The following is a 206191-nucleotide window of genomic DNA, read 5'->3' on the forward strand; positions in this document are numbered from 1 at the left end:
TGTCAACTTCATATATTTCATACCCTTCAAACTTATATATATTTGAATCGCTTTTCGGATAGAATATAGTGTCCCAGTAATAATATGATTCTGCTGCATCATCCCATAAAAGATTTACCGAGCACTGTGTTGAATTTATCTGTGTAACGCTTTGCGAAACAGTTGGTATTGAAGGCAGTAAATTTACATTAAAGTTATTGTCGTATAAAGTCTGAGAAAGGTTACTCAATCGTTTAAGCAATGTTACAGAATTCTTATTATCGCTTCCCCTCTGTAAAAGCTGTGTAAGGACTATCTTTTGAGTATCACCTGGATTCACTGCAAGATCTATTGCACCGGAATTAATAATCATTCTTTTATCCCCGGGAGAATTAAAAGGAAGTATTACACCTGTTGTATCTCCGTTGCAGTTCTGCATTGAGCCTTTGTATTCGGTCCAGCCGGTTCCCGTTTCCGGATCGCCGGAATATGCGAATTTAGTCCTTTTGGGAGGTGAATGAGTAATATCCATCAAGGAAGTTCTGTCTTTTTTCATTCCTTGAAGATAATGGTATGCCGCAACGGGTTCTCCGTTTGCTTGGGATTCACATGGCGGCGGCATAGAAGCTGTGCTAGTTAAAAATATAAAAGAAGTCATACCGAGTGTATCGCCTGTAACTCTATTTATCGGGCTCCTTATAAAATCGATTCCGAAAGCCGGAGGTGCAGTTCCATATGTCGGAGGAGCTCCGGTTCCATCTTCATTATCACCATTGTAACAGTATCCAAGATTTAAAGTTGTGTCACATCCAATGTAATCGTCATTAGCATCTCCTATGTCAGGTTCAACATATATTCCCGTGAATGTCGAATCCCATCTTGCCGTACCTTTATTTATAATGGTATAACTTATAAACTGGACATCTTCAATACCGGGCGTAGTGTAAGCCCATGAAATAAAGTGTATCTCCGCGCCAAGAAGAGGTGACTTAATCCCTCCTCCAAATCCTTCCCCGGGAGTTCTTTGTAAAGAATCTCCGTCGCCCATGCACTCAAATATCGTCTGGCTCGCATTTGGCATTCCTGGTATATCTAATCCGTCATCGTAAATACCGTTATTGTTCAAATCTTTATAAGGCGCTCCGTAAGGTACCATCTTATACCAGTTTGCATAATCGGGATTGTTATATGCATTATCACCATTCCTTACTGTGTACATCTTGAAATCGCTGTTCGTAGTCCATGACCCGTTTTGGAAAGTTCCGGGAGTATATTCACCCCAGTATGAAGCCATAACCTGTGCATATTGACCGTTTATTCCGCAGGCAATGCTCAATCCCGCAGAATAACAGGCATACCTATTTGAACCCTTCGGCCACGAAAGACCCGGAGAATTACCTGAAGCACTGTTCTGATTGAATATACCCGTATTCTGAAAATACGCGGATATGTTGTTTGGATTTAGTATGACTCTTTGAATTATTATAGATTCAGGCAAAAGACTGTAAGGATTCTCTCCTACGATTATTCTTGGCTTTGCACGAATAATTGTTACAAAAGAAACAATTAATACTGCGAGGAAAATTAACTTCTTCATTTAATTAATATAAAATTAATAAATGCTTTATTTAATATAATTTATTGAACTTCGAAATAATAAATTAAAGTATCAAGTGTATTATCCTTTCGTACAGCATACACAAAAATACTTATTATGATTATAAAAGATTCGCTCCCGAAATATGCTGCTCCGTGTTTAATCAGAACAGCTTTTAAATTAACTTGATATAACTTTGATTATTCAGGTCTATCTGCTTTCCATATTAAATCTCTTCTGTATTACTCTTAGTAAAATATACCTCTATTTGTTACTTCAAAAGCACCATGCGCTTCGTCTGTTTAAACTTTTCTGTTTGCAAAGTATAAAAGTATATTCCGCTCGAATATCCCGATGCATTCCATTGCGTGCTGTACGTCCCCGGCTGCAATCTCTCATTCACAAGCGTTTCCACTTCCCGACCCATTAAATCATAAACCTTTAGCATCACATCACTGACCGCTGGAAGCTGAAAGCTGATGACTGTCTTCGGATTAAACGGATTCGGATAGTTCTGCGATAGTAAATATGAAGATGGAATATCCGTCGAGACATGCATTGCTGATGTTAAACCACCTGTTAATGTTTTTAGTATAACTCCATAGTAACCTACCGCCCAACCTGTTAATGTATCAGTAAAAAATATTCCGTTTATTATCTCTGTTCCTGCTAAGTTTTGTTTTACCCAGTCTTGTCCGCCATTAGTTGTTTTTGAAATATTTGAATTTCCCGAAGATGTATATCCTGCTATCCAACCGGTATTTGCATTTACAAAATACATCGCTCGATTGTTGTAATTATTAATAATATTAGTCGTCCAATTGATTCCGCCATTAGTTGTTTTTACTAACATTGTATTTTCTATATATCCAAGTGCATAACCTGTAGAAGAATTCAGAAATTGAATTTCTCTGCCACGTATTGCATTAATTGAATCGTTAAACATTAATGACCAATTATTTCCTTCGTTAGTGGTTTTGTAAATTCTCAATATAATCGGAAGCATTTCCTCTTGATATGTACAAGTTATCCAACCGGTTTGGGAATTGATAAAACTTAAACCTTCTGTTGTTCCGCATTCGAGTGAATTTGAATAATTCACTCCGCCATTAGTAGATTTCAATATCGAACCTGATGATGTAAAGGAAAGATATTCACTGTAATTTCTATAAACTATATTTTCATTTACTGCATAAACATCTTTGATATACGCATTCCCAAAAATTGCAGGAGTTTTACTGTAAATAATATTCCAATTACTTCCTCCATTCGTTGTCTTGAAAACATACGTACCTATTACATATGAATAATAATTATTATCACCTGCAAGGAATCCTGTATTTTCATTAAGAAAATGTACTGAATTAATTGTTGCCTGAACCGGAAGAGTTTGGCTTATCCAATTCTGCCCTCCATTTGTGGTTTTTAAGACAATAGAATCACCAACAACCCAACCGGTATTTGAATTGACAAAATATAAACTTTTTAAATTTCTGTTTGTCTCTGAATTTTGCGAATACCATCCCGGCTGAGAACTTACAATATTGCAAATGAGGAGAATCATAATTACTAAAAACTTTTTCATGACTTTTAATTTAATTCATCTTTCCAAAACTTTGATTAAGAAATAAAGATATTCTTATTTTAATAATATCATCCTTTTTGTCTCTCTAAAATTCCCGACCATCATTTGATAAAAATAAACCCCGCTATTCAGCATTGAACCATCAAATGTAGTTTCATAAGTACCAGGTAGTAACCTCTCATTCACAAGCGTCTTAACTTCTCGACCCATCACATCATAAACTTTCAATACCGTCAAATAATCATCCCCGAATAATCCTGTCGAGCTACTCATCACTTCAAACCTTATCTTCGAAACAGGATTAAACGGATTCGGATAGTTCTGCTCCAACTTAAAACTTTTTGGTATTTCTGAACTTATATTAGAGATAAACACCGAGCCTCCGTTTGTTGTTTTCAAAATCGTACCTTCACTACCTACAACATAACCAGTCATTGAATTCACAAAATGCAATGAATTAAATGCACCTATAATCCTTATTTGCTCTGCATTCCAGTTTATTCCGCCGTTTGTTGATTTATATATATTCCCGTTTGTTACGGTAAACCACCCGTTCATTATGTCAGTGAATTGCAGAGATTTCACTGGTATACCTGTATAATAACTATTCCAGTTTGTACCTCCGTTTGTCGTTTTCATTATTGTTTCTTGCGTTCCTATCCAGCCAGTTTGTGCATTAACAAAATAAACTGAATAAAGCGTGACAGGGTCCGTTTGTATGTATTCCCAGTTACTTCCTGAATTTGTTGTCTTGTAAATTGTTCTAATTCCTCCAACTGCATATCCTGTTTGTACATCTGTGAAATATACTGAGTAAAGCATCGGATAATTAGAGTTTAATTGAGTAAACCAGTTTACTCCTGCATTTGTTGTTTTGAGAATTATACTGTTGTAATAACTACTGCCTCCACCCACAGCCCAACCGGTTTGTTCATTAATAAAATGTATTGAATTAATCTGCTCGGTTGAACCGCTTGCGGCTGAATCCCATATTATTCCTCCGTTTGTACTTCTGTATATCATATTTGAATAACCTGTTGTAAATCCTGTCTGGGCATTAACAAAGCATATAGTTAGAAGATACTTTGATGCGGGAATACTATTAATGCTGTAACTTGCACCACCATTTGTTGTTTTTAGTGTTGTGCCGCTGCTACCGCATATCCACCCTGTTTCCGGATTTATAAAGCGAACTGAATTTAAGCTGTTCTTGGTTATATGAGAATACTGGAAATTCCATTCAGTCCCGCCGTTTATTGTCTTTAATATATACCCGCTATATCCTACTGCCCACCCAGTCTGATTGTTTATAAAACTGAGTGACCTTAATCCCGATAAACTCACTGGGATTTGTCCTATCCAGGTGATACCTCCGTTGGTTGTTTTGCTTAATGTATTCTCACCCGAAATCCATCCTGTCATTGAATTCTCAAAATGCAAATCAAAAAGATTTGTTGAACTGGGACTTGTAAGTGATATCCAATTTATGCCGCCGTTAGTTGTCTTTCGTAAATACCCTGAAGGTCCCGTTATATAACCCGTGTTCTCATCAGGAAAATGAAATCCATAAACAGAGATCCCTGCAGCATGAATCTCATACCAATTTGTTCCGCCATTTGTTGTCTTAAAAACATTACCGTTATCACCTGCTGTCCATCCTGTTTCTGAATTTAAAAACTGAATGTTGTAGCAATTTGTCGTAACAGTTGTTTCCGACCAGTTAATCCCTGAGTCAGTAAAATAAATCCCTCTGAAGTATGAAGTCGTGAAAGGATTCTTTATTATCCAGTTTATTCCTCCATTGGTGGTTTTCATGATTGTTCCGTTTATACCTGCAATCCATCCTGTTGATGAATTAATAAAACAAGAACTGTACAAAGAGTTTCCCGAAGGATATGGATTCTGCCACATCCATTGAGCCTTTAAACACATCGCTAAGAGTAAAAATAATAGTACAAAAATTCTTTTCATATAATTTCTAATTTATTAATAATTTCCTTTTTCATTGTCTAAAAACTATTTCAACAATATCATCCTCTTTGTCTCTGTAAAATTCCCGACCAACATTTGATAAAAATAAACACCGCTATTCAGCATCGAACCATCAAATGTAGTTTCATAAGTACCAGGTAGTAACCTCTCATTCACAAGCGTCTTAACTTCGCGACCCATCACATCATAAACTTTCAATACCGTCAAATAGTCATCCCCGAATACTCCTGTCGGGCTACTCATCACTTCAAACCTTATCTTCGTAACAGGATTAAACGGATTCGGATAGTTCTGCCAAAGCCTGTATTCTTGCGGTACTTCAATACTTATTTGATTTATCCCTACCCCCCCATTAGTTGTTTTGAATAAATACCCTTTACCACCCGCAGCCCAAAGCGTGCTGTCGTTTGACTTGCTTATACCATAGATAGAGCCCATAAAATTAATTGGCAGAATTTGCGGCACCCAGTTAACACCTGAGTTTGTTGTTTTATTTATAACTCCGGAACCACCCAGCCAACCCGTATTTATATCTTTGAAATAAACTGACTTTGCATCATCAGGATAATTAAGATACATCCAGTTATCTCCGCAGTTTGTTGTTTTCCTGACACCGTTATTATCACCCACTGCCCAGCCGGTTAAATCATTTATGAAAGTTATTTCATAAATGTATGTATGAAAAGCACCCTCAAACACTCTCTGCCAGCTCACCCCTCCATTCGTAGTTTTATGTATTACACTGTAATAAGTTGTTATAAATCCTGTATTTCCATTCAAGAAATTCACAGCATAAGACGTATTAATTGTATTGCTCATTTGAAGCCAATTGTTCCCGCCGTTCGTTGTTACAAATGTATGATTACCTGTTACCCAGCCCGTGTCAGGATTTAAAAAGAATGCTTTGTTGTGATCGCTCGAGTCTGTAAACTGTTGTACCCAGTTCAGTCCTCCGTTAGTTGTTTTTCTGACTGTTCCTTTATCACCTATTATCCATCCTGTATAATCATTGATGAAATATAAGTCCCAAAGTCCGGGAATTGTACCAATATTCATTAAATACCAGTTTAAACCGGAATTACTTGTTTTTAGTAACTTACCCTCTGTTGCAAAATTTTGTAGGTTCTTGTATCCCGCTATCCAACCGGTACTCGAAGAGGTGAACTGTACATCCATAAAATAAAAAGTTGTGTCAGAATAGATTAAAACCCATTGAGAATAGCAGTAATTTGTCAACAATGAATAACTTAATGCGAGTAGAAAGAATATCTTTTTCACACAACTTTACATTAAATTTTTTAAGATGAATTCTGCTCGGTGTGTTTTTACATTTTGCCATAACCTGTTAATGTAAGCATGTAAATCGGAAAATATCTATTTACAATTTAATGATTTATTTCTTTCGATTCAAATCATTTTTTGAGGATTAATATTTATTTATTCACGATAATGATTTATTATTGCCTTAATTTATCATTATTATAGAGTAAAGGAATGATGTTGAACTTCTTCATGATTCTATTTGTACTTTATACAGTAATAATTAAATCCTTTCAAAGAGAAAGGATTTAATGTTTACACACTCTATTTGTATATGTTTTCTTTGTTTAGGATTATTCATAGAGGACATTATTTGCTTCCCTCATGATTAAACTTTTAGCAATATCTTAAGTATTCTCCGTGTGCTCCGTGTTTTCTCTGTATCCTCTTGATAAAATCTTTTCGTTTTTTTAGTTCTTGCTTTGTCATGTCAACTATATAATATCTTCTCTTCTTCTGTTTTCCATGCTCTTAATAATAATTAATAAGTTCACTCCGCTGTATCTGTGCACTCTGTAGTAAATTTGTTCTATGCTAAAATCTTTTCTCTTACATCTTCTTCATTACAATAATCGAAATATCATCATTCTGTCTTGTTTGTCCTGTAAACTGAAATATATCCTCAACTATTTGCTCTCCAAGTGCTTTTGCTGATAACTCCTTATTCTGCAATATAACCGACTTCATTTTTTCATTGCCGTAAAACTCTCCTGCTCGATTCTTTGCATCAGTTATTCCGTCTGAATATATTACAACTATATTCCCCTCTTTAAACTCTTCTTTAAACACAGAATAATCCGCATTCTTAATCAGTCCCAATGCTGTCTCTCCGTGAGGTGTTTCTTTAATCTGATTATCACGCAAAATATATGCTGGCAGATGCCCCGCATTTACCATTTCTATCGTATTACTGCCTTTAATGATTTCAACATAAAATAATGAAGCAAACATCTTGCGGAGCTTTTCCTTATAAAATGTACTGTTCACTTTTGATATTAATTCGCTTGTCTTATAATCCGGAGCAAGTGCTTTTATTATTGCTTGAAGTTTGCTCGTCATCAATGCCGCATGCAATCCTTTTCCCGCAACATCTGATACAAACAGCGTCGCTCTATCGTCGTCAACATAGAAGAAATCAACGAGGTCTCCCGATACTTCATTCGCTGGTCTTGAATAAAGCCATAACGTCCAGCCGTCAAGATAAGGCGACTCCTCCGGCATTAGTGCTTCCTGTATTTTTCTTCCCGCTACAAGCTCATCCTTTGCAAGCAATTTGTCTTTTAATTCCAGCATTAAAAGTATTATTATTATTAAACATCCAAGCACGCTGAAATCAGTCGAAAATGCTACGTTAAACTCATCAAACTCTATTCTTATTGCTGTGATTATAAAGAATGCTCCCGCAAGAAGCATTACACGACGCATCGGATTCAGTTTCAATATCATGCTTTTCAAAATCCATACTACAGAAAAGAATCCCCTTTTCATTGGATTCATCTTGTTCAGCTTCGCCTTATTTTCAGGCGTCACATAAAACTCTATAATATCATTCATGTCCTGGCTGAAATCTTTTGTCATTTCATTAACATTCATGTCAGATTCTAATGTCTTAAAAAAACCCGGCTCGTTTTGTTTTGCGTCTCTGCTCATCGTTTATTTTTATATTTAATACGGAATAAATAATATATTAGTTGCAATTTATTGTATTTTCTGCATTTTTTAACTATCGGTATTTATATAAATCTTATTATTTTTATTTCCTTCTTTCAGTTTTAACAAATACTACTTCAAAGAAACTTAAATAAGCTATTGTTTTATCATACCCCCTCCTGTCATTCCCGCGTGCTCTTGGCGGGAATCTTATCACTTTTACCTCTTTATAACCGTTATTTTCTTAAAAAAATCCATGATAATTCTTCTTAAGGGTGCCTATCCGCGTTTTTTTATCTGCTTGAAACATTTTTCTCTTGACATTAGTAAAAAATATTTGTAAACTTGTACTAGTATAGATTATACACATAATAATCTAATTTATTAGTCTGGTATTAAGTAATTTCCCAATAATATTACTTAAATTATTGATAATACAGCACCTCTTATGAACCTCCAATAAAAGTACGGTAATAGCACGATAATTATACGATTATAGTACGGAGTAATTGGCCTTATCTTGCCTTTTGTTTAGGAATTAGGTATGTTGTAGATAAGTACTGCTGTAATTGCCGTATCTATTATTTATAACAATTAAATAAATTGAATTATGTCAAGAATAATACCTGGTCACCTCGGAACACCTATCGGCAAACTTGGTAAAACTGTTTACCGTAGAACCAATAAGAAAGTATTTTCTTATGAACTTACTGAAGCTTTCAAAGAAACTAAATCCGAAAAAGTTATTGCCAACAGGAAAAATTTTGGCAAACTTTCAAAATTCGCTAACTTTGTCAACAAATCTGAGACTATCAAAAAAGTTTGGACTAAATCAAAGTTAAAAGGCAATGCAAGCAATCGCAGGATTTTTAAATACAATTATAAAACGTTTCATCTTTATGGAATCAGCTCTGGAATTCATATACTCCCAACTAATATATACCTACACAATTTTAGTGCCTCACTCGACCATAATCGTCTCACTGTAAGTTTTAGTGCATACGATGTCAAAGCGGGTTTTGATAGTAAATTTGCAGACTTCAATCCGCCTTACGTTATCGTAACTGTAATTCATGCTAAAGACCCCGTCAATCCTGAAAATAAAAATGAATACCTGAATGTAATGCTCGAAGAAACAATTGAGAACATTAGATTTCAGGATGAAAAATTATTTACACATACTTTCGATACTCCTAATGGCGCTTTCAGTTTTATCGATGACTATAATACCGTTATTGTTTTCCCGGGTCTAATCTCAATTGATGAGAATAATTACCCTGGAAAATGGGCTGAATGCCACGGCTTATACACAAAGGGATCACATCCGGAGATTATTCCTCCTAAACAACCCGTTCCAATTGAACGTCCGGGCAAAAAGTTCTTAATTGAGTATTCATAAACATATATTAGTTATAATAATTTTCCATCTCCTTCCCAGGCTCAGCTTGGGAAGGGTATAAATAATCTCTGTCTCTTCTTTCCAATCAACTTTTCCATTTAATCAAATCTTTGCTTTAAGTATATTATATGATGAAAAATAAGTTACTTGTAACAGCGGCTCTGCCTTACGCAAACGGATATATTCACCTCGGTCATATTGCCGGTGCATACCTTCCTGCAGATTTATTTGTTAGGTTTAAAAGACTTTGCAATGAAGACATAATCTTTATTTGCGGCTCTGATGAACACGGTACAGCTATAGAAATATCAGCAATGAAAGAAAATGTAACTCCAAAGGAAATTATCGATCGGTACCATAATGCTAATAAAGATGCTTTCGATAAACTCGGTATTTCTTTCGATATTTATTCACGTACTTCGAACGATATTCATCATAAGACTGCTCAGGATTTTTTCTTGAATCTTTATGATAAGGGTCTTCTCATTCAGAAAACGGAGAAACAGTTATATTCTGAAAAAGATAAACGCTTTCTTGCCGATAGGTTTGTTGAAGGTACTTGCCCTATCTGCGGCTATGAAGAAGCTCGCGGCGACCAATGCGAAAGCTGCGGTAGTAACTTAACACCGCTTGAACTTAAAAATCCAAAATCAAAGATTTCAGGAGATATTCCGGTAGTAAAAGAAGCTATAAACTTTTACTTCCCTCTTGAGCAGTTCCAACCTAAACTCGAGGATTGGATTAAAACAAAGACTAACTGGAAATCAAACGTCAAAAATTATTGTGAAGGATGGTTCAAAACTGGTCTTAAAGACCGAGCCATCACTCGCGACCTCGATTGGGGCGTTAAAGTACCGGTGAAAGATGCTGAAGGCAAGGTCATTTATGTATGGTTCGAAGCACCCATAGGTTACATTTCTGCTACCAAAGAATATTTCATCGAACAGGATGAACCTGATAAATGGCGTAAATACTGGTGCAGTGACGATTCCCGCTTAATTCATTTCATCGGAAAGGATAATATTATTTTCCATGCAATAGTATTTCCGGCTATGCTGATGGCACATGGTGAGTTCATTCTTCCGTATAACGTCCCCGCTAACGAGTTTCTTAATCTCGACGGTGCAAAGCTTTCAAAGAGCAAAGGACACGGTATTCTCGTTAAAGATGTTGTATCTGAGTTCAATCCCGACGTTGTGCGCTATGCAATCGCTTCAAATATGCCGGAGAACAAGGACTCTGATTTTTCCTTTAAAGATTTGCAGACAAAGAATAATAACGAACTTGCTGCTATTCTCGGCAATTTCATAAACAGAACTGTTGTCTTTGCTAAAAACAAGTTCGAAAACAAAGTACCGGAAAGGAACACAAAATCTGTCCCTGAAATATTCGCATACATTAAAGCTCAAAAGAAATTAATAGAAGATTGCTACAATAACTATAGGTTCAGAGATGCAATAAATGAAACTATGAATATAGCGCGTGCTGCAAATAAATTCTTCAATGATTGCGAACCGTGGAAAGTAATTAAAACAGACGAAGCGAAGTGCGGAGAGATAATAAATGAATGTCTCCAGATTGCTCACTCTCTTGCAATCGCTTTCTCACCTGTTTTACCTTTCACTTCACAGAAAATACTGAATGTTCTCGGTAAAGGAGAAGCAGATTTCGCATGGGACCGTATCGGAGAGTTCGTGCTCCAAAGCGAAAGCGAACTCGGTAAAGATGAAATACTTTTTCCGCAAATCGAACTGCCTGCAGAAGAACAGATAAAAGATGAGATTGAAGATAATCTTATTGCTATAGATGACTTTAAAAAAGTTAAACTTGCGACTGCTGTTGTAATTAATTCAGAGGCAGTTCCAAAAAGTAAAAAACTGCTTAAACTCCAAGTACGTTCGGGTAAGAAAGAAAAGCAGATTGTCGCAGGTATCGCTGAACATTATACTGCGGAACAAATGATGAATAAAACGATTATTATTGTTGATAACTTGAAACCAGCAAAACTCATGGGTCTGGAATCACAGGGAATGCTCCTTGCTGCAAAAATTGACGGCAAGTTAAAAGTGATTACTGTTGACGGTGAGTTTCCGGATGGTGCAGACGTAAGTTAATATTAATAAAATCCAATTTTATGATTCCCAAGCTGCGATGTAGGGAAGCTTATATGTTCTTTTAACGATAAATATTTCTATGCCTTACAAATTCGGTAATAAAACATACGACCTTTTTTCCCGAACTTACATTATGGGAATACTAAACATTACACCTGATTCCTTTTCCGATGGAGGTAAGTATTTTGATGAGGATATTTTACTGCAAAAGATTATCGTCGATGCGGTTGCCATGGAAAGAGAAGGTGCCGATTTCATAGATGTTGGAGGTGAGTCAACCCGCCCGGGCTCACGTAAAATATCTGCTGACGAGGAAATTAAACGAGTCATTCCTGTAATATCAGAAATTAAAAAGCATATATCCATTCCAATTTCAATTGATACATATAAAAGTGAAGTTGCTGACGAAGCACTTAAAGCTGGTGCAGTTATTGTAAACGATATAAGCGGTTTTCAGTTTGATTCAAAAATCGCAGAGGTGACAAGAAGATACAATGCATCCTGCATTCTGATGCACATAAAGGGAACTCCTCAGAACATGCAGATTAATCCTGTATACGACGATCTGGTATTAGAAATTAAAGAATACTTATGCAATTCTATTTCTATAGCTAAAAATGCAAGAATAGAGCAAATTATAATCGACCCTGGTATTGGCTTCGGTAAAACGTTCTATCATAATATCGAAATAATAAAACGTATCGGCGAATTCAAATCACTCGGATACCCCATTTTACTTGGATTATCAAAGAAACGGTTTATAAACGAAATTTATAAATCAAATACCGAAGAAAGAAACGTCGGAACTCTGTCAGCAAACATTGTCGGCATAATAAACGGTGCGAACATTTTTAGAGTACATAATGTTTTAGAAAATAAGCGTGCTGCAATAACTACTGACTTATTAAAAAATTGTAAATAATAAATTTGATAGATAGACAGAACATTCCGGAAAACTTTGAAGCCGTATCACTTGATGTAACGGGTATGGATTGCGTTAATTGTGCCAGCAGTATAAAAACATATCTTGAGAAATTAAACGGTATTCACAATGTCGATGTTAACTTCTCATCAGAAGTTGCTAATGTCTCCTACAATCCTAATGTTATTGGAGTAAGCGAGATTGTATCTGATATTAGAAAACTTGGATATGATGTAATTGAAGAAGAGGATGATGATGTAATCGAAAATATAAAAAAACAGAATCTTGCTTCGGAAAGAAACAACTTTATCCAGTCTGCTATTCTTACATTTTTTATAATGGTTATCTCCATGAGCGGACATGGTTGGTATGACCTTAAGTTCTCAATGAATTTCTCATTAATTCTTCAGTTATTACTCACAAGTTATGTTGTTTTTGTAAACGGGAAAAAATTTCTTTTAGGTGCTTATAAATCCGCAAAAATACTCCGGTCGGATATGAATACTCTCGTCTCGCTTGGAGTCTTATCATCTTACATGTACAGTTTTGTAATTTCAGCTAACCACATTTTAAGTTTGAATATAAGTGCACTTAAGAATTCACACGAAGTTTATTTCGAGACTTCTGCAATGATTATTACGCTGATTTTGATTGGAAACTATCTTGAATCTGTTTTAAAATCAAAAACTCAAATTTCAATAAAGAATCTTAAGGAACTTCAAGCTAAGTTCGTAAACATTATACGAAACGATGAAGAAATGCTAGTACCTTTCAAAAAAGTCAGAAAGAAAGATGTTGTGATTATCAGAACAGGCGATAAAGTGCCGGTCGACGGAATTATTCTTGAAGGATTTTGCGTTGTAGATGAAAGTGCTATGACCGGGGAAAGCGTAATGATTGAAAAGAAATCAGCAGACAAACTAATAAGCGGGACACTTGTGAAGAATGGTTTTGTTAAAATGATAGCGGAAAAAGTTGGTAATGATACAACCCTATCCAAAATCATAGCGTTAGTAAAAGAGGCTTCGAATTCAAAACCTCAGATTCAGAGACTTGCTGATAAAATTTCCTCAATATTCGTACCGGTAGTGATATCAATCTCTTTAATTACATTTATTGCATGGTATTTCGTCGTTGATGTTCCGTTTGAGGAATCACTGTTATTTGCAGTATCTGTACTCGTAATTGCGTGCCCTTGTGCACTCGGACTCGCCTCTCCAATGGCAGTCGTCATTGGTGTAGGCAGAGCCGCTGAAAATGGGATTCTTTTTAATAATGTTGAGGCTATAGAAAAACTGAATAAGATTGATACAATCTGTTTCGATAAAACCGGCACTATCACAACAGGAGAAATGCAAATAAAATCTATAAAAACATACAATGGAACAAATAAAGATGAGTTACTTAAATACGTTTTCACAATCGAAAAATACTCAAACCACCCTATTGCAAAATCTATTTTCAATTATTGCGTTGAAAAACAAGTTGATATATTCGACAATGTAAAAGATATAATTAATGAAAACGGTATGGGTATTTCGGGTTATGTTGAAGGCAGAAAAATACTGATAGGTAGTGTGTCTCTTCTTGATAAATATGATGTTAAGCATAATGACCTTATAACTGATTCAAACAGAAAGAATCAGTACGTTAGCATTGATAATATTCTTGTCGGTGAAATAGAGTTTGAAGACAGAATTAAAGATGATGCAAAAGATATGCTGTCAAGGTTTAAATCGAAATCAATAAGCATGTTTCTAATTTCAGGTGACAATGAAGATACAACTAAAATGGTAGCGAAAGAACTTAATCTGGATAATTATTCTTTTAGAACATTACCGGAGGAAAAGGAAAAGATTGTTTCCCGGCTTCAATCAGAGGGTAAGAATGTTGCAATGGTAGGTGATGGTATTAATGACGCACCTTCGCTCGCACGTGCCAATGTTGGAATAGCTGTAGGTACAGGACAGGACATTGCAATAGACTCAGCTGATGTTATTCTGGTAAAAGGAGACCTTAATAATCTTGTGCGTTCTGTTAACATATCAGCGAAGACAGTTTCCATAATCAAGCAGAATATTTTCTGGGCATTCTTCTATAACGCACTGACAATCCCTGCGGCTGCAGGTGTTCTTGCACCGTTGGGTATTACTATTAGCCCGGTCCTTGCTGCAATGTTTATGGCATTTAGTGACATCATAACTGTTATGATAAACTCACTCAGACTAAAATACGTTAATATAAATGAGTAAAGAAAGGAAAATTTTTATGAAAGCTATTTATTATCTTTCAATGATAATCTTGTTATTCGTCTTAAGCAGTTGCGGCAAAAAAACGACCAATGAATCTTCAGGTGATAACAATACGACAGGTAAAATTGAAACAGTTGAATACAAATCAGAAAAAATGCATTGCTCCGGATGTGAAGAAACAATATCCGGAGAATTAAAGAAAATTGACGGGATTAAAGAAGTTAAAGCTGATTCTAAGTTAAAGTCTGTTAAAGTTACATTCGACGATGGCAAAACTGACAAAGATGCAATTGCAAAGGCAATAATAGCAGCCGGATACGATGCTGAATTGAAAACACCGGTTGATGATAATACATCTGACAATAAGAATGAGGAAAAGAAGAACTGATGCATAGTAAAGTTGATTTTGACAAACATGCAGAATCTTACGAAAAACAACTTACCGAGGACCTAAAGTTTTTCGGTGAGGAGAGTAAATATTTTGCCGAATATAAAGTTAGAATAGTTAAGGAATGCCTTAAAAATACACCCAAAAGGATCCTGGAATATGGATGTGGTATCGGAATGAACCTGCAGTATCTCGTTGAATATTTCCCGGATTCTAATGTACATGGATGCGATATCTCAGCAAATAGTATAGATGTAGCATCCAAGAATAATAGTTCTGTAGAATTCTTTCTTCTCGAAGACAGCGCGATTCAAAAGTATAAAGAGTCATTTGATTTAATATTCATATCTAATGTTTTTCATCATATTGAACCCCAGTTGAGAATAAAAGCAGTATTGAACATAAATCTCCTCTTAAAGCAAGGTGGGAATGTATTCTTCTTTGAGCATAATCCATTTAATCCGGTAACACGTCATATTGTTAACACTTGTGTCTGGGATACTGATGCAATACTTTTGAAACCTAAGGAATCTCTTGAGCTTTTTGAAAGTGGTAGCTTTATGATTATCAGAAAACATTATACATTGTACTTTCCTGCATTTTTAAAGTTTTTAAGACCATTGGAGAAAAGCCTGTTTTTCTTACCATTAGGCGGTCAGTATTATATCTGGGCAGAGAAGATCTAGAAATTATCTATTATTTATTTATTTTTATTCTCTTTAATTCTTCTTTGTATTCTTTTCTGAATCTATAAATTTCTCCAAAAGTTCTAAAAATAACCGACGGCCTTGCAGCTGTCGATACTCCGTCTAACCTTGGTAAATGTGTAACACCCATCTCAACTGTTTTATAACCTTTTAGATGAGCTTTAAGCATAATTTCAGCGTCTATAAATGCATCAACTGATTTAATTTCTATTTCTTTAAACAGTTTTGAAGGAAAAAGTTTAAATGCACAATCAACATCCCAGTAATCAAGTCCAAATAATATTTTTAACAAGTAATTATAACAAAGTGAAGTGAATTTTCGGTATAATGAATATTGTTTCTTCTTCCTGTACCCTACAACTATATCTGTAAACGGAAGCATTGCAACAAACTTTTTTAATTCCTCCAGATCGAACTGGTTATCCCCGTCTGTATAGAATACATAATCAAGTTTTGCACTCGTAAACCCGTCTTTAAGAGTAGCTCCGTACCCCATATTCTTTTCATGATGCTTAACTTTTACTTTTGAAAATTTTGCTGCTAATTCATCCGCGACTTTTGCTGTGTTATCTGGACTACAATCCTCAATTATTAATACTTCGTATTCTTTTAGCTGCATTTCTTCTAATACTTTTACAGCTTTTGTTGTAACCTTTCCAATATTCCCCTCATCAAAATAAGCGGGAAAGAACACGGATAATGTAATATCTGAATTTTTTATCATGATTTACCCAGAATTCCTTTCAGGTAATTATATGTTAACTTAATCCCTTGATTAATGTTTGTTTTCGGAGAATAATTCATTTCTTTGGAAATTAATGAAATGTCTAGTACATTAACGGGAACATCAAGTTTACGGCTACTAGTGTAACTTACTTTCGGTATGATTTTTGTCTCGGTTTTTATTATTTCAAGAAGTTCATTTACTGTGTATCCCAAACCAGCTCCAAGATTAAACACTTTATGTTCGCTTTTAAATTCAAGAGATTGAACAAGAGGTATAACTGCATCTTTAATGTAAACATAGTCACGTCTGACTGTACCGTCACCCCAAATTACTATCTTTTCATCAAGTAATATCTTCTTAAGAAAAACTGGAATTACTCCCTGAGCGTACAGCGGATTTTGTCTTTCGCCGTAAGGATTGGCAAGTCTGAATATACTGTAATCTAGTCCGTACAAATAATTATACATGAAAAGATAGTCTTCAATCGTCTTCTTAATAATTCCATATGAACAAATAGGTTTCCTTGAATGAGATTCAGGTATAGGTATTGTATGCGGTACTCCGTAAACTGTACCCCCAGAAGAAATAAAGATAAATTTCTTTATTTTTCTCTTAATAACATCCTGCAAAAGCCTTAGTGTTGACACAAGATTTGATTCCGCATCATAGACAGGATTATCATTTGATGATGCAGGGAGCGTTGAACTTACCAAATGATATATGAAATCGATTCCGTTTAAACTGCTGAGTAAATCATACTCATTATTAAAATCACCCTCAATAATATTAACTCTATCCTTGATCCTTCGAATGTTTTCTTTGGAAAAATTAATTTTATCAAATATAGTAACATTGTACCCATTATTTAACAGCTCTTCGCTTAAATGGGATCCTATAAATCCACCTCCCCCGTAAACTATACAATTTTTCATATTAGTTAACTTTCTCAATTATGTAAGCAACAAATCTTTTATCAATCGATACATACTGATTAATAATCTTATAATCAGGATTCATTTGAAGATCTTCAATTTTTATATCATTTCCAAACTCCGGTCTATATCCATAGTGATTTTCCCAAACAAGTATCGACCCTATAGGGACTTCATTTATATGTTTTGCGTTAATAGGCAGAAACTTCTGCGGCTCTTTCTTATAATCTTCCATGAAGAACAGCAATACCGAATGGTTTGTGTAAAAATTACCTTTTAATTCTAATTTATTTAATGATTCTGCAACAGTTTTAACAGTCTGATTCTCAGGCGAAAGCTTTTTCGGTTTGAAATCAATATAAAGATATAAAACAGAGGATAATAATAAAACAATTGATAATTTATTAAGATAAGCTTGTTTATCTTTCGATGGAATAATCAAAGTCGAAACAAAGAATATTGTTATAAAAGCTACCTTTGTATAATCGTCAGTTTCAAGAAGTTTAAAGCCGTCCGATTCCTTAGACAAAAATAATAAAGTAATAATGAAAATTAATCCAGTAATCAAATAATGTAATTTCTTATATTTTTCATCTGCAAGATTATTAAAACCCACAATAGCAAATATTATAGCTACAGGAGATACATGGAGTAAATATCTCCAGTTTCCGGGATTAGGTCCATTACTCATCATTGTATACATCTGCACTCCGAAAACAGTAATAAATAATAAGTACAGCAGAAAATACTTCTCAACATAAGCTTTGTAATTCTTAGTATCTGCTAAGAATCCAAAGAAACCCTGAAGAAATAATAACAAAGTAATCGGACCAACAATAAATATATAAACTTTGAAATAATGAAATATACCTTGAGAGTTATATTGCAAACCGGCTACTGCTTTCATTTCAGTTAATACAAACAATGGATCACCTGTTTTCATCATCCCAAGAATACTGTAAATAACAGGAAATATAGCAATAGATATAGCAGGAAATATTTTTTTGTTGTAAATGAAAATTATTAACAAAATAAAAGCAAATATAATTAGCTCCTGCCTTATAGTTAAAATATAACCCATTAAAAGACCTGACAGTACATACTTTTCCCGCTTGTAAAGTAAAAGGAATATAACAACAAGTAAAGCTGTGAATATTTCAGAATAAGTTCTAAATGAAAGGTCAAAGAATAAGGGCTGTAATGCTAAAAGTAACGCACCGAAAAAAGCATATTTCAGTTTGTATTCTTTTAGCGACAAAAAAGTAAAGAAAACAGCAAGAGCTGCAATCAAAGAATTGAATAGCAAGACAGCTTTATAGTCTAACAATGCAGGAAGAATGAGAAATATTTTCCAGCCTGGTTTAGGATTGTTTCCTAGAATAGCAGAAGGATCCACTTGAAACTTGATTGCATTCAGGTATTGAGCGATTTCATCATCCTGATAAAAGCCAATAGAAACATTAGATATCCAGTAATAGATTAGAGTTAGAACCGGAATAATCAGCCAGAAATAATTATCAATCTTTTCTTCTATAAATGCTTCTTGTTTTACAACTGTTTTTACAAGCTTTGCTTTTGCCATTTGTTGAGTAAAATGAATGAAAAAATATGTAATTATTTGAAAGTATTAAAGGATAAAAGCAGGATATTGGTAATAAAATTTAACATTCGAATTAACTTTAATAAGCTTTTGCTGAATGTTATATTAGTATTTTATTATGAAATTATTAGGTAATTCAATACAAATTAAGGAAATAAATGAGGTAATTCAGCAGGTTGCACCTACTGATATTAGTGTATTGATTACCGGAGAGAGCGGAACAGGGAAAGAACTTGTAGCAAATTCTATTCATAGTTTTAGCAAAAGGAAGGATAAACCATTTATAACTGTAAATTGCGGTGCTATTCCAGAAGGAATAATAGAAAGCGAACTATTTGGTCACCAAAAAGGAGCTTTCACGGGTGCAATTGAATCACGTTCAGGATATTTTGAGATGGCGGATAATGGTACTATATTCCTTGATGAAATTGGCGATATGCCTCTTGCCACCCAGGTGAAAATTCTTAGGGTCCTTGAATCCGGAGAATTCATGAAAGTTGGCGGGAGTAAAAAAGTATTTGTTGATGTTAGAGTGATTGCGGCCACAAATAAAAACTTGGAGGTTGAGGTAATTAATAAGAACTTCAGGGAAGACTTATATTTTAGATTAAGGTCTGTCAACATTAATATACCTCCGCTTCGTGAACGAAGGACTGATATCAAAGTTTTATTCGATAAATTCGTTGACGATATATGCAATAAAAACAACATAGGCTTTGCGGGAATTAATGACGATGCACTCGATTATATTGTAAACTATGTTTGGTATGGGAATGTAAGAGAATTAAAAAATTTCTGTGAAAGTATTATTGTATTAAATCCAAACAAAGTTATCGGGATTGATGATGTAAAAAGGAATCTTCACTCTGTTAACTTTGAGACTCGTCCACTTCCTGCCATACCAAACGCTTCAAGAGATCTGAATGAAAAAGATTTAATAATCAGAGGACTTATTGAATTGAAAACAGATATTCTTGAAGTGAAAGATTTAATCCGAAATAGAAATTTTGATATTAATGATAACATGAGGAATGATGGGTTTTATATAAACAAAAATGAGATTGAACTAATGAACGGTGAGGATATTGAAAGAGAACTTATTAAGTATTTATTAAAGTTGCATAATTGGGATGTAAATAAAGTTTCAGATAATTTGAGTCAATCAAAAAGAAATATATACAGGAAAATTAATAAGTATAACATAAACAGATATGGTAATGATTAAATTTATATCATATTTATTTATATTATTCTTAGCTATCAACTTGTTATCTTGCGGTGTTTACAGCTTCAGAGGAAATAGTCCTCCTGAAGGAATCAAAACCGTAGCCGTTCCTTTGTTTTTGGACAATTCCGGTTACGCTGAAGCAGGTATAAAAGAGCAATTCACGGAACTTCTTAAAAATAAGATTATTGGGGATAACACATTAAAGCTAGTTGATAAAACAAAAGCTGATGGATTGCTTACTTGTACAATAAGTTCCATAAAAGACGAAGCTTTAGTAATAAGCGGTTCGGAAAATGTGACTAAACGCAAAGTAACTATTTCGGTGACGGTTATATTCGATAACTTAAAGAAACAAACGAAAATATGGGAAAGAACTTTTGAAAACTGGGGTGAATACAATTCATCATCAAATTCCTTTTCCGAAAGAGAAGCTGGTATTGTGGTTGCACGCGAGAAAATTACTGAAGATATTTTAAACGATATTATATCAAACTGGTAAAATGAAGATTGAAACAGTTATATTAATCACTTACATAGGATCTCTGACATTGCTGTTCTTCTTTGCAAGTCATGGCTTTAGTATGATATATCTTTACTTTAAGACATTTAATAAGAGAACCGAAAATATTAATGAGAAAGACTTTGAAATTAATAACTACCCGTTTGTGACTATACAATTGCCACTCTACAACGAAAAGTATGTAATTTGCAGGCTGATTGATGCAACACTTCGGATAGAATATCCAAAAGATAAGTTAGAAGTACAAATACTTGATGATTCTACAGATGATACAAAGGATATTATCGAGGAACACATTAAGAAATATAAGGAATTGGGATTTACTGTAAATCATATACACAGAACTAACAGACAAGGTTACAAAGCTGGGGCCTTAAAGGAAGGACTAAAAATAGCACTGGGTGAATACGTAGCAATATTTGATGCTGATTTTATACCAAGGAAGAATTTCCTGAAAAGAACAATCCCGTATTTTCTCAAGAATGATAGGATTGGATTAGTTCAAACAAGATGGGAACATTTGAACAGAGATTATTCCGTTTTAACAAAAACACAAGCAATCGCACTTGACGGACACTTCGTCATCGAGCAAGCGGTAAGGAACAGAGCAGGATTCTTTATTAATTTTAACGGCACGGGTGGTGTCTGGAGGAAATCCTGTATAGAAGATGCAGGTAATTGGGAGGCTGATACTTTAACCGAAGACCTTGATTTATCGTACAGGGCACAAATGAAAGGCTGGGAATTAAAATATCTTGTAAACTTTACTTCACCGGCAGAGCTTCCAGCTGATATTAATGCTTTAAGGTCGCAACAGTTCAGATGGACAAAAGGGGCGATTGAAACTGCAAAGAAGATTTACCCAAAAGTTTTAAAATCGGATCTGCCTTTTAGAGAGAAAATTCAGTCATTCATACATCTTTGGAGTAACATTGCGTATCCATTTATTCTAATAGCAGCATTACTGAGTCCGCTTGTTACAATTATTAAAGAAACGGGTGAATACGATGATGTTTATAAATTTATGTCGTTCTTTATTTTTGCATTCGTCAGTTCTATGATGTTTTACTTATATTCTCAGAAAGATATTTATCCAGATTGGCAACAGAGAATAATTTATTTCCCTGTGTTTATGATGGGAAGTATGGGATTAGCGGTTAATAATACTAAAGCCGTCTGGGAAGGACTTATTAATAAAAAAAGTGAATTTGTTAGAACACCAAAATATAAAATTGTGAACGAGAACGATACGGTACATGATAAGAAATACCACACAAAGAAAATACCTTTTATAGCTTTTATTGAAGGCATATTGTCAATTTACTTATTTACTGGGGTTGGTATATCGATTTATTATGCCCAAATTGCCTCTATTCCTTTTCAACTTATGTTTGCTTTAGGATTTGGTACAATATCGTTTTTGTCCATCAAGCAAATAGTAACTCATAACAGAGCAAAACTAATGGAACTAAAGCCAAATGCTTAATCTTGATAACTACATTGCATTTTTAAAAGAGAAGCTTGAGGACAATCCTTTTTCACCTTTACTTATTAAACTTGCAAATTTATATTTCTTTAATGAACGCTATGATAATTGCATTAAAATATGCAATATGATTATAGAGCTTTACCCATTTTATCTGTCACCAAGAATATTAAAAATACGTGCTTTAATAAAGCTTGAATATTACAATGAAGCAGAAACAGAATTATATAATATTGAGGATAAAATACAAAACAAGGAATTAATTGACCTTCTGCATACTTCAATAGATGAATTCCGCTCAAAACAAACGCAGGCAAAGATATTTTACAATGAAATGTTGTCCGATCTTGATAAATTTGAGGACTATGAAGAATATTTCAAAGATTTGAGTTTCTGCAAATCATTACCAGAAAGCAGCAACCCTGAACTTACTTTTATAGATAGTGAATTCTTATTAACGATTGAGAATGATGATAATTTTATTAGTTTTAAAGATGGAATCGAAAAGATGTCTTTAGATTTGCATCAGAATAAGAATAGGTCAAAACTTGAGGAAGAGTTGAAACGGAATAATATTCCAGCACAAAACAATAAAGACAGCCTAATCGGTAATGTAAAAATAATAACCGAAACGATTGCTGATGTCATGGCAAAGCAAGGACTTAATAAAGAAGCATTTGATGCATATTCATTACTACTAAGGGCAGGACACAAGAACAAAAAAAACATTCTTGACAAAATAGCTGAGTTAGAACGTCGGATGTAAAATCAATCGTTACTACACTTCAGGAATCGCAGGATTAACTAAGACAACTTTTTCCTTTTCCATAACTACTGATCCCTGTTTGAAGCCTTTTCTCTTCTTAACATACTTCTTTTCAGTATATGCAACCGGAATATTTCTCCCTTTCCTTGCTTTACTGTAATAAGCTGCAATCTCAGCTGCTTTTATAACATATTCCTTCTCTGGTTTTTGATTTTTGTCAAGTAACTTTAATGTTGTATGAGAACCGCTGAATCCTCTAACATGAAACCAGTAGTCATACTGATTGGTATATTTCATTGTAAGCAAATCATTACTGGCACTATCTTTTCCAACCCACACTTCATACTTGTCGCTTAATTTAAAGATTCTGAAGGGTAATTTCTCAGAATTACTAATTTTAGTTTCTATATTATCCATCTTTCTTAATATTTTGAAATTTTCTTCCTTCTCGAGTTCATCACGCTTTTTTATAAGTGATTCTCTTTCTGATATCAATAACATCATTTTTCTATTAAGAGATTCAACAGAGCTTTTTAGTCCTTTGTATTTTGTGTAATAATGATTTGCATTTTCCTGAGTTGACAGTTTAGGATTCAGTTTTATTTTACGGATTTCTTTATTTTCATCAATATATTCATATAACTCTGAGCCGAATTTAATATTATGTATATTAGCTAATAAGATATCACCGATGATTTTGAAGAGATGTGAATTCTTAGTCTTATCAATTGCCTTTTTTATATTTTCTATTTTAGTCTCTGCTCTTTTTAATTCAGTATTTAATTTTCTAAGCAGTTTATTCTTAACTTCTTTTTTCTCATATAAAGATTTATACTTTCTGTAGTAGTTAATTATGAGTAAATTAATACTTTCATATTCTGACTTTTCGTATTCACTATAGGCAGAAAGGCTGATTAGCGAAGGTACTAAAACATCATTATTCGTGTATAAATAATAATTATTTGAATCAGAAATCGCTGAAATTAATTTGTTGATTATTCTATCGTGATCTTTTATGTTTATATCAACTTTAGAAAGCTCTCCTTCAAGTTCATGCTTATAATATTTACCTAAATAATTATATTTACTTTTTATTATATCTTGAATGGATTGAGGGACAGTTTGCACAGATGCCTGTGGTATGTTAATAATCGATTCAACATTTTTTCCAATGAAGTCAGATTTCTCTTTGTAGGAATCTGTAATAATTTCTTCCTTAACGATAAAAATATTTGATTTATCGGGTACTGCGTAGAATACTAAAGAATTACCATCACTAAGAAGCAGTGAAACTATTCTATTCTTCTCAACAATTGAAACAGATTTTATTAATTTAGATTTTATTGACGGAAAGATGCGTAATACATTCTTTTTGGGAATGACTTTAGATTTTTCTATAAAAAGGGTTTCGAGATTCTTTTCAAGTACTATCTTAAGATACCTGTATTCGGCAGATTTAAGAAGGATTGTTACACAGTTCTTTTCGACAATAAGAGAATCTTCAACGGAATAATTGAGCAATTCTTTGTTTAGGAATTCTGATTGTGCTTTAAGAATAAAATAATTGTTAATCAAACAAGAACAATTGTCTTTTTATCCCTTTTGCAGGGCTTCAGCACCACTTACAATTTCAAGTAGTTCTGTTGTGATAGATTCTTGGCGTGCACGATTATAATTCAGATTAAGCTCTTTAATTACGTCACCAGCATTGTTCGAGGCTGTCTCCATAGCTGTCATTCTGGCACCCTGTTCAGACGCATTAGACTCAAGTAGAGCTTTCCAGAACATAATGTTCAATTCTTTCGGAATGAGTTCGAACAAAATATTTTTAGAATCGGGTTCGAATATGAAGTCAATATTTCGGGATGTAAAATCACTTTCGGAGTTTTTCTTGAACGGAAGGAAAGTATCCGTAACAATATTTTGTTTGATTATTGATTTAAATTCGTTGTATATAATTTCTATAAAGTCGTATTCACCTTTCAAATAAAGGTTTTTAAGGTAATTAACAATTTCCGTGGATGTCTGAATGTTTAAATTCTGAAAAACGCTAGGATAGTTCTTAATTAAATTGTATTTCCGTTTAGAGAAAAAATCAAAACCTTTTTTACCAATGGTTATCATTGCAGTATCTTTTCCAATATTTTCGAGATGAGCAACTGTATGTTTTATGATATTAGAGTTAAAAGCACCGCATAGTCCCCTGTCTGAGGCAATCAAGACTACGAGACGTTTCTTAATTTCCCTTTCCTGAATCAGAGGATGATTCGAAATATCATTTAAATTAACAAGTTCACTCATAAGACTGCTAAGTTTACTCGCATAAGGTCTGGTTGAAATTATTCTATCCTGTGCTTTGCGTACTTTAGCAGCAGCAACCATTTTCATTGCCTTAGTTATCTTCTGAATATTCTTTACCGCATTCAAGCGGATTCTTATTTCTTTAAGTGTAGCCAACTCTCAGTTAATTCCTTTTTCATTTAATTTCTTCATTATTAATTCTTCGAGAACCTTAAAGTTAACTTTTGAAGAATTTGGTTTCGCTTGTACGATCGCATCATAAAGTGAGCCTATTTCCTTTTCAAAATATAAGTTAACGCAAAAACTAAGTCTGTTTCTTTCATTATCCTCTATTATAACATCTTTAAGTTCATCGATAGCAGAATAAAGTCTTTTAATTTTAACTGAATCATCGAAATAGTTTACTTCTGCGGGTGCTTTAGTTGTCATAGAATTAAGATTTTAAGGATTCTTTGAAACGGTTTGTAAAATCAGTTAAAACTGAATTCAGTTTTTTCATTAAATCATCTGATAAATCTTTCTTTTCGATTATTTCATTTAAAATATCGCTGTGAATATTTTCCATTTCGGTAAGAAAATCACTTTCGAATTTCTTTACATAGTCAACGGGTATTTCATCAAGATATCCATGAGTAGCTGCAAAAATGACAACAACTTGTTTTTCAACACCTAGAGGAGAATATTGTTTCTGCTTGAGTATTTCAACAAGTCTTTCACCGCGTCTTAGCTGCTGCTGAGTTGCTTTGTCGAGGTCTGAACCAAATTTTGCGAATGACTCAAGTTCTCTGTACTGAGCAAGGTCTAGTCTTAAAGTACCAGCAATCTTTTTCATTGCTTTAATCTGAGCACTACCACCAACACGCGAAACAGATATTCCGACGTTTATAGCGGGTCTAACACCGTTATTAAATAGATTTGGTTCAAGATAAATCTGTCCGTCTGTGATAGAGATTACGTTAGTCGGGATATAAGCAGATACGTCACCGGCTTTAGTTTCGATGATAGGTAAAGCTGTCAAACTACCGCCGCCGAGTTCATTTGAAAGCTTGGAAGCTCTTTCAAGCAAGCGTGAATGTAAATAGAATACGTCACCCGGGTAAGCTTCTCTTCCAGGAGGTCTTCTTAAAAGTAAAGAAAGTTCTCTATAAGCTGCTGCTTGTTTTGTTAAATCGTCGTAGATTACGAGTGCATGCTTACCTTTATCGCGGAAATACTCGCCGAGTGTTGCACCTGAGTAAGGAGATATGTATAGCATTGGTGCAGGATCTGACGCAGGAGCAGCTATAACAGTGGTATATTCCATAGCACCGGCATCTTCAAGATTTTTAACTACCTGAGCAATAGTTGATGCTTTCTGACCTGTTGCAACATAAATACAATAAACGTCTTTACCTTTTTGATTTATTATTGTATCAATAGCCACGGCTGTTTTACCTGTCTGTCTATCGCCTATAATCAATTCTCTTTGTCCTCTACCGATTGGAATCATAGCATCGATAGCTTTGAGACCTGTTTGCAGAGGTTCTTTAACAGGCTGTCTTTGAATAACGCCGAGCGCTTTTCTTTCGATAGGGGCAAACATTTCTGCTGCAATATCGCCTTTACCGTCGAGCGGCTGACCAAGAGGGTTAATAACACGTCCGAGCATTGCTTCACCAACCGGAATAGAGATAATCTTGCCGGTTCTTTTAACCGTGTCTCCTTCTTTTACAAGGTGAACTTCACCGAAAAGAACGCAGCCAACGTTGTCCTCTTCAAGGTTTAGGGCTACACCGAACACTCCATGCGGGAATTCGATAAGCTCACTCGCCTGACATTTTGAGAGGCCATAAACTCTCGCGACGTTATCACCAACCGACAGAACGGTTCCGATATCATAAATATCAACTTCATTTTCGTAGCCCGAAAGCTGCTTTAATATTACAGCGGATACTTCGCCTGCTTTTACATTCATATTAAAATATATCTCCTGTTAAAATTCGTTTTTATTTTAGTGATTTTCTCATCAGTTCAAGTTGTCTCTTCACACTTCCATCAATAATAGAATCGCCTATGTTTAACGTAAAACCTCCGATTAGTTCCGGTTTCACTTCAAACGATGGTATTGAATTCTTACTCGTTATCGTATCAATTTCTTTCTTCAATATAATTTTTTCATCTTCTTTAAGTTCTATAGCTGTTGTATAAACAGGTTTGATGATACCATCCTTTTCATCTTTTATATGAAGAAAACCTTCAAGGATTAACTTCAGAAATGATTCCCTGCGGTTCTTTATTACAAGCAAGATAAGGTTTAAAGTAAGGTCTTTGACCTTTCCCTTAAACAATGAATTAACGATGGCTATCTTCTTGAACTTGCTTATCACAGGGCTATCCAAGACTATGTTAAGTTCTCCGCTTTCAGCGATTAAAGAAAGCAGAGCAGAACAATCTGCTGCTACATCGTTAAGAATATTGTCTTTAGATGCTGCCTCGTACAAAGAATCTGAATAACTTGAAGTTAATTTATTTGCCATAACTACCTGCTTCAGTTCTTTGGTATTTTAGACATAAAGTCATTAATTAGGTCCATCTGTTTTTCTCTGTCAAGATTCTTGGAGAGAATTTTTTCTGCGGCTTTAAAAGCGATATCGGTTATATCCCCTCTCATTTCTTCGAGTGCTGACACCTTCATTGCTTCAATCTGCTGCTTTGCTTTCTCAATATTCTTGTTGGACTCTTCGTTTGCTTTGCTGACAATCTCATCCTTCATCTTAACTGCAATATCTTTAGCTTCGCTTATAATTCTTGAAGCCTGAGAATTTGCCTCTGCAATAACCTTCTTGTTCTGTTCGATAAGCTCAGCAGATTCTTTATTTTGCTTTTCGGCATTTTCAAGCGCTTCTTTAATAATCTGCTCGCGTTTATTAAGGGCTTTAATAATCGGTCCCCATGCAAATTTCTTTAATAAGAAAAGAAATATGACAAAGACAATAATCGTCCAGATAATCAGTCCCGGATTGACGGAAAGCAAAGAAGGTTTATCCCCGCTTAAAATAATACCAAACAACAAATTATTTAATAAAATAAGTGTCATTTTAGAGTTTAATATTTAAAATAAGATTAGCTCTTAATAGCTAACAGAATACAGATAACCAGTCCGAATAGTGCAACACCTTCAATAAGTGCTGCTGCGATAATCATTGAAGTTCTAATATCGCCGAGAGCTTCGGGGTTTCTGCCGCTTGCGTCCATAGCCGCACTTGCAATTTTACCAATACCAAGAGCTGCTCCGATAACTACTAAACCGGCTCCGATACCTGCTGCAAGAAATGCTAATGATAAATCCATGAATTTTACTCCTTTAAATTATTTTATTTAACTAATATGAATAATCAGTGCTCCTGATGCATAGCCATATTTATGAATATGACTGACAGCATCGTAAAAATATATGCCTGCAGCAATGCTACAAACAATTCAAGAAAATAAATGAACAATGTGAAAGGTATTGCAATTACAACGCCTGCCCAGTTCATTATAAAAATCAAACCAATAAGCGAAAGTATAATAATTGATCCAGCAACAATATTTGCAAACAACCTCATTAGGAGCGCAAACGGCTTTGTAAACAGACCGATAAACTCCACAATAATCATAATAGGAAGCACAAAAGCCGGGATACCATGAGGGACAAGTCCTTTTAAGTATCCAAATACTCCGTTTTTCTTCATGCCGTTTATCTGTATCATTCCGAATGTTACAAGTGCAAGCCCTGTGGTAACACTAAGATTTTTAGTTGGCTGAGCCATAAACGGAATCAAGCCAATGAGATTTGCAAATAGTATGAAGAAGAACAGTGTCAGGAAAAAAGGGAGCATTTTAAGCCCTTCTTTTCCCATGTTTGGAAGAATAACCTCATCGCGCATGAAAATAACAATAACTTCGATAAAATTTCCTGCACCTTTTGGGGCGGGATTTTTGGTATTTAAAGAAGCTGCGCGTTTCAGGACTAAGAATAAAACTGTAGTAGAAAGAAACATCATGAACAACGATTTCGTGATTGAGAAATCGAAAGTTATACCTGCAATTGTGACAGGAGGAATCTGAGGAAGCTCTAACTTGCCAAGGAAATAGAAGTCAACATAATCGTGATCGACTACTTTCTCAACAATATCAAGCTTGTCTTCATCTTCATTATCTGGCTCGCTGGCAATCAGCCTGCCCGATAATCCTGTAACCAAAAAAGCAAGCAGCAATAAGCTTATTTGAAAAAACTTAATAATTTTCAAGCTCTCTTTCTTACGTTTATTCTTTTTATCAAAAAAATTGTTTCTAATGTCAGAAATGAAAAATAATAACAAAACAGTGCAAATATAAATGATTTTTTATTAAAATTAAATAACAATAGCCCTATTAATATCATTATCAGCACTATGAATAGTCTTGCTGTCATGCTGCCGAGACTCGCAACCATGAATTGTTTGGAGTTTTTGCTTTCGATTGAGCCCAATATAATCCGGAATCCGATAATCGAATTCAGTACATTTATGACCGCGGCGGCGAGAACCGATTTGAACTCTATATTTCCGCCTGATTTTTGCCAAAAATAGACGGCAGCGAGGGTTATAATCGAAATTAGTAAAACGAATATCGTATAGTTTCTGAAGTAGTTATTCTTTATTTCCATCATTAGACTTTTGTTTCTTTTCGGCGTCGAGTTCTTTCAGGACTGCAAAAATTTTGTAAAATACGCCGACAAATCCCAGAAATACAAACACAAACGTGAATATGAATTTAGTTTCAAAGTATTTATCGAGCCAGAGCCCTGCAAAAAGAAAGACTATAATCGTAACAGAAAGCTGAACGCCCAAACCCGAGTATTTAAAGAAGTTCGAATCGGTTTTTATTATGGGTTTGAATAAAAAATTCTTTATTGATTCGTATTTACTCTTATTGGGCTGTTGATTTTCCATTGTTATAAGTAAATTACCGAAATACAGGAGGACATTCAATTCAATGAGGTAATGTGATACTTGATTGTAATAGCATAATTCAAAAAGTATTATTTATGCGTACTTTATGCGCACTTCATGCGCACTTTGTGCGCACTTTCCCCGTACTTAATAATAATATTATTCTAATTTAAAAAGTTTTTTTATTATTAAATAAGAAATGAAAAAGGATTTTATATAATTAAATTTGGTTTAAAGATATTAGTCTAAATCCATGGAAGAATTAGAGGAGTTAAAAGAACAAGGAAAATTAAGGAAGCAGGAATTTTGCAGATACTTACAGATTTTTTACTAATAAGCAAAGCATTTAGCCACCAAGATAATCAAGCAAAGAAAAACAAATATTAGTATAAGAAATTAAAATTATAAACGGGAGGCAAGCTCCCGTTTATAATTTTTATAATGGAATATTTCCGTGCTTACGGCGCGGGTTGAAATCTACTTTGTTTTCGATAAGTTCGAAATATGTAATTAATTTATTCCGTGTATCTTTTGGTTCGATTATATCGTCAATGAATCCCCTTTCGGCAGCGATGTAAGGATTGCAGAATTTTGAATTAAACTCATTGATTTTTTCATCAAGAAGTTTTTGCTTATCCTCGGCAGCAAGAAGTTCTTTTCTGAAAATAATTTCAGCAGCTCCTTTTGCCCCCATGACAGCTATTTCAGCAGAAGGCCATGCAAGGTTCACATCACCTCTTACATGCTTTGAGTTCATAACATCATAAGCACCACCGTAAGCCTTGCGGATTATAACGGTAATTTTCGGAACTGTGGCTTCACAAAATGCATAAAGAAGTTTTGCGCCATGCCTAATAACGCCACGCCATTCCTGGTCAGTACCCGGTAGAAATCCCGGTACATCTTCAAACACAAGCAATGGGATATTAAATGAATCACAAAATCGAACGAAGCGTGCACCCTTTATAGATGAATTAAGGCACAGAACGCCTGCAAGTACGAGAGGTTGATTTGCAACAATACCGACTGAACGACCATTTATTCTACCGAATCCACAGATAATATTTTCTGCATAATCTTTATGTACTTCAAAGAAAGAATCTTTATCAATAACCCTATTTATAATATCTTTCATATCATAAGGTTTATTAGGATTATCCGGGACAAATTCATTGAGGTGGCTTAAATCATATTCCGGTTCATCGAAATCCATCATCGGCGGAAGCTCCATATTATTCGAAGGCAGATAGGACATAAGCTTTCTGATTCTTTCGAAACAATCGATTTCATTTTCACATGTAAAATGGCTGACTCCGCTTTTAATGGCATGTGTATTAGCACCGCCGAGTTCATCGAAAGTAACGTCTTCATTAGTAACAGCTTTAATAACATTTGGACCTGTAATAAACATGTGAGAAATTTTATCAACCATAAAAATGAAATCAGTAATAGCCGGAGAGTAAACAGCCCCGCCTGCACATGGACCTACAATAGCAGATATCTGAGGAACCACGCCACTCGAGAGAGTATTACGCAAGAAAATATCCGCATAACCTGCGAGTGATAGAACACCTTCCTGAATACGAGCACCACCGCTATCATTGATACCAATAACCGGCATTCCAACTTTCATAGCAAGGTCCATAATTTTAACAACCTTCTTCGCATAGTACTCAGCGAGAGAGCCTCCAAGGATTGTAAAATCTTGAGAAAAGACAGCAACGTTACGTCCGTGAATTTTTCCAACACCAGTAATAACACCATCAGTATAATAACGTGTTTTTTCTAAGCCAAAATCACGACTCTGATGTCTTACAAAAATATCCATCTCCTCAAAAGTACCCTGATCGAGAAGCAGATGAATTCTTTCACGAGCAGTCAGCTTACCGCGTTTGTGCTGAGAGTCAATGCTTTTTTGTCCTCCTCCCAGCATCGCCTCCTGTCGTTTTTTCTTTAGTTCTTCTATCTTTTCTTTGTTAGTCATAGAAAAATTATTTTAAGTTAAACGCGTTTAATATCAGCACCTAAATTCCTTAGTTTATTATCAATGTTTTCATATCCCCTATCTATGAATCTAATACCGGTTATTACAGTTTCTCCTTCGGCAATTAAACCAGCGATAAGATATGACATACCTGCACGCAGATCAGGAACGACAATTTCTGCACCATGCAAAGAAACCGGTCCTTTAATAACCGCACTGTGATAATATTCCTGATTTGCGAATCTGCATGTAAGACCGCCGAGACACGTGTTATATAATTCTATTTCAGCGCCCATCTTATTAAGTTCGGTAACATATCCAAAACGTTTTTCATACACTGTTTCATGAACTATGGAAATACCTTTTGCCTGCGTTAGTAGAATTACAAGAGGCTGCTGCCAGTCTGTCATAAAACCGGGATGTACGTTAGTTTCAATTGCAATAGGTTTAAAGGGTCCTGTGTAGAAAAATCTTATACCGTTTTCTTTAACTTCGAACTCTCCACCAACACGGCGAATTGTATTCAAGAAAGTAATTAAATCATCTTGAACAGCATTCTCAACAAAAATATCTCCTTTCGTTACAAGTCCTGCAACAGCAAAAGAAGCTGCCTGATTCCTATCTGGAATAACAGTATGATTAGCACCATAAAGTTTATCAACGCCTTCAATTGTAATTTTTCTATCAGTGTTGATTTCTATTATAGCACCCATTTTTTGCAGATACTTTATTAAATCGTAAATCTCAGGTTCGATAGCAGCATTGAAAATATTAGTTCTACCTTTAGCAAGAGTAGCAGCCATAAGAATATTTTCAGTAGCACCAACGCTTGGATATTCAAGGTGAATGTTATTACCATGAAGGTTATCAGCTTTGAGATGATAGAAATAATCGAACGTTTCAACTGAACAACCGAGCTTTTTAAGACCTTCAATGTGAAAGTTCACAGGACGTGAACCAATTTTGCATCCACCGGGAATCGGAATTCTGGCTTCCCCGTTTCTATGAAGTAATACACCTGCAGTAAGTATAGAAACTCTGTTAACATTACCGTAGTCAGAAGGAATCTCAAATGTATTAATTTTAGGGGTTTGAATTTCAAGATTATCTTTGGACTGTACAATATTGCTACCGAGGATTTTACAAAGGTCAATAGTAACTCCGAGTTCACTGATTTCATTAGGAGAATTGTTGAAAAAAGATTTTTCATCTGAAAGCATAGAGGCAATCATAAGCTTAGTAGCCGAATTTTTTGCACCCGATACTTTGACAGAACCATTCAAAGGTTTAACACCTTTGATAATAAACTTAGAATTATCGGAGACTGACATAATTTGTTATTCTTTCCAGAATCCCATTTTTTCAAACTTCTTTATTCTATTATCAAGAAGTTTATCCCTCCTTATTTTTCTGACCTCACCAAGTTCTTCGATAAGAGCTGATTTTAGAATGTTCGCAGCTTCCTGATGGTTTCTATGTGCACCCCCGCTTGGTTCATCTATTATTCTATCAATTATTCCAAGTTTCAGTAAATCGCTTGCAGTAAGCTTCAAAGCTTCCGCAGCCTGTTCTTTAAAATCCCAGCTTCTCCAGAGAATCGAGGAACATGATTCAGGTGAAATTACGGAGTACCAGCAATACTTAAGCATAAGGATTCTATCACCGATGCCTATACCAAGAGCCCCGCCAGATGCTCCTTCTCCAATTATTATAACAATCATTGGGACTCTAAGTCGTGACATTTCAATCAGGTTTCTCGCAATAGCTTCAGCCTGACCGCGCTCTTCGGCTTCAATGCCCGGGAATGCACCCGGAGTATCTAATAATGTAATAACCGGCTTATCAAACTTTTCAGCAAGTTTCATTAAACGTAACGCTTTTCTATAGCCTTCGGGATTCATCATACCGAAGTTTCTGTAAAGATTTGATTTTGTATCTCTACCTTTTTGCTGACCAATTATCATAACGGTTTGGTCTCCTAAAGTAGCAAACCCGCCAACAACTGCTTTATCATCTTTATAGTTTCTATCACCGTGAAACTCGACAAAGTTTTCAGTCATAAGATAGATATAATCGAGAGTATAGGGTCTGTTCGGATGTCTGGCAAGCTGAACGATTTGCCATGGGGTAAGATTATCAAAAACATTCTTCCTGAGCTCATTGACCTTGCTTTCAAGACGATTTATTTCGTCACTGATATCAAGACTATCAGCCATTTTCCTCATCTCATCAATTTTCTGCTCAAGTTCTAAAATTGGTTTTTCAAATTCCAGTACCATAATTTATTTTTTAATAATTGTAATAAAAGTTTTTAATAAGATTTCAATATCAAATTGTAAAGATTGATTCTTTGCATAGAAAATCAAATAATTATTTTCTTCTTCCTTATTATGAATCTCCGAACCGTAAAGTTGAATCATACCGGTTAAACCTTTTTTACCAAGATAATCATAATCATAATCATCATACCAAATGGGAACACCAACAAAACTATATTTCCCAGTGAAAACATACGGTAATGATAAAAGCTTATTTATACCTACTGAATTCTTTGTACCTACAATTTTTGAATAGATAAAAGCAAACGGGTACACAAGAATTAATAGAACAAAAGAAAGACTGATATCAAACAACCGCTTTGAAAATATATTCAATTTATTGTTAATATTATATTCAATTTCAATTAATGACAGATTATCGATATCTCCTCGAATTTTTGATAATATGAGTTCATTTCCTGACGGAACAATTTTAAACTTAATATTTTTATCTTTGAAGGTCCACATTAACCTAAAAATTTCTCTGGACTCGACATTTTCTCCAGAAAAAACCACTTCATTAATATTTTTTATAATAATTGTTTCTTTTAAATCTTCAAAGTCAGGCTCTCTTCCATCGTGATCATAATAGGTAATATTATGTCTTGAATTAAACTTTTCTTCAATTGTATTGGTCAACTTATTCTTACTAACAACTAAGAGATTAACTTTATTGAGTAAAATGTTTTTTTCAACGAAAAAGTTTTTTATTTTTAAAACAGCTCTCCATGACAATAAAAATAATAGTGCCCATAATGTAGAAGTAAGGATAACCTCTCTTGAATATGCATACTCTTTAAGGAAGTAAGTAATAGAAGAATTAACGAAGAAACCGACAAAAATTGCATTAAAAGTTTTAAAAATTGATAGGCGAAATTTTCTTAGGTATATACCGAATAATCCCATTATTAATAACCAAATAAGGATATAAACGGAAATAATAAAAATATAATATTTATTCGGGAAAATATGGAACCTATAATAAACAGATAGGAGAAATGACAAGAATAGAAATGCAGCATCAATTAAAACGGGATAAATAATCTTAAGACTTCTTTTAGTGTAGGAAATTAAAGATCTTAGAAATATACCAAACTTCAACAAATAAGATAAAATTCTTGAACTGGATTTAAGATTTTTATTTACAAAGATAGACATGGCACCGTAAAAATTACTTACGTATGAAAACTTTGTTTTACTGGTACTTTCACCTTTAAGATGGATAGTAGTGACTTTGGGATAATAAAATATTTTGTAACCTGCTTTTTTAATTCTGTAACATAAATCTATGTCCTCACCATACATAAAATAATCTTCGTCGAAATATCCTACTATATCCAGTACATCCTTTTTCATAAACATAAAAGCACCACATATAGAATCGACTTCGGTGACTTCATTTTCATCCAGATAAGTTAGGTTATATCTACTAAAGAGTTTAGATTTAGGAAAAAGTCTTGAGAGTCCCAGTATTCTAGGTAAAGCAGCAGAAAGAGTGGGAAAACTTCTACGGCAAGCACTATCGAGTTTTCCATTTCGAAGAATTAATTTGGAAGATACAGCTCCTATACCGGGGTTAGCTTTGTAGAATTCTATCAGCTTATCAAAAGTCCCCTCTTCAAGAATTGTATCCGGATTTAGAACCAGAATGTACTCACCTTCAGCCTTTTTTAATGCAATGTTATTAGCTTTCGCGAAACCGATATTCTTATTGTTATAAATTCCTATAACATCTGGGTATTTAGATGTGATAAACTCAAAGCTGTTATCAACTGAGTGATTATCAACTAAAAATATTTGTATGTCATATCCTTTTGAGGCTTTATAAACAGATGAAATACAGTTGTCAACTAAATCCTTTACATTATAATTGACAATGATTACCGATATGTCAAATTTTTTGTTCAGAGTTTACCAAATATCGATTTAATTTTCAGTTTCCAGACTACAAAAAATGCTTCATAAACAACTTTATTGGACATTTTTGAATGGCCTGCTCTGCGATCAATAAAAAGTATTGGAATTTCAGCTATTCTAAATTTCTTTTTGTAATACTTGAACTTCATTTCAATTTGGAATGAATAGCCGTTTGATTTGATATTATCCAGATCGATTTGAGAAAGTTTGGATACGACATAACACGCAAATCCAGCGGTGGTATCATGAACTTTTAGACCTGTAATAATCCTTGTATAAATGTTTGCAAAGTAACTAAGAAATAATCTTCTTATGGGCCAGTTCACTACAGATACACCATTAATATATCTAGAACCTACAACAAGGTCATACCCCTCTTCCATTTTTGCTAAGAATTCAGGAAGGTATTTGGGATCATGGGAGAAATCGGCATCCATTTCATAAACATAATCAAACTTATTTTGAATAGAGAATTTAAAACCAGCAATGTAGGCAGTACCAAGACCCATTTTCTTTTCCCTTTTTAATACAAATACATTAGGATTACTCAAATTCTCAACCATTTGCGCTGTTCCGTCTGGTGAATTATCATCAACCACCAGCACATTAAATTCGTAATCAGGAGTAGTTTTATTTAATACTTCAGGAATTATCTTAAGTATATTTTCAGATTCATTGTATGTGGGTATTATTACGAGTACACGTTTCATTTATTTTCCCCTAAAACTAAATATCAAAATTAATGTGTTAAGAATTATTTTAAAATCAAGCAGTAAGCTCATATTCTCAAGATAATAGAAATCATATTGCAATTTTTTATTATAATCATCAGATGTGTAATAAGATTTTTGTTTAATCTGAGCCCATCCTGTAATACCAGGTTTTACTTTCATACGTCTTGAGAAATAAGGTATTTCCGAAGAAAGTTTTTTTACAATCTCAGGGCGTTCGGGTTCAGGTCCTACCAGACTCATTTTATTAAGAATAACATTCAATAATTGGGGCATTTCATTAATCCACAACTTTGATAACAATTTGTCAAATCCTTTATCGTTAGTTAGAAATTTTATACTATTAAAGGTTTTAGATCTTTTTCCTACTTTTTTATCAACATCAAAAATCTTTTTGTAAATTAATAGATTAACTATTGACACGATAAACAGCAGCGGGGATATAACTATTATTATAATTAAAGAGCAAACTAAATCAAATAGACGCTTGATTATTGTTGATGTGAAAGGCATCAATTCTGTTTTCACTTCAACCAACGGAATCCCATGTACTTGCTCTGATTTAACCATACCACTTACGATTTCATAAACTCCGGGTACAATTTTGACATTTACATTCAAGTCTGAACAAATATTTAAAGTTGAAATAACAAGCTCTTCGTATTTTTGATCTGATGCTATAATAACTTCAACAATATCATTCTTTTGAATTACAGAACTTAAATCTGAAAGCAGACCGATTTCTTCAAAACTTTCTATTTTATCATTAACACTAATGAATCCTGCGAATTTGTATCCTAATTTGGGGTAAGTATATATGAGATCCTTCACTTCATTTGCTTTCTCTCCTGTACCTATTATTAGTGTATTTCTAAGACCAAATCCTTTTTTAAGCATCCTTAACTGAAATCCACGAATAATCATCCTTCCAAGTGACACCCAAAATATAAGTAAAGCCCAATAAATAATTATCAAAAATCTCGATACAATCTGTGCTTCTTTATAATAATCATCAAGAAATATTGCAAAGAAAAGTATAAAACAGCCTAAACTAATTGCGCGAAAGAGCGTTGTAAATTCGTCGAAACGGGATCTAACAAACCAATGTCTGTATAAACCTGCAATATAAAATATGAATAACCAGTAAACAAAAATGAGTAACATCGGTGCCCAGAATGAAGGTGGATTTGTGAAAATAATCCATCCACTTTCAATTCTAATGTAGTAATATATAGACCAGGAAAGGTTTACAAATATTATATCTGAAATTAATAACAGTATTAATTCTTTTTTCGAGGACAAAGTATTTTCTTAAAATTACTAAAGAATCTTATAGCCCGCTGTTTTAGCGTCATTATAAAACATTTTCACAGTATCGAGAGATAAATCACCAAGATCCATACCTACCATGTTTAATTTTTTCAGTAAATCGCTTGTAACAGTAATAATATCGCATCCACAATCCTGTGCTTGAAAAATATTAAGTAGTTCGCGAGAACTTGCCCAAAGAAGTTCAAGATTGCGTTTTGGAGCAAGTATAGATTTTGCCTCTTTCATGATAGGAATGGGATTAACTCCAGTATCAGCAATCCTACCTGCAAAAACCGAAATAATTGACTTTGAATTTTCATTAAGATTGTCAAATAAATCTTGCACCTGCTTCAAAGTTAATATTGCTGTTATGTTAAGTTTAATGCCTCTTTTATCAAGGGATTTTATTAAATCAACAGAAGATTCTCTTTTAGTATTTGTAACAGGAATTTTCACGTAAATATTTTCACCCCAACTCGATATTTTAATTGCTTCTTTCTCCATGCTTTCAAAATCATCAGAAAATACTTCAAATGAAATAGGAAGATTATTTACATTTTTAATCGCTTCTTTTGCAAATTTCTCATAATCTGTAATCCCGCTTTTCTTCATGAGTGTAGGATTTGTCGTAAAACCGCTTATAATGCCAAGCTTAGAGGCTTTCTCCATTTCAATGACATCCGCACCGTCGCTGAATATCTTTATTTTTAAATTCATCATAGATTATTGGTTACTTTGTTGATTCCCATTTCATTTCGTTTACTTTTAAATCAGGATGTGTTGCAATACAATGAAGAACAACTGACTGAAAAGATTCGGAATGCGGAGTTATACTGCCTTCGCTAATTACAGGAATAATAACACAACTCGTAGAATTTCTTGAAGTATAACCCCCATCCTTACCGACAATTCCCATTATTTTGGAATTCATTTTTTTTGCCAAATCAATTGCCCTAATAAGATTAACGCTGATATTTTTTTCGGCATTGCCACCTCCAACTGATAGAATTAATATTCCATCTTTATCATTTAATTTACTTGTTTCTAACCATTTTACAAATACAGTTTCCCAACCGTCATCGTTGACACGGGCAGTCAACTCAGATACATTATCTGTAGGAGTATAAGATTCAATACCGCAAATTTTTCTAAAGTCATTAACAGAATGTGAAGCATTTGCCGCACTGCCTCCGACACCAAGTATAAATAAACGACCTCCTGAATCTTTTACATACTTCAAGTCCTTAACAATACCTTCAATATTCTCTTTCCTAATTGAAGAAGCAACTTCTTTTACTTCTTCAAAATAATTTTCAATGTATTTTTCCAATAAAATTATATTTGCTTACTTTTCAAATAATTTTTTAAATCTTCTATGCCCTCGAAAGAACCTATTTCGTAAAATCTTTTGTGAACTTCAAAACCTAACAATTGATTTTTTTTAATCAGATTTTTGAAAATGTCCTTCAAATCAAAACAGTTTTGATTTAAGTAATCATTAAAAGCATCTTTCCTCAGAATACTAAATCCATAATCTATATAATCAAATTCAGGGTCCTCCTGTTTATCATATTTTATGATTTTACCGTCTCTGAAAATAATGTTACTTTTATCCCATTTTCCTTGATTCTTTAGAACGGACATCAAGCCTAATTTATTAAAATCATTAAAATAATTCAGAATTTCAATGTAATCAATATCCAAATAAGAATCTCCGTACAATACCATAAACGGATCGGATAGCAAAGGGAAAGCATTTTTTATTGCTCCGCCAGTTCCAAGAAGTGAAACACCATCATATGAATATTTGAGATTTACAAAATTGCCATACTTATTTCCCAAGAAATCTTCAATTGGTTTTGCTAGATTCCCAAGACATAAAACTACTTCTTTTATTCCATTTTGCTCGATTAATTTTAACTGATGATTGATAAATGGTTCACCATTTATATCAATTAGAGATTTTGGTATCGTAAGTGTAACCGGATAGAGCCTTGTCGCCATACCACCTGCTAGTATGACTAAAGTATTTTTTATTGACATCAAGCGGAAAATATTTTCTTGGCTCCTTCAAATTCAAAGGAAAACCATGTAGGCTTCAAACCGTAATTCCTTAAAGCATCTATTAATTTCGGTTTATTTTTATGACAATATAAAAGTAAAAAACCACCGCCGCCTGCTCCTACCACCTTTCCACCGAGTGCCCCATTTTTCAATGCTATATCATATGCCTCATCTATAAAAGGATCAGATATTTTGTTTGAAAGTCCTTTCTTCGTCAGCCAGTGATTGTGCAGTACCTCACCAAACTCATTAATTTTTCCATCTTCAAGAATTTTCTTTGTGTAAAGTCCTATTTCTTTTATTTTGTGAAGTTTCTCGATTGTATCTTTGTCATTTTTCATGCTTTTTTCATTCTGCTCTTTAAGAATTAAACTCGCCGACCTGTTTTTATTTAGATAAAATAAAAATATATTGTTCTGAAGTTCTATCATCATTTCCTCTTTAATACGCAGCGGCTCAACCCTCACTGTACCGTCTTTTTCAAAATAATAAGCATTAAACCCGCCGAATGCCGATGCATATTGGTCTTGTTTGCCGATCGGTTCATTCAAAACATTTATTTCAATATGACAGGCAGATTCTGCAAGCTTATGAATTCCTATATAATCCCTTTTATATGCATATAATGCATTCAATAATGCTACAGTAAAAGTCGATGATGTTCCAAGCCCGCAGTTTGAAGGAACATCGGCTATGGAAACAATCTCAACCTTGCCTTCTATTCCTACGTACTTGATTGATTCTCTGAATATTGGATGCTCAATTTCTTCTATCGTGTTTATTATCTCTGTTTTTGAATACGAAAGACGGAAGTTTTCCTCAAACCTTCTGTTTAGAAGTATATACACAAATTTATTAATCGATGTCGCAAGTAGAAAACCCCCGTATTCTCTGTAATAAGATGCAAGGTCAGTTCCACCTCCGCCCATCGAAAGTCTTACAGGTGCTTTTGAAAGGATCATTGATTCTTTAATTTATTGTACATCTGTGAAACAGACTCAAAAATTGCTTGTTTTGAATTGAACTGGTTTTTCCAACCGAGATTTCTAATCTTTTCTGAGTTTAATCGGACGATAGGTACATCTCCTTTCCAACCTCTATCACCATCTCCAAAGTTTAATTTTGTATTTTTCAACCCCATCACATCAAGTACTAATTCCGCAATTTCTTTTACAGTTATATAATCAGTCGTCGCTACGTTAAAATACGAATATCCATGTAGGAATCTTGTCTCAACAAGTCTGATTGCATTTAATACATCATAAACATATATATAAGATTTGCTTTGCGTACCATTACCCAGAATATCGAGTTCAACAGGATTTTTAATTAGTTTATTAATAAAATCAAATCCAACACCGTGTGTTTGATTTGGACCGACAACATTTGCAAAACGGAATGCCGCAGCATTAAGCCCGAACATAAAACAATATGAACTTATTAATGCCTCTCCGCTAAGCTTGCTGGCTCCATAAGTGGATATCGGTACCATCGGTGAATAATCTTCATCTGTTTCAACATATCCAACGTCGCCGTAAACACCGCTTCCTGAAGCATATATTAGCTTCGGTACACCATTTCTTCGTACTGCTTCAAGTATGTTATTCGTTAAATATGTACCTTCCCAAAAATCGATGTCTGGTTGAGTTATTGCTTTTGATATATCTGGATTTGATGCGAAATGATAAACACAATCTGATTTTTTCATTGCATCAACAAGCATATCTATATCTTTTATATCTCCTTTTATGATGTTAAGCCTCGCATCATCTATTACTTCTTCAAGGTGCCACATCTGCCCTGAAGTGAAATTATCAAATACTGTTACCAAAGATTCGCTTTCTTCTTTGAGAATTTTTCGAACTAAATGACTTCCTATAAAACCCGCGCCTCCTGCTATAAAATAATTCATGCTAAAAATATTTTCGTTTTATATACTTCAGGTAATTTGTAGTACTCATTCTGAATGATAAAGGTAAAAAAGAATGAAGATACTGAAAATAATTTACTAAAACACCAGTCCTGTAATTCGGATAATCATTCTTATATACTTTTATTAACTTCAGTATTGCCTTAGCAAGTCCTTTTTGATTGCGGAGAGAATTATTTTGTTGAGCCATCTGATAGTAAGCAAAATATTCCTTAAAATTGTAAAGCTTTCCTTCCTTACCCATTCTTAGGAAAAAATCCCAGTCTTCAGCGAACTCTAATGTTCTATAACCACCAATTTTAAGTGCAGTATCACGCCTGAACATTACTGATGGATGAGACATCGGATTTGCATACAATATTTTATTCCTGATTTCAACATCGGTTTCATTCTCAAAGTATCTGTATAATTCATTTTCATTCTCATCAATCACAATCACTCCACCACCGATAAGAACATAATCTGCATTCTTTTCGAAAAAATCGAATTGAATTTTTAATTTATTCTTACAACTCCACTGGTCATCATCATCAATTCTGGCTATATATTTACCCTTCGCCGTTTTTATTCCATAATTTAAAAATTTTGCTATCCCAGGCTCGGATGTTATTGGTATCCTATGATACGTTATCCTCGAATTCCTTCGTGTAATTTCCGCCATCATTTCTTCTGTTCCGTCACTTGATGCGTCGTCAACAACAAGCATTTCCCAATCTGTAAACGATTGATTTACCACACTGTCTATCGCTTTTTTTAACCATTTTCGACGATTATACGTTGGTAAAATTATGCTAATAGCTGGTATTTTTGATACAGAATCCTTGTCCATCAAGATTATTTAAGCGGAAATATTATTTTAAAAACAATTTTTAATTTACCCATTTATAAATACTTATTCAACGCAAAACTACTTAAAAATCAGGATTTTAAAACTGCTTTACTAGAATAATTGCTTGGCTTTTTTCAATATCAAATTCAAATAAATTCTGTTTAAATTAAGAATTTTTTGAAGAATCAAAGGAACAAATTGAAAATTTCTTTTATTTTTTAATAATAGGAATGAATTAACTCACGTTTCAAGACATATAATATTTGTAAAAACAGTGTATTACATAATTTGAATGTATCTTGAATACAGCCTCAAGACAACTTGAATACATTATAAAATACGTCAAACCTCTGTCATTCTTCAGCATAAAATAGTGTCCTACTATACAATACCTGGATCTGCATTATTTTCGCATTCCGTCATCATTCACTCTTGGCTGCTGAATAATTTTCTTACATTATAATTTGATTTTATTTCGTAACGTACTTGCTTCTCATATATGATTTTTCCAACAGCTCCATATTCTTTAGCCCCTCAATAAGATTACAAGGTTTGATTATATCATTATTATCAGGAAAAAGTAAAGCCCTTGTTTCTTTATAAAAGACATCTTCTCCATCAGAATCACAAATAAGCAATTCTGAATCCTTCTGGCTCTTCGCATTCTGCCATCCCCAGCGCTTTCCTGTTATATATGTCTGTTTTCCGTAACTTCTATTCCTCCCGTCGACAATTCCATACCCTTCTTCACCGTTCACTTCAATCCTGAAGGTACTTCTCCATTTCACTATTGAAATCTGCATGTTAATAATACACCCTTCTCCATTTAAAAACAAATGACATTCCTCCTCAATCCCCGTTTTCCAGAATCCATTCCAGAGCATCCCATTAATAATGTCTAAGTTTCCTTTAGTAAATATTCTTGCAAGATCTATAAAATGTATTCCTGGATCAATAAGGCATCCACCTCCGGCTTTTTCAGGATCAAGCTTCCAACCGTCTTTAATATTCGGACTCGAACCGTGCCCGAGTACAAAATTAATCGAAATTAACTTCCCGAACTTCCCGGCCAGAGTATCTTTAAGCAGCGCATTCACTCCGTCAAAAAACCTGTAATTAAATCCCACCCATACGTCATCCTTGCTTCTGCTCATTTCATATATCTCTTTTGCTTCCTTTAAATTCCTTCCCAGCGGCTTTTCTATCAGTACATTAATGTTGTTTTCGAGTGATTTTTTCGTTAGCTCAACCGCAGTATCATGCGGCGTCGCAATAAAAATCCAGTCTGGTTTTGCCTCAATCATCTTTTCAAATGAACCGGTAACATTTACTCCGTATTCTTCAGATAGCGCTTGTATCTCCTTGCTGTACGGATCGAATATGCCCGTAATCTCTACATCAAATTCTTCTTTCCTCAATCTGTCCAGAGCGGCAAGCCTCTCCTTGCCAATTAAACCTATGCCTGCAATCTCTATTCTCATTTTTCTATCCTCCTCAGTTTAAACATGTCTTTTCCTGAAAGCTGATTTTCTGAATTCAGCAACTTTGGCCATTCGTCCCTCACATGTACAAACGAACCTGAAAAATTACACTTGTCGGCAAAGATAAACTCCTTTACAAAATTTGTCGGTTCGGAAATATTAACCGTCGTCTTTACCTCTGCACCAAACGAACGCACCTTTTTCAGCATGTCAGTTTCCACCGCCCCGGGTGCAAGCGCCGCAATCGCAAAATCACCTTTATCCTTTAAAACTTCTGCAAAATTTTCCACGGTCCTTACAACTGCCGTCTTCGATGCCGAATAAGCCGAGAATATCGGGTACGCATAAGCTGAACCTCCGCCTGAAAAAGCTACAATCCTCCCGTACTTATTCTCAAGCATTCTCGGAAGAAGCGCGCCCAGCACATTGAAGTTACCCGTCAGGTTCACATTCATTACCCCGCTCCATTCCCTGGCATTAAAATTCTCAACTTCAAACTTGTCTCCTAAAACCGAAGCCGCAAGAACAACGCCGATTCTTTTATACGTATTATTCATAAGCCACTTCTTTATTTCTTCCGTGGTTTTATCAAAGTTGACAATATCTGCCTGAATACTTTCCGCCTTGGTATATTTCCCTGCCTCCTTCACGGTATCATACACTGATTCAGATTTGGAAATGCAAAGCAGCGGGACTTCATTCTTTGCAATTTCAATACAAACAGAACGGCCGATTCCCCTTCCGGCGCCTGTAACTACTACTACATCGGGTTTCATATGAGTTTATTATGGTTTAAATATGGTTAAAATATAGAAACAAATGAAAACAAGAAATTCAATATCAGAGGTACTTGCGCGCTATGATATTGTAAGTCGTATCCTTCTTTAATATCTCTTTCTCGGTTAGTTTTGAAAGATACTTTTTATATGATGCAGCCTCCCAGAGATGATGGCAATAAGCATCCTTGTAATCATTGCAATGAACAAATATCCTTCTCAGACTGTACGGATAGTATAACGGATAATGAAAACTGTTGTACGGCTCTTTGTGAATTAAATCAGGATGCTTTTTGGCAAGTTCTTTCGGCTTGCTTACCGACATTTCCGACCAGTATTTGTCGTTACCTTTGGAACGGAAATTCCTGAATTCATCGTACCAGAGTTTAAGGAATTCGGAATCCTTATTGGCAAGTATCACGCCGTTGCAAAGCCCCATCTTTCGCCATCTCCCCTGCTTTCCCAGAACCATGTCGTGCTTTAGAAGATCCGTAAACGGCTTTTTACATATCACATCCATGTCAATATATATCCCGCCTTGTTCCAAAAGTATCTGAAGCCTTAATACATCCGATTTATGCGCTAAGTGATAAAGCTTCCTGTCAAATACGTATTTAGGCGCTTTCACTTTTACGAGTTTTACATAAGGCGATATCTTTTCCCAATACTTTCCCTCAGGAGCCCTGTCCGAATAAAAATATATCTTGTCGGGATTATTCAGCATCCTCACTGAATTCACCGTTATGCTGTGTGTTAACGGGAACTCAACGTTCTCTTTGTAAAAGTAAATAAGATGAAAAATATTGGGTATCATGAATTTATCATTTAATCAAATCATATACTTCCAGCATTCTGGGAATTGTTTTTTCAATCGTCCACTTATTCCTGAAATCCTTATAAGCTTCTGCAGCAAATCTTTTTCTCAAATCCTCGTCATCTATCAATTTCATAATTTTATCCGCCATTAGTTTAATCTCATTTCTTGGAAGAAGAATACCGTTCCTTCCGGTTTCTATTACCTCGCTCTTTCCTCCAACGTCAGTAGCTATAACAGGTACTCCCGCACTCATTGAATCAAGCAATACATAAGGAATTCCTTCGTACCTTGAAGTAAGAACAAATATGTCAAAATTGCCGAATGTCTTTATCTTGTCATGCATATAACCCATCAGAAATACTTTCTTTTCAAGTCCGTACTTTGCAATAAGGTTTTCAAGTTTCTCCTGCAGCTCGCCTGTTCCCCATATCTCGTACCTGATATTTTTCCCTGTTCCCGACTCTTCAATTATCTTTGCAATTTCCACAAAATTTTCCGGAGCTTTCTGGTAAGTTAATCTGCATACCGTGCCAATAACAGTTTCTTCAGTTTCTTCAGTTCTTTCTCTTTCCGCTAAACCGTATATATCTTTCACGCCGTTGTAAACCAGCTTCACTTTTTCACGATTATACCCGAACTTGTCCACAAGATAAAATATGTCTCTTTCATTCCCGGATATTGTATAATCAACCAGATACTTTTTAATCGATTCATACCTTACTTTGAGAAAACCCATGTTCTTTCTCTCTTCCTCAGTAAAATCCAGCCCGTGCTTGTGTTCAATCTTCATTCTCACACCTGTAAGAGAACCTAACAAACACGGTGCTATTCCGGCCTGTGCATGCACTATGTCAAACTTGTTCTTCGATAGAATCTTAAAAATATTTATTATTCCCTTAAGGTTATAAGGCTTAACGCAGTTGTCGTTGAAGATATAATATTTAATTCCCAATTCCTTCAGCACTTCAACAATTTGCCCGTAACAAGGCACTGCTACCGAAAATTCATACTTGTTTCTATCTGAATTCCTGATAAGCTCAAGCACAAAATTCTCTATTCCGCTTATCAGGCTGTTATTTAGCGTCAGCAGTATTTTCAGTTTTCTCATCTTTTTATATATTCAAATTTGCTTGAAGATAAATATTTACTGCTTGCATGTAGGCGTATTACTTTCAGTAACTGCACAAACTTTTGCTTCTTTAAATTCCTGTATTTATTCCAGAATGGCAAGACTAAGATTCTTAAAATTATACTGCTTATTGAAATTAGTTCTAATATGCTTCTTAAAAATAATCCGTAATTCGATATAAATATCATCTTCCCCCTGTTTATATGAAAGTAATAAATATCATCCTTCTTTACATCGCTGAATGTAGCCCTTGTGTGGTGTATGTATTTCACTTCGGGAATACAGACATTTTTCAGGCCGAGCTTATTCTTTACTGAATAGCATAATTCAATATCCTCATAATACATAAAATACTTTTCATTAAAGCCCTTAAGAGCCTTAAAATTATACTTGCTTATGAAAATAAATGCTCCGTGAAACCAGTCTGTTTCAAAATTGGAATTGGATTTGATTTCATCTCGGGAAAGCAGTTTCCTTATCTTCGCATCATATCCTGTACCCGCAAACTGGTATATCTCCCATTCTATATCCGGAAATGAATTAAAGCAGTATATGGGCTTGTTGTCAGTATCAACCATTAACCCTGAAACAATTCCCGTATCAGGATTTGCTTCCAGGTACTCGTGAAGCAGGTGCAGATTATTTTCGTTTATTAATACGTCAGGATTAATGAACAATAGATATTCGCCTTCAGCAAATTCCGAAGCTTTATTATTTCCCGTTGCAAACCCCTCGTTGCTTTCAAACTCAAGAATCTTTACGAACGGATACTTTTTCCCGATTTCCCGGAATGATTTTTCCGGGGAATTATTATCGGCAAGTATCACTTCATATTCATCAAGCGGGATATTCCTGGCTAATGATCCCACAAGCTCTTCCGCATAAGCAGCGGTATTGTAATTCAATATTATTATTGAAGTTTTAACCATTCCTGAATAATATGCGTTCGTGTTCTTTTAAATAGTAATTAAAACTGAAATATTTGTCGTAAGAATCTTTCTGGTTATTCGATATGTATTCGCGCAGTTCTTTATTTGCAATAATTTCATCTATAAGTTCCCTTAACTTATTAACATCATTTTCATTAAAAAGAAATCCGTTATAACCGTCTTTTAAAACCTCAAGCGCAACGCCTGTCCTTGTAGATATTACGGGAACCCTGAAGTATAACCCCTCTGCAATTACTAACGACATTCCTTCATGTTTAGACGTAACGACTAAAAGATCGGAATTGCATTCCATATCCAGCGCCTGCTTTTTACTGACTTCTCCCTCAAAAATAATCTTGATATTCCCTTTTGGCAGCGATTTGGCAAGTGTTTGTAATTTCTCGAAATAAGCTTTATCCTCAATCCTTCCGATAAAACTAACCTTTACATTTGATTCTGTCTTTAATCCTGCCGCAGCTTTTATCAGCAATTCCTGATTTTTGATAGGTGTTATTACTCCTGAATTCACAATTACAAACTCATTATCACTCCTGGAAGTATTTCTGCTTATCCCGGCCAAATCATCATCCGCAATTGAAGATCTTATGATGCTTACTTCTTTTCCCTTAAAATCATCCTTAACAATGTTTCGTATAAACTCCGAAATAACGATTACGTCATTGCTTGTCTTTCTGTAATATGAATTTATGACTCTCCTCACATAACCAGGATGTATTACCTCTTTAATTGAAAGTGTATAAGGAATATTCATTATGCCTAACGCCAGGATTTCCGATAAGCACGCTGATGAATTCACGAAACAAGCGTCAAAATTATTCTTTATTCTGTTTAAGAATGGAAACAAAATCGTGAATTTCTGTATTGTAATATAAGAGAAATACAGATACTTCCTTAAATTAAATTCATTAAACGGAAAAATATTATCAGGCAATACAAGAAATTCATTAGATAGTTTTTTGAAATAATCAGCCTTATGGCCATCAGGAAATACAGAATACACATAATATCCCTGATTATGAAAATACTCTAAAAGTCTTTGAAAATCCCACTCTCCGCCGCCTGTCTTATTTGAAGAATGTGAAATCATTAATATTGTTTTTTTCTTCATCCGGCTAAAGATATTTCTATTGTTGATGAATCAGCAATGATATTAACCATCACATCATTTATATTTATTAATATAATCATAAATCATTTTCTTAGATTTATACATCTCTTCCTTATTCACCGAAAGTAAAAACCAAATAACTATAATAAAAGGAGTCGCATAATAAGATAATTCCCTGTTGATATTAGAAAGATATGAAACTGCCGTTAATGAAAGAATCGTATACAAAAAAGTCAAAGTAATAATCCTGTTTGCCGAATAACCTATAGAATTCCTCGAATAAACAAAATACATCAGGAAGTGCATCCCGAAAGACATTGCATATGCGTACGAAACATAAATTAAGGGCATATTCAGTATTGCAACAAATATGTAAACCGATGAAATGAATATTGTATTAAAAATAACGTCTATTATAATTATCTGCTTGATTTTTCTCCTCGGAATAAGCCAAAGACCGAAAAGCGCAGCCCCTACCCTGAATAAGTCACCGATAAATTGAGGAACAAATAGACTTGTCGTTCCGGAAAAATTCTTGCTGAAAAGCAATGATACAAGAATATCCCTGTAACCAAGAAATATCAGCATCATCGGAGTTATTATCAGTAGAAGAAACCTCAGGTTGTTGCTGAGCTCAGAGTTAATAGCATCATTATCGCTGCATTCGGCAAGCTTAGGCAGTGAATAATTCGTCAGAAATATGTAAATAATACTGAAATAAGTAATTGATACCGATAAAACTGACTGATAAAGTCCGTTTTGCTCATAACCGTACTCCGAGATCAGGATTTTACGAATAAGTATAATGATCCCCTGATGTATTAAAGATGATGACAATGATATAAGCCCGACTTTAAATATCAGGCTTTTCTCTTCACTGCTTGGTAAAAACGAGGTTCTCTTAATATACTTTTTAATTATATCCTTGCAGAATATTATAAAAAGCAACATGGGTAATATACCGAATACAAGAAGGTAAATACCAACTCCGGTCATATTCCAGAAATATACCAGCGGTATTAAAATAAGAATTGAAGCTATGTTAGTTATAACACTGATATTAACAATAGTATTAATTCTCTTAAAGCTTCTGAGAAATGCTTCCATGATAGAATAAAGTATCGTGAAAGGAGCCGAAATGAAAATAATGATAAGAAAATAATAAAATGCCCCGTCATCAACGAGAAAATCTGATATATATCCCGAAAATAGTATAACTAATACCGATAGGACTACTGAAAGCAACAATATCCGCAAAGTAATATACCTAAAATAATAAGCAATTTTACTTTCGGACTCTTCAGTACCCTCCGAATGCAGCTTTGATATTTCTGATGTTGTTGATACAGGCACTCCTAAATTTGTAACGGATGTAAACAGCAAGAAAAAATTATAAAGCTGGGAAATAATTCCGAATCCAACAGGTCCGAGAAAGATTGCATAAAGCTTAATCCTCAATATAGATGCCGCTGTTCCTGTAATAACCGATAAGCTGAGCCTGGAACTTATTTTAATTAATTTAAGAATGACTTATTGCTTAATTTTTTCTAAATAATCATTACTCTTGTAAACTTTAACGAGAAATCCGTAGTAAATCAAAAACAAAGGCATAAGAAAATATTCGGGATAGATTAATATATCTTCAAAAAGATTTTGCATTAATATGCTTACAACAGAAGCAAAACAGAAAATAAATAAATCCCTGTGATGGCTTTCCTTTGGATGTTTCTTGATTGAAAATCCAGATTTAAAAAGTGTGAACAATGCATAAACGACTGTCATAGTTGTAAGTAGCATCCCGAATTGAATTCCAAGAAGGAGAATAAAATTATGCGGATCAGCTACAATTTCCAGGCTGCCCAAAAACATCTTCTCTGCTGTAAAAGTATCGTAAAAATTTATAACTCCGTAACCCCACATGAAATGAAACGGGTCGGCAACAATCATGTCGTAAGCTGTTACAAACAAAAGCAGTCTTGAAATCGAACTTAAACCGCCTTTAGATGCTGCAAAATCAGCAAAGATTGTCACAACAAGGATGAAACTGATTCCAAGCATGATAATGAACAGCCTTTTCGACTTAAAATATGAAATCAGCAAAATGGAAAGCCCTGCGGAAATATATGCGGCACGTGAGAACGTAAACAACATCGAAATAAGAAAGAAAACTAAAAGTGCAAGCATCACAAACCTGTTACCTTTTTTCATAAACATCTTATATACTACAATCGGGATTACAATGCTGAATGAGAAACCTGATGCGTTAGGATGATTGAAGAACCCTATCAGATATCCAGGATAAAAAGGGTTTTGCTGTAAACCTGCAAGCAATGTAAACCATCCAAATAGGCCGTTAGCCAGGGAGAATGCGGTTACGACATTAAGTAATGTCTCAAATTTCTGCGGCTTTTCAAAAAGAGTTTCTGGTATAAAAACCGCAAACATAAAGAAAACAGGGAAATATGATAAAATCTTGAAAATACTCTTTACATCGCTGTTGCTCTGGAAATTAAAGAAGAAAACATTAATCAGCAAAATAAAACTGATAAGTAAAAGTATCAAATTATCCAGACTAAATTTCCCGAATCTGAAAATTGCTATCGATTTAAAATCCCATCGCAGTAAAAGAAAAATCACGAAAAGAGCAATGTGTATAAAATATATTGCGGATAATATTATGGCAGAAAAAGGCAGACCTGAAAATGCCAGAAAACTAAAAAATAAAGTTAAGTAACAAACAATTTCTGCTATTGACGAATCTTTTATCAATCCCGTTTAACGTTATTTTGATACTAGATGGTTTCTGTATATTTTCCATTTCTCGGATAAGACCGAAATGCCGGCAGAAGATAATAATGCTAACAGGAAAACTACAACGGTTATAGTAAGTCTTTTTGGTTTTACTTTCTTATCGGGTTCAAAGGGATAATCAAGAATTAGCACTGAAGGGGTCTCCCGGTTTTCTTCAATCTTTGACTGCTCATACATAGGAAGAAGAAAGGTCACAATCTTGCTTTGAATTTCAATATTCCGAACAAGTCTGAGATAATTTATTGCAACATCAGGTTTGCCTTTTAATGCAAGCATGTCTTCTGTGGAGCTCTCATTTTTCATTTTGCTTAGCTGTGCTTTAAGAAGGTTTACTTTCTCGACCTGCTGTTTTACTTCGGGCTGGTCGGGAGCAAGAATTTTCTTCATTATTTCGAGCTTAACCTCTTCAGATTTAATCTCTACTTCAAGCTGTACTCCGATTTGAGCTGCTGCTTTTATCTGGGCGTCGGGAGCAACACCGAAAACATCCTGAAATGCCTTCAGGCTGTCCTCGGATTTTTTCAGGTCTTCTTTTGCCAGATTATATCTTGTTTCGATGAATTCCCTGTTATTCTTTGCGTTTAATACATTAAGCTCGATGTTTATCTTATTCAGTGAATTCACAAGATATTCAACCATTTCCTTGGCTCTTTTAGGGTCTTTGTCATAAGCCCCTATTTCCATCGTTCCGGCTATCTTGTCTTTCTTTAGTTCGATTACATTCTCTCTCACGTACTTCAAAGCATCGTACATATACTTAAACTTTTCTTCCTCAATAATATTGAACTTTACAATCAGTTCTTCAAGAGATCTTCTGCTGTTAAGAATATTGTCATACAAAGCAAGTTCCTTGTAAACAGACCCCCCTCCGGCAAGTTCTCCAAAATCCATTCCCGTTAGGCCGGCTCCTCCGATAAGGCTTGATATATCTCCGGATTTACTCGTCGTCTTCACTGTTGCATAAGAATAAAAAATTGGATCCATTACGAAAAAGACTACAAAGATTGTGATGGCCGTTAATGTTAATGTAAACGAAAGAATGAATTTTCTGTACCTGAAAAATACATTAAGGTAATCTATCAATCTGAGCCCCGATCCCTTATCCTCTGTTTTTTCTGACATTATAATTAAAGTTTTTGTGTTAAAGAAACTATTTGTTCTGCTGCATTATCAGCAAATAAGTTGTAATAACGCTTGCCACCACTCCGATCATTGTTGCAACGATAGTTAAACTCTCTCTGAATTCGGCGGGTGTTTCTTTCGGCACATAAATAAAATCTCCTGAGCCAACCTTGGTGTCTTTGGGTTTATACCATCCCCTCGTGTTGAATTTTATTATTCTTGTATTGCTTTCATCCGCAGCAAGCGAATATCCTCCTGCCTTTTCAATATAGTAAGTATAATCTGCACCCTCCTTGTAAGGGACGAAACCTTCGCTTCCCACTTGTCCGTAAACATATACAATATTCTTATTGTCATTAATGTATACAACATCTTTGTCCTCAAGAACAATGTTTTGAGACGTATCATTCTCAAGGTATAATTTTTCAAAATCAACGATAACCCTGTTTCTTCTTGAACGCACATCCCTTTCAAAATTAAGTTTATCCTTTTCATTAATAATCAGGTCATTCGCCCTCATGTTAACCATTACTTCAAGAGTATCTTTTGCATTGTATTCCGCGTCATATCGCCTGAACAATATGCATAAAGGCAGATATGCCGTTTTTTTCATTCCGCCTGCGATTTCGATAACATCTTTTAGTCTTGTCGTTTTCTCAATGATAGGATAAACTCCAGGGACGTTGACTTCTCCGAGTACGGTTACGCTGAAGTTTCGGATATAATCAGTTTTGTACTTCACAAAAAGCCTATCATATTCGCTGATCTTGAATTTTTTATCCTTTTCATAATCCAGATAAAATATTTCAAATTCTTTCGTCTCAATATTCGTCCTGTAAACAATAATACTATCTGTATTAGCTTTAAAATCGAACCCTCTGCCCAAACCTATAATAGCTTCAAGGTCATCCGATTTATTATACTCGTAAACTCCGGGAAGTTGAACAGCACCACTAATAGTAACATAATTCTTATAAAGAAAGCCAAGAGGTACTTTTACAAAATCCCCCTCTTGCAAATAAGGATTATATTGATCTTCATTCGTGTAAAAATATCTGTAAAGGTCAACATTGGCAACGCTGCCGTCTTTATGAATAATTTCGATATTACGAAGGGATATGCTCGGGAAAAAGAATTCAGACCTGTTGCTGAAATCGTATTGTGCTCTTTGAACATTCACGGTATCATAATAAACATAAGTAATAAGGTCACTGACCCTGTTCATGGAATTGACTTCGATTTTCTTCTGAACAATACTTGAAACTGTAACAAGAAAAGACTTAGGCGTGACAAGAGTGAAACTTATGTCACTTGAATAATAACGCTTCTTTACGGCTTTTATAACCCTGCTCTTCGCCTCATTCAAAGTAAGCCCGTCAACTTTTACCTCGCCTACAGTTGGAATTAAAACTGAACCTTCAACGTTTACATTTATCGGAATCTGCTGATTAAGATATCCGTAAATACCCAGAGAGAAAACATCATTAGGTCCAACAATGTATTTATTGGGATCTACTGCTTTATCAACTACAACTGTCATATGTGGAGAACTCTGAAACTGTTGTTGATTCAATGAACTTAATATATCCGAAGCATCAGAGTTAATCCTCAGGTCCTTATTGCCTGGCATACCCATTTGCTGCAATTGAAGTTGTTGCTGTTGTGTAGTCGGAGATTGATTTGTTGTAGTATTCTGCGAAAAAACATAATATGTCGCAATAAATAGCATGATACAACTTAAGAAAAACTTATTTGTCATCAAACTTAATGTAAATTAAAGTTATTAATTGTTTTGTTTAAAACATCGAGAGTCTCATCATCACCTTTTGTCTCACAATAGAATCTTAATAAGGGTTCTGTGCCTGAAGCACGAATTGTAATCCAGCCATTTCGAAAGAAAAACTTGTAACCATCTAGAGGGTCAACAGAAATAATTTCTTTTCCGCCAATCTTGTCACCCTTCTTCAACTTCTTACAGTCTTCAAGTGTTTTATTCTTCAGATCTTCTGTTGTATGAACATCTATTCTTTTATAGAAATATTTACCAAACTCTTCATCAAGTTCAGCTTTCAATTCTGAAATGCTTTTACCTGTTTGTGCAAGCATTTCAAGATATAAGAGACCATTAAATAGACCGTCTCTTTCTGGCAAGTGCCCTTTGATACCAATTCCACCGCTTTCTTCAGCTCCAATTAGAACATCAGATTCAATCATACGTTTAGAAATATGTTTGAATCCAACGGGAACAGTTTCAAGAACAAGATTATACTTTTCACAATATTCTTTAATTAATTCAGACGCTGAAAAACCTCTAACCACTATCCCATTAAGTCCTTTAACTTGGTGAAGATATTTTAGAAGAAGCGCAAAAGTCTTTTGTGCATCAAGGAAATCTCCATTTTCGTCAATGATTGCAATCCTGTCTGCATCACCATCAGTTACAATACAAAGATTATAATTGCCTTCTTTTGTTGTTTTACAGGCAAGCGATAAATTTTTCTCCACGGGCTCCGGGGCTCCTCCCTCGAAATATGGATTAACCTCTGCATGCAACTGGTCAACATTGATCAATTCATTAATAGTATTCTGACCAGCACCATACATTGCTTCGTAAAGCACTTTGAGATTTGCTGCGTTTATTATATTTATATCAATTTTTTTGTTAAGGTTATCTATGTAATACTGTCTGCCGTTAAAATATTTTATAACACCTTTTTTCTGCAGTTCATCAAACGAGCTATATCTATTAACGGTTTTAATATTTTTGAGTTCGGCTTCGACTTTAATTAGTTCATCTGGATTCATTGAACCGCCGAATGAGTCTTTTAGTTTAAATCCATTATACTTGAAAGGATTATGAGAAGCGGTTATCATTACGCCAAAAGCCAGATTAAAATCTCTTGAAAGCAATGATACTGTCGGAGTAGTAACAAATGTATCGGTTATCATAACTTTGATACCTTCACTGCCGAAAATTTCAGCAGCAGCATGTGCAAATTCTTTTCCTAGAAATCTAGTATCGTAACCAATTATAATTCCGTTCTTAATGTTTGTGTGGTTCTTAAAAGTTCTAGCAGTAGCAAGTGATACTCTTCTTACATTTTCAAATGTGTAAGTGTCTCCAATAATGGCTCTCCAGCCATCTGTCCCAAATTTTACAGGTTCCATTTATGATTATATATTTCTATTTTTGTTTACCCAATTTATTACGTATTCTACTGTTTCAGTAGTTGTAGCACCTGGAGTAAATATTTTTCCGATCCCAATTTTATTAAGCTCGTCAATATCTTTCTGAGGAATAATCCCACCTCCGAAAAGTAAAATATCATTTAGCATCTTTTCATCCATCAGTTTCTTGATTCTGGGGAAAATAGTCATATGCGCACCGCTTAAAATACTGACACCGATTGCATCAACATCTTCCTGTAGTGCAGCTTCAACCATAGACTCAGGCGTCTGTCTCAGTCCTGCATATATAACTTCAAAACCAGCATCACGAAAAGCCGCTGCGATTACTTTTGCACCCCTATCATGTCCGTCTAGACCTACTTTACCTATTAAAACTCTTATTTTTCTATCCAAAACATTAATTTTTACAATATTAAATATAGTTTTTCTAACTTTTTACTTCAAGTGATTTAATTGCAAGAGTTGATCAGAAATTTAAGAGAAACAACACTCAAAATTATATATAATAATGTTTAAAATCATATATTTTAATAAAAATGAGCTTTTAAGTAAAGAAATTATTACTTTACTTTTCAAGTTTCCTAAAATCTATATGGTCTTTCCTATTAAGAATCTGCACAGCAAATACACCTAGTATCACGGCAAACCATAACGTAGCAACCCTGATAATAATAGTGGAAGCTACCGAGATATCTTTTGGTATTTTCAGAAGCAGAAGTAGTCCAGTTAAGGAGGCTTCTGTAGCACCTAATCCACCCGGAAGCATTGCAATAGCACCTACTAGTGTTGAGAAACCATAAATAAAGGTAGCAGATAGTAAGCTAACTTCAATATTTGAGACTTCAGAAAATACGTGAAGCACAACATAAAAACCGAGACATTCCAGAAACCATGCTGCGGTACTAGCAATTACCATTAATATAAGAGGTTTTATTTTTACCAGTTCATACATACTATCGTAAGCTGAATAAATCTTATCTGTATGCTTTGCTGTAAACTTAATTCTTTTGAAAAAGTTTATAATCTTATGAGATAATTTTTTAGAACTTAAAATAAGTGTAAGAAGAACAAATCCTATTCCTGTTGCAAGAACTATTTCAATCCCATAACCAAATACAACGGCACCAATTGAACATAAAATTACTATTGACAGAAAATCGGTTATTCTTTCAGCGAGGATTATTGGTGCTGATACGCTAACAGGTGTACCGGTTTCCTCTTTAAGCAAAAAGGATTTTAGAACTTCGCCCATCTTCCCCGGAGTGACACTCATGATGAATGAACCCATGAAAATTAGGAACGATTTTGATGGTTTAAGCTTTATTTTCAGAACATGAAGATAATATTGCCATTTTGCAAATCTAACAAGATAATTCCCGAATGAAAGCGCAAGGACTACTGGAAACCAAATCCATGAAAATTTTGAGAAAGCTATCATGAGGTTTCCGAAGTCTGCATATATACTGAAGGCGAGGAAAATAACCGCACCGAGTGAAACAGATAATAATATTTTCTTCTTGTACTTTTTAAACATTTAAAAAGTTGCCTGAATTAGTTTATAGAGTTTAACAAGAGGAAGTCCTACCACGTTGTAATAATCTCCAGTTATTTTTGCTATAAACAGGCATCCGAAATCGTCTTGAATACCATAAGCACCTGCCTTGTCAAGTGGTTTGAACTTATTAACATAGTAATTTATTTCATCATCGGTAAGCTTTCTGAATTCAACAGTCGTCTTTTCGTGACCGTACTTTTCTTTACCTGTTATGTTATTTACAACATTAACACCAGTATATACTACATGTTTTTTACCGCTGAGGATTTTCAGGTAATTTGCAGCCTCTTTAAGATTACGTGGTTTGTTTAGAATTCTTCTTTTGAGATATACTATAGTGTCTGCACTTATGATTATTCTATCTTTGTGATTTTGCGCAACAGTCCGTGATTTCCTCTGTGCGTTTGTTCTAACGGAGATATGAGGTATCTTACCTGAGACTTCCTTAGCATTCGATTCAACAACCTGAAAATGAAAACCCAACTGCTTTAAAAGATGTTTTCGTCGAGGAGATTTAGATGCAAGTATATATTTAGCTGAAAGTACTTTATCAAGCATTTAAAAGGGCATTGAGTTTTGTCATTAAGTTCTCTTTCGCAATGATACTTCTTTCACCGGTTTTTCTTACTTTGAATTCTATATTTCCGTTTTTATAATTCTTTTCACCAATGATAATATGAAAAGGAATACCAATCAAGTCAGCATCTTTAAATTTAAATCCAGGCCTCAGATCGTCCCTATCATCATAAAGAACTTCGATTCCCATTTCAGTTAGTTCATTATAAAGGGTTTCGCAGTAGTCAGTAATTTCTTTGCTTTGTGTAGTAATATTAATCAGCATTACTTTAAACGGAGCAATCTCGCCGTTCCAAATAATTCCGTTTTCATCATGGTTTTGTTCAATATGAGAAGCAATAATTCTTTCAACACCAATGCCGTAACTTCCCATAATGATTGGATTTTTCTTGCCGTCCTTATCTAAAAACTTAGCACCCAGCGATTCTGAATACTTTGTACCGAGCTTAAATATATGCCCGACTTCAATAGCTTTAGTAACGCGCAGCCGGCTTGTTTTATCAAGAGTAAGCTCGCCTTCTTTGACTGTTCTGATATCAAAATATTTTATGCCTTCGACATCCCTTTTCAGATCAATGTTTTTAATATGGTAATCATTTCTGTTTGCACCGCTAACGAGTTCATCCGCATCCTGAAGCCTTAAGTCTGCGACAATTTCAATTTTACCTTTTAAACCTATGGGACCAATTGAGCCGGCATCAGCGCCTGTGATTTGCATTAATTCCTCAGGATGTCCCGGTCTTAAATTTGCTCCGTAAAGGAATTGAAGTTTTGTTTCATTTACTTCATCGTGACCGCAAACAAGCGCCAGCAGATACTTGTCTTTCTCTGTTTCTGATTTTCCGGGAATTACAAATACACGAGACTTTGCCAGGCGAGATTTATCCGTAATGTTTAAGAATCCGGCAAGCTCTTCGATTGACTTTATATTTGGAGTGTGAAACTCTTCATAGGGAAGATTTGTATTTTTTCTTTCAACGATTTCGGAAAAAGAAACCGCTACTTCAAGATTTGAAGAGTATTTGCCGTCTTCACTGATAACAACAATATCTTCACCTGCTTCAGATTCTACCATAAACTCTTCAGACTTAGTACCACCCATCGCACCGCTGGATGCTGAGACAGCAAAGAACTTAAGTCCGCATCTCGAGAAAATATTTCTGTATGCTTTATCCTGAAGATTATAAGAATCGTCAAGCCCTTCCCATGAAGAATCAAAAGAGTACGCATCTTTCATCGTAAACTGCCTGCCGCGCAGCACACCCGATTTTGGCCTGGATTCATTCCTGAACTTTGTTTGAATCTGATACCACATTTGCGGAAGTTGCTTATAAGACGTTATGTAATTCCTGCAAATCGAGGTGAAAACTTCTTCATGAGTAGGAGCAAGCACAAGCTCACGATTTTTTATCCTGAAAATAATATCGCCAAAATCGTCAAGACGTCCGGTTTCATTCCACAGCTCATTTGGAGAAAGAGCCGGTAGAAGGAATTCATTTCCTCCGATTGCATTCATCTCTTCACGGATTATCTTTTCAACTTTATTTTTAACAATAAGTCCGAGCGGTAATACGGAATACACACCTGAAGTAAGTAATCTGAAAAGCCCTGCACGTATTGATAGCTTATGCGAGGCAACAACTGCGTCTGCAGGATCCTCTTTCTGAGTCGGTAAAAACAGTTTTGATAGTTTCATTCTAATTGATGTAAATAAACTTCACGGTTATTTTCCCATAAAGCACGAAAAATGCAAATATACGGAATTTAAAAACTCTATTCTATTGAAAGAGTTTTCTCGAAAACAGAAAACGAATTAGATATTTAAGAAATTAATTAAATAATTCGGAATACCGAATTAATTAGACGGAACGAGTTTAAGCAATTTTGCCTCACCCGGATTGTAAACTCCAACAGATACAAATCCTGAGTTATTGCTTAATGAGGCATAAACCTCACCGGTGACGGCGTTGCGGAGCTCCCATTTTGCCGATGACTGCAGTTCAGCCATATTAAATTTTATCTTCATTAAGCGCTTATCACCCGTATTATTTATTTCAGGATATGTTCTTTTATTCAAAGCAAGAAAATAATAAGATTTAGCACCGGGTTTTGCGGATTCAGAATTTTCACTAAAGAAGCCTATTTCCCAAAACCTTTTGTCTAATGGATCGCAATTCGAACATTGTGGATTTTCAGAAAATTCACCTGAAGCATCACGCATTATGCTCTGGATATCGGAGATATATTTAAAAGGAAGCCCTAATCCCGATTTTGAATCAACGGTTGCAGTTCCATCATATACAAGATGTTCTTTGCTTTTTCCTTCCGGATACATTATGCTTCCAATTTCAGTCATATGCTTGTTCAGTTTTTCCATAAACTGCCATTTATGCTGTCCGTAATAATTTAGCTCTCTTACTCCTGAATAGTCCGGATTTGTGAGCCCCCTGTTAAACAATCCGTTTCTCTGATCGAAAGTATTGTAAGAAAACTGCAGAATAATCTTTGCACCGTAACACATGGCAAGAAAATTTGTAACACTGATTTCTTCATTTGTAGGTTCCCGCAGTCCCCAATCCACGCCAGGCTTTCGAATAACCGCCTCATCGCTGTTAAGCTGAGTAATTGCCCCAAAAGTAAGATTTTCTATTCGTGCACTTGAAGAAACAAAGCGCATCAACTTTATTGTACGGTTCAAATAAGTAATATATCCATCCCAATTTATTTCTTCTTTATCACCATAATATTTTTCATAACTGCTTTTAACAATGTATTTTTCAACCGGAGATGCTTGGTCATATTTTAGCGTGTGCGGATAGAGAATCCAGTATAATTGAGGGAAGAACTGACAGATAATGAGATTCGAAATTGCATTTGAGGCAAACAAAGTATCGTAAGCAGTCTTCCAGTGAATTGACCAATCGGTCCCCCTATTTCTTAGCAAACCATTGCCGACAAAAGCAACAGGGTCTGCTATGAACGTAACAGAATACTTTCCATTACTGTATTTTTCAACAAGTTTTTTAACTTCAGCAATACAAGGGATGTTATTGAATGCAGTCTCATCAATCCAAAAATAACCAAGCCCAGGAATATTCAAAAAAGATTCGACTTCTTCTTTTATTTTATGATGAAACTTCCATGGATTTAAAGAATTGTTCATTTCAGTTTCAAAAGAATCCGTAAAAAGAAAATGAGCCCAGGAATCATCAAGCCTTACGTAATCAAGCCACAGGTCCGCTTTACCAAGCCATTTTACCATATAATCAACTTTGCTATCCGAGGGGTTTCCAGCTCCATCTGATAATAAAGCGGCAGAAACAGACATTCTTTCAGGAGATATATTCCTGTATAATTCGATATACGATCCATCATATGTTTTTTTACCGTCTTCTTTGATTTCAAGAAAATTATTGCAAGTGATCATGATTGAATCAATGCAAACACCCTTGAAATTCAGGACATAAATCATCGCAACAGGTACATCAGGATTTTCGAGTGCAAACTTTGCATCAATCCTCATACGCGGTTTTATGTACCACCTGTTTTTGTAAGACGGCTGTTTAATATCGGATAATAATCTTGATAAACCGTTTGAATTTTCAGAAGAAACATCCAGACTGCTTATTTGCTCGCAGTTATCGACTAATCCTTTGACCATATATCCCGGTTTATCCTTTCCGGCTTTACAATACTTGACCCTGACATTTTCTCCCATCCAGTTTTCAGTAATATCGTGCGAGTCATCAAAATCAGAATACATAAACCCGTAAGCGGGAAGTTTATCATTCCAAGACCCCGCATCCTCCGCCTGATAAGATGAACGCTGTCCGTAAGCGGGTCTAAGGATTTTTTCTCTTTCAAGTATAAGGGAATTCAAGCCCGAAACTGAATACCACTGAAGTATGACATTGCGCATATAATCTCCGTATGAAGCAGTATCTTCGAAAAATCCTCCATCCCGTTGAATTGAATTTTTCCAATCAGAAGGCAAGGAGTCGAAATGCCCACAGTAATTTTGCATTAAATTATACGAAAGTGACTTATACCGTTTGAGATTTTCCGGTGATCGTGCTGCTTCCATTTTGAAAAAATTCATCGTACCAATGTAGAAACGGTCTGTCAAATTTTCAGTTTGAGCGATTAATTGTAAATCTATGAAGAATAAAAGCAATAAAACCAATGCGGGAAATTTCGAGCTGAATAATGTGATATTTAATTTCATGTTATTCTCTTAATTGTTTTTAACAATGTAAAATATTTTACATTATAAAGTAATACTAATTTTATAACAGATTTTGAGTTGCTGCAAAATATAACATCTTGGAATAGTAAATTATTTATTTAATTAATAGAAGGAAATTGTAATACTAATAATAAAATATTATATTTATACATGTGTTCGAGATTTGAGAATAAAGAAACGGGAGAATCAATATTTAAGAAGTTTGAAAAAGACTTTGTGATGTTGAATCTTGCACCGAAGAATTTAAAACAGATAAATATTGCTCCAAGCGATGATATACTCATAATTCAGAAAAGCAAAGAGCAGTTCGAACTGAAATGCTTTACATGGGGTATAAAGTTTCCGGGAGATAAGACACCTCTAATATTTAATTCCAGGATAGAGACTATAGCTGAGAAGCCTTATTGGAAAAAGTTGTTTACACATAACAGGTGTATTATTCCTGCGACGGCTTTTTACGAGTGGAAGACTTTCGGTGTAAAAAACAAAGTTATAAAGATTCCGCAGCGAATATGGTTTGAGACAATGCCGCTTTTCTTTATGGCTGGTATATATACAGAAATAAATAATGGTATCTTTGCATCGCTTATTACTTCACAGCCCAATACAACGATTGCGAAAATTCACAACAGAATGCCTGTTATTCTAAGTAAAGAAGAAGGCATTAAGTTTTTGAGTTCTGAAGATAATGATGCTTTGTATTTATGTAAACCGTTAGTAGAAAAAATTGCAGTTAATATCGAGACTGCTGAAGATATTTTGACAGATAGGCAAAGAGAATTTCTGAAAGGTTAATAAAAAAGGGATATCAAATGATATCCCCTTTTGATTATCGAATATTACATCCTTATTTCATTAATATCATTTTCTTCACATCAGTAAAGCTACCTGCTTCAATCTTGTAATAATATACGCCTGTGGATAGTGAGTTAGCATTAAAAATTACGAAATGATTTCCAGGATCTTGTTTTTCGTTTACGAAAGAAGCAACCTGTTTTCCAAGAGTATTGAATACTGTTATCTTTACATCTGAGGCTTTTGCAATTGAATAGTTAATCCTTGTAACAGGATTGAACGGATTCGGATAGTTCTGTTCAAGTTTGAAAGTTAACGGAACTTCATTAGTTGTAATTGAAGTCGGACCACTAACAGTAATTGAAACTGCTCTTTTGTGAACCGGAGTACCGTTCGGACCTTTAGCAGTAACATTAAGAACGTATGCCCCGGGAGTTACGTTATTTACTGTAACCCTTACTGTTAATGAATCTGGATAAGATGTAAGTTTGTCTCCATTTGGAGTCGTGATAACAAAGTTACCGATAGCAGGAGTGGGTGTAACTTCTCCTGAAACTATGACAGTATCGGTATATAGTTTTACTGAAGGAACCACCATTTTAAAATCAGCAAAACCGTTTGGATTACTAATAGTGCCTTCAGTTGGGTTCATTCTCATAGCAAAGTCGGGGAAGTAACCAACGTAATTACCAAAAGTATTATTGCGGAAATCAGTCCATGCAACCATAGATACTTTCCCGTTTGATGCTAGATAGTCATAGTCACCCAAATAAGCTGGTGTACCTCCGTTGCAAGAAGTGCAGTTAATTCTGAATTTTTTGTTTGAGATTTTCTGATTAGGTGCGAAGGTTACTCCTCCATCAGTAGATACAGTACCATAAACCATACAGCTGTCGCTTGTCGGGCAATCGCGGGTATCAAGCCATTTAATATAAAGATGACCAGTATTAATGTCACACCAAGGTGCAGGGAACCATTGATGATTATTTTGCGTATTAGCATCATCGTTTACTCTTACAGAGTCAGTCCATGTAGTTCCTTGATTGTCAGAATATCTTAAATATATATTTGGTTTTTGGCCGCTTGAATTAGGGTTATTCTTAGTGTAAACAAGATAAAGTCTTCCTCTGTTTGGACCATTACTATTATCAGCAATGATGAAAGGATAAGGTCTGGTTCTCATATTCTGAACAGAGTGTCGTGAGTTTACATAAGTACCGACGTAACCTGCAAAATTTTGAGTACTTTTCAAAACCCAAGTTGTACCACCATTGGTTGAGCAATAGAAATTATATGTACCAGCAGTTGATGAGCCTGTGTGAGTTACTACATAAGCAGCACCTCCGTTTGTCGAGCCGTTTGGTCCGACGCATACCATCATACCAGGTAAAGTATTTGAGAAAGAACCTACCTGAGTAAAAGTAGCACCAAGGTCAGTACTTCTTTTTATATTGCCAGGAGTCATAACCTGATAAATGTAGTTCGCATAAGGACCGCCTGTTTGCACTGCAGCAATCCAGTTTTTATCGTTACCCGTACCTCCTGTAACTACCGATGAATAATTCACACCACCATTTGTAGATTTAGCAACTTTGGTACCTGAAATAGAGCCATACATATTGTCGAAATACAAATTTCCCAGACCATCAAATGCCATGACAGGATCTCCACGTACCACAGCTCCCCAAGTGGGTTGAGTAGAAGGTAGCCAATCAATACCGTTTAGAGTATAATATGAATACGCGCCGATAGTCGAACCAAGATTATTCCACGCAGCAGCAAAGTTAGTTGGGACAATTGGATTCCCAGCCATACCTACTTCGGCAAAATCAGTGCCAATGTGCCAATTGTCGTAGTCATCTACTGTGATAACTGCTCCAGGCATGTACATACTTGGAGGAAGCTCAGGTCTAATATAGACAGGATAGTCCTTATTAGGATCAATTACTTTCTGAGAATAAGAAAAATCGGTAAAATATAAACCGAAAATAATAAACAAACAGGAAAGTAAGAAAAGTTTTTTAAGAATCATTTAACGTAACACTTTAGTTAATAAAAATTATTTAAATTAGCTACAATAATAAACTATTATTTCTAAATAATCAATAATATTTGAAAGTAATTTGAGAATGTTCAGATTCTATAAAAGGACAGAAAAACTCGAAAACGAATCTTTCCGATTCCATCAAGACAATTAGACATGAATGTTTTGTCGGGATGGGCAGACTCGAACTGCCGGCCTCTTGAACCCCATTCAAGCGATCTAGCCAACTGATCTACACCCCGAGAAATCAAAAATATAGAAAGAAAAATAGATAAACAATTCAAAAATAGATTATTGCTCGGAAGTATTTTAATAAGGTTTGGAAACACGGTTGGCTCAGGAAGGATAGATGTACGGCAGAACTTAGGCTTTAGTACGGAGTTAACACGGCTTTACTCCGTATTGTAAACGTACTATTATCGTGGAATTATCGCTCTATTATTGTATTTTGGTGTGTTTTACTGTTTTTACAGTAAATTAGTGGTTAATAGGTGTAATTAAAGTAGAATATACATAAAGGAACTACTTTATTTTACATGTAAATAATATAGTTATAAAACAGAGAAAAGTCAAGTGAGGAAATAGAATTTGATTACTTTTTTGAATAAACTTCAATTCCTGAAGTGGAGAATTTGAGCACGAAATTATTAAGAAAATCAGGATTGTTTTTTACAGCATCATGAATATGATCATTAGGAGAATCGATGTAGAATAAAATCCAATTAACATATTTACTTGGTTCATTCATTGCTTTTTCACCTATTTCATAAGTATGAAAAGTTATTCTATCTTTAAGGTTTATACCACTCCACGGGTGAATTGCAAACACAACATTGTCGTAGAGGATATTACCTCCTTTATAGTTTTCTTTAAGAAATAAAGAAAGGTCTTCGCTTGCTTTGCTGTAAGAATATTTAGCTTCAGCAAGTGAAGGGATGCTGTACGGGAAATTGTAGAGAAACGTAAGCTGCTGTACAAGAAGACCAAAAGCGAGAAAGTACAAAAGGAGTTTCTTCCCGATGTATTTTTGAACGTAAAGAGCAAAAATACCTGAGAAAATTGCAATAGCGGGAAACATGTACAAACCGTATCTGCTGTTGAAATAGCCGGGAGGCACAGAGTTCGGGAGTTCAATTATTACCTGACCTTTATACATTAATATTAGACTAACCGGTAAAGCAACCCAGAGAACATAGACGGGAAGAGATTTTGAATTGAACTTATTTTTAAAAGCATAGACAAACAAAGCTATTATTGCAAGTACTGCGTAAAGATTTCCCGAATATAACAACACGGAACTGATATAAACTTTTGCGGAAAGCAGAAAATTATTTTTAGTGAGAAGTCTTCCCGCTGCTTCGTAATACTGAAGTTGATACAGAGTAGAAAACCTTCCTCTTGAGAACTCAAGCGCATCGCCATAGAATTGCCAGTTATACCAGAACCAAACGATTATTAACAATACAGGAACAAATCCATAAATAAATGAATTCCTTATTGCTTTATCCTTATCAATTAATGAAATTACATACACAACTAAAATCGAAGCTACTGCAACAGGCCATGCATCGTATCTTGACCCGACAGCGAGAGATATAAACAATGAAGAGATAAGTAAATGGATTCGCTTCTTATCATAAGCCCAAATAAGCAGATAATAAAAACTGCAAATTGTAAGAGTTAGGTAAATCTGCTCAGTCATGGAAGTAGTCTGGAAGTACAAAATATTATAATTCAGTACATATACAAAAAAACCAAACCAAGTAGCAATCACGTTGTTCGTTAACTTTTTAACAGATAAAAATATAACTACAGCACTTACTGCAAACAAATGGAAATTCATGATTGATGCTGCGAGACCTGTCTGCCATAGGTAATCTACATAAGCAAAAGGCATTAGTAATAAGTTTGGGAAAGGAAGCCAAACAGTACCTATCTGATTTATTATTCCCGGATTGTAAGCATCAAAGAACCTTCGTGCAGCTTCGAGTCTGTATATTGAATCGCGGTAGGCGAAATTAAAATCAAAGTAGTAAGATAAGAACTGTGAAACCAGACCAAGGATTACTGACAGAAGAACCGCATAATTAAGATAATATTTATTATCTTTTAAAATTGTAATGTCTTTAGTATTACCAGTCTTAAGCATTTATTTCTCGTTTAAAGAATCAAGTTTATTCTTCGCATTCAAGTCCTGCGGATTTATATTGAGAATCTTTGTATAAACTTCTTTTGCTTTAGGAACATTGCTTTCCTTCAGATAAAGGTCAGCAAGTCCGTTATAAGCGTTTATATTTTTATTATCCTTTTCGATTGCAAGGTTAAAATATTCCTTTGCCTTATTATTATTCTTCATTCCTAAATAACACATAGCAATATTATTCAGGTATCCAGAAGCAGAAGCCGGATTAAGTTTCACTGCTTCATTTAAGTCTTTGATGGCATCATCGAACTTTCCTTCCTGATAGTACTGAAAAGATCGTTTCTCATAAATTGCCAGCTGATTATTTTGAACGCTGTTCGGGATATTATTTTGAATCTCCTCCTGAGTATTTTCCGGATTAGATTTAAGAATATCAAGAATATTTTTTGAATCCCTGTAATTAGGAACAATAGTCTGAAGTTTTTCAAGCATTCTTATTGCTTCGGGAATATTCCCCTTCTGCTGATATATATTACTTAACTGGAAATACCCGTCAGGTGCGAGACTATCAATCGCAATCCCCTTTTTAAATTTTATTTCGGCGGAATCAATATCGCCTTTAATAAGAAATATCAGTCCAAGATTATGATGCGCAAGAACAGAGTTATCGCGAATTTCAATGGCACGTCTGTAACGTTTCTCTGCTTCAGCGTAGTCCTTCTTATTAGCATACATATTACCGGCATTTACAAGCAGTACGTTTCCATTTTTTCCGTCGGCTGTCATATACAGAGTTTCGTTATTTTTCCATTCGGCATTTCTGCTTACAGTAAGGTATGCAAATACAACAATAATCAGTATGAAAAGTACAGCAAAAATATTTTTATTCTTATCGTTAGCGAATCTGACAATGACGAATGATATGATAATTGACAGAGCAAAAGAAGAAAGATATAAAAATCTTTCAGCCATGTAGTTCATTGTCGGAATGATATTCATGACCGGAAGTAATGAAATAAGGAAGAATAAAATTGTGAATGAGACTTCACCGTATTTCTTCTGCAGGTTAAAAGAAATAACGAGCATTGCGATAATAAACAGAATTGAAAGGATCACCTTAATATCGGCGATAGAATAAGAATCCGGAAGGACTCCGTTATAATGATAAAGTAGATTCACGGGAACAATCAGCAGTCTGAAATAAACCGGAACTGTCTTCAGCATCGTATAAATTGCAGTTGAAGTCTCCTCACCGTAAAAATACATGTAAGTAGTTCTGTCAACAACATCCTTCAGGACAAGGTATCTTATCAAGACGAAAATTATTGTTACTGAGATAAATAATGCATATTGCAAGATATTTTCTTTAAACCAATCCAACTTTCTTTTTCTGAAGAAATAATCATACACAAACAACAGAACAGGAGTTGTAACAATCATTTCTTTTGAAAGGAGACCAAGAAAATATGCAATCAAAGAAACAGCAAGCAACGATTTTGAATATCCTTCTTCTGTATATTTTATATAAAACAGAAAGGACAAAAAGAAGAACATTGTCGTTAGTGAATCTGTCCTTCCGCTTATCCAGCTTACAGCTTCAGTATGAATCGGATGAACGGCAAAAATCAGAGCACCTAACAAAGATGACATCATTCCGTACTTAAATTCGCCAAACAGTTTCATAAGTATCATTAACAATAACAATGCAGTAATTGTATGAATAATTACATTCGTAAGATGAAATCCAAACGGTTCCATACCCCACAAAGCATAATCAACCGCATACAGCGAAGACACAACAGGACGGTAATACCTGCCTATAACCTTATGGAAACCTTCTTCTGCCGTGAAGAACTTCGGGATGTTTGATAATACAGTAATAGACTGATTATTCTGGACAACGCTTTCATCGTCGAAAACAAAATCGTTAAATAGCGAATTGTAATAGACAAAGAATGCCGTAAGAGCGACGATTAAGTATAGTATTTTCTTATTTTGCATCATGACATTATAACTTTGCAGCAACTACAAAAGTTGCTTTTATTTGTTCGATTGTACCTCCGTTATCATCAACAGCTTCAAGAAAAGCAACGTATATGCCGACTCTCAGCTTTTCACCGCTTTCATCTTTACCGTCGAAAACAATCTGTGATTCACTACCGCTAATCTGATTATTGAGAAGTGTTTTTATTATTCTTCCTTTCACATCGAATATTTTCACACGAACCTGAGCAGTGTTTGTTTTCAGTTTGTATTTAATTATGGTAAAATCTTCCCATCCGTCACCATCGGGCGAGAACGGATTAGGACTTATGCTCAAGGATGTCTCTTTATTGTTCGAAGTGTAAATGCTGTTCTTTTTTCCCGGAGTACCACCGAGAGGGTCGGCAGAGCTGCTCCAGATTGAAGAGAGCGTCGAGGGCAAAGATGTATTTATTCTTTCAAGTGAATACCCCTTTGTATCGGATAAATTATTATTGTGCCATTTGTCCGAGTAAATTAATGAATCAATAATGTTATTTAGAACATCTGTCACTTTTATGACTGCACCTGTATTAACAAGTGTTAAATCTGAATTGAGTAAAACTCTTCTTGAACTATCAGTGGTGCTATTGAGGAAACCAAACCGGTTATACAAGGTTGAATCAGCGGCAATAACAAGATACGAATTCGGCTGAAGATAGAATTTACAATCGGAAAAAATATTAATACTCTTTGTGCCAACGATTGCTTTCCATCCGTTAAGACTTAAATATTTGCCGGAGTTATTATACAACTCAATCCATTCGCAACTTGTAGTAAGCGGGTCAAACATTATTTCATTTATTAATAAATCGTTTTTATTTCCTGAGATTAGGCCTGTAAAAGAATTCATTCTCGTCGGCGACGAGAATTCACAATCCAGCGATGTCATCCAGTTTGTTGAATCCTGTGAGGGTTTGTTGAAAGAAATCCTTTCGAGCGAATTTCTGCTACTGCCTCCCCAAGATGAACGGTATGTAACCTCATCTATAATACCCGAAGCATTATTCAGAATTACAACCCTGTCAACATCATTATTGAACACCGGTAAACCCGAAAGATACAAAACCTTGCTTGAATCAATTAGCGGATGCAAAGGCACAAGGGCATTGCTTTTCGCAATTACTAAATAGTCGCTCGCATTGATTACCCTGTCGGAAGTTGTGATTGTAACAGGCGAAGCAATCGAAGTCTCATCCGCAATTTTCCAGTTCTTAATATTAATAGGTGCGTTGGAATTATTATACAACTCTATCCATTCCGGCTCTGGACTTTGAGGACTGTACATTATTTCATTTATAAGAATACCAGTAAGTACTGTCTGCCCTCCTACAGTTACACTCCTTACCAGCTTATTATTTAAGGTATCATCATCGGGTGTCCATGAAACGACACCGATGTATTGTTTCTTTCCGCTGTCAATGTTCGGAATAGAATACCTGTAATTAATCGTATCACCCTGATTCAGTACTGAGGTATAACTTTGTTGATGAATAATTTCATTCGGCAAGGCTATACTGTCGAAATTCAAATCCTTATATATATTAAGTGAAAAATTATTTGCCTGATTAATACCAGAATTCTTAAACACGAAATCCAGTTTTAGAGTGTCACCAGTATTCGGGAAAACGGGAGAAATAGCAAAACTCTTAAGCATTAAATCATTCTGCTTTAGTGTAATCGAATTTTGTTTGCCGGGTGTCGCTTTCTGAGGGTCTATAGAACTTCCCCAGTTGCTTTGCTGAATAGTAGGTGCGTTAGGATTTATTCTTTCGAGTGAAAAACCTCCACTCCCTCCCCAGCTGTTTGTATAAAACAGACTGTCAACGTTTGCACCTGTGCCATTCTTTAAAACAAGACATTCGCTTCCTGTATTATTGAGCGCATTCCAACCGATTGACTGAATCAGCAAAGCAGAAACATTTGGATAGTTCAATCTAAAGTTTGCAGAATCCTCGCATATTACAGCATAAGAATTTCCGTTTAAAATAATGTTAGAATTTGTAATGGTTCTGAGAGGGTTGGTTACAGCTGCATCTTTCCATTTCCAGTTTTGCAGGTTTACGGGTGCTGAAGAACTGTTATAAATTTCAAACCATTCCTCAGCAGGAGAAACGGGCGCATACATTAATTCATTAATTACCACCTGTGAATATACATCCATAGTCAGCAATAACATAAAAACAGCGAAGAGTTTTTTCATTTTCAATATATCGAGGTATATTTATATTGGTTTTAATTTAATCATATTAAAAATATAATTGTATGAAAAAACTTCATCTTTCTATAATATTTCTCTTATTCTTTTCTAATGTTTACTCACAGAAATACTGTACGGCAAATGATTATACACCTGTACTGAATACATATAACTTCTTTCTTGTTTTCGGAGGTGATAACGGTTCATCGGTAAAACTCGACAGCAGAGGGCTGATAGGTGAAATGGAGTTCATTGCATTTCCGGGTACGGTCTTTGAAATAATTGAAGTTGCAGAATTCGATGATAGAAATTTGAAATATTATAAAGTAACGACGGATGAATACGAGTACAAAGGAGATTTCTACGTTGACAGCAGAATGGTTACGACTTACAACACAAAGCCGGAATCAAGGAAAATAGATAAACCCGTCAAAGAAGATGTTTTAAAATTCATGAAATCATTAATTGGATATCCATATATGTGGGGCGGCAACTATGCGTACGGAATATATCCCATGCTGAATTACTATCAGCCAAAAAACGAAATAGATGAAGCCACAGAAGCACTCTGGATTCTTAAAGGAGTTGACTGCTCGGGACTGCTTTATCAGGCAACGGCAGGATACACGCCCCGCAATACATCCTCACTTCTATCTTTCGGAAATCCGGTAGATATTGAAGATAAAACACTTGAAGAGATATTACCTTTACTTAAACCGCTCGACCTGATTGTAGTTAAAGGACACGTTGTAATAATTCTCGATGAAAGTACGGCTATTGAATCATCACCAAATTCAGGAGTTCATACATCCGACCTGAAATCACGTCTCGCATCAATAATGAATGACTGTAAACCTGTGAATGAAATCGGAAAACGTGAATGGAAAGATAAAGAATTTACAATCAGAAGATGGATTGATTGAAATTCAAATAGTTACATCGTTAAATCAAAGTTAATTGCCTTAAACATCTGTATTCACAGTTTATAACATTAATTTCAAAATGTGACATTAAAATTAATTCTAAAGAATCAATATTTTTAATAATACAATTTTTAATTTAACCTGCCCAGTTAATTCCCCCTCCTTTTATCCGTCCGTTTGCTTTGTCTGTCCATCCGGTTTTACCTTTTTCCGTTTTAATCTTGAACCAGATAACTGAACGTTCATTTTCGTCGTTGTCATTTGGATAGTATTCATTCAAATTACATCCGACGATAGAAACCTTTTCACCTGTTACCGTTTTTCCCACAATAGATGAGTTTGCGTCGGGTGATGAGTATAGCGTCAAAGATTCAGTTATAACACCTTCCTTTTTTCCCAAAGGATATTCTTTTTCAAGTATCTCCTTAAACTTGTTTTTCTCGATTGTGCATTTTCTTTTTATATTATCGAACCCAAAATTATAATTGTAGTATATAAATCCGTCTCCGTATATAATCGGCTCATTCCCGTAAAATACTGTTGCTAATTCGGGGGCATCGTTGAATATGAATAAATATTCGCCGTAAAAAGGAAGGTCAGGATTAACAGGGTCTGTTGATACATAGTATATCAAAAGATGTTCGTAATCATCGGTTTTATCTATATCAATTGTTTTTACTTTTAAATTTAAATCGCCGATTGATACAATCCTTTCTGCTTTTTCTTTTCCGTCTATACTTACTGTATATTTTAGTTCAGTCCATTTTTGTTTCTTAGTTTCCGGGAAAAACGTCGAATGGATTTTGACAATATTATCTTTTTCGCCAGGTGAAAGCTTTGCTTTAAAAGTTGTATCCCTAACCTCACCTTTAAGAGAATCTTGCAAAGACTTATCACTTGAGGGTTTGTCTAAAGATACCGGCTCTACTTTGTTTGAACCATTATTCTTTTCATTTGTTTGTCCGCAAGAGAACAATAGAATGATTAAGAGTGTAATTAAAATATAACGCATAAAAATTCCTCCAATTTTTAAATTTATAAATTTATTTTTCATTATTTCCTATACTAATTCTCATTTAATTAGCGTCATACGTTTCGTCTCAGTAAAATCATTTGTCTGCAATCTGTAATAATAAACTCCGCTCGGAAATTCCGATGCATTCCAGTCAACTGAATAAGTACCGGGCTGAAGTGCTTCATTCACGAGTGTCTCCACTTCGCGTCCCATAACGTCATATATTTTCAAAACCACCCGCCGCAACGGATCATTCCCGTATGCTTTTATAGGGAATCCACTCGCAACATCAAACCTAATTACTGTTCTCGGATTAATCGGATTCGGATAATTTTGTTTGAGGGAATAACCTTTAGGGATCTCACTCCCTATTTTTATTATTTTACCAGGTGAAAATGTTGTGCCAATAGCATAAAGCATAGAATAGTTTGCTGAATCTTTGTTGTAAACCGTCCACACTCTTAGAAAGAAATTCGGGATGAATACACCATTCCCATAAGATATCACTGAAGATTTTGACGAATCTCCGATTGGAACAATGTGGAACGGATTGGAGAATCCTGTTCCCGATGAAAACAATATTTTAGAGCTGTCGTTTGTTTTTTTAATAACGGTATTATAAACAGCCCATGCATCTGTAATTAGAGGATAACAAAAAGAAGAGTAATTATAATATTGCGATGTCTGAGAAACAGAGATTAATGACTGAAGAAAACGCCAGCCGCTGCTATAAGTCCAGTAAGTTTGAAAAATTCCCCATTTTCCTGAACGATTAGATTCAAAAGAAAAACTTTCTGAATTTTCAAATGAACTCATCGTTTTCACATTTTGGTTATTCCCCATATAGGCAAGCGTGTCTGGATTTGACCAGCTATATGGATACCCGCCTGAGACTCTGTAATATATCGCAAAGTTGCCGTCAGGTTTTTGTTTTTCATAACATACATAACATTTACCCTCTTGATAATCGCTCTTTGTTAGTATAGGATTTCTACAAACCGATGTATCTGTTGATGTTAAATTTTCCTCATAAATAGTCTGCCTTAATTCTGCATTAAATCTCTTGAAAATAATATCGTTTTCCTTTTGATAGGCAATACCAAATAATGGCAAAGTAGTATTATCGATATAAATTATACAAGGTTTACTTTTATTCCCGCTGCTTGTATCCACAGGAAACGGCAGAGACCACACACCCTGCAAATATGCAGAACCATATATATCCCACTTCCCATTATTGTACTTTTGCCAAACCACCATTGCTTTTGTTAACTCGTAGAAATTGTATGCTATTGACGGATTTTTATTTATGGTTCCATTTGGTGTCAAATATATTACTGAATCAAGCGGTGAATTCTCTCCCATTTTCAATACACATATATGGCTCGTATTCACAAATGACCAGCGTTCAAACGTAAGGAACTCAAAATAGTTGATGCCGTAATTACATATAAGTTTTGTTGCGAACGAAGGATTTTTATCTATAAAACCGTTTGTAATCCGTGATTCAAAAAAGACTTGACCGCTAATCTGAAATGTGAAGAATAAGATATAAAAACATAATGATAAACACTTTTTCATATGTTTTTGCCTCCTTTAATTTTTAATAATTTCCTTTTACTAACTTTTTCTGTATCATTAGTTTTGCTCACTCTTTTCCAAATAATTTTGGTATCAAAGTACAAAAGTCAAATAGCAATTTTTATGTCAATGAAAAACATATTAAAAGAAAATCTACGAAAGGAAAACTTCTTTATAAACTTAAATGCGGTGTGCTTTTGGAACATATACAAAATCTTAATTCTCTGTTTATACATTCCTCTTATTCCTCTTTTCTAACTTATTAATTTATTTAAGCAATGTCAATAAAATAATTTGTAGGGGAAAAGTTCAATAAAATAAAGATAATACAAAAAGAAAAGCAGCTTATTCTTTTAAAAGTATTTTATTGGATGTTTCTAAAATAATTTCAAGATTGGTAATCAACTATGTACAAAAATAATTTTATACTTCAAATTATGAATTAAGTACTAATATATGAAATGTACAAACCATCATTTTTTGGTATTATATAAAATTAAAACATGCAAAAAGAAATTTCCAATTTGTTCAGAAAAGTAAAAAACAAATAGCAGTCTCTTGAATTTTAGTTTTATATATGATTTATTGGAATGTACAATCGTAGGTCAGATGCAGCACATGGTAGTATCAAAAAGTTATTCTCTATAAAGAAGAACAAAGGAAGCAGATTTTATTTCTTTGGGGTTATAAATTTTCTTGACTTTCCCGACCATGTTTCGACATCCATTCTTTATATCTCTGTTCTGTTAAATGATTTTTCAGCGTATATCATACCGACTTTTTTATCTTCCGGTGAATATTTATCGAGCATCATTTCTAAAGCCCGCATCCGTTCCTCTTCGGGCAGGTTTCTGAATATTTTACCTTCAAGGATAATGCTTTCATATTCAGATGTTAACTTTTTCGAAATAACATTTGTCTCACCAATGATACAGTAAGTTACAGAATTATTTAAATCTATAATATTAAGTTTTTTCCCTTCTGTTGCACAATGAAAATACAGAGAATCTTTCCCATCCCAGACATGATTAACAGGAACAGCATAAATACCCTCCTCATCGGAATACATTGACAGGACGCCATATTCGCTTACTTTTAAAAGCTTGATTGCTGACATTTCGTCAAGCAGTCTGTCCTGTCTTCTGACTTTTTCGTTGGAATATATCATAAAAATATGTTTTTAATGAATCAATATATTAATATCAAAAATAACATCATAAATTTTTGAACTATTGGGTTTAAGATAATACATATATTTTGCTTCTGCAATATATATTAGTGTGATAACGGTTATCTATAAATATTTATATTTAGAAAATTGATAATGGAATATAAACTCAATATCTATCTTTCGGATGGTTACGTCGAGTCAGTCTTTATCAAGTGATCGCTTTACACTGCTTAAGTATATGGTTTTCAGATTGTTTCAATCACAAAAGCTGCACATGTAATCTTGTTTGTATAGACATCAATCTGAGCTTCCTGCATTGCAATAAAATCCGTAAATAACTTCTTTTTTTCAGGATGTTTTTCGAGAAGTTCCAGAGATCTCTTCTTCACTTTCTCATGCATGTTGTTGTTTATATCGGAGATTTCTTCTTTTATAGCAGTTACAGTCTCAACCAGACGCATAGCACATGAATTAATTTGTTTGATAAGATCCTTGTGTTTTAAAACAAGCGGATTACAGAAATCACTATCATCTTCTATATAAGCATCGTCTATAATGATAATACCTCCGCTCACTAAGTACGTCCTTAATGTAGTAAGAGTATTTTGGTAATCCCCAAAAACAGGACCAATCGAACCGAGAATAATAACATCATAAGCAGGAAGCCCTGAAATGCATTCTCTGATATCGCCGGCTTCAAATGAACAAAGTTCTTTAACTTTATACTCAATTGCTTTTTGCCGGGCGAAAAGAATGAAGTCTTCGATAGCATCGATACCATGACATCGGCATTTGAACCTTTCCGCAGTTTTTATAGAAACTGCACCTTTGCCGCATCCTAAATCGAGTATTTTTAAATTCTCGTGCTTGTTAAAATTCTTGTTTATCAGCATGATTATTGTTTCAGGGTCGGAGCCCAATTCCCATAAATCCTGCACAATATAAGACAAGTAAGGAAACAGTTCTTTATCAGAACCATCCATCGCCATTACAACACTTTCTTCCAGTGACTGCATTTGATTTTTAGATTCTCATTTCGCTAATTATCATGATATTGTATTATTGAAATACTATAACTTAATGTTTCATGGGTGTAGCTATCAATTTCGATTGACTAATAAGGAACTTATTTTGAGGTATTCTATATTTATATTTATTTAGCGTTAAATACTTTTTCAATTTTCCATTGTGAGATTTCCGGCGGACCTGCAAGAAAAGCTCTTGAATCTTCCATAAACTTCTGCAAATGCTCTGTTTTCATGTGCGCACCATTATAGTATGATTCATTACTCCATTCTTCATAAAGCAAAATATTCGAATCATCTTTAGGGTCAACATGAAGTGTAATATTTACAAAGTCAGGTTCGGTTTTTACGGCTTCAATTAATTTCGTCAAACCTTCAACTGCTTCTTTACTTTTTGACAGCTGAGACTTGTATTTAACGAGTACTATCAAGTTTTTACTAATATCTTTATTGATGGTTTCCTGATTTGTGTTTCGGCAAGAAACCAAAAGGAATGCCATTAATGGTAAAATAATTATTAAAAATTTATTTATTTTCATTTTAATGATTTTAGATTGTTATTAGTCTTCACTCTTCCTTTAAAGCTTACTTGCAAATGCTATAATATGACCGTCCGCGTCAGAGAAGTAGCATACTTTGTCACCCCAGTCTCTATCAGCAATTGGGCTTATTAATTTTGCTCCGCTTTTTAATGCATTGTCATACTCCAATTGAATATCGTCCACATATAAATAAAGTTCACACCTGGGGATACCATTCCCGTTGTCAGGATGAGGTGTTTTATCCGATAATATCTTTGCAATTCCTTTGTTCGGCATTAACCCAAGTTTGAAATTATCCGACAGATTAAATTCTACCATACCTGGAACATTTAGGTCTGCTTTTTTGCGAAAAATATTTTGATAAAACCTCCAACTCGCTTCTTGATCGTTTACATAAAGTATTGTCTCAATAAGTTTAATGTGTTTTATCATTAGTTATAGTATAATGATAACAATTAGTCTTTTCTTCCGCCCATTATCCTAAGCAAGAAAAGGAAGAGGTTTATAAAATCAAGATAGAGCATCAGTGCACCAAATATCGAAGCTTTCTTTCCGTCTTCGCTCCTTGAATCCAGAAACATACCCATGTTTTTGATTTTCTGTGTATCCCAAGCAGTCAGTCCGACAAAAACAAGCACTCCCGCATAAGAAGTCAGCCAATAAATTGCAGAGCTGCCAATGAAAATATTTACAACGGATGCGATTATTATACCTATCAGACCCATCATAAGAAAACCTCCGAATCGCGAAAGGTCAATCTTTGTAATGTATCCAAATACGCTCGTTCCCGCAAACATAGCCGCACACGTGAAGAACGTAAGGAATATCGAGCTTTCTGTGTAAACGAGAAAAAGTGTTGAAAACGTAACACCCGTCAGCAATGAATATACAAAGAATAGTCCGACAGCAACGAATGAATTTATCTTATTCATCAGAAAAGACATTCCAAGCACTACTGCAAACTGAACAATTATTATTCCCCAAAATAGCATCGGGTTTGCGAGAATAACATTCACAAGTGATGAACGGCCAATTCCAAATGCCGCAAGAGCAGTAAGTCCGAGTCCGAGAGTCATCCAGTTATAAACTGAAAGCATAAATCTGCGTACCATTTCATTGGTCTGTTCCTCGGTAACGGGTCTTGTCTGTACGTATTGATTATTAAAATTATCCATGTTTTGTTTTATTTTAATGTTTATATTGCAAACAAAAATTCTGAAGTATTAGTTTTAAAAACAAGATTCTGTAGGGTAAGATTTCAATATCAGAATCACTATTACACTATTATTGCTTTCAAAATATAAAGATTTTACCACCAAAACACAAAATCACAAATAAAACAAAGACGCTAAACTTTTACCCCTTTGTTCCGTAGTTTGGCGCTTCTTTTGTTATCTTGACATCATGGGGGTGACTTTCTCTCAAGCCGGAATTAGTAATTCTCATGAACTTTGTCTTTGCTCTCATCGAATTTATGTCTTTTGCACCGCAGTAGCCCATCGCAGCACGCAGTCCTCCGATAATCTGATAAATAGTATCTTTTAAAGGACCTTTATATGGGACTATTCCTTCAATACCTTCAGGAACAAGTTTTTTAATGTCGTCTTCCATGTCCTGAAAATACCTGTCCTTCGAGCCTTCTTTCATTGCTTCTATCGAACCCATTCCTCTGTAAACTTTAAAACTTCTACCTTCATAAAGAACTTTTTCTCCGGGAGTTTCATCTGTCCCGGCTAGCATACCGCCAATCATAACAGAACTTGCACCTGCTGCGATAGCTTTTGGAACGTCGCCTGTCTGTTTAATTCCGCCGTCTGCAATGACTGGTATTCTATACTTAGCTGCTGCTTTGGAGCATTCAAGTACTGCACTAAGCTGGGGAACACCGACACCTGCTATAACTCTTGTTGTGCAGATTGAACCCGCACCTATACCTACTTTAATCCCGTCAGCACCTGCATTTATTAAATCTACCGTTGCTTCTGCTGTGGCAACATTTCCTGCTATGATTTCAACATCAAACTTCTTCTTTAATTTTCTGACTGTTTCAAGAACACCTCTCGAATGACCGTGTGCTGTATCTACAACTATTACATCGACACTTGATTTTACAAGTTCAGTAACTCTGTGCATCGTATCTCCTGCTATACCGACAGCTGCTCCGACACGGAGTCTGCCGAACTCATCTTTGCATGCATTTGGGAAACTCTTCCGTTTCTGTATATCCTTGAAGGTAATAAGTCCTTTCAGGATACCATTTTTATCGACCACTGGAAGCTTTTCAATCCTATGATTTTGCAGAATTAACTCTGCTTTTGTAAGGTCAGTTCCCATCGGCGCTGTTATTAGGTTTTCTTTTGTCATAACATTCTTAATCAGCATTCCCCTGTCAGGATGAAACCTTAAATCTCTGTTAGTCAAGATCCCGATTAGCTTCCCGGCTTTATCAATTATAGGTATTCCCGAGATACTAAACTTCTCCATAACCGTTAATGCATCTCCGATTGTTTCATTTGCCGTAAGCGTAACAGGTTCTCTAATCATACCGCTTTCACTTCTTTTCACTTTATCAACTTCTTCTGCCTGTCTTGAGAATGACATATTTTTATGAATAATCCCTATTCCGCCTTCTCGGGCAATAGCAACAGCAAGCTCTGATTCGGTAACTGTATCCATAGCTGCTGATAGTAAGGGAATATTAAGAGTAATCTTCTTTGTAAGTTTAGACCTAAGTTTTACGTCACGCGGTAGAACTTCAGACTTTGCAGGGACGAGCAAAACGTCGTCAAATGTTATAGCAGTTTCGAGTATTTTTGTTTTCATATATTATTAAAATTAATTTTTCGTTAATACAAAAAACCCGCAATCTTCTTGCGGGCAGCGAATCTTAGTTCAGTTGTTTCAGTCCGTCAACGGGTCCCCAAAGCCCCCTGTTATTCTCGCGGGCTTCCCTCTGAAGCTTTCTGAATTCATCAATTTTAGAAATTTCATATTTTTCGAAAACCTGAGCATAGCCGTCTTTAATAATCTTTGCGTTAATACAAGTCCCGTCTTCAAGATAAACATACCTTAGCAATCTACCGTATTTATCCTTGTCGTCGTTTTTTGGGTCTCTCTCGAGCCTCACTCGTTTCCCCTCGGCAATACCCTTTACGTAGTCGCTTGCGAGTTTTCCGAGCTTCTTAATGGTATTAATATCCTGACCACTCGATTCGGCATCCCTCTCAAGTTTTTCAGAATCATACACTTCAGGAGTATCAATTCCAAGAAGCCGAATCCTGCTTTTATCACTGAGTTCGAAGGTATCACCGTCAACAACTTTAACGACTATGTAATATTTAATATCTTCAGTACTCTCATTATCAGTAAACGACCTGTAAATAAAGTAACCAGAAATTAGGACAATAAATCCTAAAGTAATGAATGTTGATATTATTTTACCGGTCAGTTTAAACATGCTAATATATTATATCCATGATTAAGTTCTTCTTAAAAGTATTCACTTCATTTATTTCAATTGATTTGTCAATAAGTACAATTGAATTCTCAAACCTTTCTTCATCTTCTGCATACATTACACAAATAGTATCGCCCTTTTTAACTTTGTCTCCGCATTTCTTCTCAAGAATAATACCAGATAAAAAATCAATCCTGTCATCGGCTTTCTTCCTCCCGCCTCCGAGTTCAACATTAGCAAGACCAAAACCATAAGCATCGAGTTTATTAATGTATCCAGACTTTTCAGCTGTAATCTTTCTTGAGTATTTTGCTCTCTTTAAGTTATTATAATCTTCTATATATTCAACACTCCCATTATGTTCTCTCACCATATCCAGAAACTTATAATAAACCTTCCCGCCTGCCAAAAGCTCATCAGCAATTTTTTCACCTTCATCTATACTATTCGCTTTACCGCCAAGAAAAATCATAGCACCTGCAAGTACATTATTAACCTTAATGAGGTCAGGAACCGGTTTCCCTTTCATTACTTCAATACACTCTTCAACTTCAAGCCAGTTTCCAATTTTATAACCCAGAGGTTCATGCATATCAGTCAGCACTGCAATTGCTTTCTTTCCAAACTTCTTTGATACCGAAACAAGTTTCATTGCAAGTTCTCTGGATTCATCTTCATTTTGAAGATTCGCACCGCTTCCCATCTTAACGTCAAAGACAAACGCCTCAGCACCTTCAGCAAGTTTCTTGCTTAATATGCTTGAGGTAATAAGAGGTATGCTGTCAACTGTTGCAGTTACATCCCTAATAGCATAAAACTTTTTATCAGCTGGTGCCACATTTTCAGTCTGTCCAATCATAACACAGCCAATCTTAGCGAGCGTTTCTATATACTGCTGAATATTTTTATTAATATTAAATCCTTCTATTGATTCAAGCTTATCGAGAGTTCCTCCTGTATGACCGAGTCCCCTGCCGGATATCATCGGTACATATATTCCAAGCATTGCGATCTGCGGAGATAGTATTAAAGACGTTTTATCTCCTACCCCTCCTGTCGAATGTTTGTCAACTTTTGCACCATTTATAAAAGAAAGATCTATGATTTCGCCGCTGTTGAGCATTAATTCTGTTAGGTGTAGCGTCTCTTCATCGTTCATGCCATTGAAATGTACAGCCATTAGAAATGCAGAAACCTGGTAATCCGTAATTTTTCCTTCAAGATGTTTGTTGATGAAGAATTTAATCTCCTCTTTGGTAAGTTTTCCGCCGTTGCGTTTTTTCTTGATGATTTCGACTGCATTCATTAAACAAATTATGAAAAACGAGACTTTTAAAAAAGTCTATTGTATTTTTGAAATGAAGGAAGGAAGTTTTTGTTTAGGATTGAATTAAACTTTCACGAGGGTTACCATGACTTTCACGAAGGTTTTAAAATAGGCAAAGATGACAATTAAGGGGAATAGGGGCTTAATTCATTCAATTCTTTGCCTATTATTATTAGGGAGAAAAACAATTCTTTTTATACAGTACTTTCGTTTAAAACATTTTTTGGCAGTGCTTCAGTTATCATTTCATTCAGACAGTGAATATCTATTGGTTTCTGAACATAACCGTATGAACATTTATCAATTAATTTATTCTCTTTATAATCAAATGATGATATTAATATAATCGGTATATTAAATTTAAGACCTTTTATTATAAAAGCAAACTCAACCCCATTCAGTCCAGGCATTCTTATATCCGAGATAATTAAATCAGGACTTAAATTCTTGACTATTTCGAGTCCTGTAATTCCGTTTCTTGCTTTCAACACATTGTATCCCAATTCTTCAAAATATGTAGAAAGTGATTCAAGTGTTGATTCATCATCATCTATCAGTAATATTTTTTGCTTTTCCACGTTTCTCTTATTTTTATAGAGATTTATTCAATTACAAACCCGAGTACAAGCATTCCCACAATCAACGTTATTATTAATAAAAAACTAATATCATATCTTGAAAAATTTACTGAGTTTGTAGCGTTTTGAGTTTTCACTGTAATTACTTTATTCCTGATTTTATTCGACTGAATGAATCTACTTATCACTCTCAAATTATATGCCAAAAATTATTGATGATTTTAATCATTAAATGACATTTTTACACAATAAAAATAAACGAATTATCTCATTTTGAGAAATTTCGTTTCAATATGAGAATTAAAGCCTGATTTTTAAAATATAGTGGAACAATTAATCCTGATCCATCTAATGATAGAAATGAGGTTTTAAATCACTACTGTCCCGATTAATTTTTTGTACGGGCTGTAATCAATAATAAAATATATTAGTTATGAGCAAATACCGCAAAATCGATTTGAATTTAAAAATCCTAATAATTTTTATTTTGAGGTTTTATTCACAAAATTTATATATGAACACTAGCAAAACTGTAATTTCGCAAATAGTGGATTATTTCCCAAAATCATATTATGACAAACTAGTGATTCAATACAAAGGAAATCATCGTTCAAGAACATTTTCCTCATAAGATCAATTTCTTTATCTTATATTTGCTCAATTGACATACATAGAAAGTCTCCGAGATATTGAAGCTTGCTTAAATTCTAATTCGGAAAAGTTATACCACATGGGAATCAACGGACATATATCAAGAAGTAATTTAGCCAGCGCAAATGAAAACCATGATTGGAGAATATATGAAAATTTTTCCCATCATATAATTAAAAACACTTTAAACATATTACACATTGATGAACATATTTATAAAGAACTTAATAACGCACTATATGCTTTAGACTCCACAACAATTGATTTGTGTTTAACTTTATCTCCGTGGACTCAGCACAGAAAGAATAAATCATCCACTAAGCTTCACACCTTACTTGATTAAAGAACATCTCTGCCTCAATTTATTAACATTACCTCCGGAGCAGTTCACGATGTAAACATTTTAGATCTAATTAAGTTTGAACCAATGGCAATATATATAATGGATAGAGCTTATATTGATTTTAAGATGTTGAACCGCCTAAACGACCATAATGCTTTTTTCATAAACAGAACAAAACACAATTTAGTTTTTAAGAGACTTTATTCAAACAAAGTTGACAAGAACGAGAATATACTTTTTTTATCAGGTAATAAAATTAACGGGTACAGTAACTTCCACACTATACAAAGATAATTTAAGAAGAACAAAATTCTATGATGAAGAAAACGACAGAGCATTTATTTTCCTGTCAAATAACCATGCTTTACCTGCATTAACAATTGCAAAATTATATAAGGAAAGATGGATGATAGAATTATTTTTTAAATGGATAAAACAACATCTTAGGATAAATGCATTTATGGTCAAAGCGAAAATGAAATCAAAACTCAAATTTGGTCTGCAATATCAGTGCATGTGACCATAATAGCAATAAAGAAAACTCTTAAACTGAATGGAGAAATCTACACAATTCCTCAGATTTTAAACGTGAACAATTTTAGTAAAGTTCTGTTAAAAGTGCTACCTAAAAATTCGAATATTATAAACAATAACTACTTTACTACTAAACAACTGTTTTTATTTGACTTTTAACGGGACAGAAGTAATTTTACTTATTAATTTATTTTATCCGCAACATCACGGCCTGCTTTTAAAGCTTTCAAATTTACGTTTACTACATCATCACCTTTTCGCCCGAATACAAACTTGATAGCTTCTTGAAGCTTTTCATAAGCGATATCAATGAACGGAGATGCGGCACCAAGAATTACCATGTTTGCTGATTTCAGCGACCCTGATTCACGCGCTATTTTGTCCGCATCGAGAGATATTTGGTTTCGATGAGTTTCAAGTTCTTTTATTACATTCTCTATCGGAGGATAATTCTTTATGTTCACAAATGGTTTTGCATTTGTAATTATCCAACCATCTTTTGACAGGTAAGGGAGATACCTCAAAGATTCCATTGGCTCAACGGAAATAATCATATCTGCTTTTCCGAACGGTATAAGGTCGGAAAATATCTCCTTGCTCGATAACCTAAGATGAGATTGCACGTCGCCGCCTCTCTGACTCATCCCGTGCACTTCTGCCTGCTTAACGTACAAACCAAGGTTTACAGCGGCTACACCGATTATAGATGCTATAGAGAGTATTCCCTGTCCGCCTACACCCGCTAAAATAATATCTTTCTTCATTTGATGAACCTTTCGTTCTTCACCACTAAGGCACTAAGTGCACTTAGGAGAAGATTATTCTTTTATTAATTTTGAGAACTCTTCAGTAACAAAAGGAACCATATCTTTGGTAATATTGACACTATTAAAATTTATGAGTAATCCTTTGTGTTTATTTAACAATTTCAAATAAGTTAACAATTGTACTTTGTGCTATTATCTGTAAAAAGGTTCTAATAAAAACAAACTTTTTACAAAAATTAAAACGCCTTTTATCAATACTTTTTCACTGGATCAAATAATTTTCTATGTTTTCTTTTCGACCTTTGCTCTAATCTGCGATCCTTGCGGTTAGAATCTCTATCATTTGTTATCGCTATCTTGTTTGTAGCCATAGGTTAAGCCGTAACCGTAGTGCCTTAGTGGTTCAAGCTTTTTAACCTACTTTGGCTTGTCTCCACCTGTTTTTTCTTTCTTATGCTTGCCTATCGTCTGTATGCATTCCCTTCTTGGAATAATCACCGATACTCCTTCATATTCCAGTTCTTTCTCAATTACTTTCATATTTTGTTCGTGATATCTCTTCATAGGATTAAGAATATGTATATGATCTTCCTCAACGCCAAGTCCCTTGCAAATTTCCTCTATATGTCCCGAAGCTGATGACACCTGTCCTCCCGTCATTCCCGTCGTTGCATTATCAAGAATAAATACGGTAACCGGTGTATTGTCGTTTACACAATCCAGTAAGCCCGTCATTCCGCTGTGCGTAAACGTCGAGTCGCCTATTACAGCAACTGCGGGTCTTAAACCGGCATCCGATGCACCTTTTGCCATTGTTATTGATGCTCCCATATCAACGCAAGAATTAATTGAATTATAAGGAGGTAATGCACCTAAAGTATAACATCCTATGTCTGCAAAAACCCTTCCCGGTGTATACTCCTCGAGAACTGCATTCAAATCAAGATATGAATCTATATGAGGACAACCTGCACATAATGAGGGCGGTCTTGGAGATACGAGTGCAGGTATATCATTCCCGACTGTATCCGTAAGCCCGAGTGCTCTTGCAACAATGTTCGGATTAAGTTCGCCGTCCCGAGGTATTTCGCCGCTTATTCTACCCTTTATCTTAAGTGAATTATCAAGAAATCCCCTTAGCATTTCTTCTATCATCGGAAATCCATCTTCAAGTATCAGAAGTTCTTTACATTCTTTAGCAATCTTGTTAACAAGAATGTAAGGTAATGGATATTGTGAAATTTTAAGTACCGGATAAGGACAATCACCATCATAGTTTTCCATCAGATAGTTATACCCAATTCCACTTGCGATTACTCCCAGACTCTTGTCTTTACCGTCAAAGTATCTGTTATTACCGCTAGTTTCTGATTCATTCACAAAATGTTTCTGATTCTCCAGTAATACTTTGTATTGCTTCCTCGCATTTGCCGGCAGCAGTACAAATTGAACCGGGTTCTTAGGAATATTAATTTTATTCTGTTCTCTCTTCTCTTTTAAAGCCACTCCCGCCCTCGAATGTGCAAGTCTCGTCGTTATCCTGACCATTACCGGAATCTTGTATTTTTCCGACATTTCAAAACCGTAATGAACCAAATCGTATGCCTCCTGCTGATTCGCAGGCTCCAGCACGGGTATCAAAGCGAATTTTGCTAAAGCCCTTGAGTCCTGCTCATTCTGTGAGGAATGCATCGACGGGTCATCCGCAGACACTACAATCATTCCGCCGTTAGCACCTGTAATAGCTGAATTTACAAAGGGATCGGCAGCTACATTCAAACCAACATGTTTCATGCAAACCATCGAACGTTTTCCCGCATAACTCATCCCAAGTGCTGCCTCCATCGCAGTTTTTTCATTTGCCGACCAGGCTGAACGAATTCCCTTCGCTTTAGCATCTTTTGATTGCTGAATGTATTCTGTAATTTCAGTTGAGGGCGTCCCCGGATAAGCATATATTCCGCTGATGCCCGCATCAATAGCAGCTTGCGCTATCGCTTCATCTCCTAATAGAACCTTTTTCTGCATATGTAATATAATTTATTTTTGGTGTTAAAACAATTGAGGTATTGTACTTATGTAAATTAGTAAATCAACAATAGAATTGTAAGTTAAAATTAAATCACCTGTACATTGTAGTTTTATTCTTCAAATTAGATTTTAGTTGAAATCTCTTGTTCTTCCAAGGACTTTTACGACATCCACATAATCGTAATAGGATTTATAAATTCTGTAATAGAAAAGCTCCTCTTTCGACCTTATAGCAACATTGCTGTTTGCCCTTTCATTAAAGAAATCATTTTCGGTTATCTTGTCCTCAATATATTCTTTAATCGAATCAGATGAACCCGCACCCTCGGAGAACTTCGCTTTCGTTCGCCATAATATTTCTTCTGGCAAGCATCCCTCAAATGCTTTTCTTAACAGCACTTTGCCAATATTGTTTTCATCCGGAATTTTTTGCACAGGAGGAATATTAAAAGCAAGTTTTACAAAGTTAGGGTCAAGAAATGGTACTCTTCCTTCTATTGAATGCGCCATCGTCATTCTGTCTGTTCTCTGAAGATTGCTGTTATGAAGATTTGCTGTTATTCGTAATAGTTCAGCATTTATATGATCTACGTCAAACTCTTTTAAATAATGATATCCGCTGAAAAGTTCATCAGCTCCTTCTCCCGTTAGTATTACCTTTACGTATTTCGATGCTAATTTTGAAACCATATAACCCGGGATAGAACTCCTTACTAACGGCGCATCAAATGATTCCAGGTAATATATAACATCTGTTAGAACTTCAAGCATATCATCGAGGTCGTAAATATACTCATAATGCTTTGTTCCGAGATAGTCGGCAACTTTCCTTGCTGCTATTAAGTCAGGAGAGTTTTTAAATCCTGCCGAAAAAGTATGCAAGTCAGGATTGTACTTCTTCATCAAGTAAACAATAATACTGCTGTCAAGTCCACCGCTTAGAAAAACACCAACCGGTACATCTGAAACCATCCTTTTTTCAACAGCTGCAGTCAATTCCTGTTTAATTTTCTTTGTAAGTTCATCTTCATTATGGCATTCATCGCTTTTATTTAATTGAGGCAGAGAATAATATTGTTTAAATCCTTCAATTGATGAATATGTATTCCCTGGTGGAAATATATCAATGCTATCACAACCTTTTAAGGCTTTGATTTCTGACGCAAAATGCATTTTACCGTTCACGTAACCGAAATATAATGGTTTGATTCCTATTCTGTCTCTTGCTATGAATACTTTACCGTTATCATAAATTGCAAAACAAAACATTCCTTCAAGATAGTCAACACAATTTTCACCGTATTCTTCGTAAAGGTGAATGATTACCTCTGTATCAGTTTTTGTACTGAAAGTGTGATCTTCCTTCAACACATCATATAACTTTTTGAAGTTGTATATCTCTCCGTTCATAACAATACATTTATCACCCGATTCATTGAAGATTGGCTGTTTACCCGTATTCAGGTCAATTATCGAAAGTCTTAAATGTCCAAACGAAATATCATTTTTGAAGAAAGTACCCTTCTCATCTGGTCCGCGGTGTTTCATTTTTTGCATCATTTCCTTCAATCGATCCTTGTTCTTCTCACCTATAATTACTGCAATTCCGCACATATATGCTCCCAATTAGCTATTTAATTTTTGAAAGTATTTCATTGCATCTTACTTTTTCCGATATTAATTCACCTGTATTCTCGTTGATTGCATTCCAGGATCCGGTATTTAACTTTGTATAAATCTTCCCGCATAAATATTTATTCCCTCTGAAATGAGGTGCATCAAGGATTCCTTCTTTAATGGCATCTGCTAAAATAACTGGACTCGACCACGGGTCATCACTTCTTTCGGAACCAAAAGCTTTTATTGCTTCAAGCAAATCATTTGCTTCGCTAATGAGATGGTTCTTTCTTTCAGTTATCTTTATATCCATCGAAGCATCAATCATACCGTCGAGACAATCGAATAAAACACCATGTATTATTTTACAGCTTTCTATTAATTCTTCGGGATGAGTAGCATGGTCTCCTTCACTAAAGCCCACAACATGCAGTATATGTGGTTTAAGAGTTAAAGAAATAACAGATGATGCCGCTGCCTGTCCCTTCGCTTTATGGGCATCTTCTGAGAAGTGAGCGATGCCTGCCCTGACTTCTCTGAATACATCAAAATTCTCATTCTTAAGGGAATTTATCATATCATTCTTTGCCATCATTTTTGCTATATCCATCTGCGGTGTTGTTCCCGGCGGTGTGTTAAACATATATTGTGAAACGTAATTTCTGACTCCCATTTTTCTTGCATTGTAAGCAGCAAGAAATGACATTGTTACTGCCAATGAATCATGCGCATCCCTCAGACTCCATTGATGTGATTCATTCACTTCTACGGGTATGCCTTTTTCAGCATACCATTTCATCACAAATTGATTTTCCGTTATTGCTTCCTTCAGCGACCTCTTTGACCTTCCATCCATTACGCTGTACCAAGTAAGGGGAATCGCTGCCCATGCATTATTTATTGTTTCTACGCTCATCTGTGCCCATTTAAGAAGATTATTAGTCCCGCTGTAACATCTTACCAAAGGATAATTACCGCATCTCGACGCTGCAAAAATATCGGATAAGTCTTTTGCTTTTCTTACCGGTACACCTCCCGCCCCATCAAGAGACTTTTTCATATTTTCAGGATTAAAAAAATATTCCTGGGCATTCTGGTCAGTACCTATTGAAAGTATATCAAGCACTCCCGATTCAGCTATTTTCTTCACACCTTCCAGCGTCTCCTCCATAGTAGGTCTCCCGAAATGATGCCTCAGAAGAGGATAGGGATATTTTAAGTTTATCCTTTCAACAAGTCTATTAGGAAATATTTCATTAATTCCTTTCTGTCCGTATCCTCTAAGGTATTCAACTATTTTCTCCGTTGTCTCTGTTCCGTTGAATACTTTTTCAAAGATTCCTGATTCTTCCGCTTTTTCTGCTACGGGTGGAGTACCTCCAAAAATAAATCTTACCCCGCTTAGATTATTCCGTTTTACTTCGTCTTTCAGTTTGTGAAAAAGTTCTTCCCCTACTTCTGGTGTCAGCCTGTAACTTACTGCTGCAATATCAGGTTTTTGTCTAATAATTTCCTTGATGAATAAATCAACATTTACAGCGGGTCCGAGTGAAACTGTCTCATATCCTTCTGGCTCTGCAAGTTTTAGAAAGTGATGAAGTCCGCCCACGTGTACACAGTTTCCAAGCGCTCCTCCAAGAATTAATTGCTTTCTCATTATGTTTTCTCCTTTGTGTTAATATCCATAAAAATATTGTAATAAAAACAATCCTTTGAAAAAATAAAAACATTCTAATTTTATTTGCTCTCTTTGCGACCTTCGTTCTTCTTGCGATCCTTGCGGTTAGAATCTCTATCATTTGTTTTTCTCTGTTTTGTTTGTAGCAATAGGCTACGCCGTGTTAGCTTTGTCCAATTGCCAACCTTCTTAATTCTTTCAGTGTAAGATTTTCTAAATGCAGTTTTTCAACTGTCCTTCCCTCTTTCATATAGTCCTTGTTATTAAGTATCGATGCGAGTAAAATTACTGAATCAATAGTCGGTGTTGGTACTTTAAACTTCTTGCCGATTGATGAAATAGGTACGAGGCTTGTCGGAACATCTTCATCAATATATCTCATCTTTAATGTTTTCGGTGCTGAGATTCCTCTGTATCCGGGATTTGCTCTTATTGCCTCAAGAAGGTTATCACCGGTTGCTCCGTAAGCAAGGTAGAGCCAATCTCTTGTTGATATTGCTCTGATACCCAATGCTTCGGCAACTTTTATCCTTTCATTATCTACTTTCTCAAGTACTTTTACGACCGACGGTGTTATCCCTTGTATATAAAACTGAAAATCAGAAATATCTTCTATCCATCCCGCATTCATCACACACAATGTTGGGTGAAATACGGCACCAATATTGTCAAAGCTTGTTTTAAATACATTATCCCCGGGAACAAACTGCGGATAAGCCTTCCTTAATTTATTCACCGTTGAAGGAATCTTATGCGCTCTCAATGTAGCAACTGGTATGGAGTTTTTAATTCTGAATATTTTAACCTGCCCGGGACCTAACGCTCTTGAAGCGTAAATAAAAGTCTGAGCTTCTCCGATTATAGCTTTTGCTTCACATCCTTTTTCTTCTAACACCTGTCTGAATTCTATTGCGCCAAATGTCCTTCCCGGATTAAGTATTACTATCTGTCCGTCTTGTAGATATGGTGCACATTCTTCAGCCAAAAACCTGTGAGCCGTTGCAGGTACAACTACCATTATTAATTCCACATCTTCAATCGCTTTTTTAATATCATTCGTCACAAGATTCAGATAGCCCTCCCCTTCAACCTCTCCTTCAAGTACTATCCTTCCTGTCGATTTTATACCCCATAGTCTTTCTTCACTTCTGCTGTAAATATTAACACTAAATCCGTTGAGAGCTAAATGACCGGCCATAGCAAGCCCTCCGTGTCCGGCTCCAAGTACTGCTATTTTAAGTTTATGTTCTTTCATAGTGTTAGGATGTTTAGATTTAAAAAATAACTTTTTAAGAGTGGAATAATATAATAATTAATATTTTAAACTATATCAAGTAGTTTCATTGAATATTCATGAATTAAAATATTTTTAAAAATTTATGAGGAAATGACAGATTAATATAAATATTTTTGCGGTCTGATATGCCCTTTTAGAATTGCTATTGAAACACCTTTATATTATTTTTGTTCTTTGTAAGTTCAGTTGATTATCCGGAAGGGTGGGTGAGTGGCTGAAACCAACGGTTTGCTAAACCGTCGTACGGGTCAAACTGTACCGAGAGTTCGAATCTCTCCCCTTCCGCTCCTCTTACGTTTATACCTCGTCATCAAAAGAAATTAAATCTACACTGCTTATCTCAACTTCTGCATCCTCAGAATAAAGCCCGATATTTCCCGTTTCATCGAATAATTTATCTTCTTCAAATTCTTTGTCAATTATTACTGCATCGTTAATGCTTATTCTTAAATTTCTTCCTGTTTTTATTATTGAATATTTATACTCCTCACCTAACGTTAAACTGGGCGTATCTCCCGTATCGCTGAAACCCTGTGCTACTTCATCCCAGGCGGTTCCAAGTTCATATCCGTTAGGTTTTAGCAAAAAATAATTTGTTTTCTTCTTCCCGTCATCAGTCGGTTTGTAATTAAAGAATATCCAGAATACTTCCCATGCATTCGGATAAAAATTTTCCCTTAACTGGCTCTTCGTAACAGCATTTATCTCAAGTGAAAAGTCCCTCACTCTCTCATATGTTGTTATCAGTGCTGCATGGGTTTCATACTCCTCCGTTGAGATTTTCGGCTTGAGCAATATTAAGTCGCTTTCTAACTTCACCTCGCCATATCCGTCATAGTTAACTTCCCAGTTATTTTCATCTGCTTTAAGTATCATTTTGTTTTAATTAATTTTTAATATTTCTATTCTTATTTAATTAGCAGCATTCTTTTTGTTTCTGAAAAGGTTTGTTTCGTTGTTTCTCCGTTTATAATGATTTTGTAAAAGTAAACTCCGGTTGATAGCAATGAACCATCGAATTTCGTTTCATAACTTCCCGGTTGTAATCTTTCATTTATAAGTGTTCGTATTTCCCGGCCATGTACATCATACACCTTTAAAAGTACATTACCGGCAGCCGGCAGCCTGTAACGGATTACCGTTCCGGGATTAAACGGATTGGGATAATTCTGCTCCAGTTTATAATCTTTCGAAACTCCCGTTCCTGTTTCTCCAATAAATGTAAGTCCTCCGTTCGTTGTCTTCAGTATCTTTCCTGACCAGCTTGCTGCATATCCCGTGTTTACAGAAGGAAAATGTATTTCATACAGATTCTCCGTTAATGGTGTATTCTGAAATCCCCAGTTCACTCCGCCGTTTGTTGTTTTAACAACACTGCCGCCCGATGTGCAGCCGTATCCAGTGTTTGCGTTCACAAAAGATAAACCCCATATCGCATTGTTCGATGAATTAAACACTTCCGTGTATGTTTCGCCGCCGTCTGTTGTCCTTACAATTCTTGAAGCATTGGTTCCGTAAACCCCTGTATTCGCATCCGAAAAATATATCGAGGTTGCTGTTTCAAACCCGCTTATGAACAATCCTGTTTTATTTACCCAGTTTACTCCCCCGTTGGTTGTCTTTAAAAATACATTTGCTCCGCCTATATATCCTGTGCTTTCATTCACAAACCAGATTCCATCAAGTGCTGTAATTGTCGGACTCGCTATGTTTACCCAGTTCTCGCCCCTGTTCGTCGTTTTCATTATCGTTCCGCCGCTTCCTGCTATAAATCCTGTTTGCGGTGTCGTGAACCATAGACCCCAGAACTGCAGTGTTGTATCGGCATATACCGTTACCCAGTTGTTCCCGCCGTTTACCGTCTTGATTATCTTTCCGTAATTCCCTGCCATCAGCACTGTATCCGGACTTAAAAGCCACGTTGTCATGAATCTTTGAGCCGTCCAGCCGGAACTCTGCTGTACGTAGTTCAATCCCCCGTTTGTGGTCTTGTGTATATTCATAGTGGATGAATTATACAGTACTCCCGCATGATACCCTGTGTTTGCATCCCAGAATTTCATCGTCATTACGGTCTGTGATGTTGAAGGTGTATATACAATATTCCACTGAGAGAAAACTGCAGAATTAATAAGCAAAAGGAATACAAGTAAACCGTAAACTGTTTTCATAATAGTAGTTTTATTTTCTTTAAATTAAATAAAGTATTTGTTTATTGAAAGTCCCAATATTTTTTGGGAATATTAACTTATACGATGCGACGGTTTAGCAAACCTCTGTTCTTGTAAAATCCAATTTATTGCAATAAACTATATGTGCCCCCCTCTACTATTAATCACAACATTTTTTGTAATTTGACCACGTTTTTTTAGTACAAAAATTTTTACCCTTTAATTCCTGCATACTTTCAGTCATAAAATCATCATCCAAAAATTTTTACCCCATTTTTCCGTGTCCAAATTTTCATTTTTATTGTGATTAATAATAGAGAGGCTTAGCTAGAGATGTATAATATAATTCATTTTAATTCATTATGCTCTTTTTAGTGCTTTGGAGGTGAAATATTTTTTACCAACTAACAACTATCAACTAAATCGTCTCTCCTTGCACTCTCCTTGTACTCTAATTGGTCTTAAGAAAAAAACATCTCAAAAACGCAACCGGACACCCTCTCCCCTAAAATATTATTTATTATTACTTTTATTTGATTGCTTAAATCGTTAATTTTTTAATCTAAATCATATAATAACATGGCAGACAAAGATAAATTCATTGCACACATTAATGAAGGTTATAATTTCAAAGGCGAATATATAGTGCTCGGTACGGCTATTCTCGAAAAAGAAGCCTTACCCGCCGTTCATATCAAACTTCCGCTTAAAACTCTTAACAGACACGGATTGATTGCAGGGGCTACAGGTACGGGAAAGACAAAAACTCTCCAGATTCTTGCAGAAGGTTTCTCCTCAAAAAGCATCCCCGTTTTCGTTATGGATATAAAGGGCGATTTCAGCGGAATCGCAATGCCGGGTGTCTCAAATGACAAGATAACCGAAAGAATGAATAAAATCGGCATCCCTTTTGAACCTTCAGGTTTTCCTGTCGAATTTCTGACTATCTCTAATGAGAAGGGTGCAAGAATGAGGGCCACTGTCTCGGAATTCGGTCCTGTGCTTTTCTCGAAAATGCTCGGACTGAATGACGCACAAACCGGCGTTATGGCAATGATTTTTAAATACTGCGATGATAATAAACTCCCGCTTCTTGATTTGAAAGACATGGTTAAAATGCTTCAGTATATCAGCAATGAAGGGAAAAATGAACTGCAGAAATCCTACGGTAATATTGCTACTACTTCTGTCGGTACTATCCTTAGGAAAGTTATAGAACTCGAACAGCAGGGTGCTGATAAATTCTTCGGCGAAACTTCCTTTGAAGTCGAAGACCTCGTCAGAACAGACGATCAGGGAAAAGGCATTATTTCTATAATCCGGCTAACTGATATTCAAAGTAAACCGAAATTATTCTCAACATTCCTGCTATGCTTGCTTGTCGAAATTTACAATACTTTCCCAGAAGCGGGTGACCTCGACCAGCCGAAACTCGTAATGTTTATTGATGAAGCTCATCTGATTTTCAACGAAGCCACTAAAGAACTGCTTGACCAGATTGAAGCAATTATTAAACTCATACGTTCAAAAGGAGTCGGTATATTTTTCTGTACTCAGAATCCCGTTGATATTCCCGAAGCCGTTCTTGCACAGCTTGGACTTAAGATTCAGCATGCACTAAGGGCGTTCACAGCAAAAGACAGGAAGCAAATAAAACTCATTGCCGAAAATTATCCGCTTTCGGATTTCTACAAAACCGAAGACATGCTAACCTCTCTCGGTACAGGCGAAGCCGCAATTTCTGTCCTCAACGAAAAAGGCAATCCTGCTCCTTTGTCAGCAACTTTAGTTTGCGCTCCGCGTTCAAGAATGGATATTCTCACTCCCGAAGAAATCAATTCAATAGTATCAAAATCAAAGATTGTTCCAAAGTATAATGAAGTAATTGACAGGGAAAGTGCTTTTGAAATTCTGAAAAAGAAACTCGAAGAATCTGAAAAAGTTGCTGAAGAAGAAAAAGTGGAAAAGGAAAAAGAGAAACCTAAAGAGCCATCCACTGTTGAAAAAGTCCTTAAAAGCACTGCTGCAAGGCAGGTCGGAACGACCGTTGCCAGAGAACTTACAAGAGGCCTGCTTGGAGTGCTCGGACTCGGCGGCAGTACAAGAAAAAAGAAAAGCTGGTTTTAATATTATGAAACAAATTATTATTTTTACACTGTTTATTTTATCTTTCGTTTTTTTCTCATGTGCAAAAGACGAACCCGTAAATCCCGAAGACATGCAGTATGTGTATGTCTGCTCGAGCAACTCGGCTAAGACATATCACCTCGAAAGAAGTTGTCCAAGATTGAAAAGTTGTAGTGAAGATGTACTTGAAGTAACGAGAAAGAAAGCCCGCGAAAACGAAAGAGTCGTCTGCACCGACTGCGATAAAAGAAAGAAGAAATCTGAAAACGATACCGCAAAATAAATTTCTTTTCTTCTTTATAAGCATTTATTTTAGTGAGTAGACTTCATTCTATAGACTTGAATATCAGTCACAACAGGTTTATTTTAGCAAAGTTTTAAATTTATAAGGAGCATAAATTGGCTGAAGAAATTAAAGAAAAAGCTTCGATAAAATCATTCCCGAGAAATTTTTGGGTCGTGATTATTATGGAGTTTTTCGAAAGAGGTTCCTACTACGGTGTAATGTCTGTACTTTCAGTTTACCTCGTTTTAACCGCCGATAAAGGCGGTCTTGGTTTTTCAAAAGAAAGCGTCGGTGTTATTAAAAGCGTCATCACTCCCCTGCTCTACTTCTTACCCATTCTTTCTGGTGCTATCGCTGACAGGTTTGGCTATAGGAAAATGCTTATGTTTGCTTTTACCGTTATGAGTACCGGATATTTTCTCACCGGTCTTGCGTCAAGTTATGCACTCGTTTTCATGAGTCTTCTCTTAATGGTTCTCGGTGCTGGTTCATTTAAGCCCATTATCTCCGGCACTATCGCAAGAACTACTAACGAATCAAACTCAACTCTCGGTTTCGGTGTTTTCTACTGGTCTATCAATCTCGGTGCTTTCATCTTCCCGCTGATTCTTGTTCCTTTCCTAAAGGAGTTATCTTGGTCTTATATCTTCTTCATGGCCGCTATCGTTACAGGTTCATTATTCCTCATTAATCTGTTCATTTATAAAGAACCTGAAAGACCAAAGAGTTCTAAAACCATAGCAGAAGTTTTCGTCGGCATGTTTAAGGTACTCGGCGACTGGAGATTCATTCTTATGATAGTTATCTATTCAGGTTTCTGGATTCTTTACTTCCAGATGTTCGATACCGTTCTCTGGTACCTTAAAGACCACATGGATATGACACCCGTTAATAATTTCGTTAACAGTATTGCAGGCGTTTTCATGTCCAATCCAAACTGGAAATTCGACGCAGAACACGTAACAGTTATTAACGCCGGTACGATTATTCTGCTGCAGCTCGTTGTTTCCAATATTGTTAAACATACTAAAGCTCTGCCTACGATGATTGTCGGTATTGCAATGGGTACAATCGGTATGGCAATACTTGCTATTTCTTCACAAGCATGGGTCTTTATGGCTGGCATAATTATTTTCTCACTTGGAGAAATGACCGCACATCCAAAGTTTATCAGTTACGTCGGTCTTATCGCCCCTGAGGATAAAAAAGCTCTTTATCTCGGCTACTCATTCCTTTACGGCGTTATAGGTAGCGGTATTGGCGGAGTCCTCGGTGCTTTCTCTTATGTTCACTTTGTTGATAAACTAAATAATCCGTCCGCACTATGGTTCATGTTCAGCTTGATAGGTGTTGCAACAATTATCGGTTTAATTTTATACAGTAAATTTATCGCTCCAAAACCAAAAGCAAATTAAATATTTTAAATTTAAATAATTATTAAATTATGAAAAAACTATTCTCAATATTAGTAATCATCACCGTATTTATGTCACTTATACAGAATACGAACGCTGGTGACAGAATGATGCTTATTGAATTTTTCACGAGCTCTACTTGCGGACCCTGTGCATCAAACAATCCAGTATTAACCGCATACATGAACTCTGCAGACCAGGAAAGGATTTCCGCAATTGGTTTTCACATGAACTGGCCTTCTCCGGGCAATGATCCTATGTATTTACACAACACTACAGACAATACAACCAGAAGAACTTATTACGGCGTTAATTCAATTCCCGCTGGGTTCTTCGACGGCATTAACGGCGTGCCGCTTCCGTATTCACAATCAACATTCCAGAGTTTATATGATTCAAGAAAAGATATACTCAGCCCTGTTACTATCATCGTCCGTGACAGTACATACGGTGACAGTGTTTTGGTCAGAGTAAATGTCCTTTGTGAAACTTACATGTCTAATCCAAATGTCGTTCTCCACATGGCGGTTTACGAAGATTTAATTTCTTACGCAACTCCTCCCGGATCAAACGGCGAAACTCAGTTTCATTGGGTAATGAGAAAAATGCTTCCAAATGCTGGTGGTACACCGCTTATTCTGACACCGGGTTACTACAAGGAGTTTGTATTCAAGTATAAAATGGACCCTGTTTGGAATGCAGATAAAATAAAAAACCTCGTCTATATTCAGGCAGCAGATAAAGAGATTCTGAATGCTGCAAAACCAATTTCTAATTTTTCATTACTGACTACTAAGTCTTTCTTTTCCGTTACTCAGGGACAGGCTTCAAGCAATAACTTTAAAGTTAAGATTCCATTCATTAAATCGGGTTATAACTCTCCGGTTACTTTTACATCTGAAGTTCAGCCTTTAAATGCAGGTATTTCGGTTTCTTTCCCGTCAGGTACTACTATCTCAAATTTCCCTGACTCATTATCTGTTCAGGTAAACACTTCTGCCTCTGTCGCAGACGGAACATACAAAGTTATTCTTACGGGAACAAGCGCAAGCGGTAAGGTTCATAAAATAGCAGTTGATATACTTGTTGGTCAAAATTTCGTAACAGTTAAAGCGACAAACAGCCAGCTTAACTTCAAAGTTGATAACACGACCTACGCTGGAGCGAGTTTATTCAATTGGACTCTGAATTCTACTCACACTCTGCAGGCTTTATCACCGCAGTTATTCGGAAACCTTAGATATGTGTTTACTGACTGGAGCAATTCTGGTGATACAACCCAAACGATAACTGTCAATTCAAACATATCAGAATATTCAGCAAATTATAAATTGCAGTTCAGACTTTATGCTCTTGCTCAGCCGTCAGGTATTCCTGTTACTGTCGTCGGAGGGAATTCATTCTACGACTCATCCACAACTTTAACTGTTTCTGCTACTCCGTCTTCGGTTCAGTTTAACGGTAAAACTTATTATTTCAGCAGATGGGTTGGTGTTGGAAACGGTTCATACACCGGTACCGATCCTACGTTTCAACTTACTATGAACAATCCCATAAATCAGATTGTTTTCTATGATACAATTAACACAAGTATTTCTCAGTTAGGAACGGAAATACCTTCAAAGTATGACTTATACCAGAACTACCCGAATCCGTTCAATCCTGTTACCAATATCAAGTTTGATATCTTGAAAAACAGTTTTGTAAAACTTCAGGTATATGATATAACAGGAAAGCTCGTGAATACGCTGGTTAATGACAGATTACAGGCAGGCAAGTATGTATTTAACATGGATGCATCCATGCTGCCAAGCGGTGTCTATTTCTACAAAATAGAAGCCAGTGATTTCATACAGACACGCAGAATGATTCTTCTCAAATAATATTATATTTAATGTCATAATAAAAAGCCCCGATTAATCGGGGCTTTTTGTTATCAATGTATTTAAACAATAAAATTTAATTAGCATAATAATTAATCATATCAATTAGTGCTTTTGTACACACAGGACAGAAATTGTCGTATGAGATTGATTTCATCGTGCAGTCCTGTTTCGGTCTGAAGATACCTTTCGGCACATATCCGCCTCCTTCAAAGACACCTAACACTGATTTGTATTCATTAGTTGCTGGTGTTGGAATTGGGGTCTTGCTATCCATCATGCTTTTCCATTTCCTGCCAAAGTTAACTAATGTGGTAAGGTTTGCTTCGTAAGGCTCTACATTAAGATTGTAGTACTCATCAACTCCGACTTCTGATGTGTAGTATTCATCTCCCAATGCACAGAAGTTATGGCCGAATTCATGAACTATCAGATAATCTCCATTTTTGTTCTTATTCGGAAACGAAGTGTAATAGTTGTATATTGCACCTCCGCCGTATAAATCTGAATTCGATATTATCATAATATTATCGTAAGGGGTTAAAGCAGCATAATCCCTTATAGTTTTAATATCGGTTGACATCAGATACCTTTCTACATCCTGAGTGTAATATGTCATACCGAAAAGATTATTCTTCCAGATTTCTTTTCCCGGGTTGTCCACTCCCGACTGAGCAGAAGGGGCTAAGACTGCCCAGATGTTAAACTTTTCTCTGTTTTCTTTAAAAGGTGAACAGCCAAAAAGGTAATCCGTATATTTCTTTACGTCGGCTTTAAACTGCTCCATCTCATCAGCTGCATATCCGTCTGGAAGAAAAACAAGGTCAACTTTTTCCATCGGTTCTCCGTTGTATGCTACCTGTAATACCTGTAAGTCAACCGGTTTTTCTTTCCTGATAAACTTGTCCTCAGGGTCAATTACCTGTTCATACTGCAGAACAAAATTGCCGTCCCTTTTTCTCTCATGTAGTTCAAGTTTTACTTTACCCTTCGGATACGGAAATACTACTGTTTCGTAAAATGTACGGCTCAAAACTTTTGCCTCGGGTGTTGACTGCCATTCATCAAACAAAGTGTTGTATCCTCTTGAATAAATAAGTGTGTTAGATTTTAAATCATACACCATGAACTTGTAATGACCGTATTCAAACTTATCCAGAAGACTTGCTTTGTTACCGGACCAATAGGGTTCTTCTTTTATCTGTTCAAAGAAGATCTGATTTCCTGTGTTGTTGCCGGCTCTGTTGTAATCAAAACGCATTGTCTTGTTTGTAAAGTACTTATCAAATTCAACCTGAGCGGATAAATTTGCGGAGATTAGAATTAATACTAATAATGTTAATTTTTTCATCATGATTTTTATTTATTATAAATTAATTTTAATTACCATTTTAATTTTTTCCAGAAATAAATAACTACAACAACGGAAGAAGCTGCAAACAACAATATAAACCAAAATGCATAGGGATGTTCTCTTAAAGGAAATTCTACATTCATCGAAAAAATACTAACAACGAGTGAAGGGAGCATTATGCCGATCGTAATAATATTTAGCGTCTTCATTAAAATATTTATATTATTGCTTACTATAGATGCGCGTGCATCCATCATGCTTGCAAGTATGCTTGAGTATATGTCAGCTTGTTTATAACATTGTGAATTCTCAATTTTAATGTCGTCAAGTATTTCTTGCTCCTCTGATGTAAATCCAAACTTGGCAGCAGAAGATTTCATCTTCTCTATAACAAGCATATTAGAATTTATAGCGCTTAAATAATATACAAGACTTTTCTCCAGTGTGAAAAGGTTAATCAGGTATTTGTTTTGCATTGACCTGTTTATCTTGCTTTCCAGCTCATCTGAAATCATACTGAATGTTTTCAGGTGATCTAGGAAGTGGACAACAGGTCCCTGAATAATTTTAAGTGTCAGGTCTCTTAATGACAAAACCTTTGTGAACGATTTTCCACCAAAGACCGGAACATCCTCTGCCAGTACAATTATAATTCTATCAGCGAAAATAAAAATTCCCATCGAAGCAACTTTGAAATTAAGTAAATGCTTGCTCGAATAGTTTTTCGGTCGTTTCATTATTATCGCGATGTGCTCTGGTTCGAACTCCAGACGTGAGATTTCATCAGGGTCGAGTGCTGAGTTTAGAGTATGCTCGTCTAACTTTACAGATTCAACTAAGAATTTCTTTTCTTCGGAGTCGGGATTTATATAAACAAATATATTGGAGTCAGGATTGTCCAACTCTGCAACCTTATTGTCTATGATTTGATATGATCTTTTCATCCCTTTCTCGTTAATGTTGAAATAAACAGACCAGACAAAAAGATATTACCTCAGACGGTAAAATAATATCCGCTTGAAGTCTATTCAGTTGCTTCCGGTCAGTCTTTCTTTGAAACTTCTCTTTTTACTAAAATATTGTCAATCAACCCGTATACTTTCGCTTCTTCTGCTGTCATGTAATAATCGCGCTCTGCATCTGCGTATATTTTGTCAATTGGTTGACCTGAATGCAAAGAAATTATTTCATACAATCTTTTCTTTATTCTTTCGATTTCTTTTGCCTGTATAATTATGTCCGTTGCCTGACCCTGAGCACCGCCTAAAGGCTGATGCATCATTATTTTCGAGTTCGGAAGTGCGATTCTCTTTCCTTTTGCACCGCAGGTGAGCAAAAACTGCCCCATCGAAGCAGCCATACCGATACATGTTGTTGAAACATCGCATCTTATATAATTCATCGTGTCGTAAATTGCCATCCCCGCCGATATACTGCCTCCCGGTGAATTTATGTACAACATTATGTCTTTATCGGGGTCTTCATACTCGAGGAACAATAACTGAGCAACTATCAATGATGCTATCTCGTCATAGATTGCTGTTCCTAGAAATATAAGCCTTTCCTTTAGAAGCCTTGAATATATGTCATAAGCTCTTTCTCCGCGGGATGTCTGTTCAACAACCATAGGAACCAGCTGATTTCTTAATCCTGCGGCTTTATCAAGGCCTGCCTTTATTTCGTTCTCTCTTGATTTTATTATACTGTGAAAATCCATTGTCAATTCTCCTTTTTTGTCTTTTTGCTAACTGTCTTTTTGGTCTTTTTCTCTTCTTGGCTCTTGCTCTTTTTCTCTTCTTGACTCTTGCTCTTTTTCTCTTCAGCAAGCAGTTTTATAGATTTCTTAACCTCTTCAATCTCTGTAATCTTGGCATTCTCAATAAGAAAATCTACTACTTTCTTATCGAGAATTGTATGCTTCACTTCTTTATTGTCCTTATAAAATTCGTACATTTTGTCGCCGGGTATTCCGTAATGTTTTCCTGCCTCTTCAGCAAATGCTTTAACGTCATCTTCAGTTACTTCAACCTTTTCCTGTTCTACTATTTTATCCTTAATTAGAAACCATTTACCAGTGAAGACTACTTCTGCCCTGTTCTTATTATTAAATTCTTCTTCATTAATTTCGTGCTTATGCCCTTTGTGCTCTTTCTTGTAATTATTAAAATAATCTTTAAGCATTTCATTTACGTACGACTCCGGGATTTCTATATCATTCAGTTTTACAACTTCTGAGATGACTTTATTTTTTAAAGAATTATAGGAGTGGTCATTGTACTGTTTGGTAATCTCTTCTTTTATGAATGATTTCATCTGATCTTCGGATTCTATATCTTCCCTGCCTGTCATTTTCATGAACGTTTCTTTGTTCATTTCGGGATATACAACCTTTTCAACCTTAGTGCATTTTAACTTCACTTTAACCGGTTCTTTATTCTCGTTAACCGTATCTATAGTTCTTTCTTCGCCTTCTTTAATCCCCTTTATTCCGTCATAATAATCTTTTGATACATATTCGCTGCCAATAAAAAGTCTCATGTCCTTTTGCGAACGCCCTTCAACTGTATTGCCGTCTGAGTCTATTTCTTCAGTGTCAAGTGTTACCATGTAATCATCATCTGTAGCCTGTCCGTCAATTTCGAAAGTTGCAGATTTCAGCTTCATATAATTCAATTCTTCATCTATTAAAGAATCGTCAATAACATAATTAGTCTTTGTAAGTTCTATATCCTTAATTTGCCTCAATTCAACATCCGGGATTACATCAAAAGCAACTTTAAATGTAAGCTTTTCTTTAGGTTTATAATCGATGTCCAGTAGTGAACCTGTACCGAACATAGGAATCTTGTTATCAATTATATGTTTTTTAAAAACGTCGTTAGCAATATCTTCAAGCGCACCGTATTCAACAGAGTCACCGTACATCTTTTTCAGCATAGCAACCGGTACTTTACCTTTTCTAAAGCCGGGTATCTGTGCTTTCTTTCTGTATTTTAGTAAAGCTTCTTCAAAATAAGGTGTTAATTCTTCATAGCTCAGTTCAGCCTCAAACTCTTTCCTGCAGTTTTCCTTATCTGTTATATTTATATTCACTTTATAAGATTATTTTGATTTTTAAAACATGTAAGATACTCAATTATGAATGCATAAACAACGTAATAAAAAACACGGTTTTCTCATCAGAAAACCGTGTTTTAATGTAATTTCTTTAAAAAATCTACTTGCTTCTGAATTCCTTATCAATAACTGTAATCTCTCCGGGAGATATCGGTCCTATGAATGTATCGATTGTTGGTCTGATTTTCAAGCTTAACCTTGCGGGTGAGCCTGATTTTCCTCCAATACCGAGCAGCATTCCTGCAAGGCTTTGGAGTCCTTCATTCTGGAAGAATTGCATAATATCTAAACTAATTCCAACTGGAATTGTTGATGTCTGACCTACTCCAGGTACAGTTATCGGACCTGATACAACTCCGTTAATAGTTTCTTTATTATCTATAAGGAGTCTCCAGTCAACTGATTTAATCAAGTCTGAAGAATTTTTTGAACCACCTTCACCTTCGGGATTCTTAGCGAGAAGGTTTAGTGTAAAACTCACCGGCAACTGTCCTGAACCAACCGCTGAAGTTAATTTGACAAGGTCCAGCGGATTTATTGAGCTAAAACTTGACACATTAGATACATCAACTCCGGAGACTGTCATACCTGAAACACTTCCAAGTTTCCATTGGAGTCTTTGTGCATTCGTTATTGTATCAGTAATTCCTGAACAGCCTGAAATAACTATCATTGCAGCTATAACGATTAGTAATATATTTTTTCTCATGTTGATTAATTTAGTTTATTAAGGGTATTTTAATATATAATATTTTTCAGAAAGATAATAATAAATAATTTGTATCTTTTATGCATTATTATTAATAATCGTATTACTTGTTATTTACGTCCCGGACGATTCGAACGTCCGACCCACAGCTTTTTGGTTGTTTGCCAATGATGATATTTAAATAGTTTTTACCGAAAATCGGAAGGAATTATAAGGATTTATATTAAGTGGTAATTTGAAAACAAAAAAGCCCCTGACAATTGAGTATTGTCAGGGGCGGTAGTTGTACGCCCGGGACGATTCGAACGTCCGTTCCCACAGCTTTTTGGTTGTTTGCCAATGATGATATTTAAATAGTTTTTACCGAAAATAGAAAGGATTTATATTAAGTGTTAATTTTTAAAACAAAAAAGCCCCTGACAATTGAGTATTGTCAGGGGCGGTAGTTGTACGCCCGGGACGATTCGAACGTCCGACCCACAGCTTTTTGGTTGTTTGCCAATGATGATATTTAAATTGTATTTACTGAAAATCGGAAGGAAATATTTTAAGTGGTAATTTGAAAACGAAAAAGCCCCTGACAATTGAGTATTGTCAGGGGCGGTTGTTGTACGCCCGGGACGATTCGAACGTCCGACCCACAGCTTTTTGGTTGTTTGCCAATGATGATATTTAAATTGTATTTACTGAAAATCGGAAGGAATTATATTAAGTCTTAATTATGAAAACGAAAAAGCCCCTGACAATTGAATATTGTCAGGGGCGGTAGTTGTACGCCCGGGACGATTCGAACGTCCGACCCACAGCTTAGAAGGCTGTTGCTCTATCCTGCTGAGCTACGGGCGCATTTATTGAAGAATGCAATTTAACGAAATAACTGAACTTTTTCAAGGACATAGAACCAGTACCGGCACTCAAAATATTTTCCAAATAAAATAAATAATTCTTACAAATAAGGGAATTATTTTAATATATATAAATGTTAGAATACTAAACAAGTTTACCTACCACAAAATCACTCCTAATAAATGAGGTAGATGAGGAGGGCTGACGGGGAAAACAGCTCTCCTACTTTTTAGGAATGAAAGTGGAAGGTTTATTACGAAAAGGGGAATTAAAATAAATTAAGATATGTTTTAATTGTAAATGATTTAGATTTTACCTACCACAAAATCACTCCTTATAAATGAGGTAGATGAGGAGGGCTGACGGGGAAACAGCTCTCCTATTTTTTTGCCCATTTCTAAGTGTCATCTCGACATATTATTTGTTACACTTATGTTTTTATATTATTAGTTCCTGACAAATCTTAATATTACTTTTAAAAGCAGAAAATTCAAACTTTGGAGACAAACATAATACACGAAAATCACTTCAAATATGATGAATTTCGCATAAATAGATGATAGTTTGCATTGACTTTCGGCATAAATAAAATTATTTTGTTGTTTGCTCATTTTTAGCATATTTTTAATAATATAAAGGAATTTAAGCCGGAGATATATTTTGAAGAAGAATTTATTTAGAATTATTCTTACAGTTGTTTTTGTTGCCGCAGCCTTGATGTACATATATCCTACTTATGTGGATTACCAGATAAACAAAGAACTTGCAGGTTTAACTGGACAGGATAGTCTGGATTATGTGACAAAGAATGCCGATAAAATTAAAAGCGCCAGAGATGGAAGATTGAAATTAGGACTTGACCTAAAAGGCGGTATGTACGTCGTAATGGACGTTGACGTTATTAAATTACTCGAGGATGTTTCCAAGAAAAAAGATGATCCAACCTTAAAACAGATTCTGGAAGATTTAAGAAATATTCCTGAAACTTCTGAAAAACCCATACTCGATGAATTAAAGGAAAGGCTTACTCAAAGGGGTTTGACTCTTAAATCATACTATGGAGAAGTAAGGGAAAGCGAAAGCGACGTTGAAAAGAAACTTTCTACTGAAATTGATAATTCTATCGACAGAGCAGTTGAAATCGTGAGAAACCGTATCGACCAATACGGTGTAGCAGAACCTCAGATACAGAAAATCGGCGGAAAGCGTATTATTGTTGAATTACCGGGTGTTAACAATCCGGGTGATGTAAGAAAACTTCTTCAAGGTACAGCATTACTGCAATTCCAACTTCTTAGAGACCCTGCGACTGCAGTAAAAGTAATGCAGAATATCAACAATATTCTTGTCGGTAAGCAGGTTAATGATTCTCTAAAGACAACTTCAGCAAATGACTCATTAAAGAAAATTGAGACTCTTGCATCGACTGATACCTCTAAGAAAGAAACAGCAGGAAAGAATGAGGTAAAGAAGGATACGACAAAGAAGAATGTTAAAGATACAACCAAGAAAGATGTTGCCAAGAAGGATTCGGAAAAGAAAGACACTTCCAGGAAGAAAGATACGTCTAATATTATGGACGATACGAGCGATATGAGCGATACATCCGCTGCTAATCTTACGGAAGAGGAATTCATGTTAAAGTATCCTTTCTTTTATCTCGTAAGATTAAACGAACAAAGCGGAACAGCAGATGGTTTTGTGAGAGAACAGGATAAAGAAAAAGTTGACCTTATTTTAAAGAGAGAAGATGTAAAAGCAGTAATTCCTTCGGACGTTATGTTTGCATGGTCTCAGAAATCTTTTGAAGCAGGCGGCGAAAACATTTACACTTTGTATTGCCTTAAGAAAGAAGCCGAACTAACCGGCTCAGTCATTGAAGACGCAAGGTCAAACATTGACCCTCAAACCAATACACCCATAGTATCGATGTCAATGAGCACTGAAGGCGCGGCAGACTGGGCAAGAATAACAGGTGCTAACATAAACAAAAGATGCGCTATCGTTCTCGACGGTGTTGTTTACTCTGCACCCGTAATCAGGTCTAAGATTACAGGCGGAAACTCACAGATTGAAGGCATGGGAAGTGTTCAGGAAGCTAAACTTCTTGAAATCGTTCTTAAAGCAGGTGCCCTTCCTGCACCTTTGAAAATCGCTGAAGAAAGGACAATAGGACCATCACTCGGTGAAGACTCAATTAAAAGTGGAATTTACTCCTCACTAATCGCACTCGCATTAGTAGCAATATTTATGGTTGTTTATTATAATACCGGCGGTGGAATTGCTGATATTGCATTAGTAATTAACGTACTTTTTGTCGTTGGAATTATGGCATCGTTTAAAGCGACCCTTACGTTACCGGGTATTGCCGGATTAATCTTGTCTCTCGGTATGGCTGTTGATACAAACGTTCTTATTTTTGAACGTATAAGGGAAGAATTAGCTTCCGGTAAACCGTTAAGGACTTCTATTGAAATTGGTTACAGAAAAGCTTTCTCCGCTATTCTTGATTCACACGTAACGAGTATTATAACCGGTATTGTCCTTTACCAGTTCGGTACAGGTCCTATTCAGGGATTTGCTCTAACATTGCTATTCGGTCTTGGCGCGAACCTATTCACAGGATTGGTTATAACACATTTTATTTTTGATGTTATTGTAGAAAAAGGAAGAAGCGTTAGTGTTGGTTAATATTAATTAGAATTTAAAACTTTTATTATAAATGAAACTTTTTAACGAAACCCATATAGATTTTCTCAACAAGAGAAAGAGTTACTATTTGTTATCCATTACATTAGCTGTTATTGGCATGGCAGCATTATTTTATAAAGGAATTCCTCTTGGAATCGACTTTCAGGGAGGTACGGAAATGCAGATTAGATTTGAGGTAAAAATTGATGTAGGTGATTTGAGATCTGCCATGGATAAATCAGGTTTTGCGGGCATGGAAATTAAATCTATGGGCTCTGAATCTGATTATCTCCTGAGAACTCCGCTGCAGGGAGAGGGACAAACTGTCTCCGATAAGATTCAATCGGGTATAAATGAAAATCTCCCGAATATGAAATATGAAGTATTAAGAACAGATAAGGTAGGTCCTAAAATTGGTAAAGAACTCAGAACAAACGCAATATACGCGATTGTGTTTTCGTTACTCGGTATTTTGATTTATCTTGCATTACGGTTTCAGTTAGTATATGCTGTCGCTGCCGTAGTTGCTGTTTTTCATGACGTAATTATTACGGTTTCGATCGTTGCAATCTTTAATATCCTATTTCCCGGACTCCAGCTCGAATTTAATCAGACTATGCTCGCTGCATTCCTGACCTTGATTGGTTTCTCGGTAAACGATACTGTTGTTATTTTCGACAGAATTCGTGAAAATATTAAGTTATTTAAAAACGATGATATCGTAAAAGTTATGAACAAATCTGTTAATACTACTTTAAGCAGAACGATTATAACATCAGGAACTGTTTTAATTACAGTACTCGTATTGTTATTCTTCGGCGGAGAAGTATTAAGAGGGTTTGCATTCACGTTTACCGCAGGAATTTTAACCGGTACTTATTCTACTGTTTTTATTGCAAGTGCAATTGCAGTTGATTGGCAGCATAAATTTGTGAGTAAAACAAAATCGAGATAAAAACAACATATGTTAATAAACGAACAAAATTATAAGGTCTTTCCAATAGACGATGATTCAGTCGGACTGGCAAAAAGTCAGGATTTTAAACTTATTATAGAGAAAGAGTTAAAGTCAGGAAATATTTTATTAGCTTTCGATTTTAGTAAATTAAATTCAATTAACAGCGCAGGTTTAGGCGTTTTGATAGGTATTCTCAGGAAAGTCAAAGAAGCAAAGGGAAGCTTGAAGCTCCTCAATTTGAACGACAGAGTATTGAATATCTTTAAAATTACTAAACTTGATACACTGTTTGATATCAATTAATAAACATTAGTAAATTTTTTCAATGCCATCCTGATACTTCGGGATGGCATTTCAATTTTCACAAATCTACAATGAATAATAAAATTCACGTTTTAGTCGGTCTTCAGTGGGGTGATGAGGGTAAGGGCAAAGTTGTCGATTTGCTCAGCAAAGATTTTGATGTTGTTGCAAGGTATCAGGGCGGTGCAAACGCAGGACACACGATTATAATCGACGGTAAAAAAACCGTATTGCATTTAATTCCATCGGGTATATTCACTGATAATATTGTATGCGTAATCGGAAACGGCACTGTTATTGACCCGGATGCACTTATTAAAGAGATTGATTTACTGACAATAGACGGAATTGACCTTAAGAACAGGCTGTTTATAAGCAAAGACGCTCATATAATACTTCCTTATCACAAGATTATTGACGCTATTAACGAAAGCAAAACAGACAAGATAGGCACTACCAAAAAAGGCATAGGACCAACGTACTTCGATAAATATGCAAGACGCGGTATAAAGTTTTCTGATTTTGATAATCCGTTAATATTGAAAGAAAAGATAGATAAGAACTTAAAATACCTTATCTCCATATTTCCTGAATCAAACGAATTGAAACAGTTAAGCTCCGGGACCATTTATGAAGAACTGAATTCACAGTATAAGAAGATAAAAGAATATTTTGTACAGACACAGTATTTGATGAATCAATACATAGCAGAAGGGAAAAATGTACTCCTCGAAGGTGCGCAGGGAGCCCTTCTTGACGTGGATTTCGGAACATACCCTTTCATAACATCATCCAGCCCGACAAGCGGAGGGGCATGTACGGGTACGGGAATACCTCCTACGAAAGTAAACGGTGTCATTGGAATTGTGAAAGCTTATACAACAAGAGTCGGCGAAGGTCCGTTTCCTACAGAGTTATTCGATGAAACAGGAAAGAAGATATCAGAAATTGGCGCGGAATTTGGTGCAACGACAGGAAGACCGCGAAGATGCGGATGGCTTGACCTTGTAGCCCTTAAATACGCCGTAATAATAAACGGTGTTACCGAAATTGCACTCACAAAATCAGATGTGCTCGATTCATTCAAAGAAATTAATCTATGTACGCATTATGAAATTGACGGCAGGAAGGTTGATTACTTCCCTTCAAATCCTGATGTACTTGCTAAAGTAAAACCTGTGTATAAATCATTCAAGGGATGGAATGAATCGCTGAAAGATAAGAAATCGTTCGGTGAATTACCGGAAAATTACAGGAACTATGTATCTTATATAGAAGAATATATAGGTGTCAGCATCAAATACATCTCGACAGGACCGTCAAGAAATGAGATAATTACAAAATAAATATTTTGCAGTCCGGAAAGTTTTTTGTTGATATTAATAAATAAATTCTTTAATTTAACCTGATTGCAAATTCAGCACTACCTTAATTTGAGTAAATCATTAATCAAACTATAACTAATAACTAAAAGCAGTTATCTAAAATTGCATTGTCCACCCGGACAGGAGAAGAAAGACATGAAAATATACGTGGGAAACATCTCAAGAGAATCCTCAGAGGAAGAAGTAAAAGAACTTTTTACTAAGTACGGAGCGGTTGAAAACTTTAAGCTAATCAGGGATATAAATACAGGAATGCTTAAAGGTTACGGATTCGTTGACATGACAAATGATGAAGAAGGAAAGAAAGCAATTGAAGAGTTAAACGGCTATGAGTTTAAAGAGAGACCTTTAACAGTTAGCCTTGCAAACCCAAATACAGCGGATAAGAAGAAGAAACCATTCGTTAAAAACAAGAGCGGAAAATTTCATACGAAAAGCCCGGGCGGATTTAATAAAAGCAACGGTTTTAAGAACGGATATAGTTACGGAAGAAAACCATACGATAAAGGACCGAAGAAACCTAGACCAAACGGCGATAACGTAAACGGTAACCGTGAAGGCGGCAATGAAATCAGCGGATTTTATTACGACAATTACTGATTAGTTGCTTGTTATTAGTTTATTACTGTTCACTGATTACAGTTTACAGTATAAGTTTACTGTTTACATTTCCTGTACGCTGAACGCTGACCGCTGTACGCTATTTCTATCCGCTGTACGCTATTCCTATCCGCTATTTCTAAATCATTCTTCCAGCGTCGAAATATTCCCCGGGTTCTGCCCGAGTGCTTTAGCTTTCAGAAGCCTTCGCATTATCTTCCCGCTTCTTGTCTTCGGGAGTGAATCAACGAACTCTACATTCTCGGGTTTAGCAATCGGACCGACTTCATGACCGACATGTTTAATCAGTTCTTCCCTCAATGCCTCCGATTTTTCAACACCTGCTTTAAGTATAACGTAAGTATAAATCGCATTACCTTTTATTTCATGCGGAAGTCCAATAGCAGCCGCTTCAGCTACATCATGATGACTCACGAGAGCACTCTCAATTTCAGCCGTTCCGAGTCTGTAACCCGAAACTTTAAGAACGTCGTCTGTTCTGCCGATAATCCAGTAATACCCGTCGCTGTCGCGTCTTGCTGAGTCGCCCGTTAAGTACATCCCCTCGTATTTGCTCCAGTACTTCTGTATATAAGCATCAGGATCATTATAAATTGTTCTCATCATAGAAGGCCATGGAGTTTTAGCAACAAGATATCCTTCTTCATTATCATCCGCGGGGTTACCGTCTTCGTCGAGTACGTCCATCTTAACCCCGAAGAAAGGTCTCGTTCCGGAACCCGGCTTTAAAGCCACAACAGGAGTCGGAGTTATCATAAAAGCGCCGGTTTCTGTCTGCCACCATGTATCCATAATCGGGCATCTTCCTTTTCCGATTACATTGTAATACCATTTCCATGCTTCAGGATTAATCGGCTCCCCTACCGACCCGAGCAGTCTTAAAGAACTTAGATCATGCCTGTTAGGCCATGCATTGCCGAACCGCATAAGTCCTCTGATTGCAGTCGGTGCAGTATAAAGAATCGTAATGCCGTACCTCTCAATTAACTGCCACCACCTGTTCGGGAAAGGATAATTCGGAGCGCCTTCATAAAGTAATTGTGTTGCACCATTCAGCAAAGGACCATAAACAATGTAACTGTGCCCCGTAACCCAGCCAGGGTCGGCAGCACACCAGTACCTGTCGTCGTCCCGGATGTCAAACACATACTTGAAAGTCGTGTAAGTACCCGTCATGTAACCTCCGTGCGTATGCAGGATAGCTTTCGGTTTGCCCGTCGTTCCCGAAGTATAAAGCAGAAACAAAGGATGCTCTGCGTCAACCTTTTCAACTTCATTCTTTGAATTAATAATAGGAAGAGTGACAAGCTCATGATACCAGATATCCCTTCCGTACTCCATGTTTATCGGCTCGCCCGTGCGTTTAATAACAAGAACACTTTCAACGCTTGCGGCTCTTTGCAGTGCCTCATCGGCAATCGCCTTCAGGGGAATTATCTTTCCTCTTTGAAAAGCACCGTCCGCAGTAATTAAGACTTTTGAATGACTGTCCTCAAGCCTTTCATGCAGCGACTCAACAGAAAATCCGCCGTACACAACCGAATGCACAGCACCAATCCTCGCGCATGCAAGCATACCTATAACAAGTTCGGGAATCCTTCCGAGATAAAGCGTTACCCTGTCGCCTTTAGTCACGCCGAGACTTCTCAGCACATTAGCAAATTTAGAAACCTCGCGGTGAAGAGCAAAATAAGAAAACGACCTGCTTTCGCCCTTCTCCCCTTCCCACATAAGAGCAACTTTATTCTTTCGGTGAGTATTCAGATGAACGTCAAGACAGTTGTATGCAATGTTTGTCTTTGCGCCCGTGAACCATTTATAGAAAGGTTTGGAAGAATCATCGAGAACTTTATCCCACTTAGAAAACCACTTAAGTTCTTTTGCTTCTTTTTCCCAGAATCCCTCAAGGTCTTCGCTTGCAAAGCTGTTTAATTTATCCCAGTCCTTCACCCTCGATTTTCTAAGAATCTCTTTAGAAGGATAAAATACATCACCCGATAATTCTTTCATGATATTATATTTAAAGTTTACAATTAATTAAAGATAAGGATATTACTTTTTTCAGATTATTTTATCCACAGAAAAATGCAATATTATTTGGGGAAAAAGAGATTGCGAAATCGCCATATATTTCACCACCAAAACACCAAAAGAGCAAGCGGAAATGATTTTCACCACTGAGAACACTGCGTAGCCTTTGGACATAATAAAATAGAGAAAAACAAATGATAGAGATTTTAACGCAAGGGTCGCAGAGAAGAGTTAATCTATTTGTGTTTCATCAATAATATTCTACTCATTTCTGTCATCCCGTGATGTTCTTACACGGGATCTTATCACCTTTTTTCTCTGTACCCTCTGTGTACTAATTGTTGAGAAATTTCATGTTCTTTGGATTAAATCCATCTCTTCTAAGTGGTCTCGGTGAACTAAGTATTGAATATTTTGCTCTCCTTTGCGCCCCCTTGTTCTTCTCTGCGGTGAAAAAGCTTTTGCTCTTAGCAATAAATAAATCTTTTATTTGTGGCTTTCCTGTTTTAGTGGTGTGAAAAGCTTTTGCTCTTAGCTATAAATAAATCTTTTATTTGTGGATTTCGTGCTTTAGTGGTGAAAATGCTTTTGCTCTTTTGGAGCTTTGGTGCTTTGGTTTTAAATCTCTCTTGCTCTGTTTTAACTATCAACTAAATTCATTTGGAACATTTCAATATTTCTTACGAATAATAAGGAGATATTTATAAATAATTTGTAATTTTGTATAAATCCTTAAATAATAAACTGCTAAATTAAATATCAGACAATGACAAATCACATTGACCGCAGAAATTTCCTGAAGAAATCCGCTATTGGACTCACGGGAGCGCTTATTCTCCCCGCATTCCTGAACCTTCAGGCAAAAGACGCATACAAAACCATTAAGAACGTGAACTCCATCAAAGAGTATTACGACAGGTTTGGCGTCACGGAAGAAATGCTCGCAAAGATAATGAACACAGCCCTCTCGAGGGGCGGCGATTACTGCGACCTTTTCTTCCAGCATAAAATAAGCAATTACGTTATACTTGAGGACAATAAAGTTAACCGGGCATATTCTAACGTTGATTTCGGCGTTGGGATAAGGGTGTTGAAGGGCGACCAAACGGGCTACTCTTTCGCGGAGGAAATCACGCTCGATACGATGCTCGAAGCGGCAAAGACTGCATCGAACATCGCAAATGCAGGAAAGTTTATAACTCCCGTAAAAATAACGGAGAAGAAATTAAAGAACATCTACCCAATCGAAATGCCGTGGGAGAATATATCCATCACGGATAAAATGCCGCTGATGACCGAGTTGAACGAAAAGATATTCGGGCTCGACAGCAAAATTATTAAAGCAGTAATAAGCTGTTCAGACGACTCGAACTACATACTCGCCGTAAACTCAGAAGGCACGGCAGTCTGCGACTTCCAGCCAATCGGCAGGATTGCGGTAAACTGCACTGCTGAAACGGGCGGCAGGAAAGAAACTAACTATGCCGACGTAGCAGGAAGAAAAGGATTCGAACTTTTCTCAAAGAAGAACATTGATATGATAGCCAAACAAGCAGTAGATAAGACTATGATATTATTCGACGCAGAAAAGCCTGAAGCGGGCGAAATGGAAGTTGTACTCGCAGCGGGTGAATCGGGAATACTCCTTCACGAAGCAATCGGACACGGAATGGAAGCAGACTTCAACAGGAAGAACGAATCAATATATTCCGACATGATAAACAAGCCGGTCGCAGAGAAATTCGTTAACATAATAGACGATGCGCTATATCCCGACCTGCAGGGTTCAATCAATACAGACGACGAATGCGGCGACGCACAGAAGACTTACCTCGTTGAAAACGGAATCCTCACGAGTTACATGCATGATAAAATCAGTTCCAAATATTACAACCTCAGCCCGACGGGCAACGGCAGAAGACAGTCATTCAGACACGTTCCTCTTCCGAGAATGAGAAACACATACATGACAAACGGACCGCACACAAAAGATGAAATCATACAAAGCGTTAAAAAAGGAATCTTATGCGAGACGTTCACAAACGGACAGGTTAACATCGGTCCCGGCGACTTCACTTTTTACGTAAAGAACGGATACCTGATTGAAGACGGCAAAATCACGAAACCCATTAAGGATATAAACATAATCGGCAACGGACCGAAGATGCTTAAAGATATAACTATGGCTGCTAATGACTTCAAGATGGCACAGGGCGGATGGACATGCGGAAAGAACGGACAGAGCGTACCCGTATCAATGGGACTGCCCACTGTGAAAGTATCTAAACTTACGGTAGGCGGCAAAAGCAAATAATTTAAAAATAAATTAATCATAAGAGTATGAGTAACACAAACTTAGAAAACGTAGCGGAATGGGCTGTCGAATACGCTCTTAAATCAGGCGCATCGGAAGTAACCGCCGCAGTGAACGAAAACAAAAGTCTTGAAATTGTACTTCTAAATGACGGCATTGAAAAGCTTCAGGAATCAAACGAGAAATCGCTTACGATTGAACTGTACTGCAATAACAGGTATTCATCGCACAACACAAACGACCTCCGCACTGATTCGCTCAAGAAGTTCATTGAAGAAGCCGTTAAGATGACAAACTATCTTGCAAAAGACGAAGCGAGGGCTCTTCCCGATAAAAAGTACTTTCCCGATCAAAGCACTTTAAGCATGAACCTTGACCTCAGCGACTCATCGTTCAGCTCGGTTGATTTTGGCAAGAAGATAGGCATTCTTCAAAACATGTACGAAAGCATCAGAGGAAAATCCGATAAAATCATAAACGTAACAACTTACTACTACGATTCAATCTCAAAAGGAAAGCTTGTGCACAGCAACGGATTCAGCGGCGACAATGATGAAACGGCTTACTCCGTATATGCAAGCGTATCGGCAAACGACCCGAACGGGGGAAAACCTTCAGGGGGAGACGGATGCACGGTCAGATATTTGAATGATTTAAAGAACCCTGCGGAAATAGCAGGGACGGCACTTGAAAGAGCGCTCGGTAAAATCGGACAGAAGAAAATAGATTCGGGCGTTTATAAAATGCTCGTCGAAAACCGTTCGGGCTGGAACCCCATGGGGAAAATACTTCAAGCACTCGGCGGCAGAACTTTGCAGCAGAAGAATTCATACCTTGAAGGAATGCTCGGGAAAAAGATTGCCCACGAAAAATTAACGATTACAGACGACCCATTCATAAAGAAAGGGCTCTCCTCGCGTCTCTTCGATTCGGAAGGACTCGCATCAAAGAGAAGGGATATAGTCGCAAACGGAATCCTGAACAGTTATTTCATAAATAACTACTACGGCAAAAAACTTAACATGGAGCCGTCTTCGGGAAGCTCATCAAACCTCGTTTACGGACTTGGCAGCAAATCACTGAAAGAGCTTCTTCAAATGATTGACAAGGGAATACTCGTAACGGACTTCATCGGCGGCAACTTTAACTCAACGACAGGAGATTATTCGAACGGCATATCGGGCTTTTACGTAGAAAACGGAGAAATAAAATTCCCTGTAAACGAAATGAACATATCGGGCAACGCAAAAGACCTCTGGGCAAACCTCGCAGAAGTCGGCAATGACCCGTACATATATTCATCGAATCAAACTCCAAGCTTTTTGTTTGAGAAGATTGATTTCAGCGGTAAATAGTTTTTAGACCCCACCGCAAGGATGCAGTTAAAGAAGGAAGAAACTTGTGGGAAATAACAAGAACAAATGATTTTCACCACTGAAACACGGAGGACATAAAGAAGAAAATAAGATAGAAAAGACAAATAATAGAGATTTTAACCGCAGGGAGCGCAGAGGACGCGGAGAAAAATAATTTATCTTGATAAGATTCCCGCTAAGAACACGCGGGAATGACATAAGGGAATTTGTAAAATAAGCCTGATTTGGATGAAAATCAGGCTTATTTATTTTGGTGATGTTATATTATTACAGGGATTATGCAAATGTGAAAGTGGACGAAAATCCTATAACATTTTGATTTTTGTCGTAAGCTGCGAAAATGTAGAACATCTTTCTTTCGGAATACACATCTATAATTTCTGTATTTTCTTCTCTTATTTTAAACTCCATTTTTGTCTTTTGGTCAGTTTCAAAATCCACTTTATCCGATTCAAAAGATAAAATATCATATTCAGGAAAGTTCATATCGATCGGGTCAGTCAAAAACATAAGAGCGATAAGCTGAACGGATGATATATTTTCCAGACCGAATCGGGAGTAAGCAATCCTGCACTCAGCAGTTAACAAATAATCTTTCTGCATAATGTTTGGGGATTGCACATTTAAATTCGGAATAAAAGGACACATGTGAAATGTATAGTAGATATCGCTGCCTGTAACATGAGGATAGAATTCTTTCACCATTTTGTTATAAGCTTTTAGTTTCTTATCCCCGCCGAACTGATTCCAAATACTTTTCATAGCAGGATGTCTAACGAGTGTACTTCCGAGTTTATTCGCAAGTTTGAATTTGCTTCGTCTTGCGAGCACGGCAGGGTCATTGGATTTCTTCTGTTTCCCCTGTCTTGCGCAGACTATAGTCCTACCGTTGTAATTTCTAAAAACGAAATCACCGCATTTACCGCTTATTTTGCCTGATGAAGATAAAAGTGCCATAATATTTTTTCCTTTAGTTTTTAATTTTGAAAATAATTTCCGTGCTTCCGCACGCGTTGAATAATAAAGCCCGCAGCCTTATTGCAGAGCTGCGGGCAAGGTTTTTACTTAAAACTGATTTATTTCCGAATAAGACGCAGACGCTTTTACATAATGTATCACATAAGGTTCTTTCTATTAAATCATCGAAGCGAATTGCATGGAAAACATCAGACGGCGAATTAATCCTATTATCTGTTTTTTGTTTGGGAGATTGTATCGCGGACGATAGTTCTCCGTGCTTTATATTACTGTTCATATATACTATCTGCGTCTTTTTCATGATTCAATCAGATTAGAGGCTAACGAATGTTTGCGAATAATGCACCGGACTGCCGCTATTATCAGTAGTAATCAAAATAAGGAAAGCCTTCCTTGTTTCATAAGAATTGTACATCTCCTGCACATCTCCATTTATAGCTATTGAGAAGCTTAAAGGATTTGCGAGATTCAGCACAACGTTACTTGACATACCCTGAAAGAAATCATAGACAGGCAGGTTGGTGTCATTCGGATCAGAGACAAACAGTACACAAGCAAGAGAGATAAATTTCTCTACGTTTGTATCAATGTTTTCCTGAGTACCTATCGGGTCAATAGAAACCTCGATAGCTGAATCCGAAAGCGAAATATCCGTCGTGGTGATGCCAAACCCGAAAGCCGGTCCAAGATAGACACCGTCAGTGAGTCCATACTCTGAGACGTAAGGATAATTCTTTTTAATAATCCTGCTAAACGCACTCAAAGTTGTTTTGACACCGAAGACCGCAGTGTTTTTCCATAAGTATTTCAATGCAGCAATTCTGTTTATGGAGGACGCCAGTCTGAGCGCAGTCCTAAACTTATTGCGCCTTGCAATCACTAATGGATCTGTAGCCGGCTTCTGTTTCAGAGGAGCCGAGCACAGAGACGTAACGCCGTTGGTAATTCTGTAAACTAAGTTACCGACCTTACCGCTGGCTCTTCCTGTTAGTTCATTTGTTATATTTGCCATAGTTTTATATTATATTTAATGTTCATAAAATAAATTAATAATTTACCGAAGGATAATTCTCAGTCGGGAGCACGGGGCAAATACTGCGGAATCAATTTATAATAACCCATGGGTATATTTGAAGCCTCATTAGCAATAGAATCCGGATTACACAGTCGAACCTTCATTGAGCCTACATTGAGCCTACATTTAAGAGTCATCGAGCGGCAATCGAAAAACAATCCAAGATTCATTATAAAACCATCGACAAACGATCGACAAAGGCTATTTTCATCGAGAAAATGTAAATAATAAAACAGATTTACGATTATTCTTGCGAATAATAGTATTAAGCTGTCCCTTTTTCCGTTTCTTGATTTCGATATTTTGATTTTCTCGTTTTTCATGTATCCCTTTACCTATAGTCGAAAATTTCAGGTATAGAGATAAAAAGGAAGGATGGAAATTAAGTAAGTGCATGAAAAAACCGAAACTTAAAATATGTTTCGGTTTCAGTTTTGTTTCATAATGTAAATTTTTTATTCCATAATACCTTCTTCACCTGTTAAAAATTTCATATCATCATCGCCTTTAAACAAATCTTCATTCTTCTTCTTTTTAGGTTTATTGGATATATTATGAAGTTCATCTCGATGGTTTAGATATTTTTCCATATCATCTTCATTTACATCTTTTATAAGTATTTTTGAAATGAAATTATTACAATTAATAATAATTTCTCTTGAAGCAGGTTTGAATCGTTGGTCTTCAAGTTTTGACTTTAAAAATTCTGCCAAATCAACAAGAAAATCTTTATTTTTAAATTTTCTGGAAATGTAAGTCTTATTATACAATTTTGTTATTAAATCATTTTGTCTTGGGATATCTTTTATTTGAAATGCAATATTCAGATAATGATTAAAAAACAAAATTTTCCTTTTATCTTTTGTTATTATCACTTTTTTCTTACTAAGCTCGTCCAATTCCTGACTAATTTTATCAATTTTATCTGTTATTTTTGAAGTATCAACAGAAACAGGTAGTATCTCAGGTCCTTTTTTAACCGTTAATTTTAATTTAACAATCTCCTTATAGTTTTCTATTTCCTTTTTTAATTGAGCAACGCACTTCTCTGCTCCTCCTGGAATGATATCGTTATATCCAATCATTCGGTCATATACACGAACTATATGAAGGAAATACTCTAATTTTTCTTCAGGAGTTCGAAAAACACGAAATGAATATTCTGTTATTCTGAGATAATCAAAATCATAATCGGGAAATTTCTCCAAATCACTAGAAAATTTATCAGGATACTTAAGTTTTGCATTCTTTACATCTTTTTCAACCTCTATTCTATTCAGATTTCTTCTAATTATAGGCAAAAGATTTTCTCTCAAATGATCAATAAATGTCTGATATTTATATATTGATTTTTCTGATGAATACTTATCTTCAGGAAAATATTCCGAGAGATTACATCTCTCATATAATTTTTTATACAAATAATTATCAAGAAAAAGAGATATATCGCTAATTAAAATTACATATTTAAGAGTCCAACTATAAGCTGATTTAGCATCATTAAATGTTTTCAGTTTGTGCAGAAAAAGATTTTCATCAAAAATTAGATATTCTTTTGAATGATATATATCATTTGCACTTGAATAATGCGTCAGTTTTAATTCAGTAAAGCGGATTAATTGAAGCATTTCCTTAATAAATTCTTTGAATTTCATGCTCATAAACTTGAAATTTTCTATTTTATCGTCAACATAGTTTGGACTTTCCCAAACGTTATTCAAGAACGGCTGATAATTATTATTTGGTATTCTAATATCTTGTTCCCTCAAATAACTTAAAATATCATCTTCAGATTCATGCTCATAGATTTTATAATATACTGATAAAAGATTATTCAAGTATTCAATTCTACCCTCTATCTCTTCTATTGCCTCAATATTTTTTATAATTTCATTTTTTTCAAATGTAACTTTGAAATTGTTCATTACCTTATATTGTTTGTTTCAGATACTTAAAAATATGAGAAATAAAGTTGAAATCAAACATCCAATTTAAACTTTTTGTTAGATTTTCCGCTTGACTATTAAAATATTTTTATTTCTTAATAATATACTTCAAATAAAACTTTAAAATCACGCTGTATTATTTTTTGTGAATATTTGGAAATAAATTTATGTTGAGGATATTCACGATTAAGAGTACTACAGAAAAAGATAAATGCATCTCTAACATTTTGGGGAAGTTATAAATTGTGAAAGGATAATCTGCTATAAACAGAAGAAATAAAATCAGTAGTCGTGTTTGGAAAAAATATCCATGTCTAAAAGATTTCCGTGCTTATTGAAGAGAAGAAGAAGGCGGAGGCTGGGGGATGAGTTAAAATATTATGAAATTAAGATTTACTGGACAAAACGAATACATTTCTCTAGATTGTTGCATAATGAATAAGTAAATTTAAAATACTAATTGAAAAACCAATTAATATTTTATACAATTTCACGATTTGAATATGAAAAATATTAACATTCTTTTAATCTTATTATTTTTTTCAACAATAACTGTTAGTGCTCAGGGATATTACTTTAATATTGACAAAGAACGATTTTCGGATAGTAATGATGTTTCAGAAAAAGGAGTATGTGATGTGAAAATTACATATGTGTTTGATGGGATCAAAAATAGGATTATTGAAAGAGACGATTTAAATGGGGATTTTAGAACTTCCACAGTTTACGGTTATGATATCGACACAGCAAATAATAAAGAGATTTGGTACTACAAAATTCACCAACAAATGATAGTATTTTAGTATTAATTGATTTTACCGAAATAGAATCTCAAAACATCTTTTTACTTCATGTAAGCAAAAATTCTAATAAATTATGGCAACATGTTTTACATTTTCGAGAATTAACAAAAGAACAGATTGAGGATTTTTTTGATAAATTGTATAAATAGTAGAAGTTAAAAAATATTTACTTTGATTATGTTTTACTTTGGATGGGATGAAGGGTTGATGGAGATATTTCAATTGGAAATCGGGATGCAGGGGAAATAATTAATTAAATAAGAATATATGAATAAGAGTAAGAACAAGAGCGAAATAGCAAATAAGACAGAAACGTTTCTTCTTTAGGTGAGCTGGAGCTGCTGACAATGCGGTCAATGTGTTTTGCAGAAGAGCATGAAATGGATTTTATGATGTTACTGATATCCGGACGTACACAGCGGATAAGTGCGAGAATCTTATGCAAAGGATATTGGAGTTTGAGAGGGAGACGTATTATACGTAGTGGTGTAGGATATAATTTCTTAATTGAATAAAAATAAATAAAACAATATAACTATTACGAAGGATTAAAATGTCTAAAAATTTTTAATCCTGAATAGGTTCTTTATTAGCGAAATATTTTTTAGAATATGAAACAAAATTGAAGAGTGGTAGATTCACACCATTTATCCCAGATTTATTCGTAAGATAATGTAAATGCTCCCTAGCGAAAGGATAAATTATTGCCGGGGCATTAACTTTAATAAACTCATCAAAGAAATCAGGTTTTTCTCCTTCAAGAACAAAATTTCCAACCATTACAATAAAAGCAGTCATAACTAATACATCATTTACTTTTCCATCATACTTTAACTTTAAAGAAACAGAGAATTCAGGTAAATTAATATTATGCTCAATATCTATTCCAAGAAAATTCTTTATAGTAAACTTTTCTAATTTGAAATCATTAACCTTTTCGAAATTAGAATTAACTAATATGACTTCTTTTAAATTTAGTGATGATTTTGGGAATTCTTCCATTTTATGCTGCGTAAGAATATTTATTATTAACTATTGGTATATTAAAACTTATATCATTTTGTGATATAAATTCACAATTATCTATAACCTGCGAATTATTTGAAAATATTTTAATAGGACCATCTAATAATACTTGAGAATCATCGGAAATGAAACAAATTAAACCATCAAAATCATTATCAACAAAACCACTTGTTATAGAAGCCTTCAAATCCTTGAATTTTGCAACATTAAAAACACTTTTGGGAAGAACTTTCAGAAAATGAGTTTCTGACATTTCTTTATATTCATAATAAACCTCTACATTATCAAATAAGTCACCAATTGATTTAATTTTTTCTTCTATGAATTCTCTAACTGGCATATTTATATTTTTCATTTAATATTCCTTTTATTTCTCTTAATAATGATATAGCTTTTAGACAAAACTTCCAATCAATATTCTCATTCTTATAATCAGAACAATTCCGCATTTCCTTTAGTTCAGCGATTTTATCATTAAAATCTGATGCTTTTACTGTATCATATTCCCTTAAATCTCTATAAATAGACTTTATGCTTATAGAATGGATACTCTTATCCCGATAATTGCTTTCATTTCTAATAGAATCATAATCTCTATTTAAAAAACTCTCTAACAAATATGACATTAATTGGTAGCAAGAATAATATGAACAATGAATAACAGCAGGGAAATGAATTTTTTTGTTATACAAATAATTTGCAGCCTTTTCATTATCCTCTGATTTATTATATAATATATCACACATTGTTGATAATAATCAATATACGTGAAAATTGGGCTATTTGACTTATTGAGATTGGAATAAACTTAAAATAATTAACCATTAATAGCAATGAAAACTCAATAAATTTTTATAAAACCTAATTTTCTCCAAATTAATTAGAATTCTAGATATATCTAGATATTCCTTGGATTTTACATTTAAAAGGGTAAATCATCGCGATTGGGAAACAGGGGAAAAATTAAATAAAATAATCATTTACGAAATTAATCATCTTGTCCTTAATATTTTCAAATTTATTGACTAAATCTTCATTATCTAATTTATTAATTGTAAAGGTAACGAATGTTTTTGCACCTACGCTTAATGTTATTGAAATCATCAATAAATCTTTTAAAGAATTCTTAAGAAGATTTCTATCATTATCATATAAATTGTTATAATATCCAGCATATGGTCCACCATGAATATAAGAGCTTAATTTTGAATATTCCGGAATAATTAATGAAAACAGTTCCGCTGATTCTTTTATTTTAGGAATTAATGAACGCCATATTTCTTTATGTTTAAATAATTTTACAATTTTATCTCTTTCACAACTGCTAATGCTTGTACTACCTTTTTCATTCATTTCCATCCATTTATTAATATCATATTCATGATTTTCAATATCTAAGTTCTTTCTTATAAATATTTCTGCTTTGCAATATTCGTAAATTTCTTGATACAATAAATGTTTATTATAATAATTTGCAAATTTCTCTTCATTGAGATAAATAAATAATAATTTTAGATAATGTTCAATTAATGTCCTAATTAATATTTTACAAGAATAGATGTTATCACTTATATAAAGTGAAAATATACCTTTTTTAATTTTGTCAATTCTTTTACATAATGAATTACATACTTGAAAAAGACTATTTTCATCAGTATTTGCATTTTTTATTGTTTCTGAATATAATTGAAATACTTCGGATTCAATTCCTTGAATATTCTGTATTAATGTTTTCTTTGATAAAATCTTTTTCATCGTGTATTATCTTAAATATTTTCTGGCAAGAGAAATAATAAATCCATTAATAAATATAATACCCATTGTAACTTCAGAAATAAAGAGCAATTTTGTCATATAGTTTTGGAAAAATATTTCGTCTACCCCGTAAGAAGTAAATATTAAAAAACTTTTAAACATCATTGCTGGAAAAGATTGATAATTTGAACCACCTGCTAATAAATAGAAAATACTGTAAACAAATATTAACACAAATGAGCTTATTAATAATCTAAAGGGTTTTTCACCGTACCCTATTGTTAAACGCAATAACATTAACCATAAGGATTTAATTTTAGATTTTATATTAAAAAATGTTATTTTTCCTCTTTCCATATTACCTAATGCCCCAACCAAAGTCTGATTGCTGTAAAAAGTATGGACCTTCGGTCTCATACTTATCATATAAGTAATACTAGGAAAACTCTCGCATATCCAAAATAACTTTTCTGTAAAATAATTTTCGTAAAATACAAATTTACTTCTTTCTGAGTGCAAACCAGAGGTCATTGACAGTGAAGTACCTAATTTAGATAACTTAATAAGAAATGAGTAAACAATAGCTTTGTCGGAATGTGACTTTCTTATATTATCTTCTTCAGAAATTATTCTCTTTTCAATCACTTTTGAGTCTTTATAGTAATCGTTTAAAACAGATAAGCATTGTACGGTTGCTTCGTGAATATCATTATTTAATTTTAAGATATAACACAGGTCAAATATATACTCTACCCATGAAATATATTTTATTGCTTGACTATGGTTTAACAATGAAAAAGGAATTCTCATTGTATTATAAATAACATAAGCATGGAAAATCTTATGTTCGTTAAGGAAGAAATGTGTCGTAAATCCAATGTTCATTAAAATATCTGCGATAAGTTTTTTATCTTCTTCAGTATACAAATAATCTTTTGAATCTTTAAATTTCTTCATGCAAAAATGGTCTAAAATATAAGCAAATGCTTTTACTTCATTAATGTCATAGTTGGGTAAACGTATTTCTAACAATTTCTTAATATCATTTTCACATATTTCTTCATCATTTATAGCTTTTTTATATAATTCAATAATCATTGTCTTCCCTCCACTATTTTGATTTCTTCGGGAGTGAGGTCATAAAGTTTATAGACTTCGGAGTCGATGGCGTTGTCGAGGTCGGCGCATTTATTTTCGTAGTATGTTTTGTCTTTGTCTGTTTTTGCTGATTGGAGGAGTTTTTTTGATTCGAGCATTTGTTCGACGAGTTGTATTATATAAGTATGGTGCTTGGTATCGTTCATATTCTCAAAATCTATTTTTATAATTGGTAATTTAGATAAATATTCTTTAGAAAGATTTACAGTAAGCTTGGACTCATTTGTAAAATTAATTCGATAATACCAACTAAAGAGTTTTGAATTTATTAAACCTAATATGAACTTTACATTATATTGAACAGTGTCATTAAGTATAATATTATTTATAGATTCTTTATTATAGAACTTATTATTATCATAAGTGGCATTTAAAGGTCTCATACCACCTGTTATTCTTTGAATCATAATTTTCTCAGAAACCTCAAACACTTCGGGTGTTCTTGCTCTATGTAATAATTTTTTATCATATAATAAATATCTTATTCTTTTTGGGGCCATATATCTTCCTATGTCCCTCCCTTCAATAAAAGGCTTCAAATCTTGAGCATATTCATCAAAAACAACATCTTCAATATTATTTGAAATGACAACACCAAATATCATTTCTTTACATAAGTCACCTAATAATATAGAAATTGAATTAATTTTATTAGTAAGAGTTGAATCAAACGTATTTGAAAAGATATTTATAATATTATTATTTTCAATAAACTGATTTTGATTAATAATAATTGCGTCCCCTGATATACCATTTTTAATGAGGACTTCGTTGGTTTTTGTTTTAGTTGATAATGTTATAATAATAGTTGACATTGTAACCCCTTTAAAAACTCCTGTATCTAAATCTATTATTTCCTTTATTGAATTATTTTTTAGTATGTATTCACGAATGTACTTATAAGAGGTTACTCTTAACAACGTATTAGGAATTATATATGAAACAAATCCCATCTTCTTTAATAATTTGCAAGCTTTTTCAAGAAACATAGCAAATAAATTAACCTTACCTTTAGCTGAAATTAGTACATTTAAAAAATAATCTTTTTCTAAAATAGATATATCTGTACCACCACCAAATACCCATGGTGGATTCCCCACAATGGCATCAAAGCCGTTATTCTCTGGTTTCCCGCTTTCGCGGGAATGACAAAAAACCTGCGGGAATCTTTTTTCAAAGTCCATTGGATTAAGTTTGCGTTCTTCTTCGGGTGTAATTTTGCGCTTGCGATCGAAGAGTCCGTCTGTTGATTCTTCGTAGATTATATCCGTGCCAATTAATGAGTTTCCGCAGACAATATTTTTTGAAAGGTCGGGTAGGATTTTTTCGTGGAAGAGCACCTGCATTTCGTTTGCGTTTGCGAGTGTTTCGTCTTCGAGCATTTTGAGTGCGAGCGAAAGCTGCGTCACTTCTACTGCCTGATTGTCAATGTCAACGCCGTATATGTTATTGAGGAGAATGTTTTGTTTTTGCTTTATGCTGAGTATCCATTGTCCGTCCTTGTTTATGCATCCATCTTTCTTTGCTTCTTCGGAGTGCGACTGGTAGTATTCGGAGTGGTACTTTAAGAGTGTTTCGAATACGCCGATTAGGAATGAGCCGCTTCCGCAGGCGATGTCTGCAAATCGGAGTTTGGAGATTTGAGCGGGGGTTTTGCCGACTATGATCTTTCCGACTGTGTTTTCGACTATGTAGTCAACGATGTATTTTGGAGTGTAATAGACTCCACCTGCTTTGCGGACTTCGGGCTTTTCTTCTACTTTGACGCGCTGTGCTGTTGCGTTTACTACTTTGCCGAGAAAACGCTCGTAGATTGAGCCGAGTATGTGTACGGGGATTGCGTTGAAGTCGTAGGGCGAATTGAGGTATGACATTTCATCGCAAATCTTTTTGAATGTGCTTTGTTCGGGTCCCTGAAAGTTCTGCTCGTCAATGAAATGTTTTTTGAAAACAATGCCGTTGTACTTTGCGTCGAGCTTGCGGCAGACGGAAATAAATTCAGTCCATGCGTTTCCCTTTCTACCGAATTCGCTGATGTAGTATTCGGGCTCGATTAGTTTATCTTCGAGGAAGCGGATGAATACAATTCTATCAATCGTGCGCTGAGTTGCTTCGGTGAGTTCTTCGCTTGATAGTCTGGAGTCGTTTTTTTTGAATGCCTTTGCGAGTGTCTCGCGGACATCGTCTATATATTCAAGGAAGTCGTCGTCAATTGCCTGAATGGTGCTTTTGAAAGCGGTCTTTCCTCTTGCCTTACCTTTCGGGAAGCTTTCGGAATATTTTTCAAGAGAATTTTTAGCAACATCATCGCGCGAAAAGAGATAATAGATTTCTTTAAACTTTTCGTGGTCAGAATAGTCGTTGTAGCTGTATCTTTTATGGTTCGGGTTTTCGAGAACGGTGTTTAGTTTTGGTTTATACCTGCAATCGAGAATATGAAACTCTTCAAAGTCTGTGAGGACTGCAACGGGTGTGTTTGCATTCCAGCCGTAGCGGATTGTCTGGAAATAGTCGTCAGCATTCTTCAGCGACCTGCTCGGTTTTTTGGCTTCTGCAAAAAACTTCGGCTGACGGAATTCGGGTGCGATATAGAATGCATAGTCTGCACGTTTCTGTGCTTTGCCAACGCTTACGCCTTTTTCAACTTTGACTTCCTGTTCGTAAGGATTCTTTTGGGTGCGGTGGTAAACATCCCATCCGAGCGCTTCAAAGAATTTATCGATGTAATCGCGGCGGACTTCTGCTTCCTGATATTGCGGAGAGAGGTATCGGGATTCGTTTTCTTTAAAATCTTTTACGAGTTCGCAGACTGTTTTAAAAGCGTTTTCTAAGTTTGGCATTGCGAAGTTTTATTTTTGTAAAATAGTAAAATATTTTTATATAAGTTATGAAAAATTTGATGGACTATTTTGTATGTGTTAGTTGATCCTCCTCCGCCAAAAAGATTTGCGGATATTCGTCAGAGAACTCGCATGGGGGGATGATAAAGAAAGGAAAAACAGCAAGGAGGATGTTTGCTTTACCCTATCCGTCACCTGAAGGTGACGGCAATGAAGGAAAGAACGGCAAGAAGGATGGATACGATGTCGCAAATATGGCATGCTTTACTCTACAAATATTGAATACCTAAAGGCAGGCCTAAAGGCATTCAATTATTACGGGTTGCATTATCCTACAGACATTTAATGCCTATGGCATTCTTTCGAGCTGGAAGAATGAGTTTCAAAGAATAGAGATCCATGATTAGATCCCCTGCCTAAAGGTAAACCTAAAGGTAAACCTGCGGCAGGCAGGCCGATAAAAGCATTCGGGATGACAAAGAAAAAGGGAAGGACGGCAAGAAGGATGTTCGCCTTACCCTGTACGGAAGTTATGGAGTTATGGAGTTAGGAAGTTATGGAGTTATGAAGTTATGAAGTTATGGAGTTAGGGAGTTATGAAGTTATGGAGTTAGGAAGTTAGGAAGTTATGGAGTTAGGAAGTTAGGAGCAGAAAAGAAAAATGCCCGATACATAATGTACCGGGCATTTTGATTCTAAATATTACTTAATTATTTAATCAACATTAGTTTTATTACATTCCTGTATGAGCCGGATTCCATTCTGCAGAAATATGTTCCGCTGGAAAGGTTTACGCCGCTGAAATCAACGATGTAATTTCCTGCTGCTTTATTTTCATTTACTAATTTTGATACGAGCCTGCCCGTTAGGTCGTAAATATTCAGACTTACGAATCCTGCGACCGGTAATGAATAATTTATTTTTGTTGCCGGGTTGAACGGGTTCGGATAATTCTGCGATAGACTGTAGTTTAACGGTGTTTCGGTATTGCCTATGCCTGTGAGCGTTCCCGAACATCCTGAATATGCATACAAACCAAGTCCTGTTAAACCCATACAGACTGAAAAGCATGAGTCTGCAGGGTTGTATCTGTAACCTGCTCTGATGGGTGTATAAGTAGAAGACATTCCGGCTGCAATGTTGAATGCTGTTATGAATGTACCTGCATTATAAGAGCGGGTCCATAAAGAGCCTGTTATTCCTGTTCTGACCATGTATGCAACTCTGAAAGTATTCGGAACTCTTGGAATTGAAACGACATCAGTGTATAAGGTTGAATCAGTAACAGCGCTTACGTAACCTGCTATCCAATTGGCGCCATTATTTGTTGTACGTCTGAAATATGGGTCCCAGTCAGTATCAGACCATTTTCTTGTATAAGCAATCATCATATATTGTGCACCGGAAATATCAAGCTGGGTACTTGCTAACCTTGGTTTATAATTAACGTAAGTTTCTGTAATTTGAGGTAAGTATGCCGGGGCTGAATTTCCGTAATCTGAGGAGTATGATAAGTAAAGATTATAATATCCTGCCGACTTGTAATAATTCGTGACAGTTACGATACGGTCAGTACTTGCAGAGTCGGAGTATGCAATATCGTTATATTGCAATGTTGTATCGTGGACATTATTATAGAACCATGCGTAACAGCCCCCGTCACCATGATTCCTATAAGTTATTGTCGGTACTGATGCATACGGGTTTGTAACGATTGCAAATTTATCGCGTAAATTTTTACGTGTTGAAGTAGTTGTATCCTGTGTGCATAAGATGTATACATAAGAGATACTTGTATATCTTCCGTTATCGCTCGTGATTCTTGGATATATGAATTCGTTGCCCGCTGACGGGGAAAATAAATCATTAGCGACGTAAGCACCTCCGTATCTGTTCCATCTGAAAAACACTGAGCCCTGTACGCCGCTTAAAGAATATCCTGCAACGACAAAGACGAAAGAGGTATCGCCGTCATTCATCGCTTCTGCGTCAAGTTCATCATTTCTCCATTTTACCGCCGATGAATTGGCTACTCTTGCTATCATTACCCAGGTTATTCCATCATTTGATGAGGTGAAGACTTTCATCGAATCTGATGCTGATGCACTTGAGGAATATTTTGCCGCAACGACATATATCCTGCCCGTAACTCTGTCGGTTGAAGTAGCACATGCCCAGCTCGCGTCTGAACCGCTGATAATCGTCAGGTTGTAATCCCCGGGTTCGACCGGTTCGTTGCAAACGGTGTTTATAAAACCCGTGTTGTTTATGGCAGGTTTATGTATTGATTTGCTGCCTGTGATTCTTTCAAGCTCGGACTGCAATTGATTAGATTTTTGTGCGTCGCCGTTTAATCTTGCCTCCCTGATTTGGGCGGTTATTTCATCGACTTTTGCTTTATCGAAATAAGAAGGTGTTGTGTGCTGAGGACCGTTCAGGGGAGTGTTAAAAACGATTTGAGAATTTACTTCCCGCGTGTCTTTCTGTGCGTAGGCGATGTACGGCACTAAGACAATCAATAATAACAGTACTAAGTTTTTCATTTTTGTATAGTTTTAGTTAATATAAAAGTACCCCTATTTACTCTTTTTGATAGAACTATTTAAAACTTTAAATTTTTCTTATCAATATTTATTTAACTATACCTTGTTACTGTTCTCGCTTTTTTAAATATCCATTCAATAATATTCGCTGAAAGCTAATAATTTATTTTGTTAAAAGCAATATACGGAAAAGATACTTAGAAGAGAAATAATAATTAATAATTAATAATTAATAGTTAATAGTTAAGAAATAATAATTAATAATTGATAGTTAATAATTAGGAAATAATAATTGATAATTAATAATTAATAATTAATAGTTAAGAAAAAGAATTAGGAATTTAGAATTAAGAATTGATAATTAATAATTAAGAATTAATAGTTAGGAATTAGGAATTAGGAAATTGGAAATAAGAATTAAGAAATTGGAAATAATAAATAATAGTTAATAATTTAGAATTAGGAATTAAGGAATGAAGAAACTTGGGTGAAATAATAAGAGCGAAAGATTTTCACCATGAAGGTCAGCCACGGCCTGCCCTGGCGGGCACAGAATGCGCACGGAGGACACGGATACAAAGTAAAATAATAAGTCTTTATAAGATCCCCTGCCTTGGGCAGGCCTGATTGGCAGACCGCTTGATCCCCGCTCAAGATCTTTGCGGGGTCTCGCGGATTACAAATCGTTAGATAGTTACGAGTTACGAATTAAGTTTTTCAATTATGCTTTTCGTATCTCTCGCTATCATCAGTTCTTCGTTCGTTGGTATTACATATACTTTCACTTTGGATTCAGGCAGACTTATTTCTTCCAAAACGCCTCTTGTGTTTTTATTCTTTTCCACGTCAAGATAAAGTCCCATGAATTCCATATTTTTGCAGGCTTCGTACCTCGTTTCCCAGTCATTTTCTCCTATGCCGGCTGTGAAGACCAAAGCGTCAAGTCCTCCGAGAACGAGTATGTAGGCACCGATATACTTTTTCAGCATGTAGTCGAACATTTCAAGCGCCAGCTTTGCTCTTACGTTTCCGCGATGGAATTCATCCTCGAGGTCTCTGAAATCATTGCTGATTCCTGATATTCCGAGCATTCCGCTTTTCTTATTCATCACTTCATCAATCTGTTTCGGGGTCAGATGTTCAACGCTTTCGAGTATAGGAATAAGGGCAGGGTCAAGGTCGCCGCAGCGTGTACCCATTATCAATCCGCCTGTGGGAGTGTGTCCCATGGATGTATCAATGCTTATACCGTTCAGAATTGCTGCTACGCTTGCACCGTTTCCGAGATGGCAGGAAATAATCTTAGAGTTTTTCTTACCGAGTAATTCCATAGCAACGGCTGATACGTACCTGTGCGAAGTACCGTGAAAACCGTACCTTCTGATTTTGTATTTTTCATAAAGACCATAGGGCAGTGCATACATGTAAGCATAATCGGGCATAGTCTGATGGAATGCCGTATCGAAAACCCCGACCATAGGAGTGCCGGGAAGCACTTCCTGACATGCCTTAATACCTTTTATGTTTGCAGGATTATGAAGAGGTGCGAAGAAAGCACAATCTTCAAGTGCATTTATTACATCTTCGGTTATTAAAACCGAGCCGTTATATCTTTCGCCCGCATGAACAACCCTGTGGCCGATAGCATTAATCTCTGAAACACTTTTTATGACTCCTCCTGTTTTATCGGTAAGCATATCAAAAACGAGTTTCATCGCCTCTGAATGATTTGAAACAGGATGGACGACTTTTTGCTTATCGCCGCCGTTGTTCGTAAAAGACATTAAAGAACCTTCTTCGCCAATTCTTTCAACTATACCTTTTGATATGACTTTTTCACCCTTCATATCAATCAACTGATATTTTAATGAAGAACTTCCGGTATTAACTACAAATATTTTCATGATTTTGTTATTAACGTTTAATAATTATTTAACCGATTGCCTGTACTGCCGTTATAGCAATGACGTCAACAATCTCATCCGCCGTACAACCCCTCGAAAGGTCATTGATAGGCAGAGCAAAACCCTGTGAGACAGGACCGATTGTGTTTGCCTTTGCAAGACGCTGTACGAGTTTGTACCCGATATTTCCCGATTGCAAGTCAGGGAATATAATAACGTTTGCTTTTCCTGCGACGGGGCTTTCTTTCGCTTTCATTTTCCCAACTTCAGGAACGAAAGCTGCGTCAAGCTGAAGTTCACCGTCTATTAATAAATCCGGAGCCCTCTCTTTTGCTATCCGGGTTGCTTCCACGACTTTATCGACAAGTTCATGTTTCGCACTGCCTTTTGTGGAGAAAGAAAGCATAGCAACTCTTGGTTCGATATTTAAAAGACTTTTTGCAGTACCTGCGGACGAGATTGCGATTGAAGCAAGCTCTTCAGCATCAGGGTTTGGTATGATTGCGCAGTCGGCAAACACAATAACGCCGTTTTCGCCGAAAGTGCAGTCGGGCACTTCCATTATGAAACAACTGGAGACACCTGAAATTCCGGGTGCGGTTTTAATAATCTGAAAACCGGGTCTGAGCAAGTCGCCCGTTGAGTGAATTGCACCGGATACGAGACCGTCGGCATCGCCGTTTTTTACCATCATTGTTCCAAAATAAACTGTGTCTTTCATCGTCTCCAAAGCGGTTTCTTTCGTAACGCCTTTTGATTTTCTAAGTTCAAAGAAAATGTTTGCATAGTTATCAAGTTTATCCGATTTCACGGGGTCAATTATCTTAATCCCGTTGATGTTTGCATTATGTTTCTTTGCTTCGCTTTGAATTTCTTCTTCATTGCCAAGCAAAACCACATTAGCGAGTTTTTCCCGTGTTACTTTTTCAGCAGCAAGAAGATTTCTTCTTTCGCTGCCTTCGGGAAGGACAATAGTTTTCGATGTGGAACGGGCTTTGCTCCAAATTTTATTCATTACTGACATAGTGTTATAACATTAAGATTTTAGTGAGTAGTTGTTCAAATTACTTAAAATCTTTCTCATTTGAAATGCATTAAATCGTCTGAACCGAGGGGGGGTGTTTTTGCCGCTGAGTGCTCTGAGAATTTAAAGAGCAAAGTATATAACTGCAGGGGTCGCAAAAGACACGTCGTAAATAAATCTACAAACAAAAGAAAGAATTTCACCACTAAAACACTAAGACCACTAAGAAGAACATTTTTTATTGTTTAGAGCAAGAGAAAAGATCATAACAAAGAGTAGGCAGACCACTACGAAAAGCAAATGTAATTGTATAGAGAAAGATATTTTACCGCGGGGGTCGCAGAGGACGCAAAGAAGAGAAGAGAAGAGCTTGGATTTATTGATAAGAACGATTGAATAACAAAAGAACTTCTTACGCAGGGAACGCAGAGGAAAATAATATAAGGTTAAGAGCAAGATATTCTACCGCAGGGGACGCAAAGAAGAACAAAATAAGGTTAAGAGCAAAATATTTTACCGCGGGGGACGCAGAGAAGAGCAAAGGGACGCAGAGAAGAGCTTGGATTTATTGCTAAGAACAATTGAATAATAAAAGAACTTTTTAACGCGGGGGGCGCAGAGGACGCAGAGAAGAGCAGAGAAGAGCTTGGATTTATTGCTAAGAACAATTGAATAATAAAAGAACTTTTTAACGCAAGGGACGCAGGGAAAAATAATATAAGGTTAAGAGCAAGATATTCTACCGCAGAGGACGCAGAGAAAAACAAAATAAGGTAAAGAGCAAGATTTTTTACCGCAGGGAAAGCAAAGGACGCAAAGAAGAGCAGAGAAGTGCTTGGATTTATTGCTAAGAACGATTGAATAATAAAAGAACTTTTTACCGCAGGGGACGCAAAGAAAATTAATTTAATCATAAGAGCAAAATATTTTACCGCGGGGAACGCAAAGGACGCAGAGAAGAGCAAGGGACGCAGAGAAGAACTTGGATTTATTGCTAAGAACGATTATAATAAAAGAACTTTTTAACGCAGGGAACGCAGAGGAAAATAATATAAGGTTAAGAGCAAGATATTTTACCGCAGGGAGCGCAAAGGACGCAGAGAAGAACTTGTATCTATTGCGAAGAACAATTGAATAATAAAAGAACTTTTTAACGCAAGGGACGCAGGGAAAAATAATATAAGGTTAAGAGCAAGATGTTTTACCGCGGGGGTCGCAGAGGACGCAAAGAAGAGCAGAGAAGAGCTTGGATTTATTGATAAGAACGATTGAATAACAAAAGAACTTCTTACGCAGGGGGACGCAGGGGAAAATAATATAAGGTTTAGAGAAAGATGTTTTACCGCGGGTGTCGCAGAGGACGCAGAGAAGAGCAAGGGACGCAGAGAAGAGCTTGGATTTATTGCTAAGAGAAATTGAATAGTAAAAGAACTTTTTAACGCAAGGGACGCAGGGAAAAATAATATAAGGTAAAGAGCAAAAGATATTATTGGAAGGGATACAATGGAAGTAATATTTAGAGGTTTTATTTTCACTTATATTCATAAATCATTTTATATATATTTATATCATACCTCAAATAATTAATCTATTATTATGATTAGGAAACAAGACGCGCTCGACTATCATCAGCTGGGAAGACCCGGCAAGATTGAAGTTGTATCTTCAAAACCATGTTCAACTCAAAGGGATTTATCACTCGCATACACGCCCGGAGTTGCAGACCCATGTCTGGATATTGAAAAAAATCCCGACGATGCATATAGATACACGGCTAAAGGGAATCTTGTAGCTGTTGTATCAAACGGAACAGCCGTACTTGGTCTGGGCAATATTGGCGCTCTGGCGGGGAAACCTGTAATGGAAGGTAAAGGAGTTTTATTTAAAAGGTTCGCGGACGTTGATGTGTTTGATATAGAACTCAACACTGAAGATCCTGATGAGATTATAAAAGCAGTTCAGCTTCTTGAACCGACATTCGGCGGAATTAATCTTGAAGACATTAAAGCACCCGAGTGTTTCTACATTGAAGAAGAGCTTAAGAAGACGATGAAAATACCCGTCTTCCATGATGACCAGCACGGAACGGCAATCATCAGCGGTGCTGCTTTGATTAATGCAATCGAGATTGTGAAGAAAAAAGTCGGCGAGGTGAAGGTTGTGTTCAGCGGTGCGGGTTCGGCGGGGATTGCATGCGCTAATCTTTATGAATCGCTTGGAGTGAAAAGAGAGAACATTTTTCTTGTTGATACAAAAGGTGTAGTATATAAAGGACGCAAAGAAGGGATGAATAAGTATAAGGAGTACTTTGCACAGGATACAGAGCACCGTACACTTGCGGAAGTTATAAAGGGTGCTGACTGTTTTTGCGGTGTTTCGAAGAAGGGCGTTTTAACGAAGGAGATGGTGAAGAGCATGGCTGACTTCCCTATCGTTTTTGCGATGGCAAATCCCGACCCCGAAATTACTTACCCTGAAGCAGTATCAGTTCGTGACGATATTATAATGGCGACCGGAAGAAGCGATTATCCAAATCAGGTTAATAATGTTCTTGGGTTCCCGTTTATCTTCAGAGGGGCACTTGACGTGAGAGCATCCACAATAAATAATGAAATGAAGATAGCAGCTTCGATGGCACTTGCGAAACTTGCTAAGGAAGATATACCTGATTCGGTTTTAAGAGCATACGGCGGAAAGAGATTCGAATTCGGAAAGGATTACATTATTCCAAAGCCTTTTGACCCGAGAGTACTGCTGTGGGAAGCTCCGGCTGTTGCAGAGGCGGCTATGTTTACTAATGTAGCAAAAAATCCTATAATGGATTTTGACGAGTACAAAGACAGGCTTGAAGCGAGACTCGGGAAGGCGAACGAGGTAATGAGATTCTTCATTCATAAAGCGCAGAGAGTAAACAAGAAGATTGTATTTCCGGAAGGAGAGGAATTGAAGATATTGCGTGCTGCACAGATTATTGTTGATGAGGGAATAGCAAAACCTGTCCTGATAGGAGATAAGGAAACGATTGTTCAGAATATTGTTGACCTTGGGCTTCATTTTGAAAAAAACGACCTTGAGATAATTGAGCCTTTGACTTCACAAAAACTTGATACCTATGCAGATGACTATTTTGATTTCAGGAAGAGAAAGGGAGTTACGAAGATTGATTCGAAGAGACTATTGAAGACTCCGAATATATTCGGTATGATGATGGTGAGGAACGGCGATGCGGACGGGCTTATTTCGGGACTTACACAACACTATCCTTCGACTGTTAAGCCGGCTCTGCAAATCATAGGAAAGGATGAGGGTGTGAAGTGCATAGCGGGAATGTACATGATGATATTCAAGAATCAGAGAATTTTTATATCTGATGCAACGATAAACATTGACCCTGATGCGGAACAACTCGCAGATATTGCCATTCTTACAGCGGACAAAGTGAAAAAAATTGGTGTAACTCCGAAGTTAGCAATGCTCTCTTTCAGTAATTTCGGAAGCACTATTCATCCATACACGGATAAGGTCAGGAAGGCAACAGAGATTGTTAAAAAGCTAAGACCCGACCTTACTGTTGAAGGGGAGATGATGGCAGATACAGCAATGAGTCCTGAGATTATGAATGAGTATTATCCTTTCAGCGGACTGAAGGAAAAGGCAAATGTTCTGATTTGCCCTGATTTGACTTCTGCGAATATAGCTTACAAACTTCTTGCGAGTGTTGGCGGAGCGATTGCTATAGGACCGATATTGCTGGGTATTAAAAAACCTGTGTACCTACTCGGACCGGGAAATTACGTGGATGATATTGTGAATATTACTGCGATGGCGGTATTTGAGGCGGAGAAGTAGAGTAAAAGAGCATCTGTGCTAAATGATATGTAAGAAGTATTGAGAGACAGGTAAATAACTAAAACAAATACGAAAACGAAAAGAAGTTTTCGCTTGAACTAATAAAGCAAGTAAGGAATAGCGGATTCACGGAAATTTCGTGAATCTATTTCTGATGCAGCTACTATTTCTTCAAGAGTTTTTCCTGTATTTATCATATTACGCAGTATATCCGTACCTGCAAGCTTATCGATGAAATTCTTCTGAGTCCATTTGAATTCGGAGAAAGTACTGTTCAATGATAGAAGTATTGCTACGGATGTTTTAAATGGATTGAATTTTAAAACATCGGTGACCGTAACTTTTAATCCATGGCATTTCTTTCCGGGGTATTTCATGGATGTGTAAGAAGGGAGCAATGACTGATCCGGAGAGAATTCGGTCTTTTCAAAAGAAATTCCTTCCAAGTTATAACTATTAATTTTTTCAAGCAAAATATCACTGTCGATGAACGGTGCCCCGAATACCTGAAACGGTGTTTCGGTACCGCGTCCCTCGGAGATATTCGTACCTTCAAGGAAACACAAAGCAGGATAAATTCTACCGCTTTCAATTGAATTGATACTTGGAGAAGGATTAATCCATACATCCATAATATTTTCATAAATCACATTTCTACCGTAACCTTTCATCTTAACAACTTTGAAATTATCATGATTTACGTATTCACCATTAAGGAAATTTCCAAGTTCGCCAACTGTTAAACCGGTAATGACGGGTGTCGGTATCTTACCAACAAAAGATGAGAATTTTTCGTCGAGTAGAAATCCCTCTGAGCTGCTAATATTGGCGACGGAAGGTCTGTCACAGATTATGTATTCTTTTCCGTATTTCTTTGCATCCTGCAAGGTAAGGAAAAGCGTTGATGTGTAAGTATAGAAACGGGCTCCAAGTTCCTGTATGTCAAAAATTACAATATCGATATCTTCAACGTCAGATTTAGAGTATGAATATTTATTTCCGTATAATGAAACTACGGGAATTGAAATGCCTGAAGTTTTATAAGTATCATCGGCGGAGAAACCGTGCTCGGGGGTAAATATCTTTTTAACGTCTATACCCGCTTCAACGAGCAAATCAATTATATGCTTTCCGTTTTTATCGACGCCTGTCCTGTTGGTTATTACCGCGATTTGTTTACCTTGGATCAAATCGAAATGATCTTTAATCAGCATTGTGCTTCCTGTCTCGAAAGACTGATTAATAAACTGCCCGTACAAAGAACACGAAATAATCATTAAGAAGAGAATTAACACACTTTTCATCATAAGAATCTTTTAATAATATTAACATCAACAATTTTAAGTACGAATATAAAACTCGTAATAACGACAAAAATTGCTATTTTAAGAAGGAAATAATCAAAATAATGAAGGAAGAAATAAGAGACAAGGGCTGCGGTAATCAGCACGAAAATGAATGCTATCTTTTTAAATTCGTAATCTATTCTGTAGTACTTTTGTGCGATATAGTATATTCCCGCTACCTCGACGGCATAGCTGATAAGGGTTGCAGTTGCAGCACCCATCATACCTATAACAGGAATAAGAATAAAATTAGCGGCAATATTAATTACTGCTGCACTGCCCGTTATATAAATTAAATATTTTGTTTTTTTCTCGATATATATTCCGGCCATAAGGTTAACATAAATACCATAGAAAACATAAGCGAGAAGAATTACGGGAACAATACTAAGTCCGCCCCAATAAGCCTTGCCGACAAGGTACCCGCGTCCGGGGAGAGGTATTGCTACAATGTTATCTATAAACAAGGTTAAAAATATAAATATTACAGCGGCGACTGTCAGGAAAAAGGTCATAACTTTTGCGTACAACTGCTTTGCATTCGGGTCGTTAGCATTCTGCAGAAAGAATGGACGCCAGGCAAACTCAAACATTGAAACAAAGAGCATCATGAAAATTCCAAGACGATAGTTAGCCTGAAAAATTCCTACTGTATGGTCGTTAGTCAACGCGGTGAGTATAGGCCTGTTTACTACCTGAATTATATTAGCGCTTATACCTGCGGGTATATAAGGCAGTGAAAACTTTAGCAGTTCATTAACAAGCTCTTTGTTGAAAGAAATCTTAAGATTCTTAACAATCACCGGCACTAACAAGATTAAGGTCAGACCGGAAGCGATGACGTTTGAGATGAAAACATATTCAATCCCTTTCCTGAGCACGACTATAAAGAATACATTTAATACAACAGTCGCAACTATATTGACAAGCCTTATCAAAGCGAATTTCATAGGTTTATGCTCGAGCCGGAGGTATGCAAACGGTACGGTTGATATAGCGTCGAAGAATAGAATCAGTGCGGTATATTTCAGGAGTACTTCTCTGGTTTCAGCAATCTGAAATACAGAAGTGAATCCGGAGGAAAAAACGAATAATATACCGGATAGTATGAATGAATTTAAGAATATACCGAGAAACGGGTGGGAGAAATTCTCTTTTGCCGAACCTACCTCTAAAGTTGACGCAAACTTAAAATAACCCGATTCCAATCCGATTGTAAAGAAAACATTTAATATTGCAACGTACGCATAAATATTGGCAACAATTCCGAACTCAGCAGGAAGAAAAAGATTAGTATAAATAGGAACAAATAGAAAATTCAGGAACCTTCCAAGGATGGTACTTGTACCGTATATCAGAGTATCTTTAGATAGTGACTTTAACTTATCGATCATTTATGCATAATGCAAAAGGTTATTCCTTAAAATAAGGAATAACCTTTTTATAAAAAATACAGATAATAATTAATTGATAATTTCTATTAAAGCACTGGTTACAGTTGAACCATTTCCGTCAAGCAGGAATACTCTGTATATTCCCGGGTCGCTGAACTTCATATCGCTCGTTGAGTTTTTCGCGAAGTAAATATACTTCATTGTTGGTTCGACGACGTAAGAGAACTTCTTATAATACTCAAAAGATTTCGTATTTACGTTGTATTTATCGAACTGTATGTTAACATTGCTCAAGCCGAGTGCATAATCACACTTAACCATTACCGTTAAATAACCGGTAGTGAATCTGTCGCTTATGCCTACTTCTCCGTCGTCGCCGTACCTTTCACAAAAATAAAGTACAGGTCCGTTTTGAGCATTAACGTTTGAAGTGAATCCGAAAATTGCTAACACAGCAAATACGGAAAATAATACAAATAGCTTTCTCATAATTTTCTCCTTTGGTCTTTAATATTAGACCTTTTTATTTTAATAAAAAACTCTTAGTTAGGAACAACTTCAACTTCACCTTCTGCAATAGGGGTTCCGTCTTTCTTCTGGCAAACAACCCTGTATGTACCCGGTGAATCAAATTTTAAATTCTTTTTATCAGTAAAATATGTGTAATCCCAGTCAGCCTGAACGTCGAAAGGAACTGATTTAAGGATTTTCTCGCTGATTTCTTCGCCTGAAGCATTTTTAATTTTTGAGAGCCTTAATTCAACTTTTCCGGTACCAAGTTTTGTACCAGCCGGACGTGTATCGAGCATAACTGTTAACCAACCCGGTGTGAATCTTTTGCTTACTCCGACTTCTTCACCGTTAACATATTGTTCGCAGAAATAAAGTTTCGGCAAGCCTTCCTTCTGGCTGGAAGATTCAGTCTTTGTATCAGTTGACTTTTCAGTTTTGGTAGTGGTTTCTTCTTTCTTTGTTTCTTCTTTCTTAGTTTCTTCCTGTGCGATATCTTTTAGTTTGCCGCAAGCAACGACAAGAGAAACTAAGACCAAAATTGCGACTATAAAACTTAAATTGTATTTTGTGTTTTTCATAGTATTTAAGTTAGTTTTTTAAAGTTTATAATTTAAGTTATTAAATTTTATATGTCAAGATATAAAATCCAAGGACAAGTCCATAGACTTGACGGAGTGCGTTAATGCACCGACGGATATTACATCAATACCTTTTATACCGCTTAATTCTCCAATATTTTTTGAGTTTATACCTCCGGAAACTTCTAATTTAAACCTCTTTTTATTTAAATTAGTTGCTGATTCTATTTCATTTATCGAAAAATTATCGAGCATTACAAAATCAACAATTCCCTTACCGAGATCCTGAACAATACAAAATTCGTCCAGATTTTTAACTTCGATTTCAACTTTAATGTTCCTGCTTTTCAGAACTTTTTTAAGTTTTATGAGTGTGTTTGCAATTCCGCCGTTAGCTTCGATATGATTATCTTTTATAAGTATCATATCATACAAACCGAACCTGTGATTATCGCCGCCGCCAATCTTAACTGCAAGCTTTTCGAACAACCTGAAGTTTGGAATTGTTTTTCTTGTATCAACAATCTTAACAGAATTATTGTTTAATCTTCTTTTAAGTGCATAAACGGCCGTAGCGATACCACTCATACGCTGAATAATATTAAGAGAAAGTCTTTCTGCTTTCAGTATACTTCTTGAATTTCCTTTTATGATTGCGATACGAGAGCATTTTCTAATTATCTGTCCTTCGGGACACGCGGTTTTTACGGCAGTTTTCGGGTCGACTATTTTATGTACGAGTTTGAATATTTCAATACCCGCAACAACACCCGGATCTTTCATTAGAAGGTTTGCAGCAGACTTTTTATCTTTCGGAATAAGCAATTCTGAAGTTATATCTCCGCTGCCGACATCTTCCTTAATAGCCATTTTTATAAGCTTCTCTGCCGCTTTGAAATCGAAATTTCTGTAAAATGTTTTGTTTGTCATAACTTTAATATTTACTTTATCATTAACTTTTTGATTACTTCCATAAAATCTTCAGGAGGTCTTACCGGTTTAAACTTCTTCAGGTCAAGGAATGAATGCGTAGTGTATCCGCTTGCGACAAGCCGTTCATCAACATATATTTCATAATCAATTTTTATTCTAACGGTTGGTAATTTCTTAAGCGATGCGACGATTCGAATTAGGTCGTCATATTTTGCCGGTGTTTTATAATTAACGTGTGCTTCTATCAGCGGAAGTCCCACGTTTTTTGCTTCGAGTCTGGGATACGGATATCCCATTGCTCTCATCAACTCATTTCTTCCTGCCTCAAAGAATTCAAGATAATGCACGTTATTAACTACGCCCATAATATCCGTATGCGTGTAAAGCATTCTTAAATGTGTTTCGTTTGATATCATATAAAATCTGCAAATATTTTGCCCGGATTCAATATAAAATTAGGGTCAAATGTTTTCTTTATGTTTTTTGAGAGTTCGATTTCTTCCTTTGACAGAGCAATAGGCAGAAACTCTTTCTGTGTGTATCCAATGCCATGCTCGCCTGAGATTGTTCCACCGAGCGAGACAGTATGTTCAAAAATCTCTTTTATTGCAGACTTAACATTAGTATTCCAGTAATCATCGGAAAGATTTTCTTTGAGAATGTTTATGTGTAAATTGCCGTCTCCCGCATGACCGTATGAAATAATTCTTAAATTATATTTCTTTGATATGTTCATTAATCCGTCAAGAAGTTCGGGAAGTTTTGCTCTCGGAACTACAGTATCTTCTTCCTTGTAAGTAGAAATTGATTTAACTGCTTCACCGACTGAGCGGCGCAATTCCCACAGTTCTTCCATTTTCGAACGGTCTTCGGCAAGAATAATATCCGAAGGATTGAATTTTTCAACTGTATCGGAAATAGTTTGAATATCGCTGTTCAGTACATCCTCGTTGTTTCCGTCAAGTTCAATCAAAAGCTGGGCCCGGGAATCGCCGTTTGGAAAACTTTTTCCAAGCTGATTTTCTGCGGCTTTAACAGCATCTTTTGTCAGGAATTCAAGCGCAGCGGGATTGACACCATTTCTATAAATTTCGGAAACAGAAGAAATACATTCCCGAACATTATTGTATGCAATCAACAAAATCTTTTTATATTTTGGCAGAGCAAGAATTCTAAATACAATCTTTGTAACAATTCCCAGCGTACCTTCACTACCACAAATAAGCTGAGCAAGACTATACCCCGTTACATTCTTGATTGTTCTTGAGCCGGTAAAAATAATCTCACCTGTCGGAGTGACAAACTCGAGTCCGAGAATGTAATTTCTGGTCACGCCATATTTTGCTGCTCGGGGTCCGCCTGAGCATTCGGCAATATTCCCTCCGATAAAGCAACTTCCGCGTGAAGCAGGGTCAACAGGATAGAATAGACCGACTTTTTCAAGTTCTTCCTGAAAAATCTGTGTGATTACTCCTGCTTCGACAACTGCCTGAAAATTCTGCTCATCTATTTCAAGGATTTTATTGAATCTCTCCATAGAGATTACAATTCCTCCATAAACCGGTAAAGCACCACCTGATAGACCTGTGCCTCCGCCCCTTGTATAAACAGGTATTAAGTTTTGGTTGGCGAGTTTAAGTATTTCAGAAATTTCTTTTGAAGTACCGGGTTTTACTATTACTTCGGGCGGAAAAGATAAATCTTCAGTTTCATCGCGTGAATATTTATCAATATTTTCAGCGTCAGTTAATACGTGGTTTTGACCAGAAATATCACATAAACAAGTAATTATTTTAGGACTTATTTTTCCGTACATGAATAAATATAAGAATATTACAAACAAATAGAAATTAGTTAAATGAAAAATTTAGATGAATTGGCAGAAATAAATTAACAAATTTGTCAGTACTATTTGGATATATTTTTAAGACCAATTAAAGACCAATTCGAGACAAGTTATGTTTCAAGGTTTACCGGCAGAATGTCAGAAAAATCCTGTTTAGAAAAAATGTGAATGTTACAAAAAATAGTTTACATTTTGTCTTGTAGATTTAATTTAAAATTAGTATTCATAGGGTTATAATTATGCTGAATAGGCATTAATGATATATTTTATCAGAGAATTATTACTCTGATGTGTAATTTTTACAAAAATCAATTAACAAAGAGATGGAAAAACTGATATATAAAGAGGTAAGAAATTATATAGGCGGAGAGTTTATTTCAGGAAAAGGAAAAATGCTTGATGTAATCTGCCCGCTCGACGGGAAAGTAATTTCAAAAGTCCCGTTATCAGGAAAAGCAGAGCTCGATGCTGCTGTAGAATCAGCGAAAAAAGCATTTCCTGCATGGTCTGCGATTCCGATAAAAGAGAGGGTTCAGATTTTCTACAAGTATAAAACAATTCTTGAAAAGAATTTAGAAGAACTTTCGTACCTAACACACATAGAGAACGGTAAAACGCCCGGTGAAGCAAGAGCAGAAGTCGAAAAGAGCATTGAACTGACAGAGTTTGCATGTTCATTGCCGCAGATTGTTTCAGGCGAAATTCTTGAAGTAAGCAACGGAGTGGAATGCAGGATTGATTATCATCCGATAGGAGTTGTTGCTTCAATTGCACCCTTTAATTTCCCGCACATGGTTCCTCACTGGACGATTCCTAACGCAATAGCTGCGGGGAACACGATGGTTTTCAAGCCCTCGGAGCAGGTTCCGATTACATCGAATCACATTGCGGAAATGCTAAAAGAAGCAGGGCTACCGGATGGGGTGTTTAATGTAGTTAACGGAGACAAAGAAATAACAGAGGCGATTTGCGACCATCCGGATATAAAAGCAGTGTCATTTGTCGGCTCTACTAAAGTTGCGAAGATTGTGTATGCAAGGGCAACATCTAATTTTAAGAAGTGTACCGCACTTGGCGGAGCAAAGAATCACTTGATTGTTCTTCCTGATGCAAATGTTGAAATGACGGCTTCGAATGTAGCAGCATCAATGACAGGATGCGCCGGACAAAGGTGCATGGCGGCTTCAGCCATGGTTGGCGTGGGACCTGTTGACCACATTATTGAAAAGCTTTGCGAAGAAGCAAGAAAGATAATACCGGGAAAGAATCTCGGTTCGGTAATTTCTAAAGCAGCAAAAGAGAGAATTGAGAAATATATTACTGATGCAGAAAAGCAGGGTGCGCGGATACTTGTTGACGGCAGGAATGCAATTGTCGAGGGAAAGGAAGGCGGTTACTATGTTGGACCGACAGTTATTGATAATGTAAAACCAGAAATGGCAATAGCAAAGGAGGAAGTATTCGGACCTGTTCTCGCGATAATGAGAGTACAATCACTTGATGAGGCAATAAATATTGAAAACAGCTCGGAATACGGAAATGCAGCAGCTGTGTTTACACAGAACGGAAGTTACGCCAGGACGGTTGCAGAAAAAGCATCTGCCGGAATGATAGGTGTAAACATAGGAGTACCCGTACCGAGAGAGCCATTTTCATTCGGAGGATGGAATGAATCAAAATTCGGGACAAATGAAATAACAGGAAAAAGTTCGCTGGGATTATGGATGCAGCCAAAGAAAACAAGCATTAAATGGAATGCAGAAGCAAAAACAAACTGGATGAGTTAATTTAAAATAAGGTCAAAACACTCATGTATAAAATAACAACAGATAAGGACAAAATTCTAAAGAATAATCTGGAATACACATTAACATCATGGTCTAAACAAAAAGGACTTAAGCCGCTAAACATAAAAAGCGCAAAAGGAATATTCCTTTATGATTACGACGGTAAGAGAATCTTTGATTTTTCGTCTCAGCTAGTATGCGTAAACATCGGGCATGGTCATCCGAAAGTAGCGGAAGCAGTTGCTAAACAGATGAGCGAATTAAGTTATGTATATCCCGGAATGATAACAGCCGCACGAGGAGACCTTGGGAAAAAACTTGCGGAAATTTCACCGGGGAATATGAACAAGACTTTTTTCACGCTTGGCGGTGCAGAAGCAGTTGAGAATGCGATTAAACTTGCGAGAGTTTATACGGGAAGGCATAAGATAATTACATTTTATCAATCATATCATGGTGCAACATATGCGAGTGCTGCAGCAGGAGGAGATCCGAGAAGACACACAATAGATTCGCAGCAGCCGCCTAATTTTGTACATATTGAAAACCCCTATTTTTACAGATGCCCATGGAACAGCAAAACCCCTGAGGAATGTGCGGATAATGCAATAAGTCACTTGGTAAGAGTAATACAGTACGAAGGACCTCAAAACATAGCAGCAATAATGCTTGAGGGGGAATCGGGTTCTTCGGGATGCATAAAATATCCAAAGGGATACTGGAAAAGAGTAAAAGAGATTGCGGATAAATATGGAATTCTGACGATTGCTGACGAGGTTATGAGCGGATTCGGGAGAACGGGAAAATGGTTTGGAATTAATCATCATGATGTTGTACCCGATATAATGCCGATAGCTAAAGGATTAACATCTGCATACATACCATTAGGCGGAATTATTGTGAGAGATGAGATTGCAAAAGCATTCGATGAAAAACCTCTTCCTTTAGGATTAACTTATTCTGCTCATGCCGTTGCTTGCGCTGCGGCAAATGCAGTACTTGATGTGTATGAAGAAGAAAATCTTATAGAGAATGCAGCTAAAATGGGAAAATACATTGAGGATAAAGTTGAAGAAATGAAGAAAGTACATCCTTGCATAGGAGATTTCAGAAACACGGGGCTGCTTGGTTGTCTTGAACTTGTGAAGAACAGAGAAACGAAAGAACCTATGGCAAGATGGAACGCTCCCGCGGCGGAAATGGAAATAATGAATAAAGTTATGGGTAAAATTGCCGAGCAAGGAATGTACACGATGGGAAGATGGAATTTAATTTTCATCGCTCCCCCGCTTTGTATTACTAAAGAGGAAGCGGATGAAGGAATGGAGATAATTTCGAAAGCGCTATCGGTGGCGGATGAATACTGTTATTAGTTGATAGTTGTCATTTGATAGTTGTTATAAAGAGCAAGAGATTTTTCTTTAGAGGGATTAGGGGAATAAAAAGAAAAACAATTTGAAATTTATGAAGGCTGAGAAAAACAATGTAAATGAAGCAGAGCTTATTTCATCGCTATTCAGCGAGGACTTAGCTGCTATACCTGAATCGAAAAGAACGTGGAATACATGGAATTACACTGCTCTTTGGATAAGCATGAGTTTATGTATTCCAACATATATGCTTGCGAGTTCACTGATTGAAGGAGGAATGAACTGGTGGCAGGCGATATTAACAATCTTTGCAGGAAACACAATTGTACTTTTACCGATGATATTAAACGGTCACGCAGGAGCAAAGTACGGGATACCTTTCCCTGTTCTTGCAAGGGCAAGTTTCGGAGTGAAAGGAGCAAACATTCCGGCCATATTAAGAGCAATAGTTGCATGCGGATGGTTTGGAATACAGGCATGGATAGGCGGATTTTCAATTTACGAAGCAATACGGGTATGGGTACCATCATTTGAAAATCTGCCGCAAATATTTCCAGCATTTCTGGGATTAAAGACAGCTCCTGCTATTTCTTTCTTTTTATTCTGGCTTTTAAACATGTACGTTGTGCATCTTGGTGTTGACAGCATTAAGAAACTTTTAGTATTTAAAGCATTTTTTCTGCCAGCGGCAGCAGTAGCATTATTATTCTGGGCTGTTTATGCGGGCAATGGATTAGGACCAATACTTTCGCAGCCGTCCAAATTCAATACAACGGCTGAATTTTTTAAGTTCTTCTTTCCTGCACTAACGGGTATGGTCGGTTTCTGGGCAACGCTTTCGCTTAACATACCGGATTTTACGCGATATGCAAAGAGCCAGCGAGCACAGGTGACAGGACAAATACTTGGTTTGCCTCCTTCGATGACTTTGTTTTCATTCGTAGGAGTAGTTGTCACTTCAGCAACGTTGATAATATACGGACAGACAATATGGGATCCGGTAGTCCTTGCAGCGAAATTTGAGAATAAAATACTTGTTAGTATTGCGATGGTTTGCATTGCAATCTCCACATTAGCAACAAACATTGCGGCAAACATAGTAAGTCCCGCAAATGATTTTGCAAATTTAGCACCATCGAAAATTAATTTTAGAAAAGGCGGGTATATAACGGGTATAATCGGGATATTAATACTCCCCTGGAAACTAATAGAAGACCCGAGCGGGTATATATTCAAATGGCTGATAGCATATTCAAGTCTGCTTGGTCCGATAGGCGGAATAATGATATCAGATTATTTTCTTGTAAGAAAGAAAAAACTTTTAGTAGATGACTTGTATAAACTAAAAGGGATTTACAGTTATCAAAACGGTTTTAACAGGAATGCAATAATTGCTATGATAGCGGGTATAATACCCAATGCACCGGGATTTTTTACAACGATAGATGTTATAAATATAAATAGATTTCCATTATGGATTTCTGATATTTATCATTACGCATGGTTCGTAGGATTCTTTGTCTCATTTGTAGTTTATTATTTACTTGAAAGAAAACAAATAAAATTAAATAAAATATAAATAATGTCAATTCTAATTAAAAACGGAAGAATAATAACAGCATCGGCTGATTATACGGCTGATATATATATAGCAGGAGAGAAAATTTCTCAAATCGGAGAAAATCTCAACATAAAAGCAGATGAAGTAATAGATGCAGGAGAAAAGCTTGTAATGCCGGGAGGCATTGATCCACATGTACATCTTGATATGCCGTTTATGGGAACATTCTCATCTGATAATTACGAAACAGGAACGCTTGCCGCACTTCACGGCGGGACAACAACCGTAATTGATTTCATACTGCAAAAGCAGGGGAACTCGTTAAAATCGGCATACGATGAATGGACGGGAAGAGCTAACGGCAATGCTTACGGTGATTATTCTTTTCATATGGCTGTTACTGACTTTAATGAGGAAACGCAGAAAGAAATTTCATATTTTATTAATGAACTCGGCATAACTTCATTTAAGACATTTATGGCATACAAAGGATCTTTAATGATAGATGACAGACAGATGGTAGGGCTTATGAATGAAGTAAAAAAGCACGGAGGTATAGTAACTGTTCATGCAACAAACGGTGATATGATAGATTATCTTGTAGCAAAACATAAATCAGAAGGAAAGCTCACCCCACTTTACCACTATCTTTCTCAACCTGAAATAACAGAAGCTGAAGCGACGGGCAGGTTTGCAGATATGGCATTTAATACCGGAGTTCCCGGGTACATAGTACACATGACATGCGAGGGTTCGCTTAATGCAGTAAGACGTGCACAGCGTAGAAACCAAAAAGTATATGCTGAAACATGTATTCAATATTTACTGCTCGATGCATCATTGTATGAAAAAAACTTTGAAGGTGCGAAATGGGTAATGAGTCCCCCTTTGAGGGAGAAAAAGGACCAAGAGTCTTTGTGGGGAGGAATAGAACAGGGTATTGTACAGATAGTAGCTACCGACCACTGTCCGTTCAACTGGGAACAGAAATTAATGGGCAAGGATGATTTCTCAAAAATTCCGAACGGTCACCCTGCAATAGAAAACAGGATGGAGCTTTTGTTTAGTGAAGGAGTTAACAAAGGAAAGATATCACTCAATAAATATGTAGAAGTTACATCGACCAATTCCGCAAAAATATTCGGTATGTTTCCGAGGAAGGGAACTATCGGAATTGGAGCAGATGCTGATTTAATAATTTTTGACCCAGATGAAGAGCATACATTATCAGTAAAAAATCATCACATGAACGTTGATTATTCGGGTTATGAAGGATGGAAGCTTAAGGGCAAATGCAAACAAACGATACTAAGGGGTAAAGTTGCCGTTGATGATGGAAAGGTAAGAATTCAGAAGGGATATGGGCAGTATATAAAGAGGGATAAGCACGCTGCATTTAATATTTGATTGCTGTTAGCCAAAATTCAATAGAAGGGATTAAAAAAGAACAAACTTAGGGTTTGTGTTCAAACAATAAATTTTCACCACAAAGACACTAAGAACCCGGCGATGCCGATTGCAACAAACATAATAGAGAAATCAAAGGATAGTGATTTTAACGCAGAGGCCGCAGAGAAGAGCAAAGATCGCAAAGAGAACATAGATAGAAAAATAAATTATAAAAGAAATAATTTAAAAATTTAAATTTTAGAATTATGGCAAGAAAAATAAAATCAGGGTTAATTCAGATGTCACTATCGATGACGGAAGGCGAAGGGACAATTGAGCAAATTAAAGAAACAATGATTCAAAAACATATTCCGTTCATTGAAGAAGCGGGGAAAAAAGGAGTTCAGGTATTATGTTTGCAGGAGATATTTAACACCCCTTATTTCTGCCCTGGACAGGATAAATCATGGTACGAATCTGCAGAACCAATGCCCGGACCTACGGTTATCCGAATGCAGGAATATTCTAAGAAGTATGATATGGTAATTATTGTACCAGTGTACGAGAAAGAACAACCGGGCGTTTTATACAACACTGCAGCAGTCATAGATGCAGACGGGACAATACTCGGCAAATACAGGAAAAATCACATACCTCATACATCGGGTTTTTGGGAAAAGTTTTTCTTCCGTCCGGGAAATCTTGGATATCCGGTATTTCAGACAAAGTACTGCAAAGTTGGAGTTTATATATGCTATGACAGACATTTTCCCGAAGGTGCAAGAATATTGGGATTAAACGGTGCTGAAATAGTTTACAATCCATCGGCAACGGTAACAGGATTATCACAGTACTTATGGAAACTTGAACAGCCGGCACATGCAGCGGCAAACGGTTATTTCATGGGCTGCATTAACAGAGTCGGAACGGAAAAGCCATGGAACATAGGAAAGTTTTACGGCTCGTCATACTTCGTTGACCCAAGAGGACAAATATTTGCGCAAGCATCGGAAGATAATGATGAACTATTGATTGCTGAATTTGACCTTGACATGATTGATGAAGTAAGAGCAACATGGCAATTTTTCAGAGACAGAAGACCTGAATCTTATAATAAAATAACGGAGTTATAATGGCAGAATTCAAACGTCCTAAAAATGACAGGGAATTTGAGATAAATTTTTCTCCGATAAACAAATTAATGAATAAAACTGAAGCTCTTCTTGAAAGTTCAAGATGTTTGTTTTGTTATGATGCTCCCTGTACAAAAGCGTGTCCGACACATATTGACATACCACTTTTTATTAGACAGATAAACAGCGGAAATGTAAAGGGAGCAGCCAAGACCATCTATGCATCAAATTACATGGGGAACCTTTGCGGTAAAGTTTGTCCTGTTGAAGTACTTTGCGAAGGTTCTTGTGTTTATGTAAACCAAGGCGTAAGAGCTATCGAGATAGGTCGTCTTCAGAATTTTGCAACTAACAAAGTTATTTCAGAGAAAATTGAAATATTTACAGAGGGAGAAAAGGTTAATAAAAAGGTAGCAATTATCGGCGGAGGTCCTGCGGGAATATCCTGCGCAAGTGAACTTCGTTCGGCAGGCATAAATGCGGATATTTACGAGGGCAGAAAAATGGCAACAGGTCTTGCTCTTCACGGTATTGCACCTTATAAAATAGCAAACGAAGATGTACTTGAAGAATTGAATTATATACAAAGGCAATTTAACTTTAATATATTCTACAACAGGTATATAAAAAGCAAAGATGAAATAGCAAAACTTGAGAAAGAATACGATTTTATATTTCTCGGGATTGGAAATTCAAACACATCTGCTTTAAACATTCCGGGAGAGGATAAGAAAAACGTATTCGGGGCGGTCGAAATTGTAGAAGAGCTACGATTGAAAAAAAGTAATGCTGTATATGGGAATAAAGTCATAGTATTCGGCGGAGGGAATACTGCAATGGATGCAGCGTCAGAATCAGCAAGAATGGGAGCCGAGAAAGTTACACTTGCTTACAGAAGGTCGAGAAAAGATATGGGTGCATATGAGTTTGAATACGACCTTGCTAAAAGTGTCGGTGTAAAAGCATACTTCAACATAGCACCAGTTGAAATCCTCGGTGATGACAAAGTAACAGGAGTAAGATTTATAAAGACAGAAACAAAGGGCGGAAAGCTAAAGACAATAAAAGGAAGTGAATTTACGGAAGAATGCGATATGGTAATAAAAGCAACTGGACAATCAAGACATTTTGAATTGTATCAGAATATTGACAATCTGGAAGTTGATGATTTTGGAAAGATAGTTGTTGATAAGAATTTTCGCACGACCAATCCAAAATATTATGCAGCAGGCGACGCTGTAAACGGCGGTAAAGAAGTAGTAAACTCAGTTGCTGAAGGGAAACAGGCAGCAAAAAGTATGATTACGATTTTATTAAATATCAAAAAGAGAAATTAATAAATATGAAGTCATCTAGGAATAAATTAGAAAGTAATTTAGCAGGTATAAAATCCCCGAATCCATTCTGGCTTGCGTCAGCACCACCAACAAATTCGGGATATCAGATTATGAAAGCATTTGATGCAGGATGGGGAGGGGCAGTATGGAAGACAATGGGGGTACCAGTTGTTAACACTTCGAGCCGATACGGAGGCGTTACATATAAAGGAAATAGAATGTCTGGATTCAATAACATTGAACTAATTTCTGACAGACCGCTTAAAGATAATCTAAGGGAAATTGAAGAGGTAAAGAAATATTTCCCAAACCATGCTTTAGTTGGTTCCTTGATGGTTCAATCAAGAGAGGAATGGCATCAAATCGTGAAGGATGTTGAGAATGCAGGCGTTGACGGGATTGAGCTGAATTTCGGCTGCCCTCATGGTATGTGCGAGAGAGGAATGGGCTCGGCTGTAGGGCAGGATCCTAAAGTACTTGAGCTGATTACTTCTTGGGTAATGGAAGTAGCGAAGGTTCCTGTTATAGTAAAACTATCGCCGAATGTTTCGCATATACAAGACCCTGCAATAGCTGCAAAACTCGGAGGAGCGAATGCAGTATCCCTAATCAACACAATTCAAAGCATAATAGGCGTTGACATAGATAATTTTGTTCCCTACCCTACCGTTGATGGGAAGAGCACAAACGGAGGTTATTGCGGACCAGCAGTAAAACCGATAGCGTTGAATATGGTAAAGAATGTTGCAAAGATTCCTGATTACAATCTACCGATTTCAGGAATAGGCGGAATAGAAAACTGGAGGGATGCAGTCGAATTTATTCTAATGGGAGCTACTAACGTACAAGTATGCACAGCAGTTATGCATTACGGATTCGGGATAATAAGAGAGATGGTTTCAGGACTTGAACAGTATATGTCTGACAAAGGATTCAATTCAATAGAGGAGATGGTAGGACTTGCACTTCCAAACGTAAAGAAGTGGGAAGATTTAAACCTGAAATACAAGATTGTTGCTGAAATTAACGACAAGAAATGCATCAGCTGTCAACTGTGTTACATTGCGTGTGAAGACGGAGCACATCAAGCGATAAAACTGCCCGAAAACGGAGACAGCAGAATTCCTCAGATAATTGAAGATAACTGCGTTGGCTGCAATCTATGTTCGCTTGTATGTCCGGTTGAAGGTTGTATTTCAATGGTTCGCAGAGACTCCGGCGATGAATTCCTTACATGGCAAGAAAGAACTGAGAAGGGTGACATACCGATAACTTTCAATGATTCCAAAGCAGGGAGCATGGGTCACCACGTACCGGAACCCGTTAAGGCGATTGAGTACAGGTTAAAATAGAGATTATATTTTCCCTCGCAAATATTGCTTTGGATAATCAATTTCAGTATTTAAAGCTTTTGCTGCATGCAACACCCAGTAAGGGTTTCGCAGCATTTCTCTGCCGAGCAGAACAATATCTGCATCTTTATTACTGATAATGTTATCTGCCTGATTGAAATTTGTAATCAATCCTACGGCTCCTGTCATTATGTCCGCTTCATTTCTTATTTTTGAAGCAAAAGGGACCTGATAGCCCGGGGCTAAAGGAATTTTTGCACCACTAATATTTCCTCCGCTTGAACAATCAATTAAATCAACGCCGCTATCTTTAAGTTTTTTTGCCAGCCGAATAGAATCATCAACGTTCCATCCTTTATCAACCCATTCAGTACAAGACAATCTTGCAAAAAGCGGCAATGAATCGGGAATAACATCCCTGACAACTTTAACGATATCAATGGCAAGCTTGCAACGATTCTCAAAACTTCCACCGTATTCATCATTTCTAAGATTTGTAAGCGGAGATAAAAATTCATTTACCAGATATCCGTGAGCAAAATGAAACTCTATTAATTTATAGCCCGCTAATACTGCTCTTTGTGCAGCATGCTTAAAATCAATAATAACTTTCTTAATATCTTCTTTATTCATTTCAGCAGGAACGGAATACTTATCCGAAAAAGGTAATGCTGAAGGAGCGTAAGTTTTCCAGCCGAATTCCTCTTGTGATAAGGAACGAGACTCATCCCAACCGAGGGTTGCAGAAGCCTTTCTTCCTGCGTGTGCGAGCTGAATTCCCGGGACACAGTTTTGAGAGATTATAAAATTTGTCAGTTTCTTAAAAACATAGGTTTGTTCATCATTCCAAATACCAAGGTCGCCAAGTGAGATTCTGCCTTCGGGACAAACAGATGTGGCCTCCTGCACTATCAACCCCGCACCGCCAACTGCCCGAGCACCATAGTGTGCCATATGCCATTGTGAAGGAAAACCTTCTACGCCTGAATACTGGCACATAGGCGAAACAGCAATCCTGTTTTTAATTACAACATCACGAATCTTTAAGGGAGAAAAAAGTAAGCTCATATTATTATTTGATTCATTCAAAAATCATTAATAATAGTTAAATATAAAAGTTATTATCGTAAGGATAATTTTAAGAATGCTTTGCCGGAAATGGAAAAAGAAAAATTTGCTGATGAATTTAATATAAATTAAATGTTTGCAATCAGGAACGATTCCTGACTGCAAACACAGAATATCAGTTTTTATTCTCGAACCTTGTAACTTTATTAGGAATGGGAACGATAGTGCGCAGGTAATCATAAATTGCACCAAGGTCTTCATCAGTCATGTTTGCGAAGAAAGTCCAAGGCATTATTGTGTTAAATTCTCCCTGATTAACTTTATAAGGTACAAAATTATTTTTACTATACGAGCGGAATTTTTGAATAAACATATCCTTAGTCCAGGCTCCAATGCCTGATTGTATATCGGGTGTAATATTTGAAGATCTTAATACAACACCACCCGGCAGTTTGAATTCCTGACCACCAGCAAGATATTTATTCATCTGGAATTCGCCATCCACTTGCTGCGTATGACAATCATTACAGCCTGCGATATTGGTCAGATACTTACCGTATTCCTTAGAATTAGATTTATCAGGAATTTGTGCTAACTCACTCTTTTGGGGCATTGACCTCATGATGAGATTTACAGGAAAATTTGCCTTGCTGACAGGAACGTTGTTTTCAATTGGCGGAAGAGTTTTCATATAGGCTATAATAGCATACACATCATTTTTATCCATTTTACCAAAATTCAAGTAAGGCATTAATGGGAAAAGAGGTTCACCGTCTTTATTGACACCCTCGGTTATTGCCCTGAATATTTCTCCGTCAGACCATCCTTTCAATCCTGCAGGAGTAATATTTTTTGCATAAAATTTTCCCGGAAGACCGAACTCTTCGTTAAATTCAAATCCTCCTTTACCGATGGTGCCTTCGACCAACGGACCTGAGAACATTGAGTAATCGCGAGTAGAATGACAATCGGCACAAACGGCAACATTGTTAAATAAATACTCGCCACGCTTAACAAGTTCTGGTGTGGGTTCAATCTTAAGGTCGGGTGCATCGGCAATTTTTGGTAATGCACTCATAATGTAAAAGTATCCTGCTACTGCTCCTACGATAAGAAACAGGAATACAAATAAAAGAATTTTGAAAAGTTTTTTCATATTGTTCTCCTTTCCGCTTTTCAAAACGGTTGTTGTTTTTCATTTTAAACTTAGTAAATATAACGGGAAAATCCAATATTAGTTTCACTATGAAAGATAAACAGATAAAGTTTTAGAATATAGTATCTAATAATGCAGAATAACCGAATATATTACTAATACTTCCATCATAATGGATGAATCCCATTGTCAGAACAATGGAAGGCATAATTATGTGCACTTTTAGATTAATTGTTTATCTGTAAAATAACGAAATGGGGTGGAGAATTTGAAAAAACTGAAAAATTTAGGAAGGGGATCATGTTAGTGGGTATTTGGCTATAAAAAAATACCGGAGAAAATAATATTGATTGTATCGAAATTTTATGATTAACTTAACTATAAAAAAACTTCAGGGGAAAGTGAAAAAATTGTGTATTTGTTTTAAGAAGTTAAACGATTATTTTTGTAAAGTTAGTTTATGATATTCCACGCCCATTCAAGGCAACATATTGACAATGTTTATACAATTCAAATTCGTTATCCGGAGTGAATAGACCGTGCATCGAAGGCGAATACTATTCACTAATCAAAGTACAAATTAAATAAAACTATGAAAAGGAAATTATTAATAAGAGACTTAACACTTCGCGACGGACAACAATCCTCTTTCGCGACAAGAATGACACAAAAGCAAATCGATTTGGTATTACCAATTTATCAGGATGCTGATTTTTATGCAGCTGAGGTATGGGGAGGAGCTGTTCCGGACTCAATAATGAGATATTTGAACGAAGACCCCTGGGACAGACTTGAGAAGATAAAAGCAGGGTTTGGTACAAAGACAAAACTGACTGCTCTATCAAGAGGAAGGAATCTATTTGGATATTCACCTTATCCCGAGGATGTAATAGAAGGATTCAACAGGTTAGCCATACAAAACGGTATAGATATAATGAGAGTATTTGATGCATTGAATGACCTTGATAATATGCAGACGACGATTGACTACGTAAAGGCGAACGGCGGACTTGCGGATTGTGCTGTTTGTTACACAGTTGATCCTCATTTTACATTTGCTGACAGAATAAAAGGTATGTTTTCAGGAACAAAGATTCCGCCAAAGATTTTTACTGTTGACTATTTTGTAGAGAAAGCAAAACAGCTAGAAAGAATGGGTGCTGATATAATTTCGATAAAAGACATGGCTGGCTTAATCCCACCTGACGTTGCATCGCCTTTAATAAAGAGGTTGAAAGCAGAGACAAAAGTACCCATAGACCTGCACACACACTGCACACCTGGTTACGGACTTGCATGTGCAATAGTTTCGATAGTTAATGATGTTGATATAGTGGATACAGTAATAGGAAACTTTGCGGGAGGACCAGCTGCACCGGCATTTGAGCTCGTTCAGATATTTTGTGATAAGCTTGGAATAGATACCGGTGTTAATCTGAACAAGGTCACAGAAATCAACAAGCAATTATTTAATATAAGAAAAGAACTTGATAAGTTTGACGAGATGAAACAGTTTCCGATAGAAATTGACATTTCAAATTACACACTAACGAACGAGCAGAACGATTTATTTAATAAAGCGATTGATGCGGCAAAGCACGACAGAATTGAAGAAACGACAGAATTATGCCAGAAAATAGAAAAGATGTACAATTTCTGCGAACCAGATGAGATAGTTAAGGCAGCACAGATACCGGGTGGAATGTACACAAACATGTTAGCTCAATTAAAGCAAATGAAGCTTGACCATCTGCTTGAGAAGGTATTAAAGACAGTTCCAAGAGTAAGACTTGATTCAGGATTACCACCGTTAGTAACACCGACGAGTCAGATTGTCGGCGTACAGGCAGTTTACAGCATAGTTTCGGAGAGCAAAGGAGAAGAATTTTACAGCAACAAGTCAACACAATTTGTGAATCTTGTTCAGGGGGTTTACGGCAAGACGCCATATCAAATTAATCCTGATTTCAGAGAAATGATATGCGGGAACAGAGAAGAAATTCCTTATGATGTGTCAAAGTACAAAAAACAGAATAATCCAAACTTACCTGAATTCGAAGATGTAAAATTAGCTAAGAATGAGAAAGAAGAACTGTTACTTGAGCTTTTCCCGACAGTAGCAGCAGGATTTTTGAGGAACAAGAGAGAAGTAGAGTATAAAAAGTTATTGGCAGAACTAAAGGCTTTGGAAGAAATTGAAGAACGGAAAATACATGAGGAAGCAGAGGTATATAATTCGCTAAGTGATGATGAGAAGAAGACAAAACTTCTTGAAGGGCTATACAACAACTGGTAGAAAGAACATTTTAAAATATATTATAATTTAACGGAGTTACAATGTCAATCAATGAGAAAATAAAAGAATTATTTGACCTGCGGGACCAAGCCAGGTTAGGGGGTGGTGAGAAAAGGATTAAAGCCCAGCACAGAAAGGGCAAATTAACAGCAAGAGAGAGAATAGACCTCTTACTCGATGAAGGAAGTTTTGAAGAATTTGATATGTTTGTATCGCACAGATGTATTGATTTCGGTCTTGAAGAGGAAACTTATTTATCAGACGGAGTCGTAACGGGATACGGAACAATAGACGGAAGGCTTGTTTACGTATTTTCACAGGACTTTACTGTATTCGGCGGTTCACTATCAGAGATGTATGCACAGAAGATTTGCAAGGTGATGGATATGGCGATGAAAGTAGGAGCACCTGTTGTTGGGATAAATGATTCAGGCGGAGCAAGGATACAAGAAGGTGTTAAATCGCTCGGCGGATACGCGGATATATTCCAGAGGAACGTATTAGCTTCCGGTGTAATACCTCAGATATCGGCCGTATTCGGACCATGCGCAGGCGGTGCGGTTTACTCCCCTGCATTAACAGATTTTATAATAATGTCAAAGCAAACGGGATACATGTTTATAACAGGACCGAAGGTTGTGAAGACAGTGACAGGTGAAGCAGTGACTGATGAAGAGCTTGGCGGAGCGTATATACATGCGACGAAATCAGGAGTGTCGCATTTTACCGTTAACAACGAGGAAGACGGTATAATGCTGATTCGAAAATTACTTTCCTATTTACCGCAGAATAATTTTGAAGATCCTCCCACATATCCATGCTCTGACCCGATTGACAGGATAGAAGACTCACTTAATGAGGTTATACCGGATAGTCCAAACAAACCGTATGATATTATAGATGTAATAGATTCAATAGTTGACCATGGGGAATTTCTTGAAGTACAGGCAGGTTTTGCAAGGAACATAGTGAACGGATTTGCAAGGATGAACGGTTCTACAGTTGGTATAGTCGGAAACCAGCCAAAATTTCTTGCGGGTGTACTTGATATAGCGGCATCGAGAAAAGCGGCAAGGTTTGTAAGATTTTGCGATGCTTTTAACATTCCAATAATAACACTTGTTGACGTTCCTGGATATTTACCGGGTACAGCACAGGAATACGGCGGAATAATAATACACGGTGCAAAGCTGCTATATGCTTACGCAGAAGCAACAGTACCGAAAGTAACAGTAATACTCCGTAAAGCATACGGCGGTGCATACGACGTTATGGGTTCCAAGCATTTAAGAGGAGATTTAAACTATGCATGGCCAACAGCAGAAATATCAGTTATGGGACCAAAGGGAGCGATAGAGGTACTTTATTTCCGTGAGCTAAAAGAGATAGCGGACGAGAAGGAAAAAGTAAAGTTCATAGCAGAGAAAGAAGCAGAATACAGGAACAAATTTGCGACACCATACGAAGCGGCAAAATACGGATATATTGATGATGTTATTGAGCCAAAGAATACAAGGTTCAGAATAATTAAGGCACTTCAATCACTTGTAACGAAGAAAGAAACGAATCCTCCGAAAAAACATTCTAATTTACCATTATAGGAGACAGGATGAGATTATTAAAAAAGACACAACAGGCAAAAGGAAAGACCGAAGCAAAGTCCCCTGCAGTAAAGACAGCGAAGAAATCTACTGAAGATGAGATTGCAATTGCAATAGGAACAGCAATATATCTTTACACTCAGCAGCAGTTTACTGAAAAGCAGGACCTTAAAATGACAATCAAAAGAACAGACAGGCCATATACACCATGGGGACAGAAGATTTACATGATGAGAAAATGGCCCCGTTAAAAATTAATAAAAAATAAGATGAAAAATTTTAAAATAACAGTCAACAATAATACTTACGATATCAATGTTCTAACATTTGAGAACACGAAAGTAAAAATTGAAGTAAACGGCAAGCCTTACGAAGTAGGAATTGAGAAACCTGAAACCACGGGAAAGACACCAACGCTCGTAAGGGAAAAAGCAAGTACCGGAGGGGACTCGACAAAATCTACGGCATTAACAAGCTCCCCCACAGAGAAAAAAGGTGCTGGTGTGATGAAAGCGCCGTTACCCGGGACTATAATAAAAGTGTTCGTAAAAGTCGGTGATGAGGTTAAAGTCGGAACGAATCTTCTGACATGGGAAGCGATGAAGATGGAAAATAACTTAACATCCGACAGAGAGGGAAAAATAAAAACCTTGAAAGTTAAACCCGGCGATAATATATTGGAGGGAGATATTTTAGTAGAAATTGAATAAATAGTTTCTTACATATCCAATCATACGATTCCTATCGTATTTACTTTCACGAGGGTAAGCCTATATGGGGAGGTTTACCCTTTAATTTTGCAACAATTGTGTTTGAATATCATAATCTAATTTTATATTTTAACTAACTTTATTATTCAATTTAGAAGATATTAATGAGATTAATTTTACTCCTATTACTGTTATCATATGCTTTTTCAAGTATAAAAAGTCAGAATTTGGAACAGCCTGATTATTCAAAATTTCAGACACGGGTAATACCACCATTCAATTATTCACCATCACCATTAAATACTGAAAGCAGCATTATAACTAATTCAGAGGGGTATGATAATTTTCATCTTGGAACTGATTTTGGTGAGCCACATATTGCAACAAATCCGAATGATTTCAGAAACAGTGCTACAGCATACAACATAAACAACTATTATGTAACGTTTAACGGAATTGACTGGGAAAAGAGACCGGTATCATTTCCGAGTTCTTCGGCAATTGGAGATCCTGTGATTACATACGACAGTACCGGAAATTTATATTATTTACAGATGTACCAGATTGGTTCACTTTACGGAGGATGGGTTGCAAAATCAACGAACAAGGGATTAACTTTTCATCAAGTAACAAGCGCATATTCGTTTAACGGTGGACTCGGTGATAAGCCATGGATATGTGCAGACCAGACAGGCGGACCTTACAGCAATTTTTTATATGTGGGGTGGAGACAATTTGGTTCAACAGGTATGAGATTTGTAAGGAGCACAAACGGCGGACAAAGCTGGTCAACTCCGATTGTACTATCCGGAAGCCAAGGAGCATACGTGTGTACAGGAGCTAACGGCAGTATACAGGGAGGGAATCTTTATTTCGGATGCATATCAGGAAGCAATATATTAGTTTACAGGTCATCAAACGGAGGAGAAAATTTTGGTTCAGCAGTTACTGCGGTGTCGGGAATTACGGGACCGGGAGTTATTTGTGCAGGAAGGAATACGATGAAGAACTGTATAAGAACAGAATACTTTCCAAGAATGACTGCTGATAACAGTTATACATCAACACGTGGGAATGTATATGTTGTGTATGCGGCAAAACCCGGGGGTGGTGACCTTGCAAATATTTATCTGGCGAGGTCGACAGATTACGGAGCTACCTGGAGCGCACCCGTGAAAGTTAATGACGACAATACGCTAACTGATCAATGGATGCCGGCAATAACGATTGATAAAACAACGGGCAAGATTTTCATTTACTGGTATGATTCAAGAAACGACCCCGCAGGAAACTTACTAACTGAAATGTGGGGAACACATTCAACGAACGGAGGAGTTACTTTTGCATCCAATTACAGGATTTCAAATACTCAATTCAATCCAAGCGCGATGGCGATAGGTCAACCTGGCGGAGAGAATTACATGGGAGATTACATAGGCAATTCATCAGTAACGAGTACGACTTCATTAAACTCATTCATGGATGCAAGGTACAGCAATCTTGGAAGTTTTGTTTCTTACGGACCAGATTTTGCGATGCAATCGAGTATAAATCAAAATTATTTAAACGATAACGATTCGATTTCGGTTACAATAAAAGTACCTTCAGTCAGAGGCGGTTTTAATGAGAGAGTAAAATTCATATTAACACTTGATACACTTCCAGCAAGCGGATCGATACAATTAGGTTTTAAAAACGGAAAAGACACTATAACAACATTTCCTGACTCAGTTGGAATTACCGTTAGACTGGCGGGTACAGTAAGTCCCGGCAGATACAGGTTAAACATTACGGGCAGTGGAGTGAAGGGAATTCCTGTCCACAGAAGAACTGTAGAACTTCTGGTAAACTCTTCATTAGTAAACGTAGGAACAAACAGAGAAGGAATATGCGATTTTACGGTTAACGGGAACCAATTCAACACAAGACAAAACATACTGTTTGCGAACGGTTCAATGATAACCGTCAAAGCTATCAGCCCAAAAACAGCGGGAGGATTTCAATACATATTCAAAAACTGGTCAGACGGCGGAGATACATCACATAGCATCAGCATAACATCGCCTATGACACTTACGGCGAATTACAGGGCGGCATACAAGATGTTTTTAAACTCTATAGCCGGAAATACATTCGGCGGTGGATTATTTTATGATTCAGCATCATCAACGACATTTGGAGTAACATCGAGAGTAGTAAATTTTAATGGTTCGACCTACAGTTTCAGAGGCTGGACGGGTTCAGGAACCGGAGCTTACACAAGTCCCGACAGTTCGGGAAACGACACATCAATAACAATTACAATTAATAATCCTATAATAGAAACAGCTCGTTGGCAGCAAATAGTAGGAATTAACAATATGAGCAGTGAGACGCCTGCAGAATGGAAGTTGCATCAGAACTATCCTAATCCGTTTAATCCAGTAACGAATATAACAATAGATATTTTAAAGAGCGAAAGCGTAAAACTGATTGTATATGATGCCTTAGGAAGAGAAACAGAAACACTAATAAACGAAATACTCACACCCGGAAAATATAATGTATCGTTCAATGCTTCAAAATACTCAAGCGGAATATATTTTTACAGAATAATATCCGATAGTTTTAAAGATATCAAAAAGATGTTATTAATTAAATAAAAACAAAAATGAAAGCACTTAAACTCTCAATTGCCTTATTAATTATTACAGGCACCGTATTAATTGCGAACTCAATTTTTTCGCAGAGCAATAATCATGGCTGGGATGATCCAAACCTTGACAGGATTCCAAAGAATTTGCTTCAGCAGTCGCAGAACCAGCAGAATTTTTCACCTTATTCTATCAATTCATCGATTGTAACGGATGCTTATGGTTATGATAATTTCATTTTAGGAACTGATTTTGCAGAGCCTCATGTTGCGGTAAATCCAAGAGATCCACTTCAGTATTTTACGGCGTTTAATACGAATAATACCTATTATACAATGAATGGTCTAGACTGGTACAGGAATAATCCAACATTTCCGGGATATACAATGATGGGTGACCCAGTTGTTGCTTACGACAGTCTTGGTAACGTCTATTATGAAAACATGTACGGAGACGGCAACAATATATTCGGCACACAAATAGCAATTTCAAGCGATAACGGACTGAACTGGACATACACAACGGGTAACAGTGGAAATGATAAGAACTGGATTGCAGCAGATCAGAGCGCAGGACCTTATACAAATTTTGTTTATACGACTATAACTTCCGGTCAAACATGTAACGTTTTCAGAAGTACTAACAGGGGGCAATCATTTATTCATGCTCAAACTTTGACACCTCATAATTTACCGGGAGCAATGCCATGCGTAGGACCGAATGTAATTGGAGGTGACGTACCGGGAGGATGTGTATATGTTGTAACAAATTCCGGAAATTCATTTGCAGCAATATATTCATTTTTCGTTTCAACAAACGGAGGATCTTCATTCACAATGAAATCGCAACAAAATTTTGTCGGATATTTAGGAACAAACGTCGGCGGCAGAAACAGTGTTCAGAATATGAGGACGAGACCGTATCCATTTATTACAGCAGATAACAGTTACGGACCTTACAGGGGAAGATTGTATCTTGTATATGCAACAAATCAACCGGCAGGAAACGGGAACAAACCTGATTTATTCTGCAGGTATTCAACTGACCAAGGGGCAACATTTTCTGCACCGGTACTAATAAATGACGATATAAATCCTACAGCAAATCATCAATGGCATCCGGCAATATGGTGCGATAAGCAGACAGGAAGACTATTCGTAAAATGGCTTGACACAAGGGATACACCAACGAGTGATTCTTGTGATGTATATGCTTCATATTCGACGAATGGCGGTGTATCATTTGTTCAGAACCAAAAACTAACGACAGCAAAATTTAAGATTGATTGTTCAACATGCGGAGGAGGCGGTACACCAAGATATCAGGGGGATTACGATGGTATAACATCATACGGCAGAACCTCTTTGGCGGTATGGACAGATTTCAGAGCAAGTTCGTTTGGGAGCTATACAGCATACTATCCGGACTATGCTATGACTATTAACGCTCAAGAAACATTTATCGAAAACAATGACAGTACATTTATTAAAGTAACAGTTCCTTCGGTTAAAAGTTACACAGATTATGTGAAATTCACGGCTTCGGTTGACACTCTCCCCGCAGCAGGAACGCTTCAGTTAAGTTTTGTTAATGGAAAGGATTCGATTTTCAGTTATCCCGATTCTGTTACTGTCAGAATAAAAACAATTGGTTCTGTAACACCGGGAGTTTACGGAATTATTATAACGGGTAAAGGTCCCAACGGAATTCCAGTACATAGAAGAATCCAAAATATTGACGTAAATGTAGCTACGTTGAGTATAGGTACAAACAGAAACGGAATATGTGATTTTAAGATTAATAATGTACAGTATAATACAAGACAAACGATAACTTTTAATATTGGATCATCAGTTACGATTCAAGCAATGAGTCCTAAGACAGTTGGTACAACAAGATATGTTTATACAAACTGGTCACAAGGCGGAGATACCACACAGACTATCACTGTTACCGGACCCGGAACATATACGGCAATTTACAAACCTCAGTACAGATTAATTATGAACTCAACAATTGGAAATACATTCGGCGGCGGGCTATATTACGACTCTGCGGTTACTTTCCAATTCGGGGTCAATTCCAGAATTTTTACGACTGGCGGTTCGACATACAGATTTAAAGGCTGGACGGGTTCCGGCAATGGGGCGTATATTAGTCCTGATACTTTAGGTATGGACACGATAATAAGTATAGCAATAAATAACGCAATATCTGAGACAGCAAACTGGGCATTACATACAGTAGGGATATCAAGTATAGGAACAGAAATTCCGAGTGAATTCAAACTATACCAGAACTATCCAAATCCATTTAATCCAGTGACCAACATCAATTTTGATGTTCCAAAAGCAGGACTTGTTCAGATTAGGGTTTATGATATTCTTGGAAAAGAAGTAGAAGTACTAGCAGACGAATTTCTGCAGCCGGGTAAGTATAAGGCAACATTCAATGCTGGAAAATTTGCAAGCGGGATTTATTTCTACAGAATTAATACATCATCATTCACTGATATAAAAAGAATGATAGTTCTGAAATAATAAGCTGTAAACATTGAAAATAAAGGGGATTTTTGAATCCCCTTTTTTATATATTGATGGGAACAAAATTTGTACAAAAATGTAAATATTATGTTGCATTTTTTAGTTAAAAAAATGATTAATTTAGATAGTTGATTTAAAACATTGGTTATTAAAGAAGAAATATTAGAAAAAGGTTTAAAGAAATTCCGTATCATGGTTGAATTTGACGGAGAAAACTACGTTGCGAGCGGATATCTCGATGGTAATTTAATCAACAAAACAAGCCAAGCTGTAACTGAAAGCCAATCAAACAAGGAAAATAATGATGCAATAGTAGATAACCTATTATTTCTTATCAAAGACGATATATTAAACCACAATTACTAAATAAATACATGTTTCTACATATACATCCCGAAAATCCCGAAGAAAGAAAAATAAAAATGGTAACCGAATGCTTAAAAGACGGCGGAATAATAATTTATCCGACGGATACGGTGTATTCGATGGGATGCGATATAAACAATCATGATGCAATAGAAAGAATAAGCAGAATAAAGAATATTAATATTAAGACAGCAAATTACTCTTTAGTATGTTATGATTTAAGCCATCTTTCAGACTTTGTTTTCAGCATAGATACACCGCTATACAGAATAATGAAGAAACACTTACCGGGTGCATTTACTTTTATTCTCAAAGCAGACAGCAATGTACCGAAAATATTCAAGAGCAAGAAAAAAACTGTAGGAATAAGGGTACCGGATAACTTAATATGCAGAGGAATAGTAAAAGAATTAGGCAATCCTATAACATCCACATCTATACACGATATATACGATAATGATGATTACATCAATGATCCTGAACTTATTTATGAAGTTTTTAAGAAAAGAGTTGATATCGTAATTGATGGAGGACCCGGGAAAAGAACTCCTTCGACCGTTATTGATTGTTCTGACGGTGACATTACCATAGTAAGACAGGGTTTAGGAATACTCAGCGAGTAAGAAAATTAATCTTAAATCATCGATTGATTTAACAATTTTAAAAACCTATTCTACAACCATTCTTCTACTTTAATATCACCCTGAATTCCTACAACGGTGTATTTAATGGGAACTTTCCTGTTCGATGATTCAACAGATAACTGAGCAAGTTTTAGTAAACCGCTGCAGCAAGGAACTTCCATAATTACGACATTTAAAGTATTTATCTTTGACTCTTCAATCAGCACTCTTAATTTCTCCATATAGATTTCTTTTCCTGAATCCAGTTTTGGACATGCTATTACGAGCTTTTTATTCTTTAGAAACTTCGAATGGAAATTTGAGATACTAAATGGTACGCAATCGGCTGCAATCAGCAAATCACAGTTATTAAAATGGGATGCATTAGGATTTATTAGGTGAAGTTGAATCGGCCAGTGAGTTAACTCAGAACCAACTGTATCATCGACAGCCACATTCGGAATATTGGAAAAAGTTTTCTGTCTGGAGCCGGGACAACCTGTATGCTGAGGTTCATTATTTTTGACTATGTTTAACTTCGGTTCAAACAAAGAATTAAGGGTAACATTAATGGATTTCTCTTTCAAGAATTCAATACCCTCATTTAAATAGCCAATCTCATTATGGTCTTTAAGGTGTTTCAAATGAGCCAAGATAACCTTTTCTCCCATCGTTGAAATTCGATTCATTACAGCATATTCACTGTAGGGCTCAGCTTCCCTCTCTTCGAGAGTAATGGCACCTTCCGGACAAGTACCGATACAAGCACCGAGTCCATCACAATAAAGTTCGCTTACGAGCCGAGCTTTTCCGTCAATCATCTGCAACGCACCTTCATTGCAACCATTGACACATTCTTCGCATCCGTTGCATTTTTGTTCGTCTATTGTAATAATAGTTCTTTTCATATATTTTGTTAATTTAATCAGATAAATATATCTGTTTTAGTGGATTTTTTCAATGTATATTATAATCACCTGAGAGACTACCATAGTGTATATAATTTTGCCTCATTGTTTAATTACTGTTTTTGTTAATACGTAAATAAATTTGAGATTATCATTACAGGATATTTATATGTAATATTAGATACATAGATTGTTTTTTATTTAATTTTAAATACTTATCTTTGTTTTTAAAAACTAATTATTCTATCATGTCAATTATAAAAGAGTTTAAGGAATTCATAATGAAGGGAAATATAATTGACCTTGCAGTTGCTGTAATTATCGGAGGAGCATTCGGTAAGGTTATCACTTCATTTGTGAATGATATCCTAATGCCGCCAATAGGATTATTGCTTGGGAAAGTTGACTTTAAAGAGTTGAAACTTGTGTTACAAAGCGGCAAAGATGCTCTTATGAGCGGAACACAGACAGTAACACCAGCAGTTGCAGAAGTCTCATTGAATTACGGAGCTTTCATACAAAATATTTTCGATTTTCTGATAATTGGTTTTTGTATTTTCATTGCTTTAAAGGCATATCAGAAAGCCAACAAACAAAAAGAAGAGGCACCTGCTCCACCTCCAGAGCCAACAACCGAAGAAAAACTGCTCACAGAGATAAGGGATATTCTTAAAGGGAACAAATAAATACGATTGTATAAATTAAATTTAAAAATAGACTAATGAGACACATATCAATATTTATTATCGTGGTGTTTATTGTTATTGGCTGCGGAAAACAAAGCGATACAATGAATAAAACAACAGGTTCAGCGAAACAAGACGTAAAGACATCTGACAGCATTGTTTTTGAAAGTAAAATCTTTAAGAAAACATATAAAGACTGTAAAGAAACAGAGGAGAAATGTTCTTATTTAAAGGTTTCTTATCCAGTGTTCAGCGGAAGCAGTGCAGCTGAGATAAACAAAATAATTGATACATATATAGCAGACAGTATTTTTACTGTAGAAGGAAGCAGCAACAATAAGAATCCGGAGGGATTAGCCAAGACATTCTTTACAGACTATGAGAATGCTATGAAAGATGCATCACCAGATTTTCCTTTAGTATATGCACTTGACATAAACTGCAGTGTGGTTTACAATAAACCTACAGCTTTATCTCTGAGTGTGGAGTATTATATAAATACTGGCGGTGCTCATCCAAACAGTTATGCGAGATACTTTGTCTTCAATCCTAAATCGGGTAAACTATTAAAATTAACTGATTTATTCAGCATTGGATTTGAAGTAAAGCTTAATAAGTTAATTGATAAGAAATACAGAGAGTTAAAAAATCTTAAGGAAACAGACAGGCTTGATAGTGAGAAAGGTTATTTATTTGATAATTTTTTAAAGTATAACGACAACTTTATGCTCACGAAAGAGGGTATCAATTTCTTTTACAACAATTATGAGATAGCCCCTTATGCTGTAGGACCGACTGAGTTGAAGTTTACATACAAGGAGCTTGGTGAAATTTTAACACCAGAATACAAACAGTGAGTTAAATCCAGATGGGAAGATAAATTAAAATAAAGCAGCAATAAAATTATTAGTAGAAATGAAAGTAAGAATGAATCCACAAGATGCGAATGTAACTAATGCAAGTAAGATACTTGAATATCTGAAGACAGAAAACTGATACTCAAAAATTACTTAAACAATAATATTATTGTTATAATAACTGTAGCAAGCATTTACTAAAAAAACAGAAAGGACGAGTAATGAAAATAACAGTAGTCGGAGCGGGAAACGTTGGTGCGACATGTGCGAATGAAATAGCGGTGAAAGAACTTGCTGAAGAATTAGTAATTGTAGATTTGAACAAAGATGTTACGAAAGGAAAGGCGCTTGATTTATGGCAGACTTCACCTATACTTAGCTTTGACACGAGAATAAATGCGGCAGGAGAGGAATATGAAGATACTAAAGATTCACAAGTTGTTGTAATAACAGCGGGATTACCGCGAAAACCGGGGATGAGCAGGGACGACCTGATTAAGACGAATGCATTAATAGTTAAAGATGTAACCGAGAAGATTGTAAAATATTCACCGGAAGCGATACTGATAATTGTCTCAAATCCACTTGACGTGATGACATACGCTGCATTTTTAGCGGCAGACGGAATACCATCCAACAAAATATTCGGAATGGCAGGAATATTAGATACTGCCAGGTATAAATCATTTATAGCAGAAGCATTAAACATATCGCCTAAGAGCATACATGCAATACTAATGGGCGGACACGGTGATTCAATGGTTCCCCTTCCGAGGTACACAACGGTTTCAGGAATACCGATAAATGAGCTGCTTGACAAGGCAACACTTGACGGAATAATTGACAGGACAAAGAAAGGTGGCGGAGAGCTTGTTAATTTAATGGGAACCTCAGCATGGTATGCACCAGGTGCGGCAGCTGCACAGATGACAGAAGCCGTTGTAAAAAATCAGAGAAGAATTTTCCCTGTATGCGCAGCGCTAAATGGTGAATACGGGCTGAAGGATTTGCATCTTGGAGTTCCTGTGGTACTTGGAAAGAACGGAATTGAAAAAGTTATCGAATTAAAACTGAATGATGAAGAAATGAATATGGTAAAGAAATCAGCGAGGGATGTAGTTGAACTTATGAGAGTGCTTGATGATCTGAATTTGTTTAATAAGAAATATTCGTACAAGTCGATTGTATAACAAACCTGCTGTTCTTATGGAACAGCAGGTCTCAAACAATTATGATATTTTCTTAAATGTAAGACTCATACCGAGGGATAAACCAAGTTTCATTTCAACAGCATCGAGGGCATAACCACCGAGTTTAATAGAGCGGTAGAAATCGCCGGCTTTAAAAAGCATCTTAAGAACAATTTTCACAGTCTTCTTATCCTCTGCCTGTTGGAGAATAGAATTTCTTTCATCTTCCGTAATTTCCGTTTGATAATGGAAAGTAAGCGAAATAGAAGGAACAAGACCGAGAGCAACACCTAAACCCTTAAACTCATAACCCGAAGAAGTAATCAGTGACATTGATTCCGTAATGCTGTCCATAATTTCCTTTACTTTTCCTGAGCCGGCATCCTTAAATTCTTCATTTAATTCGTCCTGTTCATCACCAAGATAATTATCCTTGAAACTTATTATCTGTTCTGTAACTCCTGAAACGGCGCCTTTAGCGGCTTCTTTTGCTTTGTCTAAAATGTTATCAATCATGTTAATATTTATTTATTTTTCGAAAATATAAAACATGTAATAATTATAAAAAATCCAAAATAATCATGAATATATAATAATCATTCCCGCTATTAATACGTAATACCTGCAATACACTTTTGGGTAATATTCAAACAAAAATAAAAGTAAGGATTTAGAAAGAAATATAGAAATCTTTGGCAGTCCATATTGAGAAGTCAAGGAAAGGATTATTATTCATTGTAAATAATATCTTCTTAATAAGTTTATCTGCGGGAGAGTTTGAAGTAAGGTTCTGAAGGTGCATTTCTTTTTCTTGTAGTCTCCTCTTTGTTCATTTTTATAAGATTCTCATGTTCAAGATCGAGTTCTGCACCTTTCAAGAGGTAACTTGGGGATTTAGTCCAAAGCCGATCACCGTTATTAGAATTAAAAATTAGAGAAAAGAAAATTCTGACTCTGCGATATTTGTCTATTATCCCGAACTCATTTTTATACTCTCTAAATTTTATGACAGATGGTTTACCAATGGAGAAACTGAGGTCATTGAATTCTTGTTCCAGGGTAATGTAAACATCATTATCCAGAACCTTACGACCATTGCGGTTTGAGGCTGGAGAATTAAGATAAATCATACAGACGGCTACAAACGGAGGGTTTATCAAATAAAACAACTTTTTCACGGGCAGGACAGTAATTTCTACTTTATCTTTGGTATATTGAAAGTCCGAAAGAATGCAGTGGATACCATCGGGTACAATAGCGGCGGCAGAAGACATGAACTCCGGATTAGAATACTTATAATTAAAACTATGAATCTTATTGTAAGCATTCTTGCCTTTCAACTCTTTTTTGCTACGCCATATTTCTTTTAACAAATCAGGATCGTTAACAGAAGAAGCAAATTTATTTATGGTTCTGAAGCGGTTATTGTGAGCGATTGCCTTTTTGGAATCAGCTTTTTTTCTGTTCGGGTTAAGCGGATAGACTATACTTTAACCTGTCTTTTTTGCTTTTAAGACAAGATTACCAATTTTACCGCGGGCGGTTCCAATTATTTGATTTGTTAACCGAGCTATATTAAGATATAGCAATTAAAAAGTGTTGAAAATAGATAATCGATATGTAATTTATGAGTAATCGAGGAAAGATTGAGGTTAAATCGAGGAGAACAGACAATAAAAAGGTATGAAAAAGGCATGCTAAAGGTATATTGAATGCATATTGAGGTTAAATAACTGATATTACAGCAGGATAAATGTAGTTTATTTTTTGTAAAGATATTTTATGTCTTAAAAAGAAGTCGGAATAAATGATGATCACAAGGAATATCGGGATGAGGATTATATTTTGGGAATGAGACCTCTTTCGGACTTTAGTATGAAATCGTGAATTACTTTTACTTCATCTATAATTTCCATTTCGTCAGTCAGTTTTTTGAGTGAGTCTTTAAAGTTTAGTTTAGGGTCGTATATAATTCTGTAAGCTTCTTTTATTTTTGAAATAGATTCTATTGTAAAACCAATTCTTTTTAGACCGATATAATTTAAACCAATGAATCTTTGGGGCGCTCTGCCAACCAAGGTGAATGGCGGTATATCCTTAGTAACTTTTGTGTTGGATTCAATCATGCAGTATTCGCCAATTTTACAAAACTGATGAACACCAACAAGACCGCCAATAGTTGTGTGTGAGCCGATGGTTACGTGACCTCCCAGTCCCACACCGTTGGTAAGTACAACGTTATCGCCAATAATGTTATCATGTGCAACGTGGACGTAATTCATTATGTAGCAGTTCTTTCCGACAATAGTTCGAGAGCTGTATTTAGTAGCTCTGCTGATTGTAGAGAATTCTTTTATGAGAGTACCTTCGCCAATTTCGACTGTTGATATTTCATCAGCAAAGCTTGTGGAATGGGGGTGAGAGGCAATGCTGCCTCCGTGAAAGATTTTTACGTTGTCGGAGATTCTGGAACCATTACCAACGTATACACAGGGACCCAAATAAACATTGTTTCCGATTTCTACGTCGTCATCTATAGTGACGAAACTTTTTATATCTACATTATTTCCAATCTTTGCTTTACTGCTTATGCTGTTCATATGAGAAAATTATTTTTACGAAAATACTTAATAAGAAATTTATATTAAGTAGAAAAATTAGTAGATAAAAGCTGAAGAATTTAGAGTGCCATATGATCCGTTGCCTGAAGGCAACGGCAATAATATTTTTAATGAGGACTTAAAATGATTTAGTCGGGATTGCCTATCAATCGTATACATCTTCTATTTGTAAAATGAAGAAACCGAATAATTTCATATTCGGTTTCTTGTGAGGATGGGAGGAATCGAACCTCCGACCCACTGCTTAAAAGGCAGTTGCTCTACCCCTGAGCTACATCCCCTATCCAAAACTTTATTAATCAAACCTTTGACCCAACCTTAAAAGGCATTGCTCGCCTGAGCTACATCCCCTCTTTTAGTCGATAGTTAACAACTAATTTTATTTTAGAACACCGGCGACTTTTAATCTGATGTGGGCTCTTTGCATAGAAAATTTTGCACGTTCCCTGTCAATATCTTTGCCGCCTTCTTTAAGTCTTTCGTTTGCTCTATCCATCGATTTCTGTGCTCTTTCAATATCAATATCCTCTTTAGCTTCCGCTGCATCTGCGAGTACGACTATTTTATTCTTCTTTACTTCTGCAACACCTCCACGGGTAGAAAAGTTTATCTTTTCACCCTTTTCGTCTTCTACTGTTATAATACCGACTTCAAACATCGAGATCATAGCAGCATGCATGTTCAAAACCTGAAACCTTCCGTCAACACCGGGAACAGTAAGTACTTTTCCCGTTCCTTTATACACCAGCTTTTCGGGGCTGACAATTTCAATATCAAGAAGTTTGTCCAAATTCTAAATATTAAGAATTAATCCCTGAGCTTTTTAGCTTTTTCAATAGCATCTTCAATCGTACCGACGAGCATAAATGCCTGCTCGGGTAAATCGTCATAATCACCGTTCAATATACCTTTAAAACCTTTGATTGTATCTTCAAGTCTAACGTATCTTCCCTGCAAGCCAGTAAACTGTTCTGCAACAGCGAACGGTTGAGAAAGGAATCGTTGAATTCTTCTTGCTCTTGCAACAACTATTTTATCATCGTCTGAAAGCTCATCGATACCAAGAATGTTAATAATATCCTGAAGGTCCTGATAATTCTGAAGAATCTTTTTCACGCCCTGAGCTACGTTGTAATGCTCGTCACCTACGATTAACGGATCGAGAATTCTTGAGGTTGATGTTAACGGATCAACCGCAGGATAAATACCAAGCTCGGTAATCTTTCTAGACAGTTCTGTTGTAGCGTCAAGGTGAGCAAACGTAGTTGCGGGAGCCGGGTCTGTATAGTCGTCAGCAGGAACGTAAACCGCCTGAATAGATGTAATCGAACCTTTCATAGTCGATGTGATTCTTTCCTGTAACTGACCCATTTCCGTTGCAAGAGTCGGCTGATATCCTACTGCGGAAGGCATACGCCCGAGCAGAGCAGATACTTCCGAGCCAGCCTGTGTAAATCTGAAAATATTATCTATAAATAAAAGAACATCTTTTCCGAGTTCATCCCTAAAGTATTCGGCGATAGTCAAACCTGTTAAACCGATTCTCTGTCTGGCACCCGGGGGTTCATTCATCTGACCGAATACGAGAGCGGTGTTTTTAATAACACCTGACTCAGTCATTTCGAGATATAAGTCGTTTCCTTCTCTTGTTCTTTCGCCAACACCTGCAAACACCGAATAACCGCCATGCTGTTTTGCGATGTTATGAATAAGCTCCTGAATGATAACCGTTTTACCAACTCCAGCACCGCCGAAAAGTCCTGTTTTACCGCCCTTTGTATAGGGTTCGATTAAGTCAATGACTTTAATACCTGTTTCAAACATTTCTCTCTTTGTAGAAAGAGCTGTCATTTTAGGAGGGTCGCGGTGAATGGGATATTTCATACTTGTCTTCAGCGGTTCTTTTCCGTCGATTGTATCACCGATAACATTAATAAGTCTTCCAAGGACCTCCTGTCCGACAGGAATCATGATTGGTTCGCCCGTATCTATAACATCCATACCTCTAACCAAACCGTCAGTTGAATCCATTGCAACAGTTCTGACTCTGTTTTCACCGAGATGCTGCTGCACTTCCGTAACCAGAACTTCTTCAACGCCTTCGAGATTAATCCTGTTAATTCTAAGAGCGTTATTAATTTCAGGAAGCTTGCCTTCGCTGAAGTCCACGTCAATAACCGGACCTATAACTTGAATTATTTTACCAATATTAGCGCCGCTTTCAGGCATAATATAAAAATAAAGTTTTTAGTGTTTTTACAAGAATAGTAAATATATGAAATTTAAGAATTACATTCAAATTAAAAACAAATCCAATTTTCAAGAAAATTGTAACATCAATAATAAAAACAGTAAAAAAATCGGTATGCAGAAAGAATAGCCGAATTATGATTTGAACTGATAAAAGCTACAATATATCAAATACATCGATGGCATTCAGATAAATAATGCTGTTTTACATTTCTAAATGGGATATAATTTAGTAATTTTAACAATAAATATTTAAAATAATACTCAAATGAATAAATTTCTGCCTCTTTTCCTGTTAATTGCAATAATTATCACGAGCAATTCTTACTCTCAAAATTTAAAAAGCTATACATCACAGAAAGATAAAGTTGAATACAGCTTAAAGACTAAGGGAGAATTGTATTTCAGGTTTAACTTAAACTCAAAGGATAGAGTTATTGAACTTGGGAAACACATATCTATTGACAACGTATTGAACCGCGTATTTTATTTTGAAGTTTATGCTTATGCAAACTCAGAAGAAATGGATTACTTTTCAACGCAAGGAATTGATTTTGAATTGCTGAAACATCCGGGTGATGCGGAGAATATTATAACATCAGATAATGTAGGACAAATAACAGCATGGAATGTTTACCCAACTTATTCCGCATATATTACTATGATGAACAATTTTGCGGCATCATATCCCAATGTATGCAGGATTCATAATGCAGGGACAACGGTTCAGGGTAGACAGATCTTATTTGCAGTGATTAGCGACAGTGTTAATTTCAGAAAACCAAAGCCGAGATTCATGTACACGTCATCAATGCACGGCGATGAAACGACAGGATATGTGTTGATGTTAAGACTTATTGACACACTTTTAAGCGGCAATGGAAACAGCGCATTAATTACTAACCTTGCAAAAAATTGCGAAATCTGGATTAATCCTCTCGCGAATCCTGACGGAACTTACCACGGCGGAGACAACACAGTATCAGGTGCATGGCGGTATAATGCTAATTCAATAGACATAAACAGAAACTTCCCCGACCCGGTAGCAGGTCCTAATCCGACGGGAACGTGGCAGCCGGAGACGATAGTTATGATGAACCTGATGAGACAGTTTAACTTTACTTTATCGATGAATTTTCACGGGGGAGCTGAAGTGTTTAATTATCCATGGGATTGCAAAGCTGCACTTCATCCAGACGACGCCTGGTACATAAACCTTGGAAGAAGGTATGTTGATACAGTTCACAGATATTCACCTTCATCATATCTTGATGATAATTTAGGTTATCCCAACATCCCCGGAATAGTTAACGGATACTCGTGGTATTATGTTTACGGAGGCAGACAGGATTATATTACATATTTTGCGGGAGGCAGAGAAGTATGTCTTGAAATATCAAGCACAAAGATGGTTCCTCAGGCAAACCTTCCTACATACTGGAATTATAATTTCAGGTCTTTCCTTTATTTTATAAAAGAGTCATTAAACGGTGTTCGCGGTATTGTTACAGACTCTGTTTCGGGTGCACCCATCAAAGCAAAAATATACACGGTCGGACAAAACGATTCAACATGGATTTATTCGGATTCAGTATGCGGTGATTATCACAGGATGCTTGCTCCCGGCACATATTCATTAACTTTTACTGCTCCGAATTATTTTTCAAAAACGGTAACCGGAATACAGGTTTTCACGGATTCAGCCGTTACGTATAACGTAAAACTAAAATCTACATTTACCAGAATAAATCCCAACGAAGTAACTATTAGCAGATTTGAGCTGTATCAGAACTATCCAAATCCATTCAATCCTGAGACGAAGATTAGTTTTGACCTTAAAGAAGCATCACACGTAGTTTTAAAAATCTTTGATGTATCGGGGAAAGAGGTTTCATTATTAACGAATGAATTTTATACGGCAGGAAATCATACGATAAAATGGAACGCATCAGATTTACCAAGCGGAATTTATTACGCAAGAATACTCGTGAACGAGGGAAAGGATTATATTGCTGTGAGGAAGTTGGTCATGGTAAAGTAAGTTTACATCAAAATAAAAATTAAACGGGGCATACAGCCCCGTTTTTATTATCAACAAATTAAATATTAATAATTATTCTACAGTTACGCTCTTAGCAAGATTTCTCGGCTGGTCAACATTACAGCCGCGAGCAGCAGCAACGTAGTAAGACAAGAATTGCAGCGGTATTACATTTAGTATCGGTGCAAATAGTGCGAGAGTCTTTGGTACTCTAAGGACATAGTCAGCATAAGTATTAATATTTTCGTCGCCGTCGCTAGCGAGAGCTATTATCTTTCCTTTACGTGCTTTAACTTCTTCTATGTTTGAAATAATTTTGTCGTAAGTTCTATCCTGAGGAGCTATAAAAACAACGGGCATGTTTTCATCTATAAGTGCAATAGGTCCATGCTTCATTTCTGCTGCTGGATACCCTTCTGCGTGAATGTATGAAATTTCTTTTAACTTCAAAGCACCTTCCAAAGCAACCGGGAAATTGTATCCCCTGCCGAGGTACAAGAAATTTTCAGAATTCTTAAAAACATTTGCAACCTTCTTAACATCGTCTTTCAGAGCAATCATCTGACTAATTTTATCCGGTATTTGCTTAAGCTCATCAGCAATTTCGATTAAAGATTCACGAGAAAGAGTGTTCCTTGCTTCAGAAAGCATAATAGTAATAAGAGCCAAAGACATAACCTGACAAGTAAAAGCTTTTGTTGAGGCTACACCTATTTCAGGTCCAGCATGAATGTAAGTTCCTGCATCGACTTCTCTTGCTATCGTGCTTCCGATAACGTTTACTATTCCGACAGTAGTAGCTCCAAATTTTTTAGCTTCCCTTAAAGCAGCGAGAGTATCAGCGGTTTCACCGCTTTGACTAATCGCAATAATAATATCGTCTTTATTTATTATAGGTCTTCTGTACCGGAATTCAGACGCATACTCAACTTCGACGGGTATTCTGCAGAACTGCTCAATCATGTACTCTCCAACAAGAGCCGCATGCCATGCTGTTCCGCAGGCAGTAATAATAAACCTTTTTGCATTCAGCATTCTTTCAAACACAGAATCCAAACCACCGAGTTTTGCAACACCTGTTTCAAAATTAATTCTTCCCCTGTAAGTGTTTTGAATAGTATCGGGTTGTTCGCAAATCTCTTTAAGCATGTAATGTTCGTATCCCCCTTTTTCAATCTCATCTACAAGGAAATCTATTTCGTGTGCTTCTCTGAAAATTCTTACATCGTGAATGGTTTTCATATTAAATCCATTCTTAGTAATTATCGCCATATCACCATCTTCGAGATATACTACATTTTTCGAGTAATTGATAACTGCCGATGCATCGGACGAAACGATGGTTTCTTCTTTTCCAACACCAAGTAAGAGCGGGCTGCCGTTTCTGGCGACAACAATCTTATCAGGCTCTTTAGAACAAAGGCAAGCTAAACCATAAGTGCCTTCAACATCGTTTAAAGCTAAGCGAACCGACTCTTCAAAATCATTAGTTTGTCTGAAATAATAATTAATCAGGTTTGCTAATATTTCTGTATCCGTATCGGTTGAAAACAAGAAACCTTCTTCAGTTAGTTTTGACTTAAGCATCTTATAATTTTCTATTATCCCATTATGCACGATTATAATATTTCCATCCATATCAAAATGAGGATGAGCATTAACATCGTTAGGTTCCCCGTGAGTAGCCCATCTTGTATGACCGATACCGATTGAACCCTGGAACAAATCCTTATCTATAGCGTCATGCATTTCGCCGACTCTACCGGCTTTTTTGAAATTCAGAATTTTGTTTTGGTTGTTAATAATCGACACTCCGGCGGAGTCATACCCCCTGTATTCCAGTCTTTTCAGACCTTCTATAATAATAGGCAGAGAGTTTTTCTTACCTATATAACCTACAATTCCACACATATTTTTAGAGATTTAGTTTTATTTTTTATAAAATAGCAATTAAATAATTATCAAACAATTTAATCCTAATAATCAAATTATAAATTATTCCCGATTAACTTTTTGATTAGTTCATCAACTTTTACGCTGTCAGCTTCAGCATTAAAATTCAGAATAAGCCTATGTCTTAAAACAGAATCTGAGACCGACTTCACGTCTTCTCTTGAGGGTGTGTACCTGCCCTCGATTGCTGCGAGCGCTTTTGCACCGAGGATTAAATACTGGGAAGCTCTCGGACCTGCCCCCCATCTAATATAATCTTTAACAAATTGTGGAGATGATGACGATTCAGGTCTTGTTTTATTCACAACTTCTACGGCATACTTCATTAATTCATCCGATACAGGAACCTTTCTAACGAGTTCCTGAAAATCAATTATTTCTTCACGATGGAATACTGGCTGAACATTATGCAAACCTACACCGGTTGTTCTTTTAACGATTTCAATCTCATCATCCACTGAAGGATAATCAAGCCAGACATTATACATAAACCTATCAAGCTGCGCCTCGGGCAGTGGATAAGTTCCTTCCTGTTCTATAGGATTCTGAGTAGCCAAAACAAAGAAAGGTTCTTCGAGTGAATAAGAGACCCCACCCGCTGTAACTTTATGCTCCTGCATAGCCTCGAGTAAAGCCGATTGAGTCTTAGGGGGAGTTCTGTTTATTTCATCCGCAAGAATCATGTTTGCAAAAACCGGTCCTTTCAAGAATTTAAATCTCTTGCTGCCTGCGCCATCTTCATCAAGGATTTCGGTACCGACAATATCCGAGGGCATAAGGTCGGGAGTAAACTGAATCCTGCTGAATTTAAGTTCAAGTGCTTCCGAGAAAGTTCTAACAATGAGAGTTTTCGCGAGACCCGGGACACCGATTAGCAGACAATGCCCTTTCGAGAGTATTGTTATTATAATATCCTGCAGAACTTTCTTTTGACCTACAATTATTTTTTCGACCTCAGAATTAAGAAGTTTATATTTTCTGTTTAGTTCTTCAATCTTTTCAGCATCAGACATATTATTGTTCATAATATTTACTTAATTTTATTTATTATTTCCACATTTCCGAATTTACGGCACTGCTTTTCAAGCTTGTTGATATCACCAACAGCAACAAATTTAAGCTTATCGGGGTGCAGGTAATTTAAGGCTGTTTCTTTAACTTTCTCTTTAGTTATATTATTTACCTTACTAAGGTAAGTATCGAAATAGTCTTTTTCAAATCCATACAATTCCATCGTCATAAGCTTTCCCGATACTGCGTTGGATGTTTCAAGCTGCAAGGGATAGTTGCCCGAGATGTAATTCTTTGTATTTTCCATCTCTTCATCACTAACAAAATTTTCCCTAATATCATTTAATTCTTTTAATATTTCTTCAATTGCAAATCCCGTTTTCTCAGTATTAATTTCAGTTTCAATCGTGAAATCTCCTGAATGCATTTTAGCATTAAAAGATGTCCGAGCTCCATAGGTTAAACCGTTTTTTTCTCTTAGGTTTTTATTAATCCGTGAAACGAAAGAACCGCCCAGCAGATTGTTTAAGAATGTTACATAAATATAGTCATCATTGTTTCGTTTTATACCCGAATGTCCTAAAAATAGGCTTGTTTGCGAGGCATCCTTCTTCTCTTTTAGATAAACTACTCCTTTTCCGTTATCTGTATCTTTAAAATCAAAATAATCAACATGAGAATCTTTAGATACGTTTGAAAATTTTTGTTCAAGGGTACGGAGTATATTTCCCTCGTCAAAATCGCCGACAATGGCAATTATAATATTTTCTGAATTGTAGTATTTTTCAGAGAATTTCTTTAAATCCTTGACAGTAATCTGTTTCAGGGATTCTATATAACCATCGGGGTCATATTGATAAGGTGTATCCTTGTAATGATTATATTTGAATATTCTTTCTGCAAGATATGAACCTTCATCCTGCATTGATATAAGCGAATTAATGATTTGCTCTTTTTTACTATTCAATTCGTCATCGGGAAAAGTTGAATTTAAAATCATGTCTGAAATTAAATTCAGGAGAGTGATTGAATTATCTTTATATGAAGTAAGGGTTAGAAATGTTCCATCATACCCAAAACCTGATGCAAAAAGTGAACCCGTTACATCGATATTCTCTGCAATCTGCAAAGCGTTTGAGTGTTTAGTTCCTTTCGACAGCAGTTCTCCGGTTAGCGTTGCCGTACCCGCTTTATACTCATCGGTGAAGTAATCATTATAGGAACCAGCTTTTATCATAATCCTGACTGTTGTCACGGGGTATCTATTGTCATTAACAAGATAAACCTTAATACCGGATAACAGATTAGTAATCGTGAATTCGGGGAAATGAATATCTCCTGAAGGTTTAACGGCGGGTATTTTTGTTCTGTCTATCATGATTCCACCTTCTTCCCGGGAATATAATTCAGGGCAACTCTTTTTTTACTGTCAAGATATTCTTCCGCATACTTTTTTATATCCTGATTACTGATATTTTCAAATATTTTTATTTCGTTGTTAATCATTTCGCAATCATTGAAAAAAAGTTTATAGAAAGCAAGATGATTAGACAAATTCATCGATTGCTGAATTTTGAGATAATATGATGTCAGGACTTTGTTTACAGATTTCCTGATTTCAAAATCCGTCAAACCGTTCATTTTGAGATTTGATATTATGTTATCCATACTTTTCGAGACTTGGGAAATCTTTACACCCTTATTCAGAAAACTATTAAAGCTGAAAATACTCTCAAACTCCATACCCTGATTCGAAAGATATGATTCAGTAGTTAAATCAGTTCTAACCAGAGACCTATAAACATTTGAACTTTCCCCCGAAGAAAGACCGACGCACATTAGCCTGAAAGCATAGAATTCTTTCGTTCCCAAAGCGGGAGTTCTGTACATTATAAACCTCGCGGGAAGTGTAATGTTATCTTCGATTTCATCTTCAATTTCATTTTCAATAATCTCCTCTGAATATGTTCTTTCAGCCATACTTGCATTAGTTTTTATACTGCCGTAATAACTATCCGCTAAATCATAAGTCTCATCATAATCTATATCCCCAACTACGGTTAATACCATGTTAGCAGGATTGTAAAAACTGTTATAAAAGTTTTCTATATCTTTTAGAGATAAATTTTTAATATGATTCTCATCGCCAATAATCTCCCATCTATAACCGCTCTTTTTAAAAAGCCGTTTCGCACTTTCATATTCGAGCGAACCAAAGGGGGAATTGTCATGAGTCTGCATTTTTTCTTCGATCACAACCTTTCTCTGAACTTCAAGCCCCTCTTCAGTGACAGGAAAACTTGCATACCTGTCCGAATCAAGCCACATACCAAGTTCCAGCTTTGATGAAGGAATTGTCAGATAATAACTCGTATAATCCTGAGTCGTGAATGCATTGCTTTCACCCCCGTTTGCGTGTAGAATTTCATCAAATTTCCCTCCGGGAATATTCTCTGAACCTGAAAACATAAGATGTTCAAGAAGGTGTGACATACCCGTCTTATTTGGGTCCTCATCTTTTGACCCAACATGGAAACATGAATTTATAATTACGTTAGGAATCTCAGATTTCCTGCTCATAACAAGCCTTAGCCCGTTGTTTAAAACCGCTTGTTTGTAAATAATCATAGTTTATCTGAACTTATTACAATCAATTATTATTTTATATTTTGAGTATGAATATTTTATAAAAATGCTTAAATTACTTCATAAAAGAAACAGAAACAGTATATTATTAAGCTAATTTTAAAACGCATATAGACATATTTTTTTTACAGTTTGTTAATCAATTACATCAAGAATAATATGAAATTCAAAAAGGCAGTATATGCGTTTATATTCCTTGCAGTACTATATGTTATTGCTCAGCCGGATGCCTATTCCCAGTTTGGCAAAAACAAAGTGCAATATAAGGTTTTTGACTGGAAGTTTATACAAACAAAGCACTTTGACGTTTATTTTTCACAGGGAGGTTATGACCTGGCTGTTTACACTGCATTCGTGGCTGAATCATCACTTGCTTCGCTTACAAGAAATCTCGAACATAATATATCAAACAGAATTCCGTTAGTTGTTTTCAATTCTCATAATGAATTTCAACAGAATAATGTTATCGATGAATTTTTGCCTGAAGGAATCGGCGGAGTAACTGAACTGTTTAAGAACAGAATTCTTGTTCCCTTTGAGGGGAATTATGATCAATACAGACATGTAATACATCACGAACTATTTCATGCGTTTATGAACGATATGTATTACGGCGGCTCTATACAGAATGTCATCTCAAAAAATATAACTTTAAATGTACCGCTCTGGTTCAGCGAGGGTATGGCTGAATATCAAAGCCTAAACGGACTGGACAAAGAGACTGATATGTTCATTAGGGACGCAGTATTGAATAATTACCTGCCTCCGATTGAGTACAATGACGGATACCTTGCTTACCGAGGAGGCCAGAGTTTTCTATCTTTCATTGCCGATACTTACGGTGATTACAAAATGAGTGATTTAATGAGTAATATTAAAAGCCTGAATGATGTTGATATGGCTTTCAGGGAGACGTTTAAATTAAGTATTGAACAGCTTTCAGAAAAATGGCTTAAGGAACTAAAGAAAACTCACTGGCCAGAAATAGCAAAAAGAGAAGACGTTAAAGATTTCGCGAAGATGCTTACGAACCACGAAAAAGACGGCGGTTTTTACAACATAGCACCAACAATATCTCCGCGAGGAGATAAGTTTGCATTTATTTCTAACAGGGACGATTTCTTTTCTGTGTTTTTAGCGGACGTTAACAGCGGAAGAATACTCGATAAAATTCTGCAGGGCAACAATACGAATAATTTCGAAGAGCTTCAGGTTCTAACGCCCGGATTGTCATGGTCGCCGGACGGAAAAGAACTTGCTATCAGCGTAAAAGCGGGAGATAAGGATGCAATCTTTTTAATAAATGCAGATGACGGTGATGAAAGATGGCTTCCGGTGGAGTTAAACTCAATCTCTTACGTTGAGTGGTCTCCTTTTAAGAATATCATTGCGTTTGTAGGAACAAACACGAAACAATCCGACATTTATATTTACAATATTAAAAGCAATAAACTGACAAACCTTACAAATGATATTTTTTCTGACATTGGACCCAGCTGGTCACCCGACGGCAAGTACATTTATTTTAGTTCTGACAGGGATAATTATTTAAACAGAGACAGCATTCCTGCAAATTTTGAGATGTGGAAACATGACGTTGACAGGAAGGATGTTTACAGAATTGAAGTATCAAACGGAACTATCGAAAGAATATCGAACTCAAAAGATACGAAGAACGGCTCAGTTACTTTTAATGAGAAAGGTGATAAGGTTCTTTATGTGTCCGACAGGAACGGAATTTCGAACATATACATTGGACAGTTTGATTCTACCGGAAATTATACCGAAAGACCGATTACAAACTCTATTAGCCCGATAGACCAGCTTTCGCTCTCGAGAGACGCAAAGAAACTGTTATTCGTTTCTTTGAATCAGGGAGGTTATGATATTTACTCAATGGATAATCCTTTCGATAAGAAACTTGACATGGACACATTACCCCCTACACAGTATGTACTGAAACTGAATGAATCAAGAAAAAACCTTGCACTTGACCACAAAGCGGACAGTCTTTTACACGATACCTCGTTTACTATGGCTGATACACTTTTATCCGATACTCTTTATGCAAATTCGCTTTTACGAGATAGTACAATAATAAACTTAGAATCAATCAAAGATTCAATTTCGAATGATTCAAAAACAGATTCCAGCAGTCTGTATGGAAGCAAAATCAAACTTAAATTCAACACTAAGAAAGACAAGGAAGATTTATTCACCGATAAGTTTGATTCCATATACACATCGAACAGCAATTTCAAGATAGAGAATAACACTAATGATGACGGCTCTTTTAGAATTAACAACTATAAGATTAAATTCACACCCGACTTAGTTTACGGGAATGCGATGTATTCTTCATACTACGGTGTTCAGGGAGTAGCACAGATATCATTAAGCGACATGATGGGGAATCACAGGATTACTTTTCTGACATCGATGGTTATTGACCTCAAGAACAGCGATTATGCCGCTGCATATCAGTACCTGGCGAAAAGAATAGACTATGGTTTTGGACTCTATCACACTGCAAGGTTTGTACTCTACCAGAATCCAAATTCACCATACAGCGAATTATACCGTTACAGGACATACGGCGCAGAAATTAATGTTTCATACCCTATTAATAAATTCAGAAGAATTGACGCAGGTCTTTCATTGATGAGAATATCAAGAGAAAACCTGGACAACGGGAATGAACCGATGAATTACAAATATCTGATATCTCCATCTATAAACATGGTTTTTGATAATACTCTATTCGGTTATATATACCCCGAAAGAGGGGAAAAGTATATCATAACGGCACTTGCATCGCCATACCTCGGAAGCGAAAGCTCTGAGTTTTATTCATTAATTGGTGATTTCAGAAAATATTTTAAGCTTGGAGATAATTACACATTTGCTATGAGGTTTAACGGCGGAGCAAGTTTTGGATTGAATCCACAGAAGTTTTATCTTGGGGGTATTGATAACTGGATAAACTGGCAGTTTGAAAACAGCGTTATACCTTTCGGAGAAAGTATTGATAACTATGCATTTGCCACTCTGGTAACTCCAATGCGGGGATTTAACTTTAATGCTCGATCAGGATCGAAATTTGTACTTGCAAACGTTGAACTCAGATTTCCAATTTTCAAATACCTTATACTTGGGGCTTTACCTTTGGGATTCCAGAACATAATGGGTGCATTTTTTATAGATGCAGGGTCAGCGTGGAATGATACAAAGAAATTACAATTTGTTGGGTCCAGTCCATCCGGAAGGGCAAAAACAAAAGACCTTTTACTTGCTCCCGGTTTTGGCGCCAGAATCGTATTTCTTGGATTCCCCGTCAGGTTCGACGTTGCATGGAGGTATGACTTGCAAAAGTTCTCAGACCCGCTGTACATGTTTTCTCTCGGGCTTGACTATTAAATTATATTTAGATATGATAACAAAAAGGGCTGTAATATGGACAGCCCTTTTCTATTCTGATTAAAACATAACTTAGTTAATTTCCCAGTAAGATTTTCCTTTAAGGAGAGCATTAATATCACCTTCACCCAATCTCTTTTTAGCGTCTGCGATTTGTGCCGTCATATCGTCCTCAAATGTTGTATAATTAATATCAAGGAATACACCTACCGGAAGCGGCATCGCAGGATTATCTGAGAACTGACTGATTATGTATGCAAGTTCCTTCGACTTCTCATTATAGACCAGTGCATCATTAATGCTGTGTTTACCGTCATTAAGGTCAATAAGAACAGGTGTAAAGCCGTCAAGTTTAATTGCCTTATCCTTTTGTTTCCCGAATACCATCGGTTTTTCATGCTCAAGATAAACGACCCTGTCTGCCCTGTGCTCTTTTAAAGTGAAATTATCAAATGCACCGTCATTAAATATAACACAGTTCTGAAGTATTTCAATAAATGAAGTTCCTTTGTGCAGGTGAGCTCTTTGTATAAGTGACTGAAGATGTTTTGAATCAACGTCCATTGCTCTTGCTATGAATGTACCCTCTACTCCGATAGCCATCGCAATCGGATTAACAGGATACTCAACATTACCCAAAGGAGTTGATTTGGTTACCTTGCCATGCTCGGATGTTGGTGAATTCTGTCCTTTTGTCAAACCGTATATTCTGTTGTTAAAAAGAAGAACATTAATATCAATATTTCTTCTCAATAAATGAATAAAATGATTACCGCCGATTGAAAGGCAGTCGCCGTCGCCCGTTGCCATCCAGACTGAAAGCTCAGGACGTGCTGTTTTAACACCAGATGCTATTGCTGCAGCTCTTCCGTGAATTGTATGAAAACCGTAAGTATTCATGTAATACGGAAAGCGGCTTGAACAGCCTATACCCGAGATGAAGACAATCTTTTCCTTATCAACACCCACAAGCTGAGGAAACGACCTCTGTACCTGTGCAAGAATCGAGAAATCTCCGCATCCCGGACACCACCTTACATCAATACCCGACGAGAAATCTTTAGCTGTATATTTTGTTTCTGCTTTTTCGCTCATATTTTACCTCACACTTCCTTTTAAAATTTCTTCAATCTTCTGTTCGATTTCGTAGGATTTGAATGGTGTTCCTTTTATCTTGTTAAACTGAATCGGTTCTATTACGTAGTTCATTCTCAATATTTTCGATAGCTGTCCCATATTTACTTCAGGAACAAGTATCTTTTTGTAACTCTTAATAACAGCCTCAGTATTCTTCGGCATTGGGTTTATATACTTAAAATGCGCAAACGCTACTTTGTTACCCTTTGCAATCTGATTTTCAACCGCTGATGCAACAGCACCGAATGTGCTTCCCCAAGACATCACGAGTAATTCAGCTTCCTTATCCCCTAAAACTTCAAGCTCGGGAATATCGTTCTCAATATTCTTAATCTTCTGCTCTCTTGTCTTTACCATAAATTCATGATTTTCAGGGTCGTAGCTTATATTACCGTAAATATGCTGCTTTTCAAGTCCGCCTATTCTGTGTTCCATTCCCGGAGTCCCCGGTTTTACCCATGGTCTGACTAATCTTTCATCTCTGACGTATGGGTGAAAATCCTTCGGATCAGTCCTGAAATTTGCTTTAAATTCGGGCAGTTCATCTATTGTTATCACTCTCCATGGTTCTGAACCGTTACCAATATAACCGTCTGTTAAAAGAATAACAGGGGTCATGAATTTTATGGCTAATCTTGCGGCTTCTACAGCCATATGAAAACAGTCAGATGGAGTTGCAGCGGCCACTACTGCTACAGGACATTCTCCGTTTCGTGCAAACATTGCCTGCAGCAAGTCTGCCTGTTCGGTCTTTGTCGGTAGTCCTGTTGAAGGTCCACCTCTTTGAACGTTTACAATAACTAATGGAAGTTCAGCCATTACAGCAAGACCAATCGCCTCAGTCTTAAGCGCCATACCCGGTCCGCTCGTCGATGTCGCACCAAGGTGTCCTGCAAACGATGCACCTACAGCAGTTGCTACACCTGCTATTTCATCCTCTGCCTGAAATGTCTTAACCCCAAACTGCCTCATACCCGATAAGTAATGAAGAATTTCCGATGCGGGAGTTATCGGATAACTTCCGAGGAATAGTTCCAGTCCTGCTCTTTTTGCAGCAGATACCAGTCCCAATGCAACTGCCTCATTACCGTTAAGATTTCTGTATGTTCCTTTTCTGAGATGTGCAGGTTTTACTTCGTACCTTGTATTAAATATTTCAGTCGTTTCACCAAAATACATACCTGCTTTAAGTACTTTAGTGTTCGCTTCAATTAATTCCGGATTTTTCTTGAATTTTTCTGAAATCCAGTTTAATGTTAATTCGGGTGTTTTGTTGTAAAGCCAGTAAATGACACCAAGAGCAAAGAAATTCTTGCATTTTGATGCTGTTTTTAAAGGTAAGTTTAATTCTTTAAGTGTTTCTAATGTCGATTTTGTTATTGGTATAGGATATACACTATATCCAGAAAGAGAACCGTCTTCAAGCGGATTTTCTTTGTAGCTTGCAAGTTCAAGATTCTTTCTGTCAAAAGTATCGGTATTTACAATTATTACTCCATGCTTTTTTACGTCTTTCAGATTTACCTTTAAAGCCGCAGGATTCATAGCTACTAAAACGTCTATCTGGTCTCCTGGTGTATAAATATCATGACTCGAAAAATGTATTGTGTATCCGCTTACACCGTAAAGGCTTCCGGCTGGTGCACGGATTTCTGCCGGATAATCGGGAAATGTTTCTAAATCATTACCGTATGATGCTACTGTATCGGAAAACTGCGCGCCCGTCAACTGCATCCCGTCTCCAGAATCACCCGCAAACCTAACTGTTACATCTTCTACTGTTATAACATCAGGTTTCGAATGTTCGGGTTGTGTTTTTTCTTCTGTCAAAAGTCTGTGTCCTTTTATAATTAATTATAATGGGAAAATTAAAAATACTATTATTGAGATGGTTTTTCAAGGTAAAATAAAAAATCCATTTCCTTTTGAGAAATGGATTAATATAATTTCAAATAATTCTTGTTATTATGCGGGAGTTTCTTCTGTATTCTCTTCCGGAGCCGGCTCTTCGCTTATAACAGATATTTTTAGCTTCGCGATAACGTCGGTGTACAGCTTAATATCGATCGTATAGTCACCGAGAGATTTAATATGCTCGGGCATTATAATCTTTCTCTTATCGATGTTGTAACCTTTTTCTGAAAGAGCATCATGCACCATCGAAGGAGATACAGACCCGTATATTTTGCCTTCTTCGGCAGTCTTTACAGTTAATGTAACAGAATCAGTTTCAATTCTTGAAGCGATTATCTTTGCATCATTTGTTTCCCTTAGAATCTTTCTTCCCTGCTGTCTTCTTTCTTCTTCGAATGATTTTAGTCTTGAAGGAGTTGCCAGAGTTGCTATTCCTTTTGGTATTAAATAATTTCTTGCATAGCCGTCTTTAACGTCTTTTACTTCACCGGCTGTTCCGAGTAAATCGAAATCCTTTTTTAATAATACTTTCATGATATTTTACTATAAACGGGCGGCTTTAACCGCCCGAGTTAATTTATTTTTATAAAGTTAAACTAATTATTTTATTAAATCTGAATCTTCGGGTGAAAGCAATGAATCAAAACTTTCATCCGTAAACGTTGAGGGCTCGTCTCTTTCACCGTCACTGGAGCCGCGTTTGTTCAGGAATTGAATTCTTCTTGCTTTAATTTCAACTATCGTCCTGTTTGATCCGTCCTCAGTCTTGAAAGTCCTTGACTGTAACTCGCCGTCAACTAAGACTGCATTACCCTTTCTCAGTTTATCTCTGCAGCTTTCAGCAAGTCTGTTCCATGCTACAATTCCTACATAACACACATCTTCTTTCCAGTCTTCATTCTTGTCCCTGAACCTTCTGTTGCTTGCAATAGAAAAATTAACAACCGGTGTTCCGTTGGTTGTCTGTCTAAAAATTGGGTCCTTTGTAAGGTTACCAGCAATTACTACACTGTTTAATTCGGGCATCTTAAATTCAGCCATAATGTACCTCCGGATAAATGTTTAATTTAATAATCTCTTATTCCTGTGCGGTTACTTCGCCCTTTTCAGGGGTTTCAGCAATCAACTCTTCTTCTTTTTCCTGTGATGCTTTTTCTTCCGCTGCCTTCTGAGCCTCAAATGCTGCTAAAGTGGCGGCTTTCTTAACGAAATATTCGTTCTTCTCTTTTAAATCTTTCTTGCTCATGTAAACAGAAAGATGTCTTAATATATTCTCGTCAATCCTGAATGTCTTCTCAAGTTTCCCAACTACGTCTGCGGGTGCTAAAACCTCAAAACAAATATAGTATCCATTAACCTTTTTCTTTATCGGGTATGCAAGTCTTTTTCTGCCCATTCTATCTATGTTGATAATCTCGGTACCATTTTTTATGAGGAACTTCTCGTATTTTGATATAATCTCTTCTACTGTCGGATCTTCAAAGTTTCCGTCAACTATTATATAGATTTCGTAATTTCTCTTAACCTTATCCATTTAACGTTTAAATTATTAAAATATTAAACAACAAATTTATCATTATTTACACTAAAAATCAAGTGATTAATGTCGTTAACAGGTTCATTTATGCGGTTTATACCATTTTTTATAATCAATAAGTAATCTACTCCAAAAAGAAAAAGAGGAATAAAATCCTCTTTTTATGCAAATTCTTTAGATTATTGCTGTATTCTGTGCGGAAGGGGGGACTTGAACCCCCACACCTACGCGGCGCCACCCCCTCAAGATGGTGTGTCTACCAGTTCCACCACTTCCGCTGATAGTAAGAGTTACAAATATAACCAATATCAGAATTTATATCAATTAATTTCCTGTTCTGTTTTATAAAAATATTGATATGTGTTTGTGAACGTATCACACGTTTTTTGCGTTATTATTTCCATGAGAACTTCTGATTTTATTATATTTATCTCAACCGTACTTACTGTATACGGTATAGGGAATGTTTACGTATTTTACCACGGACTTCAGGCTCTTAATGGTTATCAATGGATTAAGCCCTATTACATAATTGTTTTTGTATTTCTTGCTTTTTCATACATAGCAGCAAGATTCCTCCAGTCTTACAATTTCAACAGTATCAGCGATGCTCTGCTTCTTATCGGTTCATTCTGGCTCGCAGCACTTCTGTACTTATTCCTTATTTCTTTATTATTGGATTTTTTAAGAATTGTAAATCATTTCGTCACAATTTTTCCTGCTTTCGTTAATTTTAACTATGAGAAAACAAAGTTAGCAGTTTTTATTATATCTTTAATCTCAGTATCAGTGTTGTTAACCTTCGGGTATCGTAACGCAAATAATCCTGTAGTTAATACTATTGAGCTTAACATCTCAAAAGAAAATACTAAAGAGCTTTTATTGAATGCTGTTGTCGTTTCTGATTTACACCTGGGACCACTTTCATCAGGAAAGTGGGTTGATTATATCGTTGAAAAAATTAATTCTTTGAATCCCGATATTATTCTTCTTGTGGGTGATGTTATTGATGAAGATATTAAACCTGTATTAGAAAAAAATCTCGGCGACCATTTGCTTAATCTTAAATCAAAATTCGGAGTGTTTGCCGTTACCGGAAATCATGAATACATTGGCGGCGTTGAACCTGCTGTAAGATATCTGACCGAACACAATGTAACTGTACTTAGAGATTCCAGTGCTCTGATAAACAATCAGTTCTATCTTCTGGGCAGAGAGGATAACGATATTAAAAGGTTTTCAGGAAAGGATAGACGTTCACTTGAAGAACTCATGTCAGGTGTAGATAATAAATACCCTGTTATTTTAATGAACCACCAACCGACCAACCTTTCTGAACTTAACGGAAAAAATGTTGATTTATCTATTTCGGGGCATACACATCACGGGCAGTTCTTTCCTAACAACCTTGTAACAAACTTAATTTATGAAGTAAGCACAGGGCTTGTAAATAAATATGGAACATGGATATATGTATCTACAGGCCTTGGTACCTGGGGACCGCCTTTACGTATCGGCAATAAACCCGAGATTGTAAACTTTATTATTAATAACAAATAGTTTTACTTAATACAGAAATAAAACAGTCTATGGCAGACTTACAACAGACTCTGTCCCGTTACCTACTTCACTTTTAACGAAAATCTTACCGTTGTGCATTTCCGCAAATTCTTTGTACAGCAGCAGCCCCATTCCGTACCCGGTTCGCAGATCCCGTCCTTCTTATCATTTTATTTATAAGGGATAAATCATTCCTTTACTCATACCAATACCCGTATCTTTTATTGATATATCAACAATATCCTTAGTCATTTTTTGCCGATAGAATAACGCTTCCTCCTTTTCTTGTAAATTTCAGTGTATTCGATATAAGATTCCATTAGATGAATGCAAGTTTTTGTTTATTATCCGTATAACTTGTGAGCACTGTTATTCATATCATTTACTATCACTTCATCCTCATCTAACGACAATTTCCACAGGTCATTATTAAATGTATCCGTGAATCCAAGAAAAGCCTTGAAAGGATTGCGAAGGTCATACGCTATAATAGAGAAATACTTATTTTCCCCGAATTAGTCTTAGTAGATATTGTTTGTTGCTTTTATAATAAATGCCGAAGGCATTTAATGTTGGTAGGTGAGAATTACACACAGATAAAATGCTTTTAGGTATTCCATATTGCTCTAAACTTCCGTGAATAGTCAATAATAACTATTTCATGCTTAATTGCTTAACCGGGTGTTATAGATTCGTCTTAGAAGCGTCTCAGATTCATGCAAGAAGCGGGGAATCAGCGTCAACTGAGCGGGAAATGTGCGTCAACCAAGCGGGAAATGAGCGTCAATCAAGCGGGAATTAAGCGTCAAAATAATTGCGAAATTAAATTAGAATAGTGGTTAAAAATAATATTAGGTTCTTAATTTCTTTAGTTCCTGAAACAGCTCAATTTCTCTATCCGTTAAATTTTTAGGCATATCTATCTGCACTGTTAAATACAAATCTCCGAACTCCCCCGTTTTTCCGTACTTCGGCATGCCCATTCTTGATAATCGGAATATTTTCCCGTTTGAACAGTCTTTCGTAATGTCTATCTTTACCTTTCCTTTTATAGCTTCAAACTCAACCTTGCCGCCGAGTACTGCATCATACAAAGGTACATGAAGATTTGCATAAAGGTCATCCTCTTTTCTTTCAAACACAGCATCGCCCCGCACATTTATCTTTATCAGCAAATCTCCTGCTCCGCCCGAACCCGCTCCGCCTTTACCCGGTATCTTTAACACGTGTCCGTCGTTTATTCCGGGCTTTAAGTTAAGCTTTATAGATTGGTTGTTGAATGAAAATACTTTTGAGACTCCTTTGTATGCCTCTCTTAATGAAATATCGAGCGATGCCTGATAGTCCTGTCCCTTTGCAGGTGTGCGTCTGCCGCCACCTCGTCTGCTTTTTTTACCGCCTCCGAAACTTCCGCCGAAAAACATATCGAAGAAATCCGAGTAACCTGAATTCCCGAATACATCCTCAAAATTTCCGCTGTATTGATATTGAGTTCCTCCCTGATTCGAATACTTGCCCCAGTCGAATCCCTCTGCGTTTCCTCCCGCCTGCTGATAGTAGTTCCAGTTCGAGCCCATCTCGTCATACTTCTTTCTTTTATTGTCATCACTCAGAACTTCATTAGCTTCATTAATTTCTTTGAATTTATCCTCTGCGGATTTGTCCCCTTTCGTTTTATCGGGATGATATTTCATTGCGAGCTTTCTGTATGCTTTCTTTATATCATCTTTGCTTGCTTTCTTATCAACACCAAGTATTTTGTAGTAATCTTTATATTCCATAAATCAGATTATTCCCATTTCTTTTAAACTGCTGTATTTATGTTTTGTAATAATAATGTGGTCAAGAAGCTGAATCCCAAGTATATTACCTGCATCTTTCAGCCTTCTCGTTATTCGTATATCCTCCTCCGAAGGTTGCGTATCCCCGGACGGATGATTATGCGCCACCATTATACTCGCCGAATGTTTCCTTATTGCACTCTCAAATGTTTCCCTCGGATGCACAAGACTCGCCGTCAGCGTACCTTCCGAAATTCTGTCAACATCTATTACTCTGTTTCTTACATCAAGATTCAATACAAAAAATTGTTCCTTAGAATAATCCGTTATCAATTCCCTTATGTGGTCCGCTGCAAGCGAGGCATCTGTTATTGCTTCCCTTTGCATTCTGAGTTTTTCGTTCATCTCCCTCTCTTTCCTGTACCTTTTTGCAAGTGTTATACAGGAAATTAATTCTGCTCCTTTTGCAAGCCCTATGCCTTTTATTTTCATCAGATCCTGAATCGAAGCATCAAACAGTTTCTCAAGACTGCCAAAATGCCATAAAAGTGAGCGGGAAAAATCTAAGACATTTTGCTCCTTTGTGCCTGTTCTCAATAATATTGCTAAAAGCTCGTAATCACTCATTCCCGAAGTTCCTTTGGTACTAAGCTTTTCGCGCGGTTTTTCATGAGCAGGCATTTCCTTTACAGAAAATTTCTTCTCAGTATTTGAACCTTCAATAAATCTTAAATCAATCTTTTTACGTCTATCTCTTTTTATTTCAGCCATTTATCAAGCCAGTTGAAAAAAGTTCTTTGCCATAAAATTCCGTTCTGTGGTGTCAGCACCCAGTGATTCTCTTCAGGAAATAAAAGCAGCTGCGCAGGTACTCCAAGCAGTACAGCCGCATTGAACGCCTGCATTGCCTGCGTAAATGCAATTCTGTAATCCTTTTCTCCGTGTATTACGAGTATCGGTGTATCCCAGTTTTGAACATATTTATGAGGTGATATTTCATAAGACTTTTGTGCAACCTTGTTATTCCTTTCCCAAAATGGACCTCCTAAATCCCAGTTTACAAACCACATTTCCTCTGTTTCTAAATACTGGCTCTCAAGATTGAACATTCCGTCGTGTGCAATGAATGCCTTAAATCGTTTATCATGATTTCCTGCTAACCAGAAAACTGAAAATCCTCCGTAGCTTGCCCCTACCGCTCCGAGCCTGTCTTTATCAACGTATGGTTCTTGTGCAATGTCATCAATGGCACTTAAATAATCCTTCATGTTCTGTCCGCCGTAATCTCCGCTTATCTGTTCAAGCCAATCCATACCAAAAGAGGGCAGCCCTCTTCTGTTCGGAGCTATTATAATATAGCCGTTAGCCGCCATCATCTGGAAATTCCATCTGTAGCTCCAGAACTGGTCAACAGTGCTTTGTGGTCCTCCTTCACAGAAAAGAAGCGTTGGATATTTTTTATTCGGGTCAAAATCCGGTGGATAAATAACCCATGCGAGCATATCCTTATCATCAGTCGTTTTTACCATCCGCTTCTCAACCTCTGCAATTTTTAGCTGGTCAAGCAGTCCCTTGTTAACAAAACTTATTTCTTTTGCTTCACCGTTTTCAGGATTAACTGAATATATCTCGGTTGGTTTCGACATTGATTGTCTTGTTGCTATAAGCATGCTACCTGCCTCGGTTACTGAAAGATAATTATGAATACCGTCCGTTACACGTGTTATCTTTCCGTCGGCTAAATCGTACCTGAATATTTCCTGAGTTGCTCGAATTCCGCTTACAAAATATATTGACTTGCCGTCCTTCGTCCATTCAAGTCCGTCAGCATTTTGGTCAAAATCTTTTGTCGCATATAATTTCTCTTTTGTTGATGTGTTATAAATAAATATTCTTGTCTTATCCGATTCGTAACCGTCTCGCTCCATACTTGTCCATGCTATATACTGTCCGTCGGGTGAATAAACAGGTGCTAATTCAAAACCCATCATTCCTTCTGAAATATTCTCAGTTGTTTTCGTAATAAGGTCGTAAACATAAATCTCTGAATTTGTCGATACCGTATACTCTTTCCCTCTCATTTTCTTTGCTGAATAAACAATCTTCTTTGAATCACTGCTCCAGTTTATCTGCTCAATTCCGCTGAACGGTTTCATTGGAATGTCCCAGCCCTCTCCAGCATTAATATCAATCCCGTCTTTAATATTTTCGCTTATATAGTCAGAAACGAAAATGTGGCTGTAGTTCCCGTCTTCCCATTCATCCCAGTGCCTGTACATAAGGTCATCAAAAAGTCTCGCATTTGCCTTAGGCAGGTCCGGATTCAGATCTTTGACTGTCTTATCAATTTTTACTTCCTTTAAATATAAAACTTTCTTGCCGTCCGGTGAATACCTAAAATCTCCTACTCCGTCAGATATGTACGACATTTGCCTTAAATCCGAACCGTCCGGTTTCATCTCCCATACTTGCATTATCCCGCTTCGGTTTGATACATAACCTATACGCTTACCGTCGGGACGCCATTTCACACCGTATTTAGCGTCTGATGATCCCGTAAGCCGTTTTTTATTCGCTCCATCGGCATCAACTATGAAATAATCTGTCTGACCTTTATTCATCTCTATGTTGAAATATCTTACTCCGTAAACAATCGATTTACCGTCCGGCGATACGGACATCTCTGTAATCCTTCCGAACGACCATAAAACTTCCGGAGTCATTATGTCCGACGTAAGCTTCTTTTCGCCAAATGGAATTATACTCGGAAATTTTTCCTGTGCAAGAGATATTTTTACAAAAAGTATTAGAACTGCTGAAATTAATAATATTCTCTTCATGCTGTTTTTAGTTTTGTATTTGCAGTAATTTAAGAAATTTATACTTCCCATAAAATTGATAAATGTACTGTTTTTTTGAAATGATATATCGGAAAGTTAACTTGTTTTATAGTGCTGTCATTAAATTTGACCTTTGAAATACTTATAGCCACAGCTCCGCCTGTACTAAGCTTTTGCTTAAAGGAAAGAGATAAGTGCGCCATTAATGCGTAATTTTAAGAATTAATTTTAAGCGGAATGAAAGATTCGGTTGACCTGAAGAATATTAAAAAACAATATAAATATTATTTTGTACATAATTATACTCATTATCAATACAACAAATATTATTCAAATATTCAAATATTCAAATTTATAATTTGAATATTTTACTGCGATAATGACTCTAAACAATATTGAAAGAATATCATATTCTGTGTATTTGATTTCTAACCTTAATTTCCGTTGTGAATTATTTTCTAATGTCACAATTTGTGCATTTTTTCCTTTTAGTATTGATTTATTTGATTTAAATTGAGATTATTGAACAAATAAAAAGAGAGTGCAAATAAGCAATCTGTACAGAATTTCGTACAAATAAATTTTATTAAATGAATCACATCAAAATTTCGGTAGTAGTAATTGCATTTCTCGCAATTTTCAGTGAATTTGGTTTATCCCAAGGTAATGGCAGCAAGTACGCGGGGGAATTTCTTGCTATAGGTGTTGGTGGAAGACCTCTTGGAATGGGTAGTGCCTACGTAGCACTCGTCAATGACGTTACGGCAGGTTACTGGAATCCTGCACTGCTCTCGAAAATAAACTATCCGCAACTTGCACTCATGCACGACGCTCGTTTTGGAAATCTCGTGAATTATAATTACGGTGCTATCGCTATTCCGCTGGATAAAAATCAGTCTGTTGGATTGAGTGTTATTATTAACGGCATTGACGATATTCCTGACACCCGAAATGCACTCATTGACCTGAACGGAAACGGTGTTCTCGACCCGGGAGAAAGACTCGACCCGGACAGAATCACATATTTTAATTCCAATGACTACGCTTTCTATTTAACTTATTCAAAAAAACACAGCGATAAGTTTTCATACGGTGCTAACTTTAAGGTTATAAGAAGGTCTTTGGCTGAAGAATCTGCATGGGGTCTCGGCTTCGACCTTGGGCTGCATTATTCTCCGATTGAAAATTTAATGCTCGGCGCTAACTTGCAGGATATTACAACTACATATCTCGCATGGAGTACAGGAAAGAAAGAGAATATTTCACCTACTGCTAAAATTGGATTTGCTTACATATATGATGTTCCATTCCTCAACGGTACTATAATTCCTGCTGCCGACTTAGACGTCAGGTTTGAAAACAGAAGGACTGCTTCTAACTTTAACGTTGGACCAGTTTCTTTCGATTTTCATGGCGGACTTGAGTACACTTATAATAAGCTTTTTAGCATCAGAGGCGGTTACAATGAGATTGGCAATTTAACTCTTGGAGCAGGTGTTCAGCTGCCCAAAATTAACATAGACTACTCTTTCGCTAAATTTGACGGTGATGAACAGCTCGGTAATACTCACAGAATCTCACTCACATTCACACTCGAAGAAGACAAATTTAAACGCAAATAAGATTTCTGTTTCAAATAGTATTTGCTTCCTGTTTTTCAGGAAGCATTTTTTATTATAAACAAAAAACGCAAGCTTTATTGCTTGCGCTGAATTCATATCTGAATATTTATCTTATAATTAATTTAGTTTCCTGTATATTCCAAATTAACTGTAATAGATGCTGTATATAATCCCGATGCCTGATCATTTGAGGGAGTAACTTTGCCACCAAGAAATACTGTCATAGTTCCCTGAGAGTTAAATGATGCATTCGAAACAACAACGGGATTGAATGAAACCACAGAACCTCCCGGTACCTGATATCCTGCATCAGTGCTTGAAAATGTTATCGGCATCGTACTTGTACCGTTGATTAATTGTGACGGTGTGGTAAAACTTATACTTATTTGTTTATTAGGAGCACCAACCAATGTAAATCTGCCCGAATTGGCATTCGTTTTATCAACTGTCCTTTGAACTCCGGGTACTATATCATCCCCGAAATTTAAGTCACTTTTGTTTGTCACAGATATTCCTGTCAAAACTGTAGCTGTAGCGGAAATAGAAGCCGTGACCTGCGCATAAATTTCAGTGCACATCACTGTCATCATCAGTACTATTGCAGATATTATTATTTTTTTCATTCTATTCCCGAGTCAATTTAATTTTAAAATATTAAATAAGCAAGGAATAATATATAATTTAATTGCTTCTATTAAATATATCGTCAACTTTTATGCCATTACAAAAGTGTACATTTTTTTACAAAATCTTCATTTAATTCACTTAAAAGCAAAATAATTTTCTCATTTTGAGAATACTTAACTCATATTGAGAATAAATTCATCTATCTTGAATTATTTCTGAATTCATAAGCGTAAGAATATGTAAAGTAAGAAAACCTATGAATATTTAATGAAAATAAGGTTAATTTAATGAATTTTGTAAATAATAGTATAAATGTTTAAAGGAGTACAATTCTCAAATTGATAATATTTATTGATTTGAATACTAAATGAGTGTTAATGGTTAATCTACTTTTGATGGAAGCCTTATATATTTGTTACTTTTCTATTTTATTAATAAGAAATTCGATGTCACTAAAGCTGTCACCGTCTTCTAAAGATTTAACTTTAATGTAATAAATTTTCTTTACATCCTTATATCCCCTTCTTGTTAATTCTTCAGACTTCAAATAAACTTTGTATTTGCCCGGCGGTACGTCGTCGAAAATAAATTCTCCGTCAGAAAATGTTTGCGTCACCGAATGTATAACTCCTTCCTTAGCCTCAAGAACGACTTCCATCCCCGAAACTCCTTTCCTTCCGCTTCCATCAAACTGGTTAACATAACCGGAAACCATACCTGTTATATACACCGGTACGGGTATCATTTTGAACCTGCTCGGATCTGTATAAATCGAGTAAGTTTTATACTTTGGTCTGTACAACGGATTATCGAACGTCATTGGGTTTATATGCAGGTTATAATAACTGTACGGGTCAAGGTCTGTAAACCATACGTTATTATCATCCTGATATTTAACTGCATGCCCCGATTCCATTTTAACTTCAAGCTGAGAATCAAGTATTTTATCGCAGCAGTCAAACATATTATTATTATTCCTTTCAAGATAAGGTACAAATGTTAATCCTGCCCTGTTTGAAAGGTATCTGTTGTCCGTTATAAACTTATTCTTAAAATCATCAAAACCTATTGAACCATAAAAACTCTGGTGAATCTCCCATCCGGATTTGTCTGCCATGTAGTTTGTACTCATACTTGTAAATGGCAGGTAGAATCTAAAATTAACTGCTCCCGAATAACTGTCTTGAATAAAATCCTTTGAAACAGAAAGACTTACCCAACCGGCGTTGAAAACACTTTTATCGATGTAAATACCTGTTCTCATAACCTTGCTGTTTAAATGGTCTATGTCCGTTTGGTTCCGAATAATCATATCATCAAAAAGTCTGTACGAAAGTAGAAGATTAGAAACAAGATAATCGTTTCTGTATGAATCATGATCCTGTTGAAATATACTGTTTAACTGTGCACTGCCCTGAAATCTCCCGTAACTCAAAAACAAACCCGGATATATAAAAAGCTGTTTACCGTTTGACCTTAGTAATTCTCTCGCATTGAGCCTGAAGTTTGATGAAAAACCGCCGGATGTTACAGGTAAAAAAATAGATAAATTCTTCTCTTCTTTTATTGATCCGGGATTAAAATAACTGTTTTCTTCATACCTAATGTAATTAATTTCTGCGGATGCCTGTGACGGCAAAAGTAAATTAAGGGTGGCTCTTCCTCTGTATTTTGCAAAATACTGTCCGCTTAAAATTAATCCGTCTAATATTTTTAATGAAAGATTCGCATTTGGGTAGTTTCTCGGAACGTCAGCATTATCTAAATAGGTATTACCAGCACCTAACGTTAAGAAAGAAGTTATACCATAGTTAAAATTGGCTTCTGACAGAAGATTGCGTCTTTCGGCCTTCTCTCTTCCCGCACTTATATAGTATTCAAATTCTCCTGATGGTAAAAAAGTATAAGGGACCTGTATAACCCTGTCTGATGTCTGAATTTCCCCTGAGGGTCCGTAATATTTAAGCGTTATAAAATTTGAACCGTAAAGCAAAGGTATTATAAACTCAAAATATCCGCTTTCGTTCGCTCTTGTGTACGCTATCATTTCATTGTTTACGTACAATTCCACCTCCCAGTTTGGATAAATCTGGTCGAATATTTTGTACCCTCCAAGAATCTTCCTCGATATTGGAGGAGCATTCGTAATCTGAACTCCCTGAACACTCGAGAACAATCCTGATACAGGATTAATATCTCCCGCTATTCCCTGTTTAAACCAACTCTCTTCGGTCACGAATCTCCACCTCAGGTAAGAATTATCCAGGTCAACTGCATTGTCCTTGTTCCCGTACAAATTAAAGTTTAAATCTCCGCCGATTAGTTCATTTCCAAGTGCAACATTATAATTGTAATATTCTTTATTTGGATTTGAATAAGAGACAGTGAACTGCCAGTCGAGAAATCCAAGTCCGAGAATCTTTCGCTCCCGCGGTATTATAACGTCAGGTTTCGTGATTCCTGTTTCAGAGAAAGGAGTGATGTTTCTTAATGTTATTCTTTGCTGTTCAAGAGTGTAAGGAAGTGTGTTTTTTGAATTCATGTATATGCTCATCCTTTTCATATCAACATTCATATTTATTTCGAATATCTTGTTGAATAAATCGCTTTTCATGTAGAGGTCAGTTTCATTAACGTAAAAATCTGACCTTTGGACGAGCACTTCCCTGCCCTTAATCTCTGCTCTTAGTTCATTTACGTCAATAAAATAGGTATTATTTTCTTCAATGAAGAAGCCTGTAGCTGTATAATTATTTTTAACGAGGTTTACATTAACTTTCACGGTTTTTAGCAGGTCTGCAAGCGGTATGTATACATCATTTTCATTCGCGAAAACGATTACATTAATCAATCCGACTTTTTCAATGTTGATTTGCATTGGAATTTCTTCAGCATCAGGATTGTTTTTCAGTGTATCTTCCTGCTGTGATGCGAAAAGATTTCTCGGAGAAAATATAAATAAAATAAATGCTGTTATAAAAACAGTGGAGAAAATTCTAAAAGCATAAATTATCATATACTTTTAATTGACGCTGATCTGTATTCTCTTATTTACGGTGTTGCCTTTTATTATTGTGCCGCTTTGTTCTTTTCGATCGGTGTTCAGTTCAAGCTCGATAGTGTAATTGCCTTTCTTTATTCCGGGTACATCAAAATACACTTTCTTCAGTAACGAATAATAAACAGCAAATTCCTGTTCTGTTTCACTCACCAAATCATTACTGCTGTTGTAAACCTTTGCAATAAGATTACCTATATAAGCACTGTTTCCTTCCCTTTTCATATCTGCGGATATTATTATTTTATCGTTTTCATAAACAGCATCAAATGATAATATATTAATCGATGTTGATGATTTTCCTTTCCTGTAATTTAAAGCAATAACTGTCTGGAATTTTACTGAGAGTCCGACTCCAATCTGAGGATTCTCAGTTGTGTCTTCCGTACTAACAGCCTGCGATGAAATTATCGGTCTTCCCCAGTATTCACCCTCTTTCAGACCTTTCGGTGGTTTAGCTACTACTCTTACAGTTTGTTCTTCCTGCGGTTTTAGCATGAATTTCCTTGGGAAAAAATTTATCCATTCAACTGCAGAGGGATCACTTGCATTAACTGTTTCAGGAAAGTAAATATTTATATTTCCCGTTGAATCCGACACGGGATATCCGAATTTCATTTCAACATTTACTTCCCAGGTCGATGTTAAAGAATTATTCCTTATCAGCAGATATCCGTTCTTATTTACATCACTCATATGCAATGATACAGGAGCGACTGTCACTTGAGAATAACCTGCGCATGCGGCAAATACAAAAATAATTACAAAAATAATTCTAATTTTATTCATTTTCTAATTTCCTAAGTTCATAAATGTTATAATTATTGATCCTTTATAAACTCCTCCCGCCTGAGTAATCGGCGTGTTTATGACACCTCCCAATCTAATATACCAGTCCTTCGTACTGCCTGTTTCTCTATAAATAGTTGTTCCGGCGTAAGGATCAAAACTTGTACCTAAATTACCATCATTAGAATTATTACTTTTTGTTGCCGTAAAGGTAACCGGAAGACTATTATTTCCCGAAGATAAATGAGTTGGAAGTGAAAAAGTAACAGATACTGTAGTTCTATTTCGTGTAATTGTTATACTTAATCTGCCAGCGTCTGAATTCGTCGTTAATACTGTACTTGAAAAACCTGGAATTACTACAGGAAAAACCAAATCTCTTACATTCCATATCTCGACATCTGCATCTAATTGAGAATAAGCAGTAACATTGAAGAAAAATATTATTATTAAGACAACACTTCTCATTTTACCTATTTATTGATTATACAATATCGGAATAAATAATGATTTTTTAAACATCAATCAACAAAAAAAGCCGGCTTGTTCAAAACCGGCTTTATATTTGTATTTAATTCTTTTTAGTTTGTCGTGTACTGAAGAGATATTGTTACCGGTGCAGTGTACTGACCTGCGACCTGAGTTGACGAAGGTGTTACTGTTCCGCCTAATACTATTTCCATTGCTCCGTCTGTCCCGAATGATGCATTCTTGCTGA

Annotated in this window: 170 protein-coding genes, 5 tRNA genes and 1 pseudogene; 52 read left to right on the plus strand and 124 right to left on the minus strand. The window is 36.1% G+C overall.

All coding sequences use genetic code 11. The features are described from left to right. The 5 genes from WC644_10295 to WC644_10315 form a co-directional block, all read right to left on the minus strand. Positions 1–1576, minus strand: a 1576-nt coding sequence (locus WC644_10295) for a hypothetical protein (GenBank protein ID MFA5012327.1), incomplete at its 3' end; no start/stop codon positions are given. 271 nt (positions 1577–1847) lie between these two features. Further along, on the minus strand, positions 1848–3161 hold the full coding sequence (locus WC644_10300; GenBank protein MFA5012328.1) for a YCF48-related protein: 1314 nt from the start codon (positions 3159–3161) through the stop codon (positions 1848–1850). A 54-nt stretch (positions 3162–3215) separates the two neighbouring features. Further along, entirely contained in the window at positions 3216–5132 is a 1917-nt protein-coding gene (locus tag WC644_10305; protein MFA5012329.1) for a YCF48-related protein, read from the minus strand. A gap of 45 nt (positions 5133–5177) precedes the next feature. Beyond that, positions 5178–6431, minus strand: coding sequence for a YCF48-related protein (locus tag WC644_10310; protein MFA5012330.1), 1254 nt, complete (start codon positions 6429–6431; stop codon positions 5178–5180). Between the two features lie 591 nt (positions 6432–7022). After that, positions 7023–8123: a PP2C family protein-serine/threonine phosphatase gene (locus WC644_10315; GenBank protein ID MFA5012331.1), complete on the minus strand. Its 1101-nt coding sequence runs from the start codon at positions 8121–8123 to the stop codon at positions 7023–7025. A gap of 610 nt (positions 8124–8733) precedes the next feature. Here WC644_10315 and WC644_10320 point away from each other — a divergent pair. The 6 genes from WC644_10320 (at position 8734) to WC644_10345 (ending at position 15884) form a co-directional block, all read left to right on the plus strand. Beyond that, entirely contained in the window at positions 8734–9522 is a 789-nt protein-coding gene (locus tag WC644_10320; GenBank protein MFA5012332.1) for a hypothetical protein, read from the plus strand. A 128-nt stretch (positions 9523–9650) separates the two neighbouring features. Continuing rightward, positions 9651–11636, plus strand: a complete 1986-nt coding sequence (gene metG, locus WC644_10325; protein MFA5012333.1) for a methionine--tRNA ligase — start codon at positions 9651–9653, stop codon at positions 11634–11636. Between the two features lie 79 nt (positions 11637–11715). Continuing rightward, the gene (gene folP, locus WC644_10330; protein ID MFA5012334.1) at positions 11716–12558 is read left to right on the plus strand and encodes a dihydropteroate synthase; all 843 of its coding nucleotides are present in this window, start codon (positions 11716–11718) and stop codon (positions 12556–12558) included. Between the two features lie 5 nt (positions 12559–12563). Then, complete coding sequence (locus WC644_10335) at positions 12564–14810, plus strand: heavy metal translocating P-type ATPase (protein MFA5012335.1); 2247 nt, start codon at positions 12564–12566, stop codon at positions 14808–14810. Positions 14811–14826: 16 nt separating this feature from the next. Continuing rightward, the gene (locus WC644_10340) at positions 14827–15198 is read left to right on the plus strand and encodes a heavy-metal-associated domain-containing protein (GenBank protein MFA5012336.1); all 372 of its coding nucleotides are present in this window, start codon (positions 14827–14829) and stop codon (positions 15196–15198) included. Next, entirely contained in the window at positions 15198–15884 is a 687-nt protein-coding gene (locus tag WC644_10345; GenBank protein MFA5012337.1) for a methyltransferase, read from the plus strand. The genes WC644_10340 and WC644_10345 overlap by 1 nt, the downstream gene beginning before the upstream one ends. Before the next feature lie 10 nt (positions 15885–15894). Here the strand turns inward: WC644_10345 and WC644_10350 are convergent, their stop codons facing one another. From WC644_10350 to WC644_10360, 3 genes are read right to left on the minus strand one after another with little or no spacing between them, the layout of a single operon-like run. Continuing rightward, complete coding sequence (locus tag WC644_10350) at positions 15895–16629, minus strand: glycosyltransferase family 2 protein (protein MFA5012338.1); 735 nt, start codon at positions 16627–16629, stop codon at positions 15895–15897. Next, positions 16626–17564 (minus strand): NAD-dependent epimerase/dehydratase family protein, encoded by a 939-nt coding sequence (locus tag WC644_10355; protein MFA5012339.1) that lies wholly within the window; start codon positions 17562–17564, stop codon positions 16626–16628. Before WC644_10355 ends, WC644_10350 begins: the two co-directional genes overlap by 4 nt. A gap of 1 nt (position 17565) precedes the next feature. Then, positions 17566–19146 carry a hypothetical protein gene (locus WC644_10360; protein MFA5012340.1) on the minus strand — a complete coding sequence of 527 codons (1581 nt, stop codon included), beginning with the start codon at positions 19144–19146 and terminating at the stop codon, positions 17566–17568. A 136-nt stretch (positions 19147–19282) separates the two neighbouring features. On the opposite strand from WC644_10360, the gene WC644_10365 reads away from it, so the two are divergent. The 4 genes from WC644_10365 to WC644_10380 are packed head-to-tail and all read left to right on the plus strand — an operon-like array spanning position 19283 to position 23164. Further along, entirely contained in the window at positions 19283–20389 is a 1107-nt protein-coding gene (locus WC644_10365; GenBank protein MFA5012341.1) for a sigma-54 dependent transcriptional regulator, read from the plus strand. Next, the gene (gene lptE / locus WC644_10370) at positions 20382–20891 is read left to right on the plus strand and encodes an LPS assembly lipoprotein LptE (GenBank protein MFA5012342.1); all 510 of its coding nucleotides are present in this window, start codon (positions 20382–20384) and stop codon (positions 20889–20891) included. The genes WC644_10365 and lptE overlap by 8 nt, the downstream gene beginning before the upstream one ends. 1 nt (position 20892) lies before the next feature. Continuing rightward, positions 20893–22398 carry a cellulose synthase family protein gene (locus tag WC644_10375; protein MFA5012343.1) on the plus strand — a complete coding sequence of 502 codons (1506 nt, stop codon included), beginning with the start codon at positions 20893–20895 and terminating at the stop codon, positions 22396–22398. Continuing rightward, entirely contained in the window at positions 22391–23164 is a 774-nt protein-coding gene (locus tag WC644_10380) for a hypothetical protein (GenBank protein ID MFA5012344.1), read from the plus strand. The genes WC644_10375 and WC644_10380 overlap by 8 nt, the downstream gene beginning before the upstream one ends. A 12-nt stretch (positions 23165–23176) precedes the next feature. Here the strand turns inward: WC644_10380 and WC644_10385 are convergent, their stop codons facing one another. The 38 genes from WC644_10385 to WC644_10570 form a co-directional block, all read right to left on the minus strand. Next, entirely contained in the window at positions 23177–24739 is a 1563-nt protein-coding gene (locus WC644_10385) for an NFACT RNA binding domain-containing protein (GenBank protein ID MFA5012345.1), read from the minus strand. Between the two features lie 18 nt (positions 24740–24757). Further along, positions 24758–25621, minus strand: coding sequence for an ATP synthase F1 subunit gamma (atpG, locus tag WC644_10390; GenBank protein ID MFA5012346.1), 864 nt, complete (start codon positions 25619–25621; stop codon positions 24758–24760). 3 nt (positions 25622–25624) lie between these two features. Then, on the minus strand, positions 25625–25894 hold the full coding sequence (locus WC644_10395) for a hypothetical protein (GenBank protein ID MFA5012347.1): 270 nt from the start codon (positions 25892–25894) through the stop codon (positions 25625–25627). A 4-nt stretch (positions 25895–25898) separates the two neighbouring features. Then, positions 25899–27419, minus strand: coding sequence for a F0F1 ATP synthase subunit alpha (atpA, locus tag WC644_10400; protein ID MFA5012348.1), 1521 nt, complete (start codon positions 27417–27419; stop codon positions 25899–25901). Between the two features lie 31 nt (positions 27420–27450). Continuing rightward, the gene (atpH, locus tag WC644_10405; GenBank protein ID MFA5012349.1) at positions 27451–27981 is read right to left on the minus strand and encodes an ATP synthase F1 subunit delta; all 531 of its coding nucleotides are present in this window, start codon (positions 27979–27981) and stop codon (positions 27451–27453) included. A gap of 11 nt (positions 27982–27992) precedes the next feature. Then, the gene (gene atpF, locus WC644_10410; GenBank protein MFA5012350.1) at positions 27993–28541 is read right to left on the minus strand and encodes a F0F1 ATP synthase subunit B; all 549 of its coding nucleotides are present in this window, start codon (positions 28539–28541) and stop codon (positions 27993–27995) included. 26 nt (positions 28542–28567) lie between these two features. Then, positions 28568–28795, minus strand: a complete 228-nt coding sequence (gene atpE, locus WC644_10415) for an ATP synthase F0 subunit C (protein ID MFA5012351.1) — start codon at positions 28793–28795, stop codon at positions 28568–28570. Positions 28796–28839: 44 nt separating this feature from the next. Further along, positions 28840–29736 carry a F0F1 ATP synthase subunit A gene (atpB, locus tag WC644_10420; GenBank protein MFA5012352.1) on the minus strand — a complete coding sequence of 299 codons (897 nt, stop codon included), beginning with the start codon at positions 29734–29736 and terminating at the stop codon, positions 28840–28842. Then, positions 29733–30137: a hypothetical protein gene (locus WC644_10425; GenBank protein MFA5012353.1), complete on the minus strand. Its 405-nt coding sequence runs from the start codon at positions 30135–30137 to the stop codon at positions 29733–29735. The genes atpB and WC644_10425 overlap by 4 nt, the downstream gene beginning before the upstream one ends. Further along, complete coding sequence (locus WC644_10430; protein MFA5012354.1) at positions 30118–30420, minus strand: AtpZ/AtpI family protein; 303 nt, start codon at positions 30418–30420, stop codon at positions 30118–30120. The genes WC644_10425 and WC644_10430 overlap by 20 nt, the downstream gene beginning before the upstream one ends. A gap of 436 nt (positions 30421–30856) precedes the next feature. Continuing rightward, positions 30857–32404: an acyl-CoA carboxylase subunit beta gene (locus WC644_10435; GenBank protein MFA5012355.1), complete on the minus strand. Its 1548-nt coding sequence runs from the start codon at positions 32402–32404 to the stop codon at positions 30857–30859. 17 nt (positions 32405–32421) lie between these two features. Beyond that, complete coding sequence (gene murA, locus WC644_10440) at positions 32422–33735, minus strand: UDP-N-acetylglucosamine 1-carboxyvinyltransferase (protein MFA5012356.1); 1314 nt, start codon at positions 33733–33735, stop codon at positions 32422–32424. A gap of 6 nt (positions 33736–33741) precedes the next feature. Continuing rightward, on the minus strand, positions 33742–34683 hold the full coding sequence (locus WC644_10445) for an acetyl-CoA carboxylase carboxyltransferase subunit alpha (protein MFA5012357.1): 942 nt from the start codon (positions 34681–34683) through the stop codon (positions 33742–33744). Positions 34684–34686: 3 nt separating this feature from the next. Next, positions 34687–36630, minus strand: a complete 1944-nt coding sequence (locus WC644_10450; protein ID MFA5012358.1) for a glycosyltransferase — start codon at positions 36628–36630, stop codon at positions 34687–34689. Continuing rightward, positions 36627–37349: a polyprenol monophosphomannose synthase gene (locus WC644_10455; GenBank protein ID MFA5012359.1), complete on the minus strand. Its 723-nt coding sequence runs from the start codon at positions 37347–37349 to the stop codon at positions 36627–36629. Before WC644_10455 ends, WC644_10450 begins: the two co-directional genes overlap by 4 nt. Further along, complete coding sequence (locus WC644_10460) at positions 37350–38672, minus strand: sugar transferase (GenBank protein MFA5012360.1); 1323 nt, start codon at positions 38670–38672, stop codon at positions 37350–37352. 18 nt (positions 38673–38690) lie between these two features. After that, the gene (locus tag WC644_10465; GenBank protein MFA5012361.1) at positions 38691–39401 is read right to left on the minus strand and encodes a transaldolase; all 711 of its coding nucleotides are present in this window, start codon (positions 39399–39401) and stop codon (positions 38691–38693) included. Positions 39402–39411: 10 nt separating this feature from the next. Continuing rightward, complete coding sequence (locus WC644_10470; GenBank protein ID MFA5012362.1) at positions 39412–40011, minus strand: SIS domain-containing protein; 600 nt, start codon at positions 40009–40011, stop codon at positions 39412–39414. Between the two features lie 5 nt (positions 40012–40016). Then, a complete protein-coding gene (locus WC644_10475; protein MFA5012363.1) occupies positions 40017–40724 on the minus strand; it encodes a sugar phosphate nucleotidyltransferase in 708 nt (235 codons plus the stop codon). After that, positions 40724–41707 carry a hypothetical protein gene (locus tag WC644_10480; GenBank protein ID MFA5012364.1) on the minus strand — a complete coding sequence of 328 codons (984 nt, stop codon included), beginning with the start codon at positions 41705–41707 and terminating at the stop codon, positions 40724–40726. Before WC644_10480 ends, WC644_10475 begins: the two co-directional genes overlap by 1 nt. Continuing rightward, positions 41704–42657, minus strand: coding sequence for an NAD-dependent epimerase/dehydratase family protein (locus WC644_10485; protein MFA5012365.1), 954 nt, complete (start codon positions 42655–42657; stop codon positions 41704–41706). Before WC644_10485 ends, WC644_10480 begins: the two co-directional genes overlap by 4 nt. 1 nt (position 42658) lies before the next feature. Next, positions 42659–43504, minus strand: coding sequence for a glycosyltransferase (locus WC644_10490; GenBank protein MFA5012366.1), 846 nt, complete (start codon positions 43502–43504; stop codon positions 42659–42661). Between the two features lie 470 nt (positions 43505–43974). Further along, complete coding sequence (locus tag WC644_10495) at positions 43975–44985, minus strand: Gfo/Idh/MocA family oxidoreductase (GenBank protein ID MFA5012367.1); 1011 nt, start codon at positions 44983–44985, stop codon at positions 43975–43977. Next, positions 44982–45761 carry an SDR family oxidoreductase gene (locus tag WC644_10500; protein ID MFA5012368.1) on the minus strand — a complete coding sequence of 260 codons (780 nt, stop codon included), beginning with the start codon at positions 45759–45761 and terminating at the stop codon, positions 44982–44984. Before WC644_10500 ends, WC644_10495 begins: the two co-directional genes overlap by 4 nt. Positions 45762–45825: 64 nt before the next feature. Beyond that, positions 45826–46575: a glycosyltransferase gene (locus tag WC644_10505; protein ID MFA5012369.1), complete on the minus strand. Its 750-nt coding sequence runs from the start codon at positions 46573–46575 to the stop codon at positions 45826–45828. A gap of 7 nt (positions 46576–46582) precedes the next feature. Beyond that, positions 46583–47686, minus strand: a complete 1104-nt coding sequence (locus WC644_10510) for a glycosyltransferase (GenBank protein MFA5012370.1) — start codon at positions 47684–47686, stop codon at positions 46583–46585. Beyond that, positions 47683–48636, minus strand: a complete 954-nt coding sequence (locus WC644_10515; GenBank protein ID MFA5012371.1) for a glycosyltransferase family 2 protein — start codon at positions 48634–48636, stop codon at positions 47683–47685. Before WC644_10515 ends, WC644_10510 begins: the two co-directional genes overlap by 4 nt. Further along, the gene (locus WC644_10520) at positions 48629–49765 is read right to left on the minus strand and encodes a glycosyltransferase family 4 protein (protein ID MFA5012372.1); all 1137 of its coding nucleotides are present in this window, start codon (positions 49763–49765) and stop codon (positions 48629–48631) included. Before WC644_10520 ends, WC644_10515 begins: the two co-directional genes overlap by 8 nt. 54 nt (positions 49766–49819) lie before the next feature. Continuing rightward, a complete protein-coding gene (locus tag WC644_10525) occupies positions 49820–51292 on the minus strand; it encodes an oligosaccharide flippase family protein (GenBank protein ID MFA5012373.1) in 1473 nt (490 codons plus the stop codon). 3 nt (positions 51293–51295) lie between these two features. Continuing rightward, positions 51296–52534: a hypothetical protein gene (locus tag WC644_10530; protein ID MFA5012374.1), complete on the minus strand. Its 1239-nt coding sequence runs from the start codon at positions 52532–52534 to the stop codon at positions 51296–51298. A 12-nt stretch (positions 52535–52546) separates the two neighbouring features. Beyond that, entirely contained in the window at positions 52547–53698 is a 1152-nt protein-coding gene (locus tag WC644_10535; protein ID MFA5012375.1) for a GNVR domain-containing protein, read from the minus strand. A 28-nt stretch (positions 53699–53726) separates the two neighbouring features. Further along, positions 53727–55427 carry an SLBB domain-containing protein gene (locus WC644_10540; GenBank protein MFA5012376.1) on the minus strand — a complete coding sequence of 567 codons (1701 nt, stop codon included), beginning with the start codon at positions 55425–55427 and terminating at the stop codon, positions 53727–53729. A 35-nt stretch (positions 55428–55462) separates the two neighbouring features. Next, a complete protein-coding gene (locus tag WC644_10545; protein ID MFA5012377.1) occupies positions 55463–56866 on the minus strand; it encodes a phosphoglucomutase/phosphomannomutase family protein in 1404 nt (467 codons plus the stop codon). Positions 56867–56872: 6 nt separating this feature from the next. Beyond that, on the minus strand, positions 56873–57280 hold the full coding sequence (locus WC644_10550; GenBank protein MFA5012378.1) for a cobalamin B12-binding domain-containing protein: 408 nt from the start codon (positions 57278–57280) through the stop codon (positions 56873–56875). Positions 57281–57452: 172 nt separating this feature from the next. Beyond that, complete coding sequence (locus tag WC644_10555; GenBank protein MFA5012379.1) at positions 57453–58421, minus strand: lysylphosphatidylglycerol synthase transmembrane domain-containing protein; 969 nt, start codon at positions 58419–58421, stop codon at positions 57453–57455. Beyond that, positions 58422–59000, minus strand: coding sequence for a Maf family protein (locus WC644_10560; protein MFA5012380.1), 579 nt, complete (start codon positions 58998–59000; stop codon positions 58422–58424). Further along, positions 58993–60714 (minus strand): proline--tRNA ligase, encoded by a 1722-nt coding sequence (locus WC644_10565; GenBank protein MFA5012381.1) that lies wholly within the window; start codon positions 60712–60714, stop codon positions 58993–58995. The genes WC644_10560 and WC644_10565 overlap by 8 nt, the downstream gene beginning before the upstream one ends. Before the next feature lie 159 nt (positions 60715–60873). Then, a complete protein-coding gene (locus tag WC644_10570) occupies positions 60874–63243 on the minus strand; it encodes a hypothetical protein (protein ID MFA5012382.1) in 2370 nt (789 codons plus the stop codon). 171 nt (positions 63244–63414) lie between these two features. On the opposite strand from WC644_10570, the gene WC644_10575 reads away from it, so the two are divergent. Further along, entirely contained in the window at positions 63415–64059 is a 645-nt protein-coding gene (locus WC644_10575) for an SOS response-associated peptidase family protein (GenBank protein ID MFA5012383.1), read from the plus strand. Positions 64060–64111: 52 nt separating this feature from the next. Here WC644_10575 and WC644_10580 read toward each other — a convergent pair whose 3' ends face one another. The 5 genes from WC644_10580 to WC644_10600 form a co-directional block, all read right to left on the minus strand. Then, the gene (locus WC644_10580) at positions 64112–66091 is read right to left on the minus strand and encodes a T9SS type A sorting domain-containing protein (protein MFA5012384.1); all 1980 of its coding nucleotides are present in this window, start codon (positions 66089–66091) and stop codon (positions 64112–64114) included. 180 nt (positions 66092–66271) lie between these two features. Further along, positions 66272–66345 (minus strand) — tRNA-Pro (locus WC644_10585). Positions 66346–66695: 350 nt separating this feature from the next. Continuing rightward, the gene (locus tag WC644_10590; GenBank protein MFA5012385.1) at positions 66696–68252 is read right to left on the minus strand and encodes a hypothetical protein; all 1557 of its coding nucleotides are present in this window, start codon (positions 68250–68252) and stop codon (positions 66696–66698) included. Beyond that, on the minus strand, positions 68253–70250 hold the full coding sequence (locus WC644_10595) for a tetratricopeptide repeat protein (GenBank protein ID MFA5012386.1): 1998 nt from the start codon (positions 70248–70250) through the stop codon (positions 68253–68255). A 4-nt stretch (positions 70251–70254) separates the two neighbouring features. Beyond that, entirely contained in the window at positions 70255–72471 is a 2217-nt protein-coding gene (locus WC644_10600; protein ID MFA5012387.1) for a lamin tail domain-containing protein, read from the minus strand. A gap of 62 nt (positions 72472–72533) precedes the next feature. Between WC644_10600 and WC644_10605 the strand changes: the two genes are divergently transcribed. Further along, positions 72534–73391: a peptidoglycan endopeptidase gene (locus WC644_10605; protein ID MFA5012388.1), complete on the plus strand. Its 858-nt coding sequence runs from the start codon at positions 72534–72536 to the stop codon at positions 73389–73391. 136 nt (positions 73392–73527) lie between these two features. Here the strand turns inward: WC644_10605 and WC644_10610 are convergent, their stop codons facing one another. The 11 genes from WC644_10610 to WC644_10660 form a co-directional block, all read right to left on the minus strand. After that, positions 73528–74445, minus strand: a complete 918-nt coding sequence (locus WC644_10610; GenBank protein MFA5012389.1) for an SH3 domain-containing protein — start codon at positions 74443–74445, stop codon at positions 73528–73530. Positions 74446–74463: 18 nt separating this feature from the next. Further along, positions 74464–75987, minus strand: coding sequence for a T9SS type A sorting domain-containing protein (locus tag WC644_10615; protein MFA5012390.1), 1524 nt, complete (start codon positions 75985–75987; stop codon positions 74464–74466). Between the two features lie 730 nt (positions 75988–76717). Then, positions 76718–77155: a pyridoxamine 5'-phosphate oxidase family protein gene (locus WC644_10620; GenBank protein ID MFA5012391.1), complete on the minus strand. Its 438-nt coding sequence runs from the start codon at positions 77153–77155 to the stop codon at positions 76718–76720. Positions 77156–77403: 248 nt separating this feature from the next. After that, positions 77404–78174, minus strand: coding sequence for a class I SAM-dependent methyltransferase (locus WC644_10625; GenBank protein ID MFA5012392.1), 771 nt, complete (start codon positions 78172–78174; stop codon positions 77404–77406). 137 nt (positions 78175–78311) lie between these two features. Beyond that, positions 78312–78722 (minus strand): putative quinol monooxygenase, encoded by a 411-nt coding sequence (locus WC644_10630; GenBank protein ID MFA5012393.1) that lies wholly within the window; start codon positions 78720–78722, stop codon positions 78312–78314. A gap of 39 nt (positions 78723–78761) precedes the next feature. Then, a complete protein-coding gene (locus tag WC644_10635; protein ID MFA5012394.1) occupies positions 78762–79157 on the minus strand; it encodes a VOC family protein in 396 nt (131 codons plus the stop codon). Between the two features lie 23 nt (positions 79158–79180). After that, positions 79181–79900, minus strand: a complete 720-nt coding sequence (locus WC644_10640; GenBank protein MFA5012395.1) for a Bax inhibitor-1/YccA family protein — start codon at positions 79898–79900, stop codon at positions 79181–79183. 181 nt (positions 79901–80081) lie between these two features. Then, positions 80082–81548, minus strand: a complete 1467-nt coding sequence (gene guaB, locus WC644_10645) for an IMP dehydrogenase (protein ID MFA5012396.1) — start codon at positions 81546–81548, stop codon at positions 80082–80084. Between the two features lie 64 nt (positions 81549–81612). Further along, positions 81613–82182: a thermonuclease family protein gene (locus WC644_10650; GenBank protein ID MFA5012397.1), complete on the minus strand. Its 570-nt coding sequence runs from the start codon at positions 82180–82182 to the stop codon at positions 81613–81615. A gap of 1 nt (position 82183) precedes the next feature. Beyond that, on the minus strand, positions 82184–83488 hold the full coding sequence (locus tag WC644_10655) for a thymidine phosphorylase (protein MFA5012398.1): 1305 nt from the start codon (positions 83486–83488) through the stop codon (positions 82184–82186). Positions 83489–83703: 215 nt separating this feature from the next. Further along, the gene (locus WC644_10660; protein MFA5012399.1) at positions 83704–84087 is read right to left on the minus strand and encodes a response regulator; all 384 of its coding nucleotides are present in this window, start codon (positions 84085–84087) and stop codon (positions 83704–83706) included. Positions 84088–84730: 643 nt separating this feature from the next. Between WC644_10660 and WC644_10665 the strand changes: the two are divergent. Both WC644_10665 and WC644_10670 read left to right on the plus strand, forming a co-directional pair. Further along, positions 84731–85081 (plus strand): annotated as a pseudogene (locus WC644_10665) (DUF4372 domain-containing protein). Between the two features lie 214 nt (positions 85082–85295). Further along, positions 85296–85601 carry a transposase gene (locus tag WC644_10670; GenBank protein ID MFA5012400.1) on the plus strand — a complete coding sequence of 102 codons (306 nt, stop codon included), beginning with the start codon at positions 85296–85298 and terminating at the stop codon, positions 85599–85601. 196 nt (positions 85602–85797) lie between these two features. On the opposite strand, the gene WC644_10675 is transcribed toward WC644_10670, so the two are convergent. The 5 genes from WC644_10675 to WC644_10695 form a co-directional block, all read right to left on the minus strand. After that, positions 85798–86379, minus strand: coding sequence for an indolepyruvate oxidoreductase subunit beta (locus WC644_10675; protein MFA5012401.1), 582 nt, complete (start codon positions 86377–86379; stop codon positions 85798–85800). Between the two features lie 420 nt (positions 86380–86799). Continuing rightward, positions 86800–88410: a thiamine pyrophosphate-dependent enzyme gene (locus tag WC644_10680; protein MFA5012402.1), complete on the minus strand. Its 1611-nt coding sequence runs from the start codon at positions 88408–88410 to the stop codon at positions 86800–86802. Positions 88411–88542: 132 nt separating this feature from the next. Next, positions 88543–90027: an asparagine synthase B gene (gene asnB, locus WC644_10685; protein ID MFA5012403.1), complete on the minus strand. Its 1485-nt coding sequence runs from the start codon at positions 90025–90027 to the stop codon at positions 88543–88545. A gap of 16 nt (positions 90028–90043) precedes the next feature. Continuing rightward, positions 90044–91687 carry a methionine synthase gene (locus tag WC644_10690; GenBank protein ID MFA5012404.1) on the minus strand — a complete coding sequence of 548 codons (1644 nt, stop codon included), beginning with the start codon at positions 91685–91687 and terminating at the stop codon, positions 90044–90046. A gap of 184 nt (positions 91688–91871) precedes the next feature. Continuing rightward, on the minus strand, positions 91872–92963 hold the full coding sequence (locus tag WC644_10695; protein ID MFA5012405.1) for an NAD/NADP octopine/nopaline dehydrogenase family protein: 1092 nt from the start codon (positions 92961–92963) through the stop codon (positions 91872–91874). 238 nt (positions 92964–93201) lie between these two features. Between WC644_10695 and WC644_10700 the strand changes: the two genes are divergently transcribed. Continuing rightward, positions 93202–93290: transfer RNA gene (locus WC644_10700), tRNA-Ser, on the plus strand. A gap of 12 nt (positions 93291–93302) precedes the next feature. Here WC644_10700 and WC644_10705 read toward each other — a convergent pair. After that, a complete protein-coding gene (locus WC644_10705) occupies positions 93303–93881 on the minus strand; it encodes a hypothetical protein (GenBank protein MFA5012406.1) in 579 nt (192 codons plus the stop codon). A gap of 32 nt (positions 93882–93913) precedes the next feature. Beyond that, complete coding sequence (locus tag WC644_10710) at positions 93914–95176, minus strand: T9SS type A sorting domain-containing protein (protein MFA5012407.1); 1263 nt, start codon at positions 95174–95176, stop codon at positions 93914–93916. Positions 95177–95755: 579 nt separating this feature from the next. Between WC644_10710 and WC644_10715 the strand changes: the two genes are divergently transcribed. From WC644_10715 to WC644_10730, 4 genes are all read left to right on the plus strand, one after another. Continuing rightward, a complete protein-coding gene (locus tag WC644_10715) occupies positions 95756–97303 on the plus strand; it encodes a helicase HerA-like domain-containing protein (GenBank protein MFA5012408.1) in 1548 nt (515 codons plus the stop codon). A 4-nt stretch (positions 97304–97307) separates the two neighbouring features. Then, on the plus strand, positions 97308–97586 hold the full coding sequence (locus WC644_10720; GenBank protein ID MFA5012409.1) for a hypothetical protein: 279 nt from the start codon (positions 97308–97310) through the stop codon (positions 97584–97586). A gap of 116 nt (positions 97587–97702) precedes the next feature. Beyond that, a complete protein-coding gene (locus WC644_10725; GenBank protein ID MFA5012410.1) occupies positions 97703–99004 on the plus strand; it encodes an MFS transporter in 1302 nt (433 codons plus the stop codon). Between the two features lie 29 nt (positions 99005–99033). After that, positions 99034–100887, plus strand: a complete 1854-nt coding sequence (locus tag WC644_10730; GenBank protein ID MFA5012411.1) for a T9SS type A sorting domain-containing protein — start codon at positions 99034–99036, stop codon at positions 100885–100887. Between the two features lie 76 nt (positions 100888–100963). Here WC644_10730 and WC644_10735 read toward each other — a convergent pair whose 3' ends face one another. From WC644_10735 to WC644_10760, 6 genes are all read right to left on the minus strand, one after another. Continuing rightward, the gene (locus WC644_10735) at positions 100964–102241 is read right to left on the minus strand and encodes a M64 family metallopeptidase (GenBank protein MFA5012412.1); all 1278 of its coding nucleotides are present in this window, start codon (positions 102239–102241) and stop codon (positions 100964–100966) included. 29 nt (positions 102242–102270) lie between these two features. Continuing rightward, entirely contained in the window at positions 102271–103185 is a 915-nt protein-coding gene (locus WC644_10740) for a magnesium transporter CorA family protein (GenBank protein MFA5012413.1), read from the minus strand. Positions 103186–103283: 98 nt separating this feature from the next. After that, positions 103284–103958, minus strand: a complete 675-nt coding sequence (gene clpP, locus WC644_10745; GenBank protein ID MFA5012414.1) for an ATP-dependent Clp endopeptidase proteolytic subunit ClpP — start codon at positions 103956–103958, stop codon at positions 103284–103286. 2 nt (positions 103959–103960) lie between these two features. Then, positions 103961–105334: a trigger factor gene (gene tig / locus WC644_10750; protein ID MFA5012415.1), complete on the minus strand. Its 1374-nt coding sequence runs from the start codon at positions 105332–105334 to the stop codon at positions 103961–103963. A 124-nt stretch (positions 105335–105458) separates the two neighbouring features. Continuing rightward, on the minus strand, positions 105459–106067 hold the full coding sequence (locus WC644_10755) for a hypothetical protein (protein MFA5012416.1): 609 nt from the start codon (positions 106065–106067) through the stop codon (positions 105459–105461). Between the two features lie 772 nt (positions 106068–106839). Further along, a tRNA-Arg gene (locus tag WC644_10760) sits at positions 106840–106913 on the minus strand. A gap of 660 nt (positions 106914–107573) precedes the next feature. On the opposite strand from WC644_10760, the gene secD reads away from it, so the two are divergent. The 5 genes from secD to WC644_10785 all read left to right on the plus strand — a co-directional run bounded on the left by secD (position 107574) and on the right by WC644_10785 (position 112850). Further along, a complete protein-coding gene (secD, locus tag WC644_10765; GenBank protein ID MFA5012417.1) occupies positions 107574–109604 on the plus strand; it encodes a protein translocase subunit SecD in 2031 nt (676 codons plus the stop codon). Positions 109605–109635: 31 nt separating this feature from the next. Continuing rightward, the gene (secF, locus tag WC644_10770) at positions 109636–110559 is read left to right on the plus strand and encodes a protein translocase subunit SecF (protein ID MFA5012418.1); all 924 of its coding nucleotides are present in this window, start codon (positions 109636–109638) and stop codon (positions 110557–110559) included. A gap of 9 nt (positions 110560–110568) precedes the next feature. Further along, entirely contained in the window at positions 110569–110865 is a 297-nt protein-coding gene (locus tag WC644_10775; GenBank protein MFA5012419.1) for an STAS domain-containing protein, read from the plus strand. Between the two features lie 71 nt (positions 110866–110936). Beyond that, positions 110937–112211: an adenylosuccinate synthase gene (locus WC644_10780; protein ID MFA5012420.1), complete on the plus strand. Its 1275-nt coding sequence runs from the start codon at positions 110937–110939 to the stop codon at positions 112209–112211. Between the two features lie 174 nt (positions 112212–112385). Beyond that, on the plus strand, positions 112386–112850 hold the full coding sequence (locus tag WC644_10785; protein ID MFA5012421.1) for an RNA-binding protein: 465 nt from the start codon (positions 112386–112388) through the stop codon (positions 112848–112850). A 144-nt stretch (positions 112851–112994) separates the two neighbouring features. On the opposite strand, the gene acs is transcribed toward WC644_10785, so the two are convergent. Next, complete coding sequence (gene acs / locus WC644_10790; protein MFA5012422.1) at positions 112995–114881, minus strand: acetate--CoA ligase; 1887 nt, start codon at positions 114879–114881, stop codon at positions 112995–112997. Between the two features lie 787 nt (positions 114882–115668). Between acs and WC644_10795 the strand changes: the two genes are divergently transcribed. Next, positions 115669–117216, plus strand: a complete 1548-nt coding sequence (locus WC644_10795) for a metallopeptidase TldD-related protein (protein MFA5012423.1) — start codon at positions 115669–115671, stop codon at positions 117214–117216. Between the two features lie 26 nt (positions 117217–117242). Further along, complete coding sequence (locus tag WC644_10800) at positions 117243–118571, plus strand: TldD/PmbA family protein (GenBank protein ID MFA5012424.1); 1329 nt, start codon at positions 117243–117245, stop codon at positions 118569–118571. Between the two features lie 297 nt (positions 118572–118868). On the opposite strand, the gene WC644_10805 is transcribed toward WC644_10800, so the two are convergent. From WC644_10805 to WC644_10825, 5 genes are all read right to left on the minus strand, one after another. Continuing rightward, positions 118869–119549: a hypothetical protein gene (locus WC644_10805; protein ID MFA5012425.1), complete on the minus strand. Its 681-nt coding sequence runs from the start codon at positions 119547–119549 to the stop codon at positions 118869–118871. 13 nt (positions 119550–119562) lie between these two features. Next, the gene (locus WC644_10810) at positions 119563–119871 is read right to left on the minus strand and encodes a hypothetical protein (GenBank protein MFA5012426.1); all 309 of its coding nucleotides are present in this window, start codon (positions 119869–119871) and stop codon (positions 119563–119565) included. A 12-nt stretch (positions 119872–119883) separates the two neighbouring features. After that, positions 119884–120582 (minus strand): hypothetical protein, encoded by a 699-nt coding sequence (locus WC644_10815; protein MFA5012427.1) that lies wholly within the window; start codon positions 120580–120582, stop codon positions 119884–119886. 59 nt (positions 120583–120641) lie between these two features. Continuing rightward, on the minus strand, positions 120642–120968 hold the full coding sequence (locus tag WC644_10820; GenBank protein MFA5012428.1) for a hypothetical protein: 327 nt from the start codon (positions 120966–120968) through the stop codon (positions 120642–120644). Positions 120969–121100: 132 nt separating this feature from the next. Continuing rightward, entirely contained in the window at positions 121101–122570 is a 1470-nt protein-coding gene (locus tag WC644_10825) for a hypothetical protein (GenBank protein ID MFA5012429.1), read from the minus strand. Between the two features lie 524 nt (positions 122571–123094). Between WC644_10825 and WC644_10830 the strand changes: the two genes are divergently transcribed. Continuing rightward, positions 123095–123394 carry a hypothetical protein gene (locus WC644_10830; GenBank protein MFA5012430.1) on the plus strand — a complete coding sequence of 100 codons (300 nt, stop codon included), beginning with the start codon at positions 123095–123097 and terminating at the stop codon, positions 123392–123394. Between the two features lie 567 nt (positions 123395–123961). Here the strand turns inward: WC644_10830 and WC644_10835 are convergent. From WC644_10835 to WC644_10860, 6 genes are all read right to left on the minus strand, one after another. Next, positions 123962–124396 (minus strand): protein-export chaperone SecB, encoded by a 435-nt coding sequence (locus WC644_10835; protein ID MFA5012431.1) that lies wholly within the window; start codon positions 124394–124396, stop codon positions 123962–123964. A 1-nt stretch (position 124397) separates the two neighbouring features. Beyond that, the gene (locus WC644_10840; GenBank protein ID MFA5012432.1) at positions 124398–124775 is read right to left on the minus strand and encodes a hypothetical protein; all 378 of its coding nucleotides are present in this window, start codon (positions 124773–124775) and stop codon (positions 124398–124400) included. Further along, complete coding sequence (locus WC644_10845; GenBank protein ID MFA5012433.1) at positions 124750–125166, minus strand: hypothetical protein; 417 nt, start codon at positions 125164–125166, stop codon at positions 124750–124752. Before WC644_10845 ends, WC644_10840 begins: the two co-directional genes overlap by 26 nt. 217 nt (positions 125167–125383) lie before the next feature. After that, entirely contained in the window at positions 125384–126175 is a 792-nt protein-coding gene (locus WC644_10850; protein MFA5012434.1) for a DUF5677 domain-containing protein, read from the minus strand. 6 nt (positions 126176–126181) lie between these two features. After that, positions 126182–127273: a hypothetical protein gene (locus WC644_10855; GenBank protein ID MFA5012435.1), complete on the minus strand. Its 1092-nt coding sequence runs from the start codon at positions 127271–127273 to the stop codon at positions 126182–126184. Beyond that, positions 127270–130173, minus strand: a complete 2904-nt coding sequence (locus WC644_10860) for a TaqI-like C-terminal specificity domain-containing protein (protein MFA5012436.1) — start codon at positions 130171–130173, stop codon at positions 127270–127272. The genes WC644_10855 and WC644_10860 overlap by 4 nt, the downstream gene beginning before the upstream one ends. Positions 130174–130313: 140 nt before the next feature. On the opposite strand from WC644_10860, the gene WC644_10865 reads away from it, so the two are divergent. After that, positions 130314–130463 carry a hypothetical protein gene (locus WC644_10865; protein MFA5012437.1) on the plus strand — a complete coding sequence of 50 codons (150 nt, stop codon included), beginning with the start codon at positions 130314–130316 and terminating at the stop codon, positions 130461–130463. 420 nt (positions 130464–130883) lie between these two features. On the opposite strand, the gene WC644_10870 is transcribed toward WC644_10865, so the two are convergent. The 3 genes from WC644_10870 to pta form a co-directional block, all read right to left on the minus strand. Next, positions 130884–132716 carry a T9SS type A sorting domain-containing protein gene (locus tag WC644_10870; protein ID MFA5012438.1) on the minus strand — a complete coding sequence of 611 codons (1833 nt, stop codon included), beginning with the start codon at positions 132714–132716 and terminating at the stop codon, positions 130884–130886. 701 nt (positions 132717–133417) lie between these two features. Further along, positions 133418–134620: an acetate kinase gene (locus WC644_10875; protein ID MFA5012439.1), complete on the minus strand. Its 1203-nt coding sequence runs from the start codon at positions 134618–134620 to the stop codon at positions 133418–133420. Between the two features lie 28 nt (positions 134621–134648). After that, complete coding sequence (gene pta, locus WC644_10880) at positions 134649–135644, minus strand: phosphate acetyltransferase (GenBank protein ID MFA5012440.1); 996 nt, start codon at positions 135642–135644, stop codon at positions 134649–134651. A gap of 392 nt (positions 135645–136036) precedes the next feature. Here pta and WC644_10885 point away from each other — a divergent pair, with 392 nt between their 5' ends. Both WC644_10885 and WC644_10890 read left to right on the plus strand, forming a co-directional pair. Next, the gene (locus tag WC644_10885; protein ID MFA5012441.1) at positions 136037–136219 is read left to right on the plus strand and encodes a hypothetical protein; all 183 of its coding nucleotides are present in this window, start codon (positions 136037–136039) and stop codon (positions 136217–136219) included. 1021 nt (positions 136220–137240) lie between these two features. Continuing rightward, on the plus strand, positions 137241–139493 hold the full coding sequence (locus tag WC644_10890; GenBank protein ID MFA5012442.1) for an NADP-dependent malic enzyme: 2253 nt from the start codon (positions 137241–137243) through the stop codon (positions 139491–139493). A gap of 98 nt (positions 139494–139591) precedes the next feature. Here WC644_10890 and WC644_10895 read toward each other — a convergent pair whose 3' ends face one another. From WC644_10895 to WC644_10925, 7 genes are all read right to left on the minus strand, one after another. Beyond that, positions 139592–140800, minus strand: coding sequence for a DUF1343 domain-containing protein (locus WC644_10895; GenBank protein ID MFA5012443.1), 1209 nt, complete (start codon positions 140798–140800; stop codon positions 139592–139594). Further along, entirely contained in the window at positions 140797–142233 is a 1437-nt protein-coding gene (locus WC644_10900; protein MFA5012444.1) for an oligosaccharide flippase family protein, read from the minus strand. Before WC644_10900 ends, WC644_10895 begins: the two co-directional genes overlap by 4 nt. Positions 142234–142302: 69 nt before the next feature. Continuing rightward, on the minus strand, positions 142303–142722 hold the full coding sequence (locus WC644_10905) for a hypothetical protein (protein MFA5012445.1): 420 nt from the start codon (positions 142720–142722) through the stop codon (positions 142303–142305). A gap of 53 nt (positions 142723–142775) precedes the next feature. Further along, the gene (locus WC644_10910) at positions 142776–143324 is read right to left on the minus strand and encodes a hypothetical protein (protein ID MFA5012446.1); all 549 of its coding nucleotides are present in this window, start codon (positions 143322–143324) and stop codon (positions 142776–142778) included. Between the two features lie 54 nt (positions 143325–143378). Then, entirely contained in the window at positions 143379–144254 is an 876-nt protein-coding gene (gene nadC / locus WC644_10915; protein MFA5012447.1) for a carboxylating nicotinate-nucleotide diphosphorylase, read from the minus strand. An 11-nt stretch (positions 144255–144265) separates the two neighbouring features. Beyond that, positions 144266–144673, minus strand: coding sequence for a thioesterase family protein (locus tag WC644_10920; protein MFA5012448.1), 408 nt, complete (start codon positions 144671–144673; stop codon positions 144266–144268). Beyond that, positions 144670–146073 (minus strand): FAD-linked oxidase C-terminal domain-containing protein, encoded by a 1404-nt coding sequence (locus WC644_10925; protein MFA5012449.1) that lies wholly within the window; start codon positions 146071–146073, stop codon positions 144670–144672. The genes WC644_10920 and WC644_10925 overlap by 4 nt, the downstream gene beginning before the upstream one ends. A 362-nt stretch (positions 146074–146435) precedes the next feature. Here WC644_10925 and WC644_10930 point away from each other — a divergent pair, with 362 nt between their 5' ends. The 7 genes from WC644_10930 to preA all read left to right on the plus strand — a co-directional run bounded on the left by WC644_10930 (position 146436) and on the right by preA (position 156032). Further along, complete coding sequence (locus WC644_10930) at positions 146436–147890, plus strand: CoA-acylating methylmalonate-semialdehyde dehydrogenase (protein MFA5012450.1); 1455 nt, start codon at positions 146436–146438, stop codon at positions 147888–147890. 23 nt (positions 147891–147913) lie between these two features. Further along, positions 147914–149263, plus strand: coding sequence for an aminotransferase class III-fold pyridoxal phosphate-dependent enzyme (locus WC644_10935; protein MFA5012451.1), 1350 nt, complete (start codon positions 147914–147916; stop codon positions 149261–149263). 91 nt (positions 149264–149354) lie between these two features. Further along, a complete protein-coding gene (locus WC644_10940) occupies positions 149355–150839 on the plus strand; it encodes an NCS1 family nucleobase:cation symporter-1 (protein MFA5012452.1) in 1485 nt (494 codons plus the stop codon). Between the two features lie 3 nt (positions 150840–150842). Next, the gene (hydA, locus tag WC644_10945) at positions 150843–152228 is read left to right on the plus strand and encodes a dihydropyrimidinase (protein ID MFA5012453.1); all 1386 of its coding nucleotides are present in this window, start codon (positions 150843–150845) and stop codon (positions 152226–152228) included. Between the two features lie 248 nt (positions 152229–152476). After that, the gene (locus WC644_10950) at positions 152477–153343 is read left to right on the plus strand and encodes a nitrilase-related carbon-nitrogen hydrolase (protein ID MFA5012454.1); all 867 of its coding nucleotides are present in this window, start codon (positions 152477–152479) and stop codon (positions 153341–153343) included. Further along, complete coding sequence (locus tag WC644_10955; GenBank protein ID MFA5012455.1) at positions 153343–154680, plus strand: FAD-dependent oxidoreductase; 1338 nt, start codon at positions 153343–153345, stop codon at positions 154678–154680. Before WC644_10950 ends, WC644_10955 begins: the two co-directional genes overlap by 1 nt. Before the next feature lie 5 nt (positions 154681–154685). Beyond that, a complete protein-coding gene (preA, locus tag WC644_10960; GenBank protein MFA5012456.1) occupies positions 154686–156032 on the plus strand; it encodes an NAD-dependent dihydropyrimidine dehydrogenase subunit PreA in 1347 nt (448 codons plus the stop codon). A 3-nt stretch (positions 156033–156035) separates the two neighbouring features. Here the strand turns inward: preA and WC644_10965 are convergent, their stop codons facing one another. Next, entirely contained in the window at positions 156036–157100 is a 1065-nt protein-coding gene (locus tag WC644_10965; protein MFA5012457.1) for an NADH:flavin oxidoreductase/NADH oxidase, read from the minus strand. Between the two features lie 175 nt (positions 157101–157275). Continuing rightward, positions 157276–158256: a c-type cytochrome gene (locus WC644_10970; GenBank protein MFA5012458.1), complete on the minus strand. Its 981-nt coding sequence runs from the start codon at positions 158254–158256 to the stop codon at positions 157276–157278. A gap of 592 nt (positions 158257–158848) precedes the next feature. On the opposite strand from WC644_10970, the gene WC644_10975 reads away from it, so the two are divergent. The 8 genes from WC644_10975 (at position 158849) to WC644_11010 (ending at position 169028) form a co-directional block, all read left to right on the plus strand. Further along, entirely contained in the window at positions 158849–160552 is a 1704-nt protein-coding gene (locus WC644_10975) for a carboxylase (protein MFA5012459.1), read from the plus strand. A gap of 41 nt (positions 160553–160593) precedes the next feature. Further along, positions 160594–162153: an acyl-CoA carboxylase subunit beta gene (locus WC644_10980; GenBank protein MFA5012460.1), complete on the plus strand. Its 1560-nt coding sequence runs from the start codon at positions 160594–160596 to the stop codon at positions 162151–162153. Between the two features lie 8 nt (positions 162154–162161). Then, on the plus strand, positions 162162–162404 hold the full coding sequence (locus WC644_10985) for a hypothetical protein (protein MFA5012461.1): 243 nt from the start codon (positions 162162–162164) through the stop codon (positions 162402–162404). An 18-nt stretch (positions 162405–162422) separates the two neighbouring features. Then, positions 162423–162863, plus strand: a complete 441-nt coding sequence (locus WC644_10990) for a biotin/lipoyl-containing protein (protein MFA5012462.1) — start codon at positions 162423–162425, stop codon at positions 162861–162863. Positions 162864–163090: 227 nt separating this feature from the next. Continuing rightward, complete coding sequence (locus WC644_10995) at positions 163091–165505, plus strand: T9SS type A sorting domain-containing protein (GenBank protein ID MFA5012463.1); 2415 nt, start codon at positions 163091–163093, stop codon at positions 165503–165505. Between the two features lie 8 nt (positions 165506–165513). Then, positions 165514–168036, plus strand: coding sequence for a T9SS type A sorting domain-containing protein (locus tag WC644_11000; GenBank protein MFA5012464.1), 2523 nt, complete (start codon positions 165514–165516; stop codon positions 168034–168036). Positions 168037–168231: 195 nt separating this feature from the next. Beyond that, positions 168232–168405 (plus strand): hypothetical protein, encoded by a 174-nt coding sequence (locus WC644_11005; GenBank protein ID MFA5012465.1) that lies wholly within the window; start codon positions 168232–168234, stop codon positions 168403–168405. Between the two features lie 8 nt (positions 168406–168413). Then, a complete protein-coding gene (locus WC644_11010; GenBank protein ID MFA5012466.1) occupies positions 168414–169028 on the plus strand; it encodes an L-threonylcarbamoyladenylate synthase in 615 nt (204 codons plus the stop codon). Between the two features lie 50 nt (positions 169029–169078). Here WC644_11010 and WC644_11015 read toward each other — a convergent pair whose 3' ends face one another. Beyond that, positions 169079–169936, minus strand: a complete 858-nt coding sequence (locus tag WC644_11015; protein MFA5012467.1) for a 4Fe-4S dicluster domain-containing protein — start codon at positions 169934–169936, stop codon at positions 169079–169081. A 248-nt stretch (positions 169937–170184) separates the two neighbouring features. Between WC644_11015 and mscL the strand changes: the two genes are divergently transcribed. From mscL to mdh, 3 genes are all read left to right on the plus strand, one after another. Beyond that, entirely contained in the window at positions 170185–170622 is a 438-nt protein-coding gene (gene mscL, locus WC644_11020) for a large-conductance mechanosensitive channel protein MscL (GenBank protein MFA5012468.1), read from the plus strand. 35 nt (positions 170623–170657) lie between these two features. Further along, a complete protein-coding gene (locus WC644_11025) occupies positions 170658–171479 on the plus strand; it encodes a DUF3298 and DUF4163 domain-containing protein (GenBank protein ID MFA5012469.1) in 822 nt (273 codons plus the stop codon). Positions 171480–171700: 221 nt separating this feature from the next. After that, positions 171701–172669 (plus strand): malate dehydrogenase, encoded by a 969-nt coding sequence (mdh, locus tag WC644_11030; protein MFA5012470.1) that lies wholly within the window; start codon positions 171701–171703, stop codon positions 172667–172669. 39 nt (positions 172670–172708) lie between these two features. On the opposite strand, the gene WC644_11035 is transcribed toward mdh, so the two are convergent. The 6 genes from WC644_11035 to atpD all read right to left on the minus strand — a co-directional run bounded on the left by WC644_11035 (position 172709) and on the right by atpD (position 177519). After that, positions 172709–173185 (minus strand): hypothetical protein, encoded by a 477-nt coding sequence (locus tag WC644_11035; GenBank protein MFA5012471.1) that lies wholly within the window; start codon positions 173183–173185, stop codon positions 172709–172711. Positions 173186–173430: 245 nt separating this feature from the next. Then, the gene (locus tag WC644_11040; GenBank protein ID MFA5012472.1) at positions 173431–174042 is read right to left on the minus strand and encodes a hypothetical protein; all 612 of its coding nucleotides are present in this window, start codon (positions 174040–174042) and stop codon (positions 173431–173433) included. 465 nt (positions 174043–174507) lie between these two features. Next, on the minus strand, positions 174508–175269 hold the full coding sequence (lpxA, locus tag WC644_11045; GenBank protein MFA5012473.1) for an acyl-ACP--UDP-N-acetylglucosamine O-acyltransferase: 762 nt from the start codon (positions 175267–175269) through the stop codon (positions 174508–174510). Between the two features lie 230 nt (positions 175270–175499). Next, positions 175500–175571 (minus strand) — tRNA-Lys (locus tag WC644_11050). 98 nt (positions 175572–175669) lie between these two features. Continuing rightward, entirely contained in the window at positions 175670–176080 is a 411-nt protein-coding gene (gene atpC / locus WC644_11055; GenBank protein MFA5012474.1) for an ATP synthase F1 subunit epsilon, read from the minus strand. 17 nt (positions 176081–176097) lie between these two features. Continuing rightward, positions 176098–177519 carry a F0F1 ATP synthase subunit beta gene (atpD, locus tag WC644_11060; protein ID MFA5012475.1) on the minus strand — a complete coding sequence of 474 codons (1422 nt, stop codon included), beginning with the start codon at positions 177517–177519 and terminating at the stop codon, positions 176098–176100. A gap of 289 nt (positions 177520–177808) precedes the next feature. On the opposite strand from atpD, the gene WC644_11065 reads away from it, so the two are divergent. After that, entirely contained in the window at positions 177809–179581 is a 1773-nt protein-coding gene (locus WC644_11065) for a M14 family zinc carboxypeptidase (protein ID MFA5012476.1), read from the plus strand. A gap of 72 nt (positions 179582–179653) precedes the next feature. Here WC644_11065 and glmS read toward each other — a convergent pair whose 3' ends face one another. From glmS to WC644_11085, 4 genes are all read right to left on the minus strand, one after another. Next, complete coding sequence (gene glmS, locus WC644_11070) at positions 179654–181492, minus strand: glutamine--fructose-6-phosphate transaminase (isomerizing) (protein MFA5012477.1); 1839 nt, start codon at positions 181490–181492, stop codon at positions 179654–179656. A gap of 77 nt (positions 181493–181569) precedes the next feature. Further along, on the minus strand, positions 181570–182559 hold the full coding sequence (locus tag WC644_11075) for a MoxR family ATPase (GenBank protein ID MFA5012478.1): 990 nt from the start codon (positions 182557–182559) through the stop codon (positions 181570–181572). 5 nt (positions 182560–182564) lie between these two features. Then, positions 182565–183923, minus strand: a complete 1359-nt coding sequence (locus WC644_11080) for a pitrilysin family protein (GenBank protein MFA5012479.1) — start codon at positions 183921–183923, stop codon at positions 182565–182567. Beyond that, positions 183920–185173 (minus strand): pitrilysin family protein, encoded by a 1254-nt coding sequence (locus tag WC644_11085; GenBank protein ID MFA5012480.1) that lies wholly within the window; start codon positions 185171–185173, stop codon positions 183920–183922. The genes WC644_11080 and WC644_11085 overlap by 4 nt, the downstream gene beginning before the upstream one ends. Before the next feature lie 177 nt (positions 185174–185350). Between WC644_11085 and WC644_11090 the strand changes: the two genes are divergently transcribed. Next, positions 185351–188608 (plus strand): biopolymer transporter Tol, encoded by a 3258-nt coding sequence (locus WC644_11090; protein ID MFA5012481.1) that lies wholly within the window; start codon positions 185351–185353, stop codon positions 188606–188608. Positions 188609–188680: 72 nt separating this feature from the next. On the opposite strand, the gene WC644_11095 is transcribed toward WC644_11090, so the two are convergent. The 6 genes from WC644_11095 to WC644_11120 form a co-directional block, all read right to left on the minus strand. Then, positions 188681–189703, minus strand: coding sequence for a 2-oxoacid:ferredoxin oxidoreductase subunit beta (locus tag WC644_11095; GenBank protein ID MFA5012482.1), 1023 nt, complete (start codon positions 189701–189703; stop codon positions 188681–188683). A gap of 3 nt (positions 189704–189706) precedes the next feature. Next, positions 189707–191575: a 2-oxoacid:acceptor oxidoreductase subunit alpha gene (locus WC644_11100; protein MFA5012483.1), complete on the minus strand. Its 1869-nt coding sequence runs from the start codon at positions 191573–191575 to the stop codon at positions 189707–189709. Positions 191576–191710: 135 nt separating this feature from the next. Further along, entirely contained in the window at positions 191711–192193 is a 483-nt protein-coding gene (gene rplI, locus WC644_11105) for a 50S ribosomal protein L9 (GenBank protein MFA5012484.1), read from the minus strand. A gap of 66 nt (positions 192194–192259) precedes the next feature. Further along, a complete protein-coding gene (locus tag WC644_11110) occupies positions 192260–192700 on the minus strand; it encodes a single-stranded DNA-binding protein (protein ID MFA5012485.1) in 441 nt (146 codons plus the stop codon). 37 nt (positions 192701–192737) lie between these two features. Next, entirely contained in the window at positions 192738–193193 is a 456-nt protein-coding gene (gene rpsF / locus WC644_11115) for a 30S ribosomal protein S6 (protein MFA5012486.1), read from the minus strand. A gap of 198 nt (positions 193194–193391) precedes the next feature. Next, positions 193392–193474, minus strand: a tRNA-Leu gene (locus WC644_11120). A 124-nt stretch (positions 193475–193598) separates the two neighbouring features. Between WC644_11120 and WC644_11125 the strand changes: the two genes are divergently transcribed. Further along, positions 193599–194756, plus strand: coding sequence for a metallophosphoesterase (locus WC644_11125; protein ID MFA5012487.1), 1158 nt, complete (start codon positions 193599–193601; stop codon positions 194754–194756). 27 nt (positions 194757–194783) lie between these two features. Here WC644_11125 and WC644_11130 read toward each other — a convergent pair whose 3' ends face one another. The 4 genes from WC644_11130 to WC644_11145 form a co-directional block, all read right to left on the minus strand. After that, positions 194784–194888, minus strand: a complete 105-nt coding sequence (locus tag WC644_11130) for a hypothetical protein (protein ID MFA5012488.1) — start codon at positions 194886–194888, stop codon at positions 194784–194786. 719 nt (positions 194889–195607) lie between these two features. Further along, positions 195608–196537, minus strand: a complete 930-nt coding sequence (locus tag WC644_11135) for a J domain-containing protein (GenBank protein MFA5012489.1) — start codon at positions 196535–196537, stop codon at positions 195608–195610. Between the two features lie 3 nt (positions 196538–196540). Next, the gene (radC, locus tag WC644_11140; GenBank protein ID MFA5012490.1) at positions 196541–197308 is read right to left on the minus strand and encodes a DNA repair protein RadC; all 768 of its coding nucleotides are present in this window, start codon (positions 197306–197308) and stop codon (positions 196541–196543) included. Beyond that, positions 197296–199377 (minus strand): S9 family peptidase, encoded by a 2082-nt coding sequence (locus WC644_11145; protein MFA5012491.1) that lies wholly within the window; start codon positions 199375–199377, stop codon positions 197296–197298. Before WC644_11145 ends, radC begins: the two co-directional genes overlap by 13 nt. A gap of 590 nt (positions 199378–199967) precedes the next feature. Here WC644_11145 and WC644_11150 point away from each other — a divergent pair. Then, positions 199968–200999 carry a PorV/PorQ family protein gene (locus tag WC644_11150; GenBank protein ID MFA5012492.1) on the plus strand — a complete coding sequence of 344 codons (1032 nt, stop codon included), beginning with the start codon at positions 199968–199970 and terminating at the stop codon, positions 200997–200999. A 122-nt stretch (positions 201000–201121) separates the two neighbouring features. On the opposite strand, the gene WC644_11155 is transcribed toward WC644_11150, so the two are convergent. From WC644_11155 to WC644_11170, 4 genes are all read right to left on the minus strand, one after another. Next, positions 201122–201622, minus strand: a complete 501-nt coding sequence (locus WC644_11155) for a DUF4402 domain-containing protein (protein MFA5012493.1) — start codon at positions 201620–201622, stop codon at positions 201122–201124. 419 nt (positions 201623–202041) lie between these two features. Beyond that, entirely contained in the window at positions 202042–204642 is a 2601-nt protein-coding gene (locus WC644_11160) for a carboxypeptidase-like regulatory domain-containing protein (GenBank protein ID MFA5012494.1), read from the minus strand. Positions 204643–204648: 6 nt separating this feature from the next. Next, positions 204649–205473 carry a hypothetical protein gene (locus WC644_11165; protein MFA5012495.1) on the minus strand — a complete coding sequence of 275 codons (825 nt, stop codon included), beginning with the start codon at positions 205471–205473 and terminating at the stop codon, positions 204649–204651. A gap of 3 nt (positions 205474–205476) precedes the next feature. Next, on the minus strand, positions 205477–205941 hold the full coding sequence (locus WC644_11170) for a hypothetical protein (protein ID MFA5012496.1): 465 nt from the start codon (positions 205939–205941) through the stop codon (positions 205477–205479). Positions 205942–206191 lie beyond the last annotated feature (250 nt).

This window comes from Ignavibacteria bacterium (assembly GCA_041649015.1).
In the GTDB taxonomy this organism is placed as follows: Bacteria; Bacteroidota; Ignavibacteria; order Tepidaquicellales; family Tepidaquicellaceae; genus CAIKZJ01.

Bases quoted from the DNA above. Each gene is read 5' to 3' on its own strand.
- WC644_10300 (MFA5012328.1), bottom strand. From the start codon at position 3,161: ATGAAAAAGTTTTTAGTAATTATGATTCTCCTCATTTGCAATATTGTA.
- WC644_10305 (MFA5012329.1), bottom strand. From the start codon at position 5,132: ATGAAAAGAATTTTTGTACTATTATTTTTACTCTTAGCGATGTGTTTA.
- WC644_10315 (MFA5012331.1), bottom strand. From the start codon at position 8,123: ATGAGCAGAGACGCAAAACAAAACGAGCCGGGTTTTTTTAAGACATTA.
- WC644_10320 (MFA5012332.1), top strand. From the start codon at position 8,734: ATGTCAAGAATAATACCTGGTCACCTCGGAACACCTATCGGCAAACTT.
- metG (MFA5012333.1), top strand. From the start codon at position 9,651: ATGATGAAAAATAAGTTACTTGTAACAGCGGCTCTGCCTTACGCAAAC.
- folP (MFA5012334.1), top strand. From the start codon at position 11,716: ATGCCTTACAAATTCGGTAATAAAACATACGACCTTTTTTCCCGAACT.
- WC644_10340 (MFA5012336.1), top strand. From the start codon at position 14,827: ATGAAAGCTATTTATTATCTTTCAATGATAATCTTGTTATTCGTCTTA.
- WC644_10345 (MFA5012337.1), top strand. From the start codon at position 15,198: ATGCATAGTAAAGTTGATTTTGACAAACATGCAGAATCTTACGAAAAA.
- WC644_10350 (MFA5012338.1), bottom strand. From the start codon at position 16,629: ATGATAAAAAATTCAGATATTACATTATCCGTGTTCTTTCCCGCTTAT.
- WC644_10355 (MFA5012339.1), bottom strand. From the start codon at position 17,564: ATGAAAAATTGTATAGTTTACGGGGGAGGTGGATTTATAGGATCCCAT.
- WC644_10360 (MFA5012340.1), bottom strand. From the start codon at position 19,146: ATGGCAAAAGCAAAGCTTGTAAAAACAGTTGTAAAACAAGAAGCATTT.
- WC644_10365 (MFA5012341.1), top strand. From the start codon at position 19,283: ATGAAATTATTAGGTAATTCAATACAAATTAAGGAAATAAATGAGGTA.
- lptE (MFA5012342.1), top strand. From the start codon at position 20,382: ATGATTAAATTTATATCATATTTATTTATATTATTCTTAGCTATCAAC.
- WC644_10375 (MFA5012343.1), top strand. From the start codon at position 20,893: ATGAAGATTGAAACAGTTATATTAATCACTTACATAGGATCTCTGACA.
- WC644_10380 (MFA5012344.1), top strand. From the start codon at position 22,391: ATGCTTAATCTTGATAACTACATTGCATTTTTAAAAGAGAAGCTTGAG.
- WC644_10395 (MFA5012347.1), bottom strand. From the start codon at position 25,894: ATGACAACTAAAGCACCCGCAGAAGTAAACTATTTCGATGATTCAGTT.
- atpA (MFA5012348.1), bottom strand. From the start codon at position 27,419: ATGAATGTAAAAGCAGGCGAAGTATCCGCTGTAATATTAAAGCAGCTT.
- atpH (MFA5012349.1), bottom strand. From the start codon at position 27,981: ATGGCAAATAAATTAACTTCAAGTTATTCAGATTCTTTGTACGAGGCA.
- atpF (MFA5012350.1), bottom strand. From the start codon at position 28,541: ATGACACTTATTTTATTAAATAATTTGTTGTTTGGTATTATTTTAAGC.
- atpE (MFA5012351.1), bottom strand. From the start codon at position 28,795: ATGGATTTATCATTAGCATTTCTTGCAGCAGGTATCGGAGCCGGTTTA.
- WC644_10425 (MFA5012353.1), bottom strand. From the start codon at position 30,137: ATGATGGAAATAAAGAATAACTACTTCAGAAACTATACGATATTCGTT.
- WC644_10430 (MFA5012354.1), bottom strand. From the start codon at position 30,420: ATGGAAAATCAACAGCCCAATAAGAGTAAATACGAATCAATAAAGAAT.
- WC644_10435 (MFA5012355.1), bottom strand. From the start codon at position 32,404: ATGACTAACAAAGAAAAGATAGAAGAACTAAAGAAAAAACGACAGGAG.
- murA (MFA5012356.1), bottom strand. From the start codon at position 33,735: ATGTCAGTCTCCGATAATTCTAAGTTTATTATCAAAGGTGTTAAACCT.
- WC644_10445 (MFA5012357.1), bottom strand. From the start codon at position 34,683: ATGGTACTGGAATTTGAAAAACCAATTTTAGAACTTGAGCAGAAAATT.
- WC644_10455 (MFA5012359.1), bottom strand. From the start codon at position 37,349: ATGAAACGTGTACTCGTAATAATACCCACATACAATGAATCTGAAAAT.
- WC644_10465 (MFA5012361.1), bottom strand. From the start codon at position 39,401: ATGATGAATTTAAAAATAAAGATATTCAGCGACGGTGCGGATGTCATT.
- WC644_10475 (MFA5012363.1), bottom strand. From the start codon at position 40,724: ATGTCAATAAAAAATACTTTAGTCATACTAGCAGGTGGTATGGCGACA.
- WC644_10480 (MFA5012364.1), bottom strand. From the start codon at position 41,707: ATGATCCTTTCAAAAGCACCTGTAAGACTTTCGATGGGCGGAGGTGGA.
- WC644_10485 (MFA5012365.1), bottom strand. From the start codon at position 42,657: ATGAATTATTTTATAGCAGGAGGCGCGGGTTTTATAGGAAGTCATTTA.
- WC644_10490 (MFA5012366.1), bottom strand. From the start codon at position 43,504: ATGGACAAGGATTCTGTATCAAAAATACCAGCTATTAGCATAATTTTA.
- WC644_10495 (MFA5012367.1), bottom strand. From the start codon at position 44,985: ATGAGAATAGAGATTGCAGGCATAGGTTTAATTGGCAAGGAGAGGCTT.
- WC644_10500 (MFA5012368.1), bottom strand. From the start codon at position 45,761: ATGAAACCCGATGTAGTAGTAGTTACAGGCGCCGGAAGGGGAATCGGC.
- WC644_10505 (MFA5012369.1), bottom strand. From the start codon at position 46,575: ATGATACCCAATATTTTTCATCTTATTTACTTTTACAAAGAGAACGTT.
- WC644_10510 (MFA5012370.1), bottom strand. From the start codon at position 47,686: ATGAGAAAACTGAAAATACTGCTGACGCTAAATAACAGCCTGATAAGC.
- WC644_10515 (MFA5012371.1), bottom strand. From the start codon at position 48,636: ATGGTTAAAACTTCAATAATAATATTGAATTACAATACCGCTGCTTAT.
- WC644_10520 (MFA5012372.1), bottom strand. From the start codon at position 49,765: ATGAAGAAAAAAACAATATTAATGATTTCACATTCTTCAAATAAGACA.
- WC644_10535 (MFA5012375.1), bottom strand. From the start codon at position 53,698: ATGTCAGAAAAAACAGAGGATAAGGGATCGGGGCTCAGATTGATAGAT.
- WC644_10540 (MFA5012376.1), bottom strand. From the start codon at position 55,427: ATGCTATTTATTGCGACATATTATGTTTTTTCGCAGAATACTACAACA.
- WC644_10545 (MFA5012377.1), bottom strand. From the start codon at position 56,866: ATGGAACCTGTAAAATTTGGGACAGATGGCTGGAGAGCCATTATTGGA.
- WC644_10555 (MFA5012379.1), bottom strand. From the start codon at position 58,421: ATGTTTAAAAAGTACAAGAAGAAAATATTATTATCTGTTTCACTCGGT.
- WC644_10560 (MFA5012380.1), bottom strand. From the start codon at position 59,000: ATGCTTGATAAAGTACTTTCAGCTAAATATATACTTGCATCTAAATCT.
- WC644_10565 (MFA5012381.1), bottom strand. From the start codon at position 60,714: ATGAAACTATCAAAACTGTTTTTACCGACTCAGAAAGAGGATCCTGCA.
- WC644_10570 (MFA5012382.1), bottom strand. From the start codon at position 63,243: ATGAAATTAAATATCACATTATTCAGCTCGAAATTTCCCGCATTGGTT.
- WC644_10575 (MFA5012383.1), top strand. From the start codon at position 63,415: ATGTGTTCGAGATTTGAGAATAAAGAAACGGGAGAATCAATATTTAAG.
- WC644_10580 (MFA5012384.1), bottom strand. From the start codon at position 66,091: ATGATTCTTAAAAAACTTTTCTTACTTTCCTGTTTGTTTATTATTTTC.
- WC644_10590 (MFA5012385.1), bottom strand. From the start codon at position 68,252: ATGCTTAAGACTGGTAATACTAAAGACATTACAATTTTAAAAGATAAT.
- WC644_10595 (MFA5012386.1), bottom strand. From the start codon at position 70,250: ATGATGCAAAATAAGAAAATACTATACTTAATCGTCGCTCTTACGGCA.
- WC644_10600 (MFA5012387.1), bottom strand. From the start codon at position 72,471: ATGAAAAAACTCTTCGCTGTTTTTATGTTATTGCTGACTATGGATGTA.
- WC644_10605 (MFA5012388.1), top strand. From the start codon at position 72,534: ATGAAAAAACTTCATCTTTCTATAATATTTCTCTTATTCTTTTCTAAT.
- WC644_10610 (MFA5012389.1), bottom strand. From the start codon at position 74,445: ATGAAAAATAAATTTATAAATTTAAAAATTGGAGGAATTTTTATGCGT.
- WC644_10615 (MFA5012390.1), bottom strand. From the start codon at position 75,987: ATGAAAAAGTGTTTATCATTATGTTTTTATATCTTATTCTTCACATTT.
- WC644_10620 (MFA5012391.1), bottom strand. From the start codon at position 77,155: ATGATATATTCCAACGAAAAAGTCAGAAGACAGGACAGACTGCTTGAC.
- WC644_10625 (MFA5012392.1), bottom strand. From the start codon at position 78,174: ATGCAGTCACTGGAAGAAAGTGTTGTAATGGCGATGGATGGTTCTGAT.
- WC644_10630 (MFA5012393.1), bottom strand. From the start codon at position 78,722: ATGAAAATAAATAAATTTTTAATAATTATTTTACCATTAATGGCATTC.
- WC644_10635 (MFA5012394.1), bottom strand. From the start codon at position 79,157: ATGATAAAACACATTAAACTTATTGAGACAATACTTTATGTAAACGAT.
- WC644_10640 (MFA5012395.1), bottom strand. From the start codon at position 79,900: ATGGATAATTTTAATAATCAATACGTACAGACAAGACCCGTTACCGAG.
- guaB (MFA5012396.1), bottom strand. From the start codon at position 81,548: ATGAAAACAAAAATACTCGAAACTGCTATAACATTTGACGACGTTTTG.
- WC644_10650 (MFA5012397.1), bottom strand. From the start codon at position 82,182: ATGTTTAAACTGACCGGTAAAATAATATCAACATTCATTACTTTAGGA.
- WC644_10655 (MFA5012398.1), bottom strand. From the start codon at position 83,488: ATGAATGCAGTCGAAATCATCAAGAAAAAACGCAACGGCGGAAAACTT.
- WC644_10675 (MFA5012401.1), bottom strand. From the start codon at position 86,379: ATGAAGAAAGATATTATTTTAGCGGGTGTAGGCGGACAGGGAATACTC.
- WC644_10680 (MFA5012402.1), bottom strand. From the start codon at position 88,410: ATGCAGAAAAAGGTTCTATTAGGAGATGAAGCGATAGCGCAAGCTGCT.
- asnB (MFA5012403.1), bottom strand. From the start codon at position 90,027: ATGTGCGGAATTGCAGTAATTATAGGTGAGAAGAACAAGGATCGATTG.
- WC644_10690 (MFA5012404.1), bottom strand. From the start codon at position 91,687: ATGAGAAAGCAATTAATTCTTGGAGGAGCGCTTGGAAACTGTGTACAC.
- WC644_10695 (MFA5012405.1), bottom strand. From the start codon at position 92,963: ATGAAAGAACATAAACTTAAAATAGCAGTACTTGGAGCCGGACACGGA.
- WC644_10705 (MFA5012406.1), bottom strand. From the start codon at position 93,881: ATGATACTTAAAGCAGATGAAAATAACTGGGAAGTTAACTATGACGGA.
- WC644_10710 (MFA5012407.1), bottom strand. From the start codon at position 95,176: ATGAAAACAGTTTACGGTTTACTTGTATTCCTTTTGCTTATTAATTCT.
- WC644_10715 (MFA5012408.1), top strand. From the start codon at position 95,756: ATGGCAGACAAAGATAAATTCATTGCACACATTAATGAAGGTTATAAT.
- WC644_10720 (MFA5012409.1), top strand. From the start codon at position 97,308: ATGAAACAAATTATTATTTTTACACTGTTTATTTTATCTTTCGTTTTT.
- WC644_10730 (MFA5012411.1), top strand. From the start codon at position 99,034: ATGAAAAAACTATTCTCAATATTAGTAATCATCACCGTATTTATGTCA.
- WC644_10735 (MFA5012412.1), bottom strand. From the start codon at position 102,241: ATGATGAAAAAATTAACATTATTAGTATTAATTCTAATCTCCGCAAAT.
- WC644_10740 (MFA5012413.1), bottom strand. From the start codon at position 103,185: ATGAAAAGATCATATCAAATCATAGACAATAAGGTTGCAGAGTTGGAC.
- clpP (MFA5012414.1), bottom strand. From the start codon at position 103,958: ATGGATTTTCACAGTATAATAAAATCAAGAGAGAACGAAATAAAGGCA.
- WC644_10755 (MFA5012416.1), bottom strand. From the start codon at position 106,067: ATGAGAAAAAATATATTACTAATCGTTATAGCTGCAATGATAGTTATT.
- secF (MFA5012418.1), top strand. From the start codon at position 109,636: ATGAAACTTTTTAACGAAACCCATATAGATTTTCTCAACAAGAGAAAG.
- WC644_10775 (MFA5012419.1), top strand. From the start codon at position 110,569: ATGTTAATAAACGAACAAAATTATAAGGTCTTTCCAATAGACGATGAT.
- WC644_10780 (MFA5012420.1), top strand. From the start codon at position 110,937: ATGAATAATAAAATTCACGTTTTAGTCGGTCTTCAGTGGGGTGATGAG.
- WC644_10785 (MFA5012421.1), top strand. From the start codon at position 112,386: ATGAAAATATACGTGGGAAACATCTCAAGAGAATCCTCAGAGGAAGAA.
- acs (MFA5012422.1), bottom strand. From the start codon at position 114,881: ATGAAAGAATTATCGGGTGATGTATTTTATCCTTCTAAAGAGATTCTT.
- WC644_10795 (MFA5012423.1), top strand. From the start codon at position 115,669: ATGACAAATCACATTGACCGCAGAAATTTCCTGAAGAAATCCGCTATT.
- WC644_10800 (MFA5012424.1), top strand. From the start codon at position 117,243: ATGAGTAACACAAACTTAGAAAACGTAGCGGAATGGGCTGTCGAATAC.
- WC644_10805 (MFA5012425.1), bottom strand. From the start codon at position 119,549: ATGGCACTTTTATCTTCATCAGGCAAAATAAGCGGTAAATGCGGTGAT.
- WC644_10810 (MFA5012426.1), bottom strand. From the start codon at position 119,871: ATGAAAAAGACGCAGATAGTATATATGAACAGTAATATAAAGCACGGA.
- WC644_10815 (MFA5012427.1), bottom strand. From the start codon at position 120,582: ATGGCAAATATAACAAATGAACTAACAGGAAGAGCCAGCGGTAAGGTC.
- WC644_10820 (MFA5012428.1), bottom strand. From the start codon at position 120,968: ATGAAAAACGAGAAAATCAAAATATCGAAATCAAGAAACGGAAAAAGG.
- WC644_10825 (MFA5012429.1), bottom strand. From the start codon at position 122,570: ATGAACAATTTCAAAGTTACATTTGAAAAAAATGAAATTATAAAAAAT.
- WC644_10830 (MFA5012430.1), top strand. From the start codon at position 123,095: ATGAAAAATATTAACATTCTTTTAATCTTATTATTTTTTTCAACAATA.
- WC644_10835 (MFA5012431.1), bottom strand. From the start codon at position 124,396: ATGGAAGAATTCCCAAAATCATCACTAAATTTAAAAGAAGTCATATTA.
- WC644_10840 (MFA5012432.1), bottom strand. From the start codon at position 124,775: ATGAAAAATATAAATATGCCAGTTAGAGAATTCATAGAAGAAAAAATT.
- WC644_10845 (MFA5012433.1), bottom strand. From the start codon at position 125,166: ATGTGTGATATATTATATAATAAATCAGAGGATAATGAAAAGGCTGCA.
- WC644_10850 (MFA5012434.1), bottom strand. From the start codon at position 126,175: ATGAAAAAGATTTTATCAAAGAAAACATTAATACAGAATATTCAAGGA.
- WC644_10855 (MFA5012435.1), bottom strand. From the start codon at position 127,273: ATGATTATTGAATTATATAAAAAAGCTATAAATGATGAAGAAATATGT.
- WC644_10860 (MFA5012436.1), bottom strand. From the start codon at position 130,173: ATGCCAAACTTAGAAAACGCTTTTAAAACAGTCTGCGAACTCGTAAAA.
- WC644_10865 (MFA5012437.1), top strand. From the start codon at position 130,314: ATGATAAAGAAAGGAAAAACAGCAAGGAGGATGTTTGCTTTACCCTAT.
- WC644_10870 (MFA5012438.1), bottom strand. From the start codon at position 132,716: ATGAAAAACTTAGTACTGTTATTATTGATTGTCTTAGTGCCGTACATC.
- WC644_10875 (MFA5012439.1), bottom strand. From the start codon at position 134,620: ATGAAAATATTTGTAGTTAATACCGGAAGTTCTTCATTAAAATATCAG.
- pta (MFA5012440.1), bottom strand. From the start codon at position 135,644: ATGTCAGTAATGAATAAAATTTGGAGCAAAGCCCGTTCCACATCGAAA.
- WC644_10890 (MFA5012442.1), top strand. From the start codon at position 137,241: ATGATTAGGAAACAAGACGCGCTCGACTATCATCAGCTGGGAAGACCC.
- WC644_10895 (MFA5012443.1), bottom strand. From the start codon at position 140,800: ATGATGAAAAGTGTGTTAATTCTCTTCTTAATGATTATTTCGTGTTCT.
- WC644_10900 (MFA5012444.1), bottom strand. From the start codon at position 142,233: ATGATCGATAAGTTAAAGTCACTATCTAAAGATACTCTGATATACGGT.
- WC644_10905 (MFA5012445.1), bottom strand. From the start codon at position 142,722: ATGAGAAAGCTATTTGTATTATTTTCCGTATTTGCTGTGTTAGCAATT.
- WC644_10910 (MFA5012446.1), bottom strand. From the start codon at position 143,324: ATGAAAAACACAAAATACAATTTAAGTTTTATAGTCGCAATTTTGGTC.
- nadC (MFA5012447.1), bottom strand. From the start codon at position 144,254: ATGACAAACAAAACATTTTACAGAAATTTCGATTTCAAAGCGGCAGAG.
- WC644_10920 (MFA5012448.1), bottom strand. From the start codon at position 144,673: ATGATATCAAACGAAACACATTTAAGAATGCTTTACACGCATACGGAT.
- WC644_10925 (MFA5012449.1), bottom strand. From the start codon at position 146,073: ATGTACGGAAAAATAAGTCCTAAAATAATTACTTGTTTATGTGATATT.
- WC644_10935 (MFA5012451.1), top strand. From the start codon at position 147,914: ATGTATAAAATAACAACAGATAAGGACAAAATTCTAAAGAATAATCTG.
- WC644_10940 (MFA5012452.1), top strand. From the start codon at position 149,355: ATGAAGGCTGAGAAAAACAATGTAAATGAAGCAGAGCTTATTTCATCG.
- hydA (MFA5012453.1), top strand. From the start codon at position 150,843: ATGTCAATTCTAATTAAAAACGGAAGAATAATAACAGCATCGGCTGAT.
- WC644_10950 (MFA5012454.1), top strand. From the start codon at position 152,477: ATGGCAAGAAAAATAAAATCAGGGTTAATTCAGATGTCACTATCGATG.
- WC644_10955 (MFA5012455.1), top strand. From the start codon at position 153,343: ATGGCAGAATTCAAACGTCCTAAAAATGACAGGGAATTTGAGATAAAT.
- preA (MFA5012456.1), top strand. From the start codon at position 154,686: ATGAAGTCATCTAGGAATAAATTAGAAAGTAATTTAGCAGGTATAAAA.
- WC644_10965 (MFA5012457.1), bottom strand. From the start codon at position 157,100: ATGAGCTTACTTTTTTCTCCCTTAAAGATTCGTGATGTTGTAATTAAA.
- WC644_10970 (MFA5012458.1), bottom strand. From the start codon at position 158,256: ATGAAAAAACTTTTCAAAATTCTTTTATTTGTATTCCTGTTTCTTATC.
- WC644_10975 (MFA5012459.1), top strand. From the start codon at position 158,849: ATGAAAAGGAAATTATTAATAAGAGACTTAACACTTCGCGACGGACAA.
- WC644_10980 (MFA5012460.1), top strand. From the start codon at position 160,594: ATGTCAATCAATGAGAAAATAAAAGAATTATTTGACCTGCGGGACCAA.
- WC644_10985 (MFA5012461.1), top strand. From the start codon at position 162,162: ATGAGATTATTAAAAAAGACACAACAGGCAAAAGGAAAGACCGAAGCA.
- WC644_10990 (MFA5012462.1), top strand. From the start codon at position 162,423: ATGAAAAATTTTAAAATAACAGTCAACAATAATACTTACGATATCAAT.
- WC644_11000 (MFA5012464.1), top strand. From the start codon at position 165,514: ATGAAAGCACTTAAACTCTCAATTGCCTTATTAATTATTACAGGCACC.
- WC644_11005 (MFA5012465.1), top strand. From the start codon at position 168,232: ATGGTTGAATTTGACGGAGAAAACTACGTTGCGAGCGGATATCTCGAT.
- WC644_11010 (MFA5012466.1), top strand. From the start codon at position 168,414: ATGTTTCTACATATACATCCCGAAAATCCCGAAGAAAGAAAAATAAAA.
- WC644_11015 (MFA5012467.1), bottom strand. From the start codon at position 169,936: ATGAAAAGAACTATTATTACAATAGACGAACAAAAATGCAACGGATGC.
- mscL (MFA5012468.1), top strand. From the start codon at position 170,185: ATGTCAATTATAAAAGAGTTTAAGGAATTCATAATGAAGGGAAATATA.
- WC644_11025 (MFA5012469.1), top strand. From the start codon at position 170,658: ATGAGACACATATCAATATTTATTATCGTGGTGTTTATTGTTATTGGC.
- mdh (MFA5012470.1), top strand. From the start codon at position 171,701: ATGAAAATAACAGTAGTCGGAGCGGGAAACGTTGGTGCGACATGTGCG.
- WC644_11035 (MFA5012471.1), bottom strand. From the start codon at position 173,185: ATGATTGATAACATTTTAGACAAAGCAAAAGAAGCCGCTAAAGGCGCC.
- lpxA (MFA5012473.1), bottom strand. From the start codon at position 175,269: ATGAACAGCATAAGCAGTAAAGCAAAGATTGGAAATAATGTAGATATA.
- atpD (MFA5012475.1), bottom strand. From the start codon at position 177,519: ATGCCTGAAAGCGGCGCTAATATTGGTAAAATAATTCAAGTTATAGGT.
- WC644_11065 (MFA5012476.1), top strand. From the start codon at position 177,809: ATGAATAAATTTCTGCCTCTTTTCCTGTTAATTGCAATAATTATCACG.
- glmS (MFA5012477.1), bottom strand. From the start codon at position 181,492: ATGTGTGGAATTGTAGGTTATATAGGTAAGAAAAACTCTCTGCCTATT.
- WC644_11075 (MFA5012478.1), bottom strand. From the start codon at position 182,559: ATGAACAATAATATGTCTGATGCTGAAAAGATTGAAGAACTAAACAGA.
- WC644_11080 (MFA5012479.1), bottom strand. From the start codon at position 183,923: ATGATAGACAGAACAAAAATACCCGCCGTTAAACCTTCAGGAGATATT.
- WC644_11085 (MFA5012480.1), bottom strand. From the start codon at position 185,173: ATGATTATTTACAAACAAGCGGTTTTAAACAACGGGCTAAGGCTTGTT.
- WC644_11090 (MFA5012481.1), top strand. From the start codon at position 185,351: ATGAAATTCAAAAAGGCAGTATATGCGTTTATATTCCTTGCAGTACTA.
- WC644_11095 (MFA5012482.1), bottom strand. From the start codon at position 189,703: ATGAGCGAAAAAGCAGAAACAAAATATACAGCTAAAGATTTCTCGTCG.
- rplI (MFA5012484.1), bottom strand. From the start codon at position 192,193: ATGAAAGTATTATTAAAAAAGGATTTCGATTTACTCGGAACAGCCGGT.
- WC644_11110 (MFA5012485.1), bottom strand. From the start codon at position 192,700: ATGGCTGAATTTAAGATGCCCGAATTAAACAGTGTAGTAATTGCTGGT.
- rpsF (MFA5012486.1), bottom strand. From the start codon at position 193,193: ATGGATAAGGTTAAGAGAAATTACGAAATCTATATAATAGTTGACGGA.
- WC644_11125 (MFA5012487.1), top strand. From the start codon at position 193,599: ATGAGAACTTCTGATTTTATTATATTTATCTCAACCGTACTTACTGTA.
- WC644_11130 (MFA5012488.1), bottom strand. From the start codon at position 194,888: ATGGGGCTGCTGCTGTACAAAGAATTTGCGGAAATGCACAACGGTAAG.
- WC644_11135 (MFA5012489.1), bottom strand. From the start codon at position 196,537: ATGGAATATAAAGATTACTACAAAATACTTGGTGTTGATAAGAAAGCA.
- radC (MFA5012490.1), bottom strand. From the start codon at position 197,308: ATGGCTGAAATAAAAAGAGATAGACGTAAAAAGATTGATTTAAGATTT.
- WC644_11145 (MFA5012491.1), bottom strand. From the start codon at position 199,377: ATGAAGAGAATATTATTAATTTCAGCAGTTCTAATACTTTTTGTAAAA.
- WC644_11150 (MFA5012492.1), top strand. From the start codon at position 199,968: ATGAATCACATCAAAATTTCGGTAGTAGTAATTGCATTTCTCGCAATT.
- WC644_11155 (MFA5012493.1), bottom strand. From the start codon at position 201,622: ATGAAAAAAATAATAATATCTGCAATAGTACTGATGATGACAGTGATG.
- WC644_11160 (MFA5012494.1), bottom strand. From the start codon at position 204,642: ATGATAATTTATGCTTTTAGAATTTTCTCCACTGTTTTTATAACAGCA.
- WC644_11165 (MFA5012495.1), bottom strand. From the start codon at position 205,473: ATGAATAAAATTAGAATTATTTTTGTAATTATTTTTGTATTTGCCGCA.
- WC644_11170 (MFA5012496.1), bottom strand. From the start codon at position 205,941: ATGAGAAGTGTTGTCTTAATAATAATATTTTTCTTCAATGTTACTGCT.